Origin of the sequence: Stutzerimonas kunmingensis, from assembly GCF_002929225.1 — a bacterium.
Taxonomy (GTDB): domain Bacteria; phylum Pseudomonadota; class Gammaproteobacteria; order Pseudomonadales; family Pseudomonadaceae; genus Stutzerimonas.
In genome coordinates this window covers 114,690-339,366 of the sequence record NZ_PISM01000014.1, presented here as the reverse complement: position 1 = coordinate 339,366, position 224,677 = coordinate 114,690, and the positions used below count along the sequence as shown (strand labels likewise).

Annotated in this window: 217 protein-coding genes, 1 tRNA gene, 1 pseudogene and 2 riboswitches (2 of these 221 only partly in view); of the genes and pseudogenes, 98 read left to right on the top strand and 121 right to left on the bottom strand. The window is 63.9% G+C overall.

Translation table 11 applies throughout. The features are described from left to right. Positions 1 to 464: the beginning of a phosphoenolpyruvate synthase gene (gene ppsA, locus CW305_RS08200; RefSeq protein ID WP_014820313.1), read on the bottom strand. The gene continues 1,906 nt to the left of window position 1, outside the view; only the first 464 of its 2,370 coding nucleotides appear in the window; the start codon lies at positions 462 to 464; its stop codon lies beyond the left edge, outside the window. 154 nt (positions 465 to 618) lie between these two features. On the opposite strand from ppsA, the gene ppsR reads away from it, so the two are divergent. Continuing rightward, positions 619 to 1,437, top strand: coding sequence for a posphoenolpyruvate synthetase regulatory kinase/phosphorylase PpsR (ppsR, locus tag CW305_RS08190; protein ID WP_014820314.1), 819 nt, complete (start codon positions 619 to 621; stop codon positions 1,435 to 1,437). A 92-nt stretch (positions 1,438 to 1,529) separates the two neighbouring features. On the opposite strand, the gene prpF is transcribed toward ppsR, so the two are convergent. From prpF to CW305_RS08165, 5 genes are all read right to left on the bottom strand, one after another. After that, positions 1,530 to 2,717: a 2-methylaconitate cis-trans isomerase PrpF gene (gene prpF, locus CW305_RS08185; RefSeq protein WP_104097610.1), complete on the bottom strand. Its 1,188-nt coding sequence runs from the start codon at positions 2,715 to 2,717 to the stop codon at positions 1,530 to 1,532. A gap of 116 nt (positions 2,718 to 2,833) precedes the next feature. Next, positions 2,834 to 5,437 carry a Fe/S-dependent 2-methylisocitrate dehydratase AcnD gene (gene acnD / locus CW305_RS08180; RefSeq protein ID WP_104097609.1) on the bottom strand — a complete coding sequence of 868 codons (2,604 nt, stop codon included), beginning with the start codon at positions 5,435 to 5,437 and terminating at the stop codon, positions 2,834 to 2,836. Between the two features lie 75 nt (positions 5,438 to 5,512). Further along, positions 5,513 to 6,640, bottom strand: a complete 1,128-nt coding sequence (gene prpC / locus CW305_RS08175; protein WP_023444338.1) for a bifunctional 2-methylcitrate synthase/citrate synthase — start codon at positions 6,638 to 6,640, stop codon at positions 5,513 to 5,515. A gap of 95 nt (positions 6,641 to 6,735) precedes the next feature. Beyond that, positions 6,736 to 7,623, bottom strand: a complete 888-nt coding sequence (prpB, locus tag CW305_RS08170; RefSeq protein ID WP_014820318.1) for a methylisocitrate lyase — start codon at positions 7,621 to 7,623, stop codon at positions 6,736 to 6,738. Next, positions 7,620 to 8,345, bottom strand: coding sequence for a GntR family transcriptional regulator (locus CW305_RS08165; protein WP_014820319.1), 726 nt, complete (start codon positions 8,343 to 8,345; stop codon positions 7,620 to 7,622). Before CW305_RS08165 ends, prpB begins: the two co-directional genes overlap by 4 nt. Positions 8,346 to 8,611: 266 nt before the next feature. On the opposite strand from CW305_RS08165, the gene rloA reads away from it, so the two are divergent. The 4 genes from rloA to pabB are packed head-to-tail and all read left to right on the top strand — an operon-like array spanning position 8,612 to position 13,073. Then, positions 8,612 to 9,148, top strand: coding sequence for a retropepsin-like aspartic peptidase RloA (gene rloA / locus CW305_RS08160; RefSeq protein ID WP_023444336.1), 537 nt, complete (start codon positions 8,612 to 8,614; stop codon positions 9,146 to 9,148). A gap of 5 nt (positions 9,149 to 9,153) precedes the next feature. Next, entirely contained in the window at positions 9,154 to 10,680 is a 1,527-nt protein-coding gene (gene rloB / locus CW305_RS08155; protein ID WP_014820321.1) for an osmotic stress tolerance membrane protein RloB, read from the top strand. Between the two features lie 3 nt (positions 10,681 to 10,683). Further along, positions 10,684 to 11,667, top strand: a complete 984-nt coding sequence (locus CW305_RS08150) for an alpha-L-glutamate ligase-like protein (protein ID WP_014820322.1) — start codon at positions 10,684 to 10,686, stop codon at positions 11,665 to 11,667. A 59-nt stretch (positions 11,668 to 11,726) separates the two neighbouring features. Continuing rightward, positions 11,727 to 13,073, top strand: a complete 1,347-nt coding sequence (gene pabB / locus CW305_RS08145) for an aminodeoxychorismate synthase component I (protein WP_104097608.1) — start codon at positions 11,727 to 11,729, stop codon at positions 13,071 to 13,073. Between the two features lie 37 nt (positions 13,074 to 13,110). On the opposite strand, the gene thrH is transcribed toward pabB, so the two are convergent. Continuing rightward, positions 13,111 to 13,728, bottom strand: a complete 618-nt coding sequence (gene thrH / locus CW305_RS08140) for a bifunctional phosphoserine phosphatase/homoserine phosphotransferase ThrH (RefSeq protein ID WP_104097607.1) — start codon at positions 13,726 to 13,728, stop codon at positions 13,111 to 13,113. A gap of 192 nt (positions 13,729 to 13,920) precedes the next feature. On the opposite strand from thrH, the gene CW305_RS08135 reads away from it, so the two are divergent. After that, positions 13,921 to 14,655: a phosphoadenylyl-sulfate reductase gene (locus CW305_RS08135; protein ID WP_104097606.1), complete on the top strand. Its 735-nt coding sequence runs from the start codon at positions 13,921 to 13,923 to the stop codon at positions 14,653 to 14,655. Between the two features lie 91 nt (positions 14,656 to 14,746). On the opposite strand, the gene cysB is transcribed toward CW305_RS08135, so the two are convergent. Together cysB and CW305_RS08125 are read right to left on the bottom strand one after the other, a co-directional pair. Further along, a complete protein-coding gene (gene cysB, locus CW305_RS08130) occupies positions 14,747 to 15,721 on the bottom strand; it encodes an HTH-type transcriptional regulator CysB (protein WP_104097605.1) in 975 nt (324 codons plus the stop codon). Positions 15,722 to 15,897: 176 nt separating this feature from the next. Continuing rightward, positions 15,898 to 16,854 carry a putative 2-dehydropantoate 2-reductase gene (locus CW305_RS08125; RefSeq protein ID WP_104097604.1) on the bottom strand — a complete coding sequence of 319 codons (957 nt, stop codon included), beginning with the start codon at positions 16,852 to 16,854 and terminating at the stop codon, positions 15,898 to 15,900. 263 nt (positions 16,855 to 17,117) lie between these two features. Between CW305_RS08125 and CW305_RS08120 the strand changes: the two genes are divergently transcribed. Continuing rightward, positions 17,118 to 18,194 carry a 3-deoxy-7-phosphoheptulonate synthase gene (locus CW305_RS08120; RefSeq protein WP_104097603.1) on the top strand — a complete coding sequence of 359 codons (1,077 nt, stop codon included), beginning with the start codon at positions 17,118 to 17,120 and terminating at the stop codon, positions 18,192 to 18,194. Between the two features lie 30 nt (positions 18,195 to 18,224). Here the strand turns inward: CW305_RS08120 and CW305_RS08115 are convergent, their stop codons facing one another. Further along, the gene (locus CW305_RS08115; protein WP_046619398.1) at positions 18,225 to 18,518 is read right to left on the bottom strand and encodes a GNAT family N-acetyltransferase; all 294 of its coding nucleotides are present in this window, start codon (positions 18,516 to 18,518) and stop codon (positions 18,225 to 18,227) included. A gap of 392 nt (positions 18,519 to 18,910) precedes the next feature. Between CW305_RS08115 and CW305_RS08110 the strand changes: the two genes are divergently transcribed. Next, entirely contained in the window at positions 18,911 to 19,165 is a 255-nt protein-coding gene (locus tag CW305_RS08110) for an Lpp/OprI family alanine-zipper lipoprotein (protein WP_003294452.1), read from the top strand. 62 nt (positions 19,166 to 19,227) lie between these two features. Here CW305_RS08110 and CW305_RS08105 read toward each other — a convergent pair whose 3' ends face one another. The 3 genes from CW305_RS08105 to CW305_RS08095 all read right to left on the bottom strand — a co-directional run bounded on the left by CW305_RS08105 (position 19,228) and on the right by CW305_RS08095 (position 21,192). Continuing rightward, positions 19,228 to 20,193: a L,D-transpeptidase family protein gene (locus CW305_RS08105; RefSeq protein ID WP_045666525.1), complete on the bottom strand. Its 966-nt coding sequence runs from the start codon at positions 20,191 to 20,193 to the stop codon at positions 19,228 to 19,230. A gap of 68 nt (positions 20,194 to 20,261) precedes the next feature. After that, positions 20,262 to 20,543: a hypothetical protein gene (locus CW305_RS08100; protein ID WP_041013972.1), complete on the bottom strand. Its 282-nt coding sequence runs from the start codon at positions 20,541 to 20,543 to the stop codon at positions 20,262 to 20,264. 43 nt (positions 20,544 to 20,586) lie between these two features. Continuing rightward, the gene (locus CW305_RS08095; protein ID WP_014820330.1) at positions 20,587 to 21,192 is read right to left on the bottom strand and encodes an arylesterase; all 606 of its coding nucleotides are present in this window, start codon (positions 21,190 to 21,192) and stop codon (positions 20,587 to 20,589) included. An 11-nt stretch (positions 21,193 to 21,203) separates the two neighbouring features. Here CW305_RS08095 and CW305_RS08090 point away from each other — a divergent pair, with 11 nt between their 5' ends. From CW305_RS08090 to CW305_RS08070, 5 genes are all read left to right on the top strand, one after another. Continuing rightward, the gene (locus tag CW305_RS08090; RefSeq protein ID WP_003300121.1) at positions 21,204 to 21,890 is read left to right on the top strand and encodes an ABC transporter ATP-binding protein; all 687 of its coding nucleotides are present in this window, start codon (positions 21,204 to 21,206) and stop codon (positions 21,888 to 21,890) included. Continuing rightward, positions 21,887 to 24,391: an ABC transporter permease gene (locus CW305_RS08085; protein WP_104097602.1), complete on the top strand. Its 2,505-nt coding sequence runs from the start codon at positions 21,887 to 21,889 to the stop codon at positions 24,389 to 24,391. Before CW305_RS08090 ends, CW305_RS08085 begins: the two co-directional genes overlap by 4 nt. A 40-nt stretch (positions 24,392 to 24,431) precedes the next feature. After that, positions 24,432 to 24,929: a transcription elongation factor GreB gene (greB, locus tag CW305_RS08080; protein WP_104097601.1), complete on the top strand. Its 498-nt coding sequence runs from the start codon at positions 24,432 to 24,434 to the stop codon at positions 24,927 to 24,929. Between the two features lie 311 nt (positions 24,930 to 25,240). Further along, positions 25,241 to 26,176, top strand: coding sequence for a triacylglycerol lipase (locus tag CW305_RS08075; protein ID WP_104097600.1), 936 nt, complete (start codon positions 25,241 to 25,243; stop codon positions 26,174 to 26,176). Between the two features lie 62 nt (positions 26,177 to 26,238). Then, positions 26,239 to 27,252, top strand: coding sequence for a lipase secretion chaperone (locus CW305_RS08070; protein ID WP_104097599.1), 1,014 nt, complete (start codon positions 26,239 to 26,241; stop codon positions 27,250 to 27,252). 6 nt (positions 27,253 to 27,258) lie between these two features. On the opposite strand, the gene CW305_RS08065 is transcribed toward CW305_RS08070, so the two are convergent. Next, positions 27,259 to 28,674 carry an MltF family protein gene (locus tag CW305_RS08065; protein WP_104097598.1) on the bottom strand — a complete coding sequence of 472 codons (1,416 nt, stop codon included), beginning with the start codon at positions 28,672 to 28,674 and terminating at the stop codon, positions 27,259 to 27,261. Between the two features lie 169 nt (positions 28,675 to 28,843). Between CW305_RS08065 and CW305_RS08060 the strand changes: the two genes are divergently transcribed. From CW305_RS08060 to atzF, 8 genes are all read left to right on the top strand, one after another. Then, positions 28,844 to 29,650, top strand: coding sequence for a TatD family hydrolase (locus CW305_RS08060; protein WP_014820336.1), 807 nt, complete (start codon positions 28,844 to 28,846; stop codon positions 29,648 to 29,650). 109 nt (positions 29,651 to 29,759) lie between these two features. After that, positions 29,760 to 31,229 carry a methyl-accepting chemotaxis protein gene (locus CW305_RS08055; RefSeq protein WP_104097597.1) on the top strand — a complete coding sequence of 490 codons (1,470 nt, stop codon included), beginning with the start codon at positions 29,760 to 29,762 and terminating at the stop codon, positions 31,227 to 31,229. Positions 31,230 to 31,432: 203 nt separating this feature from the next. Continuing rightward, positions 31,433 to 31,532, top strand: a riboswitch (guanidine-I (ykkC/yxkD leader). A 170-nt stretch (positions 31,533 to 31,702) separates the two neighbouring features. Further along, positions 31,703 to 32,518: an ABC transporter permease gene (locus CW305_RS08050; protein WP_104097596.1), complete on the top strand. Its 816-nt coding sequence runs from the start codon at positions 31,703 to 31,705 to the stop codon at positions 32,516 to 32,518. Then, positions 32,515 to 33,399, top strand: a complete 885-nt coding sequence (locus CW305_RS08045; RefSeq protein ID WP_245890975.1) for an ABC transporter ATP-binding protein — start codon at positions 32,515 to 32,517, stop codon at positions 33,397 to 33,399. Before CW305_RS08050 ends, CW305_RS08045 begins: the two co-directional genes overlap by 4 nt. Position 33,400: 1 nt before the next feature. Further along, entirely contained in the window at positions 33,401 to 34,129 is a 729-nt protein-coding gene (locus tag CW305_RS08040) for an urea amidolyase associated protein UAAP1 (protein ID WP_101275686.1), read from the top strand. Between the two features lie 13 nt (positions 34,130 to 34,142). After that, the gene (locus CW305_RS08035) at positions 34,143 to 34,778 is read left to right on the top strand and encodes an urea amidolyase associated protein UAAP2 (RefSeq protein ID WP_104097595.1); all 636 of its coding nucleotides are present in this window, start codon (positions 34,143 to 34,145) and stop codon (positions 34,776 to 34,778) included. 158 nt (positions 34,779 to 34,936) lie between these two features. Continuing rightward, positions 34,937 to 38,641, top strand: a complete 3,705-nt coding sequence (gene uca, locus CW305_RS08030) for an urea carboxylase (RefSeq protein ID WP_104097594.1) — start codon at positions 34,937 to 34,939, stop codon at positions 38,639 to 38,641. A 583-nt stretch (positions 38,642 to 39,224) separates the two neighbouring features. Further along, complete coding sequence (gene atzF, locus CW305_RS08025) at positions 39,225 to 41,027, top strand: allophanate hydrolase (protein ID WP_104097593.1); 1,803 nt, start codon at positions 39,225 to 39,227, stop codon at positions 41,025 to 41,027. A 202-nt stretch (positions 41,028 to 41,229) separates the two neighbouring features. Here atzF and CW305_RS08020 read toward each other — a convergent pair whose 3' ends face one another. Together CW305_RS08020 and CW305_RS23185 are read right to left on the bottom strand one after the other, a co-directional pair. Then, positions 41,230 to 42,507 (bottom strand): mechanosensitive ion channel family protein, encoded by a 1,278-nt coding sequence (locus CW305_RS08020; protein WP_219819258.1) that lies wholly within the window; start codon positions 42,505 to 42,507, stop codon positions 41,230 to 41,232. 115 nt (positions 42,508 to 42,622) lie between these two features. Further along, positions 42,623 to 43,009, bottom strand: a complete 387-nt coding sequence (locus CW305_RS23185; RefSeq protein WP_146067141.1) for a small membrane protein YohP — start codon at positions 43,007 to 43,009, stop codon at positions 42,623 to 42,625. A gap of 27 nt (positions 43,010 to 43,036) precedes the next feature. Then, a riboswitch (guanidine-I (ykkC/yxkD leader) is annotated at positions 43,037 to 43,139 on the top strand. Between the two features lie 49 nt (positions 43,140 to 43,188). On the opposite strand from CW305_RS23185, the gene CW305_RS08015 reads away from it, so the two are divergent. From CW305_RS08015 to CW305_RS07965, 11 genes are read left to right on the top strand one after another with little or no spacing between them, the layout of a single operon-like run. After that, positions 43,189 to 44,190, top strand: a complete 1,002-nt coding sequence (locus CW305_RS08015) for an ABC transporter substrate-binding protein (RefSeq protein ID WP_104097591.1) — start codon at positions 43,189 to 43,191, stop codon at positions 44,188 to 44,190. A gap of 44 nt (positions 44,191 to 44,234) precedes the next feature. Beyond that, positions 44,235 to 45,257, top strand: a complete 1,023-nt coding sequence (locus tag CW305_RS08010) for a fatty acid desaturase family protein (protein ID WP_104097590.1) — start codon at positions 44,235 to 44,237, stop codon at positions 45,255 to 45,257. A 1-nt stretch (position 45,258) separates the two neighbouring features. Beyond that, the gene (locus CW305_RS08005) at positions 45,259 to 46,047 is read left to right on the top strand and encodes an SDR family NAD(P)-dependent oxidoreductase (RefSeq protein WP_104097589.1); all 789 of its coding nucleotides are present in this window, start codon (positions 45,259 to 45,261) and stop codon (positions 46,045 to 46,047) included. Continuing rightward, complete coding sequence (locus CW305_RS08000; protein WP_104097588.1) at positions 46,047 to 46,802, top strand: SDR family NAD(P)-dependent oxidoreductase; 756 nt, start codon at positions 46,047 to 46,049, stop codon at positions 46,800 to 46,802. The genes CW305_RS08005 and CW305_RS08000 overlap by 1 nt, the downstream gene beginning before the upstream one ends. Continuing rightward, positions 46,799 to 47,683: a DMT family transporter gene (locus CW305_RS07995; protein ID WP_104097587.1), complete on the top strand. Its 885-nt coding sequence runs from the start codon at positions 46,799 to 46,801 to the stop codon at positions 47,681 to 47,683. Before CW305_RS08000 ends, CW305_RS07995 begins: the two co-directional genes overlap by 4 nt. After that, a complete protein-coding gene (locus CW305_RS07990; RefSeq protein WP_104097586.1) occupies positions 47,680 to 48,441 on the top strand; it encodes a creatininase in 762 nt (253 codons plus the stop codon). Before CW305_RS07995 ends, CW305_RS07990 begins: the two co-directional genes overlap by 4 nt. Continuing rightward, positions 48,438 to 49,094: a cysteine hydrolase family protein gene (locus tag CW305_RS07985; RefSeq protein ID WP_023445598.1), complete on the top strand. Its 657-nt coding sequence runs from the start codon at positions 48,438 to 48,440 to the stop codon at positions 49,092 to 49,094. Before CW305_RS07990 ends, CW305_RS07985 begins: the two co-directional genes overlap by 4 nt. Then, complete coding sequence (locus CW305_RS07980; RefSeq protein ID WP_104097585.1) at positions 49,091 to 49,873, top strand: N-acyl homoserine lactonase family protein; 783 nt, start codon at positions 49,091 to 49,093, stop codon at positions 49,871 to 49,873. Before CW305_RS07985 ends, CW305_RS07980 begins: the two co-directional genes overlap by 4 nt. Beyond that, entirely contained in the window at positions 49,870 to 50,679 is an 810-nt protein-coding gene (locus CW305_RS07975) for a hypothetical protein (RefSeq protein ID WP_104097584.1), read from the top strand. Before CW305_RS07980 ends, CW305_RS07975 begins: the two co-directional genes overlap by 4 nt. Continuing rightward, complete coding sequence (locus CW305_RS07970; RefSeq protein ID WP_101275676.1) at positions 50,676 to 51,554, top strand: ABC transporter permease; 879 nt, start codon at positions 50,676 to 50,678, stop codon at positions 51,552 to 51,554. The genes CW305_RS07975 and CW305_RS07970 overlap by 4 nt, the downstream gene beginning before the upstream one ends. A gap of 2 nt (positions 51,555 to 51,556) precedes the next feature. Further along, positions 51,557 to 52,396, top strand: a complete 840-nt coding sequence (locus CW305_RS07965) for an ABC transporter ATP-binding protein (RefSeq protein WP_181063868.1) — start codon at positions 51,557 to 51,559, stop codon at positions 52,394 to 52,396. 3 nt (positions 52,397 to 52,399) lie between these two features. Here the strand turns inward: CW305_RS07965 and CW305_RS07960 are convergent, their stop codons facing one another. Beyond that, entirely contained in the window at positions 52,400 to 53,422 is a 1,023-nt protein-coding gene (locus CW305_RS07960) for an alpha/beta fold hydrolase (protein WP_104097855.1), read from the bottom strand. A gap of 142 nt (positions 53,423 to 53,564) precedes the next feature. On the opposite strand from CW305_RS07960, the gene glnT reads away from it, so the two are divergent. The 3 genes from glnT to CW305_RS07945 all read left to right on the top strand — a co-directional run bounded on the left by glnT (position 53,565) and on the right by CW305_RS07945 (position 56,777). After that, positions 53,565 to 54,929: a type III glutamate--ammonia ligase gene (glnT, locus tag CW305_RS07955; RefSeq protein ID WP_104097854.1), complete on the top strand. Its 1,365-nt coding sequence runs from the start codon at positions 53,565 to 53,567 to the stop codon at positions 54,927 to 54,929. 22 nt (positions 54,930 to 54,951) lie between these two features. After that, positions 54,952 to 56,025 (top strand): putative urea ABC transporter substrate-binding protein, encoded by a 1,074-nt coding sequence (locus CW305_RS07950; RefSeq protein WP_104097582.1) that lies wholly within the window; start codon positions 54,952 to 54,954, stop codon positions 56,023 to 56,025. A gap of 101 nt (positions 56,026 to 56,126) precedes the next feature. Beyond that, positions 56,127 to 56,777 (top strand): TetR family transcriptional regulator, encoded by a 651-nt coding sequence (locus CW305_RS07945; protein ID WP_023445606.1) that lies wholly within the window; start codon positions 56,127 to 56,129, stop codon positions 56,775 to 56,777. On the opposite strand, the gene CW305_RS07940 is transcribed toward CW305_RS07945, so the two are convergent. The 16 genes from CW305_RS07940 to CW305_RS07870 form a co-directional block, all read right to left on the bottom strand. Beyond that, on the bottom strand, positions 56,752 to 57,024 hold the full coding sequence (locus CW305_RS07940; protein ID WP_041013998.1) for a DUF1652 domain-containing protein: 273 nt from the start codon (positions 57,022 to 57,024) through the stop codon (positions 56,752 to 56,754). The genes CW305_RS07945 and CW305_RS07940 overlap by 26 nt on opposite strands. A gap of 432 nt (positions 57,025 to 57,456) precedes the next feature. Continuing rightward, positions 57,457 to 58,626: a site-specific integrase gene (locus tag CW305_RS07935; RefSeq protein ID WP_104097581.1), complete on the bottom strand. Its 1,170-nt coding sequence runs from the start codon at positions 58,624 to 58,626 to the stop codon at positions 57,457 to 57,459. 113 nt (positions 58,627 to 58,739) lie between these two features. Beyond that, on the bottom strand, positions 58,740 to 59,132 hold the full coding sequence (locus CW305_RS07930) for a hypothetical protein (protein ID WP_104097580.1): 393 nt from the start codon (positions 59,130 to 59,132) through the stop codon (positions 58,740 to 58,742). Then, complete coding sequence (locus CW305_RS07925) at positions 59,125 to 59,361, bottom strand: hypothetical protein (RefSeq protein WP_104097579.1); 237 nt, start codon at positions 59,359 to 59,361, stop codon at positions 59,125 to 59,127. Before CW305_RS07925 ends, CW305_RS07930 begins: the two co-directional genes overlap by 8 nt. Further along, positions 59,351 to 59,986, bottom strand: coding sequence for an ASCH domain-containing protein (locus tag CW305_RS07920; protein WP_104097578.1), 636 nt, complete (start codon positions 59,984 to 59,986; stop codon positions 59,351 to 59,353). Before CW305_RS07920 ends, CW305_RS07925 begins: the two co-directional genes overlap by 11 nt. Further along, positions 59,979 to 60,275: a hypothetical protein gene (locus CW305_RS07915; protein WP_104097577.1), complete on the bottom strand. Its 297-nt coding sequence runs from the start codon at positions 60,273 to 60,275 to the stop codon at positions 59,979 to 59,981. Before CW305_RS07915 ends, CW305_RS07920 begins: the two co-directional genes overlap by 8 nt. A gap of 62 nt (positions 60,276 to 60,337) precedes the next feature. Continuing rightward, on the bottom strand, positions 60,338 to 60,481 hold the full coding sequence (locus CW305_RS23385) for a hypothetical protein (RefSeq protein WP_181063867.1): 144 nt from the start codon (positions 60,479 to 60,481) through the stop codon (positions 60,338 to 60,340). Continuing rightward, a complete protein-coding gene (locus tag CW305_RS07910) occupies positions 60,474 to 60,908 on the bottom strand; it encodes a DUF2528 family protein (protein ID WP_104097576.1) in 435 nt (144 codons plus the stop codon). Before CW305_RS07910 ends, CW305_RS23385 begins: the two co-directional genes overlap by 8 nt. After that, the gene (locus CW305_RS07905; RefSeq protein ID WP_104097575.1) at positions 60,899 to 61,255 is read right to left on the bottom strand and encodes a hypothetical protein; all 357 of its coding nucleotides are present in this window, start codon (positions 61,253 to 61,255) and stop codon (positions 60,899 to 60,901) included. The genes CW305_RS07910 and CW305_RS07905 overlap by 10 nt, the downstream gene beginning before the upstream one ends. 36 nt (positions 61,256 to 61,291) lie before the next feature. Then, positions 61,292 to 64,048: a toprim domain-containing protein gene (locus tag CW305_RS07900; RefSeq protein WP_104097574.1), complete on the bottom strand. Its 2,757-nt coding sequence runs from the start codon at positions 64,046 to 64,048 to the stop codon at positions 61,292 to 61,294. Further along, positions 64,045 to 64,281, bottom strand: coding sequence for a hypothetical protein (locus CW305_RS07895; protein ID WP_104097573.1), 237 nt, complete (start codon positions 64,279 to 64,281; stop codon positions 64,045 to 64,047). Before CW305_RS07895 ends, CW305_RS07900 begins: the two co-directional genes overlap by 4 nt. After that, positions 64,278 to 64,514, bottom strand: coding sequence for a hypothetical protein (locus tag CW305_RS07890; protein WP_104097572.1), 237 nt, complete (start codon positions 64,512 to 64,514; stop codon positions 64,278 to 64,280). Before CW305_RS07890 ends, CW305_RS07895 begins: the two co-directional genes overlap by 4 nt. A 75-nt stretch (positions 64,515 to 64,589) precedes the next feature. Beyond that, positions 64,590 to 64,961 (bottom strand): hypothetical protein, encoded by a 372-nt coding sequence (locus CW305_RS07885; protein WP_104097571.1) that lies wholly within the window; start codon positions 64,959 to 64,961, stop codon positions 64,590 to 64,592. Beyond that, on the bottom strand, positions 64,958 to 65,275 hold the full coding sequence (locus CW305_RS07880; RefSeq protein ID WP_084899194.1) for an ogr/Delta-like zinc finger family protein: 318 nt from the start codon (positions 65,273 to 65,275) through the stop codon (positions 64,958 to 64,960). Before CW305_RS07880 ends, CW305_RS07885 begins: the two co-directional genes overlap by 4 nt. A gap of 29 nt (positions 65,276 to 65,304) precedes the next feature. After that, positions 65,305 to 65,772, bottom strand: a complete 468-nt coding sequence (locus CW305_RS07875) for a YmfL family putative regulatory protein (protein WP_181063866.1) — start codon at positions 65,770 to 65,772, stop codon at positions 65,305 to 65,307. A 29-nt stretch (positions 65,773 to 65,801) separates the two neighbouring features. Beyond that, complete coding sequence (locus CW305_RS07870; RefSeq protein ID WP_104097570.1) at positions 65,802 to 66,053, bottom strand: DNA-binding protein; 252 nt, start codon at positions 66,051 to 66,053, stop codon at positions 65,802 to 65,804. On the opposite strand from CW305_RS07870, the gene CW305_RS07865 reads away from it, so the two are divergent. From CW305_RS07865 to CW305_RS23380, 5 genes are all read left to right on the top strand, one after another. Beyond that, positions 66,052 to 66,480 carry a helix-turn-helix domain-containing protein gene (locus CW305_RS07865; RefSeq protein WP_342748740.1) on the top strand — a complete coding sequence of 143 codons (429 nt, stop codon included), beginning with the start codon at positions 66,052 to 66,054 and terminating at the stop codon, positions 66,478 to 66,480. The two genes, CW305_RS07870 and CW305_RS07865, sit on opposite strands and share 2 nt — an antisense overlap. Before the next feature lie 22 nt (positions 66,481 to 66,502). Then, complete coding sequence (locus CW305_RS07860; protein ID WP_104097568.1) at positions 66,503 to 66,979, top strand: hypothetical protein; 477 nt, start codon at positions 66,503 to 66,505, stop codon at positions 66,977 to 66,979. Between the two features lie 29 nt (positions 66,980 to 67,008). Then, entirely contained in the window at positions 67,009 to 67,251 is a 243-nt protein-coding gene (locus CW305_RS07855; RefSeq protein ID WP_104097567.1) for a helix-turn-helix domain-containing protein, read from the top strand. A gap of 30 nt (positions 67,252 to 67,281) precedes the next feature. After that, entirely contained in the window at positions 67,282 to 67,605 is a 324-nt protein-coding gene (locus CW305_RS07850; RefSeq protein ID WP_104097566.1) for a DUF2511 domain-containing protein, read from the top strand. A gap of 61 nt (positions 67,606 to 67,666) precedes the next feature. Next, a complete protein-coding gene (locus tag CW305_RS23380; protein ID WP_181063865.1) occupies positions 67,667 to 67,807 on the top strand; it encodes a hypothetical protein in 141 nt (46 codons plus the stop codon). A gap of 30 nt (positions 67,808 to 67,837) precedes the next feature. On the opposite strand, the gene CW305_RS23880 is transcribed toward CW305_RS23380, so the two are convergent. The 27 genes and pseudogenes from CW305_RS23880 to CW305_RS07725 all read right to left on the bottom strand — a co-directional run bounded on the left by CW305_RS23880 (position 67,838) and on the right by CW305_RS07725 (position 86,680). After that, positions 67,838 to 67,963 (bottom strand): hypothetical protein, encoded by a 126-nt coding sequence (locus CW305_RS23880; RefSeq protein WP_281257259.1) that lies wholly within the window; start codon positions 67,961 to 67,963, stop codon positions 67,838 to 67,840. Then, on the bottom strand, positions 67,933 to 69,183 hold the full coding sequence (locus CW305_RS07845) for a phage late control D family protein (protein WP_245890987.1): 1,251 nt from the start codon (positions 69,181 to 69,183) through the stop codon (positions 67,933 to 67,935). The genes CW305_RS23880 and CW305_RS07845 overlap by 31 nt, the downstream gene beginning before the upstream one ends. Positions 69,184 to 69,212: 29 nt before the next feature. Further along, a complete protein-coding gene (locus CW305_RS07840) occupies positions 69,213 to 69,653 on the bottom strand; it encodes a phage tail protein (protein WP_104097564.1) in 441 nt (146 codons plus the stop codon). 19 nt (positions 69,654 to 69,672) lie between these two features. Continuing rightward, positions 69,673 to 72,438, bottom strand: a complete 2,766-nt coding sequence (locus CW305_RS07835; protein ID WP_219819256.1) for a phage tail tape measure protein — start codon at positions 72,436 to 72,438, stop codon at positions 69,673 to 69,675. Next, positions 72,428 to 72,550: a GpE family phage tail protein gene (locus tag CW305_RS07830; protein ID WP_155550519.1), complete on the bottom strand. Its 123-nt coding sequence runs from the start codon at positions 72,548 to 72,550 to the stop codon at positions 72,428 to 72,430. Before CW305_RS07830 ends, CW305_RS07835 begins: the two co-directional genes overlap by 11 nt. 8 nt (positions 72,551 to 72,558) lie before the next feature. After that, positions 72,559 to 72,855 (bottom strand): phage tail assembly protein, encoded by a 297-nt coding sequence (locus CW305_RS07825; protein ID WP_104097563.1) that lies wholly within the window; start codon positions 72,853 to 72,855, stop codon positions 72,559 to 72,561. 84 nt (positions 72,856 to 72,939) lie between these two features. Then, positions 72,940 to 73,455 carry a phage major tail tube protein gene (locus CW305_RS07820; RefSeq protein ID WP_104097562.1) on the bottom strand — a complete coding sequence of 172 codons (516 nt, stop codon included), beginning with the start codon at positions 73,453 to 73,455 and terminating at the stop codon, positions 72,940 to 72,942. Positions 73,456 to 73,502: 47 nt separating this feature from the next. Continuing rightward, positions 73,503 to 74,675 (bottom strand): phage tail sheath protein, encoded by a 1,173-nt coding sequence (locus tag CW305_RS07815; protein ID WP_104097561.1) that lies wholly within the window; start codon positions 74,673 to 74,675, stop codon positions 73,503 to 73,505. A gap of 154 nt (positions 74,676 to 74,829) precedes the next feature. Further along, a complete protein-coding gene (locus tag CW305_RS07810; protein ID WP_104097560.1) occupies positions 74,830 to 75,501 on the bottom strand; it encodes a hypothetical protein in 672 nt (223 codons plus the stop codon). A 13-nt stretch (positions 75,502 to 75,514) separates the two neighbouring features. After that, a complete protein-coding gene (locus CW305_RS07805; protein ID WP_104097559.1) occupies positions 75,515 to 77,680 on the bottom strand; it encodes a gp53-like domain-containing protein in 2,166 nt (721 codons plus the stop codon). Beyond that, entirely contained in the window at positions 77,680 to 78,228 is a 549-nt protein-coding gene (locus CW305_RS07800; RefSeq protein WP_104097558.1) for a phage tail protein I, read from the bottom strand. Before CW305_RS07800 ends, CW305_RS07805 begins: the two co-directional genes overlap by 1 nt. Continuing rightward, the gene (locus tag CW305_RS07795; protein WP_104097557.1) at positions 78,221 to 79,117 is read right to left on the bottom strand and encodes a baseplate assembly protein; all 897 of its coding nucleotides are present in this window, start codon (positions 79,115 to 79,117) and stop codon (positions 78,221 to 78,223) included. Before CW305_RS07795 ends, CW305_RS07800 begins: the two co-directional genes overlap by 8 nt. Next, the gene (locus CW305_RS07790) at positions 79,114 to 79,467 is read right to left on the bottom strand and encodes a GPW/gp25 family protein (RefSeq protein ID WP_104097556.1); all 354 of its coding nucleotides are present in this window, start codon (positions 79,465 to 79,467) and stop codon (positions 79,114 to 79,116) included. Before CW305_RS07790 ends, CW305_RS07795 begins: the two co-directional genes overlap by 4 nt. Continuing rightward, positions 79,464 to 79,997 carry a phage baseplate assembly protein V gene (locus tag CW305_RS07785; protein ID WP_104097555.1) on the bottom strand — a complete coding sequence of 178 codons (534 nt, stop codon included), beginning with the start codon at positions 79,995 to 79,997 and terminating at the stop codon, positions 79,464 to 79,466. Before CW305_RS07785 ends, CW305_RS07790 begins: the two co-directional genes overlap by 4 nt. Before the next feature lie 68 nt (positions 79,998 to 80,065). Beyond that, entirely contained in the window at positions 80,066 to 80,527 is a 462-nt protein-coding gene (locus CW305_RS07780) for a phage virion morphogenesis protein (RefSeq protein ID WP_104097554.1), read from the bottom strand. After that, positions 80,520 to 81,005, bottom strand: a complete 486-nt coding sequence (locus tag CW305_RS07775) for a phage tail protein (protein ID WP_104097553.1) — start codon at positions 81,003 to 81,005, stop codon at positions 80,520 to 80,522. The genes CW305_RS07780 and CW305_RS07775 overlap by 8 nt, the downstream gene beginning before the upstream one ends. After that, positions 81,002 to 81,265 carry an Rz1-like lysis system protein LysC gene (gene lysC, locus CW305_RS23570; protein WP_219819255.1) on the bottom strand — a complete coding sequence of 88 codons (264 nt, stop codon included), beginning with the start codon at positions 81,263 to 81,265 and terminating at the stop codon, positions 81,002 to 81,004. Before lysC ends, CW305_RS07775 begins: the two co-directional genes overlap by 4 nt. Continuing rightward, positions 81,189 to 81,485 (bottom strand): annotated as a pseudogene (locus CW305_RS23690) (DUF2570 domain-containing protein); the annotation flags it as partial. The pseudogene CW305_RS23690 and the gene lysC, both read right to left, overlap by 77 nt. A 62-nt stretch (positions 81,486 to 81,547) precedes the next feature. Next, on the bottom strand, positions 81,548 to 81,754 hold the full coding sequence (locus CW305_RS07765) for a hypothetical protein (RefSeq protein ID WP_104097551.1): 207 nt from the start codon (positions 81,752 to 81,754) through the stop codon (positions 81,548 to 81,550). Continuing rightward, positions 81,751 to 82,566, bottom strand: coding sequence for an N-acetylmuramidase domain-containing protein (locus tag CW305_RS07760; RefSeq protein WP_104097550.1), 816 nt, complete (start codon positions 82,564 to 82,566; stop codon positions 81,751 to 81,753). The genes CW305_RS07765 and CW305_RS07760 overlap by 4 nt, the downstream gene beginning before the upstream one ends. After that, complete coding sequence (locus tag CW305_RS07755) at positions 82,563 to 82,883, bottom strand: phage holin, lambda family (RefSeq protein ID WP_176698477.1); 321 nt, start codon at positions 82,881 to 82,883, stop codon at positions 82,563 to 82,565. Before CW305_RS07755 ends, CW305_RS07760 begins: the two co-directional genes overlap by 4 nt. Continuing rightward, complete coding sequence (locus tag CW305_RS07750) at positions 82,867 to 83,325, bottom strand: hypothetical protein (protein WP_219819254.1); 459 nt, start codon at positions 83,323 to 83,325, stop codon at positions 82,867 to 82,869. The genes CW305_RS07755 and CW305_RS07750 overlap by 17 nt, the downstream gene beginning before the upstream one ends. After that, a complete protein-coding gene (locus tag CW305_RS07745) occupies positions 83,316 to 83,525 on the bottom strand; it encodes a tail protein X (RefSeq protein WP_084899118.1) in 210 nt (69 codons plus the stop codon). The genes CW305_RS07750 and CW305_RS07745 overlap by 10 nt, the downstream gene beginning before the upstream one ends. Continuing rightward, a complete protein-coding gene (locus CW305_RS07740) occupies positions 83,525 to 83,995 on the bottom strand; it encodes a head completion/stabilization protein (protein WP_104097549.1) in 471 nt (156 codons plus the stop codon). Before CW305_RS07740 ends, CW305_RS07745 begins: the two co-directional genes overlap by 1 nt. Before the next feature lie 103 nt (positions 83,996 to 84,098). After that, entirely contained in the window at positions 84,099 to 84,803 is a 705-nt protein-coding gene (gene gpM / locus CW305_RS07735) for a phage terminase small subunit (RefSeq protein WP_104097548.1), read from the bottom strand. 2 nt (positions 84,804 to 84,805) lie between these two features. Continuing rightward, positions 84,806 to 85,816 carry a phage major capsid protein, P2 family gene (locus tag CW305_RS07730; protein ID WP_104097547.1) on the bottom strand — a complete coding sequence of 337 codons (1,011 nt, stop codon included), beginning with the start codon at positions 85,814 to 85,816 and terminating at the stop codon, positions 84,806 to 84,808. 27 nt (positions 85,817 to 85,843) lie between these two features. Continuing rightward, positions 85,844 to 86,680, bottom strand: a complete 837-nt coding sequence (locus CW305_RS07725) for a GPO family capsid scaffolding protein (RefSeq protein ID WP_104097546.1) — start codon at positions 86,678 to 86,680, stop codon at positions 85,844 to 85,846. Between the two features lie 151 nt (positions 86,681 to 86,831). Between CW305_RS07725 and CW305_RS07720 the strand changes: the two genes are divergently transcribed. Further along, positions 86,832 to 88,598 (top strand): terminase ATPase subunit family protein, encoded by a 1,767-nt coding sequence (locus tag CW305_RS07720; protein WP_104097545.1) that lies wholly within the window; start codon positions 86,832 to 86,834, stop codon positions 88,596 to 88,598. Further along, positions 88,598 to 89,596 carry a phage portal protein gene (locus tag CW305_RS07715; protein ID WP_104097544.1) on the top strand — a complete coding sequence of 333 codons (999 nt, stop codon included), beginning with the start codon at positions 88,598 to 88,600 and terminating at the stop codon, positions 89,594 to 89,596. Before CW305_RS07720 ends, CW305_RS07715 begins: the two co-directional genes overlap by 1 nt. Before the next feature lie 740 nt (positions 89,597 to 90,336). Here the strand turns inward: CW305_RS07715 and CW305_RS07710 are convergent. After that, positions 90,337 to 90,426: transfer RNA gene (locus CW305_RS07710), tRNA-Ser, on the bottom strand. 128 nt (positions 90,427 to 90,554) lie between these two features. Here CW305_RS07710 and CW305_RS07705 point away from each other — a divergent pair. The 7 genes from CW305_RS07705 to CW305_RS07675 all read left to right on the top strand — a co-directional run bounded on the left by CW305_RS07705 (position 90,555) and on the right by CW305_RS07675 (position 94,771). Continuing rightward, positions 90,555 to 91,223, top strand: a complete 669-nt coding sequence (locus CW305_RS07705) for a Bax inhibitor-1/YccA family protein (protein ID WP_015277156.1) — start codon at positions 90,555 to 90,557, stop codon at positions 91,221 to 91,223. Between the two features lie 90 nt (positions 91,224 to 91,313). After that, complete coding sequence (gene tusD, locus CW305_RS07700) at positions 91,314 to 91,706, top strand: sulfurtransferase complex subunit TusD (protein WP_104097543.1); 393 nt, start codon at positions 91,314 to 91,316, stop codon at positions 91,704 to 91,706. Continuing rightward, positions 91,706 to 92,065 (top strand): sulfurtransferase complex subunit TusC, encoded by a 360-nt coding sequence (tusC, locus tag CW305_RS07695; protein ID WP_104097542.1) that lies wholly within the window; start codon positions 91,706 to 91,708, stop codon positions 92,063 to 92,065. Before tusD ends, tusC begins: the two co-directional genes overlap by 1 nt. Then, the gene (tusB, locus tag CW305_RS07690) at positions 92,065 to 92,367 is read left to right on the top strand and encodes a sulfurtransferase complex subunit TusB (RefSeq protein WP_104097541.1); all 303 of its coding nucleotides are present in this window, start codon (positions 92,065 to 92,067) and stop codon (positions 92,365 to 92,367) included. Before tusC ends, tusB begins: the two co-directional genes overlap by 1 nt. Beyond that, entirely contained in the window at positions 92,364 to 92,699 is a 336-nt protein-coding gene (locus tag CW305_RS07685; RefSeq protein ID WP_104097540.1) for a TusE/DsrC/DsvC family sulfur relay protein, read from the top strand. Before tusB ends, CW305_RS07685 begins: the two co-directional genes overlap by 4 nt. Next, positions 92,696 to 93,679, top strand: a complete 984-nt coding sequence (locus tag CW305_RS07680) for a glycosyl transferase family protein (RefSeq protein WP_104097539.1) — start codon at positions 92,696 to 92,698, stop codon at positions 93,677 to 93,679. The genes CW305_RS07685 and CW305_RS07680 overlap by 4 nt, the downstream gene beginning before the upstream one ends. An 84-nt stretch (positions 93,680 to 93,763) precedes the next feature. Continuing rightward, entirely contained in the window at positions 93,764 to 94,771 is a 1,008-nt protein-coding gene (locus CW305_RS07675; protein WP_104097538.1) for a glutathione S-transferase family protein, read from the top strand. A 115-nt stretch (positions 94,772 to 94,886) separates the two neighbouring features. Here CW305_RS07675 and nahK read toward each other — a convergent pair whose 3' ends face one another. From nahK to CW305_RS07650, 5 genes are all read right to left on the bottom strand, one after another. Beyond that, complete coding sequence (nahK, locus tag CW305_RS07670; protein ID WP_104097537.1) at positions 94,887 to 97,526, bottom strand: hybrid sensor histidine kinase/response regulator NahK/ErcS'; 2,640 nt, start codon at positions 97,524 to 97,526, stop codon at positions 94,887 to 94,889. After that, entirely contained in the window at positions 97,456 to 98,619 is a 1,164-nt protein-coding gene (nosP, locus tag CW305_RS07665; protein ID WP_003284516.1) for a nitric oxide-sensing protein NosP, read from the bottom strand. The genes nahK and nosP overlap by 71 nt, the downstream gene beginning before the upstream one ends. 328 nt (positions 98,620 to 98,947) lie before the next feature. Next, positions 98,948 to 100,135, bottom strand: a complete 1,188-nt coding sequence (locus CW305_RS07660) for a porin (protein WP_003284517.1) — start codon at positions 100,133 to 100,135, stop codon at positions 98,948 to 98,950. A 293-nt stretch (positions 100,136 to 100,428) separates the two neighbouring features. Continuing rightward, positions 100,429 to 102,960 (bottom strand): pyrroloquinoline quinone biosynthesis protein PqqF, encoded by a 2,532-nt coding sequence (gene pqqF / locus CW305_RS07655; protein ID WP_046619440.1) that lies wholly within the window; start codon positions 102,958 to 102,960, stop codon positions 100,429 to 100,431. A gap of 38 nt (positions 102,961 to 102,998) precedes the next feature. Next, the gene (locus tag CW305_RS07650) at positions 102,999 to 103,946 is read right to left on the bottom strand and encodes a MerR family transcriptional regulator (protein ID WP_014820371.1); all 948 of its coding nucleotides are present in this window, start codon (positions 103,944 to 103,946) and stop codon (positions 102,999 to 103,001) included. 93 nt (positions 103,947 to 104,039) lie between these two features. On the opposite strand from CW305_RS07650, the gene CW305_RS07645 reads away from it, so the two are divergent. Further along, complete coding sequence (locus tag CW305_RS07645; RefSeq protein ID WP_104097536.1) at positions 104,040 to 104,486, top strand: thiol-disulfide oxidoreductase DCC family protein; 447 nt, start codon at positions 104,040 to 104,042, stop codon at positions 104,484 to 104,486. On the opposite strand, the gene CW305_RS07640 is transcribed toward CW305_RS07645, so the two are convergent. Continuing rightward, entirely contained in the window at positions 104,483 to 104,797 is a 315-nt protein-coding gene (locus CW305_RS07640) for a DUF6482 family protein (RefSeq protein ID WP_181063863.1), read from the bottom strand. The genes CW305_RS07645 and CW305_RS07640 overlap by 4 nt on opposite strands. Before the next feature lie 217 nt (positions 104,798 to 105,014). Here CW305_RS07640 and folE point away from each other — a divergent pair, with 217 nt between their 5' ends. The 7 genes from folE (at position 105,015) to CW305_RS07605 (ending at position 111,744) form a co-directional block, all read left to right on the top strand. After that, positions 105,015 to 105,572 carry a GTP cyclohydrolase I FolE gene (folE, locus tag CW305_RS07635; RefSeq protein WP_014820374.1) on the top strand — a complete coding sequence of 186 codons (558 nt, stop codon included), beginning with the start codon at positions 105,015 to 105,017 and terminating at the stop codon, positions 105,570 to 105,572. Continuing rightward, positions 105,572 to 105,943: a dihydroneopterin triphosphate 2'-epimerase gene (gene folX, locus CW305_RS07630; protein ID WP_014820375.1), complete on the top strand. Its 372-nt coding sequence runs from the start codon at positions 105,572 to 105,574 to the stop codon at positions 105,941 to 105,943. Before folE ends, folX begins: the two co-directional genes overlap by 1 nt. 10 nt (positions 105,944 to 105,953) lie before the next feature. Then, positions 105,954 to 106,472: a chalcone isomerase family protein gene (locus CW305_RS07625; protein ID WP_104097535.1), complete on the top strand. Its 519-nt coding sequence runs from the start codon at positions 105,954 to 105,956 to the stop codon at positions 106,470 to 106,472. After that, positions 106,469 to 107,707: an MFS transporter gene (locus CW305_RS07620; RefSeq protein WP_104097534.1), complete on the top strand. Its 1,239-nt coding sequence runs from the start codon at positions 106,469 to 106,471 to the stop codon at positions 107,705 to 107,707. The genes CW305_RS07625 and CW305_RS07620 overlap by 4 nt, the downstream gene beginning before the upstream one ends. Continuing rightward, positions 107,704 to 108,231: a DUF3833 domain-containing protein gene (locus CW305_RS07615; protein WP_014820378.1), complete on the top strand. Its 528-nt coding sequence runs from the start codon at positions 107,704 to 107,706 to the stop codon at positions 108,229 to 108,231. The genes CW305_RS07620 and CW305_RS07615 overlap by 4 nt, the downstream gene beginning before the upstream one ends. A gap of 236 nt (positions 108,232 to 108,467) precedes the next feature. Next, positions 108,468 to 108,908, top strand: coding sequence for a PAS sensor domain-containing protein (locus tag CW305_RS07610; protein ID WP_014820379.1), 441 nt, complete (start codon positions 108,468 to 108,470; stop codon positions 108,906 to 108,908). 178 nt (positions 108,909 to 109,086) lie between these two features. Then, entirely contained in the window at positions 109,087 to 111,744 is a 2,658-nt protein-coding gene (locus CW305_RS07605) for an EAL domain-containing protein (protein ID WP_104097533.1), read from the top strand. A gap of 40 nt (positions 111,745 to 111,784) precedes the next feature. Here the strand turns inward: CW305_RS07605 and hemH are convergent, their stop codons facing one another. Together hemH and CW305_RS07595 are read right to left on the bottom strand one after the other, a co-directional pair. Beyond that, entirely contained in the window at positions 111,785 to 112,810 is a 1,026-nt protein-coding gene (gene hemH / locus CW305_RS07600) for a ferrochelatase (RefSeq protein WP_014820381.1), read from the bottom strand. Positions 112,811 to 112,890: 80 nt separating this feature from the next. Further along, positions 112,891 to 113,793, bottom strand: coding sequence for a TIGR01777 family oxidoreductase (locus CW305_RS07595; protein WP_014820382.1), 903 nt, complete (start codon positions 113,791 to 113,793; stop codon positions 112,891 to 112,893). Positions 113,794 to 114,124: 331 nt separating this feature from the next. Here CW305_RS07595 and CW305_RS07590 point away from each other — a divergent pair, with 331 nt between their 5' ends. Genes CW305_RS07590 through CW305_RS07550 form a run of 9 tightly spaced genes read left to right on the top strand, consistent with a single transcriptional unit; the run spans position 114,125 to position 123,504 of the window. Next, positions 114,125 to 115,084: a YbgA family protein gene (locus tag CW305_RS07590; RefSeq protein ID WP_014820383.1), complete on the top strand. Its 960-nt coding sequence runs from the start codon at positions 114,125 to 114,127 to the stop codon at positions 115,082 to 115,084. A gap of 2 nt (positions 115,085 to 115,086) precedes the next feature. After that, the gene (locus CW305_RS07585) at positions 115,087 to 116,022 is read left to right on the top strand and encodes a MerR family transcriptional regulator (protein WP_014820384.1); all 936 of its coding nucleotides are present in this window, start codon (positions 115,087 to 115,089) and stop codon (positions 116,020 to 116,022) included. Continuing rightward, positions 116,019 to 117,449, top strand: coding sequence for a deoxyribodipyrimidine photo-lyase (phrB, locus tag CW305_RS07580; RefSeq protein ID WP_104097532.1), 1,431 nt, complete (start codon positions 116,019 to 116,021; stop codon positions 117,447 to 117,449). Before CW305_RS07585 ends, phrB begins: the two co-directional genes overlap by 4 nt. After that, positions 117,446 to 117,874 (top strand): nuclear transport factor 2 family protein, encoded by a 429-nt coding sequence (locus tag CW305_RS07575; protein WP_104097531.1) that lies wholly within the window; start codon positions 117,446 to 117,448, stop codon positions 117,872 to 117,874. The genes phrB and CW305_RS07575 overlap by 4 nt, the downstream gene beginning before the upstream one ends. Then, positions 117,871 to 118,638 carry an SDR family NAD(P)-dependent oxidoreductase gene (locus CW305_RS07570; RefSeq protein WP_104097530.1) on the top strand — a complete coding sequence of 256 codons (768 nt, stop codon included), beginning with the start codon at positions 117,871 to 117,873 and terminating at the stop codon, positions 118,636 to 118,638. The genes CW305_RS07575 and CW305_RS07570 overlap by 4 nt, the downstream gene beginning before the upstream one ends. A gap of 2 nt (positions 118,639 to 118,640) precedes the next feature. Further along, entirely contained in the window at positions 118,641 to 119,888 is a 1,248-nt protein-coding gene (locus CW305_RS07565; RefSeq protein WP_104097529.1) for an NAD(P)/FAD-dependent oxidoreductase, read from the top strand. An 11-nt stretch (positions 119,889 to 119,899) separates the two neighbouring features. Beyond that, positions 119,900 to 120,700, top strand: coding sequence for a DUF1365 domain-containing protein (locus tag CW305_RS07560; RefSeq protein WP_046619560.1), 801 nt, complete (start codon positions 119,900 to 119,902; stop codon positions 120,698 to 120,700). Continuing rightward, a complete protein-coding gene (locus tag CW305_RS07555) occupies positions 120,687 to 121,964 on the top strand; it encodes an SAM-dependent methyltransferase (RefSeq protein ID WP_104097528.1) in 1,278 nt (425 codons plus the stop codon). The genes CW305_RS07560 and CW305_RS07555 overlap by 14 nt, the downstream gene beginning before the upstream one ends. Positions 121,965 to 122,007: 43 nt before the next feature. Further along, a complete protein-coding gene (locus tag CW305_RS07550) occupies positions 122,008 to 123,504 on the top strand; it encodes a methyl-accepting chemotaxis protein (RefSeq protein ID WP_104097527.1) in 1,497 nt (498 codons plus the stop codon). 14 nt (positions 123,505 to 123,518) lie between these two features. Here CW305_RS07550 and CW305_RS07545 read toward each other — a convergent pair whose 3' ends face one another. Further along, positions 123,519 to 124,850: an oxygen-independent coproporphyrinogen III oxidase gene (locus tag CW305_RS07545; RefSeq protein ID WP_104097526.1), complete on the bottom strand. Its 1,332-nt coding sequence runs from the start codon at positions 124,848 to 124,850 to the stop codon at positions 123,519 to 123,521. A 261-nt stretch (positions 124,851 to 125,111) separates the two neighbouring features. Here CW305_RS07545 and CW305_RS07540 point away from each other — a divergent pair, with 261 nt between their 5' ends. From CW305_RS07540 to CW305_RS07520, 5 genes are all read left to right on the top strand, one after another. Next, complete coding sequence (locus CW305_RS07540; protein ID WP_104097525.1) at positions 125,112 to 125,870, top strand: SIR2 family NAD-dependent protein deacylase; 759 nt, start codon at positions 125,112 to 125,114, stop codon at positions 125,868 to 125,870. A 437-nt stretch (positions 125,871 to 126,307) separates the two neighbouring features. Then, positions 126,308 to 128,866, top strand: a complete 2,559-nt coding sequence (gene nirB / locus CW305_RS07535; protein ID WP_104097524.1) for a nitrite reductase large subunit NirB — start codon at positions 126,308 to 126,310, stop codon at positions 128,864 to 128,866. Then, a complete protein-coding gene (gene nirD, locus CW305_RS07530) occupies positions 128,866 to 129,249 on the top strand; it encodes a nitrite reductase small subunit NirD (RefSeq protein WP_046619465.1) in 384 nt (127 codons plus the stop codon). Before nirB ends, nirD begins: the two co-directional genes overlap by 1 nt. An 85-nt stretch (positions 129,250 to 129,334) precedes the next feature. After that, positions 129,335 to 130,147 carry a formate/nitrite transporter family protein gene (locus CW305_RS07525; protein WP_014820396.1) on the top strand — a complete coding sequence of 271 codons (813 nt, stop codon included), beginning with the start codon at positions 129,335 to 129,337 and terminating at the stop codon, positions 130,145 to 130,147. 59 nt (positions 130,148 to 130,206) lie between these two features. Then, positions 130,207 to 131,928: a bifunctional protein-serine/threonine kinase/phosphatase gene (locus CW305_RS07520; RefSeq protein ID WP_219819253.1), complete on the top strand. Its 1,722-nt coding sequence runs from the start codon at positions 130,207 to 130,209 to the stop codon at positions 131,926 to 131,928. A gap of 3 nt (positions 131,929 to 131,931) precedes the next feature. Here the strand turns inward: CW305_RS07520 and CW305_RS07515 are convergent, their stop codons facing one another. Further along, entirely contained in the window at positions 131,932 to 133,902 is a 1,971-nt protein-coding gene (locus CW305_RS07515; protein WP_104097522.1) for a DEAD/DEAH box helicase, read from the bottom strand. A gap of 208 nt (positions 133,903 to 134,110) precedes the next feature. Between CW305_RS07515 and CW305_RS07510 the strand changes: the two genes are divergently transcribed. From CW305_RS07510 to CW305_RS07500, 3 genes are all read left to right on the top strand, one after another. After that, positions 134,111 to 137,104: a PAS domain-containing protein gene (locus CW305_RS07510; RefSeq protein ID WP_104097521.1), complete on the top strand. Its 2,994-nt coding sequence runs from the start codon at positions 134,111 to 134,113 to the stop codon at positions 137,102 to 137,104. A 211-nt stretch (positions 137,105 to 137,315) separates the two neighbouring features. Next, positions 137,316 to 139,313 carry a methyl-accepting chemotaxis protein gene (locus CW305_RS07505; protein ID WP_104097520.1) on the top strand — a complete coding sequence of 666 codons (1,998 nt, stop codon included), beginning with the start codon at positions 137,316 to 137,318 and terminating at the stop codon, positions 139,311 to 139,313. Positions 139,314 to 139,533: 220 nt separating this feature from the next. Beyond that, on the top strand, positions 139,534 to 140,055 hold the full coding sequence (locus CW305_RS07500) for a phosphatidylglycerophosphatase A family protein (protein ID WP_245890974.1): 522 nt from the start codon (positions 139,534 to 139,536) through the stop codon (positions 140,053 to 140,055). A gap of 184 nt (positions 140,056 to 140,239) precedes the next feature. On the opposite strand, the gene CW305_RS07495 is transcribed toward CW305_RS07500, so the two are convergent. The 6 genes from CW305_RS07495 to CW305_RS07470 form a co-directional block, all read right to left on the bottom strand. Next, positions 140,240 to 142,201 carry a PhoX family protein gene (locus tag CW305_RS07495; RefSeq protein WP_104097519.1) on the bottom strand — a complete coding sequence of 654 codons (1,962 nt, stop codon included), beginning with the start codon at positions 142,199 to 142,201 and terminating at the stop codon, positions 140,240 to 140,242. A 28-nt stretch (positions 142,202 to 142,229) separates the two neighbouring features. Further along, a complete protein-coding gene (locus tag CW305_RS07490) occupies positions 142,230 to 143,060 on the bottom strand; it encodes an energy transducer TonB (RefSeq protein WP_104097518.1) in 831 nt (276 codons plus the stop codon). Then, positions 143,060 to 143,521 carry a protein TolR gene (tolR, locus tag CW305_RS07485; protein WP_104097517.1) on the bottom strand — a complete coding sequence of 154 codons (462 nt, stop codon included), beginning with the start codon at positions 143,519 to 143,521 and terminating at the stop codon, positions 143,060 to 143,062. The genes CW305_RS07490 and tolR overlap by 1 nt, the downstream gene beginning before the upstream one ends. Before the next feature lie 13 nt (positions 143,522 to 143,534). After that, the gene (tolQ, locus tag CW305_RS07480) at positions 143,535 to 144,248 is read right to left on the bottom strand and encodes a protein TolQ (protein WP_003300068.1); all 714 of its coding nucleotides are present in this window, start codon (positions 144,246 to 144,248) and stop codon (positions 143,535 to 143,537) included. Positions 144,249 to 144,317: 69 nt separating this feature from the next. Next, entirely contained in the window at positions 144,318 to 146,234 is a 1,917-nt protein-coding gene (locus CW305_RS07475) for a phytase (protein ID WP_104097516.1), read from the bottom strand. 75 nt (positions 146,235 to 146,309) lie between these two features. Then, positions 146,310 to 148,793, bottom strand: coding sequence for a TonB-dependent receptor (locus CW305_RS07470; protein ID WP_104097515.1), 2,484 nt, complete (start codon positions 148,791 to 148,793; stop codon positions 146,310 to 146,312). A gap of 1,014 nt (positions 148,794 to 149,807) precedes the next feature. On the opposite strand from CW305_RS07470, the gene CW305_RS07465 reads away from it, so the two are divergent. From CW305_RS07465 to CW305_RS07445, 5 genes are all read left to right on the top strand, one after another. Then, positions 149,808 to 150,722, top strand: a complete 915-nt coding sequence (locus CW305_RS07465) for a GGDEF domain-containing protein (protein WP_041014041.1) — start codon at positions 149,808 to 149,810, stop codon at positions 150,720 to 150,722. A gap of 7 nt (positions 150,723 to 150,729) precedes the next feature. Beyond that, the gene (locus tag CW305_RS07460; RefSeq protein ID WP_104097514.1) at positions 150,730 to 151,767 is read left to right on the top strand and encodes an AraC family transcriptional regulator; all 1,038 of its coding nucleotides are present in this window, start codon (positions 150,730 to 150,732) and stop codon (positions 151,765 to 151,767) included. A 45-nt stretch (positions 151,768 to 151,812) separates the two neighbouring features. Beyond that, positions 151,813 to 152,715 carry a LysR family transcriptional regulator gene (locus CW305_RS07455; RefSeq protein WP_104097513.1) on the top strand — a complete coding sequence of 301 codons (903 nt, stop codon included), beginning with the start codon at positions 151,813 to 151,815 and terminating at the stop codon, positions 152,713 to 152,715. Positions 152,716 to 152,816: 101 nt separating this feature from the next. Beyond that, the gene (gene fdhD, locus CW305_RS07450) at positions 152,817 to 153,620 is read left to right on the top strand and encodes a formate dehydrogenase accessory sulfurtransferase FdhD (RefSeq protein WP_104097512.1); all 804 of its coding nucleotides are present in this window, start codon (positions 152,817 to 152,819) and stop codon (positions 153,618 to 153,620) included. Then, a complete protein-coding gene (locus CW305_RS07445) occupies positions 153,617 to 155,965 on the top strand; it encodes an FdhF/YdeP family oxidoreductase (protein ID WP_104097511.1) in 2,349 nt (782 codons plus the stop codon). The genes fdhD and CW305_RS07445 overlap by 4 nt, the downstream gene beginning before the upstream one ends. Before the next feature lie 3 nt (positions 155,966 to 155,968). Here CW305_RS07445 and CW305_RS07440 read toward each other — a convergent pair whose 3' ends face one another. The 4 genes from CW305_RS07440 to CW305_RS07425 all read right to left on the bottom strand — a co-directional run bounded on the left by CW305_RS07440 (position 155,969) and on the right by CW305_RS07425 (position 161,670). After that, positions 155,969 to 156,358 carry a GFA family protein gene (locus CW305_RS07440; protein ID WP_104097510.1) on the bottom strand — a complete coding sequence of 130 codons (390 nt, stop codon included), beginning with the start codon at positions 156,356 to 156,358 and terminating at the stop codon, positions 155,969 to 155,971. A gap of 131 nt (positions 156,359 to 156,489) precedes the next feature. Next, positions 156,490 to 157,194: a potassium channel family protein gene (locus tag CW305_RS07435; RefSeq protein WP_044315322.1), complete on the bottom strand. Its 705-nt coding sequence runs from the start codon at positions 157,192 to 157,194 to the stop codon at positions 156,490 to 156,492. Continuing rightward, positions 157,184 to 158,512, bottom strand: a complete 1,329-nt coding sequence (locus tag CW305_RS07430; RefSeq protein WP_104097509.1) for a TrkH family potassium uptake protein — start codon at positions 158,510 to 158,512, stop codon at positions 157,184 to 157,186. The genes CW305_RS07435 and CW305_RS07430 overlap by 11 nt, the downstream gene beginning before the upstream one ends. Positions 158,513 to 158,643: 131 nt before the next feature. After that, a complete protein-coding gene (locus CW305_RS07425; protein ID WP_104097508.1) occupies positions 158,644 to 161,670 on the bottom strand; it encodes a PAS domain-containing hybrid sensor histidine kinase/response regulator in 3,027 nt (1,008 codons plus the stop codon). 330 nt (positions 161,671 to 162,000) lie between these two features. Between CW305_RS07425 and CW305_RS07420 the strand changes: the two genes are divergently transcribed. Together CW305_RS07420 and CW305_RS07415 are read left to right on the top strand one after the other, a co-directional pair. Continuing rightward, positions 162,001 to 162,774, top strand: a complete 774-nt coding sequence (locus CW305_RS07420; RefSeq protein ID WP_014820417.1) for a TerC family protein — start codon at positions 162,001 to 162,003, stop codon at positions 162,772 to 162,774. A 418-nt stretch (positions 162,775 to 163,192) separates the two neighbouring features. Continuing rightward, a complete protein-coding gene (locus CW305_RS07415; RefSeq protein WP_041014050.1) occupies positions 163,193 to 163,867 on the top strand; it encodes a TIGR04211 family SH3 domain-containing protein in 675 nt (224 codons plus the stop codon). Between the two features lie 5 nt (positions 163,868 to 163,872). Here the strand turns inward: CW305_RS07415 and CW305_RS07410 are convergent, their stop codons facing one another. The 3 genes from CW305_RS07410 to CW305_RS07400 form a co-directional block, all read right to left on the bottom strand. Next, the gene (locus tag CW305_RS07410) at positions 163,873 to 164,184 is read right to left on the bottom strand and encodes a hypothetical protein (protein ID WP_014820419.1); all 312 of its coding nucleotides are present in this window, start codon (positions 164,182 to 164,184) and stop codon (positions 163,873 to 163,875) included. Continuing rightward, positions 164,181 to 164,900, bottom strand: a complete 720-nt coding sequence (locus CW305_RS07405) for an AzlC family ABC transporter permease (protein WP_104097507.1) — start codon at positions 164,898 to 164,900, stop codon at positions 164,181 to 164,183. Before CW305_RS07405 ends, CW305_RS07410 begins: the two co-directional genes overlap by 4 nt. A 94-nt stretch (positions 164,901 to 164,994) precedes the next feature. Continuing rightward, positions 164,995 to 165,798: an AraC family transcriptional regulator gene (locus CW305_RS07400; RefSeq protein WP_102831633.1), complete on the bottom strand. Its 804-nt coding sequence runs from the start codon at positions 165,796 to 165,798 to the stop codon at positions 164,995 to 164,997. Between the two features lie 193 nt (positions 165,799 to 165,991). Here CW305_RS07400 and CW305_RS07395 point away from each other — a divergent pair, with 193 nt between their 5' ends. From CW305_RS07395 to CW305_RS07380, 4 genes are all read left to right on the top strand, one after another. Continuing rightward, positions 165,992 to 169,111, top strand: a complete 3,120-nt coding sequence (locus CW305_RS07395; RefSeq protein WP_245890973.1) for a transglycosylase domain-containing protein — start codon at positions 165,992 to 165,994, stop codon at positions 169,109 to 169,111. Positions 169,112 to 169,294: 183 nt separating this feature from the next. Continuing rightward, on the top strand, positions 169,295 to 170,479 hold the full coding sequence (locus CW305_RS07390) for an endonuclease/exonuclease/phosphatase family protein (RefSeq protein WP_245890972.1): 1,185 nt from the start codon (positions 169,295 to 169,297) through the stop codon (positions 170,477 to 170,479). Continuing rightward, positions 170,476 to 173,001, top strand: coding sequence for an alpha-glucan family phosphorylase (gene glgP, locus CW305_RS07385; RefSeq protein ID WP_104097505.1), 2,526 nt, complete (start codon positions 170,476 to 170,478; stop codon positions 172,999 to 173,001). Before CW305_RS07390 ends, glgP begins: the two co-directional genes overlap by 4 nt. A gap of 67 nt (positions 173,002 to 173,068) precedes the next feature. Beyond that, complete coding sequence (locus CW305_RS07380) at positions 173,069 to 173,422, top strand: YgaP family membrane protein (RefSeq protein WP_014820425.1); 354 nt, start codon at positions 173,069 to 173,071, stop codon at positions 173,420 to 173,422. Positions 173,423 to 173,540: 118 nt separating this feature from the next. Here the strand turns inward: CW305_RS07380 and CW305_RS07375 are convergent, their stop codons facing one another. Continuing rightward, a complete protein-coding gene (locus CW305_RS07375) occupies positions 173,541 to 174,431 on the bottom strand; it encodes a LysR family transcriptional regulator (RefSeq protein ID WP_014820426.1) in 891 nt (296 codons plus the stop codon). Between the two features lie 156 nt (positions 174,432 to 174,587). Here CW305_RS07375 and CW305_RS07370 point away from each other — a divergent pair, with 156 nt between their 5' ends. Genes CW305_RS07370 through CW305_RS07350 form a run of 5 tightly spaced genes read left to right on the top strand, consistent with a single transcriptional unit; the run spans position 174,588 to position 180,133 of the window. Next, positions 174,588 to 176,099, top strand: a complete 1,512-nt coding sequence (locus CW305_RS07370) for a CoA-acylating methylmalonate-semialdehyde dehydrogenase (protein ID WP_104097504.1) — start codon at positions 174,588 to 174,590, stop codon at positions 176,097 to 176,099. Between the two features lie 47 nt (positions 176,100 to 176,146). After that, positions 176,147 to 176,920, top strand: coding sequence for an enoyl-CoA hydratase (locus tag CW305_RS07365; RefSeq protein ID WP_014820428.1), 774 nt, complete (start codon positions 176,147 to 176,149; stop codon positions 176,918 to 176,920). A 36-nt stretch (positions 176,921 to 176,956) separates the two neighbouring features. Then, the gene (mmsB, locus tag CW305_RS07360; protein ID WP_104097503.1) at positions 176,957 to 177,847 is read left to right on the top strand and encodes a 3-hydroxyisobutyrate dehydrogenase; all 891 of its coding nucleotides are present in this window, start codon (positions 176,957 to 176,959) and stop codon (positions 177,845 to 177,847) included. 2 nt (positions 177,848 to 177,849) lie between these two features. Further along, complete coding sequence (locus CW305_RS07355; protein ID WP_104097502.1) at positions 177,850 to 178,944, top strand: enoyl-CoA hydratase/isomerase family protein; 1,095 nt, start codon at positions 177,850 to 177,852, stop codon at positions 178,942 to 178,944. A gap of 37 nt (positions 178,945 to 178,981) precedes the next feature. Continuing rightward, complete coding sequence (locus tag CW305_RS07350; RefSeq protein ID WP_104097501.1) at positions 178,982 to 180,133, top strand: acyl-CoA dehydrogenase family protein; 1,152 nt, start codon at positions 178,982 to 178,984, stop codon at positions 180,131 to 180,133. An 859-nt stretch (positions 180,134 to 180,992) separates the two neighbouring features. Here the strand turns inward: CW305_RS07350 and CW305_RS07345 are convergent. From CW305_RS07345 to CW305_RS07305, 9 genes are all read right to left on the bottom strand, one after another. Then, the gene (locus tag CW305_RS07345) at positions 180,993 to 181,259 is read right to left on the bottom strand and encodes a hypothetical protein (protein WP_014820432.1); all 267 of its coding nucleotides are present in this window, start codon (positions 181,257 to 181,259) and stop codon (positions 180,993 to 180,995) included. Positions 181,260 to 181,527: 268 nt separating this feature from the next. Continuing rightward, positions 181,528 to 182,610: a CaiB/BaiF CoA transferase family protein gene (locus CW305_RS07340; RefSeq protein ID WP_104097500.1), complete on the bottom strand. Its 1,083-nt coding sequence runs from the start codon at positions 182,608 to 182,610 to the stop codon at positions 181,528 to 181,530. 74 nt (positions 182,611 to 182,684) lie between these two features. Further along, a complete protein-coding gene (locus CW305_RS07335) occupies positions 182,685 to 184,304 on the bottom strand; it encodes a long-chain fatty acid--CoA ligase (protein ID WP_104097499.1) in 1,620 nt (539 codons plus the stop codon). 135 nt (positions 184,305 to 184,439) lie between these two features. Next, positions 184,440 to 185,579 (bottom strand): acyl-CoA dehydrogenase, encoded by a 1,140-nt coding sequence (locus CW305_RS07330; protein ID WP_104097498.1) that lies wholly within the window; start codon positions 185,577 to 185,579, stop codon positions 184,440 to 184,442. A gap of 10 nt (positions 185,580 to 185,589) precedes the next feature. Continuing rightward, complete coding sequence (locus tag CW305_RS07325; protein WP_104097497.1) at positions 185,590 to 186,774, bottom strand: acetyl-CoA C-acyltransferase; 1,185 nt, start codon at positions 186,772 to 186,774, stop codon at positions 185,590 to 185,592. Between the two features lie 11 nt (positions 186,775 to 186,785). After that, positions 186,786 to 187,553: an SDR family NAD(P)-dependent oxidoreductase gene (locus CW305_RS07320; RefSeq protein ID WP_101275623.1), complete on the bottom strand. Its 768-nt coding sequence runs from the start codon at positions 187,551 to 187,553 to the stop codon at positions 186,786 to 186,788. Between the two features lie 175 nt (positions 187,554 to 187,728). Continuing rightward, the gene (locus CW305_RS07315) at positions 187,729 to 188,796 is read right to left on the bottom strand and encodes an AraC family transcriptional regulator (protein ID WP_104097496.1); all 1,068 of its coding nucleotides are present in this window, start codon (positions 188,794 to 188,796) and stop codon (positions 187,729 to 187,731) included. A 74-nt stretch (positions 188,797 to 188,870) separates the two neighbouring features. After that, on the bottom strand, positions 188,871 to 189,308 hold the full coding sequence (locus CW305_RS07310) for a YqaA family protein (RefSeq protein WP_090519774.1): 438 nt from the start codon (positions 189,306 to 189,308) through the stop codon (positions 188,871 to 188,873). Between the two features lie 270 nt (positions 189,309 to 189,578). Then, positions 189,579 to 190,034 (bottom strand): hypothetical protein, encoded by a 456-nt coding sequence (locus tag CW305_RS07305; protein WP_104097495.1) that lies wholly within the window; start codon positions 190,032 to 190,034, stop codon positions 189,579 to 189,581. 263 nt (positions 190,035 to 190,297) lie between these two features. On the opposite strand from CW305_RS07305, the gene CW305_RS07300 reads away from it, so the two are divergent. The 4 genes from CW305_RS07300 (at position 190,298) to CW305_RS07285 (ending at position 193,603) form a co-directional block, all read left to right on the top strand. Next, positions 190,298 to 190,726 carry a glutaredoxin family protein gene (locus tag CW305_RS07300; protein WP_014820441.1) on the top strand — a complete coding sequence of 143 codons (429 nt, stop codon included), beginning with the start codon at positions 190,298 to 190,300 and terminating at the stop codon, positions 190,724 to 190,726. A 64-nt stretch (positions 190,727 to 190,790) separates the two neighbouring features. Further along, complete coding sequence (locus CW305_RS07295) at positions 190,791 to 192,377, top strand: tetrathionate reductase family octaheme c-type cytochrome (protein WP_104097494.1); 1,587 nt, start codon at positions 190,791 to 190,793, stop codon at positions 192,375 to 192,377. 1 nt (position 192,378) lies between these two features. Next, positions 192,379 to 192,975, top strand: coding sequence for a cytochrome b/b6 domain-containing protein (locus CW305_RS07290; RefSeq protein ID WP_045665764.1), 597 nt, complete (start codon positions 192,379 to 192,381; stop codon positions 192,973 to 192,975). Between the two features lie 79 nt (positions 192,976 to 193,054). Beyond that, positions 193,055 to 193,603 (top strand): rhodanese-like domain-containing protein, encoded by a 549-nt coding sequence (locus tag CW305_RS07285; RefSeq protein WP_045665765.1) that lies wholly within the window; start codon positions 193,055 to 193,057, stop codon positions 193,601 to 193,603. A gap of 63 nt (positions 193,604 to 193,666) precedes the next feature. On the opposite strand, the gene CW305_RS07280 is transcribed toward CW305_RS07285, so the two are convergent. From CW305_RS07280 to selD, 7 genes are all read right to left on the bottom strand, one after another. Continuing rightward, positions 193,667 to 194,464, bottom strand: coding sequence for an acyl-CoA thioesterase (locus CW305_RS07280; protein ID WP_104097493.1), 798 nt, complete (start codon positions 194,462 to 194,464; stop codon positions 193,667 to 193,669). 118 nt (positions 194,465 to 194,582) lie between these two features. Next, a complete protein-coding gene (locus CW305_RS07275) occupies positions 194,583 to 196,583 on the bottom strand; it encodes a transglutaminase TgpA family protein (RefSeq protein ID WP_104097492.1) in 2,001 nt (666 codons plus the stop codon). Continuing rightward, complete coding sequence (locus tag CW305_RS07270) at positions 196,580 to 197,542, bottom strand: DUF58 domain-containing protein (RefSeq protein WP_104097491.1); 963 nt, start codon at positions 197,540 to 197,542, stop codon at positions 196,580 to 196,582. The genes CW305_RS07275 and CW305_RS07270 overlap by 4 nt, the downstream gene beginning before the upstream one ends. Positions 197,543 to 197,576: 34 nt before the next feature. Further along, positions 197,577 to 198,494 carry an AAA family ATPase gene (locus CW305_RS07265; RefSeq protein WP_023447209.1) on the bottom strand — a complete coding sequence of 306 codons (918 nt, stop codon included), beginning with the start codon at positions 198,492 to 198,494 and terminating at the stop codon, positions 197,577 to 197,579. 260 nt (positions 198,495 to 198,754) lie between these two features. After that, the gene (locus tag CW305_RS07260; RefSeq protein WP_014820449.1) at positions 198,755 to 199,033 is read right to left on the bottom strand and encodes a hypothetical protein; all 279 of its coding nucleotides are present in this window, start codon (positions 199,031 to 199,033) and stop codon (positions 198,755 to 198,757) included. A gap of 29 nt (positions 199,034 to 199,062) precedes the next feature. Continuing rightward, positions 199,063 to 200,169: a tRNA 2-selenouridine(34) synthase MnmH gene (mnmH, locus tag CW305_RS07255; RefSeq protein ID WP_104097490.1), complete on the bottom strand. Its 1,107-nt coding sequence runs from the start codon at positions 200,167 to 200,169 to the stop codon at positions 199,063 to 199,065. After that, a complete protein-coding gene (selD, locus tag CW305_RS07250) occupies positions 200,169 to 201,203 on the bottom strand; it encodes a selenide, water dikinase SelD (protein WP_104097489.1) in 1,035 nt (344 codons plus the stop codon). Before selD ends, mnmH begins: the two co-directional genes overlap by 1 nt. 181 nt (positions 201,204 to 201,384) lie before the next feature. Between selD and CW305_RS07245 the strand changes: the two genes are divergently transcribed. Further along, a complete protein-coding gene (locus tag CW305_RS07245) occupies positions 201,385 to 202,374 on the top strand; it encodes a patatin-like phospholipase family protein (RefSeq protein WP_031298529.1) in 990 nt (329 codons plus the stop codon). A 15-nt stretch (positions 202,375 to 202,389) separates the two neighbouring features. On the opposite strand, the gene CW305_RS07240 is transcribed toward CW305_RS07245, so the two are convergent. The 8 genes from CW305_RS07240 to CW305_RS07205 all read right to left on the bottom strand — a co-directional run bounded on the left by CW305_RS07240 (position 202,390) and on the right by CW305_RS07205 (position 208,778). Then, entirely contained in the window at positions 202,390 to 203,484 is a 1,095-nt protein-coding gene (locus tag CW305_RS07240; RefSeq protein ID WP_014820453.1) for an AI-2E family transporter, read from the bottom strand. Positions 203,485 to 203,567: 83 nt separating this feature from the next. After that, positions 203,568 to 204,371 carry a DUF4892 domain-containing protein gene (locus tag CW305_RS07235; RefSeq protein ID WP_104097488.1) on the bottom strand — a complete coding sequence of 268 codons (804 nt, stop codon included), beginning with the start codon at positions 204,369 to 204,371 and terminating at the stop codon, positions 203,568 to 203,570. Positions 204,372 to 204,605: 234 nt separating this feature from the next. Continuing rightward, a complete protein-coding gene (locus tag CW305_RS07230) occupies positions 204,606 to 205,463 on the bottom strand; it encodes an alpha/beta hydrolase (RefSeq protein ID WP_041014080.1) in 858 nt (285 codons plus the stop codon). After that, positions 205,460 to 206,272: an alpha/beta fold hydrolase gene (locus CW305_RS07225; RefSeq protein ID WP_104097487.1), complete on the bottom strand. Its 813-nt coding sequence runs from the start codon at positions 206,270 to 206,272 to the stop codon at positions 205,460 to 205,462. The genes CW305_RS07230 and CW305_RS07225 overlap by 4 nt, the downstream gene beginning before the upstream one ends. Before the next feature lie 127 nt (positions 206,273 to 206,399). Continuing rightward, positions 206,400 to 206,843, bottom strand: a complete 444-nt coding sequence (locus CW305_RS07220; RefSeq protein WP_023447217.1) for a hotdog fold thioesterase — start codon at positions 206,841 to 206,843, stop codon at positions 206,400 to 206,402. A 79-nt stretch (positions 206,844 to 206,922) separates the two neighbouring features. Further along, positions 206,923 to 207,381 carry a phosphohistidine phosphatase SixA gene (gene sixA / locus CW305_RS07215; RefSeq protein ID WP_104097486.1) on the bottom strand — a complete coding sequence of 153 codons (459 nt, stop codon included), beginning with the start codon at positions 207,379 to 207,381 and terminating at the stop codon, positions 206,923 to 206,925. Further along, positions 207,378 to 207,734: a DUF4389 domain-containing protein gene (locus CW305_RS07210; RefSeq protein WP_023447219.1), complete on the bottom strand. Its 357-nt coding sequence runs from the start codon at positions 207,732 to 207,734 to the stop codon at positions 207,378 to 207,380. The genes sixA and CW305_RS07210 overlap by 4 nt, the downstream gene beginning before the upstream one ends. A gap of 21 nt (positions 207,735 to 207,755) precedes the next feature. Beyond that, positions 207,756 to 208,778, bottom strand: a complete 1,023-nt coding sequence (locus CW305_RS07205) for an NAD(P)H-dependent glycerol-3-phosphate dehydrogenase (protein WP_090520512.1) — start codon at positions 208,776 to 208,778, stop codon at positions 207,756 to 207,758. Between the two features lie 430 nt (positions 208,779 to 209,208). Here CW305_RS07205 and fabA point away from each other — a divergent pair, with 430 nt between their 5' ends. Both fabA and fabB read left to right on the top strand, forming a co-directional pair. Further along, complete coding sequence (fabA, locus tag CW305_RS07200; protein ID WP_003285418.1) at positions 209,209 to 209,724, top strand: 3-hydroxyacyl-[acyl-carrier-protein] dehydratase FabA; 516 nt, start codon at positions 209,209 to 209,211, stop codon at positions 209,722 to 209,724. Between the two features lie 11 nt (positions 209,725 to 209,735). Continuing rightward, positions 209,736 to 210,953, top strand: coding sequence for a beta-ketoacyl-ACP synthase I (gene fabB / locus CW305_RS07195; RefSeq protein WP_104097485.1), 1,218 nt, complete (start codon positions 209,736 to 209,738; stop codon positions 210,951 to 210,953). A gap of 63 nt (positions 210,954 to 211,016) precedes the next feature. Here the strand turns inward: fabB and sstT are convergent, their stop codons facing one another. The 4 genes from sstT to CW305_RS07175 form a co-directional block, all read right to left on the bottom strand. Then, entirely contained in the window at positions 211,017 to 212,255 is a 1,239-nt protein-coding gene (gene sstT, locus CW305_RS07190; RefSeq protein ID WP_104097484.1) for a serine/threonine transporter SstT, read from the bottom strand. A gap of 175 nt (positions 212,256 to 212,430) precedes the next feature. Beyond that, a complete protein-coding gene (locus tag CW305_RS07185) occupies positions 212,431 to 214,056 on the bottom strand; it encodes a methyl-accepting chemotaxis protein (protein ID WP_104097483.1) in 1,626 nt (541 codons plus the stop codon). Between the two features lie 163 nt (positions 214,057 to 214,219). Further along, positions 214,220 to 214,687, bottom strand: coding sequence for a DUF3859 domain-containing protein (locus CW305_RS07180; protein ID WP_104097482.1), 468 nt, complete (start codon positions 214,685 to 214,687; stop codon positions 214,220 to 214,222). Between the two features lie 66 nt (positions 214,688 to 214,753). Continuing rightward, positions 214,754 to 215,779, bottom strand: a complete 1,026-nt coding sequence (locus CW305_RS07175) for an amidohydrolase family protein (protein ID WP_104097481.1) — start codon at positions 215,777 to 215,779, stop codon at positions 214,754 to 214,756. A 230-nt stretch (positions 215,780 to 216,009) separates the two neighbouring features. Between CW305_RS07175 and CW305_RS07170 the strand changes: the two genes are divergently transcribed. Continuing rightward, complete coding sequence (locus tag CW305_RS07170) at positions 216,010 to 216,444, top strand: OsmC family protein (RefSeq protein WP_104097480.1); 435 nt, start codon at positions 216,010 to 216,012, stop codon at positions 216,442 to 216,444. 61 nt (positions 216,445 to 216,505) lie between these two features. Here the strand turns inward: CW305_RS07170 and htpG are convergent, their stop codons facing one another. The 8 genes from htpG to sucC all read right to left on the bottom strand — a co-directional run. Next, positions 216,506 to 218,410: a molecular chaperone HtpG gene (gene htpG, locus CW305_RS07165; protein WP_104097479.1), complete on the bottom strand. Its 1,905-nt coding sequence runs from the start codon at positions 218,408 to 218,410 to the stop codon at positions 216,506 to 216,508. Positions 218,411 to 218,530: 120 nt separating this feature from the next. Then, positions 218,531 to 219,772: an MFS transporter gene (locus CW305_RS07160; protein WP_104097478.1), complete on the bottom strand. Its 1,242-nt coding sequence runs from the start codon at positions 219,770 to 219,772 to the stop codon at positions 218,531 to 218,533. A gap of 65 nt (positions 219,773 to 219,837) precedes the next feature. Beyond that, on the bottom strand, positions 219,838 to 220,281 hold the full coding sequence (locus tag CW305_RS07155; RefSeq protein ID WP_014820469.1) for a PaaI family thioesterase: 444 nt from the start codon (positions 220,279 to 220,281) through the stop codon (positions 219,838 to 219,840). After that, entirely contained in the window at positions 220,278 to 220,739 is a 462-nt protein-coding gene (locus tag CW305_RS07150) for a PaaI family thioesterase (protein ID WP_104097477.1), read from the bottom strand. The genes CW305_RS07155 and CW305_RS07150 overlap by 4 nt, the downstream gene beginning before the upstream one ends. A gap of 59 nt (positions 220,740 to 220,798) precedes the next feature. Continuing rightward, the gene (locus CW305_RS07145; protein ID WP_041014093.1) at positions 220,799 to 221,524 is read right to left on the bottom strand and encodes a DUF599 domain-containing protein; all 726 of its coding nucleotides are present in this window, start codon (positions 221,522 to 221,524) and stop codon (positions 220,799 to 220,801) included. Between the two features lie 120 nt (positions 221,525 to 221,644). Continuing rightward, a complete protein-coding gene (brnQ, locus tag CW305_RS07140; RefSeq protein WP_101275605.1) occupies positions 221,645 to 222,964 on the bottom strand; it encodes a branched-chain amino acid transport system II carrier protein in 1,320 nt (439 codons plus the stop codon). A gap of 451 nt (positions 222,965 to 223,415) precedes the next feature. Beyond that, positions 223,416 to 224,300, bottom strand: a complete 885-nt coding sequence (gene sucD, locus CW305_RS07135) for a succinate--CoA ligase subunit alpha (protein ID WP_014820473.1) — start codon at positions 224,298 to 224,300, stop codon at positions 223,416 to 223,418. Then, positions 224,300 to 224,677, bottom strand: partial view of an ADP-forming succinate--CoA ligase subunit beta gene (gene sucC / locus CW305_RS07130; RefSeq protein WP_014820474.1) — the end only. It continues 789 nt past the right edge of the window; only the last 378 of its 1,167 coding nucleotides appear in the window; its start codon lies off the right edge, out of view — the gene reads right to left on this strand; its stop codon occupies positions 224,300 to 224,302. The genes sucD and sucC overlap by 1 nt, the downstream gene beginning before the upstream one ends.

Sequence of the window (224,677 nt, the reverse complement as noted above, 5' to 3'; positions counted from 1 at the left end):
GTTGCGCGGATCACGTTGTCCACGCCGCGGATGTTGAGGAAGGTTTCCTGCTGGCCCGCGAAGGAGGCGTCCGGCAGGTCTTCGGCGGTGGCCGAGGAGCGTACCGCGACCGCCATGTTGTCATTGCCGCCGGACATTTCCGCGAATGCGGTGCGGATGTCGGCATCCAGTTGAGGCGGGAATTCAGCTTCCATCACCCAGCCGCGAATCTGCGCGCCGGCTTTGGCGAGGGCATTGACGTCATCCACGTCCAGCGCATCGAGAAGCGCATGGATCTGCTCGTTGAGACCGCTGAGCTCCATGAAATCACGATAGGCCTGGGCCGTAGTGGCGAAACCGCCAGGCACCGAAACACCCGCGCCTGCGAGGTTGCTGATCATCTCGCCGAGGGAGGCGTTCTTGCCCCCTACACGCTCAACGTCATGATTGCCGAGCTTATCGAGGGAAACTACGTACTCTACCAAGGTGATCTCTCCACATTAGTGTTGGAAACTCAACCGGAGCCTGGCCGCACGACTGTGGCCCGACCCTGCAAAATAAGTAACAATGCCCGCCAACCGGGCTCGGCGAAGGGCCTACTATAGCTGGGAACCGTTCTCGACTTAAGGCCCAAGGCACATGAAACGAACTGCTTTCTTCATTTCTGACGGCACTGGCATCACCGCGGAAACCCTGGGCCAGAGTCTTCTGGCACAGTTCGAGAACATTACTTTCACGAAGCTGACCCGCCCATACATAGACACCGCCGAAAAAGCGCGGGCCATGGTACAGCAAATCAATAATGCCGCGGAAAAGGACGGTGGCCGGCCGATCATCTTCGACACCCTGGTGAACCAGGAAATCCGTGACATTCTGGCCGAATCCAATGGCTTCATGATCGACATCTTCTCTTCCTTTCTTGCGCCGTTGGAACATGAGCTGATGTCACGTTCCTCCTACTCCGTTGGTAAATCCCACTCCATCAGCCACAACGCCAATTACATGGAGCGTATCGAGGCGGTTAACTTCGCCCTCGATAACGATGACGGCGCCCGCACTCGCTACTACGACAAGGCAGACCTCATCCTCGTCGGCGTTTCCCGCTGCGGCAAAACACCGACCTGCCTGTATATGGCGATGCAGTACGGCATCCGCGCTGCCAACTACCCCTTGACCGAGGACGACATGGAGCGCCTGCAGTTGCCGAGCGCCCTCAAAGAGTACAAGGACAAACTGTTCGGCTTGACCATCGACCCGGATCGCCTGGCCGCCATTCGCCACGAACGCAAACCCAACAGTCGTTATGCCAGCTTCGCTCAGTGCGAATTCGAAGTCCGCGAGGTGGAAAGCCTGTTCCGCCGCGAGAACATCAACTACATCAACTCGACCCATTTCTCCGTCGAGGAAATCTCTGCAAAGATCCTCGTGGAGAAAGGCGTCGAGCGTCGACTCAAATAAGTGCCGCTTCGCTAGACAACAAAAAGTCCGCTTGGTGCGGACTTTTTGCGTTTTTCAGCCGGAAGAATTCGATTTCCGGCAGTTGAAGCGCATCAGAAAGTGTCACCTGGCACACGTACCCAGCCTTCCATCAGCACGCGCGCGCTGCGGCTCATGATCGCTTTGGTAACCGTCCACTGACCGTCTACCTGCTTCGCCTCGGCACCGACCCGCAGCGTGCCGGACGGATGCCCGAAGCGCACGGCCTGACGCTCGCCACCACCTGCCGCGAGATTCACCAGCGTGCCAGGCACCGCCGCCGCCGTACCGATGGCCACCGCACAGGTGCCCATCATGGCGTGGTGCAGCTTGCCCATGGACAACGCCCGCACGAGCAGATCGACCTCACCTGCATCGATGTTCTTGCCGGAAGACGCCCGATAGCTTTTCGGCTGGGAAACGAAGGCAACCTTCGGCGTGTGCTGACGGGTCAGCGCCTCCTCCGCGGTCTTGATCAAGCCCATTCGCAGAGCACCGGCCACACGAATCGACTCCAGACGAGCCAGAGCATCCGGATCGCCATTGATGTCCTCACGCAGTTCTGTGCCCTGGTAGCCGATGTCCTCGGCATTGACGAACACAGTGGGAATGCCGGCGCTGATCATGGTCGCCTTGAGCGTACCGATGCCCGGGACCTCCAGCTCATCGATCAGATTGCCGGTGGGAAACATCGAACCGCCCTCCTCGCCGTCGTCGGACGGATCGAGGAATTCCAGCACGATCTCGGCAGCCGGAAAGGTCACGCCGTCCAGCTCGAAATCGCCGGTCTCCTGCACCTGGCCGTTGGCCACCGGCACGTGGGCGATGATGGTCTTGCCGATGTTGGCCTGCCAGATCCGCACCACACAGGTGCCGTTCTGCGGAATACGCTCGGCATCCACCAGGCCGGCATGCAGCGCGAACGCGCCGGCGCCGGTTGAAAGGTTGCCGCAGTTGCCGCTCCAGTCGACGAAGGGCTTGTCGATCGACACCTGACCATAGAGATACTCGACGTCATGATCAGGTCGAGTGCTCTTGGACAGGATGACGCATTTGCTGGTGCTGGACGTGGCGCCGCCCATGCCGTCGATGTGCGCCGAATAAGGGTCGGGACTACCGATCACGCGCAAGAACAGCTTGTCGCGCGCAGGGCCCGGCATCTGGCAGCTTTCCGGCAGGTCCTGCAAGCGGAAGAACACGCCCTTGCTGGTGCCGCCACGCATGTAGGTCGCGGGAATTCTGATCTGGGTTTGATGAGCCATGAGTGAGTCCTGGCTGGAAGATGATTGGGTTGTAGGGTGGATCACGCTTGACCGATCCACCGCGCGGGCTGGTGCGGTGGATGGAAAAGCGCCATCCACCCTACGAGGATGGCCGGTCACGCCTGCCCGAGGAAGTCCTTGGCGAAACGTTGCAGCACGCCGCCGGCCTGGTAGACGCTGACTTCCGCCGCCGTATCGAGGCGGCAGGTGACCGGAACGCGGGTTTCTTCACCGCTCTTGTGATGAATGACCAGCGTCAGGTCGCAGCGCGGCGACAGCTCGCCTTCGATATCGAAGGTTTCGGTGCCATCGAGGCCAAGGGTCAGGCGCGTAGTACCCGGTTTGAACTCGACCGGCAGCACGCCCATGCCCACCAGGTTGGTACGGTGGATACGCTCGAAGCCTTCGGCGACGATCACCTCGACACCCGCCAGGCGCACGCCCTTGGCCGCCCAGTCACGCGAGCTGCCCTGGCCGTAGTCGGCACCGGCCACGATGATCAGGTTCTGCTTGCGAGTCATGTAGGTTTCGATGGCTTCCCACATGCGCATCACCTTGCCTTCCGGCTCGACGCGCGCCAGCGAACCCTTCTGCACCTTGCCGTCGACCACCGCCATCTCGTTGACCAGCTGCGGGTTGGCGAACGTCGCCCGCTGCGCGGTCAGATGGTCGCCGCGGTGGGTTGCGTAGGAATTGAAGTCCTCCTCCGGCAGCCCCATCTTCGCCAGGTATTCACCGGCCGCCGAATCCAACAGTATGGCGTTGGATGGCGACAGGTGATCGGTGGTGATGTTGTCCGGCAGGATCGCCAGCGGACGCATGCCTTTCAGTGTGCGCTCGCCAGCCAACGCGCCTTCCCAGTACGGCGGACGACGGATGTAGGTGGACATCGGACGCCAGTCGTATAGCGGGCTCTTGGCTTCCTCGATGGTGCCCAGATCGAACATCGGGATGTAGATCTGCTTGAACTGCTCGGGCTTCACCGAGGACGCGACAATGGCGTCGATCTCCTCGTCGGACGGCCAGAGGTCTTTCAGGGTGATCGGATTGCCGTTCTTGTCGGTGCCCAGCACGTCCTGCTCGATATCGAAACGCACGGTACCGGCGATGGCGTACGCGACCACCAGCGGCGGCGAGGCAAGGAAGGCCTGCTTGGCATACGGGTGGATACGGCCATCGAAGTTGCGGTTACCGGAGAGAACTGCAGTGGCGTACAGGTCGCGCTCGATGATTTCCTGCTGGATCACCGGGTCCAGCGCACCGGACATGCCGTTACAGGTGGTGCAGGCGTAGGCGACGATGCCGAAACCGAGTTTTTCCAGCTCGCTGAGCAGCCCAGCTTCTTCCAGGTACAGCTTGGCGACCTTGGAACCCGGCGCGAAGGACGTCTTCACCCAAGGCTTGCGCACCAGGCCCAACTCGTTGGCCTTTTTCGCCAGTAGGCCGGCGGCCACCACGTTGCGCGGGTTGGAGGTGTTGGTGCAGCTGGTGATAGCGGCAATGATCACCGCACCATCGGGCAGCAGACCTTCGGCCTCTTCGGCGCGCGCTGCAGCCAGCTTGTCTTCGTCGGCGATGCCACGCTCGTGCAGCGCGGAGGTCGGCAGACGCTTGTGCGGGTTGGACGGGCCCGCCATGTTGCGCACCACGCTGGACAGGTCGAATTCGAGCACGCGTTCGTATTCTGCGCCTTCCAGAGCCGTCGCCCACAGGCCCGTTTCCTTGGCGTACTGCTCGACCAGCGCGACCTGCTCCGGCTCGCGACCGGTCAGTTTGAGGTAATCGATGGTCTGCTGGTCGATGTAGAACATCGAAGCGGTGGCGCCGTATTCTGGACACATGTTGGAGATGGTCGCGCGATCGCCGATGGTCAGGCTGTCGGCGCCTTCGCCGAAGAACTCGACCCAAGCTCCGACCACACGTTCCTTGCGCAGGAACTCGGTCAGCGCCAGCACGATATCGGTGGCGGTGATGCCAGGCTGACGCTTGCCGGTCAGGCGCACACCGACGATGTCGGGCAGGCGCATCATTGAAGGCAGACCGAGCATCACGGTTTCGGCCTCCAGGCCGCCAACGCCGATGGCGATCACACCCAGCGCATCGACGTGCGGGGTGTGCGAGTCGGTACCCACGCAGGTGTCCGGAAAGGCAACGCCGCCACGGGCCTGAATCACCGGCGACATCTTCTCCAGATTGATCTGGTGCATGATGCCGTTGCCGGCCGGGATCACGTCGACGTTCTTGAACGCGGTCTTGGTCCACTCGATGAAGTGGAAGCGGTCCTCGTTGCGGCGCTCCTCGACGGCACGGTTCTTCTCGAACGCATCCGGGTCGAAGCCTGCAAATTCAACCGCCAGCGAGTGGTCGACGATCAGCTGGGTCGGCACCACCGGGTTGACCTTCGCCGGGTCGCCGCCCTGCTCCGCAATCGCATCGCGCAGGCCGGCGAGATCGACCAGCGCGGTCTGGCCAAGGATGTCATGGCAGACTACACGAGCCGGATACCACGGAAAATCGAGGTCGCGCTTGCGCTCGATGATCTGCTTCAGCGAATCGGTCAGCGCTTCGGGCTCACAGCGACGCACCAGCTGTTCGGCCAGGACGCGGGAGGTATAGGGCAGCTTGTCGTAGGCACCCGACTGAATGGCTTCGATCGCCTCACGGGTGTCGAAGTAGTCAAGCCCAGTACCTGGCAAAGGTTTGCGGTGTTCTGTATTCATGCCGGAAGAACTCAATTCAGTAATGTTCTGTGGGGCAAGGTGCCGGGAGCCCGACGACGAGCTCCCTCGCTCCGATCAACGCTGGGCGATCGGGACAACCTTGCGCTGCTCCGGACCGATGTACTCGGCGCTCGGCCGAATGATCCGGTTGTTGCTGCGTTGTTCGAACACATGGGACGCCCAGCCGGTGACGCGCGAGCAGACGAAGATCGGCGTGAACAGCTTGGTCGGGATGCCCATGAAGTGATAGGCGGACGCATGGTAGAAGTCGGCGTTCGGGAAGAGCTTCTTTTGCTCCCACATGGTTTCGTCAACGGCGACCGAGACCGGGTAGAGCACGGTGTCGCCCACTTCATCCGCGAGCTTTTCGGCCCAGACCTTGATCACCTCGTTGCGCGGGTCGGAAACGCTGTAGATCGCGTGGCCGAAGCCCATGATCTTGTCCTTGCGCTCAAGCATGCCGAGGATCGCTTCGCGGGCTTCTTCCGGACTCTTCCACTGCTCGATCATGTCCATCGCCGCTTCGTTGGCGCCGCCATGCAGCGGACCGCGCAGCGAACCGATGGCACCGGTCACGCAGGAATAGAGGTCGGAGAGCGTCGAAGCACAGACACGGGCGGTAAAGGTCGAGGCGTTGAACTCGTGCTCGGCGTAGAGGATCAGCGAGACGTTCATCACCTTGACGTGCAGGTCGCTCGGCTTCTTGTCGTGCAGCAGCGCGAGGAAATGGCCGCCCAGGGTCTCTTCATCACTGGTGCAGTTGATGCGAACACCGTCGTGGGTGAAGCGATACCAGTAGCACATGATCGCCGGGAAAGCGGCCATCAGCCGCTCGGCAACGTCGCGCTGCTGGTCGAAGCTGAGCTCCGGCTCCAGCGTGCCAAGTACGGACGAACCGGTACGCATGACATCCATCGGGTGCGCGCTCGCCGGGATGCGTTCCAGCACTTCCTTCAGTGCCTGCGGCAGGTCACGCATGGTCTTCAGGCGATTCTTGTAATCGGCCAGTTGCTGGGTGTTCGGCAGCTCACCATAGAACAGCAGGTAGGCCACTTCCTCGAAATCGCACTCGGCCGCCAGGTCGCGCACGTCGTAACCACGATAGGTCAACCCGGCACCGGTCTTGCCCACGGTACACAAGGCGGTCTGTCCGGCGATCTGTCCGCGCAGGCCCGCGCCGCTCAAAACTTTTGCTTCAGCCATTGCTATCTCCTTCTTGGATTTGTTCTGGATACTGCAAATCACGTTAAAAAATGGATCGCAAAGGCCCCATTGGCAAACCCAATGGGGCCTTCTCGTCAGCTCTTCTTCTGAGCGAACAGCGCGTCGAGGTGCTGCTCGAACGTGTGATAGTTGATGCGATCGTAGAGCTCCATGCGGGTTTGCATGGTGTCGATCACGTTCTTCTGCGTGCCGTCACGGCGCAGCGCGGTGTAGACATTTTCCGCGGCCTTGTTCATGGCACGGAACGCCGACAGCGGGTAGAGCACCAGGGAGACGTCGACGCTGGCCAGCTCTTCGGTGGTGTAAAGCGGCGTGGCACCGAACTCGGTGATGTTGGCCAGAATTGGCGCCTGCACGCGGTCGGCGAAGGTCTTGTACATCGCCAACTCGGTGATGGCCTCGGGAAAGATCATGTCGGCACCCGCTTCGATGCAGGCCGCGGCACGATCCAGCGCGGAGTTCAGACCTTCCACCGCCAGCGCATCGGTACGCGCCATGATCACGAAGCTGTCGTCGGTGCGCGCGTCCACGGCCGCCTTGATGCGGTCGACCATCTCCTGCTGCGAGACGATTTCCTTGTTTGGACGATGGCCGCAACGCTTGGCACCGACCTGGTCCTCGATGTGGATCGCCGCGGCGCCGAACTTGATCATCGACTTGACGGTACGCGCCACGTTGAACGCCGAGGAGCCGAAGCCGGTGTCGACATCCACCAGCAGCGGCAGATCGCAGACATCGGTGATGCGGCGCACGTCGGTCAGCACATCGTCGAGCCCGGTGATGCCAAGATCCGGCAGACCCAGCGAGCCGGCAGCAACGCCGCCGCCGGACAGATAGATGGCCTTGAAGCCGGCACGCTTGGCCAGCAAGGCGTGGTTGGCGTTGATCGCGCCGACGACCTGGAGCGGATGCTCGCTGGCGACGGCGTCACGGAAACGCTGACCGGCAGAAGGAAGAGTCATGCATTACCCCTTTCATGTGGTGTTTGCTCAAGAACGCCCGTGAAGTGACGTTCGACATTGCGCTTGGAAGCGGCGATATGGCGGCGCATCAGCAGCTCCGCCAGTTCGCCATCGCGTTCGGCGATGGCATCGAGAATCCGGTGGTGTTCGGCGAAGGCCTGATGCGGACGGTTCGGCGTGGTGGAGAACTGGATGCGGTACATGCGCACCAGCTGATAGAGCTCGTCGCACAGCAGCTTGGCCAGTGTGCGGTTGCCGCTGCCCTGAATGATCCGGTAATGGAAGTCGAAGTCGCCTTCCTGCTGGTAATAGCCGACACCGGCCTGAAACGCCTCATCGCGCTCGTGGGTGCTCAGTACCCGGCGCAGGTCGTCGATTTCCGCCTCAGTCATGCGTTCGGCCGCCAGGCGGCAGGCCATGCCTTCCAGGGATTCACGAATCTCGTAGAGCTCGATCAGCTCGGCATGACTGAGCGACACAACCCTCGCGCCAACATGCGGCACGCGGACCAGCAGCTTCTGCCCTTCCAGCCGGTGGATCGCCTCGCGCAAAGGCCCGCGGCTTATGCCATAGGTACGCGCCAGCTCCGGCTCGGAGATCTTGCTACCCGGGGCAATCTCGCCTTTGACGATGGCAGCCTGGATCAGACGAAACACATGCTCGGCCAGCGTGCCACTGTCGAGCTGTTGCGCGGATGGGTGAAGCTCAACGGTATCCAGCATGATTGTCGACAATTCAGGTTTCGATGCGGCGAAAGTACGCCTGCATTGCCGACCAGTCAACAGCCCGCCTACGCAGATTGTCGACACCTTTACTAAAGTCGTAAAAGCGGCAACCTGATCGAGATTAGCTTGAGCCAGGGCAGAGCGCCTTGTAGCGCCGTGAAACCAGCATGCTAGAATGCCAGCCTTTCGCGCCCCCGGCGCTTGCCCGCAATGCCTGTCGCCACTCGATCTCCAGTCATCCCTTCCTTAAGACAACAGGTTCCATGAGAGTAAAAGCCCACTTCCTGCTGTTCTGTACATTACTCCTGCCCGCGATCGGCACCGCTGCCGACAATACGATTTACGGTCTGAACGAACACGTTGGAATCCCCGACTTCAATCTGGAAGTGGACGCCAAGCTCGACACCGGCGCCCAGACCGCGTCGCTCAGTGCGCGTGACATCACCCGATTCAAGCGTGAAGGCGAGTCGTGGGTGCGCTTCTACCTTGCCGTCGACAGCGCCCACGCACACCCCATCGAGCGTCCGCTGGCACGCATCAGCAAGATCAAGCGCCGGGCTGGCGACTATGATCCGGAAGAGGAAAAAACCTACACGGCGCGCCCGGTTATCGAACTCGATCTGTGCATGGGCAAGGCCAAACGCACAATCGAAGTGAACCTCACGGACCGTACCGCTTTCCAATACCCACTTTTGATCGGTTCCGACGCGCTCACCCGCTTCGGCGCCCTGGTCGACCCAAGTCGCACCTTTATTGCCGGCAAACCCGGTTGCCTCAACGAATCTGACGCTGACGAGTAATACCCATGCGCGCTCTCACTCTGCATCTGAAAGTCCTGATCTTCATCCTCGTCGCTCTGGGAATTTCGATCACCGCCTACCAGATCTTCATACTGGGCATCCCGGTTACCGAAGACGAAACCGATGACCTGTGGAATATCGACGCCAAGGTCGAGTTCCAGGCCAGCCCACGCGAGCCGGTCAAGCTGCAGATGTACGTGCCGCCACTGAATCAGGAATTCGTCAGCCTCAACGAAAGCTTCATATCCAACAACTACGGCGTCAGCATCAACCGGGCCGACGGCAACCGCCGCGTCACCTGGTCTGCGCGCCGTGCGAGCGGAAACCAGACGCTCTATTACCGCCTCGTGCTCACCAAGCGCTACAGCGGTGAGCAGACCAAGGCCACCGGGCCGATCTTCCGCGACAGTCTTCCGGTGGAAGGCGCCGAGAAGATCGCTGCAGAAGCGCTGCTTTCTCCGATTCGTCAGCATTCCGCTGATGTGGAAACCTTCATCAGCGAAGCCATCAAGCGGGTCAACAATCCCAACGATGACAATGTCAAGCTGCTACTGGGCGGCGATGCATCCATCCCGAACAAGGCACGCGTCATCGAATTGCTGCTGTCCATCGCTCACGTGCCGATGGAGCGCGTGCATACCATTCGCCTGAACGCAGACCAGCCGCAAACCCCGGAACTCTGGCTACGCAGCTTCAACGGCGACAAGTGGCTGTTCTTCAACCCCGGCACCGGCGAGCAAGGCCTGCCGAATGACCGCTTGGTCTGGTGGACCGGTGACGAGCCGCTGATCAATCTGGAAGGCGGACGCAATCCGCAGGTGACCTTCACGCTCAACAACAGCGAAATGAACGCCATCCGCTTGGCCAAGCTGACCGACGAGAACACCGACGCCGACTTCCTCGAGTACTCGCTGTATGGCCTGCCCCTACAGACCCAGCAGACCTACCAGATCATGATCATGATCCCGATCGGCGTGCTGGTGATCCTGATCCTGCGCAACCTCGGCGGCCTGCAGACCCTCGGCACCTTCACCCCGGTACTGATTGCCCTGGCATTCCGTGAAACCCAGATCGGCTTCGGCATCATCCTGTTCACGCTGATCACGGCGCTGGGCCTGTCGCTGCGTTCGTACCTGGAACACCTGAAACTGCAGATGCTGCCGCGCCTCTCGGTGGTACTGACGTTCGTCGTGGTGCTGATCGCCGTGATCAGCCTGCTCAGTCACAAGCTCGGCCTGGAGCGCGGCCTGTCGGTCTCCCTGTTCCCGATGGTGATTCTGACCATGACCATCGAGCGCCTGTCGATCACCTGGGAAGAACGTGGCGGCGGCCATGCCTTCAAGGTGGCGGTCGGCACCCTGATCGCCGCGAGCCTGGCCTTCATGCTGATGAACATTCAGGAGCTGACCTACTTCATCTTCACCTTCCCGGCGGTGCTGCTGATCATGGTGGGCTTCATGCTGGCGATGGGTCGCTACCGCGGCTACCGCCTGACCGAGCTGTTCCGCTTCAAAGCCTTTCTGAAGGATTGAGCCATGTTCGGTCTGATCAAGACGTGGAAGGCCCTCGAGGCCAAGGGAATCATGGGCATCAACCGCCGCAACGCGGACTATGTGCTCAAGTACAACAAGCGCAACCTGTATCCGATCGTCGATGACAAGATCATCACCAAGGAGCGCGCCATCGAGGCCGGCATTCATGTGCCGGAGATGTACGGCATCATCGAAACCGAAAAGGACATCGACAAGCTCAAGGATATCGTCAAGGATCACACCGATTTCGTCGTCAAGCCGGCCCAGGGCGCCGGCGGCGACGGCATCCTGGTGATCGCCGACCGTTTCGAAGGCCGCTACAAGACCGTCTCGGGCAAGATCATGACCCATGAGGAGATCGAGCATCAGATCTCCAATATCCTCACCGGGCTGTACTCGCTGGGCGGCCATCGCGACCGCGCACTGATCGAATATCGCGTCACGCCCGACCCGATCTTCAAGAGCATCAGCTACGAAGGTGTACCGGACATTCGCATCATCGTGCTGATGGGCTACCCGGTCATGGCGATGCTGCGCCTGCCAACCCGTCAATCCGGAGGCAAGGCCAACCTGCACCAGGGCGCCATCGGGGTCGGTGTGGATCTGGCCACCGGCATCACTCTGCGCGGGACCTGGCTGAACAACAAGATCACCAAACACCCGGACACCACCAACGCGGTGGACGGCGTACAGTTGCCAAACTGGGACGGTTTCATGAAGCTCGCCGCCGGCTGTTACGAGCTCTGCGGGCTCGGATATATCGGTGTCGACATGGTGCTCGATCAGGAAAAGGGCCCGCTCATTCTCGAGCTGAACGCGCGCCCTGGCCTGAACATCCAGATCGCCAACGACTGTGGGCTGACGCACCGGGCCCATGCAGTCGAGAACCGCCTGGCGGAACTCAAGGAGAAAGGCATCCAGGAAACGCCGGAGGAACGGGTGAAGTTCTCCCAGGAGCTGTTCGGCCATGTCCCGCCCCACGCCTGAATGACGCAAGCCGGGTAGCCCGCGTATCCTCTCGGGCTGCCCCCTCATCGACTCGACCCATGCCCATCTGCACGCTGCACGCCCTGCCCTATCAGGCCGACCCCGCCTATTGGTTCGAGCGCATCCGCCATGCCCCAGGTGCGGTGCTGCTCGATTCGGGCAGGCCGAAGGCCGAGCGTGGGCGCTTCGACATTCTCAGCGCCTGGCCACTGGCTGTGCACGAGCCACGCGACGATGAATCAGGGCGTGATTACTTCCACCGTTTGCGCCAGGCGTTGCGCGGACTTGGCTCCGCCGAGCTGCCCGAGAGCTGTGAGCTGCCGTTTGCCGGAGGCCTGATCGGCCTGTTGAGCTACGACTTCGGTGCCAGCCTCGAGACCCTGCCCCAGCGCGCCCTCGACGACAACGGTCTGCCACTGGCACGTTTCGGCCTTTATGGCTGGGCGCTGATCAGCGATCACCAGAGGCGCACCAGTCAGTTGGTGTTTCACCCAGCAACGACTTCTTCCGAGCAGATGCGACTGATCACGCTGTTCGATTCAGCCACCACCGTCGAAAGCGCTCCATTCAGGCTGCATAGCCGTTTCGCCGCCGATCTTTCTGTCGACACTTACCGGAACGGCATCGGGCGCATCCAGACCTACATCCAGGCCGGGGACTGCTACCAGGTCAATTTCACCCAGCGTTTTCGTGCCGGCTGCTCGGGTGACCCATGGAGCGCCTATCGCGCGCTGCGAGAAGCTTGCCCAACGCCGTACGCCGGCTTCGTCGCACTGGAAGACGGCGCCATTGCCAGCCTCTCGCCGGAGCGCTTCCTGCGCCTGCAGCAGGGCCACGTTGAAACCCGCCCGATCAAAGGCACCCGTCCACGCGGTGCGGACGAGCACAGCGACGCCGCACAAGTGCAAGCGCTGCTCGCCAGCGACAAGGATCGTGCCGAAAACCTGATGATCGTCGACCTGCTGCGCAACGACCTCGGCCGCAGCTGCCGCATCGGCAGCGTGCGCGTTCCGCAGCTGTTCGCACTGGAAAGCTACCCCAACGTGCATCACCTGGTGAGCTGCGTGACCGGCGAACTGGCCGACGGCCACGACGCGTTCGATCTGCTGGCCGGCAGCTTTCCCGGCGGCTCGATCACCGGAGCGCCGAAGATCCGCGCCATGCAGATCATCGACGAGCTGGAGCCGACGCGCCGCTCGATCTATTGCGGGTCGTTGCTATATGTCGACGTCAGAGGGGAAATGGACAGCTCCATCGCCATTCGCACGCTGCTCATCCGGGATGGGCAAGCCAGCTGCTGGGGCGGTGGAGGCATCGTCGCCGATTCCGACTGGCAGGCGGAGTATCAGGAATCGATCGACAAGGTAAAGGTGCTGCTGGAAACCCTGGAGCAGCTGCCAGGTTGAGGCGACCGGCTAGGCCAGTCGCCCCAACGTCACGGCCTCAGAGTGCCAGCTTACGATTCGACGCCTTGAGGAACTCCTGCTTCAGCTCGTCGAAGGTATGCACCGCTGGGAATTGCGGGAATTCGGCAATCACATTATCCGGCGCATGGAACAGGATGCCGGCATGGGCTTCGCTGAGCATGGTGGTGTCGTTGTAGGAGTCGCCAGCGGCGATTACCCGGTAGTACAGACTCTTCAGCGCGATGACCGACTGACGCTTGGGATCCTTCTGGCGCAGCTGATAGTCCACCACGCGACCAGTTTCATCGGTGATCAGGCGGTGACAGAGCAACGTCGGGAAGCCCAGCTGGCGCATCAGCGGCTGCGAGAATTCGTAGAACGTGTCGGAGAGAATCACCACCTGGAAACGCTCGCGCAGCCAGTCGACGAATTCCGGCGCGCCGTCCAGTGGCTTCAGCGTCGCAATGACCTGCTGGATGTCGCCCAGCTTCAGGCCGTGCTCGTCGAGAATGCGCAGGCGCTGCTTCATCAGCACATCGTAATCGGGAATGTCCCGCGTGGTCGCCCGGAGCGATTCGATTCCGGTGGCCTCGGCAAAGGCGATCCAGATTTCCGGAACCAGCACACCTTCCAGGTCGAGACAGGCTATTTCCACGGGGCCACTCCTCAATGCAGAAAATTGAAGGCGGCACTCTAACGGCAGCTCGCCACCGAAGCAACGCAAGGCTTATACCCGAAGCAGCTGATCAGAGTACCTAAACGTTATTTAGCGGCATAAACGCCTTTTGCTACCATCCGCGGCCTCAGAGCGCCGAAGCGCCAATGCCACTTATAAGGAAGCCGCCCGATGAGCCCATCTATTGACGTCACCGCGTTGGCTGGCGCCTACGCCGACAAGTCGCCGCAAGACGTTCTTAAGCTCGCCTTCGATCTGTTCGGCGACGACCTGTGGATCTCCTTCAGCGGCGCCGAGGACGTGGTGCTGCTGGACATGGCCTGGAAGCTGAACAAGAACGTCAAGGTGTTCACCCTCGACACCGGCCGCCTGCATAGCGAAACCTATCGTTTCATCGAACAGGTCCGCGAGCACTACGGCATCGCCATCGAGATCATGACACCGGACCCCGCGCTGCTGCAGCCGCTGGTCAACGAAAAGGGCTTGTTCAGCTTCTACCGCGACGGCCACGGCGAGTGCTGCGGGATTCGCAAGATCGAGCCGCTGCGACGCAAGCTTGCCACCGTTCGCGCCTGGGCCACCGGCCAACGTCGCGACCAGAGCCCGGGCACTCGCAGCCAGGTTTCTGTACTGGAAGTGGATACCGCGTTCTCCACCCCGGACAACACCCTGTACAAGTTCAATCCGCTCGCGCAGATGACCAGCGAGGAAGTCTGGGGCTACATCCGCATGCTGGAAATCCCCTACAACAGCCTGCACGAGCGCGGCTTCATCAGCATCGGCTGCGAACCGTGCACCCGCCCGGTACTGCCGAACCAGAACGAACGCGAAGGTCGCTGGTGGTGGGAAGAAGCAACGCACAAGGAATGCGGTCTGCACGCCGGCAATCTCATCGCCAAGAACTGATTAGCGGTTACCGGCGCTCAGGCACGTTGACGATGTGCGTAGTTTTCCAAGAGCAGCAGGCTGGGCCTTCCGATCAAAGCACTTTGCCGACCTAGTAGGTCGGCAATTGCATTCCATCGAACAACTCGTCCAGCTCGGCCTTGTTACGGCACTGAATGGCCTTTTCCAGCATGCTACGGTCCAGATGCGGCGCAAACTGCTGGATGAAATCGCACATGAAGCCGCGCAGGAACGTGCCGCGCCGGAAGCCGATCTTGGTCACACTGGATTCGAACAGCTCGCTGGCATCCAGTACCACCAGGTCTGAGTCCAGCTTGGAATCCACAGCCATTCGCGCAACGATCCCCACACCCAGCCCAAGTCGCACATAGGTCTTGATCACGTCGGCATCGGCGGCGGTGAACACCACCTTTGGCGAAAGCCCACGGTGACCAAATGCTTCGTCGAGCTTGGAACGGCCTGTGAAGCCGAATACATAGGTCACGATCGGATGTTCGGCGAGCGCCTCAAGCGTGAGCTTTTCGAGCTTCGCCAAAGGATGCCCCTGAGGCACGATCACACACCGGTTCCAGCGATAGCAGGGCATCATCACCAGGTCGCCGAACAGCTCGAGACCTTCGGTGGCGATGGCGAAGTCGACGGTGCCGTCGGCAGCCATCTCGGCTATCTGCATGGGCGTCCCTTGATGCATATGCAGGGAAACGTCGGGGTATTGCTTGATGAAGCTGCTGATAACCTGAGGCAACGCGTAACGCGCCTGAGTGTGGGTAGTTGCGATACTCAGGGTTCCCTTCTTTTCGTTGGAAAACTCTTGAGCGATCTGCTTGATGCTTTCACATTTGCGCAGTATTTCGCCGGCCGTGGTGATGATGCGCTCCCCTGCAGGGGTCACACGGGTCAGGTGCTTGCCACTCCGAGCGAACACCTCGACGCCCAGCTCATCCTCTAGCAGGCGAATCTGTTTGCTGATCCCTGGCTGGGAGGTGAAAAGACTCTGGGCGGTCGCGGAAACGTTGAGGTCATGGTGCGCCACTTCCCAGATGTAACGCAGTTGTTGAAGCTTCATAGAAATCCCTCAAGGCAAAGGCACCACTGCGCCTGCCGCAACACTTATAACCTTATGAACGACGCGCCAACGGATGATAGATGTTCCGCCTGGCGTTTGCTGTGCGACCTTTGGTCTGACTCGCCGCGACTGCCGTTGAGCTTAGCAGCGCGGCGAAAACCGGGCCTGGCGTTTGCTCAGCCACCAGTGCGCTGCTCCAGAAAACGCAACAGGTGATACAACATCTCTGTTCTGGGCATCGAAACGCCAGCCTGCGCTGCGGCAGCGAGCGGTGCCGCATAGATCGCTTCAAGCTCCATCGGCCGGTTCTGAAAACGATCGTGATACATGCTGGGCAGGTAATCGGGCATACGCGCAGTGCCCATCAGCAGCTTTTCCGGAAAGTCCTCCGGCAGCGAACAGCCCAGTGCGTGCGCCGCCGTGCAGACCTCTTGCATGATCGCCTTGACCTGCGCGCGCGAGTGATCGCTACTGAGCAGTGACTCGGTGCCCGCGTCAAGCAACGCCGACAGCCCGTTGAACGGGACATTCCACACCAGCTTCATCCAGCGCGCCTGTGCCAGGCTGGGCATCGGCGACGAGTCCACGCCTGCCTGACGGAGCATCTCGACCATCGCGTTCAGCAGCGCAAGTTGAGCCTGCTCGTCGCCGCTGGCAGGTCCCGAGTGGTAACCGAGATTCACCCCGCCCAGTGCCTGATGCTCCACCACGCCGGGCGCCGAGCGATGGGCACAGATCGCACACAAGCCACCGAGCAGATGCACGGTGTCAGGGAGGAATGGCCTGATGGCATCTTCCACCCCCAAACCGTTCTGCAGCACCACGACCTTGCAATCAGGAGCGGCTAGCTGCGCGATGATCGGCGCGAGTGCTTCGTTGCTGGTGCTTTTGGCACCGACCAGCAACCAGTCGCACGCCGGCATCTTTGCCGCATCGCGGTAGACCTGCGGCCGCTCCAACTGCAGCGCTCCATGAACGGCACTGTTCACCTGTAAGCCGCGCTCGCGCACCGCGGCGTATTCGCTACGCAACAGAAAGTGCACATCGTAGCCGGCACGCGCCAGCATCAACCCGTAAAAACCGCCGATGGCACCAGTGCCGATGATGCCGATACGTGGACTCACTGCAGACATAAGCACTCCAGATCAGGGGACCGGCTGCGCTCGCCGCGCCAACCGGTAAAAGGTCGAACGATAGCAGTCCGGCACGCAACGTCCCAGCAACTAGCGTGGCAGCGTGAAGGGTACGCAAGCGGCAAGCCTCAATAGGCCATCAATCTCGTTGTCGAGTGCGGCCTTTAGCGATAAGGTTCCGTTTCCCCGCTGCGCCCTCAGGCTGTGTTCCGCCGCACCGGGATCGCTGGCGGACGGCTCCCGTGATTCCTGACGAGTAACAAATGGCTGATTTACCAATCGACGACCTTAACGTTGCCTCCAACGTGACCCTCATCACGCCAGAGCAACTGAAGCGTGAAATTCCGCTGACCGCCTCGGCACTGCAGACCGTCTCCCACGGGCGCCAGGTGGTACGCGACATTCTCGACGGCAAGGATCACCGCCTGTTCATAGTGATCGGCCCTTGCTCCATTCACGATCTGAAGGCCGCCCACGAGTACGCCGAGCGTCTCAAGGTGCTGGCAGAAAAGGTGTCCGACAGCCTCTTCCTCGTCATGCGGGTGTATTTCGAGAAGCCGCGCACCACGGTCGGCTGGAAAGGCCTGATCAACGATCCGTACATGGACGACTCGTTCAAGATCCAGGACGGCCTGCACATCGGCCGCAAGCTGCTTCTCGACCTCGCCGAGATGGGCCTGCCCACCGCGACCGAAGCGCTCGATCCGATTTCGCCGCAATACCTGCAGGACCTGATCAGCTGGTCAGCGATTGGCGCACGCACCACCGAATCCCAGACGCACCGCGAGATGGCCTCGGGCCTGTCCTCCGCTGTCGGCTTCAAGAACGGCACCGACGGCAGCCTGACCGTGGCAATCAACGCCCTGCAGTCGGTTTCCAGCCCGCACCGCTTCCTCGGCATCAACCAGTCCGGCGGCGTCTCCATCGTCACCACCAAGGGCAACAACTACGGGCATGTGGTCCTGCGCGGTGGCAACGGCAAGCCCAACTACGACTCGGTCAGCGTCGCGCTGTGCGAGCAGGATCTGAAGAAGGCGGGCATCCGCCCCAATGTGATGATCGACTGCAGCCACGCGAACTCCAACAAGGACCCTGCCCTGCAGCCGCTGGTAATGGACAACGTCTCCAATCAGATTCTGGAAGGCAACAACTCCATCGTTGGCCTGATGGTGGAAAGCCACCTTGGCTGGGGTAACCAGTCCATTCCGAAGGATCTGAGTGATCTCAAGTACGGCGTATCGATCACCGATGCCTGTATCGACTGGGAAACCACCGAGAAGGCGGTGATGAGCATGCACGACAAGCTAAAGGACGTACTGCCAAGACGGCAGCGCGACTGAAACGAAAAACGCCGGTCTCCCGGCGTTTTTTTATGGGGTCGGTTCCACCCTGCCCGAGGTCGGTCGATTGCGCTCGATGTAACGTTCGACATAGGAACACGACGGAATCACCTGGTACCCCTCGCGCTCGGCATATTCGAGCGCGTGCTGCGTCAGCACAGCAGCGATGCCTCGCCCACGCAGCGCATCCGGAACGAAGGTCCGGTACATGTCCAGCGTCTGCTTGCCCAGATCCATATAGGCCAGATAGGCACAATGACCGTCGATCACCGCCTCGAAGCGATGCCCCGCCAGGTCATGGTGAACACGCACCGTATCGCTCATTTTGACTCCTCAGCAGGATTGCCCTGTCTTCTTGTTCTCGATCACGCTGCGGTCCATGACGCAGAACTGGCAGCCGAAACATACACAGGTGTCTTTTCTACCTGTTTCGCATCCGTTCGAACAGCCTCAGCTGATCAATATTTGTGCGCGGCATTGAAGGAACTTTCGATCAAACAGAAGATCAGGCAACTATGAGTGCATGTATTCCCGGCGAACACTGGATGTTTTTTATCCAACTTTCGCAAAGGGGTGGTAAAGCAAAAGGCCATTTGAAAAAAAACCTGTGGCTCCGAGGCTCGCTCCGTTTACTTAAGCTAAGTTCTAGGTAGTATGTGCGCGCAAACTTTCCATAACGGAAGTTGCTTATGGATTTCCACCTTAAGGGGAACAAGATGAACAACGTTCTGAAATTCTCTGCTCTGGCTCTGGCCGCAGTTCTGGCTACCGGTTGCAGCAACAGCATGACCAAAGAAAGCGAAGCTCGCCTGACCGCGACCGAGGACGCCGCTGCCCGCGCCCAAGCTCGCGCTGACGAAGCGTACAGCAAGGCCGACGAAGCTCTGGCCGCCGCTCAGAAGGCTCAGCAGACCGCTGACGAAGCCAACGAGCGTGCTCTGCGTATGCTGGAACGCGCCAGCCGCAAGTAAGCTTGTAGAAATAAAAAAAGCCGACCTTTGAGGTCGGCTTTTTTATGCACTTAGATCAGCAGTCAAAACAACTGTTCTTCCTGAGCAGCCACTTCCGTCCGTTGCTCGGCAATCTGGATCGGCAGGCCGTCCTCGCCAGCGATGATTTCGCGGACCATTTCCCAGTCTAGATGCAGCTTGCCCGCGGCATCGTCGCGCTTGAGTAGCGTATTGATCACGACCGCATGCTTATCCATCAAGGTGAGCGTTTGCTGATCACCCTCTTCCAGCGGCGCATGGGCTTCGAGATACACCTTGCCCTCACTCACGCCGAATTTGTATGGCTCGTCGACGATGCGTACCGGGGTACCCACCTTCACCATCTTCGCCAGCTCCAGCACATTATGGTTGAGCATGCGGAAGCAGCCATGACTGACGCGCATACCGATCCCGAACTTCTTGTTCGAGCCATGGATAAGGTAGCCGGGCAGCGAAAGCGTCATCTTGAACGGCCCCAGCGGGTTATCCGGTCCGGGTGGAACGACTGTCGGTAACGGGTCGCCATCTGCAGCGTGCTCGTCACGGATGGATTGCGGTGGGTACCAGGCGGGGTTGCTGGTCATTGCCGAAATCCGCGTATTACCAACCGGCGAGCCCCAACCCTCGCGACCGATTCCGAGGGGGAAGGTGTGCACAACGTTCTGGCCTTCCGGGTAGTAATAAAGGCGGTACTCGGCAATGTTGATCACCACGCCTTCACGCGGACCCGGCGGCAGAATGAAACGGGTCGGCAGGATGATGTCCGTGCCCTCGCCTGGCAACCAGGGATCGACACCCGGATTGGCCGCCACCAGCTCCAGATAGCCAAGGTCATGGGTTTCACCAATGGCGGCGAAGGTGTCTTCGTACTTGGCCTTGATGACCTGAATCTGACCGACTATGTCGTCGCCTTCCGGCGGCAGCGGCAGCTCAAGCGCCGCGCTGGAGCCTGCTGAAAGCAAAGCAGCGAGTGACAAACAGGAGGCGACTGCAAACGCGCGCGAGAGCATTCAGAAAATCCTTGAGAACTTGGATGATGGAAATGGTGCGATTGTACGTGAACCGGGCGAAACGTGAGCTACCAGGCAGCGGTGGCGGACGGAAGGCCCTTGCGCCGCGCCTCAAGCAACTGCCTGCAGTTCGGACACAGCTGTCGGTCCTTTAGCGTGGCGCGCTCGAGCTCCCTCCAGCGAGGCTGCGCAGGCAGCAGACCGCCACACAGGGTACGGTCCGCATTGCCGCTCAGCTCAAGCTGGCGCAACGCCAGGTGCAGTCGATTCTCGCGGCAGGCGAACATGTCGTACTGTTCGTCCGGCACGATGATCCGATAAGCGTAAAGGGTCCTGGCTGAGCGCGACATCTGAGGCTCCAATCGAGGGCGCGACAGTAGCTGCGCGCACGCCTCAAAGCAAGGGCTCGAGCACCGGCCAGACGGTATCCAGCAGCTGGGTCTGGGCCTCTGCGGTGGGGTGAATGCCATCGGCTTGCATCATCCCCGCGACGCCACCAACCCCCTCCAGCAGAAACGGCACATAAGCCACCGGTTTCTCCGCTGCCAGCGAGTCGAAAGCGTCAGCGAACGCGCGGGTGTAACGCTGCCCGAGATTGGGCGGCATGCGCATTCCAAGCAACAGGACCTCTGCACCCGCCTCGCGGCTGCGATCGATCATCTCGGCAAGATTCTGTTTCAATTGCGCTGGCGACTGCCCACGCAGACCGTCGTTGCCTCCCAGCTCGAGAATCACCACCTCGGGAGCATACTCCTCGAGCAACGGACCAAGCCGCGCGAGCCCGCCAGACGTGGTGTCGCCACTGATCGAAGCGTTCACCACGCGCCACGAATCATCCGCCCCGACCAGGCGTTCCTGCAGCAGATGCACCCACCCCTGGCTGGTTTCCAGCCCGAAAGCCGCGCTGATACTATCGCCGACCACCAGTACGGTTCCGGCCAGGGCTCCCTGAGTCCAGCACAGCAGCGCCAGAGCCCCGCATTTCAGCCACTTTCGCATCGGATCCCCTCATGAGCGGCAACATTCTCGACGCCCGGAACCTTAACAAAGTGGTACCCAGCGCGGAAGGCGAGCTGAGCATCCTGGCCGACCTCTCGCTGCAGCTGGCCAAGGGCGACAGCCTCGCCATCGTCGGCACCTCCGGCTCGGGAAAGTCGACCCTGCTCGGTCTGCTCGCCGGGCTTGATCTGCCGAGCTCCGGGGAAGTGCACCTGGCGGGCCACGCGCTGGCCGCGCTCGATGAGGATCAGCGCGCTCGCGTACGCGCCGAACACGTCGGCTTTGTCTTCCAGTCGTTCCAGTTGCTGGACAGCCTGAACGCGCTGGAGAACGTCATGCTGCCCCTTGAGCTGGATGGCCGTCGCGATGCCCGCGAGCGCGCCACCGAACTGCTTGGCCGCGTCGGCCTCGGCGAGCGCCTGCACCACTATCCGCGTCAGCTTTCGGGTGGCGAGCAACAGCGGGTTGCGCTGGCCCGTGCCTTCGCCGCCGAGCCCGACGTACTGTTTGCCGATGAGCCCACCGGCAACCTCGACACGCATACCGGCGCGCACATCACCGAGCTGCTTTTCGAACTCAATCGCGAGCGTGGCACCACGCTTGTGCTGGTGACCCATGACGAGCGCCTGGCCAAGCGTTGCCATCGCATGATTCGCCTCGAGGGCGGTCGGCAGATTGCTGCCGAGGCGGCTGAATGATGCGCATGCCCAAGGCCCGCCTGTTCGCCCTGGCCTACCGGCAGTTATTGCGTGACGCTCGCGCCGGTGAGTTGCGCGTGCTGTTCTTCGCGCTGGTCATCGCCGTGGCCGCCAGCACCGCGATCGGTTATTTCGGCGCACGCCTGAACGGCGCCATGCTGCTACGCGCCAGCGAATTCCTCGGTGCTGACCTGGTGTTGAGCGGCAGCGCGCCGGCAGCGCCAGCGCAGATCGAAGCGGGCACGGCGCAAGGCCTCGCGCATGCCCAGGTCGTCGAGTTCTCCAGCGTCATCGCGACCGATGAGGATCTGCAGCTTGCCAGCGTCAAGGCCGCCAGCAACGGTTATCCGTTGCGGGGCACCCTGCGCAGCGCTGCGCAGCCCTATGAAACCGAGCAGCCCGGCGGCGCTCCTGCCCCCGGCGAAGCCTGGGCCGAGGCGCGGCTGTTTGCAGCACTTGATCTGGAGATAGGCGACAGCATCGAGGTCGGCAACAAGCCGCTGCGCCTAACCCGCGTGCTGACCTACGAGCCGGACCGGGTTGGCGATTTCTACAGCCTGACGCCTCGGGTGCTGATGCACATGGAGGACCTGGCCGCGACCGGTGTCGTGCAACCCGGCAGCCGCGTCCGTTATCGCGAGCTGTGGCGAGGTGAAAGCGCGGCATTGGCGGCCTATCAGCAGTCACTGCAAAGCGATCTGCAGGCGCACCAACGCATCGAAACGGCCAACGACAGCAATCGCCAGATCGGCGGTGCCCTTAGTCGCGCCGAACGCTATCTGAACCTGGCCAGCCTTGCCGCCATCCTGCTGGCCGGGGTGGCGGTCGCGCTCTCCGCCGCCCGCTTCGCTGCGCGCCGCTTCGATGCCAGTGCACTGTTGCGCTGCCTGGGCCTGTCGCGTCACGACGCCCTGCTGCTCTACGCCCTGCAACTGGGCATGCTCGGCCTGCTGGCGAGCATCGCCGGTGCGCTGCTCGGCTGGGCCGCGCAGCACGGACTGTTCTTTTTGCTGCGCGATCTGCTCGCCCAAGAAATACCACCTGGCGGCATCTGGCCGGCCGCGGCAGGCATCGCAACCGGGCTGGTGGCCCTGGCAGGCTTTGCCCTACCGCCGCTGGCGGGGCTGGGGCGCGTGCCTCCGCTGCGCGTGCTGCGCCGCGACATGCTGCCGGTACCACCTAGTGCGTGGCTGGTCTATGGGACCGCGATTTTCGCCCTCGGGCTGATCATGTGGCGGCTGAGCCTGGATCTGAAGATCACGCTGGCACTGCTCGGCGGCGGCCTGCTCGCTACGCTGCTGCTTGGCGGTCTGCTTCTTATGGGGCTCAAGGCCATGCGCCGCCTGCTTGCCGGTGCGTCGCTGAGCTGGCGCCTGGGCCTCGGCCAGTTGCTGCGCCATCCACTGGCTGCCGCCGGACAGGCCCTTGCCTTCGGCCTGATCCTGCTGGCCATGGCGCTTATCGCGCTGCTGCGAGGTGAGCTGCTCGATACCTGGCAGGACCAGCTGCCGGACAACGCACCGAATCATTTCGTGCTCAATGTACTGCCAGCGGAAAAGGATGCCTTTGCCGAGCGCATCGCGGCCATCTCGGACCATACCGCGCCACTGTATCCGGTCGTGCCAGGACGCCTGATCGCGATCAACGGCGAGCCGGTGCGCCAGCTGGTCAGCAAGGAATCCCAGGGTGAGCGCGCGATCCGCCGCGACCTGAGCCTGACCTGGGCCGCCGAACTACCGAAGGACAATCACATCGTCGCGGGCAACTGGTGGGGCGATCAGGGCGCCGCGGACATTCCCGGGGTATCCGTCGAGGCGGAACTTGCGCAAAGCCTGCAATTGAAGGTCGGTGATCGACTGTCCTTCACCATCGGCGGGCTGACCCGCGAGGCCAGCGTCACCAGCCTGCGCGAGGTCAACTGGGACAGCTTCCAGCCCAACTTCTACATGATCTTCGAACCGGACACTCTCCAGGGCATGCCGGCCACCTACATGACCAGCTTCCACCTGCCACCTGGCAAGGAACGCGAACTGGTGGAGCTGGCCCGCGCGTTTCCTTCGGTCACCCTGCTGCAGGTCGAGGCGCTGCTGGCTCAATTGCGCAGCATCCTTGCGCAGGTATCACTGGCGGTGGAATACGTACTGCTGTTCGTCCTGGCCGCCGGACTGGCGGTTCTGTTCGCCGGGCTGCAAGCGACGCTGGACGAGCGCATTCGTCAGGGCGCGTTGCTCAGGGCGCTCGGTGCAGAGCGAGGCTTGCTGCTTCGTGCGCGCCGAGCCGAGTTCGGCCTGTTGGGCGCCGCCAGCGGTCTGCTCGCCGCACTCGGCTGCGAGCTGGTCAGCGCTCTGCTCTATCACTACGCATTCGATCTGCGCTGGCAGCCGCACCCATGGCTGCTGGTACTGCCGTTGATAGGTGCTTTGCTGGTCGGTGGCGCCGGTCTGATCGGTACTCGACGCGCGCTGAATGCGAGCCCGCTGACCGTACTGCGCGAGAGTTGAAGCGCTACAATCGGCGACTTTTCAGCGAGGACGCAAATCCATGAGTCGCTATCGCCCACCGCGCCCGGCCGGCACGCCCCTGATCACCCCAGAAGGCGAAGCTCGGCTGCGTGCCGAGCTGCACGAACTCTGGCACGTCAAGCGTCCGCAGGTGACTCAATCGGTGAGCGAGGCGGCGGCACAAGGTGATCGTTCGGAGAACGCGGAATACACCTACGGCAAGAAAATGCTGCGAGAGATCGACAGCCGCGTGCGGTTTCTGACCAAGCGTCTGGAAAAGCTCAAGGTCGTAGGCGACCGGCCCAGCGACCCGAACAAGGTGTATTTCGGCGCCTGGGTGACCCTGGAGGACGAGGATGGTGAGGAAGCGCGCTACCGAATCGTCGGTCCTGACGAACTGGACCTGCGCCAGGGCCTGATCAGCATCGATTCGCCCCTGGCGCGGGCGCTGGTGGGCAAAGGTCTGGATGCCGAAGTCCAGGTGCAAACCCCGACCGGGATGAAGCTCTGGTACGTGGTCGCTGTCGAGTATCAGTGACCGGCAGGTCAATATCGGACGAACCGGTCATCATCTTCGGCGATTGTGCTGACATCTAAAAGCGATTGGCGGCTAAAAAGCAAAATCATCACTTTCTTACCCAGGTGCCGTTTCGCTCGGTAACAATGACCGCACGCCGCACAGATATCACAGCAATATCACCTCCCGTCGTAATTGCCCGACTAGAGCGGACGCGCTCCCGCTCGGTGCTTATGGCACGAATGCTGCGCTCTTCAGCACGCAGTACGCGCCATGCGCGGTGAACGGCAATGGACTGCCCACAGCCCGATTCACATTCGAAGAGTGCGTCCATGAACAAGAACAAAACCTTGCTCGCTCTCTGTCTCGGTAGCGCCATGGCGCTTGCCGGTCAGGCTCATGCTGCTACTGGCAGCGGCTACACCGCTACGAAGTACCCGATCGTGCTCGCCCACGGCATGCTCGGCTTCGACAGTCTGCTGGGCATAGATTACTGGTACGGCATCCCCAGCGCGCTGCGCCGCGACGGTGCGCAGGTCTACGTCACCGAAGTCAGTCAGCTCAATACGTCCGAATTGCGCGGTGAGGAGCTGCTTGCGCAGGTGGAGGAAATCGTCGCCATCAGCGGCAAGCCAAAGGTCAACCTGGTTGGCCACAGCCACGGCGGCCCGACCGTGCGCTATGTAGCCGGTGTCCGGCCGGACCTGATCGCCTCGGTAACCAGCGTGGGCGCACCTCACAAGGGTTCGGACGTCGCCGATCTGATCCGCAAGATCCCCGAGGGCTCCTCTGGTGAGGCGATCATCGCCGGACTGGTGAACGCCATGGGCAGCTTCATCAATTTCGCTTCCGGCAGCTCAAGCACGGCCCCGCAGGACTCTCTCGGCTCGCTGGAGTCGCTCAACAGCGAAGGCGCCGCCCGCTTCAACGCCAAATTCCCGCAAGGCATTCCCACCACCGCTTGCGGCGAGGGCGCCTACAAGGTCAATGGCGTGCGCTACTACTCCTGGAGCGGCACCAGCCCGCTGACCAACCCACTGGATATCAGCGACGCCATGATGGGTGCCGGAGCCCTGGCATTCAGCGGGCCCAACGATGGACTGGTCGGGCGCTGCAGCTCGCACCTGGGCATGGTGATCCGCGATAACTACCGGATGAACCACCTGGACGAGGTCAATCAGTTCATGGGGCTGACCAGCCTGTTCGAGACCGATCCGGTCAGTGTCTATCGCCAACACGCGAACCGCCTGAAGAGCGCGGGCCTTTGACGCGCGACTCTTCGTGAACCAGGCTGGGATCGTCGATCCCGGCCGCTATCACCGAGCACCCCATGAGCAAATACATAATTCTTCTGGTGCTGGCCGTGGCGCTAAGCCTGACCATCATGCAGAGCCGATCGACACCAGGCCCGGCTGCAGTGGCCGAATTGCCATCGGCCACCTCACCCGCCACGGCTGCCCCAACACCACCCCGGCAGCCGCTGAAAACCCAACCGGCACCGCAAGGCACGCCGCAGTTGCCGACATCGTTCAAGGGCACCCAGGTCGATGGCCAGTTCCGTCTGGATGAAGCCGGCAACCTGCTAATCGGCGCCGAACTTCGGCATCTGTTCGATTACTTTCTCGCCGCAGCCGGAGAGGAGCCGTTGAAGAACAGTATCGAACGCTTGCGCCGATACATCGTCGCCCAGCTGCCAGAGCCGGCCCAGAGCCAAGCATCAGCAGTGCTCACGCAATATCTCAACTACAAGCGCCAACTGCTTGATCTGGAAGCGACTTATTCGCGAACCACGGACATTTCAGCGCTACGCCAGCGCTTGAGTGCCGTGCAGGAGTTGCGCGCACGCGTGCTGGAGCCGGCTGTTCACCAGGCGTTCTTCGCCCTGGACGAGGCCTATGATCGCTTCAGCCTGGAGCGCCTGGCCATTCAAGCCGATTCAGCACTGGACAGCGAAGCCAAAGGCCAAGCCATCGACCAGCTGCGCGCCGGATTGCCCGGCGACCTGCGAGAGTTGCTCGTGCCGCAGCTGCAAAGCGAACTGCGAGAGCAGACTGTCGCCTTGCAGGCTCAGGGCGCCGATGCGCAGCAGATCCGCCAGCTGCGCCAGCAGTTGGTGGGCAGCAAGGCTGCCGCCCGACTCGAAGCGCTGGATCGACAGCGCGCGCAGTGGCAGCAACGGGTCGCAGTCTATCGACAGGAACGTCAGCGTATCGAAGCCACTCGCGGCCTGGACGATGTCGAGCGTCGCAGCGCTATCGAGCGGCTGGAGGCCGAGCAGTTTGACGAGGGCGAACGCCTGCGGCTTGTCGCTGCCTTTCAGCAGCAGGAAGTGGCTGAGCGCTGAGAGCGGTCAGTTGGCCGCGGTCTTGCGGTCGGCCTCGAGCAGATAGCGCTCGCGCTGGTAGGCCAGGTAGTACTTGTTGACGCTGTTGACGTATGCCACTACGCCCATGCCAACAGTTTCCATGGCGATACGCTCGACCTGGAAGAACCACTGATCCGGGTTCAGACCGCGCCTACGGGCTTCGGCGCGCATGCTCTGCACCCGCTGCGGGCCGAGGTTGTAGGCGGCGAGAATGAACGCCATGCGCTCACGCTCGTTCAGTCGCGGGCTGGCGAAAAAGTTACGACGGATGTTCGCCAGATACTTCGCACTGGCCTGCACGTTGTTGTCCAACTGGTGGATGTTGCTGACACCCATCGCACGAGCCGTGGCCGGCGTCACCTGCATCAACCCAGTGGCACCGCCGGCGCCCCGCGCCGCAGGGTTCAGGGTGGACTCCTTGAACGCCAGGGCGGCGAGGTTCAGCCAGTCCAGCTCGATCTGTTCGGCATAGCGCTGCAGGGTCGGACGAACCTTTTCCAGACGCTGGCGGCCCACTCGGTCGAGCGGGTACTGGACCTTGTACAGACGCCGGTAGACGCGCTCGAAGGCGGCATCCTGGTTGTCTGGCAGGTCGAAATCCTTGAGAAAGCGATCAGCACTGGCGCGCAACATGCTGGCGTCGTTCCGCACGAACCAGTGCATGCTGGCCTTGTCGCCAAGGCTCAGGTGCTGCGCGATGCGCAGTTTCGGCATGACCTTGGCCCAGCGCTCGGCGATGGTCTGCTCGACCACGGTCGCCGGATAGACGCCGGCCTGCACCATCTCCAGCACATCCTCGACGGCCAACGTGGGGTCGACCCACTCGGCAACGATCGGCGCCAGCTTGCGCTCCATCAGTTGCTTGTTCAGCCGCGCCAGCGCCGGCCCTGCGGCGCTGCCAGGTGGCAACGCAAGGCTGCGCCCGGATAGCTGGTCCAGACGCTGATAGCGTGGACCGCCCTGGCAGCTGACCAGCACCAATGACACGTCGCTGACTACCGGCCGGCTGCGGCTGATGCCTTTCATGCCCGCCAGCGGCAGTAATTCGCCGGGCGCTACCAGATCCCCCTCGCCGCGCTGCAGCGCGCCAAGCAACTGATCCTTGGCTTTGGGAATGATCTTCAGGGTAATCGGCCGCGCGGATGCAGCATTGCGATTCAGGTACTGCTCGAAGGCCCGCAGCCGCGCGTACTCGACGCCAATCGCTTCGCCTTTCACCTCTCCGGAGCTGTTCCGGCTCTGATTGACCAGCACGCGCAGTACGCCACTACGGCGAATTTCGGCGAGATCACGTACCTTGTCGTTCGCTTGCCACGCCTCGGGGCCCGCCACGCGCGCAGTCGCCATCGTTGGCATCAGGGCCAGCAGCAGGCAGAACATGAGTGGCAGCAATCGTGGCATCGGGATGCACCGGTCTGAAGACGCAGAGAACGCTGGTGCGGTGCTCCCTGCCCGCAAAAGGTGGCAAAGGTTCTCACAGGTTGGCTTATTCCGCCAGTTTTTCCTCCAAACTGGTTTAGCTATAACTCCTATATTATTGATTTAGTTAGTTTTTAATCTCGAGGCATCCATGCAGCTTATCGACATCGGCGTCAATCTGAGCCACCCGACATTCGCCTCCAGCGCATCTGCGGTCGTCGAGCGCGCCAGAGCGGCCGGCGTCGTGCAGATGGTACTTACCGGCACCAGCCTCGAAGAAAGCGAAGCTGCTCTCAAGCTCTGCCGCCAACTGGACGAGTCCCGCCTGCACCTGTTCAGTACCGCGGGTGTGCATCCGCATGATGCGAGCCACTGGACGACTGACAGCGCCAGCCAGTTGCGCGGCCTTCTCGCCGAGCCCGAAGTGCGCGCAGTCGGCGAATGCGGCCTGGACTTCAATCGCGATTTTTCACCGCGACCGCTACAGGAGCGCGCGCTGGAGGAACAGTTGCAACTCGCCGTCGAACTGCAGTTGCCGGTCTTTCTGCACGAACGCGACGCCAGCGACCGGTTGCTAGCGATCCTGCGACCGTTTCGGGACCACCTCCCTGCGGCGGTGGTGCACTGTTTCACCGGTGAAAAACAGGCGCTGTACGGCTATCTCGACCTGGACCTGCATGTCGGCATCACCGGCTGGATATGCGACGAACGCCGCGGTACCCATCTGCATCCCCTGGTGAAGGACATCCCTACAGGTCGTCTGATGCTCGAGAGCGACGCGCCGTATCTGCTGCCACGCACCCTGCGACCGAAGCCTAAGAGCGGCCAGAACGAACCGGCCTACCTTACGGAAGTACTGCGCGAAGTCGCGCTCCATCGCGGCGAGAGCGAAGCGTCGCTGGCGGCGCACACCACGCGCTGCGCGCGCGCGTTCTTCGGCCTGCCGGACCTCGACTGAGTCACAGAAATTTCTCAAGCTCTGCCTTAGGCGGCCGTTAAATGTTCAGCCGCAGTGCAAGCAAGCGTTCCGCTACGCGCGCGCAACCTCCTATAGAAGAAGAGCAGTCATGGCCGTTTGGATTCGCGATCTGTCGCTCAAGTACAAGTTCTGGGCACTGAACATGGTGACCTTCGTCATCGCGTTGCTGCTGGTGCTTTACGCCGTACAACTGGAGCAAAGCGCCCGTAGCGCCGACGCCGTCGCTGCAGCGCAGGCGCGTGCGTCACTGCTGGCGAGTTGGCCGGCCGATGCTGCGCTGCCGCAGGGTGCGGACCTGATCGCGTTCCAGGCAGATCAGCGCGCCGCGGTCGAGGGTCAGGCTATCGCCGAAAGCGGCTGGACCACCCTCACCCACGACCGACTGCTCTCCAGCAATCCCGTGGTCGGCGCCCACCTGATCTCCGCGACGAATGGTCAGAAGCTGGCGGTACTGGCCCGCGCGCCCAGCGCTGTTCAGGTACTGAGCCAGCACTTTTTCAGCTACGCCGTGGCGGTCGCGGTGCTGATGCTCGGCCTGCTCGGCGCTTCGCAACTGCTCATCCGCTTTCTGCTCAGCCACCTCAACACGCTCAAGGACGTCATGCTGCACGTGGAGCGCAGTGGCGACCTGCAGGCACGGGTTCCGCTGGACAGCCGTGACGAAGTCGGCCAGATGGCCAGCGCATTCAACGCCATGCAGGGCGGCTATCAACGCGTGGTCAGCACCGTCGCCCAGGCTGCCGCGCGTCTCGACGAGGGCGCCAGCCGGCTCGCCACGAGCATGAACGACGTGCACAAGGGCATGCGCGGTCAGCAGGGCGAAACCGACCAGGCAGCCACGGCCATCAACGAAATGAGCGCCACGGTGCACCAGATCGCCGAGCATGCACGCGAAACTCGCGATCAATCACAGAACGCCGACCGCCTTGCGGGCGATGGCCACCGGGTCGTCGGCCGTGTGGAGAAGTCCATCTCCAGCCTATCCCAGGGCGTGCAGCAGACCGGCGAGATGATCGAGCAGCTCGCCGCGGACAGCCAGAAGATCAACGGCGTGGTCAACGTGATCCACAGCATCGCCGAACAGACCAACCTGCTAGCGCTCAACGCGGCCATCGAAGCAGCCCGGGCCGGTGAACAGGGCCGCGGATTCGCCGTGGTTGCCGATGAGGTTCGCAACCTGGCCAAGCGTGTGCAAAGTTCCACCGATGAGATCACCCAGATGATCTCCGGCCTGCAGTCGATGACCCGCGACGCCGTGGAGTTCATGCAGGAAAGCTCACTCAAGGCCGACGACTGCGTGCGTGAAGCCCATGACGCAGCGCAGGCGCTGGAGGCCATCGCCGATGCGGTCGCGCAGATGCGTGAAAGCAACACGCAGATCGCCGTGGCGGCCGAACAGCAAAGCCAGGTAGCCGAGGAGCTCAATCGCTCGGTCACCGGCATCCGCGACGTCACGGAACGCACCGTGGAGCAGACCGTAAGCTCGGCCAGCACCAGTGCCGAGCTGGCCGCGCTGTCCACCGATCTGAGCCGTGCCATCGGCCAGCTCAAGCTCTAGCTTCCTGCCAATGCGGCGTTGCGCTCGTGCAACGCCCTCCGCGCTCGAAAAGCATGCACTGCCTCGAGCGCAGCCCCAAAACAGGGCATCCCCCTATTGCCACCCTTCCCCACGACGCCTGCAGCGCGCGTTTTTTGTGCATTGGCATCGCTCTTGCTTTGTATCCTTTGCGAAGAAAGCTGCTGCACCTGCGAAGACAATTTGAAATAGCTGACTAGGGTTCCGACTCGTTGACGCGAGTGGCTGGTCCGAGAGTTGGCGACCTCCAGCGAGGTTACACGGCGGGATAAAAGCCCGGGAGACAGCGTGATTGCACGCAGCTCCTGCGCTATTCCCAACACTGGAGGGTTTGCCATGTGCCCGCTCGAAACGGCTTTGCCGTTCTCCGCTCTGCCTTGTGCCAGGGCCTCTGCCGCACCCGAACTTCACAGTATTCCACCTGTTGCCGCGGCCGTTGCACGGGGCATCTGCCTATGCGTCTGATCAACCGCACTCCCGGACGTAGCGGCTGGTTGGCACTGGCAATTCTGCCCTTCGCCCTGCTGCTGGCGCTGTACCTGACCAACTCGGCCCAGCGCCTGGAACTGAACCCCAACGACAAGTTGCTGCCCAGCTTCGGCCAGATGAGCGCAGCCGTCGAACGCCTCGCTTTCACCCCCGACAAACGCTCTGGCGACTATCTGTTCTGGCAGGACACCGCCTCCAGCCTCAAGCGCCTCGGCACCGGTCTTGCCATCGCGGCAGTGGCCGGCCTGTGCCTGGGTATCGTTGCCGGCACCCTGCCGCTGTTCAGCGCGCCGCTCTCGCCGTTGCTCACGGTGCTGTCGATGGTGCCACCGCTGGCGATCCTGCCGATCCTGTTCATCGTCTTCGGCCTGGGTGAACTGTCCAAGGTGATGCTGATCGTCATCGGTATCACGCCGATCCTGGCTCGTGACCTTGAACACCGAGCACGAGAAATCCCCCGCGAGCTGCTGATCAAGGCGCAAACCTTGGGCGCCAACACCTGGACCCTGATCCTGCGCCTGGTCCTGCCGCAGCTGATGCCGCGCCTGCTGATCAGCCTGCGCCTGGTGCTCGGTTCGGCCTGGCTGTTCCTCATCGCCGCCGAGGCCATCGCCTCCACCGATGGCCTGGGCTACCGCATCTTTCTCGTGCGTCGCTACATGGCGATGGACGTGATCCTGCCCTATGTCGCCTGGATCACTCTGCTGGCCTGGGCCATGGACTACCTGCTGCGGCGCCTGACCCAGCTGCTGTTCCCCTGGTATGAAGGAGCCAAGGCATGAGCGAGAACAACGCCAAGGCACCCGTTGCCGCACAGTCGAGCCAATGCACAAAGCAACCAGGGCCTCGCGCGGGCGGCGACCCCAGCTCCTTCATTCAGGTGAAGAACGTCTGGCAGCAGTACGGCGATCAGATCGTGCTGGAGCGCCTGAACCTGAACATTGCCGAAGGCGAATTCTGCACCCTGGTCGGCGCCTCTGGCTGCGGCAAGTCGACCTTCCTGCGCCTGCTGCTCGGCCAGGAAACGCCCAGCCGCGGCGAGATCCTGCTCGACGGGCGGCCGCTGGCCAACGAGCCGGATGCCAGCCGCGGCGTGGTCTTTCAGCGCTATTCGGTATTCCCGCACCTGTCGGTGCAGGACAACGTCGCCCTCGGCCTGGAACTGCCGCGCGCCCCGCTGCTCGGCCGTCTGCTCGGTCGCCACAAACGCGATGCCCGCGAGCAGGCCGCGCAGATGCTGCACAAGGTTGGCCTCGGCCATGCGCTGGACAAGTACCCGGCGCAGCTCTCCGGCGGCATGCAACAGCGGCTGGCCATCGCCCAGGCGCTGATCATGAAGCCCCGGGTGCTGTTGCTGGACGAACCCTTCGGCGCGCTCGACCCCGGTATCCGCAAGGACATGCATGCGCTGCTGCTGGAGCTGTGGCGGGAGACCCGACTGACGGTGTTCATGGTCACCCATGACCTGTCGGAAGGCTTCACCCTCGGCAGCCGCATCCTGGTCTTCGACAAGCCGCGCATCGACCCCCACGCCCCGGGCGCCTATGGCGCACGAGTGACCTACGACATTCCCTTGCACGAGGGCCGCCACGCGCCCGGCGCGGCCGCTGGCCTGCCGGCCACCCTCAGCGAGAAATTCCGAACTGCCTACCAAGGAGCCTGACATGAGCGCTTCACTCGCGATCCGCCCCACGCTGTACGAGGAAACCGTTCCCGGCGGCGGCCACACCTCCTTCGTCCTCAAGCGTGGCCAGCTGCTGCGCCTGACCGATCTGGAAGGCGGCGCCAACGTCAGCTTGATGCTGCTCAACGCCCAGGAGAAGAGCGAGCGGCTGAACCTGCCCGACACCCTCAAGTGCCAGCACACCGCCAAGCTCACCGCCGGTCATTGCCTCTACTCGGACATGGGCCGCGTACTCGCAGCCATCACCGCCGACACCTGCGGCTGGCACGACAGCTTTGGCGGCGTGCTGAACGCCGATGAAGTCGCCGAGAAATACGGCCAGGGCCGGTATCAGGAACTGCGCAACGGCTTCTTCCGCAACGGCACCGACAACCTGCTGGTGGAGATGGGCAAGTGGAACCTCAACCTGCAGGACCTGCTCATGGTGCTCAATCTGTTCAGCCGGGTGGACGTCACCGCCGACGGCACCTTTGCCTTCCACAGCGGCAATTCCAAAGCGGGCGACTACATCGAGTTGTACGCGCCAATGGACACCCTGGTGATCCTCACCGCCTTGCAGCATCCGCTGGACCCCAATCCGCTGTACGCACCCAAACCGGTGCAGCTGAGCTGGCACAAGGTCCAGAGCGATGGCATCAGCGTGCTCTGCCGCACTTCGCGTCCGGAGAACGGCCGCGGCTTCCACAACACCGAAAGACTCTACATCTGAGGAGGTTGCCGACATGACCATCGTAGAAAGCAGCCTGCACCCCGAAACCGCCAGCTTCCGCCACCTGATCCCGGCCGGCGAGCCGTACCTGTTCGAAGTGAAGGCCGGACAGACCCTGCGCTTGCTGGATGTCGACGGCAATCAAGCCATCGACACGTTGTTCTTCAGCGCGAAGAACCCGCGCGAACGCTTCGACCCGCAGCGCACCCTGCGCCGGCAGAACAAGGTCTATCTCAGCGCCGGCACGGTGTTGTATTCCAACCTCGGCAACCCCTTGCTGACCATCGTCGCCGACACCTGCGGTCGCCACGACACCCTCGGCGGCGCCTGCGCCCAGGAGAGCAACGTGGTGCGCTACGCCCTGGACAAGCGCTACATGCACAGCTGTCGCGACAATTTTCTGCGCGCCAGCCTGCACGACGGCCGTCTGGAGAAGCGCGACATCGGCGCCAACATCAACTTTTTCATGAACGTGCCGGTGACGCCCGAGGGCGGCCTGACCTTCGAGGACGGCCTTTCCGCACCGGGCAAGTACGTGGAGCTCAAGGCCGAGCAGGACGTGATCGTGCTGATCTCCAACTGCCCGCAACTGAACAACCCCTGCAACGGCTGGAACCCGACGCCCGCCGAGGTGCTGGTGTGGAACTGATGCCGCTGTTGCGTCGCTACCTGCTGCCGCTGCTGCAGGCACGCGCCGGGCAAAGGCCCGAGCTGCCGACAGCGAAGCAACCCTCCCCAACCACGGACGGCCGTGGCGCAGATGAATAAAGGCGGGACGGCCCGCCAGCCCTTCGAGGCTTACTGAACATGTTCGACAAACTTCTGATCGCCAACCGCGGCGCCATTGCCTGCCGCATCCTGCGTACGCTGCGCGCCCTGGATGTGAAAGGCGTGGCCGTCTACTCCGAGGCCGACGCCGCCAGCCTGCATATCCAGCAAGCCGACGAGGCCCACAGTCTGGGCGAAGGCCCGGCAGCGCAGACCTATCTGGTGGTGGAGAAGATTCTCCGCATCGCCCGGGAAACCGGCGCGAAAGCGATTCACCCCGGCTACGGATTTCTTTCGGAGAACGCAGCCTTTGCCGACGCCTGCGAGGCGGCCGGGATCGCCTTCGTCGGCCCGACGCCGGAACAGCTGCGGGTGTTTGGCCTGAAGCACACCGCCCGCGCCTTGGCCAAGCGGCAGGGCGTGCCGATGCTGGAAGGCACCGAGCTGCTCGACAGCCTCGCCGATGCCCTCGGCGCAGCCGAGCAGGTCGGCTACCCGGTGATGCTGAAAAGCACCGCCGGCGGTGGCGGTATCGGCATGCGTGTGTGCCGCTCGGCCGAGGAGCTGAGCGAAGCGTTCGAAGCGGTCAAGCGCCTTGGGCAGAACAACTTCAGCGACTCGGGCGTGTTCATCGAGAAATACATCGAGCGTGCCCGCCACCTGGAAGTGCAGGTGTTCGGTGACGGCGCCGGCGAAGTCATCGCTCTCGGCGTGCGCGACTGCTCGGTGCAGCGACGCAACCAGAAGGTGCTGGAGGAAACCCCGGCGCCAAACCTGCCGACCGGCATGGCTGAGGCGCTGTGCGAGGCGGCGATCAGGCTGGCAAAAGCGGTGAACTATCGCAGCGCCGGCACCGTGGAGTTCGTCTACGACGCCGAGGCCGAGCAGTTCTATTTTCTCGAAGTAAACACCCGCCTGCAGGTCGAGCACGGCGTCACCGAGCAGGTCTGGGGCGTCGATCTGGTGCGCTGGATGATTGAGCTGGCCGCTGGCGATCTGCCGCCGCTGGCGGAGCTGGCCAAGACGCTGAAGCCCAGCGGACATTCGATCCAGGCGCGCGTCTATGCCGAAGACCCGGGCCGGGATTTCCAGCCGAGTCCCGGCTTGCTCACCGCCGCGAGCTTCCCGGAAGCCGACGGCAAGGCCCTGCGCGTTGACACCTGGGTCGAGGCTGGCTGCGAGATCCCGCCATATTTCGACCCGATGATCGCCAAGGTCATCATCTGGGCGCCGAGCCGCGAAGAGGCCCGCGTCGCGCTGGACGCTGCTCTGGGCGACACCCTGCTCTACGGCGTGGAAACCAACCGCGATTACCTGCGCCAAATCCTTGCCTTTACCCCTTTCGCCAGCGGCAACCCCTGGACCCGCTGCCTGGAGGGTCTCAGCTACAAGGCCGATACCTTCGAGGTTATTAGCGCCGGCACCCAGACCACCGTGCAGGACTTCCCCGGCCGCCTCGGCTACTGGGCGGTAGGCGTGCCGCCGTCCGGCCCGATGGACAGCCGCGCCCTGCGTCTGGGCAATGCCCTGCTCGGCAACGCCGAAGACGCCGCCGGGCTGGAAATCACCATGAGCGGGCCGATCCTGCGCTTCAACACCGACGCGGTGGTGGCGGTGACCGGCGCGGAAATACCGTTGAAGCTGGATGACGTGCCGCAGCCGATGAGCACTGCGCTGTTCATCCCGGCCGGCAGCACCCTGACGATCGGCACCATTGCCGGCGCCGGTGCGCGGTCGTATCTGTGCGTGCGCGGCGGTCTGCAGGTGCCGGAGTATCTGGGCAGCAAGAGCACCTTTACCCTCGGCCAGTTCGGCGGCCACGGCGGCCGCGCCCTGCGTGCCGGCGACGTGCTGCATCTGGCACCGCTGACCGACTCGTCTGCCGGCGCCACACTGCCCGCCGAGCTGCGCAGCGCCCTGTCGGCGGTGCGCGAAATTCGCGTGATCTACGGCCCCCACGGTGCGCCGGAATACTTAACCGAAGGCTATATCGAGCGCTTCTTCGCCACCGACTGGGAAGTGCACTTCAACTCCAGCCGCACCGGCGTGCGCCTGATCGGGCCCAAGCCCGAATGGGTGCGCGAGAGCGGCGGCGAAGCCGGTTTGCATCCATCCAATATCCACGACAACCCCTACGCCATCGGCGCGGTGGACTTCACCGGCGACATGCCGGTGATCCTCGGCCCCGACGGCCCGAGCCTGGGGGGGTTTGTCTGTCCGGTGACCATTATCGAAGCCGACCTGTGGCAGCTCGGGCAGCTTAAGGCAGGGGATAAAGTGCGCTTTGTCCCGGTGGATATCGCCACAGCGCGGGAGCTGGCAAGAGCCCGGCGCGAAGAGTGCGTGCTTGTCTCCCCTCTCCCTCCGGGAGAGGGGCCGGGGCGGTCCGCAATCGGGGTGAGGGCTGTTTCAACCGACAGCAAAAGCGCCTCACCCCAGCCCTCTCCCGGAGGGAAAGGGGGCATTTACGCGCAGTCTGCGGAATATGCGCTCACCTCCCCCATCGTCCTCGACCTCGGCCAGGACGACAGCCGTCTGGTCGCCCGACTCTCCGGCGACACCCATCTGCTGCTGGAGATCGGCGCACCGGAACTGGACCTGGTGCTGCGCTTCCGCGGCCATGCGCTGATGCAGGCGCTGGAAGCCAAGGGACTCGACGGCGTCATCGACCTCACACCCGGCATCCGTTCGCTGCAGGTCCACTACCAGCCGGAAACCCTGCCGCTGGCCGTGCTGCTGGAGACCGTCGCCGGGCTGTGGGACGCAGTGTGCGCCGCGCAGGATCTCAAAGTCCCCTCGCGCATCGTTCACCTGCCGCTGTCCTGGGACGACCCGGCTTGCCAGCTGGCGATCGAGAAGTACATGACCACAGTGCGCAAGGATGCGCCCTGGTGCCCGAGCAACCTGGAATTCATCCGCCGCATCAACGACCTGCCGAACCTCGACGAGGTGTACCGCACGGTGTTCGAGGCCAGCTATCTGGTGATGGGCCTGGGCGACGTCTACCTCGGCGCGCCGGTGGCCACCCCGCTGGACCCGCGCCACCGGCTGGTCACCACCAAGTACAACCCGGCGCGCACCTGGACCGCCGAGAACTCGGTGGGCATTGGCGGCGCCTACATGTGCGTCTACGGCATGGAAGGCCCGGGCGGTTACCAGTTCGTCGGTCGCACTCTGCAGATGTGGAACCGCTACCGCGCGCTCGAGGCGTTCGGCGGCCAGCCCTGGCTGCTGCGTTTTTTCGACCAGATCCGTTTCTACCCGGTCAGCGCCGAGGAGCTGCTGAAGATTCGCCGCGATTTTCCGCTGGGCCGCTACCCGCTGAAGATCGAGGAGACCGAGCTGTGCCTCTCCGACTACCAGGATTTCTTGGTCAAGGAAGCCGAAGGCATCGAGGCCTTCCGCAGCCAGCAGCGCACGGCCTTCGACGCCGAGCGCCAGCGCTGGATCGAATCGGGGCTGGCGCATTTCGAGAGCGAGGAAGTAGCGGCCGATCTCGGTGAAGACACCCCACTTGGCGCCGGTGAGCACGGCATCGAAAGCCATATCGCCGGCAATCTCTGGCAGGTGTCGGTGGCCGAGGGCGCGCGCGTGGCTGCCGGCGACGTGCTGGTGATCCTTGAGAGCATGAAGATGGAAATTCCGCTCATCGCTCCGGTCGCCGGGGTGGTGAAGGACATCCGTGTGCAACCCGGCTCTCCGGTGCGCGCCGGCCAACGGGTGGTGGTGATCGAGGAGGTTTGAGAGCTGTGGTCTTTGCCGACCATTTCCCCCTCACCCTAGCCCTCTCCCTCAGGGAGAGGGGACCGGTTCGGCGCGGGCTCGCAGGTCTGGACATCGACGCAGCTCGCGCATTGCCATGAGCCGCGTAACGAACTCTCAGCGCCTGCGATACGAAAGCAACGCCGGACCAAAAGACCATCAGCAACACCGAATCAACCCCCTCGCCCGTTGGGAAGAGGACTGGGGTGAGGGGAAAGAGGCCCAACCAAGTTCCTCCGCCACGACATACCAAAGGCTCCGCACTGACAGCACTAAAGCAACGCCAGACACAAAGACCGCCAGCAACACCGGATCAACCCCCTCGCCCCTGGGGGAGAGGACTGGGGTGAGGGGAAAGAGGCCCAACCAAGTTCCTCCGCCACGACGTACCAAAGGCTCCGGACTAACAGCACTAAAGCAACGCCGGACCACCAGACCGCCAGCAACACCGGATTAACCCCCTCGCCCCTTTGGGGAGAGGGCTGGGGTGAGGGGAAAAGGCCGCCAGCCTGACCTGAATCCCGACCGCCCGAACAGACCAGGCCCGCCACAGAGGAAGCCCACCATGACGACCCATTTCGATCTTCGCCTCGACACGCTGCGCAATGCCTATGAAGCCGGCACCACGACCCCGCGCCAGCTGATCCTCAAACTACGCGCCAAGGCCGCTGAACTGAACGGCGAGTTCAACGCGTTTATCCACCTGCTGAACGCCGAAAAACTCGAGCCCTACCTGGCCGCACTGGAGAGCAAGACGCCCGCCGAGCTACCGCTCTACGGCATCCCGTTCGCGATCAAGGACAATATCGATCTGGCCGGCATTCCCACCACCGCCGCCTGCCCGGCCTTTGCCTATACACCGGAAACCAACGCCACCATCGTCGAGCAGCTGATCGCCCTCGGTGCCGTGCCGCTGGGTAAGACCAACCTCGACCAATTCGCCACCGGCCTCAACGGCACCCGCTCGCCCTATGGCAAGTGCCGCAACAGCGTGCGCCCCGACTACCCCTCCGGTGGCTCCAGCGCCGGCTCATCCCTGGCCGTGGCGCTGGGCCTGTGCACCTTTGCCCTGGGCACCGACACCGCAGGCTCCGGCCGCGTGCCGGCGGCGCTGAACAATCTGGTAGGCCTCAAGGCCAGCAAAGGGCTGATCTCCACCGCTGGCGTCGTGCCCGCCTGTCGCACGCTGGACTGCGTGACCTTCTTCACTGCCAGCGCCACCGAAGCCAGTCAGCTGCTCGCGTTGACCGCCAGGCTCGATCCGCGTGACGAATACAGCCGCGCCAACCCGCTGTGGAACGACGGCTCGGCCTTCGGCCAGGTGAAGTCCTTTCGCTTCGGCGTACCGAAGCAGCTCGAGTTCCTCGGCTGCCCGGAAAGTCCGGCGCTGTTCGCCGCCACCATTGAGCAGCTAAAAGCCATCGGTGGCGAGCCAGTGGAAGTGGACTTTTCGCCCTTTCTCGAAGCCGCGCGCCTGCTCTACGAAGGCCCCTGGGTCGCCGAACGCTATAGCGTGGCCGGCGCGCTGATCGAGCAGCAACCCGACGCCGTCCTGCCGGTGATAAAGGCGGTACTGGAAAAGGCACCGGGCACCACCGCCGTGCAGCTGTTCGAAGCGCAATACCGCCTGCAGCAGCTGAAGGCCATTTGCGACCGGATCATGACCGAGGTCGATTGCGTGCTGACGCCCGCGTACCCGCGCCCGGTGACGCTCGCCGAGCTTCACGCCGAACCGGTCAAGCGCAACTCGGACCTGGGCTACTACACCAACTTCATGAACATGCTGGATTACGCCGCCGTGGCTGTACCTGCCGGCGTTATGGAGAACGAGCTGCCCTGGGGCGTGACGCTGTTTGGCCGTGTGTTCACCGACCAGTACCTGCTGAGCCTGGCCGATGCACTGCAACGCCGGACCGGCCTGGCCCTGGTGGGCAGCAATGCGATCACAACACCTGCCCCGCAGAATCCGGCGCGCAACGACCGGACGAGAGTGGTGGTCTGCGGCGCGCACCTCGATGGCCTGCCGCTGAACTGGCAACTTCGCCAGCGCGGCGGTCGGCTGCTGGAGGTAACCACCAGCAGCGCGGCGTACAAGCTCTACGCCCTGGCCGGCGGCCCGCTGTTACGCCCGGGGATGGTGCGCGTCGCCGAGGGTGGAGCGGCCATCGCCGTGGAAGTCTGGGAAATCCCCAGCAGCGAGCTGGGCTCGTTCCTCACCGGCATCCCAGCGCCGCTGGGCCTGGGCAAAGTGGAGCTAGAAGACGGGCGCTGGGAAACCGGGTTTATCTGCGATGCTTACGGCCTTGACGGCGCCGAGGACATCACCCACTTCGGCGGCTGGAAGGCTTGGCTTGCGCAGCGGGGTTGAGATAGCGAAGCCACTTATCTGGCTGTAAGCGGTAAGGAGCGAAACACAGCCAGTGAGAAATGAATGCGCGGGACTGACCAACAACTATGCATCTGGTACATCCCGCGCAGCGCTCGATAGCGATACAGCGCCTTAACGGCAGCTCCTATAACGCCGGTCAGATAGCCATCTCGGGCCAGGGTGCGCGCATCCAGTCCTCGCGCTAGTCTTCGTCGCTGCTGCGGCGCCTCGGCAAAGCCTCGTCCAGCGCTGACCCTCCCTCTCGCAACACGACTTGATGAACCCCCGGACCAGGCAGCGCGACCCCCGAAGCGCGCAACGCCTCAATCAGGTTTGCCCGCACACGCGAGGCGGTAAGCATGAAGTCCGACCGGCGCGAGTCGCACCAGAATTGCACCTGAAAGGCGAGCTCGCTCTGGCCCATCTCGCGTATCGCCACTGTGGGTGGTGGCTCGGCGATGACTCCTTCAGCACCCCGGGCTGCCTCCTTGAGCACGCCCATTACCTGTGGCAGATCGACTTCGTAGCCGAGGTAGCAGATCACCTGACCACGGCGCACCGGCGCAGCGGTGTTGTTGGTGACCCGCGAGGTAAAGGTTTCCGCATTCGGCACCAGGACCCGGCGTCCGTCGTAGGTGCGGATCTGCGTGGCACGCAGTTCGATGCGCTCCACGCTGCCCTCGGTTTCGCCGATGACGATCTGATCGCCGAGTTTGAACGGCCGCAGCGTGAGGATCAGCAGGCCGCTGACGAAGTTGGAGAGAATGTCCTTCAGCGCAAAACCGAGGGCCAGACTGGTCAGGCCGAGGCCAGTCGCCAACGTGCTGGGTTCCAGTCCGAAAGCGGTGGCCGCGACGATCAGGCCCAGCAGCCAGACGGTGTAGTAGCTGACCTGCTTGATCAGGTTCTCGACCGTACGATCGCGCACCAACCGCTCGGAAATGATCCGCGTCAGCCCCCGCACGCCGGCCGCCAGGGCCCAGAACACGCCGATCACCAGAAGCGCCGCCAGTGCCCGCGGCACGATGCTGATGGCCGCTTCCAGCAACCGGGCGAAGGCGGTATCGACGCTCGCGCGTACGTCGGTCACGAAGCGCGCTCGCTCCGACGTCCGCCGTGTGCTGGCCTGCGCCAGCGCAGTTTCGAGAACCGACGCCCACTCGCGCGCCTGCGCCTCGAGCGCCCGGCCGTTTGCTTGGGCATCCTCCTCCGTGACCTGCATCAGGATGCGCCCAGCCATGGTGATCTGGCGCGCCTCGGCGTTTTCCCCGCCCGGCGCGATGCGCGCCCTGCTGATGCCCTGCGGGGTTTCCAACACCGTCAGCAATTGCCGCTCTATCTGCCGAGCCCGCAGGCGCGCCTCCAGCTCCTCGGTTCCGCCAAGACGAAACAGTGCGCGGCCGTCGAGCCGCACCGTCGCCAAGCCATCATCCACCTGCGCCATTGCCGGCAATGGCAAGGACAGCACGAGCAGCGCCATTAGCAGGGCCAGCGGCAAACGCATCAGTCGAGTCATGGGAAGAGATGTTGCGAGAAGAGCGCAGCCCTGTGCCGACCGATGTGCAATCTGCGACCCAGGGTGCGTCCGCGGTTTATCAGAAGACCAGTGCGAACAGGCCGATCACGACGATCAGGCCGATCAGAAAGATGATGCCAATGGTGCTACCTAGAAACTTCAGCATGTGATGGCTCCCGTTATTCGTGAGTTCATAGGTTCCGACTGGCAGGCACATCCATCGTTCAAGGTTTTCGCCGACCAGACATCTCGCGACTGTATCCCGATCGTCATTAAGACGCGCCGCAGCACCATTCGGGAGCGCCCTTTCAGAAATTGACCTGCATCCGAGCATGCCGCCGCTCGACGAAAAGCCTCGTGCCGCACCGCACGCGCCGTACCACGCGGGCTTGCCGAGCTTGCACGGCAACTGGCACGCAATCTGCTCTATCCCAAGTGAACGGGATGAGTCGCCACCGGCACTCATGACGCTTGGCACAAACACAGGAGCAGCTTCAAGGAGAACTAGGGTTCCGGCTCACAGGGAGTGGGCGCTGGTCCGAGAGTTCTCCGGTCCCAGGGACGGGACTACACGGAGGGATAAAAGCCCGGGAGACGCGATGTCATCCCGTGCCTTGTCATTCCAATGTGTAGGGAAATCACGCCATGTCCACACTGCGCTCGCTGAACAAGACCCTCCTCGCCGCCGGCCTGGCCGTCGCGACATTGTTTTCACCGCTGGCCAGCCAGGCCGCCGAGAAACTGAAGATCGGCACCGTGGTCTGGGCCGGCTACGGCCCCTTCTACGTCGCCGACAAGAAAGACCTGTTCAAGCCCCACGGTCTGGATGTAGACCTGCAGTTCTTCAACGACCCGGCGCTGATCCCCACCGCCATGCTCAGCCGCGCACTGGACGGCGGCATGCTCACCTACGACCAGGTGGTGGCCTCGGTCGCCAAGGGCTTGAAGCACCGGGTGGTCATGCCCATCGACTTCTCCAACGGCGGTGACGCCATCGTCGCCGACGCCTCGATCCAGACCGTTGCCGACTTCAAGGGCAAGAAGGTCGGCTTCAACCCGCTCTCACCATCGGACTTTCTGCTGGCCTATGCGCTGCAGCAGAACGGCATGAGCGACAAGGACATCAACGCCGTCAACATGACCCCGGAAGGCATTCCCGGCGCCATGGCCTCGGGCAACCTGCCGATTGGTGTGACCTATGAGCCCAATGTCTCGCAGATCCTTTCCATGGGCGGTGGCGACAAGTTCAAGGTGGTCTACTCGTCCAAGGACGCGCCAGGGCTGATCACCGACGTGCTGGTCTTCGATGAGGCGGTTATCGCCAAGAAGCCCGCTGCCATCAAGGCGGTGATCCAAGGCTATCTGGACGGCCTGGCCTACATGCAGGCGCACCCCGAGGAGTCGGCTGAGATCATCGGCGAGGTGCTCGGCGTCAGCGCCGAAGAAGCCGTGGAGCAGATGGCGGGCGCCTACAACATCCCGCTCGCAGAGATGGGCAAGAGCTTCACCCCAGGTGACGACACCCATTCCTTCCATGGCAGCGGCGCGATCATCGCCAAGCTGCTCAAGGACAACGGGCAGATCCCTGCCATTCCGGATTTCAGCAAGACCTACGACGCCCAGTTTACCGAAGCGCTCGCCCAGTAAGCCGACGCCGGGCGGGCCGTAGCCCGCCTGTGCTGGAGAACACCATGACTGCCAAACCTCTGTACCGCTACGCCGATGGCCGCGTCCCAAATACCTTGGCGATCCTCTATACCGTACTCGCCTACGGCGGCGGCCTGGCCCTGCTGTTCGCCGGCAGTGGCTGGCTGAACGCGCTGGGCACGTTGCTGCTGGCCCACGGCATGATCATCGCGGCCTACCTGATCCACGAATTCGCCCACGGCGCCATTTTCAGCGTGCCCAAGCACAACGAATGGGCCGGCAACGTCTGCAGCTGGCTGTGCGGCAGCTGCTACGCCGAGTTCCAGGACCTGCGCAAGAAGCACATGCGCCACCACGTCGACCGCGCCGACGTGATCACCTTCGACAGCAAGGCCTTTCTCAAGGCGCGCCCCTTGTGGTTCCAGAAGCTGGTACTGGCGCTGGAATGGGCCTATGTGCCGGCGGTGGAACTGATCATGCACTTCTACGTGATCGCCCTGCCCTTCATCACCGACAACGACAAGCACCGCGCCCGCCGTGGCAAGGTCGCTGCTGTGCTGGCCGTTCGCACACTGCTCTTCGCCGGGCTCGCGGTGCTGTCGCTGAAGGCCGTGCTGCTCTACGCCTTGGCCTGGATGATCATGCTCAGCGTGCTGCGTTTCGCCGATGCCTATCAGCACACCTACGAGGCCTTCGCCGTGCTGGAAGATGGCGGCAAGCTGCCGGAGAACAAGCGCCGCGACCGCAGCTACGAGCAGCAGAACACCTACAGCAACGTGGTATCGGAACGCTGGCCGGCGCTGAACCTGCTGCTGCTCAACTTTTCCTTCCACAACGCCCACCACGAGAAGCCGGTGGCGCCCTGGTATCGACTGCCCAAGCTGCACGCCGAGCTGTACGGCAGCACCTACAACCAGGTCATCCCGATGCGCAAGCTGCTCGGCAGCTTCCACCGCTATCGCGTGCGTCGCGTGCTGGACGATGACTACGGTGTGGTCAGCGAGGGGCCGCACAAGGCCGACAATTTCTACGGCGCCGTGGGCGTCTCCTTCCTGACGGCGGTGTGACATGCACAAGGCACTGGATTACCGCGGCCGCTGCGTGGTCATCACCGGCGCCGCCGGGGGCATCGGCCGTGGCCTGGCGCAGAGTTTCGCCGCCGCCGGCGCCACCCTCGAACTACTCGACCGTGACGCCGACGCCCTCGCCCGGCTTGCCGACGAACTCGCTGGCGACACGCCGTTGCATTGCACCGCGCTGGACCTCGGTGATCACCAGGCAGTGCAGCACTACGCCGATGACCTCGCCTGTCGCGGCCTGAACGCCGATGTGCTGATCAACAACGCCGGCGTCGAATACGCCACGCCGCTGGATGAGTGCAGCTTCGACGCCGATCAGCGCTGGTCGGCCCAGCTGGAGAACAACGTCGGCTCCATGCAGCGCCTGACCCGTGCGTTGCTGCCACGCCTGCGCGCTGGCGCCAGCGTGATCAACCAGGCCTCAATCTGGGGCCTGAAAGGCGTGCCGGGCTTTTCCGCCTATGTCGCCAGCAAGCACGCGGTGGTCGGCCTGACCCGCTCGCTGGCCTGGGAACTCGGGCCGCGGCGCATCCGGGTGAACGCGGTATGCCCCGGCTGGATCGGCACCGATGCGGCCATGCGCTCGCTGCAGGTGATGGCGGACGCCAACGGCCGTAGCGACAGCGCTGAGCTGGCGGCGATCCTCGCCAACCAGGCCATCCCTGAGCTGCTGACACCGGCCGATCTGGGTGGCACTTTCCTGTTTCTCGGCTCACCGCTGGCCGCCGCCCTGACCGGCCAGGCGCTGTCGGTCAGCCACGGCGAGGTGATGCACTGATGGTTGCCATCTTTACTGGCCGGACCGCCCTGGTCACCGGCGCAGCGACCGGCATCGGCCGCGCCACCGCGCTTGCGCTCGCAGCCGAGGGCGCGCGGGTCTGGATCAACCATCGCGACCAGCATGATCTGGCGAACCAATTGGTCGAGCAGATCATCGCCAACGGCGGCGACGCCTCGGCCATCGAGGCGGATGTCAGCGATCCGGTTGCGGTGGCGGCGATGTTCGAGGCCATCGAGGCGCACGGACCGCTGGATCTGCTGGTCAACAACGCCGGGGTGATCCTGGAAAAGCCCTTTCTCGAGACCAGCGAAGCAGACTGGGCCATGGTGCTGGGCGTCGACCTCGCCGGCGTCTATCGCTGCTGCCGTCATGCACTGGCGCGGATGCAGCCGCGGCGCAGCGGCGCCATCGTCAATGTCGCCTCGGACCTCGGCTTTCTCGGCCGCGAGCAGTACACCGCCTACTGCACGGCCAAGGCCGGGGTGATCGGCCTGACCCGCTCGTTGGCGCGCGAATTCGCCGCCGATGGCATTCGCGTCAATGGCGTCGCGCCCGGCCCCATCGCCACGGCGATGGTCAGCCCGGAGCACATGAGCGATGAGTGGATGACCAAGGAGCTGGCGATCCCCATGGCTCGCCTGGGTACGCCGGAGGAAGTCGCGGCGGCCATCGTCTTCCTGCTTTCGCCGCAGGCGAGCTATTTCACCGGACAGCTGCTCGGGCCCAACGGCGGCTCCTGGATGGGCGCATGAACAGCCTGATGCCACAGGGCATGCTGATCGGCGGCGCCATCATGTGGGGGCTGGGCTGGCTGCCGCTGCAGTTCTTCGCGGCCCGCGGCCTGGCCGGCATGCCGCTGGTGCTGCTGACCTATTCGCTACTCAGCCTGCTGGCGCTGCCAGTGCTCTGGCAGCAGCGCCGCCAGTGGGCGAGCCAGTATCGCCAGGTGCTCACCATGGGCCTGTGCGGTGGCTGGGCCACCGCGGCACTGGTCACCGCCCTGGCCGACGGAAACGTGGTGCGGGTGATGCTGCTGTTCTATCTGGCGCCGGTGTGGGCGATGGTCGGCGGCTGGCTGCTGCTCGGCGAACGCCTCAGCGGCACGCGGCTGTTCGCCCTCGGACTGGCGATGCTCGGCATCGGCCTGACCCTCGGCATCACCGGCGAAGCCCTGGATGCGCCGGGCGCGAATGACTGGCTGGCGCTCTCCGCCGGCCTCGCCTTCAGCCTCAACAACCTGGCCACCCGCGCTGCCAACCAGGTGCCGCTGGCGAGCAAGGCGCTGGTCAGCTTCATCGGCAGCGCGCTGCTCGGTGGGCTGTTCTGCCTGCTGCTGCGCCAGCCACTTCCGCCCTTGGATCTGACCCTGACCTGGCAGATCAGCCTGCTCGCCCTCGGCTGGCTGGTCAGCATGGCCGCCGTGCAGTACGGCCTCACTCATCTTGAGGCCGGCCGCGCCGCGGTGCTGGTGGTGTTCGAGCTGATCGCCGCGGTGCTGTCGTCCGCCTGGTTCGGCAACCACGCCATCGGCCCGAACGAATGGCTCGGCGCCGCCCTGATCACCACCGCTGCGCTGATCGCCGGCTGGCCGGAACGTCCCCTTCCCATTGCGACAAGGAGCAGCTGCGCATGAGCGTGCACATGGATCAACTGAGCTGGGTCGAGTACGAACGCCGCATCGGCGAAGGCGCCGCGGTCTTTTTGCCCTGCGGCGCCACCGAGCAGCATGGCCCGCACCTGCCGCTGGGCACCGACGCGCTGCTGGCCAGCGCAATCAGCGCCGAAGTGGCAGCGCGGGTTGGCGGGTTGGTCGCACCGGCACTCTCCTACGGCTACAAGTCGCAACCGAAATGCGGCGGCGGCCAGCACTTCTGCGGCACCACCAGCCTGGATGGCGCGACCTTGAGCGCGCTGGTGCGCGACGCCGTACGGGAGTTCCAACGCCACGGCGTGCGCCGCCTGGTGCTGGTGCTCGGCCATTACGAGAACCAGTGGTTCGTCGCCGAAGGCATCCAGCTGGCGCTGCGCGACCTCGGACCGGACGCCGGCCTGGAGGTGATGCGACTGGAACACTGGGACTTCTGCCGCGCGCAGACCCTGACCGATGTCTTCCCCGATGGATTCCCCGGCTTCGCTCTGGAGCATGCTGCGGTGATCGAGACCTCGCTGATGCTGCACTTCCATCCGCAACTGGTGGCGCTGGAGAAGATTCCGGACGACGCCCCGGCGGACTTCCCGCCCTACGACATGTATCCCACCCGCATCGAGTGGGTGCCTCCTTCCGGCGTGCTGTCCTCGGCCAAAGGCTCCAGCGCGGCGAAAGGCCAGCGGCTGGCCGAAGACATCGTCGACGGCATCGCCGCTGCGGTGTGCAAGGAGTTTGCCCTGTGACCCTGGCGACGAACCTGAACCCCGGGCGCACGGCGCTACTGGTGATCGACATGCAGCGTGATTTCTGCGCCCTGGGTGGCTACGCCGACCAGGCCGGCATGGACGTCAGCCGCCTGCGTGCACCGATCCCGGCGATCCAGGCGCTGCTGGATCGCGCTCGCGGGCTGGGCATGCTGGTCGTGCACACCCGTGAAGGTCATCGTCCGGATCTTTCCGATCTGCCCGACCCCAAACGCCGCCGTGCCGAAGCGACTGGCGCCCCCATCGGCAGTGCTGGCCCCCTCGGCCGCCTGCTGGTGCGCGGCGAATTCGGCCACGACCTGATCGACGAACTGCAGCCGCGCGCTGGCGAGCCGGTGATCGACAAACCCGGCTACAGCGCTTTCGCCCATACCGATCTCGAACTGATCCTGCGCCGCCGCGGCATCGAGCGGCTGATCCTGACCGGCGTGACTACCGAGGTCTGCGTGTCTTCGACGCTGCGCCAGGCCATCGACCTTGGCTTCGACTGCCTGACCGTCAGCGATGCCTGCGCCTCGTCCGACCCGCAACTGCATGCGGCTGCGCTGGCGATGATCGAGGTCGAAGGTGGGCTGTTCGGCAGCGTGACCGACAGCGCCAGCCTGCTCCGGCGTCTGGAGCGTGCCGCATGACCGATGTGCTGAAGCTCTGGCCACTGCTGACCGCCACGCATCGCTATGACAAGTCGATTTCCACCCGCAATCGCGGCCAGGGCACGCTGATCGACGCGCCGATCCTCGCCTTCCTAATCGAAACCCGACAGGGACGAGTGTTGTTCGACGTCGGCTGCGACTACGCCAAGCTCAGCGATCCGCAGCTGCGTGCGCGCTGGTTCGATCCGGTGGAGTTTCCCATGGGGCCGCCCGAGATGACCGAGGAGCAGCGTCTGCCCGCCCATCTGGACCGACACGGGCTGTCCCCCGCCGATATTGATCTCGTGTTCCTCAGTCATCTGCATTTCGATCACGCCGGTGGCCTGTGCGAACTGTGCGGCTGCGATGTGCATGTGCATGAAGCGGAACTCGCCGCCGCCCGCGCCCAGGCGGACAATGCCTACTTCGCCGATGACTTTGCCGGCGAACATCGTTGGATGCTGCAGCGCGACGAATACGAGCTGCTGCCCGGACTGCGCGCAATCAATACCCCCGGGCACACGGCCGGCCACATGTCGCTGCTTATCGAACTGCCGCACGGCAAGCCGGTGATTCTCGCCGGGGACGCTGCGGACCTGAGCGAGAACCTGGTCGACGAAGTCGCGCCCGGCCTCTGCTGGCAGGACCGCGAAGACCTGGCGCTGGGCAGCATCCGCAAGCTCAAGGCCACCGCTGCCGAAACCGACGCCGCTATCTGGCCGAATCACGACATGGCCTTCTGGCGCACCCTCAAAAGCTTTCCGGAGTACCACGCATGAAGAGCGTTCCCGATGCCTATCTCGGCGTGTGGCGCCGGCGCCTGCTGACCACCACCGCCGGCTTGCGTGACGAAACCAGCGAGGTGTACTGGCTGCAAACCGCCAGCCTGCACGCCGACCTGCGCCTGCCGCGGCCGCAAGCGCTGCCGCCAGCCGCCTCGCTGGAAACCTGCAGCCATGCCCAGCAGCTGGCCCTGAGCGAGCAGGCTGGCTTCGCCGGCGTCACCGAGGTCAACGGCGATATCTGCCAGTGGCATCGGCTGATCGACTTCCAGCCGCCGGGCGGACCTGCGGATATCGGCCTGATGCACTTCGAGACCCCGGAGCGGCTGCTGGAGGACGGGCTCGACGGCAGCTACCACGAAATCTGGCAGCGCCTGCCGGAGTCGCAGGGGCGCAGCTGGGGCATCTGGCTGCGCGCGGCGGAGCAGCCAGCCCGGCAGGCCTGTCTGCTGGTAGCGGGCGACTACTTCCTGTTCGCTGCCGAGCGGCCGATTCTGCTGCCGGCCAGCACAGGATATCTGCGTGACCAACTGGCCGCCGTCAGCCCCGCGCTGCGGCCACAGTTGCTGGCCTGCGAGCTGTCCTTCGGCCGCCACCGCAACGGCGCAACACCCTGGCAGATCACCCACTCGACGCTGCCCGGCCGCGTCGGCGACGCCCTACTGTCGAGCTACTGGAACTTCGCCGACCCCACCAGCCTGCCGACTGCTGACCTCGCCGCGCTTGGTCGTTATCCGGCGGCCGGTGGCTGGCAACGCGTTGAACTCGATGTGCCCACCATTTCACAGGAGGTTCCCGCATGACAGCGCAGATCAGCATCCCCTCCGCTGCCACCGCCGCGCAGCCGCGACACACGGCAACACCGGCCGCACCGGCCGAACAGGTGGTGCGCAAGAGCAGTTTCTGGCGCATTCGCGGCGAGATATCCCGGCGCAGCGCCTGGCTACTGACCGGCGCCGGGCTGAGCCTGCCCTTCGTCATCTGGTGGCTGTGGACGGCGCTCGGCCTCGCCGACCCGATGTTCATGCCCAGCCCCGGCGCGGTGCTCGAACGCATCGGCCGCTGGGGGACAAGCGAAGGGCTGCTGGGGGACATCGGCATCAGCGTCTGGCGGGTCATGGCGGGCTTCGGTGCCTCGGCACTGATTGCGCTGCCGCTGGGGCTGTACATCGGCACCTATCGGCCGGTGCAGGCCTTTCTCGAACCGCTCACCGACTTCATCCGCTATATGCCGGCGGTAGCCTTCATTCCGCTGGTGATGCTCTGGGTCGGTATTGATGAGGGCTCCAAGGTACTGATCATCTTCATCGGCACCTTCTTCCAGATGGTGCTGATGGTCGCCGAAGACGTGCGCCGCGTGCCCATGGCGCAGATCGAGGCGGCGCAGACCATGGGCGCCAACCGCGGCGAGATCGTCAAGTTGGTGATCCTGCCGTCGGCCAAACCGGCGCTGCTCGACACCCTGCGCATCACCTGCGGCTGGGCCTGGACCTACCTGGTAGTAGCCGAACTGGTTGCGGCCAACTCCGGCCTCGGCTACGCCATCCTCAAGGCGCAGCGCTACATGCACACCGACAAGATCTTCGCCGGCATCCTGCTGATCGGTCTGATCGGCCTGCTCACCGACCAGGCCTTCCGCTGGTTGCACCGCCGCGCCTTTCCCTGGATGAGGAAATGACCATGTCCGATGCCAAGATTCATGTCCGTCAGGTCGGCAAGACCTTCGTCAGCGAGCAGCGCGAGGTGCAGGCGCTGCAGTCGATCGACCTGGATATCCAGCCCAACGAGTTCGTCACCTTCGTCGGGGCCTCGGGCTGCGGTAAGTCCACCCTGCTGCGCATCATCGCCGGGCTGGAAACGCTGAGTTGTGGCGAGATCCTGCTCGACGGCAAGCCTATCGACGGCCCTGGCGTCGACCGCGCCATGGTCTTCCAGCACTACAGCCTCTATCCCTGGCTGACGGTGATGCAGAACATCAAGTTCTGCCGCCAGCTCAAGGTGATCGGCGACACCGTGCGCCACGACGGTGACGTGGAGTCGGCCGCAGGCCGCGCCGACGCCCTGCTCAACCTGATGGGCCTGACGCGCTTCGCCGATGCCTATCCCAGCCAGCTCTCCGGCGGGATGCAGCAGCGCGTCGCCATTGCCCGCGCCTTGATGCCCAAGCCCGCGACGCTGCTGATGGACGAGCCGTTCGGTGCGCTGGATGCGCAGACGCGAGAGGTCATGCACGACCTCATCCGCCATGTGCACAGGCTGGAAAAGAGCACCATCCTGTTCGTCACCCACGATGTCGAGGAAGCCATCTATCTGGGCAGCCGCATCGTGCTGATGGCGCCGAGGCCCGGGCGCATCGACTCCATCTACGAGGTGCCGCTGCCGGCCCAGCGCCATCAGGACATGAAGCTCGCGCCCGAATTCACCGAGCTCAAGCGCGAAATCCTCGCCCGCATCCGCGAGACGTCCGGCATGCAGACCGACCTCGAGCAACTGGCCAAACTCAGCGCCGTGGCCGGCTAAAGGCTAGCGGCCGAGCAACTCGGCCATTGCCGCAAACACCTGCTGCATGGCCGGCGCGCTGCGGCCCGGCCCACCGGCGCAATGGCCCCAGTCCGATTCGAGCACCCGCAGCTCAGCACCTGGGATCAGCGTGGCCTCGTGGCGGGCATCCTCGACGGTGAAATACAGGTCTGTACTGCCGGGCATGAGGATGGTCCGTGCGCGGATGCACCCCAGCGCTTCGGCCAGCGAGCCACCGCCGAAACTGCGGACCGGGTCAGCCGATTGCCAGGTGTTCAGCACGCAGAGCAGGTCATTGGCGTCCTGCTCCAGATGGTCCCGCTCCCAGTAGTCGAGCAGCGCCTCCAGGCTCTCGAAGCCCAGCTCGCGCCACAGCTCGTGACGATAGAACGCCTGGGAATAGGCCCAGCCGGCATAGACACGGCCAAACGCCCGCAGACCGCGTTCCGGCGGCGTGGCGTAGCGACCGCCCTGCCAGGCGGCGTCGGCGCAGAGCGCCGCCTTCACCCCTTCGAGAAACACCCGGTTGTGCGGCCAGCAGCGCGCCGTGCAGCAGAACGGCAGGATGGCGCACACTCGCTCGGGGTAGGCCATTGCCCAGAACAGCGTCTGCATGCCGCCCATGGACCAGCCAGTCACCAGGGCGAGCTGCCAGTCGTCACCGAACAGCCGGTCGAGCAACGCCTTCTGTGCGTGCACATTGTCCAGCAGGCTCACCTGCGGAAAGTCCGCACCCTCCTGTCCCGGCGCCGCATTGCTCGGCGAAGTCGACCAGCCGGCGCCGAACAGGTTGATCAGCACCACGCAGTAATCGCCGCCTGCCAGTGGCCCCTCCGCACCAAGCAGGGGCAGGCTGCCCCAATGTGTGCCGCCGTAGTAGCTGGGAATCAGCACCAGGTTGTCTCGCGCCCGGTTCGGCGTGCCTATTACCTGATAGCAAATGCGTGCATTGCGCAATCGCTCGCCGCTTTCCAGGCTTATTTCGCCCAGCGCGAAAAATTTCTTTTCCCTTTTTATTTCAAGCATCTGCATGACTCCCACATCGGCGAAACGGGCAAGCATTGGCACCAGACGTAGCCCGTTTCTATACACGCTGGCATGTATATTGGATGAAGGAATCGTGCCAGCGGCCCCGGCCGCCATTCATGACTCCAAGGAGCGCAAGCAGATGACCAGCTTCCCACTCTCCTCCGTCGAGGAGCTGAAACAGCGGCTGCAGGACAAGGGCGTGAAGTACGCCATGGCCAGCTACGTCGACATGCACGGCGTGATCAAAGGCAAGTTCGTTCCGCTCGACCATCTGGGGCAGATGCTTCGCGGTTCCGAGCTGTACACCGGCGCAGCGCTGGACGGCGTGCCGCAGCAGATCAGCGATAACGAAGTGGCGGCGATGCCCGATCCGGCCAGCGCCACCCAGTGCAGCTGGAACCGCAGCCTGGCCTGGTTCGCCAGCGACCTCTATCTGGACGGCAAGCCTTTCGACGCCTGCTCCCGCGGCATTCTCAAGCGCCAGACCGACGCTGCGGCCGAGATGGGCTACAGCTTCAATCTGGGCATCGAGACCGAGTTCTTCCTCTACAAGGACACCCCGGACGGCGGCTTTGCCCCGCTCAGCGATCGTGATACCGCGGCCAAGCCCTGCTACGACCCGCGCCTGTTGATGGACAACCTGCCGATGATCGATGAGCTGGTGGAAGCCATGAACGAGATGGGCTGGGGCGTCTACTCGTTCGACCATGAAGACGCCAACGGCCAGTTCGAAACCGACTTCAAGTACGCCGACGCGTTGACCATGGCCGACCGCTTCGTGTTCTTCCGCATGATGGCCAACGAGATCGCCCGCAAGCATGGCGCCTTCGCCACCTTCATGCCCAAGCCCTCGGCGCAGCGCACCGGTAGCGGCGCGCACTACAACATGTCACTGGCGGACTTGGCGTCTGGCAAAAACCTCTTCGAGGTGGACGGTGAGGACCCGCACGGCTGCGGTGTCACCCCGCTCGCCTACCACTTCATCGCTGGCGTACTGAAACACGCCAAGGCCATTTGCGCGGTGATCGCGCCCACCGTGAACAGCTACAAGCGGCTGATTCGCAAGGGCGCGATGTCCGGCTCGACCTGGGCGCCGGTGTTCGTCTGCTACGGCAACAACAACCGCACCAACATGCTGCGCATTCCGTCCCAGGGCGCGCGGGTCGAATGCCGCGCCGCGGATATCGGCTGCAACCCCTATCTCGGCGCCGCGATGATCCTCGCCGCCGGCCTGGAAGGCATCCGCGACAAGCTCGAACCGGGCCAGCCGCACCGCGAAAACATGTACGACTACAGCGAAAAGGATGTCGCGGACATGGGCATCGAAACCCTGCCGCGCACGCTGTCCGAAGCCATCGATGCGTTCGAGGCCGATCCGCTGTCGCGCCAGGTGTTCGGCGATGCGATGTATGAAGCCTTCGTCGAGTACAAGCGCGACGAATGGAATGCCTACCACACCCATGTTTCCGACTGGGAAATCCAGCGCTACCTGAAATTCTTCTGACTCGATGAAAAGGAGATTCACCATGCAAGCCAATACGTTCAAGCGGGCACTCTGTGCCGGCGCCGTGATCTTTGCAGCCCTTTCGCCTTTTGCCGCGCAGGCCGAGGAAAAGAAAAGCTTCGATATTGCCTGGACCATCTATGCCGGCTGGATGCCATGGAAGTATGCGGATGAGTCGGGAATCATGAAGAAGTGGGCCGACAAGTACGGGATCGAAGTGAACATCACCCAGGTCAACGACTACGTCGAGTCGATCAACCAGTACAGCGCCGGCCAGTTCGACGGGGTGGTCGCCACCAGCATGGATGCGCTGTCGATTCCGGCAGCCGGCGGCATCGATACCACGGCACTGATCGTCGGTGACTATTCCAACGGCAACGACGGGATGGTGATGAAGGACAGCGCCGACCTGAAGAGCCTCAAGGATCAGCAGATCCATCTGGTCGAGCTGTCGGTTTCGCATTACCTGCTGGCCCAGGCGCTCGATAGCGTCGGCATGAGCGAGCGCGACGTACAGGTGGTCAACACCTCGGACGCCGATCTGGTCGCCGCATTCAGTACGGACGAGGTGCGCAATGTCGTGACATGGAACCCTCTGCTCGACGAAGTTGCCGCCACGCCCGGTGTGCACCGCACCTTCGACTCCAGCCAGATCCCCGGCCACATCAAGGACCTGACCATCGTCAACAGCGAAACCCTGGTCGACAACCCGGACTTCGGCAAAGCCGTGGTTGGCGCCTGGTATGAGGTGATGGCGATCCTGGAAAGCGACACCGACGAAGGCGCCAAGGCGCGTGCCTCGCTGGGCCAGGCCTCCGGAACCGATCAGGCCGGGTACGAAAGCCAGCTCAAAGGCATGAAGATGTTCTGGAAGCCTGCCGACTCGCTCGCGTTCATCAACAGCGACGAGGCATATCAGGCCATGGACAGCGTGCGCAGGTTCTCCTTCGACCACGGTCTGCTGGGCGACGGTGCGGACTCGGTAGACTTTATCGGCATTGCCATGCCTGGCGGCAAGTTGATGGGCTCGGATGCCAATGTCAAACTGCGCTTCGATACCACCTACATGCAAATGGCCGCGGACGGAAAACTCTGAGTCTTCAGCGTGACGGGCGCCAAGCGCCCGTATCATCAGCCACGGCGCGCTGTCGCACAGTGGGTTCTGGCTGATCCACCGCGCATCATTTGAGGCCCCACATGCGCCGGACCAAAGAAGACGCCGAACAGACCCGTCTGAAGATCATTGCCGCGGCGCTGGAATTGTTCAGCCGCAACGGTTACTCGAACACCACGCTGGCGATGATCGCCGACAGCGCCGGCTTCAGCCGCGGCCCGATCTACTGGCATTTCAAAAGCAAGGACGAGCTGTACGAAGCGGTCCTGGCCTACTCCCAGGCACCGCTGGAGCAGCTCATCGCCCGCAGCCGAAAGCTGGCCGACGAGCCGCTTGTCGCGCTCGAGCACTTCATCGACGACTGGTTTCGGCTGTTGCTGGAGGACCGCTGGTATCGCCAGTCTTTCGAAATCCTGCTGAACAAGACCGAACTCACGGCACAGATGGCCAGCACATTGAAGCGTGAACGCAAGCTGACCCGCGACATGGTCCAGCTGCTGGAGGCGCTCGTCGAGCGAAGTCAGCAGACGCCTGGCACCGGCAACTGCCAATCCCCACGATCGCTGGCGCTGCTGCTCTATTCAAGCCTGATGGGCATCACCCACACCTGGTTGCTGTCACCCAAGCTGTTTTCGCTCAGGGAGCAGACACCCTTCATGGCGAGCAATCTGTTGGCGCTGGTGACGTCGCACGCTCCATCCTCAGTGACTAGCCAAGCAAGCGAGGGCGCTTGAGCTTGCTCAGCAGCGCCGGCCTCAGCGCGGCGGCGTCCAGATCGATGGTATTGATCAGCCCGGTGATCTCGGCGCGGGAAAGCGATAGCCGGCACGGCAAACCGGTAAGCAAAAGCGACTCGCCTGCCGCTTCATCGACTAGCAGCACGCGGATGGTCGAGGGCGAATCCATCCGCGCGCTGAACAGCAGCGGTTCGAAATATTGTTGAACCAGGGCAAATGCCTCCGGTTGCCTGAATCGCTTCATGATGACAACTCCATTTGTCAGGCGGCGGATTCTAGCAGTGGCTTTCGCATCGCTCTGGCTGGCAAGTGCCAACTGCAGCACAACGTGCGTCGACACTGTTTGAGCAAAACTTGCCCTACCGGATGTTGCAGGAAGTCGCGCGGGCAGCCTACGCAATGAACTGCAGCCTGACATTCGCCGATCCTGGCAACATCCGCGCTCGTTTTCCGTACCGCAGAAACGCTGAAGGCCCCGTAATCGGGGCCTTCAGGATTGCAGATGGCGGAAGCGCAGAGATTCGAAATCATCGCACGGCCGCATTGGGACGTTGATTTCTAAGGAATTTTTCTCGGGCAGCTGGCCAATGGGACCATTTTGGGACCATCCGTGGTCCCGGGGCATACGAAAAAGCCCCGGAAATCGGGGCTTTGGGCTGTTTGGGAGCGGGACCGGCTACAGCTTCAGCTGTCGCTCGATGAGGCTGGTCATGTCCGCCGCGTCGTTGCTGATCCACTTGCCGTAGTGCTTGTGGATCATTGAGGTGGACGTATGGCCCATATGCTCGGCAATCCAATCAAGCGGCACCACACCGCTGGTGAGCATCTGGCTGGCGAAGGTGTGCCGGCAGTTGTTCGGCCCGCGATGGCGAACGCCCGCTGCCTTGAGGTGGCCGTTCCACCACCCGTTGCGCATGTTGTCCGAGGTTGAGTACGCCTGATTGGTGTGCGAGTTATGGAACACGAACCGCAGGTACTGCTTGCGCACCGTCCGGTTATCCCGATCGGTCGTCTCAACCTCGACCTTTGGCAGCTTCTCCGTGCGCTCGGCCTGCTCGCGTAGCGCTTCCAGGGCAGGCTTCAGCAGCTTGACCTTGCGAGTCGAACGGCGCGTCTTCGTTACCTTGTAGGCGCTGCGCACTCTCGCCCGGCGGAAGGTCACTTCGCCCTTCGCCAGGTCGACGTCCTCCCACGCTAATGCGATCGCCTCGCTGACACGCGGTCCTGTCCAGATCATGAACTTGATCAGAGCCAGCTCCTGCTCGCGGCCAGGTGATGGGGTGCCCAGGATCGCATCGATCTCCTTGCGCTCGAACGGGTCCGGGTCTTCATCGTCCGGCAGCCGGATCACGATGCCCTCCGTTGGGTCGAACGCCACGGCATTGGTGGTCCGGTAGAGCTGGTAGATCTGCCGCACGATCGCCACGATTTCGCGCACCGTCTTGTTGTGCAGCTTGGGCATCAGCCCTTTCTGCACCCACCGCTGCATCTCCACAAAACTGATGTCCTCTGCCTGGCGCTCGCCCCACTGTCTCCTGATATGGCAGTTGATCTTGCTCTCGTGCCCATCCATCGAGGACTTGGCCAGCTCGTTGCGCTTGATATCCAGCCAGAGGTCGATCCAATGACCAAACGTGCCCTCCTTCACCCGCGCCGAGTCGGGGAAATAGCGCGCGTAGCTGAATGTCCCGGCCTGAATTTCGTGCTTGATGATCGCCACCAGCCGCGCCGCCTTTTCCAGGTTGCCCGGTGTCGGCGGGCCAGGAAACGGCTCCTTACAGCGCTTGCCCTGCCACCGAAAGTCCACGCGCACGGAGTTCCCGCGCACCTCAACTCCATCTGCCATATGCGTCCCCACGCGAAACCCAGCGGGCACGGTACCGGTGACGCACCCGCAGCAATAGAAAAAGGCCCGTTGCCGGGCCTCGAATTGGTTGGTGTGATTTCTAGGTCAGCTGGTCACCCGGACTGGCTATCGTCCATGCGGTACTGCCAGTGGTATCCACCATCGCCGTGGCTGACGTGCTCAACCTGGATGCCGTGCTGCTCGCCCTGCCACTTGGCCAGCGAGGCGTGCATCCAGCGGCCGAGGACGTGCTTCCAGTCAGCCGGTAGCAGAGCCTTCACCTCGGCGTCAGTTATCACCGACGCATGCGCGCGTTTGATCGTCAGGGCGATGACCTCGACGAACTGCGCGGACTGCGCCAGCGCAGAGCGCGCACTGTCCTCACCGCTCAACCCGGGATATGGCCAGCGATGGGCGACGAGCGCAGGCGCCGGCGGGAAGCAAGCAACCGAAGCCACGTTCGCGGGCGAGAAAAGATCGCACTGCGCACTGGTGTGGTCAGCCATGGGCCACCTCCTTGCCCTTTGGCGTTTCCGGATGCACGAACAGCTCCACCCCACTGCGCAGCAGGTCGCGCTGGGTCTCGCGGAGCTTGGTTGGATCGAGGCCCAGCTTGCGGGCCAAGGCTTCGGCGGCCCAGCGGGCGCCCATGGTGTTGCTGGCGGTACGTTTATCGCCGCGCACGGTGGCCACGTAGGTGCCGGTGGTGAAGCGGGTGCGGATTTCAGTTGGCATGCTGCACCTCCACCCGCTTGAACTCGACCACCCAAACCCAGGGGTTGGCGTGCCAGCTCTCATGACCGTTGATGGAGACCCACAACGCTGAGAACAGCTCATACGGCGAGTAGTCATTGCCATCAGGGTCGATGTCCCTTTCACAACTAAGCACCCCCTCGGCCTTGGCCTGCGCCTCGGTGATGGCCTGCAATCGCTCGACGCGCACGTCAGTGATTTCAAGCAGGATGCGCGAAGCCCAACGGGGCATGTGGATTGATGGTCGCCCTTTGCCTCTAGCGATCATCGCGCACCCAGTCGAGCGCATAGCATCGTCTGCAAGGTAAGAAATCGGCTCGCCCTGGCTCAGCTCGCTGGGAGAAACCGAATCGACCTGCCTATCGGCGGCCCACGCTTCACGCACCCAAAGCCGATCACCGGGTTTGCCGTACGGGCACGACTTCCACCAGGTAGTACCGAAGCGCGTGCTATTAAGCTCCACCATCGCTTCGGTCGCTGAGAAGTCGCTGGGGAAGATGGTCTCGGGCTGGCTGGATTTGATTACAGCCCGCCGCATTACGGTCTTGGAACCATCCAGGATGGCGCGCACCATCGCGCCATTGAACAAAATCGGACGCTCACGCATGGCTAGCCTCCTCTGCGAACAGCACTTCCCATGGCGAACTGACCTGGTTCAATTTCTTCTTGCCGGCGTTGCGCTTGATCATGCTCGGCGTTTCCGCGTAGCAGGCCTTGCACATGGTTCCGAGGCCGTCCGGGCGGGAGGCCTGGCGGAAGAAAAACTCGGTATCGGCGGGCCAGAACTCGCCGCATTTGCGGCATAGCTTCTCGGGCACCCCGGTGATGGCCACAGGTTGATAGTTGGCGGCTGGGTTATGCTGTGCCCCGCCTCCCTGGGTGTGATGTGCTTGCATGGTGCTTCTCCTTGGGTTGGTCAGGCCCTGGTGAGTTGCCGCTCACCGGGGCCTTCTTGTTTTCAGCGTGCGATCAGCAGGAACAGGTCCGGCAGGTGGTTGGCCGCGGCCAGCAGGCCGGCCAGACCGGTACCGATCCAGCCTGTCATGGCCAGTCGGGCGCGCAGGCTGAGGCTCGGTTCGTCATCGTCGTAGTGGTTAGCCATGAACCAGCTCCTTCAGCTCCACTTCGTCGAACCCTGGTACCTCTACGTCGGCTGCAACGCAGCGGATTCCGCACCATCCGAACGGGCTTTCGGGTACCGATCCGCCCCATCCCTCCAGGTCATGTAGATCTTTGGTCCAGTAAGGGCCGGGGTTGTCGCCGAATATCGGGCCCTTGGTTTTCTCACTGAAATCAGCACCGCCTTCGCTCAGCATCACCCGGATAAGCGTTGAGCCAGCGAGGCGGATAACGGCCAATACTGCGTCTCCGGACTCCTCGTTGAGCCGGCTCCGATGATCGGACCAGAAGTTGTTGATCTCCGCGGCGCGCTCGGGGGTCAGGACGCTGTGGTCAACTTCTAGGGTGACGCTGTAGTCCTTCCAGGACTCCTCGACGGTATATCGCTTGATGTGCGGTATCACTTGCATGGTGCTTCTCCTCGGGACTCGCCAGCCTTGCTGGCCAGCGTGTACAACGTGTGGCTCGAGGCGGCGTCCGGTAAGCGTTCGGCGCTCGCTACACCTTCCTCGTCAAACTTGATGAGCAGCCCGCCTTCACGGAACGCGTCTGGCAGTTTTTCCCCCATCTTTTCAGCCGCATCGGATGCCTGAAGCCAGACAGGCCCGAGCGCTCGCAGCTTGTCAGTGAACGCCTGCTTTGCTTTCGCCAGGTCGCGTTCCGCCTCGAGAACTGAGTCGTTGGCGTAATCAAGGAAGAAAAGCGCCTCCTTGAGTGCTGAAAACGGCTTGGGCTCGGTGGTTTTTTCGTTTTGCATGGTGCTTCTCCTTGGGTTGGGGTGTTGCTCGACCGATCAGGCGTTGCCGCGCCCGGTCGGGTCGGGGTTCTGGAAAATCCAGCACTTCACCGTGGTGCCGCGCTGGCTGCATTGGTTGCGGCGGTTGAAGGCCGCGCGCACGGCGCTGTCCACGCCCTTGTTGTGCATGAGGTATTTGCGAGAGCGGCTGTTGGGTAGCAGGGTGCGCAGCGTGCCGATGTCGGCGATCTTCTGTTTGTGGTCGGCGGCGCGCTCGCAGAACTCGTTGAGGTTCACGGCGATCACGTCCGGCTTCTTCGAGTGGTCCACCACCGGGTCCTCGCTCAGGCCCTGCAGGTAGTCGAAGGCCTCCCAGAACTCGGCCACCTCGGCCGGGTCGGCGTTGACGGCGGTCTGGCGTGCCAGCGCCATGGCCACCAGCTCGCGCTGCGCGCCGGCGTGCTGCCGATCGGTGAGCGGGATGATCAGCCGCAGGCAGTCGACCAGCGCGAGCAGCTGCGCGTGGTTCTTGATGATTCGCTCGATGCGGATCTCTTTCAGCTCGCGCAGGGCCTGTTCGTGCACCTTCACCTGGGCGCGGAAGGTCTCCAGCACCTTGCCCTCGGCACGGGCGGCCATCAGCAGGAAGTGGCTGACGTCCATCGCGCTCAGATGGTTGAGGTTGTCCGCCGCGGCGCGGCTGGCGGCGGTGACCTCGGGGCGCACGAAGTGCAGTTTGACGATACGGGTGAGGATCGCCTCGCTCGCCATCACAGTGGCGTTCTGGCTGATCACGATGGTGCCGCGGAACGGTGGCTCGTAGGTTTCGTTGCCGGCCGTTTTCACGCCGGTCACCCCCAGGGTGCCGCCGTTGAATAGCGGTTTCAGCTCGTCCCAGTCGTAGGCCTTGGCGGCGCCGCGGTCGTTGTCGCTGCGGTCTGCCTCGAGCAGAACCAGCGGCATGCCGGATACCTGCCCCATCCACCGGCGCAGGCCCGCCTTGGACATTTTCGAAGGGTCCTTACCCTCTTCGTCCGGGCGGCCGAACAGCTTCCAGAGGAACATCAGCAGCGTCGACTTGCCGGCGCCCGCCTCGCCCGTCACTTCCAGGAAGGGAAAGCTCTGGTACTCGTCGCGGATCTGCTCGGCGAACAACGAGCCGAACCAGAACGCCAGCGCGACGATGCCCTGCGTGCCGAAACAGGTCCACAGCCAGTCGAGCCACTCGGCGCGGTAGCCCTCGTCGGTACGGGCAATTTCCAGGCGGATCGACTTCTGCAGGGTCTTCAAGCGCAGCTGCTTGAACTCGAAATAGTCCTCCTTGTTGGCCTGCTCGAGCACGCCACCGCGCACGGCCAGGTCGCCGAACACGTAGCAGCTGTGTTCCTTGCTGTAGCCGATGTAGTCGATGGTCTTGACGGTTTTCAGGCCGTATAGCTGGTCGCGCATGATGCGGTCCAGCTGCGCGCCGGTACCGGTGAACACCGCGCCGGCAGCCATGCCGAGCAGGCGCTTCTTGAACTCGCTGGCCGCTGCCACCTGGCCGCCGGTGAAGGTGTTGCGCACCGTCGGCTCGTCGTGCGGGAAGTCCACGCGGAAGTAGTACCAGGACTCGTCCGTCACCTCGTTGCGCTGGAAATACAGCGCCTGCGGGTAGCAGTTGGCGATCTCCACCACCGCGCCGCACTGTCGCAGGGCCTTGTCGCGGCGCTGGCGGTCGTTCAGCAGCTGGTCTTCCTGGCGCTCGGATTCCTCCAGGTGCTGCATGGCCTTGTTGAACTTCTCCAGGTCCATCTTGAACCAGTAGAGGCGGTTCTCGAACGCGAAGTGGAATTCGTGGCGCTCGCGCCATTCGTACATCAGCGCGCCCTTCTCCGCCGCGCTTTCGGCCAGCAGCAGGCTGCCGTGGTAGCGCGCCTCGCGCAGGTCGCGCTCGACCTGCTCCTCGCGCTTGTCGTCGCCCTCGATAAAGGCCCAACGCTGGTGCAGGTCGTTCCAGTCCACCTTGCGGTCGCGCTGCGGGATCTGCGCGGCCTCGCAGGTAAAGCCCAGCTCGCGGGCCATCTTCGCCCAGCGGCGGGTGTAGCGATGGGCGCCCGGCTCGTTGTCCAGCGCACAGACCAGGCGCGGCAGCTTGCGGCCGGCCTCGGCACGGGCCTTGACCAGCGCCTTGAGCGATTCGGCTGGGAAGGCGTTGCTGCTCATGGCTGACACGGCGTCGAGTTCGTGGTGCAGCAGCGCGATGGCGTCGAAGATGCCCTCGACGATCCACAGCTCATCGACCTCGAGCAGGTCCACGGTCGGCGGGCACCACCAGTAGCCTTTCATGCTCTGGCCGGGGGCGAAGCGTGCCTTCTGCTTGCCGAAGCGGTGCGGGCGGTCGATCAGCCGCTCCCAGTAGCCGCCTTTCTCCAAGGTGAAGCGCACCGTGGCGCTGCCCTGGGCGAGTTCGCGGTTCCAGTAGTTCTCCTGGCTGTACCAGCCGCGGATCATGCCCAGGTCAAAGCCACGGGCGAACTGCAGGTAGGCATCGGCGCTGGCGGCCGGCGCCTGCTCGGTGCTCGGTGCGCGCTTGCTCCAGTCGTCGAACAGGTCGTCGAACAGCTCTTTCACGTGCCACTGCTCGCCACACTTGCTCTCGCGGCCGCATTTGATGAACCAGGGCTGGTCGTAGCGGGAATAGAGCTCCTTCTTGCCGCAGCTCGGGCAGGTGCCACCGCGCATGTAGTCGGTACCGGCGCGGCGCTTGAGGCCGAAGTCGCCCTCGAAACGGCGTAGCACCTCTTCGCGGATGTGGCGGTCCATGTCTTTCATTGGGCCGCCCCCCAGACGAATTCCTGCATCTCTTCCCGTAGCGCCTTGTGCTCTTCGCAGGTGATCACGTCGGTCTCCAGCAGAGCGCTGAGATAGCCGCCCAAGCGGCAGATCATGCGAAATTTCTCGTCGTAGTCGCGTGCCTCGACCAGCTCAGCCAGCTGCTGCTTAAACATGTAACGCGCCGGGTCGGCCGCAAGCGCCTCGCAGGCTGGCATCGGATGAGTGCTCATGCCTTAGCTCCTTGGCGGGCCTTCACCAGCTCGCGCATGGTGCGGTTGAGGCCAGCGATGTGCGGGTGGTCGCGGAGGATCTTCGGGCCTCGCAGCCCCTGCGGGGTGTAGCGATAGCGATCGTCGTACCAGCAGGCAGCCATCAGCTGCTCGTACTGGCTGGTCAGCCAGCGCAGGTAGGCATCGGCCTGGGCGGGCTTCAGCTGGATATGGATGGAAACGTCTGTACTCATGGGGCCACCGTTCGGGCGCAACTTTCCCCTACCCGCGCAAAGGCGGGCATGGGCTTGGGTCAATTCAGGGGGTGATCAGTGAGTGGCTGCTGCAGCCAGCGGCGCCGCGGGCGGCTGCAAGCGTGCCGGCAGGTGGCGCAGGGGGATTAATACCGCTTCGCCCGAAAAAAAACTTCGCAGGGCCACGCGGGTGGCATCGTCAGTGCCATAGCTGATGCCGATCGCCGTGCGCTTGCGGCACTCAAGCTCGCTCATCGCCAGATGCACCAAGCGATCCGCCATGAACGTCGGTACGTCCAGCCCGTTGACCAGGTAGCTGACGGCACGCGCGAACAGGTGGCCATCGTCAGTCAGGTGCTCGCCCTGGTGGCGCTGCAGAAAGGTCAGCGCGGCGCGCTGCATGCTCGCCCGGTATTCCTGGGCGTCGTTGATGGTTGAGACGTTCATGCGGTTGCTACCTCCGGTTCCATTTGGTCGAGCATGTCGAGCTGGTCGGTCTTCTCGCGGCTGTCGCGCAGTGCCTGCATGCGGCGCACTGATGGCGCCACCGGCAGTACCACGCGTGGTGCATCCAGCCCGGACGGGCTGAGCGCGTAGTCCCATGTCAGCGACCCGGTGTAGGTCGCACCGCAGGCCATGTTCATGCACTGCGCGTACATCGTCTTGAACGTCGGCGTTTGCGCCTCGCTGTTGCGGATGCGCATGCGCTGGCCACAGGCCGGGCATAGGCATTTGTATCCGCCGTTATTCGCTACGCTCACGGGTTCCCCTCCCCAATACCCTGCCGTGCTTACGGCTGCTTGCTGTGCAGCACGATGACTGCGTTTATTTCCTCATGACGGGCAGCCATGTGGCGGTGGTGCGCGGCGAGGATGACCTTTCGCTCGTCCTCGTCGATGTAGCCGTTTTCCAGTGCCTCGCAGAGGATCTGGTCCACCGCCCCGCGCAGCACGGCGGTGCGCATCGAGCGTTCGTAGAGCGCCAGGTTGTCCAGGTCGCCCGGGTTGGCATCCGGTACGAACACGCCGCCGTACATTGCAGCGACATAATCTGGAAAGTGGCTGGTGCCCGCCTGCTGCTCTAGCAGGTGAATCTGCTCGTCCGAGAGCGGCCGGCTACCGGCGTTCTCGTAGAGGTGGTTGTCGAACTTCTTGATGTCCAGGCCCAGGCGCGCCGCGGCGCAATCACGGCCGCCTGGGTAGGCGCAAACCACGGCACTCATCATCTGGCGGCGGGTTTCTAGGATCGGGCGCTTCATGTTCTGGTTTCTCGCTGGGCCAGGTGCCATTACTGTGAAATCACAGTGCCGATATCGCTGGCGCGGCGCCCGTACTGCTCGGGCACATCCGCCACGCCTTCCTTGATGCCCAGCAGCACGGCGGCGCGATGCGACTCGCCGCGGGTGCCCTTCTTCGCGCCGGAAAGCACCTGGTAGCAGGTGAACGGATCAAGGCTGTGCTCGCGGGCAAATTCCTGGACGGTCTTGCCCTGCTTGGCGAGCCATTCCTTCGCTTGTTTGGGGGTGCGTGTGGCTGGCATGATTCAAAACCATTCAAATCTGTTCAATGTGGCGACAGATTATTCAACGAGCGTTGAACTGTCAACACACAAAGGGGTCGTTTTGTTGAATATCGGCGAAAGGCTGAAGGAAGAGCGTGCGCGCCTGGGCCTGAACCAAGGTGAATTCGCGGCGCTCGCGAAGGTGTCGAAGACCACCCAGTTCAACTATGAGAAGGGCGAGCGAAGCCCGGATGCTGCTTATCTCGCCACCGTGGCAGCCGCTGGCGTTGACGTGCTGTACATCCTCACTGGCCAGCGCTCCGCACCCAACGAAACGGCCCTCACAACCGAAGAATCCGCAGTTTTAAACGACTACCGATCGATGCCCGGAAGCGACCGCGCCGCAGTGAGGCGCATGACCTCAGCGCTGGCAGAATCGGCTGGGCGGTATCAAACCGAGAAATAAGCAGCACACATAAGGAGCTGGCATGGAAGCTTTCGTAGGTTTGGCGTTGGTCGCCATTGGTGTGGCCATATTCGTGGCTCTGGTTCGGCGCACCAATCGCAAGGGCGCCGCCCTGATGGCTCAGTCGAAGCCGTGGGAGGCTCACAAGCCGCAGCCGCTCAGCAGTGCTCAACGCAAGCGCCTCGAACTTGGCTCTGCTTCTCCATCCCCTTCAGATCAACCAGTCCGCCGCGCCCCTGATCACACCGCTGCACCAAGCCGCGCCATGCGTACCGGCTGGCGCCTGGGCGAAGTTGCTTTCACCTACGAAGACTCAGTGGGTGATGTCACCTATCGCACGGTCACTGTTCACTCAGTGACGGCCACCTATCTCAAGGGGGAATGCCACGACCGCCAAGCGGAGCGAACATTCAAGATCGAACGCATCATCGGCGACGTGGTGGATCTCGACACTGGCGAAATCCTGCGACCTCGAAGCCTTGCGCGGCACTTCGCCTGAGCTGACCTCTACCTGTAAGGAGCTGCCGCATGACCCCAGCCGAAGCCACCGTCGAAGATCTGCCAGCCGCCTTCGGCGCCCGCCTGGCCGAAGAGCGCAAGCGCCTGTGTCTGGAACTGCACGAACTCGCCCACCTCGCCGGCATCACCGACTACATGCAGAAGCGGTTCGAAAACGGCACCTCCACCATCCCCATCGACTACCTGCAGGCGCTGGCGGCCCGCACCGATGCGGATGTGCTCTACATCATAACCGGCACCCGTAGCCGCTGAGTCCAGACACATAAGACAAGGAGCGTCACCATGCGCAACCTCCTACTCGGCCTGCTGCTGGCCGCCCCGCTCGCCCTCGCTGCACCGCCCAAGCTGATCAGCGCCGAAGAATTCGGGGCCGCCTGGCCATTCGTACCGGAAGAAATGCACCTGCAGTGCCTACCTGGTAATGCCGTGGTCGTGACTGACCCCGAGACGGGGCGCATGTATGGATTGAACGGCCCGGCCAATGCGAAGGCGCGGCAGCTTGGGCTGGATCCGTTGGATGGCGCGTGGGCTGAAAACAAAACCATTCCAGGACTAAAGCAGAGCGTCGGGCCAGTGATCGAGGCCGGGCTGAAGCTCTGCCGCTGAGGCGCTTGGGTTCTCCGCAATCGAGGGTACGGTCATTTTTCGTATCCACAGGAGTGACCCAATGAGCAGTAACGCCAACCTACCCATCGCCCCGATCACCGCCCAAGAACGCGAGGTGCTGCGCCTGTTTCGGCAGCTGTCACCGCAGGACCAGCAGCACCTGCTGCGCCTGCTGGATGCGTTGGCGAGTACGCCCGGTTGACCCTGAGCCCGGCCAGTGCCGGGCTTCTCGTTACATGCACATCGGCGCCTCGCCCTGCTCCGCCCATTGCTCATCGATCAGCTCCCAGGCCGAGCGCACGGGCTCAGCCGGCGGCTCGGGCTCGGTCAGGCGCTGGCTTGTTGTATCCGTTTCCATTCCCGCTCCACGGCGCGCACGGCGCTCGATTTCTCGGCATACAGATGGACCAGGCGCTTGGGGCTGGCCTGGTCGCCTTCGGTGAGTTTCTTCTGCTCGCCGGTTTTCTCGTCGCGGTACCAGGCGAGCACGCCGGTGTAGTTGCCGGCCTCGGCCAGGTCGGCGATGTCGTCGGCGTCCGGCAGCTTGGATTCCAGCTCCAGGGCGGTGGTGTAGCTGTCCGGCGTGAATGAGTGCCGCACGTTGGCGCCGAGCCAGACCACGGCGTCGATGTCGGCCTTCACGCCGATCAGGCTGTAGGTGAGTTCAGGGATAAGGTCCGGCCGGCCCTTTGCCAGGGTGTAGCTGAGCGTGGCGGTGCCGCGCTGCAGACGGGACCACTCAGCGCGGGCGGCGCGCAGGGCGGCCTGCTGGTCGGTGTAGGTGTGGCGCAGGTCCTTGAGGTTGTCGCCGCCGCCGGCGATCGCCTCCTTCTTCTCGGCGCTGTTCAGCTCGTAGTAGTAGGCGCGCACGCCGCTGTAACTGTCGCGGTCTGCCTGCAGGTAGCGGTGGCCGTCGCCATCGGCGCGGGTGAGCGTGATGTGCGGCAGTGCGGCGCCGCTGGCGGTGGTGCTCTTGCCGGCCGGCATGAACAGCAGGCGCCCGGCCTTGATGCTGGCAATGGCGTCGAACTGCTGGCCGAGGCGGCTGAGCAGGTTGGCGTCCGACTCGTTGGCCTGGTCGACCTGGGCGAGCTGGATGACCGACAGCGCCGCGCTGATCACCGGGCTGAGCCCGTAGGCACCCGCCACGGTCTGGACGATGGCGCCCAAGGTCTGCCCGCTCCAGCTGCGTTCCTTCTTGGCCTTGAGCCCCTCGCGCAGGTCCGCGCTGCGGGCGCGGATGTTGAGCACGTCCGGCGCGCCACTGTGTTCGACCTCGTCCACGGTGTAGCTGCCCTTGTCCACCAGGCCGGTGTCGTGCCAGCCGAGCCAGAGGCGCACCACGGCGCCGCGTGGCGGGATGGCCAGCAGGCCGTCGTGGTCGCTGAGGCTGATGCTGAGCTGGTCTGCCTCCATGCCGCGGTTGTCGGTGAGTTCGATGCTGATGAGGCGCTGCTCGATGGCGCTGGTGATGTCCTGGCCGTTGACTACCACCCGGCAGATCGGCTGCGGGTAGGCGGTGGCGTCGCGGTACTGGTCCGCTGCCTGCTGGGCGTAACCCTTGGCCTGGTCGAGCAGGCCCTTGCCCTGGGTGAGCAGTTCCTCGATCACAGCAGCCTCCGCAGGAGGTTGCCGCCGGCGGCGATGGCGCTGCCGAGCAGATCCACCCGGCCATCGTCGATGCGTTTGAGCGAAAGGGTGAACTCGATGCGCCGCGCCTGGCCGTCGCGGAAGAACAGCGTGCGCGTCTCGCTCAGGCTCTCGATGATCCAGGTGCCGTAGATCTTCCCGGTGCCCTCCACCAGCGGCCACGCCTTGCCGGTGTCAGCCATGGTGCGCAGGGCGTCCAGGCTGAGCTGGGTGCCGGCCAGCGCGGGCAGCAGTACGCCCGGCAGTGTGATGCTGTCATCACCGCGCCCCAGGTACTGGCGCGCAGGGTTGGTGCCGATGCGGTTGGTGGAGCCGTGGCGCCATTCGGTCTGGCGCTGGAATTCCTGGTAGGCCAGGGTCTCCAGCGAAAAGACGAACATGCCGAGGGCCATCATCATGGTCCATTACTCCTGGTAATCAGTCCTGGTCGAATAGGGATGAGCGGGCACGGGCGCCGCGTTCGCGCTCGCGCTTGTCCAGCTCGGCGGCGACGGCACGGGCGATGGCGTTGGCGTCCTGCCCGGGGGCCGCGTGGATGTGCACGGTGATCGGCGCTGGCGCGCTCTGGGCAGCAGATGGCGAAGCAGTCCGCGCGGCCAGCGGCGGGCGCGTATCGAACGTGACGGGCTCTGCTGCTGCCGGCATGGCAGTGGCCGCGGCGCTTAGGCCGATAGCGCCCGCAGCTACAGCTCCGATGCGTTTGGTCGCGTTAACCAGATTCGCCATTGTGCGTTCAGCGTCGCCGCCCGGCCTGGGCCGTGACAATGGGCCGGAAATCGCTGTGCGTGGTTGCGAGAGGGACACTTCGTTATCGCCACGCTTTGAATCGGCAGCACGCAGCGTCGCCGCCAATTCAACACTGCCGAGTTCTTTCATTCGGTCAGTTGTGCTGCCCAGCTGCGACAGCGGGCCACGTTCCCCCGCCTGCAGGCCCTGCTCGAGGCCCGCCATGGTGAAGCCGCCCAGCTCGGCGAATACGCGCGACGGTGAGTGAATGCCGAGCTTTTCCTTGAACCAGCCGATGCTGCTGTCCGCCGCGCCGACCACGGCGCCCTTGACCGCGCCGGCCGCGTTCTTGATGCCGTTGGCCAGCCCCTGCATGAGCATGCCGCCGAAGTCGGTGAACTTGGCGGGCAGATCCACACCCAGATAGCCGAGCACACCGGCGAACGCGCGGTAGAACAGGCCCAGCGGGCTGAAATTGACGATGGTGGCGGCGATGCCACCCAGCCCCCCGGAAAAGCCCGCTTTGATCTCCTCCCACAGTCCGAGGAAGTACGGCCCAACCTTGTCCCAGTTGCGGTAGATCAGGTACGCGCCGCCGGCGATGGCGGTGATCGCCAGGCCGATGGGGTTCATCGCTAATGCACGGCCGATGAACAGGATGCCCTTGCCCACCAGCGGCAGCGCCGTTTTGCCCAGGTTGAACAGCGTGCCGGCCAGCCCGGCGCCCTTGATGCCGAACAGCATCATGCCGTAGCGCAGCATGGCGAACGGGCCGAGGATACTGGCGATCGCCAACGTCAGCCCGCCCATGCCAGCCATGAGGATCCCGACGCCGGCGGCGGTCTTGACGATGTTGGCGGCCAGTTTGGGGTTCTCGGCGATCCAGCCCTTCACACCACCGATGATGCCGGTGAGCGTTTGGGTGATCTCGCGCATGGGGCCGTTCTGCTGCTCCTGGAGCTGGATGCCGAGATCTTCCCAGGCGCTGCCCATGGCCGAGAGATCGCCGCGCAGGTTGTCGGCCATGGTCTTGGCCGTGGCGCTGGCTTCGCCCTCGGTGGCCTTGAGGGTGCTGACGAACTCCTGCAGCGCGCCGCTGCCGGCCTGCTTGACCAGCACCTGCAGGCCTGCGACCGCTTCTTCGCCGGCGATGCCCTTGAGCAGGCCGGCACGGTCGGCGTCGCCCATGTTCTTGGTTTTCTCGTAGATCTCCTGCAGTACGGTGGGTACGTCGCGCAGGTTGCCCTGGGCATCCTTGGCGCTGATGCCGAGCTTGTCCAGGGCGTCAGCGGCTGCTTTAGGCGGGGCGCTCAGGCGGTTGAGGATGGCCCGCAGCGCGGTACCGCCCATGCTGCCCTGAATGCCGGCGTCACCCAGCTTGCCGGCCATGGCGGCAACGGTCTCAAGATCCTGCCCCACGGATGCGGCGACGGGCGCGGCGTACTTCATCGTCTCGCCGAGCATCTGCAGGTTGACGTTGGAACGGGTGAAGGTGCCTACCAGCACGTCACCCAGGCGCCCGGTTTCGCTCGCCTGCAGGTTGAAGCCGGTGAGGATGTTGGAGGCGATGTCTGCCGTTTCAGCCAGGCCACTGTCGCCGGCCTTGGCGAGATCGAGCATGCCGGGCATCGCCGCCTGGATGGATTCGGCCTTGAAGCCGGCCATAGCCAGAAAGCCCTGGGCATCGGCCGCCTGACCCGCGGTGAACTGGGTACTGGCACCAAGCTGGCGGGCCTGCTCGCGCAGCGCTGCCATATCTTCGGATGCGGCATCCAGGCGGGTCAGCGACTGCACCTTGCTCATGGCCGCGTCGAACTCCAGCCCCGGCGCCATGACCTTCGCACCGGCATAGAGGATGCCGCTGCCGGTGGCCAGCCCACCCGCCCCCGTCGCGGCCATGCTGCCGGCCAGCTGCTGGGTGCGGTCGTAGTCGGCCTTGGCCTGGCCGAGGCGCTTCTGCTGGGTGGTGAGCTGCTTGAGGCGCTGCTCCTGCTGGCCGAGCGTCTGGTTGGTGCGCTCGACACGCTGGCGCAACTCGCGCTCATGGTCGGAGAGGTTGCGGGTGCTGATGCCCGCCTCGCCCAGCTTGCCGCGCAGGCCCTGCAGCTCGCGCTGCTGTTCGTTGTGCTTCTGCTTGAGGGCATGGCCCTGGCGGACCGCGCTCTGGAATTCACGCGTCAGCGCCTTGGTCGGCGTTTCGGCGGCAGCCATTTCGCGGGACAGCGCCTTGACGCGCTCGCGGTTGGCCTGCATGGCGCTGCCGGTCTGGTCAGCAGCGCCCTTGAGGTTACGGAATGAACTGACGTCCTTCTGCAGGGCCTGCAGGCCCTTGAGTTCGCCGCGGGTGTCCTTGAGAGCGCGGCCTAGGCCAACCGCACCCCCGGCGATGTTGCGGAAGGTACGCGACGCGTTGTCCAGCGCCTGGAGGTTGACCTTGAGGTTCAGATCACGCGCCATGCGTGCGCTCCCATCGTTCGATGGCGCGCTCGCGCCAGTCCATCAGTTCATGCAGCGGCATGGCGTTCATCTGCTCTGGTCCCCAGTGGAACACCAGGGCGATGTCCGCCATCACATCGTCTACGCGGCGGGGGATTCCGCCGTGCTGCCCGTCTTCTGCAAAAAACCGGCGATGGCATCCGCGCAGCCCAGCAGATCGGCCACGTCCAGGGCTGCAACTTCCTGCTCGGTGAGGGTCGGCTGGCTGATGCGCGGCACCAGGCGGATGGTGGCGTTGACGTCGCCGTTGATCAGGTCCGCCAGCTTGAGGCCGCGCAGCTCGCCAGCAGCGGGCTTGCGCAGGGTGATCTCGGTGATGCTGGTCTCGCCGCGCTTGATGGCCTGCTCGAGGACGATGGGCTCGCTGGTCTTGCTCATGGGGTTGCTCCTTGGGGTTAGGGTTGCCGCAGCGCTTGGCGGCTGCGGCGGGTTGCGAAACGGTGGGCGCTGGCCGTGCATGGCTTACAGGCCGATGGCCTTGCGGTGCTCGGCGAGGCGGTCGTCGCCGTCGACGTTGAAGACGAAGTTGAGCAGGTCGATCTCGATGATCACCTCGCCGTCAACGCTGAGCTTGTAGTAGGTGCAGGTGGTGGTGATGGAGTGCTCGGTGTCTTCACCGGACTCGGCGTCGCCGAAGTCGATCTCCTCGTGCCGGCCGCGAGCGACCACCTCGACGGCGGAGACCTCGCCGGTGTCGTCACGCTGCACGGAACCGGCCCAGCGCAGCATCACGCCGTCCGCTTTCACAGCGCCGAACTGGCGCAGCACGGTCAGGTCCCAGCCGCCGAGGGTCCATTCGATCTGGATGCCGTCGTCGCCGTGGCCGAGGTCGACTTTCACCGTGCCGTCCATGCCGGCGCCGCGGAAGCTTTCCAGCTTGCGGGTGAGGGTTGGCAGCGTGACGGACTTGCACTGCCCAACGTAGCTGTTGCCATCGTTGAACAGGTTCATGTGTTTCAGCTTTTTGGGCAGGGCCATGGCTGGGCTCTCCTACGGCGCGGCCGGGGCCGCGCGGGTCAATGGGGTCAGGCGGTGATGCCGGCGGCGAAGTCGACCAGGTAGCGATCGGTGATGCGCTGACGCAGCAGCAGGTTTTCCAGCGGCGGGACGGGGGTGTAGTCGTAGTCCAGGAACAGCTTGCCGGCCTTGAGGGTGTCTTTGTCGTTGGCGGCTTCATCGAACCAGCATTCGCCGCCGATCAGGTAGCCGCCACGGATCAGCTCGCGGAACTTGGCGTTGATGCCCTCGACGATGTCGCGCACCAGGCTGGCGTGCATGGGCTTGTCCACGGCCCAGAAGTGCCCCTCGGCCATGGTGTCTGCCAGCACCTGGGCAGTGCGAGTGTAGTTCTCGAAGGCGAACAGCGGGTCAGCCGAACAGGTGCGGCTGCCCCAGAAGCGGAAGCCGTCACGGCGGATCAGCGTGGTGACCTCGTCGGCGTTGAGCAGGCCGGCGTCGGTGGCGGGGTTCTGCAGGTCGAAGTAGATGTCCTTGGACAGGCCCGACACGCCGTTGACCGGCACGTTCGACAGGGTCTTATGCCAGCCGACCTGCTCGTCCAGCTTGGCGCGCAGGCCCAGGGCGCGGGCGATGGCGCTGGCCGGTGCGTTGGCGTTCGCCACGGTGTCCCAGGAGACGAAGTCCGGCCAGATGAGCATCAGCTCACGTGCACCGAAGCCTGCGCGGTAGGCGATGGCATCGCTGACGGTCTCGCAGCCGTATGCGCTGGCATAGGCGAAGCCGCGCAGCTTCTCGGCGATCGCTACCAGCTCGGTGGTGACCGGCAGCGAATCGAGCCCAGGCACGCCGAGGATGCGCGGCTTGACGCCGAGCTGGGCCTCAGCAGCCAGCAGCGCCTTCATGCCCAGGTATTCGCCGGTTGGGCTTACGCCGCCGATGATGTTGCTGGTGGTCGCGGCCTCGTCGGCACCCTCTTCCACCCGTACCACGACGGTGACGGGCGACGCCTGGTCGGCGATGGCGTCCAGGCTGCGCGCCAGGGTACCCAGTTCGCCGGCGGATCCGGACGCGGTGAGCACGTCAGTGAGCAGTACCGGCTTGTTGAGGGGGAACTTGACCGCATCGGCATCGGACGCGGTGCAGACCATGCCCACCACGGCGGTGGAAACGGTGCGAATGGGGCGCGTGCCCTCGTTGATTTCGAGGACGCGGACGCCGTGATGGTAATCGGTGGCCATGGGGTTGAGGCTCCTGGGCGAGTGCCGGATCAGTGAGCCTTGAGGGTGACGCGCGCGCGCAAGGGGCGCACGCGGCGGGCTGTGTAGCGGTTGCTGCTACAGCGCGGAAACGAAAAACCCCGCCGAAGCGGGGCTTATCAACCAACGGGATCGCTCAGACCTGGGCGTTACCCACGCCGGCCACTGCTGCCTGGATGGCGGCGATGGTTTCGGCGGCAAGGTCCTGAGCCTGTTGCGTGTCGCCCGCTTCCATTGCCTGGCGGACGAGCTCTTTGGCCTGCAGGCGGGTTTCGCGGATCTGGTACAGCGCCTCGGTGTAGGCAGCGGCCTCGGCGAGGATGCTGTCTGCTGCCTGTTGCGCGGTACGGCCGTTGATCGCCCAGGCGGCTACGGTGCGTGGGACGTTGTCGGCTGGGTAGCCGGCGGCTTTAAACTGGGCCGCTTCGGCAGCGGCTCGTTCGTACTCCACAGCCCGAAGCGGGTCAGCGGCGACCGCATAACGCGCCGAGTCAGCTTGTCCATCAATCTTTGCCAGTAGCTCATTAAGTGAGGGAAGAAGAGGACCGCTGAGCACTGGCAGCCCATTCGCGTCCGCGACGATGCGTCTCCCCTCGGCTTGTCCTGCAAGCAGCGAAGCATGAAGGTCGTCCGAGATTGCAACCGCACCCTCTGGAATAAGACATTCAGGGTTTTTAACCCAAACCAATGGCCGATCCGCCTCACTTTGCGCATCGCCAGGCTGCCAGTTCGCATCTGGAATGGTTATGCGTTTGGGCCCATGGATCGAATCGGTGAAGAAACTACAGGTGTCTTTGTCGAAATACATGGTGGTCCTCACGTTAGTAACCGACTGCGCGCCAGCGAAGCGTTGCCGCGCTCTGCGTGCCGTTAGACAGCGTCGCGCCGTACCGAGTGGGATTGATCAATGCCGCACCCGCATCCTGTCCTGGATTGAAAACGCTGCCCAACGTAGCCAGACCTTGCAAGAAGGCATTTGGAAAGGTCACGGGGAACGTAATCGCTAATGTTCCGTCAGCCGGTACGACGGCTTCACCCCACTGCTCGATGAGCCCGGTATCGCCGTCGCGGTGCCAGCCATTTACAGCAAGAAGTGCGGTGTTAGCTGGTCGCGCACCCAAGTCACACCGCACCCACGGGGTCCAGACACCTTGATAATGGCTGCGCGCCCACACCTGTGTTGTGGGCTGGTTGTATGACACAGCGATTTGGCCCCGGTTGCTGCCACTGCTAATTCCGGCGTAATAGGTCGTAGTGATATGCCAATACCATCCACCGGCAGGAGTGTTCGCATGGTCCGTCACAATCACCGGGTCGCTGGCCTGATTGGGGTCCTGGGTCACGGCCCCTTGGCTAGCTCCGCGAACTGCACTATCGAGATATGCGGCGCGCACTGTGCCGGCGTTGATGTTCGATCCGTTATTGGCTCCGAGCGTAGCGCGAGCAGTGACCGCATCAGGGTCATCAAGCAATTGTTGAACAAAAGTCGACACGTTGCCGGAATGAAAGTACTCAACCCAAGCTGTCCATGATGCAGCACCTAACTGCGTCCGTTGGTAGATACGGACCGGGTTCGCAAAAAGGCAAAAGGTCTGCGTTGCATATGCGCTTGCGACGAACCGTTGATGCAGCAGAAAACCGTTGGACGCTGTAGGTGCGTTCAAAGGTGAGTTGCAGTAATAGAAGCCCGTAGGACGGTCCTCATTTAGATCTGGACTATCTAAGTTAAGGATGGCGCCGCCTAACCCAAACGCGCCTACAGACATAACCGCACCAACAGTTGAGTCCGCTGCATCCTCCTGTTTGGTGAGGTTGCGGGATGTCCAGATGCGATTCCACGCACCCCAACCGAACCCACTGGGATACGCTCCCCTTATCCATGCATCGCCCGTCTGGTGGCTAATCGCAACCTGCGCGACGGTATCGTCCGCATTGATGACCAAGATCGGGGAATAGGCGAAGTCAGCAGGGCCGTTTGTCGGCATGTTTACGCGATAGAACCCGCTCTCGATCACCGTATTCAGGTCAACGTTGCCCAGCGATTTGCTCTGTCCGAAGCCGAACATTCCCATGGCCGCTCGAACGAACGCCGTGGTCGCAATGCCGGCGCCGTTATCGGAAGCCGCTCTGGTAGGCGCGGTCGGGTTGCCGGTCAATGCTGCACTATCTATCGGCGCCGCGCCGAGGGTCGCAAGGGCAGCCGCAGCGTTCGGGTCATCGAGCAGCGTGCGCGCGAATGCCGATAGATCAGTGGTTCCGAAGGTGTCGATCCCCGTGGCATAGATCAGCTTGTTCGCTGCCGTGACCAGGGCAGCAAGCGCTGTAAGCGTTGGGTCAAGGGGCTGCTTTTTATCTTGGAGCTCCTTGCCTTGGGCTGCAGTTAGCGCCTGCGAGGTACTGCTACTGGCCAGCGTGTTGTTGAGCTGCACCAATCCCGCACGGCTGGTGGTGCCGGTCAGGCTCTTAAGCCCGGCGGGCGTGACGGCGCGGGCGCCATCCAAGCCCGTCTGGGTCTCTTCTGGGGTCGCCAGCTCCACCACGCCCTGGGTGGTGGTCGTCGCGGGAGGGTTGATGAAGCTGATATCGCCGAATGTGATGCTGGTGGCGTCCAGGCTCTCCAGGATGATATCGGTGGCCAGCAGCAAGGTGCTGGGCCCTGCTTTCTGAATAATCCAACCCGAGGCCGCCGGCTGTGAATAGACGGCAATGAGCGTGCCCTTGTCGCTGAACAGGCCGAACTCGCCAACGTTGTAGGCATCCGAGCTTTCGTCCAGCGCCATGACGTGGATGGTATCGGCGGCCACCGCCTGCCCCGCGACCGACCCTACTCGCTTGACCTGCGTCTGCAGCGCGGTGTGTGTTTTCAGCGGCGAGTACTGGCCCGTACCGAAGCCGATTTCGGTGATGGTGACAGGGCCGGTACCGGTGTTCTGGGCGTTGATGATCTCGGCGCGGCCGGCATCGGTGATGGTGATAGGTAGTGCCATTACGGGGCCTCAGTGCATTGCAGGCGACGGTAGATGACTGGCCGAGCGGCGCCCTGCAGGCCGAGGCCTCCAGTGGCTGCCAGGCCGAGCGTGAGCGTGAAATGCGAGCGCACCGGCTTGGTGCGCTCGATCTCCTTGATGATGTCCTGCTGGTAGGCGGCGGTATTGGGGACGCTAGCGCCAAGCGTGAGCACGACCTCAAAGGTGTGCGGAGCGCCCATTGGCTCGGTCTGCCACCACTCGCGCAGGGCCAAGGAACTGCCGAAGCTGCGCACAACATCCCGCACGCTCTTGGCGGTGCCCTTGCGGCGCTGGATGTCCACTGCGGCACGAATCCGCTCGCGCTTGACTGCCTCCGGCCAGTAGGGCTGCCAGCTGTCGAGCGAGAGCGTCCAGGCGAGCCACGGCAACAGGCGCGCCGGGCAGGTCTCGGGGTTCCAGAGCTCGCGCAGCGGCACCGCCATGGTGCCGAGACGCAGCGTGGCCTGCTCCAGCTTTCGCTCAAGCGGTGATGCGTTAGGCGGCAGTAGGCTCGGCTGGTCACTCATCGAGGCCACCATCTGTGAGGGTGATGGCGGTGCAGTAGGAGGCGGACTGGCGGTTGACCACTAGGTTGGCTGCCGGACTTGCCAGATCCACGCGCTGCACACCCGGTTGGTGAAGCGCGGCATAAATGCCGGAAAGCGTGACATCCAACCCGAGACGATGCTGGCCGTTGGTGTAGGCCGCCAGCGCCGCGCGGGCGTTCGCCATGATCACCTCACGGTCCGGGCCGGCGTAGAAGTACAGGGTCGCGGTGACCTGGTACTGGGCGATGGCGGCGGCCTGTACCTGGACGTAGTCCGTGAGCGGCCGTACGCTTTCGTCGCTCAGCTTGGTCAGCACGGTAGAAAGCAGCGCTGCGTCCGGCACTCCGGTACCGGAACGCGAAAGCACCGTAATCAGGACCTGCCCAGGCGATGGGCTGGTGGCACTGGCATCGAGTACCTGCCCGTCCGCACTGAGGGCTTGGAAAATGTATGCGCCTTCGGGGCCTGCAGTCGACAACCCTTCAAGCGAGAGCTGGATGCGGTAGCGGAAGTCGCTGTCGCTTTCGTATACGGCTGCAATCGGCGGAACCGCAGTTGGTACAGCGGGGCTGATGAGCAAACGCTCGACGCCGAACAGGGAGCCGAGGTTGTCCAGGTCGGCGCCGGTGGAATACGGCAGCATGACGGCCCGGGCGGCATCGTTAATACGGGCGCGCAGCTGCAGCTCGCGGTAGGCGCAAACCTCCAGCACCTTCATGAACGGTTCCGACTCGACCTGGGCATCCAGCTCGGGCGCGCGTTCGAGCAGATCGGCCAGCATGGCGGCGAGGATCTGCTCGAAGTCGAGCGGCTCGATCACATCCGGCGGGGCCACCTGGGCGAGGTTGATGGCGGTGAACTGGCTCATGTGATGGCTCCGAGACGCAGGGGAATGCGCAGGCTGAGCGGCTCGTTGACGTCGGCGCGGCTGCCCTCGATGTCGAGCACGACCTGCCCGGGCTGCTCGCCCAGGAACAACTGCACCCGGCTCAGACGGATGCGCGGCTCCCAGCGCAGCAGCGCCATGGCTGTGGCGGCGTAGGCCTGCAGGCGGGTGGCGTCGTTGGTGGGCCAGTCGATCAGGTCAGGCAGCTGGCTGCCGTATTCGCGGCGCATGACCCGCGAGCCGATGGGCGTGGTGAGGATGTCGGCGATCGACTGGGCAAGGTGGGCGTTGCCATCGATGGCACGACCGGTCGCAGCAGACATGCCGATCATTTCGGCACCGCCGTGGTACCGGAGCCGGTTTGCACGCCGCCATGCTTGTGGGTCACCAGGCTGATGCCGGATGCGACCACGTCTGCGCTGACAGTCACGGTGCCGGTGATATCCACGTCGCCGATGATGGCCACGCCAGCCGGCGCGGTGATCCGCGCCTTGCCACCATCAGGCAGCGTGGCGGTGAGCGTGTGTGTGGCGTGGTCGTAATCGATCACAGCCCCGTCAGGGTATTTCCGGCGGCGCACGTTGGCGCTGTTCGCCGGGGCCGGACGTTGCTGTGAGTAGAGGCCGACCAGGGCGATGCCCTGGGCCGGTTCGCCGCTGGGGCTAAAGAGAATGCATTGCTCGCCGACCGTGGGCGGGTCCCAGTCGCTGCTGTCACCCGCGCGCAGGGCGAGCCACGGCAGGTTCGGCACGCTGAGCCCTCCGGTGCTGACGGTGCAGCGCGCAGCCTGATGGTCCACCGCGGCGATGGTGCCGAGGCGGATCAGGTTTTCGAGGCGGCGCAGGAGGTCGGTGATATTCATGGCCCCATGCTGGCGTTCGCGCGCGCGGGGTGCATTGGCCGGGCCGTGTAGCGGCGGGCGTTACAGGGTTAGCGCACCAAGTGCTCGAGCAGGCGGTCGCGGATCAGCTCGACATCCGCGTCGGTAAAGCCGAGCAGCTCCCGCTTGGCGTACTGGATATCCGCCGCGTTGCGGGCGGGCTTGTCGCGCAATCCGTACTGGTGGATGCGCGCCAGGCGCGAGACACGACCGGCGAAGCCGATGGCGATGGTGCTGGCGTCGCTCTGCAGGCGCAGGTAGCGGGCGGTGCGCAGCTTGCTGAACATCTGCCGCTTGCGCTTGATGCGCCCGGCCTTGGCGCGTAGCTCCTGCCGGGGTTTGCGCGGGGCAAACGGTGTGCCGTCGGCGTTGCGCTGGGCAGCGATGCGCTGCTGCTGGCTGCGGCGCAGGTCGCGGGCGATGGCGCCGGTGACCTTGCGCCGCTCGGCCGGCTGCAGCTGGGCGAGCAGCGCGCCGGCCCAGTCCTCGAGGGCGCGCAGGTCGTCAGCCATTGCCGCCCCAATCCGCGAGCAGCTCGCCGTCCGGCGTTTCGACGCGCATCGCCGGCACCAGGAATAGTTCGTCATCGACCACCGGCTCGGCCGGGTGGCTGACCTGCAGGGTGCCATCGGCCTGGCGCTTGACGATCACGCGCTCGGTGAGTGGCAGGGTGATGGAGAGGTCGACCTTGCTGTTGTCGAGGATGTCGGCCTCGAACTTGATGGCGTCCCTGCCCCGCTCCTGGTTCTCCATCAGCTCGCGCTGATTGACCAGCACCCAGGCGAACAGCGGGACGGCGACAGCATCCGGGTGGCCGGCGAAGTCGGTCAGGATCAGGTTGAGCGTGTAGCTGTATTCAAACGACAGGCCGGGCGCGGCGGTGCTGCGCAGGCTGCCGTTGTCGATGAACACCAGCAGGCGGTCGGGGTTGCGCTTGAGCTCGGGGATGGCGGCCAGCAGGTGGGCGCGCAGGGATTCGGGCTTGTTCATGGCTGGGTGCTGCGCGCGTTGTGGTCCACCACCAGGTCGACCTTGGCGGCGCATTCGCCCCAGGCGGCCATCAGGTAGTCGCTGTCGTCGCTGAGTTCGCCGTTACTGGCCGGCGCTGCCGGATCCAGCGTGCAGCGCGTCACGACCGGACAACCACTGACGGTAACCTGCGGCTCCGGTAATGGCGGGACGTTGGTGCAGGCGGCGAGCAGCAACAGGCAGAGGCTGAGCAGCCCAAGTCGCATGGGTTGGGTCTTCACGGCGGCGTTCCTTCTTCTTGAGCTGATCGGTGGCGTGGGCCTCGCGTAGGTCGCTGAGCGTTTGCTGCAGGGCGATCTGGTCGAGGCGCTGCGCTGCCACTTCGCCGGTGAGGCGGGTGATGGTGGCGGCTTGGTTGGCGTTGCGCTGCTGGGCGGTTTGCAGGCGCTCGCTTGCTAGATCGGCCTGCGCCTGCGCGGTGTCGATGCGCTGTTGCTGCATCCAGATCAGCAGGCAGAGCGCGCCGACTAGCGCGAGGCCGTAGAGCAGCTGGCGGGCGTTGGTCATTTTCGGTACCAGCCGGCGGCGTTCATGGCAGCTTCGTCCAGCTGCTCCAGGTCGCCACGAATCAAAATCGCTTTGATGTCCGGAACGGCTGCTCTCACGGCATCTACCAATGCTTTGGCATCCTCGTCCGAGGTGTTTTGCGGCACTACGAACACATCGCCATCCCGCGGGCTCAGCTTGCGTACTTGGTCTTTTGTGATCATGCGGCTTGCTCCTGCTCGCCGGCGAACTGGGCGAAGGCCCGGGCGAGCTTCACGTCGTAGAGGTTGCGGGTGTAGTTCGGGCCGTTGTAGCGGCGGGCGAACTCGGCCCACTTCTTACCCTTGAGTGCCTTGTGCAGCGCGGGGTCTGTTTCGATGAACGACACGAAGGCGTCGAGCTGGGCGGCCTCGCTCAAGGCCATGGTGTCCGCGAAGTGCTGGGCATCCAGGTAGCCGAGGCGCTGCCAGTGGTAGCCCATGATCTGGAACAGGCCCCAGCTGGCGGACTCCAGCGCGGCAGCCGCGTGGATCTGCTGTGCCTGGGCGAGGCGCTGATGCTCGGCGGTACCGCCGATGTAGCCGCCGGACTTGCGGTTGACCAGGGCGGGATGCTTGGCGGCCAGTGCGTCCGCCTGTGCGGCGCTGACGCCATGGGCCTGCAGCCGCTCGAACATCACGTGCCGCTCGAACAGGATCACCGGGCGGCCGTTGCTGGCGAAGCCCTCGCCGCGGCTTTCCACCTGGTTGACGGCCATGACGCTGGCCAGCGGTACGCCGAGGCGGTCGGCGGCCTGCTGGAGGTCCTGCCGTTTGAGGTAGCGGGAGGTGTCGTAGCCGTGGATTGCCGCCAGCGTCTTCGGCCCCGCGACGCCATCGTCCACCAGGCCGACCTTGCGCTGGTAGGCGGCCACGGCGCGCTCGGTCTGCTCGCCGAAGTCGCCGTCGACCGCGACAGCGAAGCCGGCCAGCGTGAGTGAGGCCTGCAGGTTGCGCACGGCGAGGCCGCGCGAGCCGATGATCAGGAGTTCGCTCATACGCTTTCCACCTTACGCTCGAACAGGCGCTTGGCTCCGGCGCGAACGCCCTCTGCGCCGATCAGGCCGATGATGCCGCCAAAGAACGGGGCGTATTCCTGCGGAATGCCAAACAGCGCCAGACCATTGCTGGCAGCCAGGGTGATCAAGCCGCAGACGACTGACTCGATGGCGATGCGGCGCAGCGATCCGCCGCCAAGCATCAGCCGCGAGCCGGCGATGGCAGCGGACAGGCCTGCCGCATACAGGATCGGGTAATTCTCCTGGAGCCATGTGGCGAGCCAGGCCATTTCGGGACGGTCATGCATTCGCTTCATTCCACTGTCCGCTGGGCGTGAGGGTGTTGATGTGCTGGACCACTTCGCCCAGCTGGGCCGGGCTGTAGCGTTGCGGCATGGGGAAGCCGAGCGCGGCGGCGCAGAACTCGCTGCAGAACCAGCGGCGGCGGCTGTGCAGGCCGACCGGCAGCAGCTGGCTGCCGAACAGGCCGAAGAAGTCGTAGCCCTGACCGGCGTTGGCGCGGAACACACGGGCGATCTGGCGATAGTCCGCCCAGGGCAGCGGGATGAGGTCCCAGTGTTCGAGGTTCAGCTCGATGTGCTTGGCACGCACGCCGCCGTCCATGGCCGAGGCGGACAGCCAGCGGCCATCGGCCATAACCAGTTCGCAATGGCTGTACTTGGAGCGCGTCCAGAGACGGATCAGGCGGTTGAACAGCGTGCCGTGGCCCTTGTAGAGGGCGAGGTAGATCAGTCCCATAGGTTCACCATTTGGCGTTGTTCGGCGCGCACGGCCTGTTCCGGCAGCTGGACCAGCGTGCCGTGTGGGATGACCGGGCCGAGGTCGGCCAGGCCGGGGTTCGCATCGAGGACCTGCTCGACTACGCCAGCGGTGCGCCCATAGTGCCGCCAGCAGATGGCGTCTACGGTGTCGCCCTGCTGGGCGCGCAGGCTGGCCATCAGATGAGTTCCACGGTGGTGTGGGCGATGCCGAGGATGTTGCGGATGGCCCAGCGAGCATCGCGGCGGTATTCGTCGGCGGTCGGGGTCAGCGCTTCGGCGCGCTCGGCACCGTCGCCGGTGGCGCTGTAGTCGCGCATGCGCTCGGCCAGCTCGGCGCCGACGCTGCAAGCGATGGCACGGCGGTAGAGGTGCACGAGGTAGCTCTCGCCCTGGAGCTGCGAGGCGGGTACCGCGGCCAGGTTGGCGTGGCCTTCTTCCTGGCGGGCTTGGCGGTAGAGGATCAGCTCGCGGTTGACTTCGATCAGGGCGTTGACAGCGGCGACCTCAAGGCGCGCATCGGTCACGCTTCCGTCCAGACGCAAGGCGGCGCGCAGCTTCGCGCCGTCCAGGTCGGGGAACCAGCCGTCGTTGATGATGGGGAACGGGTCGGCGGTTGCGGTGGCGTTAGTGGCGATGAAGGCGCTCATGGTCGCGGCTCGAATAGATCGGCGGTGGTCGGGGCTTCACAGCTGGGCCAAGGAGAAACCTGCTGATCGACCCCGAGCCGCCGGGGTGGGTGGGGACGCTCGGTTAGCTGCCGGTGGCAGCGTGTTTCTTGAGGAGGCGCTCGACGCGGTCCAGATCCTTCTTGCCGCCGCTGGAGCTGTGCAGCTCGATGGCGCGGGCCAGGTGTGTGCGGGCCTCGGCCAGCTGGGCCGCCTGTTCGACGGTCAGCGCCTCGTCCGGCACCTTGGCCAATACGCGGCCCATCGCCAGATGCAGCTTGGCGCGGGCTTCGTCGGGCATGTCCTGGTCGCGGGTGAGCTGCTCGGTCTGCTCGAGCACACCGATGTCGAACTCTCCGCCGGCCTTGATGGCCTTGAGTGCGGCGATAGCGATCTCTTCGGCGAACAGGCAACCAGTGGTCCGCGCAAAGCGATCCGGCATGGTCATGTTGTGCTCGAGCACGTAGCGGCCTATGGCGAGGGCGCCGAGGTAGTCCCCGGCGTCCAGGCGCCAGACCATCAGCGTGGTGAGCACTTCGTCCTGGGCACCGCGCCCGGCGGCCAACACGCCGTCCACGTAGGGGACGTAGGCCGGCAGCAGCTGTGCCTTGAGCGCGACCTTGCCCTCGGTGGACTGGATCTGGCTCAGGCGCAGGCGGTCCTGGTGCAGCTGGGCGAGTTGCAGTTCGTAGGTGGTGGCGCCGGCCATGGTTTGCGCCGGCGTGGTGGCGGCCGCCTCCAGGGCGGCACGCTTACGCAGCTGGTTGATCTGGGCTGGGCTCAGGCTCATGGTCAGACGGCCTCGATGTTCTCGACCAGGGCCACCAGGCCGAAGTCCTCGATGACGTAGGCGTCATTGCTCGACTGGTAGTCGGCGATGCGGTCGTATTCGGGCTCGTCCTTCACGTGGCGGCGGCGCGCGCCCTCCTGGAAGTAGATCGACAGGTTGCTGAGGGTGGTGACCAGCACGGTGCCGGCCGGAAAGAACGGCGCGTCGACGATCGGCAGGCCGCCCAGGCGGGCCTTGGTGACGATCTCGTCGGAGGCGTTCTCCTCCTGGTTGGATGCGGCGCCCTTCTCGACCGCGGCGAGCAGCTTGTTGTGCAGCAGGTCGCGGGAAACCATGACGACCAGGTCCGGGCGGGACAGGTGCCAGGGCTCGAGCATCTGCACCGCATCGAACACGACACCGTGCAGGGTCTTGTAGTCGCCGGTGGCGCCCACGGTGACCTTGCCGGAGGCAGCAACCACTTCGTCCAGGACGCGGTCCGGGGCGCCGGCGCGGATCTTCTGCAGCCAGCCGATGTTGACGTCCTGCAGCAGCGGGTTGGCTCCGATGTCGGTAGCCGCGGCGGCGGAGGTGCCGTTGAAACCGATCATGATGCGGTCCAGCGCCTGGCGTTGGGCGATGGCGGCGGTGAGGCGCGGCTGGAAGTCGGGGAACTTGGCCCAGGCATCGATCAGCGCATAGGGGAAGGCGCTGTCGAAATTGGTCTGCTTGCAGCTGTAGGCATCCTTGGCCAGGGCACTGCGGTCGGCCGGGTTGCGGCGGTTGCCGGCGCTGGTGTTGGTACGGCTGGCGATCGGACCGTTGACGCCCAGCAGGATGGCCTCACCCTCCTGCTCGCTGACGCCGATGATGTTGATCCGGCCGAGGAAGTCGCTCGACTCCTGGATGGCCGTTTCCAGGCTCTGCTGCACCGAGGGCAGCACGTTGAACTTGACGATGGCCGAGGTGATGCCGTTGAGCTTGGCGACCTGGTCGAGGTAGCCGTTGAACTTGAGGCGGGTTTCGTTGCGCATGGGTGTGCTCCAGTGGGCGGGTCGGGGTCAGAACGTGGCCAGCTGTTGGCCGTTGCCGCCCGCTACCGGCGGACGCTGATGTTGGTTGTGGTCATGGGTGTTGCCGAGGCTCTTGAGCAGGTCGGCGAACTGGGTGGCGAGCTGGTCGTGGGCGGTTTGCAGCTCGGCGCGGGCCTTGGACTCGGCGGCAAACGCCTTGCCCTGCTCGGCGACGTGGTCGGCGATGGCCTCGACGGACTGCCCCAGCTCGGCGAACAGGGCCGAGTCCTTGCCTTCCTTCTCCTTGAACTTGCCGAGGGCGGCGGCTACGCGGGCGAACAGGCCGGTGGTTTTGTCGTCCGGCTGGTCGGTGACTTCCTCGAACTCGATGGAGGCCTCGCTGGCGGCGGTGAACAGGTTGTCAGCGTGCTGCTTGCGGGTGGCCAGGGTGCCGTGCTGGGCGCTGAACTGCAGGGCCTCGGTACCGAGGCTGGCCGGGCTGTCGGTGATGGCGAGGCCGATCAGGTAGGCCTTGCCGGTGTCGGCGAATTTCGGCTGGACCTCGACGGAGGTGTGCAGCTTCTGGCCGGCCTGGTTGAGCTTGAGCAGCGCATCGTTCGGCTCGATCTGGACGAACAGGGCGAGCTTCTTCTCGCCGTTGATGTCGACCTCTTCGGCCTTGGCAGCCAGCACCGAACCATAGGCGCCGAAATCGCCGCCCGGCCACGGCCACTTGATGTGTTCGCAGTTGATGCGGGCGGTGTACGTGTCGGTGCTGTACTGGGCCGCCATGTCCTCAATCCAGCTGCGTTCGATATTGCGGCCGTCAGTGGTGGCGCCTTCGACGGCGACGCGGAACCAGCGGGATTTGAATTTGCGCTTCATCGGTGTGAGTCCTCAGTGCAGGCGGGTGGCCGGGCAGTTGAGGGCATGGTCGGCAGCCCGCGCGGCGCGGGCAATTCGCGCGCCCTGTACTGGCTGGACGTACAGGGCGCCGGAGTAACGACTCGCGCGCGCGAACGGCAGCATCGGCGCCATGAATGCACCGACCGTTGAAATTCCCGTCCAGGATCCACGCCGCACCGCTCGCCATCTGTACTGGATGGGCTGGCGGGTGACGGATATCGCCGACTTCCTGGAAGAGAAGGAAAAAACCGTCCACTCCTGGAAAACACGGGACGAGTGGGACCGGGCTGACAATGTCGAGCGGATCGGTGGCGCGCTGGAGGCTCGGCTCGTGCAGCTGATCCTCAAGGACGGCAAGACCGGCGGCGACTTCAAGGAGATCGACCTGCTGCACCGCCAGCTGGAGCGGCAGGCGCGAATCCAGCGCTTCCAGGCCGGCGGCACCCAGGCGGAGCTGAACCCGAACCTTGAGGCGCGCAACGCCGGGCCGAAGAAGCCGCCCAAGCGCAACGAGTTCGATGAGGGCGAGATCGAGCTGCTGGAGGAGGCCTTCCGCGACAGTTGCTTCGAGTACCAGCTGGACTGGTACCGGGCGATCAACATGCGCACGCGGATGATCCTGAAGTCACGCCAGATCGGCGCGACGTTCTACTTCGCCCGCGAGGCGCTGATCGACGCGCTGCTGACGGGGCGCAATCAGATTTTCCTTTCGGCGAGCAAGGCGCAGGCGCACCAGTTCAAGAACTACATGCAGGCGTTCGTCCAGGAGGCGCTGGGCCGGCAGCTGACGGGCGACCCGATCGTGCTGGCCAACGGCGCCGAGCTTCACTTCCTCGGCACGAACTACCGCACCGCCCAGGGGCGGTCGGGCAATTTCTACTTCGACGAATTCTTCTGGGTGCATGGCTTCGACGAGCTGAACAAGGTGGCGTCGGGCATGGCGCTGCACAAGAAGTGGCGTAAGACGTACTTCTCGACGCCGTCGAGCATGGGGCACCCGGCGTACAAGTGGTGGACAGGCGAGCGGCTGAACAAGGGCAAGCCGGCGGCGCAGCACGTCAAGATCGACCTACGCCACGATACGCTGGCCCCGGGCAAGCTGTGCCGGGAGGACAAGATCTGGCGGCAGATCGTGACCATCCTCGATGCCGAGCGCCGCGGCTGCGATCTGTTCGACCTGGAGGAGCTGCGCTTCGAGTACAACGCCGAGCAGTTCGCCAACCTGCTGATGTGCGAGTTCGTCGACGACGGGGCGAGCATCTTCCCGCTGACGATGCTGCAGCCCTGCATGGTGGACAGCTGGGTGGAGTGGGGCGAGGACTACAAGCCGTTCGCGGCGCGCCCGCTGGGCGACCGTCCGGTCTGGATCGGCTACGACCCGGCCGAGACCGGCGACAGTGCGGGCATGGTGGTGGTCGCCCCGCCAGCGGTGCCGGGCGGCAAGTTCCGCATCCTGGAGCGCCACCAGTTCCGCGGAATGGACTTCGCCGCCCAGGCCGAGGCGATCCGCCAGGCCTGCAACCGCTACTGGGTGACCTATATCGGCGTGGACGTGACCGGGCTTGGCTCGGGCGTGGCGCAGCTGGTCCGCCAGTTCTTCCCCAACGTGACCACTTTCAGCTACTCGCCGGAGGTGAAAACGCGCCTGGTGCTCAAGGCCTATGACGTGATCCGCAACGGCCGGCTGGAGTTCGATGCCGGCTGGACGGACGTGGCCAGCTCGCTGATGGCGATTCGCAAGACGATCACGGCCTCGGGCCGCCAGATGACCTACACCGCCGGGCGCAACGACGAGACCGGCCACGCCGACCTCGCGTGGGCGCTGTTCCACGCCCTGCACAACGAACCGCTCGAGGGGCAGACCTCGGCGAACACTGGATTCATGGAGATCTGCTGATGAGCGAACTGACCACCGCCCCCGCCGCTGGCGTGGAGGCCTTCACCTTCGGCGATCCGCTGCCGGTGCTCGATGGGCGCGAGCTGCTCGACTACCTCGAGTGCTGGCTCAACGGGCGCTGGTACGAGCCGCCGCTGTCGCTGGATGGGTTGGCGAAGTCGACCCGGGCGAGCGTGTTCCTGCAGAGCGGGCTCAACTTCAAGCGCAACATGCTCGAGCGCACCTTCATCCCGCATCGCCTGCTGAGCCGGCAGGCGTTCGGCCAGTTCGCCCTGGACTGGCTCTGGTGCGGTAATGCGTACCTCGAACGGCGGCGCAACCGGCTCGGCCAGCCGCTGACGCTGCAGCCGACGCTGGCCAAGTACATGCGCCGCGGCGCTGATCTGGAAACCTACTTTCAGGTGCGCGGGTGGAAAGACGAACACGAGTTCGAGCGCGGCAGCATTTGCCACCTGCGAGAGGCGGATATCAACCAGGAGGTGTACGGGCTGCCGGAGTGGCTGTCGGCGCTGCAGAGCGCGCTGCTGAACGAGTCGGCCACGCTGTTCCGGCGGAAGTACTACCAGAACGGGTCGCATGCCGGGTTTATCATGTACATGACCGATGCGAGCCAGAACGAGGCGGACGTCGACGCACTGCGCCAGGCGCTGAAGTCGGCCAAGGGGCCGGGCAACTTCCGCAACCTGTTCGTCTACGCGCCGAACGGCAAGAAGGACGGGCTGCAGCTGATACCGGTCAGCGAGGTGGCGGCGAAGGATGAGTTCGGGTCGATCAAGAACATCAGCCGCGACGATCTGCTCGCCGCGCTGCGAATCCCGCCTCAGCTGATGGGCATCGTACCGACCAACGCCGGCGGGTTCGGCTCACTGCGCGAGGCGGCGGAGGTGTGGGCCGTCAACGAGCTGGAGCCGATCCAGGCGCGACTGGCCCAGGTGAACGAGTGGCTGGGGGATGAGGTGATTCGGTTCAAGCCGTTTGAGTTGCCGGCGAAGAACTGATCGCCGCCCCGCGCCACCAGAAGCCGCCCTCGAGGCGGCTTTTTTGTGCCTGCCGATCGGCGCCCAGCAGGATGCCGCCCCATCAGCACCCGGCGCGCGCCGTCATCCCCCCACCACGCCTGCGGGCTAAACCTATGGCATTTTCCGCACCCCTGCTGGATGGCCGAGAGCGGCCCAGGCTGCGCGCTGGAGAGGCGTTTTCAGCGCCGGGCAACCCTGCGAATCCCTGCACAGATGGCCTCTTTCTTGACCGTCTACGGAGCTACCAGAGCCAACCGATTTCAGAGGCGAATTCGAAAATGGGTAATTTTGGTCAGGACCTTCAGGAATATGGCTGAAGGCCCCGTATTTGCTGGGCTCGACCGCTTACCTCTGGAGGTAATTTCTGGTAATGGAAAAGGTAATTTTTCTGTAAGTGCTTGATTTCAAAGGGCTGGCGCTTTTTGGATCATGACCATCAGATTAGGTAAGTTGATTACCTATGAATTACCAAAAAATTACCTTTAAGAATCAATCCTAACCCACTGACAGAAAAGGACTTTCAGGGTGCCGCATAAGAAAATTACCAAAATTACCCGTTTTCGATGGGTCAAGATAAAACGCGGCGACGTGCGTAGGGGGGCGGCTCGCCGTGCCGCGCGCATTTAAGTGATGGGACCAAACTGGGACCATTTCCCCTCAGTTTTCCGGACCCCAGAAACGCTGAAGGCCCCGGAATACGGGGCCTTCAGGTTTTCAGATGGCGGAAGCGCAGAGATTCGAACTCTGGGAAGGGTCTCCCCTTCGGCGGTTTTCAAGACCGCTGCCTTCAACCACTCGGCCACACTTCCGGATAAAGCGGGCGCAATAGTACCGGATAGAAATACACTGTCAAACACTGATGCTAGGCATCCAACTTGCCTCTGTTATGATCCGGGACAAATCGTCTCAGGCTTGAATTCATCCAAGGAGTGTCGCCATGCACGAACACGAATACGCGCTTAGCCACACGCAGGTCGAACAGCGTGAGGTCAGCAAGGTCCTGCGCAACACCTACGGGCTACTGGCCATGACGCTCGCGTTCAGCGGCCTGGTTGCCTATATGGCCATGCAGGCCAACGCGGCCTACCCGAACATCTTCGTGGTGCTGATCGGCTTCTATGGCCTGTTCTTCCTCACCGCCAAGCTGCGCAACTCGGCATGGGGCCTGGTTTCCACCTTCGCTCTGACCGGCTTCATGGGCTACACGCTCGGCCCGATCCTCAACATGTATCTGGGTCTGGCCAATGGCGGTGAGCTGATCAGCTCGGCGTTGTCGATGACCGCTCTGGTGTTCTTCGGACTGTCGGCCTACGTGCTGATTACCCGCAAGGACATGAGCTTCCTCAGTGGCTTCATCACCGCGGGCTTCTTCGTGTTGATCGGCGCCATGCTGGCGGGCTTCTTCTTCCAGATCACCGGGCTGCAACTGGCGATCAGCGCAGGTTTCGTGCTGTTCTCCTCGGCCTGCATCCTGTTCCAGACCAGCGCCATCATCCACGGCGGCGAGCGTAACTACATCATGGCCACCATCGGCCTGTTCGTTTCGCTGTACAACCTGTTCATCAGCCTGCTGCAGCTGCTGGGCATCTTCGGTGGCGACGACTGATCCGGCATCGCCTTGAACGAGCCCGCTTCGGCGGGCTTTTTCATGCCCGCAGCTGGCGTATCATGTCCGCTGTTCTGCCATGGTGCTCCGATGAAATTCGTAATCGCCCTGTTCGCCCCGCCCCATTCACCCGCGGCACGCCGCGCGCTGCGCTTCGCCGAAGCCACCCTCGCCGGCGGGCATGAAATCGTCCGGCTGTTTTTCTATCAGGATGGCGTGCACAGCGCTTCGGCGAACGTCGTGGCGGCACAGGACGAACTGGACGTGGCGGCTGAATGGAGCCGTTTCGTCAGCGCCAACCAGCTGGACGGCGTGGTCTGCATCGCCGCCGGCCTGCGTCGCGGCGTACTAAATGCCGGCGAAGCGCAGCGCTACCAGCGTCCGGCGGCGAACCTTGCCGCTGGCTGGGAACTGTCGGGGCTGGGCCAGTTGCATGAAGCCGCGCAGCAGGCCGATCGACTCGTCTGCTTCGGAGGTCATTGATGGCGCGTTCCATGCTTATCATCAGCCGTCAGGCGCCCTGGGCCGGTCCCTCTGCGCGTGAGGCACTGGATATCGTTTTGGCCGGTGGCGCTTTCGAGCTGCCGCTAGGGCTGCTGTTTCTCGATGATGGCGTGTTTCAGCTCGCCGCCTCGCAGCAAGCTGCATCGCTCGAGCAGAAAGACCTGACGGCGAATCTGCAGGCGCTGCCACTGTTCGGTATCGACGCGCTGTTCGCCGCACGCCGCAGCCTGGCCGAGCGCAACCTGGACGAATCCTCTCTGGCGCTGCCCGTCGAGGTACTCGACGACGCTGGCCTGAGTGCCCTGATCAACCGCTACGACCATGTGATCACGATCTGATGGCGACTCTGCATGTGCTTTCCCATTCGCCCTTCAGCGACGGCCGCTTCAGCAGCTGTCTGCCGCTGCTAGGTGACACCGACGTCCTGCTGCTGACTGGCGACGCAACCTACGCCCTGACGGCCGGGACCAAGCCCGCCACCGCGCTGGAGCAGCTGTCGGAGCAGGTCGCCGTGTTCGCTCTGGAAGAAGACGTGCAGGCCCGTGCGCTCGGTGCCCTGCCCTCTCGTGTGCTGTTGCTGGACTATCCCGGCTTCGTCGAACTGACTTGCCGTTACGAACGGATCAACAGCTGGCTATGAGCAGCCTGATCGTGGATGGACGCGAGATCGCGCTGGACAAGGACGGCTTTCTGGTCGATCTGAGCGACTGGAGCGAAGCCGTGGCCGAGGCCCTGGCGCGCCGCGAAGAGCTGGAGCTGGTAGACGAACATCGGGAGGTGCTTCGGCTGCTGCGTGAGTTCTACGCCGAATTCCAGCTGTCGCCGGCCACGCGCCCGCTGATCAAGTACACCGCACTCAAGCTGGGACCTGAAAAGGGCAACAGCATGCACCTCAACCGCCTGTTCAAGGGCACCCCCGCCAGACTGGCCGCCAAGCTGGCCGGGCTGCCAAAACCGAGCAACTGCCTATGAGCCTCGAAACGCCTGCAGAACATCCTTTCGCCGCCTTCGTGCGCATCCTTGGCAAAGGCAAGCGTGGCGCCCGCGACCTGACACGCGAAGAAGCCCGCGAAGCCATGGGCATGCTGCTCGACGGCAAGGTGGAGGACGCTCAGCTGGGCGCCTTCCTCATGTTGCTGCGGCACAAGGAAGAAAGCCCCGATGAGCTGGCGGGCTTTACCCAGGCCGTGCGTGAGCGCGTGCAGGCACCGACTATCCCGGTCGATATCGACTGGCCGACCTATGCCGGCAAGAAGCGCCACCTGCCCTGGTATCTGCTGGCAGCCAAGTGCCTGGCAGCCAATGGCATACGCACCCTCATGCACGGTGGCGGTGCCCATACTGCTGGGCGCATCTATAGCGAACAGCAGCTTGAGCTGCTGGGCGTTCGTCGATGCGAGAACTGGCAACAGGTCAGCGTGGCACTGGACCAGAGCAATCTCGCGTTCATCCCGCTGGGAGCCTGGATGCCGGTGCTGCAGCGCATGATCGACATGCGCAACCTGCTCGGCCTGCGCTCGCCAATCCACTCGCTGGCGCGCCTGCTCAACCCGCTGGGCGCACGCTGCGGCCTGCAGAGCATCTTCCACCCCGGCTATCAGGATGCCCATCGCCAGGCCAGCACCCTGCTCGGCGACCACGCCATCGTCATCAAGGGCGAAGGCGGCGAGATCGAGATGAACCCGGACAACATCTCCCATCTCTACGGCACCACTGGCGGCACGCCGTGGGACGAAGAATGGCCGGCACTGTCCAAGCGGCGCCACGTGAAGCCCGCAGAGCTCGACCCGCAGCATCTGCTTGCCGTCTGGGCTGGCGAGCAGGAAGACGCCTACGGTGAACTCGCTGTGATCGCCACCATGGCTCTTGCCCTGCGAGGCCTTGGCGCGACGCGGGAGGCAGCTTTCGAGCAAGCGCAAAGCTACTGGCGCGCCCGCCATTCATCGATTTAAGCGATAGGATTAACCCGCCATTCGGTCACATCGATCGAACGATGCTTCCTAGACTGGCCTCCTATGCCGTAACAGGAGGGCACCATGGGATTACTGATCGATGGCCAGTGGCACGACCGCTGGTACGCAAGCCGCGATGGCAAATTCGAACGCGAACAGGCCAAGCGCCGGCACTGGGTCACGCCCGACGGCGCGCCCGGGCCTGACGGCCAGGGTGGCTTCCAGGCTGAGGCCGGTCGCTATCATCTCTATGTTTCGCTTGCCTGCCCGTGGGCGCATCGCACGCTGATCTACCGCAAGCTCAAGGGGCTCGAGCCGTTGATCGACGTGTCCGTGGTCAGCTGGCTGATGGCCGAGCACGGCTGGCCCTTCGACAAGTCCACCGGCTCCAGCGGCGATGCGCTGGACGAATTCGACTACCTGCATCAGCGCTACACCCGTGAGGATCCGAAGTACTCGGGCCGGGTCACCGTTCCCGTTCTTTGGGATCGCGAGCGCCAGTGCATCGTCAACAACGAGTCTGCCGATATCATCCGCATCTTCAACAGCGCTTTCGACGAGCTGACCGGCTCTACGCTGGATTTCTACCCGGAGGCGCTGCATGGCGAAATCGATGCGCTAAACGCGCGGATCTATCCGGCGATCAACAACGGGGTCTATCGAGCAGGTTTCGCCACGACCCAGGAGGCCTACGAAGAAGCCTTCGACGAGTTGTTCCGTGAGCTCGACTGGCTGGAGCGACGCCTGGGCAAGCAGCGTTACCTGACAGGGGAGTACCTGACAGAGGCCGACTGGCGCCTATTCACCACAGCCATTCGCTTCGACGCGGTTTACCACGGCCACTTCAAGTGCAACCTGCGCCGCATCGAGGACTATCCGAACCTGTCGAACTGGCTACGCGAGCTCTACCAGTGGCCGGGAATAGCCGAAACGGTGGATTTCACACACATCAAGAATCACTACTACGCCAGCCATCGACAGATCAACGGAAATGGCATCGTGCCGAAAGGTCCGCTTCTTGGACTGGATCGACCACATGATCGCGAGCGCCTGCGAGGCAACGGCATCTGGGTGAGATCGGAGCACAGCTAGCCTGAAACCCATACCATCGCCCAGATGTCGTGCTTCTACAAAACTCCAGGTCCTGTGGGAAGCGCGCCCGCGGCGATGCGGTCACATCCGGCGGCTGCCGGGGCCAGCGGATCAGTCATCCAGCTGTACCATGCTCGAGCATATGGCACATGGCAGTCTTCAGCTTCATCGGCCGCACCGGCTTGTGCATCAGCATATGGCCCAGCTCGCGGACCTGCTGCTTGAGTTCGTTGCTGTAGTTGGCGGTGATCATCAGCGCCGGTAGCGGGCTGGCGCGGCGCGCATTGACGGTAGCGACGACATCGATGCCGGTGTGGCCATTGTCCAGGTGGTAGTCGGCAATCATCAGGTCGGCCTCGGCATGGAAGTTGTCCACCTGCCGCGCCAGGTCCTCCTCGGACAGCGCCGTGATCACCTTGCAGCCCCAGCCTTCCAGCAGCGTGCGCATGCCCGCACAGATCGCCGTGTCGTTATCCAGCACCCAGACCCGGGCGCCCTGCAGCCGCTGTAGCACCAGCTCCGTGGTGCTCGGCTCAGGCCGCGCCTTGGGTGCGCGCTTGGCCAATGGTACGTCGATGGCGAAACACGAGCCGCGTCCCGGGTGCGAACTGACCCGGATACGATGGCCCAGCATGCGCGCGATCTTCTCGACGATGGCCAGGCCAAGGCCGAGACCACGATCCTGGTTGGGACGCACGCCCTCCCCGCGTTTGAATTCCTGGAATATTTCCTCGAGCTTGTCCGAGGCGATGCCGACGCCGGTGTCCCACACCTCGATGGACAGGCTCTGCCGATGGCGGCGACAGCCCAGCAGCACGCGCCCCTGCGGCGTATAGCGGATGGCGTTGGTCAGCAGATTGCGCAGGATGCGCGCCAGCAGCTGGATATCACTGCGCACCAGCGCCGAGCAAGGAATGAAGTCCAGCTGCAGCTGCTCGGCCCCGGCGATCTGGCGAAACTCCATGGCGAGGTTTTCCAGCAGCTCACTGACAGCGAACGGGGCGATATCCGGCTTGATCACACCGGCATCCAGCTTGGAAATGTCGACCAGCGTGCCGAGCAGGTTCTCCACGTCTTCCAGCGAGTTGCTGATGTTGCGGATCAGCCCGCCGTTGGGCGCCCCCGGTTGTTCCAGCAAGGCACTGGTGAACAGCCGCGCGGCGTTGAGCGGCTGCAGCAGGTCATGACTGACCGCGGCAAGGAATTTGGTCTTCGACAGATTGGCTACTTCCGCCTCTCGCTTGGCTTCACGCAGCCGCGCCTCGACATGGCTGCGCTCGTCAATCTCGCGCAGCAGCTGGTCGTTGAGGCTGGTCAGCTCGGCGGTGCGCTCACGCACCCGCTGTTCGAGATTCTGATAGGCCTGATGCAGCGCCTCGGCGGTGCGCCGGCGATCGGTGATGTCCTGAATCAGCACGAAGATGCCGGCCACTTCGCCATTGGCCTGCCGGTTCGGCACATAGGAGCGCAGCATGTAGCGCTGCTGGCCGGCATGGTTGCGCTCGGCCATCTCGAAGCTGACGCTTTCGCCCGAGAGTGCCCGGTCGATGTACGGCTCCAGCTGCCGCCAGTGCTCGCCGCTGTGGACCTCGCGCAGCGACTGGCCGAGCATGCCGTCGCTGGGCCAGCGATACCATTCCTCGTAGACCTTGTTGGTGAACTCGTAGGTGAGATCGGCCGAGACATAGGCGATCAACGCCGGCACATGGTCGGTGATCAGGCGGATCCAGCGCTCGCTCTCGCGCAGCGCCTCGGCATGGCGGTAGCGCTCGGTGATGTCGGTGAAGGTATTGACGAAGCCACCGGTTGGCAGCGCATGGGTGCGGATTTCCAGCACGCGCCCATCGAACAGCCGCTGCTCCAGTTCGCGAATCGGCCGGCCACGGGCGTCACGGCTGTTGGGCGTGAGCAGGGTCAGCTCGCTGTCGGCCATGACTTCCTCGAACGGCCGGTGCGCCTCGATCGGCGCCAAACCACAGAGTTCGAGAAAACGCCGATTCCACAGTTCCAGCGCGCCTTCGGCGCTGACCATGGCCACCCCCTGGGACAGGTTGTCCACGGCGCGCTGCAACAGCCGCGATTTCTGCGCCAGGGCCTGCTCGCGGCGCATGGTTTCGCTGACTTTCACCTCGGTGATGTCGGTGTAGAGAATCACCAGCCCGCCTTCGCGGGTCGGGCGCTCACTGACCTGCACCCAGCGCCCGTTGTTCAGGCGATACACCGTTGGCTCATCGCCCTTGCCGCGGTGTTCCTCGACGATCAGCCCGGTGCTTTCCGCCAGTCGGCGCACCTCCGCCAGCCGGGTGCCGGCGTTGATGCGCGCGCGCGTGCGTGTCCATAGCGACTTGAAACGACGGTTGAACAGGACGATGCGCTGGTCGCGGTCGAACAGCACGAAGGCGTCGGAGATGCTCTCGATGGCGTCGACCAGGTGCTGGTGCGCGGTTTCCGCGCGCAGCCGCGCATCGCTGAGCAGCTGGTTGCTGCCCTTGAGTTCGGCCATCGCCTGATTCAGGGCGTCGGTACGCTCGCGGACCTGCTCGGCCAGTTCCACCGAATGCTGAAACGCCGCATAGGAGGCATCGCGCCCCGCGCCACTGGACTCGACGCGCTCGATCAGCGCAGCGTTGATGCGCTTGAGCTTGAGGTTTTCCCGCTCGAGTTCGGCCTGACGTGCCAGCAGCTCAGCGACCTGCCCGGCCTCCCGGTCTGCCAATGGCGACACCGGTGAAGGTCTGGTTGATATGCATGCCATTGAACTGCTCTCCGTAGGTGTTGAAGCCGATCACCTGCTGGCGTCGGAGAAAAGCCGAAGTCTGTTCGCTGGTGTCGTTGCCCTCGATTTCCAGCCGGCGCAGAAAGCAGTCGCAACCAATGGTCAACAGCGGCGGCCCGAGGCGCTGTTCCAGCCGCTCGAACAGGGCTTCCAGATTCGGCATCAGCGGGCCGGGTTCCATGGCGGTGAGCACGATGCCGTTCTCCACCGCGCAATAGAAGGTCAGGCTCATGTCCTCGTTGACCTTCTGGATCGAACGCACGTAGTAGTGCTCGTTGATCCGCACCGCCAGCGGGTGGGCCGCGAACAGGCGGTGATCGAGATCGCTGACCGGCACACCGATCAGCCGTGCGTATTCCTCGGCGGCCGGCTCGGCGTTCAGTTCGTAAACCCGCCGGCTGTTGCTGTCGGCGCGGGTCACCACCAGTTTGTCTTCGAGTGGCAGGATGTGATGGGTGGTGAACACCTCGAAATCCAGCCAGGTATTGATCAGCACCACGATCGCCGCACCGCTGTAGAACCGGCCGTCGTAATAGACGTAGGTATCGCTGAGGTGATTGTCGTCGCCGGCCGAACCGCCGAAATGCGGAATGCTGCCGAACGCCGCGCTAAGCGCAGACAACACGATCTCCTCACGGCTGGACAGCCCGTCGAGCAGCGTCAGCGCAAAGCTGTGGTCCTTGATCGGTGCCAGCGAGTTGCTGCGGCAGTCGCTACCCAGGCGTTCGACCAACTGCTGTGCCTCGATCAGGCTGAAGCGATCCATCTCGTCGATCAGCTCGCAGGCGATGGAGAAGCTTCGATGGTCGAAGCCGACTGCCGTCACGCAGCTACGCCCATAGCCTTGGGAGGTGATCTCGCCCGCCGAAGTGCAACCGACCAGACGCACGCCACCGAAGTATTGGCGCAGCGCATCGCCCAGTGCCGGCAAGTCATATTCCGCTGAACAGAAGAACAGCACGAAGCCCAGATGCGGGTGCATCAGTTGGCGCGCCAGGTCCTGCGCCACCGTTTCGGGTAGCCGCGCCTCGGACATCGCCGTGCGGATCACTTCGCCTTGTTCATCGGTCACGCACGATACCCCGCACCACCTGAATCGGATGTCCCCATTCTTGGGCAGGGCATATGGGACGAAAATGCTACTTGAGTACCGGTAAAGGCCTGCCTAGGTAGCATCGCGACGAAACAACGCAGGTTGCCAACAGTTCCGCTGCCGAGAGCGGTGATGTCGAATTGAGCAGATGGCGAAAAGGCTGGCCCCTCACGGGTACCAGCCTTTCAGGTGCAGCGGTTGTCGTTGCACTCAGGGCGTGGGGACGATCAACGTACGCACCACTGCATCGCAACGGATGGCACGACCTACGGTTCGACTGCCATCCGCGCCCTTCCGTCGCTGTTGCTTAGAAGCTGAGCGCAGCACCCACTGCGAAGGTGCGGGTTTCTTCATCCAGCGCCGGGCTATCCTTGCCTTCGATCTCGAACTGGTTCAGCTCGGCAACCAGCGTCAGGTTGTCGTTGATGCTGTGAAACAGAGCGATGCCGCGGGTCTCGTAGTCAGCCGCACTGCCCAGACCGTTGCCGTCATCCTTCGTTTTGCCGTAGGACAGGGCTACGCGGTTCTTGCCGAAGCGGTAGGAACCCTGCAGCAGGTAGCCGTCGCTGTCCACCTCACGCAGCAGTGCTTCGCCGGCGTTGTTGGTGAAGAACGGGTTGATGCCCTCGGCCTGGAAGCCCGAGGCGGTCAGCGACAGGCTGCCCATTTTGGCCTGCACGCCGTAACCCAGGCCCTTGGAATCGACTTTGTCGATGCTGCTGTCGGTGTTGTCCGAGCTCTGCTGCATGCCGTTGATCCAGGTGTAGAACTGCGTGCCGCCCATCTCGAACTCGTAGGTGATCTCGGTTTCGAAACGCGGTGCTTCCTGGTACGCCTTGTCCAGAGTGGACGAGGTGTCCTCGGTGGTATCCACCGGGTCCATGATGCCTGCGGCGATGCGCAGACCATTCATCTTCGGCGAGCGATAGGTGATCTGCGAAGTCGGGAACGGGTATGGATAGCCGGTACCAATATTGCCGAAGGAGACGCCGCCGCCATCGACCAGGCCCAGGGTATCGCTGACCTGACCGTAACCGCTGAGCATTTCGTCGAGCAGGATGTTGGAGCGACCGAACAGGCCGAAATCCTTACCGAAAAGCACTTCGCCCCACTGCTCACTCGCTGCGGTCGCGTAGAACTGACGCACGTCGATGCCGGTTTCGGTGCCGTTGGTATCGCTGTCGTTGATCGTTACCCAGAAGGATGAGCGGCCACCGAGTTTGAGGTCGCCGACCTGCTTGCCGAAGTTGAAGCCGATCCAGTTGGGCAGAAAGCCCATCTTCACCCGCGACTGCTTGCGGTCGAACTGCTCACCATCCCGATCGATGTCGCTGTGGACGTAGAAGGTGTTGAAGTAACCATCTACGGCGAAGGTGGTGTCCCCTTCATCGTAAAGCATGATTTCGGCAAGTGCCGATTGGCTTACGGTCATGGCGACGGCACTGGCAAGGGCCAGTGGTAGCAGGGTTGATACGGCTTTCTTGTTCTTGTGCATGGCGCTCTCCGCGGTAATGACGACAAGCAGTCGTGACGGGAGCGATTATCGAAAGGCCATCAGGGCGCACATACGCTTCGATGGCGGCGAAAGGCTAGTACTTTCGCCGCGGGGGTCGATCTGCGCGCAAAGCATGTCATCCGCTGACGTCATAGATGTGGGCTTAGGTACTACATCCAAAGCAGCGCGCGCCTAATCCGGCGCAGACAAAAGCCCGATCCTTCTATTGCTCGTAGTGGATGCGGAACGCCCGGCAGTACAGGGCTACCGTCTGACGACGGGGGCGGGTTCGGTCAGCGCTGCTGCCAGCGCGCGTCCGGTGCGTCTGCATTGGCCACGACACACCAACCGCCGATGGCGCTGCGCAGTGCATGTAGCTGATCACGCATATCCTGAACCTGGAGGACAGCCATGGCGGCGTTCACAGCGGCGGGATGGCTGTTGTCGCCGCCAGCCAAGCGAGCTTGCCAGATGCGCTCGGCATGCCGCCGCAAGTCCGCGCTCTGTTCTGACAGCGACGCGCTGTCGAGGGACGCCGCGGTGGTCTGCGCAGCCAGGTTGCCAGCGAAGGCTTCAAGGAAGGCTTCGATATGGCCAAGAATTTCGGGGGCCGAAGCGCTGGGGGATTGCACGGCGAACACGATACCGGGCCGCTCGCCGAACTGGCGAAAGCCGCAAAACACCGCGTAGCCCAGTTGCAGCTCGCTACGCAGGCGGCGGAAGAACGCGCCCTCCATGAGCCGTGAAAGCTGTCGCCAAGCCGCCTCCGTGGCCGCCATACGATCCGGCAGAGGGCAAAACAGGACCAGCGCAGTTTCTTCACCCGGCTCGCCAAAGCGAGACCACTGGTAGCGCGGCACGCCTGCGGCCTGCTCACTGCTGATGAGGTCCGGCATGCCGGGCACAGCATCGAGAACATCCTGCAACGGTCCACTCAGATGAACTGAGAATCCAACCGCCAATGCATCCCAGTGTGACCGGAGCCAGAGCTGATCGAGTCCGGCCTGATGCAGAGGAAGGCCATCAACGGACGTCATCGGCTCCAGCAGAGCAGGAATTCGGCGTAGCAGCTGCCGTATCAGTATCTCGTCGGCACACGGGGTTTCGGCTTTGCTGAGCAGGCGCGAACCTTCATCGAACGCACTGGCTGGTGGCGCCTTCAGTACCCTGAGCAAGTCCCGAAGAATGATCGGTGCCGCCTCGGCATGGCCGACCAGGGACAGACACCAACTGCGCCCGTGGTCTTCGAAACGCACCTCGACCCCCGCCTGTGCGGCGGCATGGGTATGTGGTCGCAATGCAGCGTTCAGCACGTGCCACAGGCCGGCCGCCGGCTGCCCACTGGACAGGCGCCACCTGACATACAGTGCACCCTGCCCACTTGCACCGTCGCCGTGCTCGAGCCAACACAGCGATGGCGACAGCACCGGCGCCGTCCGCGGCTGCACTCGCTCACTCAACCAGGGATTGCGCTCGGGGAGCTGCCATTGCCACGCTCTGGGATCTGGAATCGGCAGCTGTTGTGAAGCCACCTGCAGCGCAAATCCCGCGCCTTTCGTAGCGATGCGCGCGTGACCGTCACCGTCGCTGTCATCGACGGTAAGGATGATCGGCTCACAGCCGTGCAACGCTGTGCCCAGCGTCCTGAACGCATGCTGTACATCTGTGGCGTTGGTAGACGGCGACCAGGCTCCCGGATCGATCCAATAGCGCAACAGCGCCAATGGCTCCTTGCCCAGCAGCTCGCGCTGGCGAATATGCACGTATTCGCTCCACAGCTCGGACCAGGGCGCCTGCGATGTCATGAAGTGCAGCCAGCCACGCGCTGCCGCAACGAGCTGACCGCGATCCGCCATGCCCTGCTCTGTCAGCTGAAATTCGAGTACGACCACGCCCTGCCCCGCGTGCCAGTAGGGCGTCCGCAGCCCCAGCGCATCGCACCAGTGCGCCTCGCGCATTGCCGCGAAGAAACTGCCATTGGCCTGGGAGGCCAAGCATGACCGCAGGACATCCAGCGCCACGGCGACGCCTTCGGGCAGGTCGTCCAGCGCGAATGCCATGGCCAGGCAGGGCTTTGCAGCGTCAACCTTCAGCTGCAACGTGGCGCCGTCATCAGCGCGCAACGGCGGCACCGGCCTTGCTACCAAAGGTGCAGCCGGCAGCTGGCACTCGACGCAACTCAACACCTCAATCAGTTGCTCAAGGCTGCAGGGAGCGGCAACCAGCAGCTCCATCTGCTCGGCGTGGTAGAAGCGTCTGTGATAGCCCTGCAGCGCCTGCTGGAACGCCAGCAGCTCTACCGGCAGCGTGTCGCGATTGCCCGCGTGAAAAGCAGAAAACGGATGCGGGGTGGTCAGCGCCGTACCAATAGCGGCGTCGCACAGGGTTTCCCGATCCCGCCCACGCGCCAGGAATTCGGCCTGTAACACCTCGCGCTCGCGAAGCTGCGCAGCCGGATCGAGCAGTGGCCGAGCAAGCATATCGAGCAGGCGCTTCAACGCTTCGTCAAAGGCCGCAGGCGAAACCTGAAAGAAGAAATCGGTGTGGCGCTCGCGGGTCGATGCATTCAGTAGCCCGGCACAGCCCTGCACGAACGGCATCAGACTTTGCGACGGCCCGTAGGCATGGCTGCCTAGAAACAGCAGATGCTCGAGAAAATGCGCGAGCCCCGGATATTGACTCGGCGCGTCGTGCGCACCGGCATGCACGCGCACTAGCGCTGCCGCCTGGCTGCCAGTCGGCAACTGGATAAAGCCCACCTGCAGACCATTGGAAAGCACGTGGCGCAACGGTAGCAAGGTAGAAGGAACGCTGTCTGGCGTCATGGATTACTCTCCTCTAGCCCGACAGTCACGCGCATCGCTCAAGTATCCAGCTGGCCGGCGAGAAATTGCCGCAAACGGCGCTGCATCAGCTTGCCGGAACTACCCAGGCAGGCGATCGGCGTACCCGCCAGCGCTTCACGACCCAGTTCGGCGGCCTCACCGGCCACCGCCAGCGGGCAATCGAGCCCTAGCGATAGCTTGTTGAGCTGGCGTAGTTGCGCCTCGCCGTGGGGAACGTTGGAGAACAGGACCAGGCCCTGCGGTTTCATCTTGTCGCAGACCAGCGCGAGCTCCTCCAGCGGCTGCCCGATCGGCAGCACGCTGACGGCCAGGCTGTCGCCGCTCAACATCAGCCCTGCTACCAGCAGCTCCAGTTCGCGGCACTGCCCTGGCATCGCGGCGAGCAGTACGCGCTCGCCAGCCGGCATGCGAGCCAGCTGCAACCGCTGGAGCACCCGGGCACGGAGAAAGGCATCGAGAAAGAGCCACTCGCTGGTGCCGCCGAACTCATCCTGACGCAGCAGCAGCTCCTGCCACACCGGCAACAGGACATCCTGAAACACCACAGCCAGCGGATAGGTAGAGAAGATCTGGCCGTATAGCTGCTCCAGTCGCACCTCGTCGAAACCATTCACCGCATCACGCAGTTGCCCCTGCCACTCGTTCCACTCGCTACTGGGGGTTGCGGTCGGTTCCTCTGCCTCGCGGGTCGCTGCGCTGCGCGCCAGTATGCTGCCGACCTTGCTTACCGCCACGCCACGCTCGGTCCAGGAAAGAATGCTGCGAACCGCCTCCACGTCGGCCATCGAGTACAGGCGATGGCCGCTCTCGGTCCGGGTCGGCCGGATCAGCCCGTAGCGGCGCTCCCACGCGCGCAGGGTGACCGGGTTGACCCCGGTCAGGCGGGAAACTTCACGGATAGGGAATAGATCCTGCTGCTCGAAGGCGCTCGAGGCCAGGTTCGAAGCGCCGGAAGAATCGGTCATGGGGCGGCTCGCTGGAAAAGAATGCCGAGATTGTAACCCAGCGTTTCGCAGCATACCCTCTACAAACGTTGTACAAACGCAAGGTGCGATGAAATGACGCCTGATTTGCCACTGACGCTGTATGTCGATCGAGCCTGTCCGCTGTGTGCCCGAGAAGTTCGTTGGCTGGAACGCAGCGCCGATCCGGCAAGGCTGCGGCTGGTGGATATCAGCGCTGCCAATTTCGATCCTAAAGGGCTCGACCGGGATCTGGCGCAGCTCCGACGGCGTCTGCACGCCCGCAGCGCCAGCGGTGCCTGGCTGACCGGCGTGGACGCCACCTACTGGAGCTGGCGACTGGCAGGCCACGGTCGCTGGGCCGCACCGCTCGGCTGGCGTCCATTGCGGCCGCTGCTGTTGCTCGGTTACCAGCTGTTCGCCGTGCTGCGCCCGCATCTTAACTGGCTGCCGCATCCCGACGGTGCGAGTCGTTGCACAACCGAGTGCAATGTGCCGCAAAAGCCGTCGAAGACCAGCGCTGCAAGCGACGATCGCCTTTAGTTCTCGGCAAGCAGAGGCATGCGCAGGCCAAACCCGGATTCCACAGCAGCCGGGCGGCCGATCATTTCGTCATGGCTGACCGGCTGCCGCCAGTAGACCTCACGCACACCGCACGCCCGAAGCTCCCGCTTCAAGCTGCCCTGGTCGCTCCAGACGTTGCGCTGGCCATCGGCGAACTGCCTGCGGCGACCGCTGCGCTCGACCACCCAGGCGCTGTACCCGCAGCAGCGCAGACCATGCAGTTCGACCCGCTCTACTTGGCCACGAAATAGCGCAATACGCAGCCCAAGCCTCGACACGCCCTGTTTCATACTCGGATACCTATACAGATTCAGTTAGCCGCATAGCCCCGCAATCGCCCACCTGCCTGCAAATGGCGGGCTCGGGCCAAAGAGTTCTTGTGAAGCAGAATATTCCTGTACATTTACCTGTACAAGAAGCAATATTCGTATAGCTTTATCGCATCCCTCATTGATGCAACAGCATTCCCCTCCACGCAACAGCGCCCGACGCACAAAAGGAACCGTCATGAACGATCTGCCTGGTCATTACCGCGAAATACTCTCCGGGGTGGGTGAAAACCCGGAGCGCGAAGGTCTGCGCGACACGCCGCAACGCGCGGCGAAGGCGATGCAATACCTGTGCGGCGGTTACAACCGCAGCCTGGAAGAGATCGTCAACGGCGCGCTGTTCGCCTCGGACAACGACGAGATGGTCATCGTCAAGGACATCGAGCTGTACTCCCTGTGCGAGCACCACATGCTGCCCTTCATTGGCAAGGCCCATGTGGCGTACATCCCCACCGGGCGCGTGCTGGGCTTGTCGAAGATTGCGCGAATCGTCGACATGTTCGCCCGCCGCCTGCAGATCCAGGAAAACCTGACCCGCCAGATCGCCGAAGCCATTCAGGAAGTCACCGGCGCCGCTGGTGTTGCGGTGGTCATCGAAGCCAAGCACATGTGCATGATGATGCGCGGCGTGGAAAAGCAGAACTCGGTGATGAACACCTCGGTGATGCTCGGGGCCTTCCGCAGCTCCTGCAACACACGGATGGAATTTCTACAGTTGATCGGGAGGGGCCAGTAATGCCGCGCCTGGAACCTGGCATGGCGCGCATCCGGGTGAAGGATCTGCGCCTGCGCACCTACATCGGCATCAACGAGGACGAGATCCTCAACCGCCAGGACGTGCTGATCAACCTGAGCATCCTCTACCCGGCGGTCGAGGCGGTGCGCGACAACGACATCGAGCAGGCACTCAACTACCGAACCATAACCAAGGCGATCATTCGCCATGTGGAGCTGAACCGCTTCGCCCTGCTCGAGCGCATGACCCAGGAAATCCTCGACCTGGTGATGGCACATCCCGCGGTGAGCTACGCCGAGGTGGAAGTCGACAAGCCCCACGCGCTGCGCTTTGCCGACTCGGTCTCGATCACCCTCGCTGGCAGTCGCTGAGCACGATGTCGTGAATATCCGCCGCGTTGTGCTCGCCAGCCTGCTGTCGCTGATCTCGCTGATCGCAGCGGCGAGCTGGCGCGAAGCCGTGCCACAGGCGCGCCTGATTGGCGAAGGCCAGTTGCGCTTCTTCGGCTTGCGCATCTATGACGCGCGCCTGTGGAGCGAAACCGCGCCGCTGCAAGCCCGTACGCCGTTCGCGCTGGAACTGACCTATCACCGCTCCATCAGCCGCGACGACCTGGTGCGCACCAGCCTGGAAGAGATTCAGCGACTCTCCGGCGAGCCGCTCGATGCCGAACAACTGCGCCGCTGGCGCGCAGACATGCAGCAGGCCTTCGTCGATGTCGGGGCGGGTGACCGAATCACTGGCGTCTTCTTGCCCGGGCGCGGTTGCCGCTTCTACGTGAATGATCGCCTGCAGCATGAGGTCGCCGACGCTGCGTTCGCCGACGCCTTCTTCGCCATCTGGCTCGACCCGCGCAGCCGCGACCAGAAGCTGCGGCGCAACCTGCTGGGCCAGCGATGAAAAGCCCGGCGCTGGCAGCCTATGGAATGCTCGGCCTGCCGCTGGCGATGGCGATGCTGCCGATCTACGTGCTGGTGCCGAATTTCTATGCGGCCGATCTCGGCCTCGGTCTGACGCTGACCGGCGCCGTGCTGTTCCTCGCCCGCCTGCTGGACACCGTGCAAGACCCCTGGCTTGGCCGCCTTATCGATCGCCGCTCGCCACGTGGCTGGACCATTCTGCTCGGCGGCGTGGCTGTGGTGCTTAGCCTGGCGATGGCGGCGCTGCTGATCCCACCCGGCAACTTAGGCAGTTTCGGCTTAGCCGCGTGGCTCGGCGCGTTGCTGGCGCTCACCTATACCTTGCACAGCCTGATCAACATCACCTATCTGGCCTGGGGCGCGCGCCTCTCCGACCAGCCGGATACCCGCACCCGAGTCGCCGCCTGGCGCGAAGGTGCCGGACTGTTCGGCGTGGTGCTCGCCAGCGTGCTGCCTACCGTGCTGGCGACCCGATACGGCATGGCGACGGCGCTGGCGACCTTTGCTGCGACCTTCGCCGTGCTGCTGTTAGCCGGCACGGCGACCTTGTTGTTCGGCGCCCCACGCCCCCACCGCACCGTGCGTAGCGAAACCAGCAGCTGGCGACTGCCCCTGCGCAACCCTGCGTTCCGGCGCCTGGCGGGCGTCTACTTCATCAATGCCGTGGCGGTGGCGATTCCGGCCACCCTGGCGCTGTTCTTCATCGCCGACCGCCTGCAACTGGCGCGACTGACCGGCATGTTCCTGGCGATTTACTTCATCAGCGGCGCATTGGGTCTGCCGCTCTGGACCCGTCTGGCCGATCGCATCGGCAAACGACGCAGCTGGCGGATCGGCATGCTCACCGCCTGCGCCGCCTTTATCTGGGCGGTGCTGCTGGAGCCGGGCTCGGCCTGGGCCTATGCCGGCGTCTGCATGATGTCCGGCCTTGCCCTCGGAGCCGATCTGGCCCTGCCACCAGCGCTGCTGGCCGACATCATCCCAGTCGAGGAGCGTGATTCCACTGCCGCCTACTTCGGCTTGTGGAGCTTTCTCGCCAAGCTGGCGCTCGCACTCGCCGGTCTGGCTTTGCCATTGCTGGCGTTGAGCGACTACCAACCGGGCACCGCGGCCGGCTGGAACCTTGCGCTGGTCTACGCCGGCCTGCCCTGCCTGCTGAAGCTACTGGCAGCGCGGCTACTCACTTCCCTGCCCTGCGGAGAAACGAAATCATGAAAAAGGTACTGATCCTGGCTTGCTGCCTGCTGCTGCTCAGCTGCACCGCCGTCGATGTCGAGCATTACCGAGACGAGGAGCCGCAGCTTGATCTGCGCAAGTATTTCGTCGGCACGGTGGATGCCTGGGGCATGTTCCAGAAGCGCTCCGGCGAGGTCGTCAAGCGCTTTCATGTCGAGATCGAAGGCAGCCTCGATGGCGACAAGCTGATCCTCGACGAACACTTTCGCTACAGCGACGGCACTACCCAGCAACGCGTCTGGACGCTGACCGAGGAGCGCCCGGGGCACTGGCGCGGCACGGCTGCAGACGTGGTCGGCGAGGCCGTTGGCGAAGTGGCCGGCAATGCCCTGCGCTGGCGCTACGTGCTCAGCCTGCCGGTGGATGACAAGGTTTACGACGTACACCTGGACGACTGGATGTACCTGATCGACGAGAACACCCTGGCCAACCGTTCGTTCATGAGCAAGTTTGGCGTAGAGGTGGGACAGGTCACCCTGTTCTTCCGCAAACGCAACGAATGAGCGGGTGGCCTGTGCGGTGAGTTGGTTGAGGCACGTTCGGATGACCATGGTTCCGAGATAAGGCGCTGCGACGAGTCATAGCGGGCTATGGTGAGGAGCAGCAGCGCAGTATCGGGGCCATGGGCGCCGAAATTGACCAACTGAACTTGCCAAACAGGCCACTGATGGCACTTGCAAGCACCGAGCGGACCAAGTTGTTCTAGAATGCGCGGCATGCCCTTTCAGGATGTCGTGACATGATCAATGCCAAGCTGTTGCAACTGGTTATCGAAGCCTCCAACGACGGAATCGTGGTCGCCGAACAGGAAGGCGATGACAACATCCTGATCTACGCCAACCCGGCGTTCGAGCGGCTGACCGGCTATGCGGTCGACGACATCCTCTACCGCGACTGCCGCTTCCTGCAGGGCGAGGACCGCGACCAGCCGGCCCTGCAGGCCATTCGCGAGGCGGTGAAGAACAACCAGCCGTGCCGCCAGATCATCCGCAACTACCGCAAGGACGGCACACCGTTCTGGAACGAGCTTTCCATCACGCCGGTGTTCAACGAGGCCGATCAGCTGACCTACTTCATCGGCATCCAGAAGAACGTCACCGCCGAGGTCGACGCCTTGCAACGCGTCGAAGCGCTGGAAGCCGAGATTCGCGAACTGAAGGCGAAGCTCGCGCAGAACTGAGCACGCCGCCCGGCCCGCGTCCGGCGGGCCGTTGGCTCAACGATGCGGTAGCGCTGCGCCCTCAAGCACCCCGGACAACCCTACCTAAGGGCCGTTACTCGGTAGCGGTGGATATGGGATACTGGCAAATCGCCATTTCACCATCCTGCAGTGGGCGGTTGCGCCCTAGGATTCTGTCTTGACTCTCAATGCCGTCGTACAGAACGCGGTCATGCTGCTCGCGTTGTGCTGGCTGCTGGCCTTTACCACCCGCAGCTGGAACCGGAGCGGTCAGCTCTCCGCTCAATTGCTCGCCGGACTCTGGTTCGGCAGCGCCTGCATCATCGGCATGCTGATCACCAGCGTCGGCCACACCGGGATCATCCTCGATGCACGCACCGTGGTGCTGAGCATGGCCGGGTTGTTCGGCGGGCCGCTGGTGGCCACGATCGCCGGCACCCTCGCTGGCGCCTACCGCCTCTGGCTGGGCGGGCCCGGTGTGGTACCGGGGCTGGCGAACGTGGTGTTGCCGATCGCTCTGGGGCTCGCCTACGGCTGTGCATATCGAAAGCGTCTGCTCGGCATTGGCTTCTGGCAATTGCTCGCTTTCGGTTTGCTGCTGCACCTTGCCGCACTGGCGCTGATCGCACTGATGCTACCCAGCGACCTCGGCACCGCCGCAGTACGGGAAGCTGCCTTGCCGGCGCTGTTGGCGCTGCCCATCGCCACCGCAACCCTCGGCGTCCTGCTCAAGGATCTGCTGGAGCGCAACAAGATCGAGCAGGCCCTGCGCTTCAGCGAAGCCCGGCTGCGCGCCATCACCCAAGCCATGCCCGACCTGCTCATGGTGCTCGACGAGGATGGCCGCTACCTGGAAATCCTCTGCGCCGAACGGAGCCTGCTGTATGACGATCCGAGTAAGCTGCTCGGTCGCCGTCTGCACGACGTCATGCCCGAAGAGGAAGAACGTCGCTTCCTCGACTTCATCCAGCTGACGCTGAACAGCGATGTACCGCAGCTGATCGAGTACTGCCTGCCGACACAGGGTGGCCTCAAGGTGTTCGAAGGCCGCGCGCTGCCGCTGGAGCAGCCGGAAGGACAGAAGCGTGCGGTGGTCTGGCTGAGCCGCGATATCACGGAGAGGGTGAACAGCGAACTGGAGCGCAGGATCGCCTCCATCGCCTTCGAATCGCAACAGGGCATGCTGATTACCGACGCGCAGAGCCGCATCCTGCGGGTCAACCGGGCCTTCACCCGCATCAGCGGCTACAGCGCCGCCGAGGCCATCGGTCAGACCACCGCTCTGCTCGCATCCGGCAAGCACGGCCCGGAGTTCTATCGCGCCATGTGGTCGAGCATCGAAACCACCGGCGTATGGGAAGGCGAAATCTGGAACCGGCGCAAGAGTGGCGAGATCTTTCCCGAATGGCTGACCGTCAGCGCGGTGCGCAACGCGCTCGGAGAAGTGACTCACTATGTCGCCGCCTTTACCGACATCACCGATCGCAAGGCGGCCGAAGAGCGAATTCATAATCTGGCGTTCTACGATCCGCTGACCGGTCTACCCAACCGCCGACTGCTGCTCGACCGCCTGCACCAGGCCATGGCCGCCAGCCGCCGCGGCAATCAGCTGGGCGCGCTGATGTTCATCGACCTGGACAACTTCAAGAACATCAACGACCTGCACGGGCACCAGACCGGCGACCAGGTGCTGCGCATCGCCGCCGAACGTCTGCACGCCGAGGTGCGCGCCAGCGACACGGTGGCGCGCCTGGGTGGCGACGAGTTCGTGGTGATGCTGGAGAACCTCGGCGACGATCCGCTACGCGCGGCGGGCCAGGCCGAGCACATCGGCATGAAGCTGCTGAACTCACTGGATCGGCCGTATCGCCTGGCCGATCTCGCGCTGTACAGCAGCGCCAGTATCGGCGTGGTGCTGTTCGGTGCCGAAGCCAGCAGCAGCGACGAGCTGATGAAGCGCGCCGACATGTCTATGTACGAGGCGAAGATTTCCGGCAAGAACGCCCTGCGCTTCTTCGATCCGCGCATGCAGCTGGCCGTGCAGGAACGGTTGCGTCTGGAAGAAGAGATTCGCCTGGGCTTGAAGAACGGCGAATTCATACTCAATTTCCAGCCGCAGCTGGAGCAGACCGAAGGCATCATCGGCGCCGAGGCGCTGGTGCGCTGGCAGCACCCACTGCGCGGTCTGCTCACTCCAGCGGCATTCATCGCGCAGGCCGAACACGCCGGTCTGATCCACACCCTCGATCAACAGGTGCTGGCGCAGGCCTGCGCACAACTGGCGCGCTGGGCCGAAACGCCGGAATTCGCCCACCTCAGCCTCTCGGTCAACCTCAGTGCACACCTGCTGTACCAGGACAATTTCGTCGAGGGGGTGCTCGAGCTGCTGGAAAGGAGCGGTGCCGATCCGGCCCGGCTGAAGCTGGAGCTGACCGAAACGCTGCTGCTGGACAACATGCCCGAAGCGATCGCCCGCATGACGCGGCTCAAGCAGCACGGCATCCGTTTCGCCATCGACGACTTCGGTACCGGCTATTCCTCGATGAGCTATCTCCAGCAGCTGCCGCTCGATCAGCTGAAGATCGATCAGACCTTCATTCGCCGTCTGCCGGACGACAGCAGCAGCCTGACCATCGTCCGGGCCATCTGCGCACTGGCGACCGGGCTGGGCCTGGAGGTCATCGCCGAAGGCGTCGAAAGCGAGCCACAACGGGGGATGCTGCTCGCCAATGGCTGCCATCGCTATCAGGGTTATCTGTTCGGCAGACCGCTATCGGCGGATGCCTTCGAGGAGCTGGTTCGTGCCACCGAGGCGGACGACGGCGTGACAGCCTGACGTGGGACGCATCGCCGCGCGATGCGTCCCGCGCCTGCGGTCAGAGCGCCAGAGGCGCGCGACCGCAGAGTGTCACCAGCGCCTTTACCCAATCCTCGTGGGTATTCAGACAGGGCACCAGCACCAGTTCCTCGCCACCCGCCTCGATGAACTGTTCACGACCGCGATCGCCGATCTCCTCGAGGGTTTCGATGCAGTCGGAGACGAAGGCCGGGCACATCACCAGCAGCTTCTTCACGCCCTGCTGCGCCAGCTCGTCGAGACGCGTCTCGGTGTAGGGCTCGATCCACTTGGCGCGGCCGAGGCGCGACTGGAAAGACACCGACCACTGATCGTCACGCAACCCGGCCTGCGCCGCGAAGCCGGCGGCGGTGCGCATGCACTGCGCGCGGTAGCAGCTGGCGAGTACCTCGCCCTCGGCACGCTGGCAGCAATCATCGCTCTTCAGGCAGTGCGCGCCGGTTGGATCGGTCTTGTGCAGGTGACGCTCGGGCAGCCCGTGGAAACTCAGCAGCAGATGATCGAAATCCTGTTGCAGATGCGGCCTGGCACTGGCGGCCAGCGCGTCGAGGTACTCCGGCTGGTCGTAGAACGGCTGCAGGATCGACAACTGCAGAGACAGTCCGCGTTCGCGGATGACCCGGCGCGCTTCCTGAATGACCGTCGTCGTGGTGCTGTCGGCGAACTGCGGATAAAGCGGCGCCAGGGTGACCTGGGTGATTCCCTGCCCGGCCAGACGCGTCAGCGTGGTCTCAATGGAGGGCTCGCCGTAGCGCATCGCCAGCTCCACCGGGCCCTGCGTCCAGTGCGGACGTACCGCCTCGTGCAGACGGCGGCTCAGCACCACCAGCGGCGAACCTTCCGGCCACCAGATCGAGGCGTAGGCATGCGCCGATTGCTCGGGGCGCTTGATCAAGATCAGCGAGACCAGCAGGCGCCGCAACGGCCACGGCAGATCGATCACGTACGGATCCATCAGAAACTGGTTGAGGTAGCGGCGTACATCAGCGACTTCCGTGGAGGCCGGCGAACCCAGATTGACCAACAACAACGCCTGCTCTGTCATGCAACTTTCCTGACTACTGTTTTTAAGGTTGCGCCGTACCCCAAGCGGGGGGCGCGCTATTTTCACACAGGGCGCACCCTTCAGGGGGGCGTCAATAGCTCGGCCAGGGCTGAATCCAGATCGTTGAAACGGAAGCGGAAACCTTCCGCCTCGGCCCTCTGCGGCAACGCATGTTGCCCCCCGAGCAACAGCCCGGCCAACTCGCCGAGCAGGGGCTTGAGCACCGCTGCCGGGACTGGCAATACCGTCGGGCGATGCAGGCAGCGGCCAAGGCTGCGCGTGAACTCGACGTTGCGCACCGGGGCCGGCGCACAGGCATTGTAAGGCCCGCTTGCCGCCGGCTGGCGCAGAAGAAAATCAATCAGGGCGATTTGGTCTTCGATATGAATCCACGGCATCCATTGCCGACCATCGCCGATGCGCCCGCCCAAACCAAGCCTGAATGGCGGCAGCAACCGCTGGAGAAAGCCGCCGTCACGCGCCAGCACCAGCCCGGTACGCACCAGCACCACACGCATTCCCAGCACTGTCGCCTCCATCGCGCGCTCTTCCCAGGCATTGCACAGCTGGCTGGCAAAATCGGTGGAGACCGGCTGATCGGCTTCGGTCAGGCGGTGCTCACCGCCGTCGCCGTACCAACCCACGGCGGAACCGGAGATCAGCAGCGCCGGTTTCTGCTCGCGTCGGCCCAGCCACTCGACCAGCTGTTCGGTGAGCTTGACCCGACTGTCCCATAGCAACGCCTTGCGCGACTTGGTCCATGGCCGATCGGCGATGGGGGCGCCGGCCAGATTGACCACCGCGTCCAGCGCCACGGCATCCAGCTGCTGCAAGCTGCCCACACCCTGCACCTCGGCACCACACAACGCGGCAACACGTTGCGGCGTGCGGCTCCATACCCATAGCCGATGCCCGTCCGCCAGCCAGCGCCGACACAACGCGCGCCCTATCAGCCCGGTACCGCCCGTCAACAAGATGTTCATGGTGAGCTCCTGGCGCGCAGCCATTGCGCGGGTATGACGACTTGCTTGAAAGCATACACCTATACACAGGCACATGAACCGTACAGCATTTTCACGCCACCGCTTCGGCTGAGGCATTGGCGCACATCAGGCCGGCCGAAAAACGCGGTAGATCGCTCAGCCACCAAAAACCCCTCCGTACGCAGCGGCAACTATCCAAAGCCATTCGTTGACGACATTTGTACAGGATTATGCACTTAGTTGTACATTCTGTATTGACTTGTACAACACCGCGATTATGATGACCACAAGTTGTACAGAAACCCAACTTGTACAAGACGAGGTCGCCATCATGCACACCAAGCTCCCCACGCCCAAGATTGGAATCAGCGCCTGCCTGCTTGGTAATCCGGTGCGTTTCAACGGTGGCCACAAGGAATCGCGCCTGTGCAGCGAGACCCTGGCGCAGCACTTCGAGTTCGTGCCGGTGTGCCCGGAGGTTGCCATCGGCCTTGGCACACCTCGCGAGCCGATCCGCCTGGTCGGCGACACCGACGCACCAAAGGCCGTCGGCACCGTACGTCCCGAGCTGGACGTCACCGAAGCCCTCGCCGCATACGGTCGGCAGATCGCCGGGCAGTTGCACGACATCAACGGCTACATCCTTATGCAGAAGTCGCCGTCCTGCGGCATGGAGCGGGTCAAGGTCTATGCCGCCAACGGCCATACCCAGCCCGGAGGTGGTAGCGGCGTGTTCGCCCAGGCGCTGATGCAGGCCTGTCCGGATCTGCCGGTCGAAGAGGACGGTCGACTGAACGATGCCGTGCTGCGCGAAAACTTTCTCACCCGCGTCTATGCCCATGCCGACTGGCAGCGCCTGCGCCAGGCCGGCCTCAGCCGCCGGGCCATCGTCGATTTCCACTCGCGCTACAAGTACCAGCTGATGGCGAGCAACCCGCTGCAGTACAAGGTGCTCGGCCGGCTGGTCGCGCAACTGGCGGAACACTCGCTGGAGGAGTTCGCACCGCAGTACTTCAGCCAGCTGATGCAGGCGCTGAAGAAGCCGGCCACCCGCGGTACGCACTGCAACGTGCTGCTGCATCTGAGCGGTTACCTCAAGGACGCGCTTGGCGCAGAGGACCGCCGCGAGATGCGCCACCTCATCGATCAGTATCGCGCCGGCGTCATTCCGCTGGTGGTGCCGCTGACCCTGCTCAAGCACCACTTCCGTCGGCATCCCGATCATTACGTCGCACGCCAGGCCTACATGCAGCCGCATCCCGAAACCCTCAGCCTGCGCAACGGAATCTGAACATGAATGAATCAACGGACCTGACGCAGCTGACGGCCGACGGCCTCCTGCCGATCCGCGAAGTGGCGCGCATCACCGGCGTTAACGCCGTGACCCTGCGTGCCTGGGAGCGCCGTTACGGGCTGATCGTCCCGCTGCGCACGCCCAAGGGTCATCGGCTGTACGAAGAAGCACATATCCAGCGCATCCGCGACATCCTCACCTGGCTCAATCGCGGCGTTTCGGTCAGCCAGATCAAGCCGCTGCTGGACACCACCACGCCGCCGGAGCTGCCCAGGCAGAACCAGTGGTCGGAGCTGCTCGAAGAGCTGCTGCAGGCCATCGACCGCCTCAGCGAACGACGCCTGGACGATGCCTTCAACCGGGCCATGGCGCTGTATCCGCCGCGCACGCTCTGCCAGCACCTGCTGCATCCGCTGCTCGAGGCACTCGAACAGCGCTGGCAGGGCCAGTACGGTGCAGCGGTGGAGCGGGCGCTGGTTCATTCCTGGCTGCGCAGCAAACTGGCGACGCGCATCTATTTCAACAACCGGCAGCAGGTCGGGCGTCCGCTGTTGCTCGCCAATCTGGATAACGAGTCCTTCGCGCCCGGTCTGTGGTTGACCGCCTGGCTCGTCTCCAGCACCGACTGCCCAGTTGAAGTCGTCGAGTGGCCGGTACCGCTAAACGAGCTGAACCTGGCGATGGAGCGCATCCTGCCGCGCGCCCTGTTGCTCTATGCGAGCAACAGCCTGCCGGGCAACTGCCTGCAACGCGACCTGCCGCGTCTGATCGAGCAAAGCGTCGCGCCGCTCTGTGTGGCCGGGCCGGCCGTTCATATCCATGCACCCGAGCTGCACCGACATCGCGGGCTGATGCTCGCTGAGGGTCCCCTCGGCGCCCTGCAGCAACTGCATGGCGCCGGCCTGCTGCCCGGTAGCGAAGGGAGTGCGTCATGACCCAGCTGCTCTGGCTGCGCAGCGATCTGCGCACAAGCGACAACACCGCCCTCGCAGCTGCGATGGCTTGCGGCCCTACCGTGGCGCTGTATCTGGTCACTCCGGGGCAATGGCTCGCCCACGACGATGCGCCGTGCAAAGTCAACTTCTGGCTGCGTAACCTCGCCGAGCTGTCGACGCGGCTCGGCGCGCTCAACGTTCCGCTGCTGATTCGCGAGGTCGATGATTGGCAGGCGGTACCCGACGCGCTGCTGAAGGTCTGCCGCGAACAGGGCGTGCAGCGGCTGCATTACAACGACGAGTACGGGGTAAACGAGCAGCGCCGCGATCGGGCAGTTACCACGCATCTGGAAGCGGCCGGCATCAGCGTGCGCGGCTATCTCGACCAGCTGCTGTTCACTCCGGGTAGCGTACGGACGCAGTCGGGCAGCTACTTCAAGGTGTTCAGCCAGTTCCGCAAGGCGTGCCTCGCCCACCTGAGCGTATCGCTGCCAGCCTGCGAGCCGGTGCCTGCGGCCCAGGCGCCGCTGGGTATCACCAGTGACCCGATACCCACGACGGTCACCGGCTTTCCGCGACCCACGGACTATCTGCGCGCGCTCTGGCCAGCCGGCGAAGCCTTCGCCCAACGCCGCCTGGCAGCGTTCGTCGAAGATGACCTGAACGAATACCACCAGCGCCGCGACCTGCCCGCCGAGCCCGGCACCAGCCAGCTGTCGGCCTACCTCGCCGCCGGTGTCATTTCCATCCGCCAGTGCCTGCACGCGGCGCTTGGCTACAACCAGGGCGAGCTGGACAGCGGCAGCACCGGCGTCACCACCTGGATCAACGAACTGCTCTGGCGCGAGTTCTACAAGCACATCCTGGTCGGCTATCCGCGGGTGTCCATGTACCGCGCCTTCCGCCCGGAAACCGAGGCACTGCCCTGGCGGCGCGCGCCGTACGAGCTGGAAGCATGGCAGCAGGGCCGCACTGGCTTTCCGATCATCGATGCGGCCATGCGCCAGATGCAGGAAACCGGCTGGATGCACAACCGTCTGCGCATGGTCGTCGCCATGTTCCTCAGCAAGAACCTGCTGATCGACTGGCGTGAGGGCGAGCGCTGGTTCATGCGTCACCTGATCGACGGCGACTTGGCCGCCAACAATGGCGGCTGGCAATGGAGCGCGTCCACCGGCACGGATTCGGTGCCCTACTTCCGCCTGTTCAATCCGATCAGCCAGTCGCAACGCTTCGACCCGGACGGGCAGTTCCTGCGCCGCTGGCTTCCCGAGCTGCAGCACCTGAGCAGGCGCGACGTGCATAACCCGTCGGCGCACCGCAGCCTGTTCGGCGTAACCGAGTACCCCGCCCCCATCGTCGACCTCGGCGCCAGCCGGGCGCGGGCGCTGGATGCCTTCCGCAACCTGCCGGATGCGCAAGCATGAGCGGCTTCCTGCAGTCCTTCGCCTGCGAGTTCGCCCGCCTCGACGCGAGCAATCTCGACCGCCTGCGCGACCTCTACAGCGCCGACGTGCACTTCACCGACCCGCTGCATGAGGTCTGCGGGCTCGTCGAGCTGGAGCGCTATTTCAGCGAGCTGTACGCCAACGTCGAACATCTGCACTTCGAATTCATCAGCCACGACGAGGTATGCGACGGCCAGGGCTATCTGCGCTGGATCATGAGTTACCGACATCCGCGGCTGAACGGCGGCAAGCTGATCAGCCTCGAAGGCTGCTCGCTGCTGCGCTGGAACGGCGCCGGCAAGGTCGTCCGCCACCGCGACTACTTCGATGCCGGTGCCCTGCTCTATCAGCATGTGCCCCTGCTCGGTGCGGCCATTCGCTGGCTGCAGCGGAGGCTCGCGTGAACCTCTCGCGACGTATCTGGCTGACTGGCGCCAGCAGTGGCATCGGCCTGGAGCTGGCGCGTCAGCTGCTCGCCGACGGGCACTGCCTGGCGCTGTCGGCACGCCGCGCCGAGCCGCTGCAGGCCTTTGCCCGTCGCTACCCGGGGCGTGTGCTGGTGCTGCCCGGCGATCTCACAGACAGCGAACAGGTGCGCGACATCGGCGCCGCCATCCAGACGCAATGGGGCGCGCTGGACAGCGTAATCCTCAATGCCGGCACCTGCGAATACATCGATGCCGGCCGATTCGACGCGGCGCTGCTGGAGCGCGTGATGGGCGCCAACGTGCTCGCCGTCGGCTACTGCATCGAGGCGGCACTGCCACTGCTGCGCCAAGGGGTGCGCCCGCATCTGGTCGGCGTCGGCAGCTCGGTGACCTGGCTGCCGCTGCCGCGTGCCGGGGCCTACGGCGCATCCAAGGCGGCGCTGCGCTACCTGCTCGAATCGCTGCGTCTGGATCTGGCCAACGAAGGCATCGACGTCACCCTCGTCAGCCCGGGGTTCGTCGACACACCGCTGACCCGTCGCAACAACTTTCCCATGCCAATGAGCTGGCCGGCGGACAAGGCCGCACGGCAGATCGCCCGACGGCTGGAACGCCGCCCGCTGCACATCGCGTTTCCGGCGCCGTTCATCTCTGTGCTGCGCCTGCTCTCACTGCTGCCCGCACGCCTGCAATTCGCCCTCGGCCGGCGACTGGCGCGCACGCCTCTCAAGGAAGGATAACCATGAAAATCGCCATCATCGGCAGCGGTATTGCCGGACTTACCTGTGCGCATCTGCTGTCCCGTCAGCACCAGGTCGCGGTGTTCGAATCGGCCAGCTGGATCGGCGGCCACACCCATACCGTGGACTTCCGCCTGCACGGCCGGGACTACGCGGTGGACACCGGCTTCATCGTCTTCAATGACTGGACCTACCCCAACTTCATCAAGTTGCTGGACAAAATCGGGGTGCGCTACAAGCCGACCGAAATGAGCTTTTCGGTGAGCGACCCGCGCAGCGACCTGGAATACAACGGCCACGACCTCAACACCCTGTTCGCCCAGCGCAGCAACCTACTCTCGCCGCCCTTCTGGGGCATGATCCGCGACATCCTGCGCTTCAACCGCGAAGCGCTTGACGACTACAAGCACGGTCGCCTCGGTGCCCACGTCACCCTGGGTACCTACCTCAAGCTGGGCCGCTACAGCCAGCGCTTCATCGATCACTACATCGTGCCGATGGGCGCAGCGATCTGGTCGATGTCGCTGGCCGACATGCTGGAATTCCCGGTGGAATTCTTCATCCGCTTCTTCAAGAACCACGGGCTGCTGTCGGTGAGCGATCGCCCACAGTGGTACGTCGTCGAAGGCGGCTCCAGCGCCTATGTATCGCCACTGACGCGGGGTTTCAGCCAGCACATCCGTCTCAACTGCCCGGTGTTCGAGGTGCTGCGCGATGAGCACGGCGTAACGATCCAGAGCCCGGCCGGTGCCGAGCGTTTCGACAAGGTGATCTTCGCCTGTCACAGCGACCAGGCGCTGAGCCTGCTGGCCGAACCGAGCCGGGTCGAACGAGAGATCCTCGGAGCCATCGGCTACGCCGCAAACGACGTGGTGCTGCACACCGATACGCGCCTGCTGCCCAAGCGTCGCCGCGCCTGGGCCAGCTGGAACTACCGCCTCGGTGGGCCGACCACGCAGCAGGCCGCGGTGACCTACAACATGAACATCCTGCAGGGCATCGAGTCGCCGGAAACCTTCTGCGTCAGCCTCAACCAGAGCGAAGCGATCGATCCGGACCTGATCCTCGCGCGCTTCTCCTACGCCCACCCGCAGTACAGCCTGGCCGGCATCGACGCGCAGACCCGTGCCGACGAACTCCTCGGCGCCCGGCACAGCTACTTTTGTGGTGCCTACTGGGGCAATGGCTTCCACGAGGACGGTGTGGTCAGCGCGTTGCGCGTCGCCGCCGCCTTCGGAGAGTCGCTGTGAGCAGCGCCATCGTGCACAGCGCGCTGTACAGCGGCTGGGTGCAGCATCGGCGCTTCGCGCCGCGGGCCCATGCGTTCAGCTATCGCATGGGGTTGCTGTACCTCGACCTGGCCGAACAGGACGCCGTGCTCGGGCTTTCGCCCCTGAGTGGGCGTGCCCGCTTCGCCGCATTTTCCTTCCGCGAGCGCGACTACCTGCCGGAATACACCCGCCAGGGCATCGCGCTGGCCGACGCGGTCCGCCAGCGGGTCAGCGAAGCCCTCGGGCGGCCGGTCACCGGTGCCGTGCGCCTGCTGACCCAGCCGCGCAGCTGGGGGCTGTGCTTCAACCCGGTCAGCTTCTTCTATTGCTTCGACGAACAGGAACAGCTGACCGCGGTGCTCTGCGAAGTCAGCAACACGCCCTGGCGCGAGCGTTATCACTACGTGCTGCCGGCATCCGGCAATCGCAACCTGCGCTGCACCGTGGCGAAGACCTTCCACGTCTCGCCGTTCCTGCCCGGCGAGCTGGAATACCGCATGCGCTTCAACCCGCCGGGACGACGCATCGGCGTGCACATGGAGGATTGGCAGGGCGAGCAGAAGCTGTTCGACGCCACCCTCGGTCTGCAACGCCAGGCGCTGACTTGCGGCGCGGTGCACCGCTACCTGCTCGGCTTCCCCTGGATGACCGCCAAGACCCTGCTCGCCATCTACTGGCAGGCGCTGCGCCTGCTGCTCAAGCGCACACCGATCTTCACCCATCAGCCCGCTACCAAGGCGTACGGGCTGGCCGTCCCGCAACCCACCGGAGCCCGCCATGAAGAGCCCTAGCCTGACCGTCAAAGTCCGTCCGCTGGCGGGCATGGGACTGGCCAGCAGCCTGCTGCGCCGTACCGTGCTGAATCAGCTCGAACACCTGCGCCACGGGTTGCTGAGACTGCAACACGGCGATGTCTGTCAGCAGTTCGGCGATCTGGCGAGCCCGCTCAAGGCAGAAATTCATATAACCGACAGTGCCGCCCGGGGCCTGATCGCCGCGCGCGGCTCGATCGGCGCCGGCGAAGCCTACATTCACGGCTACTGGCACAGCCCGGACCTGACCGCGGTGATCCGCCTGTTCGTCGCCAACATGGACGTGCTCGACAACATCGAGCGCGGCAGCCTGGCGCTGTTCGGCCAGCCGGTGATCAAGGCGTTGCACTGGTTCAACCGCAACACCCGCAGCGGCTCGCAGCGCAACATCGCCGCCCATTACGACCTCGGCAACGAGCTCTTCGAGCAGTTTCTCGACCCGACCATGATGTACTCGGCGGCAATGTTCACCAGCCCCGAACAGGATCTGGAACAGGCCCAGCTGCACAAGCTCGAACGCATCTGCGAAAAGCTCGACCTGCAGCCCGAGGACCATCTGCTGGAGATTGGTACCGGCTGGGGCAGCATGGCGCTCTATGCCGCCATCCACCGTGGCTGCCGGGTGACCACCACCACGCTGTCGCGCGAACAGTTCGCCTACACCCAGCGGCGCATCGAAGAACAGGGCCTGCAGGACCGCATCACCCTGCTGCTGCAGGACTATCGCGATCTCGACGGTCAGTTCGACAAGCTGGTGTCCATCGAAATGATCGAAGCGGTCGGCCACGACTTCCTGCCGACTTACTTCCGACAGTGCTCGCGGCTGCTCAAGGACGACGGGCTGATGCTGCTGCAAGCCATCACCATTCGCGACCAGCGCTACGAACAGGCGCGCCGTAGCGTCGACTTCATCCAGCGCTACATCTTCCCCGGCGGTGCCCTGCCCTCCATGCAGCGCATGCTCAATGTCGTAACCAGCGACTCGGACATGAACCTGCTGCACATGGAGGACTTCGGCGAACACTACGCGCGCACCCTGCGCCTGTGGCGCGAGAACTTCCGCCGCGCCCGCGGCGAGCTGGAGCGCCACGGTTACGACGACTATTTCTGCCGGCTCTGGGAGTTCTACCTGTGCTACTGCGAGGGCGGCTTCATCGAGCGCGCAATCGGCACCGCACAGCTGCTGCTGGCCAAACCGGGCGCTCGTCGGAAACCGCTCTACGACGGATCAAGCGCGGCATGAGGCGCCCGATAACAGGAGTGCGGACTTTCACCCGGAGTCATCCATGAACAGCGAAAGCGTCACGCTGCAAGCGCATTACCTCAAGGCCGATCGCATCATGCTGGGTGTGATCTGGTTTCTGGTCGCCTATTCATTCGGCGTGGCGGCCTTCCAGGGTACCTGGGCTCAGGCACTGGTCATCGGCGGGCTGACCGGCGTCGCGGTAACTGCGCTGTACATGCTGATCCCGGGCCAACGGCTGCTGCGCTGCACGATCGGCGCAGCCTTCATGGTGTTCGCTGCGCTACACATCAACCAGGCCCACGGCATGCTGGAGATGCACTTCGGCATCTTCGCCCTACTGGCCTTTCTGGTTTATTACCGCGACTGGCTGCCCATCGTGGTCGCCGCGGCGACCATCGCCGTGCACCACCTGGGCTTCTTCGCTCTGCAGCAGCAGGGAGCGGGCGTGTTCCTGATGCCCGACGGCAACTGGCCAACGGTGTTCCTGCACGCGTTCTACGTGGTGCTGGAAAGCGCAATCCTGGTCTATCTGGCAATCCGTGCCGCCGCCGAGGCCCGCGAAGGCGAAGCGCTGCTCGGCGCTGCCGCCGCCATCACCGCGCGTCCCGAACGCATCGATCTGAGCTTCCGCAGCCAGGTCAGCGGGCCGGTCACCCAGCGCTTCAATCAACTGCTCGACCAACTGGGCGATCTGGTCGGCGCCGTGGTACGTGACACCGCGGGGCTGGGCGGCACCGCCGCCAACCTCAGCGAGGCAACCCGCCAGCTGCGTGACGGTGCCAGCCGCCAACTGGATGAGACTGCCTACATGGTCGAAGCCATGCAGCAGATGACCGTAGCCATCGATGACGTCGCCGGCCACGCCGATCGCGCGGCGCAGGCTGCCCAGGGTGCCAGCCAGAAGGCCGGCCAGGGCCGCAGCGCGGTCAGCGGCGTGCGCAGCGAGATCGGCACCCTTGCCGAACACATCGAAGGCACCGACCGCGTGGTTCAGGACCTAGCTGCGCAATCGGAGCAGATCGACCGCGTGCTGGAGGTGATCCGTACCATCGCCGAACAGACCAACCTGCTCGCCCTCAATGCCGCCATCGAGGCCGCACGGGCCGGGGAACAGGGTCGCGGGTTCGCCGTGGTCGCCGACGAGGTGCGCAATCTGGCGCAGAAGACCGCAGCTTCCACCACCGAGATCCAGGGCATCATCAGCCGCCTGCAGCAAGGCAGTCGCAAGGCCACCGAAGCGATGCAGAACAGCCGCGACAGCGTGGCCCGTTGCGTGAGCAGCAGCCAGGACACCACCGCCCTGCTGGACGCCATCGCCAGCGAGATCGAGGGCATCAGCCAGATGAACGAAATGATTGCCGCCGCGACCCAAGAACAGACCGCGGTTTCAGCCGATATGGGGCGTCATCTGCAGAGCGTGCAGCAGGTCGCCGAACGTAACGCCGGGGACGCCAGCGAGCTGGATAACGATGGTCGTCAGCTGCACGAGCTGGCCGGTCGCCTCGGCAGCCTCAGCCGCCGGTTCACCGTGCGGTGAAGCGGCGGCGCCAGTCAGCGCCGCCGGCGCCCGGCCGAATGACCAATCGCCATTGCGTTTGGCTGTTCGAAGGCCGCACACACCGCCGGCACCAGTAGCCGAGCGTGGAGCGGGATTTCCAGCCCGCTGTCGTCCAGCACGATCACCCCGTCGGCATGCAGCTGCTGCAGCGCGGGCCAATGCCGCGCGTAGCGCTGCCGCACATCCACGCCGCAGTGCTGACTGAGCGCGTCGAAATCCAGCGCGAAGGTGCAGCGCAGGTGTTCGAGCAGCGACTGGTGCAGCGGATCGACATGGCTGGCGTGCAGACCGCAAATGCTCGGTAGCTGGTCCTGGTCAAGCGCCTGCTGATAGGCCTGCGCGGTGCTGGCGTTCTGACAATAAAGGCCATCGACCCGGCTTATCGCGCCCACCCCGAACCCCAGGTGATCGCATTCGCCGTGCAGGGTGTAGCCATGGATATCGTGGTGCAGCGCGCCGATCTCCTGAGCCATCGCCAGATCGTCGTGAGGCAGGACGAACTTGCCCAGCCCGATGTAGCGGTAGCCGGCGGCGCTGAGCTGCTCGACACCATGGTGGTACATCGCCAGCGTATCGGCCACCGAAGCCAGGCCGAGGCGCGCGGGATTGGAAGCGACCAGAGGCGCGTCGCGGTAATCGAACATCGTCACCTGATCGGGCGCCAGCTCGATGATCGACGCCAACTTGCGCGCGAAGCTGGCCGGCGTCTGCCAGGACCTGCCGTAGCCAAGATCCAGATTCACCGAGCGGTAATGCAACGCATGGGCGGCTTCGATCACCCCGCGGATGCGCGCCGAACTGCGGAAATATTCGACCGTGCTGCCGTCGTCCGCGCGCAGATCGGGCACCGCGACGCTTAGCTGGTTGAAGCCGAGCTCGTGCAGCGCGCCAATCAGCGGCCAGTCGACATGAGCCAGCTCGACTTCAGCGAGAAAGCTGCCGGCATGGGAATCGACGAAACTGAAACGGCTTCTGAGCAGCGTCATCAGTTCTCGTAACGCGGCGATGCCCAGCGTGCCGGTGCTCAGCCGCAATTGCTCGACCTGCTGCAGCGGCCCGGCATGGCAACCGAGCTGTTCGATCTCGCGGTGCAGCCGCAACTGATAGGCCGCGGCCTCGCCAGGCTGCAGCTCGACGCCACCGGGCTGGTGAATGGATATCGACAGCGGGCGGCCGGCGCGCCGCCCCTCGCGCAACGCACGCAGCAGATCCAGCGGGGCGATCCGGTCGCTGAAATCGGCCGCAGCCGGATAGGTGCAGTGCCTCTGCCCGATCTGTCCGTAGCGTTGTACCAGCGCGTCGTCCCAGGTCACTGAGCCAAGCATGAGAGCCTCCCGGCTGCGAATATCGCGTCTGTTGCTTTACGCGGCATCATCCGCGAGCCGCTGCGGGCGACGTTGACGTCCGTCAAGTAGGTGACAGATGGCCACGGCGAGCAGCCGGACGGTCAGAACTCCGACGCGAAACACGATGTGTTGCTTGAACAACAGGCCCTCGCGAACGCCGTTCGACCAGCCGACGCTTTGAAAAAGCCCGCAGCACGATGGTATTGATAGTCCGCCATCCATACACCCCGGAGCCCGAGCGTGATTCCAGCTTCCCTGATTTCCGCCCTGCGCTCGGCGCGCCATGTCGTTGTATTCACCGGCGCCGGCGTCTCCGCCGAGAGCGGCATCCCGACCTTCCGCGACGCGTTGACCGGTTTATGGGAGCGTTTCGATCCAGCCCAACTGGCCACACCAGAGGCGTTTCGTCGCGACCCGGCGCTGGTCTGGGGCTGGTATGAATGGCGGCGCATGCGGGTGCTCCAGGCCCAGCCGAACCCCGCCCATCTGGCCATTGCCGAGCTGGCGCGCCATGTACCGCAACTCACGCTGATCACGCAAAACGTTGATGACTTGCACGAGCGTGCGGGCAGCCAGAATGTCATCCACCTGCACGGCAGCCTGCACCGACCGCGCTGTTTCGCCTGCGCCCGCGAGCCTGCCGAGCCGCTGCCAGATGCCGATGAGCCCGAAGGCGGTCGTCGCCTCGAACCTCCCCGCTGCAGCCATTGCGGCGGGCGGCTGCGCCCCGGCGTGGTGTGGTTCGGTGAAAGCCTGCCGGTCGGCGCACTCAATGCCGCGTTTCAGGCGGCGGGCGAATGCGATCTGCTGCTATCCGTCGGTACCTCCGGCGTTGTCTACCCCGCCGCTGAAGTACCGCATCGGGCGCGCGACGCCGGAGCCACCGTGGCGCACATCAATCCACAAGGCGAGGCGACCGACAGCAAGCGCGAGCACCTGATCGCCCTGCCCGCCGGCGAGGCGCTACCGGAGCTCCTTCGCGAGGCGTTTGGTGCCTGATCAGGCTGCACCCTTGCAACGCCTAAGATCGCCCCAAAGCGGGGAGCGCGCCCGCACCGTCGCACTGTTCTGGTTCAAGCCTGCCTCGCTCCGGCCGCAGCGATGGACGCCGACTCGCTCAGCGTCCGAGCGACAAATATCCCGCAACACCGCGCAATCGCGCCCCTGGCAGCCGCATATTCATTCGGCTCGACAAGCTGGCATACAACCTGCAATCACCCTGACAACACCTGCCGCCTCGCGGCAGGAAGTCCCAGACGGTCAGCGGCGACCGCCAAGCCAACAGGCGCGGGACCGGGTGTAGCAGGCAACGAGGCCTGACCAACCACCTCACACATCACTAATTACCAGGCAAAGGCGCCTGGAGCTGATACCAGCTCCAGGCGCCTTTTTGCGTTTTGCCGGCCGCGTGCCGCAGCCGCTCGAGAGGAAAGGCTATGAGTTCAACCGTCACCCCGCTCAAGCACGAGACATTGGTCATCGTCGGCAACGGCATGGTCGGTCACCACTGCATCGAACAGCTGATCGAACAGGACGCCCTCGCCCGCTACGAGGTGCACGTGTACGGCGAGGAGCGCCAGCGCGCTTACGATCGCGTACACCTGTCCGAGTATTTCGGCGGCCGCGATGCCGAGTCGCTGGCCATGTGCGAGGCCGACTACTACGCCAGCCACGGCGTCCACACCCATCTGGGCGTACAGGTGCTGGGTATCGACCGCGAACGTAAGGAGGTCGTTACCAGTTCCGGTCGCCAGCCCTACGACCAACTGATTCTTGCCACCGGCTCCTACCCCTTCGTGCCACCGATCAGCGGTGCCGAAGGCAGCGCGCGACTGGTCTACCGCACCCTCGACGACCTTGATGCGATTCGTGCGGCCGCCAGCGGCGCCAAGCGCGGTGTGGTGGTTGGTGGCGGTCTGCTCGGCCTGGAAGCGGCCAACGCGCTGAAGTCGCTCGGCCTGGAAGCCCATGTCGTCGAATTCGCCCCGCGCCTGATGCCGGTGCAGCTGGACGGCGAAGGCGGTGCGGCGTTGAAGGCGCGCATCGAGGCCCTCGGCGTTGGCGTGCATCTGTCGCGCGCCACCCAGGAGATCGTCGCCGGCGAGGACTACGCCTGGCGGATAAACTTCACCGACGGCGAATTCCTCGAAACCGACCTGATCGTGTTTTCCGCCGGCATCCGCCCGCAAGACGCCCTCGGCCATGTCGCGGAGCTGGAGATCGCTCCGCGCGGCGGCATCGTGATCGACAGCGAGTGCCGCACCTCGGACCCGGCAATCTTCGCCATAGGCGAATGCGCCAGCTGGAACGGCAGCGTGTTCGGCCTGGTCGCGCCCGGCTACAGCATGGCCCGCAGCGTCGCCGCGCAGCTGGCCGAGGAACCGCACGAGCCCTTCTACGGCGCCGACATGTCGACCAAGCTCAAGCTGCTCGGCGTCGACGTCGGTTCCATCGGGGATGCCCACGGCGCCACACCCGGCTCGCGCAGTTACCGTTTCATCGACGAGGCCAGTGCCAGCTACCGTCGACTGGTGGTATCCGCCGATGGCAAGACCGTGCTCGGCGCGGTGCTGGTCGGTGACAACAGCTACTACGACACCCTGCTGCAGTACGCGCAGAACGGCATCAAGCTGCCGGCCGATCCGTCCGCGCTGATCCTGCCGCAGACCGAGGGCGCTCCGACCCTTGGTCCGGACGCCCTGCCGGCCAGCGCGACCATCTGTTCCTGCCACAACGTCAGCAAGGGCGCGGTGTGCTGCCAGGTCGAGGCCGGCGTCACCGATCTCGGCGAACTCAAGGCCGCAACCAAGGCAGCTACCGGCTGCGGCGGTTGCAACGCGCTGCTCAAGCTGGTGTTCGATTCCGAACTGGCGGCGCGCGGCGTGGCGGTGGACAAGAGCCTGTGCGAGCACTTCGCCTATACCCGCCAGGAGCTATACGGCATCGTCCGAGTCGAGGGCATCCAGAGCTTCGCCGAACTGCTGGCCAAGCATGGTCGCGGCCATGTTGGCTGCGACATCTGCAAGCCGACGGTGGGTTCGATCCTCGCCTCTTGCTGGAACCAGCCGATTACCGACCCGGCGCTGATTCCGCTGCAGGACACCAACGACACCTTCATGGCCAACATGCAGAAGAACGGCACCTATTCGGTGGTGCCGCGCATCCCGGGCGGCGAGATCACTCCCGAAGGGCTGATCGCCATCGGCCAGGTGGCGAAGAAATACGACCTCTACACCAAGATCACCGGTGGCCAGCGCATCGACCTGTTCGGCGCCCAGCTGCACGAACTGCCGGACATCTGGGGCGAGCTGATCGCCGCCGGCTTCGAGACCGGCCACGCGTACGGCAAGAGCCTGCGCACGGTGAAATCCTGCGTTGGCAGCACCTGGTGCCGCTACGGCGTGCAGGACAGCGTCGGCATGGCGCTGCGCCTGGAGGACCGCTACAAGGGCCTGCGTGCACCGCACAAGATCAAGTTCGCCGTATCCGGTTGCACCCGTGAATGCGCCGAAGCGCAAAGCAAGGACATCGGCGTGATCGCCACCGAGAAGGGCTGGAACCTCTATGTCTGCGGTAACGGCGGCATGCGCCCACGGCATGCCGAGCTGTTCGCCACCGACCTCGACGACGAAGCGCTGATCCGCACCATCGACCGCGTGCTGATGTTCTACGTGCGCACCGCCGACAAGTTGCAGCGCACTTCAGTCTGGCGCGAGAGCCTGGAAGGCGGCCTGGACTACCTGAAGGACGTCATCCTCGACGACAGCCTGGGCCTTGCCGCCGAGCTGGAAAGCCAGATGCAGCACGTGGTCGACAGCTACCAGTGCGAATGGGCCAATGCCATCAGCGACCCGGAAAAGCTCAAGCGCTTCCGCACCTTCGTCAACGACGGCCGCGGCGACCCCGACATCCACTTCGTCAAGGAGCGCGGCCAGCGTCGGCCGGTACGCGCCAGCGAACTTCACCTGATCCCACTTACCCAGGAGGTGCTCTGATGAGCCAGTCCAACGTCGTTCGTCTCGACTCCCGTTCCGCAGCCCCGGCGGCCTGGCAGGCACTGTGCAGCCGTGCCGATCTGGTCGCCAATTCTGGTGTAGTGGCCTGGCACGAAGGCGCCCAGGTGGCGCTGTTCCACCTGCCCGAAAACCCGGAAGGCGAGCAGCTGTTCGCCATCGACAATCGCGACCCCAAGTCCGGCGCCAACGTGATCGGTCGCGGCATCGTCGGCAACCTCAAGGGTGAGCTGGTGATCGCGTCGCCGCTGTACAAACAGCACTTCCGCCTCGCCGATGGCACCTGCATGGAATACCCCGAACAAAGCCTGCGCGTCTGGCCGGCACGCCTCAACGGCGATGCCGTCGAGATCGGCCTCGTCTGAGTTCCGCGCCGCCGCGCGTGCTGTCGGCGGCGCCCGGAAACACCGAATTTAAAAGCTTCTGCCAACTATTCGAGAGAAACCCGCCATGTCCTACATCATCCCCTCCGAGTTCGTCACCAAGATGGTGGACGCCGGTGAATCGAAGATCTTCATGTCCACCCGCGACACACTGATCCGCGCCTTCATGGCTGGCGCCATCCTCTCCCTCGCCGCGGTGTTCGCCGTGGCCGTGACCGTGCAGACCGGCTCGCCGCTGGTCGGCGCGATGCTGTTTCCGGTCGGTTTCATCATGCTTTACCTGATGGGCTTCGACCTGCTCACGGGGGTATTCATGCTCACTCCGCTGGCCCTGCTCGACCGCCGTCCTGGCGTGACCGTGAGCGGCATTCTGCGCAACTGGGGCTGGGTATTTCTCGGCAACTTCGCCGGTGCGCTGGTGGTTGCCTTCATGATGGCCTTCGTCTTCACCATGGGCTTTTCCACCGACCCGGGGCCGATCGGCGAGAAGATCTCGCACATTGGTGAGGCACGCACGCTGGGCTACGCCGAGTTCGGTGCAGCGGGCTGGGCGACCATCTTTCTGCGCGGCATGCTCTGCAACTGGATGGTCTCGATGGGCGTAGTCGGCGCGATGATCTCCACCTCGGTCAGCGGCAAGGTCATCGCCATGTGGATGCCGATCATGCTGTTCTTCTTCATGGGCTTCGAGCATTCGGTGGTGAACATGTTTCTGTTCCCCTCGGCGATGATCATGGGCGGCGACTTCTCGGTGATGGATTACATGCTCTGGAACGAGATCCCCACCGCGCTGGGCAACCTGGTCGGCGGCCTGGCCTTCACCGGCCTGACGCTCTACACCACCCATGTGCGCACCGCACCCAAGCGCACCGTCTACTGACCCTGGAGTGAACGAAGGCCCCGGCTCGCATGCGCGCCGGGGCTTTTGCGCAGATAAACATGCCCAGCCAACTCGCCATTTCCCTCGGCCAGCATTCGGACCGCGGACGCAAACCGGCCAACCAGGACTTTCACGGCGCCTGCGTGCCGGCTGACGCCCAGCTCGCCAGCAAGGGCATCGCCATTGCACTGGCCGATGGCATCAGCAGCAGCGAGGTCAGCCATATCGCCAGCGAAACCGCGGTGGCGAGCTTTCTTTCCGATTATTTCTGCACCTCCGACGCATGGTCGGTGAAGCAGTCGGCGCAGCGGGTACTGGTGGCGATCAATTCCTGGCTGCATGCGCAGACCCGCCACAGCCCGCACCGCTATGACCGCGACCGCGGCTATGTCTGCACCTTCAGCGCGCTGGTGCTCAAGTCCGCCAGCGCGCACCTGTTCCACGTCGGCGATGCGCGCATCTATCGACTGCGCGACGGCGGCCTCGAACAACTGACCGAAGATCACCGCGTGCGCGTGTCGGCGGATACCAGCTACCTCGGCCGCGCGCTGGGCATCGACCGGCACCTGGAGATCGACTACCGCACTCTGCCGCTGGTGGTCGGCGATCTGTTCCTGCTCGCCACCGATGGCGTCTACGAGCACATCGGCGCGCGGGAGGTGGCGCAGCTCGTTGCCGAGCATGGCGACAACCTCGACGTGGCGGCGCGACGGATCGTCGAGCAGGCGCTGGCCAACGGCAGCGACGACAACCTCACCGCACAGCTGGTGCGCATAGACAGCCTGCCGGAGCAAGCCGTCGACGATATGCAGCGACAGCTCGGCGAACTGGCGCTTCCACCACTGCTGGAGCCACGCATGCAGTTCGATGGCTATCGCATCGTCCGTGAGCTGCATGTCAGCAGCCGCAGCCATGTGCATCTGGCCGTCGACGAAGCCAGCGACGCCACCGTGGTGCTGAAGACGCCCTCGCTCGATCTGCGTGGCGACCCCGCCTACCTGGAGCGCTTCCTGCTGGAAGAATGGATCGCCCGCCGCCTCGACAATCCCCACGTGGTCAAGGCCTGCCCGCCGCCGCGGCAGCGCCGCTACCTGTACACCGTGAGCGAGTTCATCGACGGCCAGACGCTGACGCAGTGGATGCTCGACCATCCACAGCCGGACCTGGAAACCGTGCGCGGCATCGTCGAGCAGATCGCCCGCGGCCTGCGCGCCTTCCACCGCCTGGAGATGCTGCATCAGGACTTGCGCCCGCAGAACCTGATGATCGACGCCACCGGCACGCTGAAGATCATCGATTTCGGCTCGACCCGCGTCGCCGGGCTCGCCGAACGCAACGCACCGGGCACGCAGGACAACCTGCTCGGCACCGCCGCCTATACCGCGCCGGAATACTTCCTCGGCGAGGCCGGCACGCCGCGTTCGGATCAGTATTCGCTGGCGGTGATCGCCTATCAATTGCTCAGCGGTCGCTTGCCCTACGGCGCCGACGTCGCCAGGGCACGCACCACTGCAGCGCAGAAACGCCTCTGCTATCAGCCGCTGCGCCATGCGCAGCGCGATATCCCGGCATGGATCGACGAAGTGCTGGGCAAGGCGCTGCATCCCGATCCGTCCCGGCGCTATGCCGAGCTGTCGGAGTTCGTCTTCGAGCTGCGCCAGCCCAACCCGGCGTTTCTCAACCGCGCCCGCCCACCGCTGCTGGAGCGCAACCCGCTGCTGTTCTGGAAAGGCCTGTCACTGCTGCTGGCGGTGACAGTCGTCGTGTTGCTGTTGCGCTGAGCCCTAGCCACGCCGTGCCAGGCGCTCGGTGGCGCCCTGGGCCTTGCGCGTGTACCAGAACACCCGGCTGACGCCGCGGGTGATTGCCACATAGCCCAGGCGCAGGCTTTCATCGGCCATGGCCTGGTCATAGCTGTTGCGGAAGAAACCCGAGTAGGCATACAGCGCGTTACGCAGCGGGTGCGGCTGCACCGGGGCGCAGTCGTCGACGATGATCGCCACCTCGGCCTGCAACCCCTTGGCACGGTGGATGGTGTAGGCCTTGACCGGCAGTTTGCGATCCAGCTGCGCCTGAATGGTGCGCAACGGCTCGTTGCGCCGGCTGAGCAGCAGCACCGCGGTGCGTTCGCGGCTTTGCCGTTCGGCCACATGGGCGCACTGCGCGGTGATCGCCTCGATCAACTTCGGCAGGCCCTTGTTCAGCTCGAAACCGGTGATCAGCTTTACCCCGTGGTCGCCGGGCTGCGTCGGTTTGCATGGCCGGCTGGTCTTGGCCTGCTTGAACTGCACGCCGGCCAGCACCGCCTCGCCATCGCGAATCACCGGTTCGATGGAGCGGTAGTTGGTTTCCAGCAGCAGCGTCTCGCTGCCCTTGGCGCCGCGCCGCGGAAAGTACTTGTCGAAGTCCATGAACAGCTCCGGCGAGCTGCCGCGCCAGCCGTAGATCGACTGCCGGTCGTCACCGATGGCCATCAGGCTCGGGCTGCCCTTCTGTCGCGCCAGATGGCGATGCAGCGCCTGCAGCCATTGGACGATCTGCGGGGAAATATCCTGGAACTCGTCGATCAAGAGATTTTCGAACGGAGCCAGGCTGGCCTGTGGCATATCCGAGCCTGAGCCCAAACGCTCGGTAAGCTGTTGAAAGGCCTCGTTGAAGGTCATCAGACTCTGCCCACGCAGCGCCGCTCGGAAATAGCCATGGAAACTCACCAGCGCTTCGACGAAATCCCGTTCGCGCGGCGCGCACTGCAATCTGGCCGGTTGCAGCTGATCGATGCGAATACCGATGCTTTCGATAAAGCCCGCCTGGGCATAGAAGGCCTCGTACAGCGGCAGAGGCGTGAACTCACCGGCAAGGGCGAAGGTATCGCCTGGCGCTTTCGACACGGCGCGCTTGCCCTGCTCGGCTTCGGATGGCGGCGCAGGCAGGTCGAGCAGCCGATGCACCTGCTCACGGAATGTCGCCTGCTCGGCGTAACACTGCTGATAGGCCTGTTTGAGCAAACGCGTTTGCGCCGGACGCTGGCGCGAGGTGGCCAGCGGATTGTCCGGTTCGTTCGCCGCGGCGGCCTTGTCGTCCAGCTGCTCGAACCATTGCGCTGTGCCGAGCACTTCACGCGCCAGCTGCGCCATGGCCGAGTGGAAGGTGCGCACGCACTGGCGCGCCTGCTGCGCATCGAATGGCACCTGCCAGAAGCCCAGCACCCGCACCAGCTGTTCGCGCAGCTGCGTGCAGGAGGCATTGGTAAAGGAAATCACGGTCAGCCGCCCGGGTTCGACGCCCATGTGACAGAGCATGAACACCACCCGCAGCAGCAAGGTGGTGGACTTGCCGGAACCGGCACCGGCAAAGACGCGCGTCACCGGGCTGCGGCTGAGGATCATCGCCCACTGCTCCTCCGACGGCGCGCTGATGATCCCGGCAGCCACCGCCTGCTCGACGCGGTCGCGCATCGCCTGAACCTTGGCGTCATCCACCTTCAGTTGTGCCGCTGCGTAGATCCCCTGCGCTGCCGTCCTGCGCGGCTTGCCGGCAGCGCGAGCCGGCCCCTCCGACTTGCTCTTCGGCTTGGCCTTGGCTGCAGATTTGCCCTTGCGCTTGGCGGCCGCAGCCTTGTTCGTCTTGCCGGGCGCACTGCCCCAGCGACGAAACAACAGCTCGTCCTCTTCGCGCAGATGGGCCGAGGTACGTGGAAAACAGCGCTGCAGCACCCCAGCGACCAGGGCCCTGTAGCGCTTGACGGCAGAAAGCATCGGAAATCACCGTGGGCATTGCATATCGTTGATATGGTACGGGTTTTTCCCTGTACTCTGGCCGCTACAAGGACGAACAGCAGCGAATGAATGTGGCAATCGCTCGCGTCGCCGGCAAGACTTCCTGGGCTATCGGCTGTCCGAGTTGAACCAGCTCTCAAGCTGAATCACCCTGCCCTGCCTTCACACCGGACACGGATCGCTACTGATGGACCCAGCAGCCAACAACCCCTCGCCTGACGACTCGAGCCACGCATTCCTCCCCGACGGCGGAGAGCTCGGCGCGCTGATCCGCCGCTTCGACTGGTCGACAACGGCGCTGGGGCCTCTGGCTGAATGGCCCTCGAGCCTGAAGACCGTCACCGCCATGTTGCTGCTTTCGCCAACGCCCATCGTGCTGCTCTGGGGCGAGCGCGGCATCATGATCTATAACGACGCCTACTCCGGGTTCGCCGGCAGCCGGCACCCGCAATTGCTGGGCTCGGAAGTGCGCGAAGGCTGGCCGGAGGTCGCCGAGTTCAACGACAACGTGATGAAGGTCGGCTTGGCGGGCGGCACGCTTTCGTACAAGGACCAGGAGCTGGTGCTGTACCGCAACGGCCGGCCTGAACGTGCCTGGATGAATCTGGACTACTCGCCGGTGTTCGACGATCAGGCGCAGCCGGCCGGTGTCATCGCGCTGGTCGTGGAAACCACCGAACGGGTACTGGCCGAACGAGAGCTGCAGGGCCAGCAGGCGCGCCTGCAACAGATGTTCGAACAGGCACCCGGGCTGATGGCGATGTTGCGCGGCCCGGAACATGTCTTCGAGATGGCCAACCCTGCCTATCTGCGCGTGGTGGGCGAGCGCGACGTCATCGGCAAGCCGGTGCGCGAGGCGCTGCCGGAGGTCGAGCGTCAGGGCTTCATCGATATTCTCGACCGGGTCTATCGCAGCGGCATGGCCTTTGTCGGCACCGGTATTCGCGTCGGGCTGCAGCGCATCCAGGGAGAGGCCGAGGAAGAGCGCCTGCTGGATTTCGTCTTCCAGCCGGTGACCGATGCGAATGGCAATGTTGCCGGGATCTTCGTCGAAGGCTATGACGTGACCGAGCGCGCCGAGGCCGAACAGGCGCTGCGCGAGAACGAACAACGCCTGCGCTTTCTCGATGCCCTAGCCAAGGAGACCGCGCGCAGCGTCGACGCCGACGCCATTCTGAGCATCACCACGCGCATGCTCGGCGAGCATCTGGGACTGTCGAGCTGTGCCTATGCCGACATGGACCCCGACCAGGACGGCTTCACCATCCGCGGCGACTGGGCCGCGCCCGGCTGCACCAGCATCGTCGGACGCTATCGGTTGGAGGCATTCGGCAAACTGGCAGTAACCAAACTGCGTGGCGGTGAAGCCTTCATCGTCGACGATCACTGTGCGCAGCTGCCACCGGACGAGGCTGCCACCTTTCAGCAGCTCGATATTGCCGCCACCATCTGTTTGCCACTGGTCAAGGAAGGCCGGCTGACCGCCCTGATGGCCATCCATGATCGCGCGCCCCGTGCCTGGAGCGCCTACGAACTCGCCCTGCTCACTGAAGTCACCGACCGCTCTTGGGCACATATCGAGCGTGTGCGCTCCGCTGCGGCGGTCAGGCAGCGCGAGCAGTGCTTCCTGGAACAGCTCGAAGCCAAGGTCGCCGAGCGCACGGCGGCGCTGGCACGCAGCGAGGCGAACATCCGAGCGGTGCTGGAAACCTCGCACCTGTACAAGGCGATGCTCGCACCGGACGGTTCGATTCTCTACGTCAACGCCACGGCACTGGCCGACATCGAAGCACGCTTCCATCAGTTGGCGGGCACGCCGTTCTGGGACTCGCCCTGGTTCAGTGCCACCCCCGGCATGCCGGAAGCGATGAAGGCGATGACCCTGCGCGTCGCGGCCGGCGCCACCGAGCACGGCACCATGACGCTGAACATGCCGGGCGGCACGCGCACGTTCGACTTCTCCATGCGCCCGGTGCTGGGTGACGACGGTACTGTCGTCGCCCTGGTCCCCGAGGCGCTGGATATCAGCGAGCGCGTCGCCGCCGAGCAGACGCTGCAACAGCTGCACAAGATGGAAGCGCTGGGCAACCTCACCGGCGGCATGGCCCACGACTTCAACAATCTGCTCATGGCCGTGCTCGGCAGCCTGGAGCTGCTGCGTCGGAGCATGCCGGCCGATCCGGTCCTGCTGCGCCTGGTGGACAACGCCCGCGCTGGTGCCGAACGCGGCGCCTCGCTCACGGCACGCATGCTCTCGTTCGCCCGAAAGCAGGAACTGCACAAGACGCCGATCGATCTGCGCGAGTTGATCCAAGGCATGCAGGCACTTCTGCTCAGCTCGCTCGGCCCGACCATCCAGCTGGAGGTGGAGCTGCCGCAGCGACTGGCGCGGGTCAAGACCGATCCCAACCAGCTGGAAACCGCCCTGCTCAACCTCGCCGCCAACGCGCGCGACGCCATGGCTGGCGAGGGCCGCATTCTCATCGTCGCCGAACAGGTGACGCTGCCCGGCGAGCAGCACGGCCTGGCCGCCGGGCGTTACGTTCGCCTGAATGTCAGCGACAGCGGCACCGGCATGGACGAGACGACGCTCAAGCGCGCGGTCGAGCCGTTCTTCACCACCAAGGGCGTCGGCAAGGGCACCGGTCTCGGCCTGTCAATGGTGCATGGCCTGGCCGAGCAATCCGGCGGGCGGCTGGTGCTGCGCAGCAGCCCGGGCGCCGGCACCACCGCGCAAATCTGGCTGCCAGCACTGGAGGACGAGCCAGCCGCGGAACCGACTCACAACCCGTCACCGCATGATCTCCCGCGCAGGACCATGCGTCCGCTGTCCGTGCTGGCCGTGGATGATGACGAACTGGTGCTGTTCGGCACCGCCGGCATGCTCGAAGCCGCCGGCCACCACGTCTTGACGGCCCGCTCCGCTGCGCAGGCGCTGGAGCTGCTGCAGGTGGCGCAGATCGACATGCTCGTCACCGACCACGCCATGCCGCTGATGAGCGGCGCGCAACTGGCTGCCGAGGTACGGGCAAGCCGGCCGGAGCTGCCGATCCTGCTGGTGTCCGGTTATGCCGAACTGCCATCGGCCACCCCGGCGCTGCCGCTGCAGCGACTGGCCAAGCCCTTCACCCAGGACCAGCTGCTAGATGCCGTCGAGCAGCTGCGCGCCGACGTCTGCTGAGCAACATCGGCGCAGCGGGGCCCATGACCGTGTGGGGCATCACTACTGGATGCCTGATTCGATGGCCGCGCACCTGGTAATACGACGAATAACCTGCGAGCCATTCTCGAAGGACCGTTAGTCGCCGATTTCTTAACTAATCGGTCAACAAGCCGATAGCGCACCATCGCCATGCCCTCCGTTGGGCCGGCTGTCTCAAGGTTCAGGATCCATGCTCTCTTTGCGTACCATCAAAGCTCGCTACACGGCCGCTTTCATCGGCTTCGTTCTCCTGGTCATGTTGCTCACGATGCTGGGGATCAAGCGCTTCGTCACGCCACAGCTCATAGAGGCAGGCGAAACCATCGTCATGTCGCAGGTCACCGAGATTGGCGAGCACATCGCAATGGACCTGGCGCGAGTCGAAGCGCAAGCACGCAGCATCACCCAGACGGTGCCGATGCTTGACAGTGACGAGATCGACCGGGTCCTACCCGGTCTCGTCGACCAATACGGTGACGTCAAGGTCTTCGGTGGCGGCATCTGGCCGCTCCCCGGCGTCCGTACGCCAGGCCGCGCCAAGCACAGCACGTTTTATCACCGGGACGCATCCGGCAAACTGATCGTCAATACCCACTGGAATTCGGCCGAATCGCGTAACTATTTCGAGGAGCCTTGGCACCGAGGCGGCATGCAGGCACCGCGCGGCAAATGTGTGTGGGCAGCGGCCTACAAGGATGACGCCAGTGCTGAGCCGCGTACCAATTGCGCGATGACTATCTATAAGGACGGCTCTCCCTGGGGCGTGTCGACGATCGACCTGACCCTCGGTTTCTTCAACCGCCTGGTTGCCGAAAAGCAGGACGAGATCGAAGGCGAGGTCATGATCGTCGAGGCCGACGGCAAGATCCTCAGCAACCAGCCGCAACTTGGCTCGGACATGGTGCTGCGCAACGTTTCCGAAATGTCAGTACAGTCGCCCTTCATCGCGACCGTACAGAAGGCGCTCGCCAGCACGCCGCAAGCGTTGCGACGGGAGGTATTCACGAGCAAGACCGGCGAAGAGTTCAGCTTCTTCATGACGCCTGTCGAAGGTACCCCCTGGTTCCTCGCCGCCGCCCTGCCGACCGCCAAGCTTGAGGCACGAAGCGATGCGATGCTCAGGACGCTTGCATCCCTCCAGATCCCGATGGTGCTCATCCTGCTCGCGCTCATGCTTGTCGCGATCAATCAGCTGATGAAACGACTTGCCGTTCTGAAGACAAACATCGATTCCCTATCCGCAGGCGACGCAGACCTGACCAAGCGTATCGCTATCAAGGGCGAGGACGAAGTCGATCAGGTCGGACGCTCAGTCAATGGATTCATCGGCTACCTGCAGAAGATGATGATCGACGTAAGTGACGCCACGACCCAGATCCAGTCGGAGATCGCACAGCTCAAGCAGCTGTCCCGTACCACCAATGACGCGCTGGCCCGGCACGCCTCGGAAACCGACCAGGCCGTTACGGCGATCAACGAAATGAGCTCGACTGCCGAATCGGTTGCGCACAGTGCCAGCGATACGGCGACATTCACCCAAACGGCCAATCACAACGCAGTCTCCTCCAGGCTGGTGGTCGACGATGCATCGACCAGCGTGCGCTCGCTGGTCAGCGAGGTGGAAAGCGCAACGGCGAAGGTCCAGGCGATGCAGGCCGACGCCCAGCGCATCAACGATGTACTGGGCGTCATTGGTGACATCGCTGGGCAGACCAACCTGCTTGCACTCAATGCGGCGATCGAGGCAGCACGAGCCGGCGAGCAGGGCCGTGGCTTTGCAGTCGTCGCCGACGAAGTCCGCGCGCTTGCCGCACGCACTCAACAGAGCACGTCCGAAATCAATGAAACCCTGCAACGCCTGAAGGATGCCGTCGGATCTGCCGTGCAGGCCATGGAACAAACCAAGGCGAGCTGCCAGGCGACAGCCGACAAAACGGCTCAGGTCACCGTTGGACTTGATGAAATGACCAACTCGGTCGTTCACATCAATGATCTCAGCACCCAGATCGCCACCGCGGCGGAAGAACAGAGCGCCGTAGCCGAGGAGATCAACCGGAACATGGTCGCCGTGCGGCATGTGGTTGACGAGCTGGTCGAAAGCGGCGCGAGCGTCGATAGGAGTACCGAATCGCTCCTGGACACGAATGGACGCCTCACGGCCGTCGTAAGCCGATTCAAGGTCCGCTGATACAGCCTGGATGAGAGAGGCGCTTAGTGGGCCTCTTTCCGCCCATTACAACAGCGCCATCTGCGAGAGCAGTCGGCCGGCGGCTCTCGCATCGTCGCCAAGCGTGTACTCGACGATTTCCGCATCAACATCGTGCAGGGACGAAATTTGAGGGTCGCCAAAAGCGGCGTCCAGTTTGTGCGATGTTCAATGCCGAACGGTCGAATCGATTTTATGCGAGATGTTGCGAGCATTTCTGCAGTTACGCCAGGTGGTCACCGTAGAGGTTCGACAATTGATCGCAGAGCAAGTCGTTTTATTGATTGCCACTGGTTTCGGGCTGGGATCATTGCCCTGGATGCCCGGTACCTTCGGATCACTGCTGGGGATACCACTGGCGTGGTGGCTCTGGGGGCGGCCGCAGGCAAAGCAACTGCTGTTCATCTCTGCGCTGCTGGCGGTCGGCGTTCCGCTGTGTCACTGGGCCTCGCGTTGGCTTGGAGGCGGTGATGCCGCGCAGATCGTTGCCGACGAGTATCTCGCCTTTCCACTCGTATTTTTGGGGCTGGCCACAGCCCATCGATGGTGGTTACTCGGTGCCGGATTCGCACTATATAGGCTTTTCGATATCACCAAGCCGCCGCCCATAGGATTTGTCGAAACGATTGGTGGAGGCTTGGGTATCGCATTGGATGACGTGCTGGCCGCGCTGTTAGCTTGGCTCGCACTGCGTGGGGCCCGAGCGCTTTGGTTGCGCGTGTAGCGCCGGTCGATCACCACGAGGCGGCGCAGCTAAGGCCCGCCAGGCAGTACGACCTGGCAGGAGCTCGGCGCAGCAGAAACGATGATGCGCCGGAAGCGCCAACGGTAGCTACCGCCCGTTGTGCCTGCCCTGATTCAGGATGCGGGGCGCCGCCTAGCCTGGCACCTACTCGCGGGAACGATCGTCAGCTGCCGATCACGCCGCCGTCATCCTTGGTGATCAGCACGGTGGACGAGCGCGGACGTGACTGGCCGTCGCTGGCCGGGAAGCTCAACCCTGGGTGCTGCACATTGATCCACATGGCGCGGTAGTCCGGGCTCCAGGTGATACCGGTGATCTCGCAACCCCGTGGCCCGACCAGGAAACGCCGCACCTCGCGCGTTTTCGGATCGGCGCAGAGCAGCTGATTGGTGCCCATGGCCTGCATCGCCGATTCGTCATCGTCGAAATCGGTTTCGATCCACAAACGCCCGTCACGATCGAAGGCCAGCCCGTCCGGCGAGGAAAAGCAGTCGCCGTCGATCGTGCCGATCAGGTTGGAGGCAACCGACTGGCTCTGGGCATCTCGCGCACCACGGCGCTCGCCGGCGAGCAGGAAGACTTCCCACTGGAAACGCGTCGCCGCCGGGTCGCCACCCTCTTCCTGCCAGCGCAGGATCTGCCCGTGCAGGTTGTTCGGTCGCGGATTGGCCTTGTCCAGCGGCTGCTTGGTGCCGCGCCCGTCATTGTTGGTCAGGGTGACGTAGACCTCGCGGGTATCGGGATGCACCGCGACCCACTCCGGCCGGTCCATCGGCGTCGCGCCGGCGCGGTCGGCAGCGGCGCGGGCATTGAGCAGCACCTCGGCCTGGCTGGGGAAGCCGTTTTCCGCGGTCAGGCCATGCTCGCCGTGCACCAGCGCCAGCCACTGGCCACTGCCGTCGGCATCGAAACGCGCGACATACAAGGTGCCCTCATCCAGCAAGCGGCGGTTGGCGGCGTCCGCACCGGGCACGAAACGGCCGCTGGGAACGAACTTGTAGACGTACTCGCCCTTGGTGTCGTCGCCCGAGTAGAACGCCATGCGCCCGTCCTCGCCCAGCGACAGCACCGAGCACTCGCGGCAGTAACGGCCGAAGGCGGTGCGCTTGACCGGCGCGCTCTGCGGGTCGAACGGATCGACCTCCACCACCCAGCCGAACCGGTGCGGCTCGTTGACGAAGCCGCCATGGGGTTGGCCTGCCTGCGGCGTGGCATCGAAACGCGGATCGACCGTGCCCCAGCCGTAGAGCTTGCTCATGCCGCTGCCGGCGATGCCGTAGCGGTTGTGCGAGACGCGCGCGGCAAGATCGTCGGCGTCGTGGTTGACGAAGTAGTTGTGCCAGTTCTCCTCGCAGACCAGATAGGTGCCCCAGGGCGTGAAGCCGCTGGAGCAGTTGTTCAGCGTGCCGAGCACCGTGTTTCCTTCCGGGTCGTCCATGGTCTGCATCGCTGCATGGCCGGCCAGCGGCCCGGCAATGGCCATCGGCGTCATGCCGGAAATGCGGCGGTTGTAGGGTGAATCCATCACCCGCTGCCATTCACCCTGCGCATCCTTGCGCACCTCGATGACACTCAGGCCATGGGCCGCCTGCTCCTTGCGCACCTGTTCCAGCGGGCGCCGGCCATCGACCACGGCGATGCCTTCTGGATGCAGCGTCGGGTTGACGTACTCGTGGTTGATGGCCAGCAGGCCGCGGCTGTCGGGCGCGTCGGGGAACGGGAAGTAATGCATGCCGTCGTGGTTGTCGCCGGCCTGCCTGAGCTGGGCTTGCCAATCGTCGCTGGCATCCGGCTGCCACTCGGGTGCGTCGGCATGCACCGGATCGCCCCAGGAGAAGAACACCCGGGCGCTGTAGCCCGGCGCCACCTCGACACGGTCGAAATGCGGGTCGAGCTGGGTCGGGATACCTTCGAAGCCGAGCAGCGAATCGCCCCGGGTCGCGGCTCGCGCGCCGGCCATCCCGCCGCCGAGAAAGGCGATGCCGGCCAGGCCGAGCCCACCCTTGAGCAGCCCGCGCCGGCGGTGATCGATCGCCTGCTGCAGCGGCAGGTTGCCGCTCGGATTGACCGGTTGGTCGTCATGAGCGCCCACGCTCGCGTGAAAATCGGTGAAATCCTGTTTCATCGAAAACGGTTCCTGAGTCGTAACGGCATCATTCGATGCGGTAATGGAAGGTGTTCTTTACGTCGGGCACGGCAACCGCGCGGCCTTCGACGATGCGCGGCTGGTAGCGAAAGCTCTTGGCGGCGGTGAGTGATGGGCGGATGAACAGCGGATGGCAGTCGCCGACCACTTCGGGCGAGCGCACGCGCCCCTGCACATCGACCGTGTAGCTGACCGTGCAGGAACCCTGAAGCCCGGAGTCCAGCGCCCGTTGCGGGTAGACCGGCGGCTTCTTGGCAATCGGCAGGTATTGCCGGCTGGCTGCCTCGGCCGCTGCAGCCTGTCGTGCGCGCTCAGCCGCTTCCGCGCGCGCCGTTGCCTCGGCTTCGCGCGCCGCCTGCAACCATGCCTCTTCCTGAGCCATCCGTTCCCGCTCCTGTGCCTGTTCCTGGCGGCGTTGCTCGTCGCGCTGACGCTGCTGTTCGCGCTGGCGTTCCAACTGCTCGCGCTGCTGCTTCAGCTGCTCGGCCTTGCGCTCCTCTTCGGCGCGCTTGAAGGCCAGCTCGGCCTGCTCGAGTCGCTGCTGCTGGGCGTGGGTATCGACCTGTGGCTCACGCGGCGGCGGTTCGACCGCGGGCTCGACGGGCGGTTCGACCGGCACTGCGCTCTCGGTTGGCGCCGGCGGCGGCAGGCTGATCAACTGGGTCTGCATCACCTGGGTGGCGACCGGCATTTCCAGCGCTGGCGACCAGCTGCCGAGCAACAGCGCGAACAGTCCGGCGTGCATCCCGAGGGTCAGCAATGCAGCCCCGGCCGGACCGATCCACTGTCGCGGGACAACTTTGCTGCCATGCGCGGCGGGCGTGCTGAAGGTCATCATCACGGCTGCCCGACTCCGGCCGGCGCCTCGGTGATCAGCCCCAGGTTGACCACCCCGCCGCGCTGCAGCTCGGCGATACCAGCGACCACGCGACCGTAGTCCGCCGCCTCGTCGGCACGGACATAGACCTGGGTGTCGCCGCGCTCGGCGATGATCGCGCCGACCTTGGCCTGCAGCCCGGCAAGGTCGACGGCGCTGTCGGTCTGGTTGTCGATGTCCAGCTCGCTGCCCAGGTTCCAGTAGAAGCCGCCATCGGCCTTTACCGAGAGCGTGAGGATCTGCCGCTCGTTCTCCACCGGCAGCGCTTCGGCCGCGACCTTGGGCAGCTCGATCTTGACGCCCTGCACCAGCATCGGCGCGGTGACCATGAAGATCACCAGCAGCACCAGCATCACGTCGATGTAGGGCACCACGTTCATTTCCGCCTTGGGCCCGTGTTTGTGCTGTGGTTTGACCAGCATGAAGGCGTCCTCCTCAGGCGGCTGCGGCGACGTTGGGTGAAGCGGCGTGCAGGCGCCGATGCAGGCGCGCCTGTAGCTCGTTGCCGAAGGCGTAGTAACGACCGACCAGCGTCTGCCCACGGGCAGCGAAGCGGTTGTAGGCCATCACCGCGGGAATCGCCGCGAACAGGCCGATGGCCGTTGCGATCAACGCTTCGGCGATGCCCGGCGCGACGGTCGAGAGCGTCGCCTGCTGCACCTGCGACAGGCCGAGGAAGGAGTTCATGATTCCCCACACGGTACCGAACAGGCCGATATAGGGGCTCACCGAACCCACGGTTGCGAGAAACTGCAGGCCCTTTTCCAGACGCTCCTCCTGCTCGGCGACGGCCACGTAGAGGCTGCGCTCGACACCCTGCGCCACCACATCCGGCGCGATCCCCGGCTGGCGTTGCAGCTGGGCGAACTCGCCGTAACCGGCGAGGAAGATGCGCTGCAGCGCGGCCTCGTCCGGCAACGGCTGCGCCTGGCCTTCGCGATAGAGCTGGGCAAGATCGCCGCCCTGCCGGAAGCGCTGCAGGAAGCCGCGCTGCAGGCGTTCGGCGCTGCGCAACGCCACACTGCGACGGATGATCAGGTACCAGCTCGAAACCGAGGCCAGGACCAGAATCATCATCACCGCCTGGACCACCAGGCTGGCTTCGCTGATCAGTCCCCAGATGGACATGTGCTCGAGAGTCGTTTGCATGAATCGTTTCCTCCTGCCCCGACTGGTGCAGCTGCTATTGGATGGCGGGTCGGTTAGCGGGCGATGACGTCAATCCAGCCCCAGCGCATCGGCGATCGCCGACCAGGGCAGGTACTTGTAGTTCTGCGTCCCCTCGGGCATGCGCTTGCGGCCGTCCTGCACCACCAGCATTCCGCGGTTCCAGATGCCGCCGAGGTTGGCCGAGGTGACTTCCAGCCCATCGGTCTCGGACGCTCCGTCGATGCCGCGCTTGGCGTTCAGGCCAATGCGGAAGGTGCCGCGCATGCCATAGGGCGCCTGGGCATCGAGCACCACGTAGCTGTCGTTGCCCTGACTGGAAATCACCAGGTAGTCGCCGCGCTCGCCGTGGTAGATCGCCAGACCTTCGATGTCGTCGTAGACCGGCCCGCCGACACCGATGACCTGCTCCGGCACCGCTGGCACATCGGCGCGGGCATCGACCACCCACACCGCGACGTCTTCCTCGCCGACGAACAGCCGCTCGCTGCGGTCGTCGGCCACGCAGCCCTCGGGCTGACTGTCCAGCTTGAAGCGCCGCACCAGCTCGCCACGCGGCTGGCCGGAGCTGCCATCGAGGCGGTACTGCAGGAAGGTGCCGTCCTTGTCGTTGGCGATGGCGTAGGTAGTGCCCTGGCGATCCTGGAACATGCACAGGCCATAGATTTCGCTCAGCGGCGTGGCGACCTCGCCGACATCGCGGAGCACCCCGCTCGCCCGGTCGATGGCGAACAGGTGCAGGCTGTTGTGATCGCGATTGCTGGCCACGGCCAGGTCCACGCGCTTGCTGCCAAGGCGGAAGCCGCTGCGCACATCGACGTTGTTCAGCCGGCCGGCGCGCAGGTCCTGCACCTGACGGCCGTCCAGGTCGTACACCACCAGGCCGCCCTTCTTGTCGGTGCCGAGCACACGACTCTGCGCCGGATCGCGCGGATGGACCCAGATCGCCGGATCATCGGCGGCATCACCCAGGCTCGGCACCGGGCCGGTCTCCACCGCGGCCGGCAGGCTGACGATCGGCTCGGCTTGCGACAGCGCGGTCGGTTGCCAGTCCAGACGGGCCGACTGCAGGCCGCGTTCGTCCGCCAGCAGCAGCTCGACGCCCTCGGCACCGCGGCGCGCGCTGATGCGTTCCGGTTCGTCGAAACCGTCCAGTGCGATGACCTCATCGGCTTGCCAGCCGGCTTCGTTCTGCCGGTACAGATGCAGCACCGAGGCTTCGGGATCGAGCGCCAGCAGTCCGCCCGGCACCAGGGTCATGCCCGCTGCGGCATGGGCCAGGCTGCCGAACGGCTGGCGCAGATCGACCGGCTCACGCTGCAACGGCGCCTCGGCGTCGGCCGGGTAACGCCAGAAGCCGACGGACTCCTCGTTGACATAGAGCTGCCCACTGGCATCGTCCGTCTGGCAGAAGGCGCTCTGCGGCGGCAGGCTGAGCCCGCGCACCCGCCGCGCCTCATCGAGCAGGCGGCCCTGACTGCCGACCAGCCATTGCTCGCCGACGCCCTCCTCACCGAGCAGAAAGACGAAGTCGTTGCTCGCGCTGTCGCGGTACAGGCACAGCCCCTCGATGGCGAATGCGGTGCGCGGCAGGTACAGCGGTTGGCTCCAGGCACGCGCCGCATTCAGGCCGATCAGCATCGCCTGCTGACGTTTGCGCTCGACGGTGGCCAGCAGCAAACCCTGGCGGTCGACGCGATGGTCCAGTCCTTCGAAGCGCCCGGCGTGGCGCGCCAGGCTGTTACCGGCGGCGTCCAGCAGCTGCAGGCCCTGGTCATCGACCTGCACACGGTCGGCACCGGTCCAGGGGGTGTAGCCGTTTAGCAGCTGGGCGTACTCGAGGCCGGCCAGCAGCGGTTCGCTGATGTTCAGCTGGGCCGACTTCGCCGGTGTATCTGGCTGTGTGGACTGGCAGGCCGCCAATGCGATGCACAGGCCGAGCAGCATGGTTTTGGGCAATGCGTTCATGGTGTATCCATTCAGGCTGCCGCCTGCCGGCGCCCGACCGTAAAGGGGAACGGCGGGCACCGGAGCGGCATGGGGTCAGAAGTGGGTGAGGGTCAGGCCGAGCTTGTAGGTCGGGCCGTACTCTTCGTACTGGGCGTTGTAGGCACGGCGGCCGCTGTAGACGTAGTAGGACTCGTCTGTCAGGTTCAGCGCCTCGAAGGTCAGCTGCAGGCTCGGCGTGATGAAGTAGCCCGCCTTGAAATCGACGAACAGCTGATCGTCGACGTACAGGTCGTGCGCCTCGTCGTCGATGCCGGCCACCTCGTAGAGGTAGTCCGACTTGTAATTGGCAGCCAGGCGCAGGTTAAGCCGGTCGTTTTCCCAGCCGAGCATCAGGTTGCCGACCGTGTCGGAGTGGTTTGGCAGGTCGATGCTGCGCTGCATTCCCTGCCCTTCGATGTCCGCGTCGGACTGGCTGAAGGTGGCGTTGGCGCCCAGCAACAGACCGTTCCACGGCGCCGGCAGCCAGTCGAGCTTCTGCGAGTAGGCCAGCTCCAGGCCGTAGAGCTTCGCGCTGCTGCCATTCTGATAGCTGAGCGCTTCGTCGAACGCGGCCCACTGACCGGTGCCGGCCAGATCGGTGTTGTAGATGAAGTTATCGATGTCCTTGTAGAACAGGTACGCCGACACCACGCCGGCGCGGCCCATGTAGTGCTCGATGCCGAGGTCGTAGTTGATCGATTCCAGCGGCTTGAGATCGGGATTGCCGAACTCGGCGTCGTTGCCGTCGATGACGAAACCGGGCGCCAGCTGGCCGAAGGTCGGGCGCACCACGCTGTTGGTCCAGGCGGCACGGATCATGGTGTCGTCGGTCAGTTGGTAGCGCAGGTGCAGCCCCGGCAACCAGTGGTCATAACGACTGCTGCTGGAGATCGACTCGAACTGACCGTCGCGCAGGCCGGTGCCCTTGGCGCGAAAGCGCGTGCCCTCGTAGCGCAGGCCGGCGATGACGCGCCAGCGGTCGATATCCACGGTGTTCATCAGGTAGGCGGCGTTGATGTCCTCGTGCATGTCGAAGTCATTGATGCGCGACTCCTCCTCGTCGTAGAACTCGCTGGCATCCAGACCGCCAATCGCGCCCTCGATGGCCGAGGCGCTGATGCCTGGGCCGAAGCGGCCGAGCGCGTAGTCGACGTTGCCGCCCTGGAAATCGGCCAGGGTCAGGTCGTCGAAATCGTCGTACTTCCAGACTTCGTTGTCGTTGTCCTTGTGCCGGCGGCTGAGCTTGCCGCCGAACTTGGCCTGCGCGGCATAACCCTGGATGTCGTACTCGCGCGCCAGGTCCAGGCGGATATTCTTCTCGCGGTCGCGGGTGTCGCTTTTCTCCCACTCCACTTCATCCAGCTCGAAGGACGCTGGGTTGTAGAAGGACGAATCGATCATCAGGCGCGGCTTGCGGCTGCTGGAGAAACCGGCATCGGCGAAATCGCCCTCGAAGGTCGCGCTGGCGATACCGCCCGGATTGCGCTCGCGCGACTGGCTGTAACCGGCCTGCCCGCTCAGGGTCCACAGGCCCATCATGCGTTCACCACCGAACACGTAGGACTGCACGGTCTGGGTGTCCTCGCGGGACTTCAGCTCGCGCCAGCCCTCGGCGTCACCGGTCTCGCCCGGCAGCTGCGAATCCTCGAAGGCGACACCGGCGGCGTTACGCGTTTCGGTGTCCTTGAAGCGGCTGTATAGCGTGCGCAGGTAGTAGCTGCTGACGTCGTCCGGCTTGTAGTCGAAATTCAACCCGAAGCCAGTGCGCTCGCGGGTGATCTCGTAGTCGCGCTGCTCGAGTTCCTCCAGCCGCGCGCCGTCGTCGGCAAAGTCCCACTTGCCGCCGGTCTCGACGTTGTCCGAGCCGAAATCGCGCTCCTGCCAGCTGACGGCCGCGGCGACGCCGAAGTTGTCGACGCCATCGCCGAGGCTGAAACGGTCGCTGATGGCGCCGGAGAATTTCGGGCTGGTCTTGTCGACGTTGTCGTCATAGCTGCCCTCGCCGCTGAGGCTGTAGAACAGCCCGTCATGGTCGAAGGCCGACAGGCTCTGTACCTCGATGGTGCCGCCCAGGGAGTTGGCATCCATGTCCGGCGTCAGCGTCTTGACCACCGACAGCGACTGCACCAGCTCCGATGGCAGTACGTCGAGCGCCACGGCACGGCGATCGCTCTCCGGCGATGGGACCAGGGTGCCGTTGATGGTGACGCTGTTCAGATCCGGCGCGATGCCGCGCACGCTGACGAAACGCCCTTCGCCCTGGTCGCGCTCGACCGAGATGCCCGGAATGCGCTGCAGCGCCTCGGCGGCGTTGTCGTCCGGCAGCTGGCCGATGCCATCGGCGTGAACCACGCTTTCGACACTGTCGGAATTGCGCTGGTCCTTCAGTGCCTCGTCGATGCTGACCGCCTGGCCGATGACTTCGACGTGCTCCATGACAAGCGGCTCCTCGGCCCAGGCCGAACCGGCGCTGACGGCCAGGGCCAGCAGGCTAATGCGGAATCCTGCATGGCGGATGCCGCTGCGGTATGTGCTCATGAACAATCCCCCGAACGGTGTTTACCGGGTCCATCCCGGAACTGCAGCGGACGGTAGGTGGGGGATATGGCGGTTCTGTGACAGGAGGTTCGGGGAGGGCTTGGAACAGGGGGTTTTCGGGGATTTTGCGAGCGGGATTGAGCTGATATGACCTGTTTTTGAGCGCGACCATAGCTTTGTGGTGCGGTGGATAAGCACCGCGCCAAGTCCGATTTTTCGTGTATCCGGTAGCTCTGTTTCGCCCTGCTGGGCGACCTACTTTTTCCAGTCGCGGAAAAAGTAGGCAAAAACGCTTGCCCCTGCATCCGGCCCTTCGCTTCGCTCCGGGTTCGTTCACTACGCCGCCGTTCCGAGGGTCGCCGTACAAGGGCCATCCATGGCCCTTTACGGGGGGACGCCTAGTTCTCTCGCGGCATCCATGCCGCTCGCCCCTCTACGCGACGACTCCGTTCACCCTCCTGAAGGGGCGATTGGAGTCGCCTGATAGTTTTCAATCGATCAAAAACTACAAACCAAGCCTCTCAATCTGTCAGGCATCTCGGACTAACTCCCCCGTCAGGAGGCCGAACGTAGGCGTTGCGCAGGGGGACGCGAGGCAGGACGCCGAGCGAGGAGTGAAGGGACAGGGACGTCCCTTCGTGAGGGGGCGCCGAGCCCGGCCCCCGGAGCAGCGCCGGAGGGAGGGGAGTTTTGTGAAGCAAAACCCGGATGTCGGGGTGGCCTTCTCTTTGGTTACTTTCTCTTGGCCAGGCAAGAGAAAGTGACTCGCCCAGCAGGGCGAAACCTAAATCGCCAGGCAACTCGGCAATCGGCATAGACTCGATGCAGCAAGCACCTCGTCCAGAACTGATCCGATCCATCAGGACAAACCACATTCCCGAGCCCCCCACCAAACTGTCCAATCAACCAAAAAACCCCTGAGCCAATTCAACCCCCACCCCATTCATCCAACCGTCACATCCATCTGTTTCCGTGCCCTCACGCATTGGCGCGATCCCTCGCCACGGAGACCCGATGAAATCCCTCCTCAAACTCCACACCCTCACCCTCCTCGGTCTCGCTCTGGCCGCCAACGTCGGCCTGCAGCTGCTCCTCGCCGTCGGCCAGCTCAAATCCTGGGGCGAGATCGACTGGATGGACGTGGTCGGCGAAGGCGGTTGCGCCGCCCTCGCCCTCGCCTGGCTGATCATGCTGCTGCACAGCCGCCCGGCCGGCCGGGTGACGCGGTTGCTGGCGCTGGGGCTGGCCTGTATCTGTTTTTCCTGGTGGATGGACCTGCTCGACGAATTCATCCAGATCCCCGCCAACATCGCCTGGGACAACTGGCTGGAAACCGCGCCCATGCCGGTCGGCCTGATCCTGCTGACGTTCGGCATCTACCACCTGAACCAGGAACAGCGCGCCATCAACGCGCAGATGCACAAGCGCGAGCGACTGTTTCGCGAGCATCGCCTGTTCGACAACCTGACCCCGCTCGGCACGGCCGAGTACCTGCGTCGGCAACTGGACTCGGCCCTGCGCCAGGCCGCCGACGAGCAAAGGCCGCTGTCGCTGCTGGCGGTGGACCTCGACGAGTTCAGCCGGGTCAACCAGCGCTACGGTCAGGAAGAAGGCGACCTCGTGTTGCAGGCCGTGGCGCAGTTGCTGGTGCTCAACCTGCGCCATCAGGACCTGCTCTGCCGCCTCGCCGGGGATCGCTTCGTCGTGCTGCTGCCCGATACCGCCGAACAACAGGCGCGGCAGCTCGCCGAGGAGTTGCAGACCGCCGTCGCCAGCCTCGCGCACAAGACCCGCCAGCACGGCGAGCGCCTGCATCTGCGCGCCAGCACCGCGGTGGTGATGGCCTTCGACGACGATGCCGAGCAATTACTGAAACGCCTCAACCTCGGCTTGGCCAAGGCCAAGCAATCCCTGCCCCGCTGCGCCTGAGGCGATCATGGAAAGCTCGCTACGCTGGTACGAATGGGACACCCGCTTCATCGCCGCGCACCACCAGCCGGCGGTGTTGCTCGACCTGGCGCTGTCGCGCGGTATCGACAGCCATGCGCTGCTGCGCGGCAGTGGGCTGTTCTACGAGGACGTCGCCAGCGGCCGCGCCCGCGTCAGCCCGGAGCAGCTGCTAACGCTCATCGGCAATACCGAGCGCTTGTTGGGTGCTGCGGACAGCAGCTTTCTGTTCGGCCAGCGCTTGCTGCCCGGGCACTACGGCGATGTCAGCCTTGCCTTGGCCAACGCCGGCAACCTCGAACAGGCGCTGGAGCGGCTTAGCCAGTTCCGCGCCCTGCTCTGCCCGCTGCTGGCGCCAAGGCTGCTGCTGGACGAGCAGCAGCTGCACATCTACTGGCTGGACAACGGCAGCGCCGGCCGCCACCAACGGTTTCTCATCGAAGCGCACCTGACCGCCATCGTCGCGCTGTGCAAGCGCGGCAGCGGTCTGCGCCTGCCGTGGCGCTTCCAGTTCGGCTACCCGCAGCCGCGCCATGTCGAGCAGTACTGGGTGCACCTGGGTGACGCGCTGCAGTTCGACCGCCACCTGACCCTGCTCAGCCTGCCTCGCGAGTACCTGCATCAGCCCTGGCCGGATGCTTCGGCCACGGTAGGTCAGGTCGCGCAGCAGGCCAGCCAGCAGCAGATCAATGCGCTGGAAGGCCCCTGTGCGTTTCTCGATGCGTTCTACCAATACCTGCATGACAACATCCGCGAGCCGCTGAACCTGGAGCGCGTCGCGCTGGCGTTCGCCATGAGCCCGGCGACGCTCAAGCGCAAGCTGGCCAAGCACGGCACGCACTTCCAGGAACAGCTCGATCTGGTGCGCACGCACGTTGCGCTCTACCTCTATCAGGCCCGCGGCCTCGGCAATGAGGCCGTGGCGCGGCACCTCGGCTTCAACGACACCACCAACTTCCGCCGCGCCTTCAAACGCTGGACCGGCGTGGTGCCCAGCGGGCTGCAGCCGCTGTTCGACGCCCCCTGACGGCGTGCTAAGGTGCCGTCCGCATTACCTTCGAGGCGAGCGGGCATGGATATCAAGCAGCTGAAGTTTCTCGTGGCGCTGGATGAAACACGTCATTTTGGTCAGGCGGCGGCGCGCTGCCATGTCACCCAGCCGACGCTGTCGATGCGCCTGCGCGGCCTCGAAGACGAACTCGGCCTGCAACTGGTAATCCGCAGCCAGCGCTTCGAAGGCTTCACCCCCGAAGGCGAACGCATCCTGGCCTGGGCGCGCAGCCTGCTCGCCGCACAGGACGGCCTGCTGGCCGAAGCCGCCTCCTGCCGTGGCCAGCTGGTCGGCACCTTGCGCCTGGGCCTGGTGCCGCTGGCCGGTTTCGACCCGATGCAATTGGTGCAGGCCTTCGGCGAGCGCCACCCGAATCTGCGCTTCGAGTTGTTCGCACTCAGCAGCGATCAGATTCTCGAACGGCTCAATCGCAATCTGCTGGACCTCGGCCTGTCCTACCTGGAGCGGCTGGATGACACGCACTTCACCAGCCTGCCGCTCGGCGGAACCCGCATGGGGCTGTTGCATGACGAGCGCCATTTTCGCTTCGACGCGCCATCGCTGCGCTGGGAAGCCCTCGCCGATCTTCCGCTAGGTCTTTTGACCGGAGGCATGCACTTTCGCCAGTCCATCGACCACGCACTGCGTAGCCGTGGCCTGAGCCTGGCACCGCGACTGCAGACCGATGCCGTGCATCATCTGCTGCAGGCCGTAGGCGCCGGACTGTGTTGCGCAATCATGCCGCTGGATAGCGGCCTCGAAGCACTGGACAGCCGACTGACCCTGACGCCCATCGACAACGCCAGTACCCTCGCGCCGCTGGGGCTGATCCTGCGTCGCGGCTCACCGCGATCCGCGCTGGGCGAAGCCTGTTTCAACGAAGCGCGCGAGCTGTTGCAGCGGCAAAGACCTGCCATCCCCTGACGGGCGATCGATACGCTCGATCACCCTATCGAACATAGCGATTGGACGATCACTTCCTGCGCTCCTAGGCTCCCTGCGTCGACCTGTCGCAGGCCATCGCCATGCAATACGCCACCCTCAACGCCCCAAGCGCCAATGCTCCGGATCTCGGCGCGGCCCCATTGGCTGACGAATGCGCCTTGGCCATCAGCTACAACGGCCTCAATCAGGCCGTGATGATGGTGACGCCGCTGGACCTGGAAGACTTCGTTATCGGCTTCAGCCTGAGCGCCGGCTTGATCGAGCGCATCGATGATCTACGCGATCTGCGCTTGCGGGGCGATGGCAGCGCGCAGCATGCCGAAGTTCAGGTGAGCCCGCGGGCGTTCTGGCACATCAAGCAGCAACGGCGGCAATTGACCGGCCACAGCGGTTGTGGCCTGTGCGGTGTGCAGGCGCTGGAGCAGGCATTACCGCAGCTCGTACCACTTTCGCCAATCGATCTGCCGCCCGAAGGGCATTTCCACGATCTGCGCCAGCGCATCGCCAACGCCCAGCTGCTGGCCCGCGACAGCGGCGCACTGCACGCAGCGCTGTATGTCGACGGCAACGGAGAGATCGCCCTGTGCCGCGAGGACATCGGCCGGCACAACGCCCTGGACAAGCTGATCGGTGCGCTGACGCTGCAGCGCCGTACGCCGAGCGAAGGCTTCGTCGTGGTCACCAGCCGCTGCAGCCTGGAGCTGATCCACAAGGCCGTGCGCGCCGGCATCGGCACGCTGGTCAGCCTGTCCGCGCCGACCCACCTGACCGTCGAGTGGGCGCGTCGGCATCACCTCAACCTCATTCACCTGCCCCACCACAGCGCGCCACGGGTCTACAGCCCGGCACCTGCGCTGCCCGAACAGAACGGATGCCAACCATGAGCCGCACGTCCCGCTTCCATCCCGCCACCCGTTTCCAGCCCTACGCCGGCCCGGCAGGCGGCTGGGGCGCGCTGCGCAGCGTGGCCAGCGCCTGGCTCGGCAGTGGCAACGCGCTGAAGAACATCCGCGCCATGCTGCGCACCAACCAGAACGGCGGCTTCGACTGCCCCGGCTGCGCCTGGGGTGATTCGCCGGAGGCCGGTGCGGTGAAGTTCTGCGAAAACGGCGCCAAGGCAGTGAACTGGGAAGCCACGCGCCGCCGCGTGGATGCCGCCTTCTTCGCCCGCCACAGCGTCAGCCAGTTACGCCAGCAGAGCGATTACTGGCTCGAATACCAAGGTCGCCTGAGTGAACCGGTCCGTTACGACGCCGCCAGCGACCGCTACCTGCCGATCAGCTGGGACGATGCCTTTGCGCTGATCGCCCATCACCTGAACGGCCTGGACAGCCCGCACCAGGCAGCCTTCTACACGTCCGGCCGGGCCAGCAACGAAGCGGCTTATCTCTACCAGCTGTTCGGTCGCAGCTTCGGCACCAACAATTTTCCCGACTGCTCGAACATGTGCCACGAGGCCAGCGGCGTCGCCCTGACCGAATCCATCGGCGTCGGCAAGGGCACGGTGACGCTGGAGGATTTCGATCACGCCGATGCGATCTTCGTCCTCGGCCAGAACCCCGGCACCAACCATCCGCGCATGCTCGAACCATTGCGTCAGGCTGTGGAGCGCGGCGCTCAGGTGGTCTGCTTCAATCCATTGCGCGAGCGCGGGCTGGAACGCTTCCAGCACCCGCAGAAGCCCATCGAGATGCTCGCCAACCAGGACGCGCCGACTCACAGCGCCTACTTGCGGCCCAATCTCGGTGGCGATCTCGCGGTGCTGCGCGGCATCGCCAAGTACCTGCTGCAATGGGAGCAGGAAGCCCAGGGCAGCGGCGCGCCGGCGGTGTTCGATCACGCGTTTCTGGCTGAGCACAGCCACGGACTGGACGCCTATCTGGCCGAGGTCGAAGCCACGCCCTGGGCGCTGATCGAGCAGCAGTCGGGGCTCGGCCGCGAAACCATTCGCCACGCGGCCGCGATCTACCGCAACGCCGAAAAGGCCATCGTCTGCTGGGCGATGGGCATCACCCAGCACCGTCACTCGGTGGCGACCATCCAGGAAATCGCCAACCTGCTGCTGTTGCGCGGCAACCTCGGCAAGCCCGGCGCCGGCGCCTGCCCGGTGCGCGGCCACAGCAACGTACAGGGCGACCGCACCATGGGCATCAACGAACGGCCACCGGCCGCGCTACTGGATGCGCTGGAGCATCATTTCGACCTGCCGATGCCGTGCCAGCCCGGCTACAACACCGTGGAATGCATCCAGGCCATGCTCGCCGGGCAGGTCAAGGTGTTCATCGGTCTGGGCGGTAACTTCGCCCAGGCCACGCCGGACACCCCGCGCACCCAGCAGGCGTTGCGCAACTGCGCGCTGACCGTGCAGATCAGCACCAAGCTCAACCGCAGCCACCTGACCATGGGCCGCGACGCGCTGATCCTGCCGTGTCTCGGTCGCACCGATATCGACCGCCAGGCCTGCGGCCCGCAAGCAGTCACCGTGGAAGACTCGTTCAGCATGATCCACGCCTCCCGCGGCCAGCTCGAGCCCGCGTCCGCCGAGATGCGCTCGGAGCCGGCCATCCTCGCGGGCATCGCCGCCGCCACGCTGGGCAAGCGCCCGGTGGACTGGCTCTGGCTGGTGGAGGACTACGCCCGTATCCGCGAGCTGATCGCGGCGACCATTCCCGGTTTCACCGGCTTCGACCACCGCTTGCACCGTCCTGGTGGCTTCTACCTGGGCAATGCCGCTGCCCGGCGCGAATGGAACACAGCCAGCGGTCGCGCCGAATTCAAGGCGCACCCGCTGCCGGCCGATCTGCTACCCGAGCAGGCCCGCCACGGCGGCGTGGAGGCCGACCTGATCCTGCAGACGTTGCGCTCCCACGATCAGTACAACACCACGCTCTATGGTCTGGATGATCGCTATCGTGGGGTAAAAGGCATGCGCGATGTGGTGTTCGTCAATCCCGCCGACATCCAGCGACTGGGTCTGGAAGCCGGCCAGCAGGTCGATCTGCTATCGCTGTGGGACGACGGCATCGAGCGCCGCGTGCGCGGTTTCACCCTGCTCGCCTACGACACCCCGCCCGGCCAGGCCGCCGCCTACTACCCGGAAACCAACCCGCTGGTGCCGCTGGAGAGCTTTGGCGAGCGCAGCCACACGCCGACTTCGAAATTCATCGCGATTCGCGTGCTGCCGAACACGCAAAAGACCGAGCAGCCGCTGATCGCCAGCGGGCAATGACGCTCATTCGAAGCGGCTGGAGTCGTCGCGATCGTGCTGGTAGCGCCGGTTGAGCGGAAACGCTGGCAACCAGCCTTCGCGGCGCACGGTCCAGCATTCGTAGGTCGGCCTCAGTTGGTCGGGTGCATCCAGGGCGCCGAGATGCACCTCGATTTCATCGGCGAGGCGGGAAAAAGCCGACGAGCCACAGCGCGGGCAGAAATGCCGTCCGGCATATTCGGCCGTATCGCCCTCGACGGTTACCGCATCCTGCGGGAACACCGCAGCTGCGTAGAACAAAGCACCATGATGCTTGCGGCAGTCCAGGCAGTGGCAGATCCCGACGCGATAAGGCTGCCCCACCGTCATGATCCGCACGTTGCCGCACAGGCAGCCACCGGTTAATGAGTTCACGTTCGGCGTCCTCTAATTCAACGAAGGAAGCAGCGAGCCCAGGCTATCGATCACTGAATCGCAGGCTCGACCGCCCGAGAAGCGTAGTCGCCTCTCGGCTGCCGCACTAAAGGAGCGCGTAGCCCCAGGCCTCAGCTTCGCTTGCGCCCCTGGCCGGCGAAACGCTGGATGTCATGGGTCGGGCCCGAAACGATCAGCAGATCACCCGGCAGCACCTGGGTGCTGGGCGTCGCATGCTGAAAATCCTCATTGGCGCGCTTGAGGCCCACGACGGTCACGCCGAACTTCTCGCGCACCCCGGCGGCGGCGAGCGTCGCGTTATGAACGCGTTCCGGCGCATGGATCTTGGCGATGGCGAAACCGTCGTCGAACTCGATGAAATCCACCATCCGCCCGGAGATCAGATGGGCGACCCGCTCGCCCATGTCCGCCTCGGGATAGACCACATGGTGCGCGCCGATCCGCGTCGCGATCTGCCCGTGCTCGGCCGTCAGCGCCTTGACCCAGATGTCTTTGATGCCCAGCTCGGTCAGCGCCATGATGGTCATCAGGCTTGCCGCCATGTCGGAGCCGATGCCGACGATCGCGTGGGGAAAATCGGCGACGCCGAGCTGCCGCAGCGCCATGACATTGGTGGAATCGGCCTGCACCGCATGGGTCAGCAGGTCGGCCCAGGCATGCACGGGCTCCGCCGCCTGATCGATACCCATCACATCATGGCCCAGACGCGTCAATGAGCGCGCCACCGAACTGCCGAACCGCCCCAGCCCGATGACCACCACGCTGTCGCCTTTAGAGAACGAAAACTGCTCTGAAAACAACAATTTAGCCAACAATTGGGTGTTCCTCCGGATAGCGGTATGGCATGCGGTGCTCGCCCAGTGCGAGGGAAGCGGCCAGCGTGATGGTGCCGACCCGACCGACATACATCAGTAGGGTCAGCATGAGCTGACTGGTTTCCGGCAGGTCCGCGGTAATGCCGGTGGACAGGCCGACCGTGCCGAATGCCGAAATGACTTCGAAGATGACCTGATCGGTCGGGATATCGGTGTCGCGCAGGATGACCAGCGTACCCAGCACCACCAGCGCGCTGCCCAGCACGAGCACGGTAATGGCCTGGCGCTGCACGGAACTGCCGACCCGACGGCCGAACACCTCGACATCGGGCCGGCCGCGAATCTCGGCGATCACCATCAGCGCCAGGATGGCCACTGTTCCGACCTTGACCCCGCCCGCGGTACCGGCACTGCCACCGCCAATGAACATCAGAAAATAGTGCAGCGCCCAGCTCTCGTGGGTCAGCGCGCCGATGTCGATGGCATTGAAGCCGGCTGTACGCGCCGAGACGGAAACGAAGGCCGCCGAGAGCATCTTGTCCGCCCAGGCCATCGGGCCGAGCGTGCCCGGGTTGGACCACTCGAACAGCAACACGGCCAGGAAGCCGCCTGCCAGCAATACCCCAGTCCCGGACAGCGTCAGCTTGGTGTGCAGCGACCAATGCCGCGGATCGGTCCACTTGCTGCGCAGATCGTAGAGCACCGGAAAGCCTATCCCGCCGATCACGATGGCGCTCATCACCGGTGTCAGGACCAGCGCATCGGTGGCATAGCGGACCAGGCCGTCGCCGTGAATCGAGAACCCGGCGTTGTTGAACGCCGACACCGCGTGGAACAGCCCGCTCCAGGCTGCATCGCCCCAGGCGAGGTCGTATGTCAGGTGCAAGCGCAGGGTGAGCAGCAGCATCACCGCCAGCTCCATCACCAGCGTCACCACCAGAACGAGCTTCGCCACGCTGGTGATGTCACCCAGCCCCAGCACGTGGGATTCGGCCTGGGCGATCAGCTTGGTTCGCAGGTGAAACGAGCGGTTGACCAGCAACCCGAGCAGTGTGGCCAGGGTCATCATGCCGAAACCGCCGAGCTGGAACAGCAGCATGATTACCACCTGGCCGAAGGTCGACCAATAGGTGCCGGTGTCGACCACCACCAGCCCGGTGACGCTGACCGCTGACACGGCGGTAAAGAAGGCAGTGATCCACGGCGCCGACTCACCCTGGGCTTGGGCAGCGGGCAATGACAGCAACGCTGTACCGCAGAGAATGGCGAAGAGAAAAACGAGCGAGACAACCCTGCCTGGGTGCAGCAGTGATTTCATTCGACCCACACTGACGGATCCGAAGAGTGAGAACCGCCGGAATCGGCGGTCCTGAAAGCAGGGCGAGAGGCTAGGCGCATTGCCCGGATACTTCAACTAGCGAGGTGAAAAAGAGAACGCGATTCAAGCGCCTAGTCTTTCATCATCTCGAGCACCCGGGTAGCGAGCACATCTATCGAGAATGGCTTGGTCAGCACCTGCATACCGGCACCGAGTGAGCTGTTACCCAACGCGGCGCTCTCGGCATAACCAGTGATGAACAGCATCTTCAGACCGGGGCGCACCTGGCGACCGGCATCGGCCATCTGCCGGCCGTTCATCCCACCGGGCAAGCCGACATCGGTGATCAGCAGGTCGATGCTCACATCCGACTGCAGCAGCTTCAGCCCGGCCACGCTGTCCGATGCTTCGATCAGCGTGTAGCCGAGATCGCCCAGCACATCCATCAGCAGCAGGCGCACGGTCGGCTCGTCGTCGACGATCAGAATCGTGCCGCAGGCGCCCGCAAGCGCTGTCGCGGGGTTGCTTTGCGCCAAGGTGCCGGTCCCGGCATTGCCGTGATAACGCGGCAGGTAGATGCACATCGAGGTTCCGCGACCGACATCGGAATCGATACGCACCTGCCCGCCGGACTGTTTGGCGAATCCGTAGATCATCGAAAGCCCCAACCCGGTGCCTTCGCCAATCGGTTTGGTGGTGAAGAACGGGTCGAACGCTTTTGCAATCACGCTGGGCGTCATGCCGGTCCCTGTGTCGGTGACGGACAGCGACAGATAGTCGCCGGCGGGCAGGTCATAGGCCTGCGCCATCTCCGGGTCGAGCACGCGGTTGGCGGTCTCGATGGTGATTCGCCCGCCATCCGGCATCGCGTCGCGCGAGTTGATGCAGAGATTGAGGATCGCGTTCTCCAGCTGACTGGCATCGACCGACGCCGGCCAGAGGTCAGGCGCGCTTATGGTTTCGAGGAGGATGCTCGGCCCAACCGTGCGCTGGATCAGCTCGATCATGCCGTCCATCAGCATGTTGACGTCCACCGGCCGCGGGTCGAGGGTCTGACGGCGGGAGAAGGCGAGCAGCCGATGAGTCAGCGCCGCGGCACGCCTGGCGGCGCCCTGCGCGGCCGACATGTACTTATCGATGTCGTCCAGCCGCCCCTGGGAAATCCGCACGTTCATCAGTTCCAGCGCGCCGCTGATACCGGCCAGCAGGTTGTTGAAGTCATGGGCAAGACCGCCAGTCAGCTGGCCGACCGCTTCCATCTTCTGCGACTGACGCAGCTTCTCCTCGGCCTGGATCAGCTCTGCCGTCCGCTCGGCCACGCGCTGCTCCAGCGTGTCGTTGAGTGCGCGCAGCGCAGCGGTGGCGCGATCCCGCTCCGCCTCCATGGAGCGCCGGTCCTCGACGTCGATCAAGACGCCGGGAAAGCTCAACGGCGTTCCGTCCTCGGCATGATCGACGCGCCCGTTGGCCTCAAGCCAGTAGAACCTTCCATCAGCGCGGCGCACACGGTACTGGTGCGCATAGGCACCACCGCGGGCGATGACTTCTTCGATCGCTGCAATCAGTCCGTCCCGGTCCTCAGGGTGCACCGTTGCGATGATCTGCTCGAGGCTAAGCCCGTCACGAGCAAGGGTGGGATCGAGGCCGAAGGCGCTCGCAAACCCCTCATCCACGGTAAAGCGGTCGGTTGGCAGATGCCAGTTCCAGGTACCGATGATCGCGCCCGCCTCGAGCGCCAGCTGGACGCGCTGAACATTCTCCCGCGCAAGAGCTTCGCTGATGCGCAGGCGTTCTTCGGCGTTTCTTCGTTCGGTTACGTCGTTGAAGAGGATGGCGATTCGCCGCTCGGCGGGATCGCCGACGCGGACGGCGCGAACGTCGAACCAGCGTTCGAACGCCTCGGCATAATTCTCGAAGTTGGTAGGCTCACCGGTCTTGGCGACGTGGCCGTAAATTTCGAACCAGAATTGCTCGAGATCCGGCGCGAACTCGGTGACCCATTTGCCGCGCAGGTCTACGCCGGCCTGGCGCTCGAACGCAGGATTGGCCTCGAGGAAGCAGTAATCCACGGGATTGTCGTCGGCGTCGAACTTGACCTGAACGATGGCGAATGCCGCCTCGATGGTCTCCAGAATGGTGCTGAAGCGTTCCTCACTCTGGCGCAAGGCCGCCTCGGCAGCGCGCATGCGCGTCAGGTCGAGCATCGCGCCAATCATCCGCACGGCCTGGCCGTGAACGTCACGAATCACATGACCGCGGTCTAGGATATCCGCGTAGGAGCCATCCAGACGGCGAAAGCGGTACTCGTCGGTCCAGGTCACCTCGCTGCCATCGATGACCGCATGAATAGACCGATGAATACGTGCACGGTCATCCGGATGGATATGCGCCAGCCACCAATCACCGGAGCTGTCGACGTTTGCCAGCGGATGGCCGTACGCCTGCTCCAGCGCGTCATTCCACAACACGTGATTGTTGAGCAGATCCCAATCCCAGACCGCATCGTTGGTCGCCTTCGCGGCCAGCCGATAGCGCACCTGGGTATCTTCCATGGCGAGGCCCGCAAGATGCTCGCTGGTGCGGTCACGCAGGATTTTCATGAAGCCGAGGTGTGCACCGTTTTCGTCATGGATCGGCGAGAGTTCGCCCGCAGCCCAGAACTGCTGACCGTCCTTGCGCAGGTGCCAGCGCTCGTCCAGAGCGCGGCCCTCGCGTAGCGCGCTCTGCATCTCTTCGCCGAGCCAGTCGCAGGCCCGATCGGCTGGCGTGAAGAACCGCTCGGCGCTTTTCCCGCGCATCTCCTCTGCGGTCCAGCCCATTACCTGCTCGGCGCCGGCGTTCCAGTCGGTGATGATGCCAGCGGTGTCGGTCAGGATGATGGCGAAGTCGATCGCGCTCTCGAATATCGCGCGCTGTCGTGCCTCGCTGCCAGCCAGTGCCAGAAGGCCGGCATGCAGCGTTTCGGGGAGATGTTTGGAGGCACCCAACTGTGCGGGTGTCGGGCGCTGACGATGCTGCTCGCGGGCGGGCTGACTATCACGGTGAACTTGAGATAGGGCCGGATCCGGATCGATTCCAGCCCGGTCCAGAACCGTGCGCAGGCGCGCCACCTCAGCCACCAGCTCCTCTCGGGTCAGATTTTCCAGAGCTATTTCCACTATGCATCGTGATGAATGGGCGGGCGGTAATCCCGCAGCGTGCTGCAGGTCATAAAAGCAGAAACCGCCAGGCTTTGCACTTGCAGCTGCCCAGGCGGTTGCACGAAATCAAGCGGCCTGGCTCGCCGAACTGTGGCGCCCCAGGTGCATCATTTCCGCCAGGACCCTGCTCTGCCCAGATGGGCACCGCACGCGCGGCGGTCGCCGTCGAGCACTGAATCGATTTGATACAAAGCGGTCCAAAATGCGGGCTCTATTACGGATTGCCTTGCAGCTATGCTCGCGCACCCGCCAGACGCGGGATCGTCGTCACTCACGCTAGAGATCCATATGGAATCGCTTATCCAGCTCTTCTCCGAACCCACCACCTGGGTTGCCCTGGCAACCTTGATCGCCATGGAGGTGGTTCTCGGCATCGACAACCTGATCTTCATTTCGATTCTGACGAACAAGCTTCCGGAACATCAGCGTGAGCGCGCGAGGCGCATCGGCATCAGCCTGGCGCTGGTCCTGAGACTAGGCCTGCTCGGCACGGTGGCCTGGATCGTTCAGCTCACCGAGCCGGTCATCGAACTGTTCGGCAATGCGTTTTCCTGGAAGGACATGATTCTGATCGCCGGCGGCCTGTTCCTGCTCTGGAAGGCCACCAAGGAGATTCACCACAGTGTCGACCCGACACCCGGCGGCGACATGTTCGAAGGCAAGCAGCTCGACAATGCCGTCACGATGGGCTTCAGCGCCGCGATTGCGCAGATATTGCTGCTCGACCTGGTGTTCTCGGTGGACAGCATCATCACTGCGGTGGGTATGACCGATCATGTCGCGATCATGGTCATTGCCGTGGTCGTCGCGGTAACCGTGATGCTCCTGGCGGCGAACCCCCTGGCCAAATTCATCAACGAGAACCCGACCGTCGTGATGCTCGCGCTCGGCTTCCTGCTGATGATCGGCATGACCCTCATCGCCGAGGGCTTCGGTGCCCACGTACCAAAGGGCTACGTGTATGCCGCCATGGCGTTCTCCGCCGGAGTCGAGATGCTGAACATGATGGCCCGGCGCGCACGGCAGAAGCAGCTCGGTCTCGCTCAACAGCAATCGAAATAAACTGACGGTGGGCCTGCATCAGCGAACAGGAGTCACGCTGGAGCAGGCCCGCCGCGCCGAAGCTCTCATAGCCATGCCGGCATAGAGACCGGCCCGGTATCACACTCTCTGTTTCGAACCACCTGCGGCATGCAACGACTACGGTCACAGAGTATGCCGCCCTTCATCACGCAGTCATCAATCCGACAAAAAGTGCCTGAACTTTTGCCAGGAGGGACTGTCAGTCAGCTGATGCACCCTACGGAGCGCCTGCGTTTTCGTGCCGTTTGCACGTCGGCCTCCGGCCCGTGGCTGCCACCGACTCCGGCCACGTTCAGCGTGCTTCTCGCTGCCTCCGAGCCTGCGTCTCGCGCGCCAGACAAGCCGACCTCACTACCCTCACGCTTGGGTCCTATTCTTCCAATAACGCGAATTTTTCATGTCCATATCTCTTCATCTTTTTGCCTTGCTCTCCCGGTTCAGCTTTTCCCAGCCGCGCCAAGTCATCGGCGCCAGTCTGTTCGGCGCCCTGCTCATTGCAGGGCCTGTGGATGCCCAGGAATCGTCCGATAACGCGCGCTGGGTCAGCGACAGCCTGAACACCTACGTGCGCAGCGGCCCCACCGACGGCTATCGCATCGTCGGCACGCTGACCTCAGGGCAGAAGGTCGAGCTGATCAGCACCCAGGGCGATTACAGCCAGGTACGCTCGGAGTCCGGCAGCAACGTCTGGATTCCCAGCAAGGAACTGCAGGACGTTCCCGGCCAGGCCGAGCGCCTGCCGCAGCTCGAACAGCAAGTCGCAGAACTGAGCGAGGAACTCAAGACCATCGACGAAAGCTGGCAGGTGCGTGTGCAAGGCATGCAGGAAACCCTGGACTCGCGCAAAGCCCTGATCGACGAACTCGACGCCCGCCGCATCGCCCTCGAGGCGGAGCTGACCGAAGCACAGTCCGAACTGCGTACGACCCAGGCGCGGCTCGGCGACGAAAACAAGCAGGTGCTCATGCAGTACATGGTCTATGGCGGCAGCATCGCCGGTGCTGGGCTGCTGGTGGGCCTGATCCTGCCAATGCTCACCCGCGGCCGTAAGCGTAACGATCGTTGGTTCTGACTCGATCAGCCGATGAGGGCTCCCGCTGTGTAGTAGAGCGCTGCACCGACCAGCATGCTGCCAACCAGACCGACTCGGCCGCTGATGGCGAGCAGAGCGACACCCAATAGTGACGTCGCAGCAGCAGCCGGTGCAGCGCTGATTTCGCTGTATGCGACGTAGACTGCGAGATTGATGAACACCGCGGTCGGCAGGATCTGCCCGACGATGCGTAGACCGCCCGCGCCGAGCGGCATGCTGACGAATACTGGCACGACTCTGACCAACAAGCTGGTGATCAGCAGCGCGGCGGTGGCAATCAGGACCGCCCCGTTCATGCTCTGACTCCGTTCAATAGCAAGGCTACGAGTAATACGCCGGGGATCCAGAAGTACACAGGACCAAGCGTCAGGATCAGTCCGAGGGAAGCTGCGGCACAAAGAAAGATCAAAGCTGCCCCGGCGACCTGATGGCGCCGAATGTGCGCTCGCCGTGCCTTCAGCTGCGACAAGGCGAGGTAAAACAACACAGCGCTCGCCGGAAATCCGAGGTTGAAATCGTTGCTGAGCCAATCTTCAGGCAGAACCCCACCGATCACAGCGCCAAAGGCTCCTGCCAGTACCCAGGTTAGAAATATCGCGCTGCGTATCTGCAGCATCCGGTTGATCGGCTCGTCGTCCCGTTCACAGGCATAGGCTTCGTCGCCTAGCATGTGCGCACTGCAGGCGCGCGCGAATGCAGATCGAGGCATCCGTCCTATAGTCGAGATCGCCATCGGCAGGTAACGACAATTGATCGATGCAGTTACAAGCAGCAGCGTAAAGAACCCCGTGCCACTTTCGGACAGCGGCAATGCTGCAAACTGCCCGCTGCCAGTGAAACCTAGCAAGCCGAGCAGCAAAACATCCAGTACCGACCAGCCGGACCGTGCGGCAAGCACGCCGAACAGCATGGCAACCGGCATGACCGACAATGCCGCCGGAAGGGCCTGTTTCAAAGCGCTGCCGGTTACGAGCGGCGCCGCCGGGTCCGCGTTCTCTACTATTTCTGACAATTACTCCACTCCGAGCTGCGCGATGACATGCCCTGCGAAGTGTGAGTAGTGCCGCCGAAGGATTCTTGTACGATCGTGCAACCGCGCGCTGACTTCAGCTCAGCCGCATCAGCCGTGCCCAGTGTGCAGGGGTAAGTCCATAGGCTTGTTTGAAGTGGCGACTCATGTGGCTCTGGTCGTTAAACCCCGAAACGAGTGCCGCGTCGGCCACTGATATCCCGTTCGAAAGCAACCGCCGAACATGATCTAGGCGACGTAACGTCAGGTAGCGGTATGGGCTGGTGCCATACAGGGCGCGAAAATCGCGCGACAGGTTCCAGCGATCCCGGCCGGAAACCCGCTCGAGTTCGTCAAGGCTGAGAGCTCCATCCAGATGATGGTGCATGTACTCCCGAGCCAGTTCGGCGGCGCGGAAGTCGGCTCGTCGTCGATTGACTCTTTTCCCGGCTACGACGGACATGACCTGGGCCAGGTCAAACAGCGCATCCTGCTGCTCCAACTCTTCTATCGGGTTGTCCAGGCAAGACAGCAGCGCCCAGACGACACGCCGCAAGCGTGGATCACGGGATATCCCGTCATTGATGAAAGGCAATGGCTGCCCACCGAGCGGCCCCTGCAGCATCGCAGGCTGGATATAGATTATCCGGTACCGAAAACCCGCCTCGCTCCCCGCCTCGCCGTCGTGCAACTCGTCGGGATACACCACGAAGGTATTTCCAGGGAGACTGTAGCGGGCGCTCTTGCGGTAGTTGAAACGGTGCACGCCGGCGAGCGTACAGCCGATCGCATAAGTGTCATGCCTGTGGGGAGCGTAACCGTAGCCACTGAAGTAGGCCTCAAGCCGCTCAAGGGGGCCAGGCTCGTCAGGGCGCCGTATCCAATCGTTATTGCCCTTCATTACTACTCCCAAGCCCCGAACGATGCACGTCTCACAGTAGCGGTCCACAGCTACGACGAGCAACTCACCAAGCGCCCCACCGCCTCCGCTTCAAGGCTCGTGCTTGAGCCGCTCCGTTCGTCAAACCGCCATCGCTTAAGCCGTGCGGGCGAACTATGCTTGCCGTAGAGCACTGCTAGGAAGCCAGGCACACATGGGCGCAGTATGGCGGTCCGACAATACATCCCAGGATGGGCGTAACAAGCGCGCCCCTTCCCCCAAATCATCCCGCACATTAGCTAAAGGCCGTCGCAAGACAGCACGCCGATTGGCGCTGCTCGTCGGCATTTCGCTGCTGGCAGGCGGTGGCTATCTCGGTTGGCAGGAGCTGGACAGCGCCCGGTGGCAATCGCACTGGTTAAGCCGCTATGCGGCCGATCTGGATTACGCGGTCAAACCCGGGCCGAGCCCACGCATTCAGTTCCCCGAGGACGGTCCGTTCGACCGCCGCCTGGGCTACGTCGATCTGCCGCGCTTCATTCAACAGCTGTCACAGCGCAACTTCAGAATCGAGGAGCAGGCACGCTTCTCGCGGGCACTGCTGGATTACACCCACCGCGGATTCTTTCCGCCCTACCCCGAGGATTCCCAGGCCGGGTTGACCATCAACGACTGCCGCGGCGTGCCGATCTACACCAACAGCTATCCACGTCAGTATTACGAGCGCTTCGAGGATATCCCACCGCTGGTGGTGATGAGCCTGTTGTTCATCGAGGACCGTGGCCTGCTGGACGCCAGCCGCCCCCACGCCAACCCGGCGGTGGACTGGCCGCGCTTCACCAAGGCGGCGATCAGCCAGCTGGAGAAGCGCCTTGGCCTCAGCGGCCAGGCCGCCGGCGGCAGCACCCTGGCCACCCAGGTCGAGAAGTATCGGCATTCGCCCGAAGGCCGCACCGGCGATCCGCAGGAAAAGATCCGGCAGATGATCTCCGCCAGCGTGCGTACCTATCGCGAGGGCCCGCAAACCCTGGCCACCCGCCAGCGCATCGTGCGCGACTACCTCAACAGCGTGCCGCTCTCGGCGGCGCCCGGACACGGTGAAGTGCATGGCATCGCCGATGGCTTGCGACTGTGGTTCGGCGCCGACTTCCGTGAAGTCAATCGCCTGCTCGACCCACGCAGCGCCGACGAAGTCGATGCGCAGGCGCGCGGTCTGGCGCTGCGTCAGGTGCTGTCGCTGCTGATCGCACAGCGGCGTCCGTCGTACTACCTGGGTGCCGGTCGCGAGGAAATGGCAACGCTGACCGACAGTCACATCCGCCTGCTGGCCAACGGCGGCATCATCGATGCCGGCCTGCGCGACGCAGCGCTGGGCCAGCGCATCCTCGGACAAAGCCCGAGTCGCGACTCGGCGATCCGTCAGGTGGAAGCCACCAAGGGCATCACCGTCGCGCGCATGCGTCTGGCCGGGCTGCTCGGCTTGCCGCTGTACGACCTGGATCGCCTGGACCTCACCGCCAGCACGCCGCTGCAGGGTGATCTGCAGGCACAGATCAGCGAGTACCTGGTGCGCCTGGCCGATCCCGCTTTCGCCGAATCGGTCGGGCTGTTCGGCGATCGCATGCTGTCCCCGGAGAAAACCGCCGCCGTGCGTTACAGCTTCACGCTGTTCGAGCGCGGCGAGGAAGGCTTCCAGGTGCGGGTGCAAACCGACAACACCAACCAGCCGTTCGACATCAATGAGGGCAGCAAGCTGGAGCTGGGTTCAACCGCCAAGCTGCGCATGCTGACCACCTATCTTGAGGTTATCGCCGAGCTGCACCAGCGCTACTCGGATCTCACCCCAAGCGAGCTACGCAAGATCGACACCAAGGCCAATCTAAGCCGCTGGGCCATCGATTACCTGGCCACGCACAGCGACCGCAGCCTGGCGCGCATGCTCGACGCCGCGCTGGATCGGCGCTACTCGGCCAGCCCCGCCGAACGCTTCTTCACCGGCGCCGGCATGCACCGCTTCGGCAACTTCCGCCGTGAAGACGACGGGCGCATCCCCACCGTACGCGAGTCGCTGCGCGAATCGATCAATCTGCCCTTCGTACGGCTGATGCGTGATCTGGTGAGCTACAGCACCTACGAAACCATCAACAGTGCCGAACTGCTGGGGGACGACAAGGACCCGCGCCGCCAGGAATACCTGACCCGCTTCGCCGATCGCGAGGGCTCGGTGTTCCTGCAACGTTTCTGGAAGAAGTACCGTAACAAGAGCGCCGAGCAGCGCATCGAGACCTTCCTGCAGGGCATGCGGCCGACACCCGTGCGCCTGGCGGCCGTGCATCGCTACCTGATGCCGGATGCCGAGCGGCCGGTCTTCGACAGTTTTCTCAAGCAGCATCTGCCGGACTCCGATCTCAACGACAAGAAGCTGGATGCGCTCTACACCCGCTATGGCCCGGGCGCCTATAGCCTGCCCGATCAGGCCTACATCGCCCGCACGCACCCGCTGGACCTCTGGCTGCTGGGCTACCTGATCGCCCACCCGCAGGCGACGCTCTCCGAAGTGGTCGCCGACAGCCGCGCGCAGCGCCAGGAAGTCTACGGCTGGCTGTTCCGCAGCCGGCACAAGAGCGCGCGCGACAGCCGGATTCGCATCATGCTGGAGGTCGAAGCCTTCACCGACATTCATCGCCGCTGGCAGCGGCTGGGCTATCCGTTCGACAACCTTGTGCCGTCACTGGCGACCGCGCTGGGCAGCTCGGGTGATCGGCCGGCTGCGCTGGCCGATCTGATGGGCATCATCCTCAACGATGGTGTCCGCCTGCCCAGCGTGCGCATCGACAACCTGCACTTCGCCCAGGGCACGCCCTATGAAACCCGCATGGACCTGGTCGCCGGGACCGGCAAGCGGGTGATGCCGGTCGAGGTCTCCAGGGCGCTGCAGGATGCGCTAGCCAATGTGGTCGAAGGCGGTACTGCGCGGCGTTTGCAAGGCAGTTTCGTGCAGCAGGACGGCAGCGCTTTGCGAATGGGCGGCAAGACCGGCACCGGTGACAACCGCATCCAGAGCGTCGGCGCTGGCGGCCGGCTGATCAGCTCGCTGGCGCTGAACCGCACAGCCACCTTCGTCTTCTATCTCGGGCCCAACCACTTCGGCACGCTGACAGCCTATGTGCCTGGGCGCGCCGCCGACAGCTTCCGTTTTACCTCGGCGCTGCCCGTGCAGACACTCAAGGGCATGGCGCCCCTCCTGCAACCCTACCTGCAAGGCCAGAACACGCTGTGCCGACCGGAAAACCTGCCGGCGCTGACCAGCGGCATGCTTTCGGCCGAAAAGTGATCCCCAACGCCCGCATCGGCGCCCTTCCCGGCGCCGATTTCGGCGCACGCACCGGCAAAAACTGGACGTAATCCGAATTCGTTTGCGACGCTTCGCCTGATTGCCTGTCGAATACCCCGGTCCTGGAACCAATCTGGAGTGCACACCTGATTGCCGAACTGATCGGCCATAACGGGAAACGTCATGATCGAAGGGATACTGCTGCTCACCACGGGACTCTTTGTGCTCGTCACACTCCTGCCGCTGTGGCGGCATCGCGCCTGGTGGGTGCGCGTATGGGAGTTTCCACGCCTGCAGCTCGGCGCGCTGCTGGTCGCCCTGCTCGTCGCTCAAGGCATGCTGCTCGACTACAGCCAGCCCTGGCATTATCTGATCTCTGCCCTGGCCGGCGCCTGTCTGGTCTACCAGCTCGCATGGGTCGTGCCCTACACACGCCCCTGGCGCAACGAGGTGCGCAGGGCGGAGACAGATGCTGCAGGGCCGCGCATCCGGGTGATGTCATCCAATGTGCTGGGGCCGAATCGGCAGTCCGATCGGCTGCTGGCGCTGGTTCGCGAGTACCGCCCCGACGTGCTGGTGACCCTCGAATCGGACCAATGGTGGGAAACGCAGCTCGAGCAACTCGCCGAGCAATACCCGCACAGCATCCGCTGCCCACTGGACAACCTCTACGGCATGCATGTGTTTTCACGTCTGCCGCTGGAAGAGCCGGAGCTGTGCTTTCTGGTGGAGGACGACGTGCCCTCCATGCATGCCCGGGTGCGTGTCAGCGACGAGCTCGCGGTGCGCATGCACTTTCTGCATCCGGCACCGCCCAGCCCGACCGAGAACGAGGAATCCACCGAGCGCGACGCGGAGGTGCTGGTGGTCGCCAGGAGCATCCAGGACAGCGATGACCCGATCATCGTCAGCGGCGACCTCAACGATGTCGCCTGGTCGCCCACCACGCGCCTGTTCCGCAAGATCAGCGGACTGCTCGATCCGCGTGTGGGCCGCGGCATGTACAACACCTTCCATGCCCATCACTGGTTTCTGCGCTGGCCGCTTGATCACTTCTTCCACAGCGCGCATTTCCGCTTCATCCGCCTGCTGCGGCTGCCTGATATCGGCTCCGACCATTTTCCGGTGTTCATCGAGTTGCAGTACGACCCCAAGCACACTGAAGAACAACATGGCCTCGAAGCCGATCGCGACGACGAGCAGCAGGTCGAGGAAACCATCGACAAGGAGCCCGTCACCCCGGGCGAGGTACCGCAACCTGCGGCCGGCCGGCCGGCCCGCGACGCTGAGCCGCTGGCCATCAGCCGCGGCGATAGGCCTATGCTGGAAAATACCGCGCGCCCAGTTCAGACGAGAGAGCCTGCATGACGCCTGCATCCGAACGCCCCGCCATCACCCCGGAAACCCTGCGCCAGCTCGCCTTTGACCAGTCCATCCGCTGGACCAGCCAGAACGATGACCTGTGGCAGCTGATCGATAACGATCTGTGGCAGCTCACGCGCAATCCCAGCCTTGTGCTCAGCACGGTACCGCTGCAGAAGCTGGAAGCACTGCTGCAGCGCGCTGAATGCCATCGTCTGGTGGAGGGCATCGTCGAAGCTCAGCAGGCACGCCTGGAGCGGACGACCTGGTTCGCCAGTCAAAGTCACGGTGACCAGAGTTACAGCGAACAACTCGCGCGAGTCGCCTATTTCTCCATGGAGTACATGCTCAGCGAGGCGCTGCCGATCTACTCCGGCGGGCTCGGCAATGTCGCCGGCGACCAGCTCAAGGCCGCCAACGACCTCGGCGTGCCGATAACCGCAGTAGGCATGCTCTGGCAGCACGGCTATTTTCGCCAGAGCATCGGCCCGGATGGTCGCCAGCAGGCGCTCTACCCGGTCAATGACACCCGGCAGATGCCCATCGAGCCGCTGCTCGACGCCAGCGGAACAACATTGCGTTTCGCGATCCAGCTGCCCGGCGTGCAGATCTGGCTGCGCGGCTGGCAGGCCAGGGTCGGCCGCCACCGCCTGCTACTGCTGGACACCAACGACCCTGCCAACCCGCCCATCGCGCGACTGATCACCAGCGAACTCTACGGCGGAGACAACGAAATGCGTCTGCGCCAAGAGCTCGTGCTGGGCATCGGCGGCTGGCGGCTGCTCGAAGCCGCCGGGCTGCAGGCCGATGTGCTTCACCTGAACGACGGCCACGCCGCCTTCGCCGTCCTGGAACGCGCCCGCAGTTACATGGCCAGGGAGCGCGTGTCCTTCGAAGTGGCGCTCCACGCAACCCGCGCGGGCAATCTGTTCACGACCCATACGCCCGTCGAAGCCGGCTTCGACCGCTTTCCGCCGGAGCTGCTGAGCAAATACCTGGAGCGCTATGCCGAGTACGAACTGGGCATCCCGCTGCAGGCGCTGCTGGCCATGGGACGCAAGCATGTGCACGACCCACACGAGCCATTCAACATGGCCTACCTGGCAACGCGCGGGGCCGGGGCGGTCAACGCCGTCAGCCAGCTGCATGGCCGCACCAGCCGCTACATCTTCCGCGAGCTTTATCCGCGATGGCCGCTCGAGTCGGTGCCGGTCGGTCATGTCACCAATGGCATCCACCAGCCGACCTGGGTATCGCCGGACGCCGAAGCGCACTGGTATGAGCTGCATGGCGATGAGATCCCCTGGCGCGGCACCGACCAGGCTTCCGTGGACGACCTGCTGGCCCAGGTCGATGACCGCTGGCTGTGGCAGATCCGCCAGCATGCCCGTGGCGAACTGCTCAGCTTTGTACGCAGCCACCTGGCCCGCAGCCTCGCGGTGCACGGCGCCTCGCCTGCGGAGATCGAGTTCGCCGGCTCGCGCCTGCATCCGCAACGGCTGACGCTCGGCTTTGCCCGGCGCTTCGCCGCCTACAAGCGTCCCAACCTGCTGCTGCAGGACCCGGAGCGGCTGGCGCGCCTCCTCACCCATCGCGATTACCCGGTGCAGCTGCTGGTTGCCGGCAAGGCGCACCCCGCCGATCGCGCCGGCCAGGCGCTGCTCAGCGAATGGCAGCAGTTCGCCGCGCGCCCCGATATTGCCGGCCACGTGGTTTTTCTCGAGGACTACGACATGCGTATTGCCCGGCACATGGTGCAGGGCGTGGATGTCTGGCTGAATACTCCCCGCCGCCCGTGGGAAGCCAGTGGCACCAGCGGCATGAAGGTCCTGGCGAACGGCGGGCTGAATCTTTCACAGCTCGACGGCTGGTGGGCCGAAGCCTATGCCGCCGACCTCGGCTGGGCGGTCGGCGACGGCCTGGAGCACGAACCCGAACACGATGCCGCGGACGCCGAACAGCTGTATCGGCTACTCGAAGAGCAAGTCGTGCCCTGCTTCTACCAGCGCGACCAGCAGGACATCCCCACCGCCTGGGTGAAACGCATGCGCCGCAGCATGAGTGCTCTGGTGGAACGCTTTTCCGCCGACCGGACGGTGCGTGAATACACCGAGCGCTATTACCTGCCGCTGTCCGGCCGCTACCGGCAGCGCTGTGCGGATGGTTCTGCGCTGGCCAGCGAGATGTTGCGCCGAATCACCAGCCTGCGCAGTTACTGGCACGAACTGGCCTTCGAACAGTTTGAGTGGCGGCGCGAGGGCGATGCCCAGCACATTGAGGCTCGCCTGCACCTCGGCCGAATCGAACCGGAGCAGATAGCCGTGCAGCTGTTCGCCGAATCGCAGGGAGCGGAGCCGGCCAATGTCCACACGTTGCAACTCCTGCACCACGAAGGCTCATACGCCACCTACCGGACCGAGCTGAGCACCCAGCGCCCTGAGGCCGACTACACGGCACGGGTCGTCCCCAGCCCCGCGCTGGGCCTGGCGGTGCCGTTGGAGCTGCCGCTCATTCTCTGGGAGCGATGAACAACCGGAACGCTACCCGCACGCCGCAGTCATCTATAAACCACTCGCTCATAGAGGATGCCGCGTCATGATCAAGCAAATGTTCGACAAAACCGCCCCACAGAACGTCCACGGCTGGGAGCGCGCCGCGTCGCTGGCGGGCGGCCTGGTGATGATGGGCAAGGGGCTACGCCGTGGCGGATTGATCGGGATCGCCGAGCTGGCCATGGGCGGTATGGCGCTGGCTCGTGGTATCAGCGGTCGTTGCGAGGCCAAGCGCATGCTCGCGGAGATGGAAAGCAAGCCGGCGCTGCCGAGCCAGCGCTATAGCCATATGCCGATGGATTCCGAAGTGCACAGTTCGGACTTCACCGACGACAGCGTACAAATGCCGGACTCCACCCCCATGGGTAACGAAAGCCGCACCACGCCGCGCGTCTGATAGAGCGGGCGGCGCCTCGATGATGCGCTGCTCGCTAACAGCCTCTACTAGCGGCAAAAGCGCAGACTTCACGGCGCTCTAGCGGCGCCGTGGCTGCAATGCGGTCAATCATCGATAACTACTGGCCCAACAATCGGCCCTGGCTCTGCTGCGCCATTTCCTTCAGGTAATCCCAAGTCGTGCGCATGCGCGCCAGGTCCTTGAACTCGATCGGCATCAGCATCCAGAAGGTGCGGGTAAAGCTGACCTCCTCCGGCAGCAGCAGTCGCAGCCGTGGATCGGCGTCGGCGGAAAACGCCGGCAGGATCGCAATCCCCGCCCCCATCGCCACCGCTTCCTGCTGCGCCAGCAGGCTGGTGCTGCGCAAACCGATGGAGCGAGCGTCGGCGATGCCATCGAGAAACAGCAACTCTTTGGTGAAGAGCAGATCATCCACGTAACTGACGAAGCGGTGCTCAACCAAATCCTCGCGACTGCGAATCGGCGGGTGTTCCTCCAGATACGCCGGAGAAGCGTACAACCGCAGCGCATAGTCGGTGAGCCGGGTAATGATGAAAGGCCCACGCTCGGGGCGTTCAAGGGTAATGACGATATCCGCCTCGTGGCGCGACAGGCGCACCGCCCGCGGCAGCGCCAGCAGGTCGATGTTCAGGTGCGGATAGCGCCGACTGAGCCCGGTGAGCTGGCCGGCGAGCATCACCGTGCCGTAACCCTCCGTCGCGCCGATACGTACCTGCCCGGAAAGGCCATCACCCATGCTCGGCAACGAATGCTCGATGGCCACGCTGGCGCTTTCCATCGCTTCCACTCGCGGCAGCAGATTGCGCCCGGCTTCGGTGAGCTTGTAGCCACCCGGCTCGCGCAGGAAGAGCTGCAGGCCCATGCTTTTTTCCAGCGCCTGCAAACGACGGGACACGGTGGTGTGGTCGACAGCGAGCCGACGCGCCGCAGTCGTCAGCCGCCCCGCTCGGGCGACCTCAAGGAAATAGCGCAGATTGTCCCAGTCCATGGTTGAAGCCTCCATTAGCCTCTGTGCATTTATGCAGAGCAATTCTGCATTTGACTCCATTGTAATGTGGTTTTTTGCATTGCTACATTCAGTGCAACTGATCGCAGCCGTCCGCGAGCCATGACAACAACAGTGCCTTTTCAGGCGGAGAGCCTTATGACAACGTCCAGCTCCATTCCTACCGTCAAATTGCTGATCGACGGTGAATTTATCGAATCGACCACCCAGGACTGGCGCGATGTCGTCAACCCGGCGACCCAGGAAGTCCTGGCGCGCGTGCCTTTTGCGACTGCCGAGGAAATCGACCGTGCCGTCGCCAGCGGCCAGAAAGCCTTCAAGACCTGGCGCAAGACACCGATCGGCGCGCGGGCGCGCATCTTCCTCAAGTACCAGCAGCTGATCCGCGAAAACATGAAAGAGCTGGCGGCGATCCTCACCGCCGAACAGGGCAAGACCCTGGCCGATGCCGAGGGCGACGTGTTCCGCGGCCTGGAAGTGGTCGAGCACGCCGCTGGCATCGGCAACCTGCAGCTCGGCGAGCTGGCCAACAACGTCACCGCTGGCGTCGATACCTATACCCTGCTGCAGCCGCTGGGCGTCTGCGCCGGCATCACGCCGTTCAACTTCCCGGCGATGATTCCGCTGTGGATGTTCCCGATGGCCATCGCCACCGGTAACACCTTCGTCCTCAAGCCGTCCGAGCAGGACCCGATGGTCACCATGCGCCTGTGCGAACTGGCGCTGGAAGCCGGCGTGCCACCGGGCGTGCTCAACGTGGTGCACGGCGGGCCGGACGCGGTGAACGCGATCTGCGACCACCCGGATATCAAGGCGGTGTCCTTCGTTGGCTCGACCAGGGTCGGCACCCATGTCTACAACCGCGCCAGCCAGGCCGGCAAGCGCGTGCAGTGCATGATGGGCGCGAAGAACCACGCCATCGTGCTGCCCGATGCGCACAAGGAACAGACCCTCAACAACCTCGCCGGTGCCGCGTTCGGTGCGGCCGGCCAGCGCTGCATGGCGCTGTCGGTGGTGGTGCTGGTGGGCGAAGCGCAGGCCTGGATTCCCGATCTGGTGGCCAAGGCGCAGACCCTCAAGGTCAACGCCGGTGTCGAGGCCGGCACCGATGTCGGTCCGCTGGTTTCCTGCGCGGCGCTGGATCGCGTCAGCGGGCTGATCGAACGCGGCGTGCGCGAAGGCGCCAAGCTGGAGCTGGACGGCCGCAACCCGAGCGTCAGCGGCTACGAAAAGGGCAACTTCGTCGGCCCGACGATCTTCTCCGGCGTTACCCGCGAGATGAGCATCTATCAGGAAGAAATTTTCGGCCCGGTCCTCTGCGTCATGGCGGCAGCGACCATGGACGAAGCCATCGAACTGATCAACGCCAACCCGAACGGCAACGGCACCGCCATCTTCACCCGTTCAGGTGCCGCGGCGCGGCACTTCCAGGAAGAGATCGACGTGGGTCAGGTCGGCATCAACGTACCGATCCCGGTGCCGGTGCCGATGTTCTCCTTCACCGGCTCACGCGCTTCCAAGCTCGGCGACCTCGGCCCCTATGGCAAGCAGGTGGTGCAGTTCTACACCCAGACCAAGACCATCACCGAGCGCTGGTTCGACGAAAACGAGGTCGGCGGCCCGGTCAACACCACCATCAATCTTAAGTGAAATCACTCACCTAGCCGGCGCGCGCGCCGGCCCTAAAGGATGCTGAAATGACATTCGAAACCCTGCTCGTAGAAATCAAAGAACGCGTTGCTCTGATCACCCTTAACCGGCCGCAGGCGCTCAACGCGCTCAACGCCCAACTGATCAGCGAACTGAACCAGGCCCTGGGCCAGCTCGAGGCCGATCCGCAGGTCGGCTGCGTCGTGCTCACTGGCTCGGCCAAGGCCTTCGCCGCCGGCGCCGACATCAAGGAAATGGCCGAGCTGTCCTACCCGCAGATCTATCTTGATGATTTCTTCGCCGAAGCCGACCGCATTGCCACGCGCCGCAAGCCGCTGATTGCCGCCGTCGCCGGTTACGCCCTGGGCGGCGGCTGCGAGCTGGCATTGCTCTGCGACATGATCTTCGCCGCAGACAACGCGCGTTTTGGCCAGCCGGAAGTCAACCTAGGCGTGCTGCCCGGCATTGGCGGCACTCAACGCCTCACCCGCGCAGTGGGCAAGGCCAAGGCGATGGACATGTGCCTGACCGGTCGCCAGATGGACGCCGCCGAAGCCGAGCGCGCCGGTCTCGTCGCCCGTGTGTTCCCGGCTGAAAGCCTGCTGGAGGAAACCCTCAAGGCCGCCCGGGTGATCGCTGAGAAATCCCTGCCGGCCACCATGATGATTAAGGAAAGCGTCAACCGCGCCTTCGAGACCACGCTGGCCGAAGGCATTCGCTTCGAGCGTCGTGTGTTCCATGCGGTGTTCGCCACTGCCGACCAGAAGGAAGGCATGGCCGCGTTCAGCGAGAAGCGCAAGCCTGAGTTCACCAATCGCTGAGCCGCATCTGGCCATAACAACAAGAGGAAGCACGCCATGCATATCGGATTTATCGGCCTGGGCAACATGGGCGCACCCATGGCCCACAACCTGCTCAAGGCAGGCCACCAACTCAGCGTCTTCGACCTCAACGCCGCGGCCGTCGAAAACCTGGTCGGCGCCGGCGCGCTTCCGGTCGACTCCCCGACCGCCATTGCACAGGGCAACGCCGAGCTGATCATCACCATGCTGCCGGCCGCCGCCCATGTGAAGAGCGTGTACCTGGGCGAGAACGGCCTGATCGCCAGCAGCCGTGCCGGTTTGATGCTGATCGACTGTTCGACCATCGATCCCCACAGCGCCCGCGAAGTGGCCAAGGCCGCCGCCGAGCATGGCAACCCGATGCTCGATGCACCGGTATCTGGCGGCACCGGCGGTGCAGCAGCCGGCACCCTGACCTTCATGGTCGGTGGCAGCGATGCGGACTTCGATCGTGCGCAGCCGATCCTCGCGGCAATGGGCAAAAACATCGTGCACTGCGGTGCGGCCGGTAACGGCCAGGTGGCCAAGGTCGCCAACAACATGCTGCTGGGCATTTCCATGATCGGCGTCGCCGAGGCCATGGCGCTGGGCGTCGCGCTGGGCATGGATGCCAAGACCCTGGCCGGCGTGATCAACACCTCCAGCGGCCGCTGCTGGAGCTCGGATACCTACAACCCCTTCCCCGGCGTGCTGGAAAACGCTCCGGCGTCGCGTGGCTACAGCGGCGGCTTCGGCAGCGACCTGATGCTCAAGGACCTGGGCCTGGCCACCGAGGCCGCCAAGCAGGTGCGCCAGCCGGTGATCCTCGGCGCCCTCGCCCAGCAGCTCTACCAGAGCTTCAGCGCCCAGGGCCATGGCGGCCTGGACTTCTCGGCGATCATCAATCAGTACCGCAAGGACACCTGAACATGCCTCCAATCGAACGCCCCGTGCTGGCCGCCGTACGCAACCACGTCGGTCACCTCACCCTCAATCGCCCGGCCGGGCTGAATGCCGTGACCCTGGAAATGGTCCGCCTGCTGCAGCAGCAGCTCAGCGTCTGGGCGGCCGATCCGACGATTCATGCCGTGGCGCTGCGCGCCAATGGCGAGAAGGCGTTCTGTGCCGGCGGCGACATCCGCTCGCTGTACGACAGTTTCCAGCGCGGCGATACCGAGCATGAAACCTTCTTCGAGGAGGAATACGCCCTCGACCAGTGCATTCACGCCTACCCGAAGCCGCTGCTGGCGCTGATGGATGGCTTCGTCCTCGGCGGCGGCATGGGCCTGGTCCAGGGTGCGTCGCTACGCGTGGTCACCGAGCGCGTGCGCATGGGCATGCCGGAAGTCGGCATCGGCTATTTCCCGGATGTCGGCGGCAGCTATTTCCTCTCGCGCCTGCCGGGTGAACTCGGCACCTACATGGGCGTCACCGGCCTGCAGATCCGCGCCGCCGATGCGCTACACGTCGGTTTGGCCGACTGGTGCGTCAGCCACGACCAGATCGCCGAACTGGATCGTTGCCTCGACCGCATGAGCTGGTCGGTCCATCCGCAGGAAGCGCTGCGCACGCTGGTTGCGACCCTGGGCAGCAACAAGCTCCCTGGCTCTGAGCTGAAGGCACTGCATCAGGCCATCGACGAGCATTTCGGCAAAAGCGATGTGGCGTCGATTCGCGCATCGCTGGCCGCCGAGGCGCGCCCGGAGTTTGCCGACTGGGCCGAGGAAACGCTCAAGGTACTCGACAGCCGCTCGCCTCTGGCGATGTGCGTGACCCTGGAGATGCTGCGTCGTGGCCGCGAGCTGCCGATTGGCGACTGTTTCGCCCTGGAGCTGCACCTGGATCGTCAATGGTTCGCCAAGGGCGACATCATGGAAGGCGTGCGAGCGCTGATCATCGACAAGGACAAGTCGCCGCGCTGGAATCCACCGACGCTGGCAGGGGTCACGCCGGAGCGCGTGCAGGCGTTCTTCGACGGCTTCAAGGCGGCCACCGGCAAGACCCGCCGCAGCGCCACGGCCTGAACCTCTTTGCAGCACAACAACAAGAAGAGACCGCGCAATGCATGACCTCGAACTCAGCGAAGACCAACGCATGATCCGCGACATGGCGCGCGACTTCGCCCGCCGCGAGATCGCCCCCCATGCACAGGTCTGGGAAAAGGCCGGCTGGATCGACGACGCCCTGGTCGCCCAGATGGGTGAGCTTGGCCTGCTCGGCATGGTCGTCCCGGAAGAATGGGGCGGCAGCTACATCGACTACGTCGCCTACGCCCTGGCCGTGGAGGAAATCTCCGCCGGCGACGGCGCCACCGGCGCGCTGATGAGCATCCACAACTCGGTCGGTTGCGGCCCGGTGCTGAACTACGGCTCGCAGGCGCAGAAGGACGAATGGCTGGCCGAACTGGCCAGCGGTCGCGCCATCGGCTGCTTCGCCCTCACCGAACCGCAGGCCGGCTCCGAGGCGCACAACCTGCGCACCCGCGCGGAGCTGGTGGACGGTCAGTGGGTACTCAACGGAAGCAAGCAGTTTTGCAGCAATGCCAAGCGGGCGAAGTTGGCCATTGTTTTCGCGGTGACTGATCCGGACCTAGGCAAGAAGGGACTTTCCGCCTTTCTGGTGCCCACCGACACGCCCGGCTTCGCGGTGGAGCGCAGCGAACACAAGATGGGTATCCGCGCCTCGGACACCTGCGCGGTCTCGCTCAGCGACTGCCGAATCCCGCAGGCGAACCTGCTTGGCGAGCGTGGCAAGGGCCTGGCGATTGCGCTGTCGAACCTCGAAGGCGGCCGTATCGGCATCGGCGCGCAAGCCCTGGGTATCGCCCGTGCGGCCTTCGAAGCCGCCCTGCTCTATGCCCGCGAGCGCGTGCAGTTCGGCAAGCCGATCGCCGAGCACCAGAGCATCGCCAACATGCTCGCCGACATGCAGACCCAGCTGAATGCGGCACGTCTGCTGATTCTGCATGCCGCGCGGCTGAAGAGCGCCGGCCTGCCATGCCTGTCCGAAGCCTCGCAGGCCAAGCTGTTTGCCTCGGAAATGGCGGAGAAGGTCTGTTCGCAGGCGGTGCAGATCCACGGTGGCTACGGCTATCTCGAGGATTATCCGGTCGAGCGCTATTACCGCGATGCCCGTATCACGCAGATTTACGAGGGTTCGAGCGAGATCCAGCGCCTGCTGATCGCGCGGGAGCTGGCGAACTACGCGCTGTAAACGCCACTGCGTGCTGGACGAATGCCGTGCTGCAATGTGACAGCTCGGCATTCGTCACAAGGGCGCCGTCACTCGCATGGCAAAGCCAGCCTGGCTGTATCGAAGCCCACTCAATTACACAATCAATGCCCACAACGCCTGACAGCGTGGCCGCTGTCTTGCGGCCCAAATAAAAAGGGGAGCCGCTAGGCTCCCCTTCAGGTCATGTTGCTTTGTTCTTCTTCTGCTGACGGGCTTGTTGTTTTTGTTGGCAGCCCGGTCGGACATCGTCCGAGTAGCAGTCCCATAAGGGACATAAAGAACAAACGGATTATTTTGGTCGCTGATGTTGCCACTACCCTCGCGGGCTCAACCGGTTCTGGAGCTGCCTCAAGGCAGTTTTATTGTTCTCGGTCCGGTCGACAGGAAACCTGTCGGGCAATTCCTCTCCAAAAGAATCAGTTTGCTACGTCTCCCACCTGCTTGTTTTTATTGTGTCGGAGTCGCTACGTGTTGTTTTTGTTATTGGATGTGCTTTCTTGTTCTTGTTATGCCAATAACAAAGCATTCGTCGTGCCAGTTTCGATAACTCCATATTTTTCAATAGGTTACGATTTACGCATGCACAGAGAGCACAGAATTCGCGCCTGATTCGTTACCGCCCACCTCAGTGACCGTTACGCTGTACGAAAGGAGTAACACCTTTGGGTAACCGCCTCTGTGCGCGGCGACGTGCAAGGGCGCGATAGTGATATGAAAGGGTCTGCCAGCCGATTCGCGGCTGCATAACGCAGGACACCCCGGCAGTGGTTCACTGTCAGGGTGTCTATCGCTCGATGGGCATAAAAAGGTTCTTCGGCTGGTTAGCGCCTGTGTCGTATCAGGCGTCTGCTGTCTGCACAGCAGTTTCCTTGCGTCTCGCTAGGTAATCGCAGGCCATGATGGCGAGCAAAGGGACGACACCTACACTGAGGGCAGCGTGCCAGGATCCGACGAGGGCCACAAACAGCATCCCCACGACAACGATCGCAGCGACGCAGTGGGCCAGGAAACGGCACAGTTCAAGTGCAACTACTTGTTGTTCGGCATCATTAATCATGACGTTGTACTCCCCGTTTTTGTTGTAATAAGCAGCCTCCGTTTTCATAGTAGTCAGCTGGTGCCAACTCGCAAACCAAAACCGACGTGCGGCACGTCTAGGCCGCGCTTTACGGGCGCTGCACACTACTTTGGTCGACCCCGAATGATTACTTTGAACAGTGTTGCGATATAAGCGTTATATATTCAGGAATCATTTTCCTGACTGCTTGCCCAATAATGGACGCGCTTTTTTTCGCAGCATGAAAATCGTCGACTTCGATACTCGCGCGCAAGCCTGCGTGCGTCGTAACAGTGCTTACCGTCAGCTGCGCAGCTCAGTCCCACCCCTCCTCCGCACCGCAACGTAACGTCCGCCTCGCCTTGCCTGGCGTGCGGGAAAAACGCGGAGCCGGTGCTGCCTGCAACACGCCCTCAACTTCCTGGTAAACGCCACGCTGGCGCAGATGCGGGTGCTGCGCCGCTTCTTCCAGTTCAAGCACCGGCGCGAAGCAGGCGTCGCTGCCCTCGAGCAAGGCGCACCACTCGGCTCGCGTGCGGGTCGCGAACAGCCGCTCCAGCAGCTCGCTCTGCACAGGCCATTCGCCTGGATCGGCACAGCCCGCCCAGAGCGCTTTCGGTGCGTCTATTCGCTCCAGCAGCTCGTGCCAGAACTGCGACTCCAGCGGCCCGATTGCAATCTCGCGACCATCGGCGCAGCGATAGCAACGGTAGTTCGGCGCAGCGCCTGCCAGCGGATTGCGTTCGCGTTGCATGTCGATCCGCCCGCTCGGCAGCAGGCCGGCGAAGAAGGTCATCAACGACGACACGCCATCGACGATCGCCGCATCGATCACCTGCCCCTGCCCCGAACGTTCGCGCTCCCACAGCGCGGCGAGGATGCCGACGGCGAGATAGAGCGAGCCGCCGCCGAAATCGCCGACCAGATTCAACGGCGGAATCGCCGTCCCACTCTCGCCGCGGATTGCCGCCAGCGCGCCGGTCAAGGCGATGTAGTTGATGTCGTGCCCGGCAGCCCTGGCCAACGGCCCGGTCTGGCCCCAACCGGTCATGCGTCCGTAGACCAGTTTCGGATTGCGCTGCAGCAGTTCCTCCGGCCCGAGTCCGAGCCTTTCCATCACGCCGGGCCGATAGCCCTCGATCAGCACATCGGCGGTCTGCGCCAGCTCAAGGCAGCGCGCACGCCCTGCTTCGCTGCGGATATCCAGCGTCAGCGTCTTGCGCCCACGGTCGACCACAGGGTTCGGCCAGCCGTTACCACCCTCGCGTTCGATGCGCAGCACTTCGGCGCCCATATCTGCCAACAGCATCGCGCAGTGCGGCCCTGGGCCTATCCCGGCAAACTCCAGCACGCGCAGGCCGCACAGCGGTCCGCTACGGGCATCGTCGTGTTCGTTCATGGCAAATCTCCTAGATTCCCACGCACGCAGACGCGCCCCGCACCGAAGCACGGAGCGCGTATGGGTAACAGGCGTTACTGGTTCACGGCGCTGGGCTGGTTCTCGACCAGATGGTTACGATAGCGCTCGCGCAGCACCTTCTTGTCGATCTTGCCGGTAGCGGTCAGCGGCACCGCGTCGAAGATCACCGCATCCGGCATCCACCACTTGACGATGTTCGGCTCCAGATGGGCGAGGATCGTCTCGACCGTAACCTCAGCGTCGGCGTGCGGCTCGATCACCAGTACCGGACGCTCCTCCCATTTGGGGTGGAACACGCCGACCACCGCCGCCACCTTCACCCCGGGACAGGCCGCCGCGACGTTCTCGATATCGATGGAACTGACCCATTCGCCGCCGGACTTGATCACGTCCTTGCTGCGGTCGGTAATACGCATGAAGCCATCGGCATCCAGCGTGGCGATGTCACCGGTGTCGAACCAGCCATCCTCATCCAGCGCGCTTTTTTCGCTGCGGTAGTAGCGCTCGACCGTCCAGGGGCCGCGCACCTTGAGGCTGCCAGAACTGACGCCATCGCACGGCAGCTCACGCCCCTCCTCGTCGACGATCTTGAGCTCGATGCCGAATTGCAGGCGGCCCTGACGGGTCCAGATGGTGTCGTTGGTCGCCTGCTGACCACGCTCGGCCAGCTTGGGCGTCGGCGTTGCCACCACGCCCAGCGGGCTGGTCTCGGTCATCCCCCAGAGCTGGCAGACCGCGACGCCGTACTTGGTCTGGAAGGTTTCGGCCATCGCCCGCGGCACGGCGGAACCGCCGATCACCAGCCGCGCCAGACTGCCGGAATCCTCACCGCTACGTTCCAGATGGGCGAGGTACATGGTCCAGATGGTCGGCACGCCGCCGGACAGGGTCACGCCCTCGGTCTTGATCAGTTCCTGCAGGCTCGCGCCGTCCATCTTGTCGCATGGCAGCACGAACTTGCAGCCATTGATCGCCGCGGCGAACGGAATGCCCCAGGCGGTGCCGTGATAGAGCGACGAGCACGGCATGATGCAATCGAAGGCGGACAGGCCGAACGCACCGGACAGCCCGGCGGCCATGGCGTGCAGCACCACCGAGCGGTGGCTGTAGAGCACGCCCTTGGGGTCGCCGGTGGTGCCGGAGGTGTAACAGAGCACCGCGCCGGCGTTCTCGTCGAACTGCGGCCAGTCCAGCGGCTGCTCATCGGCGATCAGCTGCTCGTAGCCCAGGGCATCCTCTAGGCCAGAACTCGGTTGCGCAGCCAGTTCAATGAAATGGCGGATATTACCCAGACGTGGCCGCAGCCGGGCGACGCACTCGGCAAAGCTGCTGTCGAACAGCAGCACCTGACTGCCGGCGTGGTTGATGGTGTAGACGATCTGTTCGTCCGACAGCCGCGGGTTGGCCGTGTGCAGCACAGCGCCGATGCCGGGCACGGCGAAGAACAGCTCGTAGTGACGGTGAGTATTCCAGGCCAGCGACGACACGCAATCTCCGGGGCCGATGCCGAGTTTGGCCAGCATGCTGGCGGCCTGCGCCGAACGGGCGGCGAGCCCGGCATAGTCATAACGCCAGAGGGGCTCGTCGACCAGCCGCGAGACGATTTCGCGATCACCGTGAGCACGGGCGGCGTGGGTGACGATGCTGCTGATCAACAGGGGGGCGTTCTGCATCAATCCTGGTTGCATGTTTCCTACCTCTATCTTGTTTTTATTGTGCAAGTGCCGGTCGAGGAAACGGCGTTCTACCGGCACCACTGAAATCACGTATCGATGCGCCGCAGGGCACGCAGGCGCACCTGGTTTCGGTCAGGCCGGCCCTCCGAGGTTGCGCGCGATGACCAGGCGCTGAATATCGCTGGTGCCTTCGTAGATTTGGCAGACCCGTACGTCGCGGTAGATGCGCTCCACCGGGAAGTCGGACAGGTAGCCGTAGCCACCCAGGGTCTGTATCGCGGCGGAACAGACCTTTTCCGCCATCTCCGAGGCGAACAGCTTGGCCATCGAAGCCTCCACCAGTGCTGGCCGGCCGACCTCGCGCAACGCGGCGGCGTGATGCACCATCTGCCGCGCCACGGCGATCTGGGTGGCCATGTCGGCCAGGCGGAAGGCCACGGCCTGATGCTCGATGATCGGCTTGCCGAAGGCCTCGCGATCGCGAGCGTAGTCGCGCGCCGCTTCGAACGCCGCGCGCGCCATGCCCACCGCCTGCGCGGCGATGCCGATGCGTCCGCCTTCGAGATTGGCCAGGGCAATGCGGTAGCCCTCGCCTTCCTCGCCCAACCGGTTGGCCACCGGCACGCGCAGGTCCTCGAATGCGATCTGGCAGGTATCCGACGCGTGCTGACCGAGCTTGTCCTCGACCCGTACCACCTGATAGCCCGGGCTGTCGGTCGGCACGATAAAGGCACTGATACCGCGCTTGCCGGCGTCCGGGTCGGTCACCGCAAAGACGATCACCGTGGCGGCATGCTTGCCCGACGTGATGAACTGCTTGGCACCATTGAGCACGTAATGATCGCCGTCACGCCGGGCACGAGTACGCAGGCTGCTGGCGTCGGAGCCGGCCTGCGGTTCGGTGAGGGCGAAGGCGCCGATCTGCTCGCCGCGCGCCAGCGGACCGAGGAAGTCGCGCTTTTGCTGGTCGTTGCCGAAACGCAGGATCGGCACGCAGCCTACCGAGTTGTGCACGCTCATGATGGTCGAGCAGGCGCCGTCACCGGCGGCGATCTCTTCCAATGCCATGGCATAGGCCAGGTAGCCGGTGTCGCTGCCACCCCACTGCTCTGGCACCAGCATGCCGAAGAAGCCGAGCGCGGCCATCTCGGCAATCGCCTCGGCGGGATAGCGATGCTCGCGACTCCACTGTTCGGCGAACGGTTTCAGCCGTTCCTGAGCGAACTGGCGAGCCATCTCGGCGATCGCGTTTTGATCTTCATTGGGCAGCATGGATGCCTCCTCAGATCAGTTCGACGGCCATGGCCGTGGCTTCGCCGCCGCCAATGCAGATCGCCGCTACGCCACGGCGCAGACCACGTGCGCGAAGGGCCGAAAGCAGCGTCACCAGGATCCGCGCGCCCGAGGCACCGATGGGATGGCCGAGCGCGCAGGCACCGCCGTTGACGTTGACCTTGGCGTGGTCCAAGCCCAACTCGCGCATGCTGGCCATGGCGACGACGGCAAAGGCTTCGTTGATCTCGAACAGATCCACGTCTTCGGTGGACCAGCCGGTGCGCTCCATCAGCTTGCGGATCGCGCCGATCGGCGCTGTGGTGAACAGCTTCGGTGCATCAGCGTAGGCCGCGTGGCCATGGATCACCGCCTGTGGCTGCAGGCCCCAGCGCTCGGCTTCGGAACGGCGCATCAGCAGCAGCGCGGCGGCACCATCGGAAATCGAGCTGGAGTTGGCCGCGGTCACCGTGCCGCCCTCGCGGAACGCCGGCTTCAGACTGGGAATCTTTTCCGGCATCGCCTTGGGTGGCTGCTCGTCGTCGCGGATTTGCCGCTGCTGTTTGCCCTGAGTGACGTCCAGCGCGACGATCTCATCGGCAAAGTGCCCCTCGCTGATTGCCACCTGAGCGCGGCGCAGGGACTCGAGCGCGTAAGCGTCCTGGGCTTCACGGCTGAAGCCGAACGCGTCGGCGCATTCTTCGGCAAAGGTGCCCATCAGCCGGCCTTTGTCGAACGAGTCTTCCAGACCGTCGAGAAACATATGGTCGAGCACCCGCCCATGCCCCATGCGATAGCCGCCACGGGCGCGGTCGAGCAGGTAAGGCGCGTTGGACATGCTTTCCATCCCGCCGGCGACGACGATATCGGCACTCGCGGCGAGCAGCTGGTCGTGGGCCATGATCACCGTCTGCATGCCCGAGCCGCACATCTTGTTGACCGTGGTGCAGGTGGTGGCGCGGGTCAGCCCGGCGCTCAACGCCGCCTGACGTGCCGGTGCCTGGCCCTGGCCGGCAGGCAGCACGCAGCCCATCAGCACATCCTGCACGTTCTCGGCCGGCAGGCCGCTGCGTTCCACCGCCGCGCGGATGGCGGCAGCACCGAGCTGCCAGGCGGTCATCCCCTGCAGGTCGCCCTGAAAACCGCCCATGGGCGTGCGCGCACTGCTGACGATTACGATCGGATCATCTTTCATCTCTGCTTCCTTCACTTGGCGGCCATGCGCAAGGCGCCGTCGAGACGGATCACCTCGCCATTGAGCATGCTGTTCTCGAAGATGTGCCGCACCAGCGCGGCGTATTCGGCCGGGTGGCCCAGGCGTGGCGGAAACGGCACGCCGGCGGCCAGCGAGTCGCGGATTTCCTGGGTCATCCCGGCCATCATCGGCGTCTCGAACACGCCGGGGGCGATGGTCATCACGCGGATGCCGAAGCGCGCCAATTCGCGGGCGGCAGGCAGGGTCATGCTGACCACCCCGCCCTTGGACGCGGCATAGGCCGCCTGGCCGATCTGGCCGTCGAAGGCAGCGATCGAGGCGGTATTGATGATCACGCCGCGCTCGCCACCTTCGTCAGGTGCGTTCTCGGCCATCGCCTCGGCGGCCAGCCGCAGCATGTTGAAGCTACCGATCAGGTTGATGCCGACGATGCGGCTGAAGCCGTCCAGACTGTGCGGGCCGTTGCGGCCGAGGACTTTTTCGCCGCCGGCGACGCCGGCGCAGTTGACCAGCCCGTGCAACGCGCCGAAATGTTCGCGGGCGGTGGCGACGGCATGGCGCGCGGCCTGCTCATCACGAATATCGGCAGCGACACCCAAGGCGTTCGGCCCCAGCGCCTGTGCCGTTGCGTTGGCCGCGGCTTCATCCAGATCGACGAGTACGACCTTGCCGCCCGCCTCCACCAGCGCCTGCGCCGCCGCGGCGCCGAGGCCGGAAGCACCGCCAGTAATGAGGAATACCTTGTCGCGAATCTGCATGGCGCTCTCCCGTGCTTGTTGTTATTCGGTGCGAAGCCGGGAGTTATCTTTGGACAGCCACACGGGTGCGGCAATGGTCGATGTTCTCAACCTGCCTGACCGTTTTGGCCAATGGCAAAACGCGATCACGCTGCGCCACAACGCACGCCTGTGGACTGAAGGCTGGGCGGGGTAATCAGCGCCGCGCCGGCGCCAGAATCAGATTGCGGTAGTGCCCGGGATTGATGCCCGTCCACTTGCGGAATGCCTTGTAGAACGAGCTGACATCGGCAAACCCAAGCCGCTCGGCGATTTCGCCGTAGCTGATGGCAGCATCGGCGAGCCACTCGGTGGCCATCTCCTGACGCAAGCCGTCCTTGATCGCCTGGTACGGCTGCCCCGCTTCCGCCAGGCGTCGGCGAAGGGTTGACGCCGAGATGCACAAGGTCTGCGCCAGCGTCTCGCTGTCCGGCCAGCGTTCGGCGGGCAGGCTGCGCAGGTGCTGTTTGATGCGGCTGGCCAGGCTGGAGTGGTCGCGATAACGCACCAGGATGTTGGCTGGCGCTTCGGCGAGAAAGGCCTGCAATTCTGCTTCGCTACGACGGATCGGCAGATCGAGCACTTCGGCAGCGAAAATGATCCGCGTCGACGGCCGGCCGAAACGCAGGTTGTCGGAAAACATCACGCGGTAATCATCCGTGTAGTCCGGTTCGGCACAACGCAACTCGACCGCCAGCAGCGGGATACGCCGCCCCACCAGCCAGCAGGCCAGGCCGTGCAGGAGCATCCAGAAGGTGAAGTAGCAAAAGGCTCGCGCCGGCTCGGGGTTGCGTTCGCGCAGCACCACTTCAGCCAGGCTCTGGCTGCGGATCAGCTTGCCACGCAGGTTCTCCAGGCCCAGCCCGAGAAAGCTCAGTGCGTGAACCAGCGCCTTCTCCAGTGTCGGCTGCTGGATGCAGCTGCGGCTGAGAAAGACGAAGCTGCCCCAGCGCAGCCGGCGCGGGTCCATGCCGAAGAATTCGTCATCGAAGCGCCGCGCCAGGCGCAGCCAGAGTTGCGAGTAGTCGCGCACGTCCATGCGGCCGTCGGGATCTTGCAGGCAGGCGGGGTCGAGGCCGATCTCATCCAGCAGCTGCCCGGTGGATAGCCCGGGCTGCACAAAACCCAGCAGCGCCTCGGCTACCAGGCGGACGCTGATGCTGTCCCGGCGGGCTATCGCCGAGACGGCTGCCTCGTCTGCTGTCGTTTGCGCCTCGCTGGTCATGCGGCTCGGTTTCCTGCCCTGTAGTCGTTGGCCGCCATGATCGGCCAGGCACGGTCGCGCTGTCAGCCCTTGCGTCACATCCAGCCCAGGGTCAACCCCATCACCATGAGGTAGCGCGCGGTCTTCGCCAACGTGACGATCAGCAGAAAGCTCCATAGCGGCTCACGCATCACGCCGGCGACCAGGGTCAGCGGATCACCAATGATCGGCACCCAGCTGAGCAGCAAGGTCCAGCGACCGTAGCGATGGTAGCTGTGCTGCGCCTTCGTCAGTTGCCGCTCGTTGACCGGAAACCAGCGCTTGTGGCGAAAATGCTCGACGTAACGCCCGAGCAGCCAGTTCACAACCGAGCCCAGCACATTGCCGAGGCTGGCCACGGCGACCAGGGCCCAGACCGTGTAGCGTTCGGAAAGAAGGAGGCCGGCGAGCACCGCCTCGGACTGCATCGGTAGCAGCGTGGCGGCACCGAACGCCGCGAGAAAAAGGCCGAGATAGCCGGAGAGCGACACCATCGATATGCAACCGTAACCATGCTGACTGACGGCGCGCAGTATGCGGGAAAGCGCATCGCTTGGGCGGTGACTGCGGCTGGGATGATGCTTGAGTAAGAACCTCCAAGCCCGCGGCGATTCACTCGCGACAGACTAGCCGGCGTCACTGTGTCACCTTGCAACAGGGCAACAGGGCAACAGGGCAACAGGGCAACAGGGCAAATTTACATGCGGCACCGGTGTTGCCGAGATCGGACATTGCCATGGACGGCAGGACGGGCCGCACTGACATCACATCTCGTGAATACGGCTCACCTGACGAGCAAGACGCATGGTCTCGTGCTCTTCCATGCGTAGAAGGTCCTCGGCGAGATTGCGTGCACCATCAATTTCGGCGCGACGCGCCAAGGAACGGTAGAGATCGATCACCTGGTTATGAATGGTGAAGATATCCAGGGAAATCTCCTCCACCGTCATGGTGTCGTAAGCCTTACAGGCCTGATTGCGCAACACCGGATTGCGTGCCAGATAGTCGTAGATCCAGGTATGCAATGCCTTCGGGTCGGCATGCTTCTCGATCTTGTCGACCGTTTCCGCCAGTGCTCTCTCGTGGTCGGCAATGTAGACAAGCAGCCATTTGGCTCGGGTCTCTTCGTGCTTGTCGGAACAGCGAGCCATGCAACGAGCCAGCATGGCATGGGTGTCGCGTGTCCAGTCGATCAGGTCTTCGAATCGCTCGATCTTCATCGCCAAAATCTCCGCTGGTAGGACGGCAAACAGCACGGCACAGGCCTGTCTCACCGGTGCCTGATTCTGTCCGCTTGCCAGGTCCGGTTACATGACGCTGATTAAGAGATTAGTCCACCCTGCTGTGCCAAGGCCGCTCACACCGCGCAACCTTGCTACAGATCATTGCCGGCCGGAAAAGGACGGTCGAGGATGGGCGTGGATTCGCAAACCATGTGCCATCGCCCCGCCGGCGGCTAGGCCAGCATCTGGGAAGCACGCTCATGTACCACGTCGTGTTGCGCGGGGCTCTGTTGATGCTTCTGGGGATACTGGCCAGCGCTCATGCGTTCGCTAACGCAACGGTGCTTGAGGTATTCGTGCGTGACGGCTGCCCGCACTGCAGCGCAGCCAAGGCCCATCTCGCGAAGCTCTCCACGCAGCATCCGGAGCTGGAGATTCGCCTGCGGGAAGTCAATCGCGATCCTGCCACTCGCGCCGATCTGCTGCGCCTGTCCCGTGACGCCGGCGTCTGGCCGCCGGCAGTGCCGACATTCGTCATCGCTGATCAGATGTACTACCTGTTTCGCCGTGCTCGCGCTGAGCAGCCACAAGCTCACAAAACGACCTGGCGGCGCGCTGAAGCTCATCAGCGTGCGGCGATGCTCCCGCGGGGCGTCGTCATGCTGCTACAGCCGCAATCGCTGCAGTAGCAGATTGCCAGGGGTGACCTATGCTGGACCCTAGCGCCGCTGCCATGCAGCAAGGGAGAGGCAAATGAGAGCATTCCGCCAGCGCACCATCGCCCTGCTACTAGCGCCGCTCCTGCTTGCTGGCGGCCTGGCGCAAGCATCCACCGCCAATCACGCCCGTTTCGATGCCCTGCTGGGTCCTTTCGCCAGTGGCGAAGAAGTAACGCGGGCCTGTCTGAGCTGCCACGGCAAGGCAGCCAAGCAGATCATGGCCACGCGGCACTGGACTTGGGACTACATAAACCCGGATACCGGTCAGCGTCTGGGCAAGAAGACCATGCTCAACGGCTTCTGCATCGGCGACCGTTCCAACGAGGCGTTCTGCCAGTCTTGCCACATCGGCTATGGTTGGAAGGATGCCAGCTTCGACTTTACCGACGAAACCAAGGTCGACTGCCTTTCCTGCCATAACACCGGCAACTACCTCAAGCTTGCGGGCCTCGCTGGGCATCCGCCGCTGGTGCGCAGCGAAACCGCAACCGGCTCAGGCAAATTCATCGAACCGGTCGACCTGGCCGCCGTGGCACGCCATGTTGGCGCAACCACGCGCCGGACCTGCGGGACCTGCCATTACTACGGCGGCGGTGGCGACGGCGTGAAGCACGGCGATCTCGATTCGTCGCTCAATGCGCCGTCGCGTGAGCTGGACGTACACATGGCCGCCGAGGGTCTCGATTTCACCTGTTCGACGTGCCACGTTGCCGAGGAGCACCGGATCGCCGGCAGTCGCATCAACGTTACTGCCAGCGACCCGCACGGCGCAGTCACTCGAGGTGAACGCAGCGAGCGCAACCGTTCGACCTGTCAGTCCTGCCATGGTGACAAGCCGCACCAGCGAAACCTGCTGCACGCGGGGCGCCTTAATGACCACACCAACGTGCTTGCCTGCCAGAGCTGTCATATCCCGGCCTTCGCCCGCGGCGGCGTGCCTACCAAAATGGCCTGGGACTGGTCCAGCGCCGGAAGAATGGACGCCAACGGCAAGCCATTCCAGACGCGCAACGAGCGCGGTCAGGTTCTTTACGACAGCAGAAAGGGCAGTTTCGTACTCGGAGAGGATGTAGTGCCCGACTATGTCTGGTTCGACGGTCGGGTTAGCTATGTGCAACCCGATACTGTAATAGACCCAAGCACCCGGGTACCGATCAATAGCTTTCACGGCACACCGGGGGCCGCTGATGCACGCATCTGGCCGGTCAAAACCTTTCACGGGCGCCAGCCTTTCGATACCGAACACCTGACGTTGCTGGTGCCGCATACCGCGATCCCGAACGATACGGCGTTCTGGTACAACTTCGACTGGGCCAATGCCCTGCAGGCTGGAGCCGACGCTTCTGGCGCGCCCTATAGTGGCAAGTTCGGCTTCGTCGACACGTCGATGCTGTGGCCGATTACCCATATGGTCGCACCGAAGGAACAGGCGCTCGATTGCGCGCAGTGCCATACCAGGCAAAGCCGGCTCGGCGCTGTTCCCGGCATCTGGCTGACTGGCGAACACCACAGCCCCCTGCTCGACCGGATCGGCTTTGGGCTGGCTGGCCTCACTCTGCTGGGCGTCCTCATCCATGGCGCCTTGCGCGTACTCTCGCGCCGCCGCAGAAGGAGTCACTGACATGGGCGAGCGTCTCTACCTGTTTACCCGTTTCGAGCGCTTCTGGCACTGGTCGCAAGCCACACTGATCATCACGTTGTTGTTCAGCGGCTTCGCGGTTCATGGCAGCCACGCCTTACTGGAGTTTCGCACTGCGGTTGGAATCCATGAGGTATCAGCCTGGCTGCTGATGCTGTTGTGGGTATTCGGCATCTTCTGGCATTTCACCACCGGCCAGTGGCGCCAGTACATTCCCACGCTGAACAACATCGATCGGATGCTGCGCTACTACGTTCACGGCATCTTCATCGGCGCTCCTCATCCGTACAAGATCACGGTGGAGCGCAAGCACAACCCGTTGCAGCGCCTGTCGTACCTGTTCGTCAAGGTGATGATCGGCCCGTTGCTATGGCTGACCGGGCTGCTCTATCTCTTCTGGGAGCAGATGCAGGAGCAGCTCTCGCCCTGGCTCGGCTTGCAACAGGTCGCACTGCTGCACACGGCGGGCGCGTTCATGATGCTGATCTTCCTGATAGCGCATGTGTACCTGGCCACAACCGGGCGGACGCCCCTGGAACACATCAGAGCCATGGTTAGCGGTTGGGAAGAGAAGCACTGAGTGGATCAATGAGTGGATAAATACCCCCACCGGTATAAGATGACCCGAACATCTACGTCCTTTCATGTCGGAGCTTCAGATGAAATCCTCATTGATCGCCCTTTCCCTCAGCATGCTGGCTTTCGCGGCCCAGGCAGTAGAACTCGAAGTCACCCCGCAAGACGCCTACGCCCGCGCCCAACAGGAGGATGCAAAGGTCCTCTTCATCGACGTCCGCGACCCGGTGGAAATCATGTTCGTCGGCTTCACCGATGCCGTGGACACCAACATTCCGTATCTGCTCGTCAATCGGGACTCCTGGAATGACGAGCGCGGTGCGTTCCAGACCAACCGTAATCCGAAGTTCCTCGAGCAGATCCAGGCCGAACTGGACAAGCGTGGGCTGGGCGCCGACACCGAAATCATCACCATGTGCCGCTCGGGCAGCGAGCGTGGCAAACCCAGTGCGGATTTCCTGCGTGAGAACGGTTTTCCCAATGCGCGGTATGTCGTCGATGGATTTCAGGGCGCGGCGATAAAGGAAGGACCGCAGGCAGGTTTTCGCCTACAGAACGGCTGGCAGAACGCCGGCCTGCCGTGGAGCCCGAAGATGAATCCGGAAAAGATCTATCGCACCGATCGCAAGTAAAACCCTCGCGTAGCGCGGCACCTCGGCGATGAACATCGGTAACGCACACCGCCGGATCGGCCATCAGCCAAAAACGGTCACCGTTTGCCGGCTCAGCGCGACCAATTCTCCGGTTGGCGTCCACAACGCCGCGGCGCAGTGGCCGTAGCCGTCACGGGCATGCTCGATAACTGCGCGGTACATGCACCAGTCGTGGCTGTCGAGTCCAGGCAACGGCTGGATGAATTCGATGGTCCAGGTCAGTGAACTGCCGGGCGCGAAGCTCTTCAGATGCGGCAACACGGCAGGCGGCCAGGCATCGACCAGCGCCAGCAGGTGCGCTTCGGTCATCGGCTCGCGGGGTACATCACCACGCTGGCGCACCCAGCCGCCCATTTCGCGGGACGCGTTGCCGGAAAATGGCAGCCCGCCGATGCCCCAGCGCATGGCCAGGTAGCGGGTAAATTCCGGCGTTACGCCTGCTACGTAAGGCAGTTCCTGGCAGGCTTCGACCGGTGGCATGGCTGGCGCCGGCTCGGCCGCGACATCCACGACGGAACTGCGCGCTGCGCCGAAGCTGCCCTGGACTATGGTGACCACCTGCCCGTCCTGCATCACCCGGCCGAGCATCTGGCTCACGGCCTTGCCTTCTCGCAGTACCTCGGCCTCGAAGCTCGCCGGCGTGTCCAGCGCCAGCGGCCCGACGAAGGTGATCGCCAGCGAACGTAGCGGTCTGCCGTCGGGCACCTTGGCGCGCATGCTTTCGAAGACCAGCGCGGCGACCAGACCGCCGAAACCGGCACGCCCCTGTCCCCAGCTGGCCGGTACCACCACACTGCCGGGGTTGTTACGCGCCGCCTGCAACAGCTCGCAAAGCTCCATATCCACCTCGTTATCGTTCGTTATGCGAGCGATGTTAAAGGGGCGCCGGTGAGGGTGCGAGCCTGCCTGGCAGAAGCGGCCGCATGAAATGCCGAATCATCCATGCCGGCAATGGACGTCAGCCACGTTGCGCCGGCGCAGCGGGACGCCAGGGCAGCGCCCGGCGCAGCTGGCTCAAGGCGCGTGACAGGTCGTCAGTCGCATCAGTTTGCTGGGCGTAGCGCTGCGCCTCGTAGAGGCTGACGAACGCAAGAATGGCCGGCGCCTGTTCGGGTAGCATCGCTGCGGCGCGCTGGGCGAAACTACGGGCGCCCTCGCCTTTGTGGCGGCGCGCGCCATGACGTGCCAGAAGTCGTTCGAAGCGCCGGAACAGGCGCTGCTGAGCGTCCGTTTCGCGCCGCCAGGGCTTGAACAGCAGCAGCGCGAGCACGCCGGTCAGCACACCCAGCAGCGCCACCAGGCCAAGACCGAGCGTCTGCCCGTCCAGCTTGCCGAACCAGCGCTGCAGCATCTGCGACTGCTGCTCGTCCTGATAGTTGAGTACCCAGCGCTGCCAACCGTAATTGAGGCTGTCCCAGCGCAGGCGCAGCGCGTTCATCCAGCCGATGTCACGGTAGCGCAGCAGTGACATCGGTTCGTCGGCGAGAAAGCTCTGCTCGCGGGCCAGCGCCTGCTCCAGGCCCTGCTCCACCCGCTCGGGCGCGACCTGGAAGGTCGGGTCGACACTGACCCAACCGCGCTCAGCGACCCAGTATTCGACCCAGGCGTGGGCGTCGAACTGATGAACGGAGAGATAATTGCCCGCCGGGTTGACCTCACCGCCCTGATAGCCCGCCACCACCCGGGCCGGAATGCCCGCTGCGCGCAGCACGAAAGTCATGGCGCCGGCGTAGTGTGCGCAGAAACCGCTGCGCGTCTCGAACAGGAAGTCATCGACGATATCGCTCCCCACCGGCGGCGGCTCCAGGGTGTAGTGATAGGGCTGGCTGTTGAAGTGCTTCAACAGCGCATCCACCATCGCCTGCGGCTCCTGCGCAGAGCGCCGTAGCTCGGTCGCCCAGGCGCGAGCGCGTGGATTGCCCTGCTCCGGCAGCTGCAATGCACGGCCGAGGCTCGCCGGTGCGCTGGTCGCTTCGCGACGCGCGTCCAGCCATGAGGTCGCCTGATACATCAGCGGCTTGTTCACCGGCTGGCGGCGCTGGAGATGAAAATCTGCCATCAGCTGCGCCTCGGCGGACGCAACCTGCGGCACATCCAGCGCGAACAGCCAGGGCTGGCCGCTGGGCTGCATGACGATGCTGTAGCTGAGCGGCTCACCAGCCGCCTGCCACTCCGGCGCCTGGGGAAGCTGCGAAGCGTAGGACTGCGACCAGCGACGACCGTCGAAGCGTTCGAAGGTCACCGCGCGCCAGTAGAGCTGGTCGCGGGGCGGAATGTCGCCGTCGAAGGTGACGCGAAAGGCCAGCTCCGCCGAACGGCCAAGACGGGCGATATCGCCGGGTGCCATGTGATCGGCCAGGCCGGTTGTGCCGCGGTCGCCGGCCTGCGGCAACGACCACAGTGGCGGCAGGCGGGGGAAGAACAGAAACAGCACCAGCATCAGCGGAATCGCCTGCAACAGCAGCGAACCGGCCAGGCGTACCGTCGGCCATGGTCGGGTGACCAGGCTACTCTGCTGCAGCCCGATCATCGCGGCCAGCAATGCGGTGACGGGCAGCAGGCTATACAGTCCGGCGACCAGGCTGTCCTCGAACAGGTAGCTGGTCACCACCGCGAAGAAGCCGAGGAAGATCAGCACCAGCGCATCGCGACGGGTGCTCATCTCCACGAGTTTGAGAATGAACGCAGCGATCAGCAGCACCACGCCGGCTTCCAGGCCGACCAGGCTACCGCGCGAGAAATACACGCCGAAGCCGGCGCCAATCATCAGCAGCGCCTTGAGCCAGCTGCGCGGATAACGCGCACGCATGCGAAATATCTGGATCCGCCAGCTGGCGCAGCCCAACCACAGGCCGATGATCCATAGCGGCAGATGAGTGAGGTGAGGCAGGATCACCAGCACCTGCGCCACCAGCAGCCAGATCAGGCTGTTGCGCGGAATTCCCGGCTTCGCGCTCACTTCGCGCCCTCCTCGCTCAAGCCATGCAGCGCCAGTGCACGCAGGCAGGCATCCCGATGAGCCTGCCCGCCATCGGGGCCGACCAGCTCACCCGGAAGGCGCAGCGCAAACGGTTGCTGCTTGTCGCTGAGGTCGACGACCCAGTGGCAGAGTTTCGACAGACGCTGCTCGGTGTCACCGTCGAGGGCATCGAAGTCCAGCAGCGGATCGTTGCCGAGCAGGCTGGCGAAATCCTTCACCAGCAGGCCCTGGCCACGGGAATAGGCCTTCCAGTGCAGGCGTCGGCGCGGATCGCCCGGCTGCCAGGCCCGTAGCCCCTGATAGTCGTCGACACCGGCGCCGCGCGTCAGTGTGCCCTCATCCTCGGTTTCCGGCGCCTTGCCGCCGGGCGGGCGCTCGGCAATCGATGGCTGCGGGTAGACCAGCGCCGCCAGCTCCAGATCGATCCAGCTCCAGGCCACCAGCAGGCCCAGCGGAAAACGGCTCTCGACCCGCACACGCCCCGGTCGCAGCCAGCCGCGGCGTTGCGTCGGCAAGTTCAATTCGACTTCGACGGCGCCGCCCGCCGGCACATCGACCAGGCGCAAGCCGCTGGCCGGCCAGCCGAGCGCCACCGCCTGATAGGCGCGACCGGGACTTTCCAGACGCACCCGCAGCAGCGCCTGCTCACCGACGAATGCAGCAGTGGTTCCGCCCGCCTGCAGGACCAGACCGGCAAGATTGCGCCAGGTATGCAGGATGGTGACGAGATACAACGACCCGAGCAAAAAGGTCAGGCCATAGGCCAGGCTGTTCTGGTAGTTGATCGCGGTCAGCAGCATCAGCAGCAGCGCCACCAGGAACGCCAGCCCGACCGCGGTGGGCATGATGAAGATGCGCCGCTGATTCAGGCGCACGCTGGAAGCGGGCGGGATGCGCCGTAGCAGCCAGCGGTCACGAAAGCGCGGCAACAGCCTCACGATGGTTGCCCGCCATCATGCGCGGATGTCGCTGTCACAGCGCAGGCACTTCGCGCAGCAACCACTGCACCAGCGCGCCGCCGCCGTGACCGGTGGCATCCGCGCGCTCGCGCAGGCGATGACCGACCACGGTTGGCAACACCGCCTGCACGTCTTCCGGGATCACGTAGTCGCGACCGTCGAGAAACGCCCAGGCACGTGCAGCCGCAAGCAGGGCCAGGCTGCCACGCGGCGACAGTCCCCAGGCGAATTGCGGCTGCGTGCGGGTGGCCTCCACCAGTCGCAGCACGTAATCGACCAGCGCATCGCTGACCCGCACGTTGCCCACTGCGTCCTGAATGGCACGTAGTTCGTCGTGTTCCAGCAGCGGTTCGAGGCGGGTCAGCAGATCGCGTCGCGACTCGCCCAACAGCAGCGCCTTTTCCGCTGCCTTGGCCGGATAGCCCAGGGAAACGCGCATGAGAAAGCGGTCCAGCTGCGATTCCGGCAACGCAAAGGTGCCGCCTGAACTGACCGGGTTCTGTGTGGCGATGACGAAGAATGGGTCAGGTAACGGGCGCGTCGCCCCCTCGATGGTGACCTGCCCCTCCTCCATGGCTTCAAGCAGCGCGCTCTGGCTCTTCGGCGTGGCGCGGTTGATCTCGTCGGCCAGCACCAGCTCGGCGAAGATCGGACCCGGGTGGAAGACGAATTGCCCGCTGTCCTTGTCGAACACCGAGGTGCCGAGAATGTCACCGGGCAGCAGATCGGAGGTGAACTGGATGCGCTGGAACTCCAGTCCTAGCACCTTGGCCAGGGTATGGCTCAGGGTGGTCTTGCCCATGCCCGGCATGTCTTCGACCAGCAGATGACCTCGGGCCAAGAGACAGGCAAGGGCCAGTCGAACCTGGGCTTCCTTGCCGAGCAATACTTCGTTGACTGCTCGCAGGCAGCCGTCCAATCGGGTGCGCATAGACTCTCCTTCGTTCGTCGCCCTGATGCTACTGGTCAGCTGCGGCCAGGCAAAGCGAAGGAAATGCCCGGTGACGAGTTTGTGATCCTGGCATCGTTGCAGCGCTCACGCCGCTGCGCCTGTTTCCAGACGACGGAGAACAGCTGCAGACATTGCTTGTGGGACGACGGGCCGCGGGAAAGCGACAAGCGAGCCGGAAGGCTCGAAGGCAATCGCCGGCCCGTGCGCTAGCGAACGGACCGGCAACTGAAGGCGCCGGCTCAGCGACCGGCGCGGGATTCGCGAAGGTAGAAGCGCGCCTTCTGCGCCTTCTGCGTGCAGCCGCGGAAGGCTTCGAACTGCTGCTGCGTCTTGGCGCCGGTCAGCAAGGCCATGGCCTTGGAGTAGCTGACCGTGCCGGCGAAGCCTTCGGCTTCTGCCAGGCTCTGCTCCTTCCACGCCGCATTCAGCTCCGCGGCGCAGCTGTCACGATATGCCGTCTTGCCAGCACAACCGGCCAGCAACAGAACCAGCAAAGGCAAAGATAGCCAGGTTTTCATCGCATGATCCCTCGTATGCCATTCAGGAATTAAGGCGCCGCTCGCGCCTGACGGTGCCGCAGATACTCGACCACGGACGGCTGGTCGCCAGCGAACTCGATACGCTCGGCCTTGCTCTCGCGCTGATAGGCGTACATGGGGTCGTAATACTCACCCAGCAGCGCCTCAATCCAGGCGCGATGCAGGTCGACAGAGCCGCTACGCGCCTGCTCCGCCAGCGCTTGATCCATCAGCAATGCCAGGCGCTGGTAACGCTCGCCGCCGAGTCGCTTGCTGATATTGACCAGACTTTGCTGCAGACGCTCGGCGAATGCAGCGAAACCGTTCTCGCCCTGCTCGGCGATGAATTCAGCGCACAGGTCGATCACGTAGTCCTTGAGAATCCGCTCGACGCGCCCTTCCAGGCTGTCCTCCAGCCAGACCAGCGGAAATTCCTGCATGCCGTTGAACAGCGGCAATGGAATCGAGCAACGCCCGACCAGACGCGCCTCATCCTCGACAACGAACGTCTCGATGCCCGCTGCACGCATCTTCAGCAGCCGGATCGCCAGGGCGTTCTCGAAATCGATCTGCGCCGGTTGTGGTGTCGCGCGCTTGCCGAAGCTGGAGCCCCGGTGATTGGCCAGGCCTTCCAGGTCCAGGCTGTTATCCAGCTGCGCCAGCACTTCGGTCTTGCCGGTACCGGTCATCCCGCCCACCAGCACGAAACCGCACTGCTCGACAGCCTGATCAATGGTATCCAGCAAGAAATGGCGCATCGCCTTGTAGCCGCCGACGACCCGCGGGTACTCGATACCCATCTCGTCCTTCAGCCATTGCTGGACGATCTTCGAACGCAAACCACCACGGAAGCAGTACAGGTAGCCGTTCGGATGAGCCCGGGCGAAATCGGCCCAGGCCTGAAGCCGCTCCGCCTTGGTCTTGCCGGACACCAGCTGATGGCCGAGCTCGATGGCGGCTTTCTGACCGTGCTGCTTGTAGCAGGTGCCGACCTTCTGCCGCTCGATGTCGCTCATCAGCGGCAGGTTGACCACGCCGGGAAAAGCGCCCTTGTCGAATTCCACCGGCGCACGGGCATCCATCATCGGGGTGTCGTTGAGGAACAACGCGCGAAAATCTTCGGTATCGCTGCGCATCAACGCACCTCTACCGCATGGCTGCGCGCGCCCACCAGCTGGCCGATCGGCTCCAGGGCGAGGCCGAGCTCGGCGCAAACGGCGAGGAATTCAGCTTCGCCTTCCGGCGCCACGGCGACCAGCAAGCCACCACTGGTTTGCGGGTCACAGAGCAGCTGCTTGTAGCGTTCGTCGAGCGTGGCGATGCGTTCACCGTAGCTGTCGAAATTGCGCTGGGTCCCGCCGGGCACGCACCCTTGCTCCAGGTAGTACTCGATGCCCGGTAGCCGCGGTACGCGGTCGTAGTCGATCTCGGCAGTCAGGCCGCTGCCGTCGGCCATTTCCACCAGATGGCCGAGCAGGCCGAAGCCGGTGACGTCGGTCATGGCACGAACCCCCTCGAGCTTGCCGAAACGGCTACCGGCAGTGTTCAGCGTGCACATCCAGTCGCGGGCCAGCCCGACATCTTCAGGGCGCAGCTTGGCCTTTTTTTCGGCGGTGGTGAGAATGCCGATACCCAGCGGCTTGGTTAGGTACAGCGTGCAACCGGCGGTGGCGGTGTCGTTGCGTTTCATCTGGCGCTTGTTCACCAGCCCGGTGACGGCCAGGCCGAAGATCGGCTCGGGCGCATCGATCGAATGGCCGCCTGCCAAGGGAATGCCTGCGGCATCGCAGACGGCGCGGCCACCGGCGATCACGTCGCGGGCGACTTCCGGCGGCAGCACGTTGACCGGCCAGCCGAGGATGGCGATGGCCATCAGCGGATCGCCACCCATGGCGTAGATGTCGCTGATGGCATTGGTCGCAGCAATGCGACCGAAATCGAACGGATCGTCGACGATGGGCATGAAGAAGTCTGTGGTCGACACCACGCCGCGCTCTTCATCGATGCCGTACACCGCGGCATCATCACGCGAGGCATTACCGACCCACAGACGCGGGTCGAGGTTCTGCGCTCCGCTGCCGGCAAGAATCACGTCCAGCACCTTGGGCGATATCTTGCAGCCGCAGCCGGCGCCATGACTGTACTGGGTGAGGCGGATCGGTTCGCTCATCGGACTCTCTCGTGACACATGCACAAACGGGCGGCGATTGTAGCAAAGGCCGCTGTAAGTTCGCCGGTAGCCGCCGGATTCGGGCCTGCAACGACAGGCTCGAGCGTGGCGAGGTCCGATCAGCCCTTGCAGGCTTGCCGGCCAGGCACGAAGCTATCGCGAGTGCCACAGGGAGAACCGCATGAGTAAGAGAGTTGCACTGGTATTGGGATCAGGTGGCGCACGGGGCTATGCGCATATCGGCGTGATCGAGGAACTGGAGGCACGTGGCTACGAGATCGCCTGCATCGCCGGCTGCTCCATGGGCGCGGTCGTGGGGGGCATCTATGCAGCCGGCAAGCTCGACGAGTATCGCAGCTGGATCGAAAGCCTCGATTATCTAGATCTGCTGCGCCTGGTCGACCCGAGCTTCAGTCTCGGCGCGATCCGCGGCGAAAAGGTGTTCGGCCGCATCCGCGACATGGTCGGCAAGACCCGCATCGAGGATCTGCCGATTCCGTTCACCGCGGTCGCCACCGACCTGACCAATCAGCAAGAAATCTGGTTTCAGGAAGGCAGCCTGGAACTGGCGATGCGCGCCTCCGCGGCCATCCCGAGCCTGTTCACGCCGGTCATGCAGGGCAATCGCATGCTGGTCGACGGCGGCCTGCTCAATCCCCTACCGATCGTCCCGGTGGTGTCGGCGCATTGCGACATGATCATCGCGGTCAACCTCAACGCCAACAATCACAAGCAATATCCGCTGCCGGAGATCGAGCGCCCCGGCCGCTTCGACTCGCTCATGACCTCGATCAGCTCGCACATCCCGTTCTGGCGCAAGGACGAAGCCGAGCTGACCGAACAGATCGAGGATATCCGCGCAGGCGAATTGACTCGCGGTGATCAGCCACCGGCCGCACCGACCAGCCGCAGCGCGCCTCGATCGGCGGAAGGCTCGACGGTAATCGATGTGACTGGCCCGGCGTCGCTGCTGGAGCTGATCAACCAGAGCTTCGATGTCATGCAGTCGTCGCTGGCGCAGTACAAGATCGCCGGCTATCCGCCGAATGTACTGGTCAATATTCCGAAGCGGGCCTGCCGCTTCTACGAGTTCTACAAGGCGCCGGAGCTCATAGCGCTGGGCCGCATCGTCGCCCACGACGCCCTCGTGCGCTATGAAGAGGAGCAGTGATCGGCAGACGCCACCTCACCGCCCGGCAGGTTCCCGCCGCTCGTTCGCGAGCGGCGTCGATTCGTGCGGTGGCATCTGCGGCACCTCCTTGATCAGCCAGTCACCCAGCAAGCTATAGGCTACCGCGAGCAGGGTCGGGCCGAGGAACAGCCCCATGAAACCGAACGCGAGAATGCCGCCGAACACACCGAGCAGCACCACCACCAGCGGCAGATTGCCTCCTCGGCTGATCAGATAGGGTTTGAGCACGTTGTCCACGCCGCTGATGATGAACATCCCCCAGATGCCGAGGAAGATCGCCATACCGTAATCGCCCTGCCAGGCCAGCCAGGCAACGGCTGGGCCCCAGATCAGCGGCGGCACCATGATGAAGCTACAGGCGAAGGTCAGCAGCCCGAGCACCAGCGCTCCCGGCACCCCGGCGATGAGAAAACCGATGTAGGCCAGAATCGCCTGAGCCGCGGCAGTGCCGATCACCCCGTTGACCACTCGCTGCACCGTCCCCGCAACGAGTTCCAGATAATGATCCGCTCGGTCACCGATCAGCCTGTGCAACAGGCTATGGACGAATGCCGACAAGCGTGGCCCATCGCGATAGAAGAAGAACACCAGCACCAGGCTCAGCGCCAGTTCGAGCATCCCGCCGCCGATGCGCGCGCTGCGCACCAGCAGCCAGTTAGCGACCTGGCCGATGTAGGGCCGAATGCTGGCGATCAGCGCCGTGCCCTGCTCGTCCACGGTGCTCCAGAAATTCAGCAGTGCATCGCCTATCAGCGGCACCTCACCCAGCCAGGCCGGCGCCGGCGGTAGTCCCTCGACCTGCAGATCGTGCAGCAGTGCATTGGCATCGCGTATCTGGTCGGCGATGTTGAAGCCCAACCAAACCAGCGGCACCGCCACCAGAACCATCCAGCTGAACGTGAGCAGACCGGCGGCGAGCGTGGCATTGCCATTCAGCCAACGGGTCAGCACGCGCATGACCGGCCAGCTGGCGAATGCCAGAACGGCAGCCCAGAACAACGCGGAAGCAAAGGGCGCCAGTACCCAGAGACAGGCGGCCAGCAGCCCGAGGAGCAGAATCTGCACCAGCAGGCGATCATTGTTGAGCATGCGAAGTTACTCTACTGAAAAGAGCCGGCGCGTTCTGTCAGCAACGCGCCAGCGAAGACGGCTATTGCAGCCGTTACGCAGGATCAGCGCAATAGTCTGATGAGCAAACCGGGTTGCTCCGACTCATCCACTTCCAGGCGGCCGCCGCGAATTCGTTCGGCGACCAGCGCCTCACGCCAGGCCGCTGCGCTGCGCCCGGCCAGGCTCACCCGCGTTGTGCTGTCCAGACGCATGACATTGGCCAGCAGCACGCCCCACTCGGCAGGCGGCTCATCGGCCAGATCGGGCAAACGCAGCTCCCCGGTGCTGCGCAGCTGTCGCTGCAATGTCGCCGCAGTCGGCAGCACACCAGCCAGAGGCCGGTCGGAGTGGAGTTGCTCGATGTGCAGATAAGGCCTGCCGTTGCCACGGGTAATCCCGTACAGCGCGATCAGCTCGCCTTCACCGCCTGGCATGCGTGCCAGCAGATAGGCCTGCCGCGCTTCAGGACCGTAGAGCATGGACTTGTTGAAGATAGCGTTGGCCCAGAGGCTGCTGGAACCGCACTCGCGCCCTTCGCACCAGAAAAGCAATTCGGCGCCCTGTTGCAAAAGCGTGCCGCGAGCCTCGGAAAAGGCTTCAATACCCGTGTGCGTGGCTGGCAATTGATAGGTGATCGCGGTCAGCTCGCCAGAGACGACCACCTGGGAGGCCATCCGCAGGTTGCCACTGATGCGACGTATCGAGTCCTGCGGATACACCCGCTCCTGAACCTGGGTTTGCCGGTAATCGACGATCTGCGCCTGGGCAAAACGAGGCAGGCGCTCCAGATCGGCGCTCCCGGTAACGTCAGCCGCCAGCACAGCGGCGGAGAAAAACGCCGCCGCTGCTATCCATGCACTTCGCATAACTCTCCTCAACGGGACACCTTCGACTGCTTGCCGAAGCTCAACCGGCGTATCGCGTCGCATGGACCCGATAGGCTCAGAACGTCAGCAGGCCGGTGCTCGCAGGGAAACGTGGCACTGTAACGATCAATCATTGCGCTGGCTCTGCTGGAACATTGCTTCCCAGCCTCGCCAGTTGGCAAAAGCAAGTCAAGCAAGGGTTTGCGAGAGAGTATTGCGAGCCCGCCGGATACGTCAGTCGTGCAAGAAGCTGTTGAATACCCTGGCGACCGCCTCAGCGCCGATGTCATCGTCCAGATGCAAATGATGCCCACCCGCCAGGCGGCGGATATCGAACGGGAAGCTTTCGACAAGCTCAAGCAGCTCAGGCTGCATCATCAACCCTTGCTCGGCCAGCACCAGGCTGGTCGGGCAAGCGACCCGACTGACGAAGGCCAACGCATGGGCGCGGGTCAGCCGCATTGCCGAGGGAAGCATCAGGCGTGGATCGGTGCGCCAGGTGTAGCCGCCGGGCACAGGCATCAACCCGCGCTGTGCGAGCATCTCGGCCGCCTCGCGACTGACCGCGCCGACGCCTTTCATCCGCGCTTCCACAGCCTGGTCGAAACTCGCGTAGACCGGCTTGCGCTTGTCGTTCACCGCGAGCAGCGCCTCGAGGGCGGAACCAAGCTTCTGCGGCGCGCTGTCCGCCTCGCCAGTGTAGGGAATCACGCCGTCGATCAATGCGAGCCGCTCGACGCGCTCGGGTAGCGCACCGGCGAGCAGCACGGAAACGATCGCGCCCATGGAGTGCCCGAGCAATGAAAAGCGCTGCCAGCCAAACTGCTCGGCGACCTGCAGCACGTCATGGGCATAGTCCCAGATGTTGTATCCCGCCCCGATCGGACGATGATCGGAATGGCCGTGACCAGGAAGGTCCAGCGCCACGATGCGCAGCCCTTGCAGCCCGGGCGCCAGCCGGCTGAAGGTCGCCGCGTTATCCAGCCAGCCATGCAACGCAATCACCGGCTTGCCATCGTCGGGCCCGTAAAGATGCGCCGCCACCTCGAGATGCGGCAGGCTCAGCCGGACTTCTTCGAACAGCACGCTCATGCAGCCCCCTTGGAAAGCTCGGTATAGCTGCCCCAGCGGCCAAGCAGTTCACGCAGCTTTTCCGCAGTCTGCTGCGGCTGTTCGAACGGAAACATGTGGCCTCCTGGCAAGGTATGCGCTTCGCCACGCGACATCAGCCGCAGCAGATAACCATGATGCGGCAGCACGACACGACTATCGCGCCCGCGAATCATCGCCAGCGGAATCTTCAAGGCCGGCGGCCAACCGGGAGTGAGATGCGGCACGCTGCGATAGATGCTGATTTCGGTCTGCGGATCGAAACGCAGGCGCACCCCCTGCCCCACAGGCTCCAGACCATGCTCGATATAGGCTTCGAGGCATTCCGGATCAAAGCTGCTGAACAGGGCTTTGCCGGCGAAATAGGCGCGTGCCTCTTCGACACTGGCGAACTGTTCGCGCCGTCCCAGCGTACGACCAGCCGGCGTCAGCCGGTCGATGAAACCGAGGCGCTTGGCCGCCCAGATCAGCGTCTGGTCGAACCAGGTCGGTATCGGCGAATCCAGCATGACGACCCCGTGGTACAGGTCCGGGCGCAGCAGCGCGGCGCGGTAATGCAGCATGCCACCGAACGAATGCCCTACCCCCCACACCGGCTCGTGCAATCGATCGAGCTGCTCGAACAACTCGTCGAGCAGGTTGTTCCAGTTATCGTCGACCGGAAAGCGCGGGTCGTGCCCATGGCGGTCCATGTGCGTGACCCGGTATTCCGGCGCCAGGGCGTCGAACAGCTTGCGATAAGTGGCCGAGGGAAAGCCATTGGCGTGGGCGAAGAAGATGCGTTGCGACATGGAAGGCATTGCCGGACAGACTGAAGCCTCATTGTCTGGCAGGTCTCGGCAGGCGGCAATCGCCATAGCCCTGCCGAATGGAGGGCATTCAGGCCAATCAGCAGGCCGCAATGCTCCAGGTTTGTTGTCAGCCCGCCGGAGCGCCTTTTTCCAGCGGCACGATCGCGACGGTCAAACGTGAAATGCAGCTTGGCTTGCCGTCCTCGCCGCTGAGACGGATATCCCAGACATGGGTCGAGCGTCCCAGGTGCACCGGCCGGCATACGCCTGTCACGCGCCCGCTGCGCAAACCGCGCAGATGGTTGGCGTTCACTTCGAGGCCAACGCAATAGAACTTGCTGCTGTCGATGCAGTGATAGCTGGCCATCGAACCGAGGGTTTCAGCCAGCACTACAGAGGCACCGCCATGAAGCAGGCCGTAAGGCTGATGGGTGCGTGCATCGACCGGCATGCTGGCGGTGATGGACGAGTCATCGAAGGTCTCGAAGCGGATGTCCAGCAATTCGGTGATGGTGTTCTTGCGGGTGCTGTGAAGCTCTTCCAGGTTGGGCTGACGGTGCCAGATACTCAAGGCGCATACTCCTGACGTCTATTGTTGTTCTTGATTGATGTGCCGCCGTGAGCAAAACAGCCTGGCGGACCGGTCAACCCTAACCAACGTGACGCAAGGACACCAGCCGCATCAGCCCTCCGGCAATTGCCTCACCCTCCAGCTCCGCCAGGGACGCTGTCGCCATCGGCACAGGCTCCGCATAGTTGCCGTTCACCAGCCAGCCGGCAAGATTGCCGACGAAGGGCTGGTGGGTAACCAGTAGCAGATCGCTTTCGCCGCGCAGATCGAGCTGCCGCAATGCCTCGGCAAGATCGGATTCCGGTGTCGCCCAGTCAACCGTCTCACACTGGCCGACGAAGCCGAGAGCCTTGCGCACCTCATCCGCAGTCTGCTGCGCGCGCTGGAACGGACTGACCAGAATCGTTTGCAGCGGCTTGCCGCGAAGAAAAGTGGCGCTGCGCCGCACGTCGCGGCGCCCTCCCTCGGTCAGGTTGCGCTCCGCATCGGTGCGCGCACGGGGTTCGGCTTCGCCGTGTCGTAGCAGCCACAGCTTCATGCCGTCGGACCCTGCTGGGAGTCCTTCGGCTCGTGCGGCGCAACGGGCGGAGCCGGGGTGGTCAGCTCGACATCCGCCGGACGCGGGGTCGGCCAGTCCGAAAGCGGCCAGGGCTTGCGTTCGGTATTGAAGGTGGCGAAACGGCCAATCTGCGCGATGTACTGGCTGAGGCTGTCGCCAAAGCCCTGCAGGCTGGAGTCCGGGTACCCCTTGACTAGGCGCATTACCAGCTGCAACACCACGACGACTAGCAGGGCCAGTTCGGCCAATTGCCAGACGAAGAAGAAGATCAGCATCCAGACGGCTCGCAGGATCAGCGATTCCCGATCCGTTGCCTGGTTCGATTGACTCATGGAATGTCCCCTACGCTCGGCTCAGAAACCGTCGGTTGAAATGAAGTCCACATCGGTCTTTGGCTCGCCACGCATCAGCACACCGATGATCTGATCGAGCGTACGCCCCTCGAACAGGATGGCATGTAGACCCGCGACCAGCGGCATGTACACCTGCAGCTCCTCGGCCTTGCACTTGAGCACCTTGATAGTGTTGACGCCTTCCGCGACCTCGCCCAGCCGGGAAACCGCCTCATCAAGGCTGAGCCCTTCACCGAGCGCAAAGCCCACTTGGAAATTGCGGCTTTTCTGCGATGTGCAGGTGACGATCAGGTCGCCGACTCCGGCCAGGCCGAGAAAGGTCATGGGATTGGCGCCCAGCTTCACGGCGAAACGAGTCATTTCCGCAAGAGCGCGGGTGATAAGCATGCTACGGGTGTTCTCACCCATGCCCAGAGCTGCGGCCATACCCGCCATGATCGCGTAAACATTCTTCAGCGCCCCACCCAACTCGACGCCGAAGCGATCCGAGCTTGCGTAGACGCGGAAGGTGCGGCCGTGCAGCACCTGCTGGACGCTGCGGCAGAGCGCCTCGTCCTGACTTGCCACGACCGTTGCGGTCAGCGCGTGCTCGGCCACCTCACGCGCCAGGTTCGGTCCGGACAACACGCCGATGCGCGCCTGCGGCGCGATCTGCTCGAGAATCTGGCTCATCAGCATGAAGCCGTCAGCCTCGATGCCCTTGGTGGTACTGACCAGCATCTTGCCGCCGAGCTGCGCCGCGAACGGCTGCAGTGCCTGGCGCAGCGCGCTGGACGGCAGCGCAACGAAGATCAGCTCGCAGGCATCGAGGGTCGACGAGAGATTGGTGGTCGGCTCGACCTGCGCAAGGATCTCGACGCCTTTCAGATAGCGCGGGTTCTGTCGCAGCGTCCGGATACTTTCGGCCTGCTCCGCATCGCGCATCCAGAGCAGGACGTGGTGACCATTCTCGGCCAGCAGATTGGCAATCGCGGTACCGAAACTGCCGCCGCCGAGTACCGCGATGGGTTGCTGTCGTGTCATGTGGAATCCGTTGTTGGCCATCCGAAATGGCAGTGCCGGGCATTATACGTTTCATCTTCACAGCGGCCAGCGCAACTACGGGGCCCAGTGAAATCATTTGGTTACAGTCGTCACGAAGGCTAGTCCAGAGCCTCCCGGGGGCCTTTGGATCGGTATTCGTTCACGCCATGCAACCGTCACTGCAACGATTGTCTATAGAGGACACGCTGTCGCAAGGTCCTCGTTCGCCGTTAAGGAGTGTTAAAGTAGCCGCCCAATTCTGTCTTTGCGCGTTCAGCCGCAGGTACGGGTTGAATGGCGTCGCTGTTGGCGGGCTGTGACTTTAGCCACAACGCGGCAGTCTATGACTAGTCTTGATGATCAGGCCTCGAATTCTGGCCCGGTATGTAAGCAGCAAAGCCCTTCGCAAGGGGCCCATTGAGGAATACGCATGACCAAACAACACGCCTTTACTCGGGAAGACCTGCTTCGTTGCAGCCGCGGCGAACTCTTCGGTCCCGGTAATGCGCAACTGCCCGCGCCGAACATGCTGATGGTCGATCGTATCGTTCACATCAGTGAAGTGGGCGGCAAGTATGGCAAGGGCGAACTGGTCGCCGAACTGGACATCAACCCTGATCTCTGGTTTTTCGCTTGCCATTTCGAAGGCGATCCGGTCATGCCCGGCTGCCTGGGCCTGGATGCTATGTGGCAACTGGTCGGCTTCTACCTCGGCTGGCAGGGCAACCCCGGCCGTGGCCGTGCCCTCGGCTCCGGCGAAGTGAAGTTCTTCGGTCAGGTTCTGCCGACCGCCAAGAAAGTCACCTACAACATTCACATCAAGCGCACCATCAACCGCTCGCTGATTCTCGGCATTGCCGATGGCACCGTCAGCGTTGATGGCCGCGAGATCTATAGTGCCGAAGGCTTGCGCGTCGGCCTGTTCACCTCTACCGACAGCTTTTGAAGGACATCCGCATGCGTCGCGTCGTGATCACTGGCCTGGGTATCGTTTCTTGCCTGGGTAATGACAAAGAGACCGTCTCCGGCAACCTGCGCGCCGGCCGCCCCGGCATTCGCTTCAACCAGTCCTACGCGGACATGGGGTTGCGCAGCCAGGTTTCCGGTTCCGTCAACCTGAACCTCGAAGAACTGATCGACCGCAAGGTCCTGCGCTTCATGGGTGACGCTGCCGCCTACGCCTATCTGGCAATGGAGCAGGCCGTGAAAGACGCCGGCTTCACCCTCGATGACATCTCCAACCCGCGCATCGGCCTGGTGGCCGGCTCTGGTGGTGCTTCGACCATCAACCAGATGGAAGCCATCGACATCCTGCGTGACAAGGGCGTCAAGCGCATTGGCCCATATCGCGTGCCGCGCACCATGAGCAGCACGGTATCCGCCTGCCTGGCCACGCCGTTCCGCATCAAGGGCATCAACTACTCCATCGCTTCGGCCTGCGCCACCAGCGCGCATTGCATCGGCCATGCCATGGAACAGATCCAGATGGGCAAGCAGGATGTGGTCTTCGCCGGTGGCGGCGAGGAAGAGCATTACAGCCAGAGCTGCCTGTTCGACGCCATGGGTGCGCTGTCCAGCCAGTACAACGATACGCCGGAGAAAGCCTCCCGCGCCTACGATGCCAAGCGTGACGGTTTCGTAATTGCAGGCGGCGGCGGCATGGTGGTGGTCGAAGAGCTGGAGCACGCCCTCAAGCGCGGCGCCAAGATCTACGCGGAAATCGTCGGCTACGGCGCCACTTCCGACGGCTACGACATGGTCGCCCCGAGTGGCGAAGGCGCCCTGCGCTGCATGCAGCAGGCGATGTCCACCGTCGATACCACCATCGACTACCTCAACACCCACGGCACCTCCACGCCGGTAGGCGACGTGGCCGAGATCAAGGCCGTGCGAAACATGTTCGGCGACAAGATCCCGACCATCAGCTCGACCAAGAGCCTGTCCGGTCACTCTCTGGGCGCCGCTGGCGTTCACGAAGCGATCTACTCGATGTTGATGATGGAAGGCAGCTTCATTGCCGGCTCGGCCAACATCGACGAGCTGGATCCGGAAGTTGCCGACATGCCGATTCTTCGCGAAACCCGCGAGAACGTGCAGCTCGACACCGTGATGAGCAACAGCTTCGGCTTCGGTGGCACCAACGCTACGCTGGTGCTGCGCCGCTACAAAGGCTGAATCTGACTAGCGACAAACAAGAACGGCGCCCTAGGCGCCGTTTTTTGTTTCCACCTAACGCCGTCACACCCGGCGCTCGGCGCCCCCATCGATATCGCCATGGGCGATACATGAAGCGGCGGTGAACAGCACATCGGTAGAGGAGTTGAGCGCGGTTTCCGCCGAGTCCTGGACGACCCCGATGATGAAGCCGACGGCCACCACCTGCATCGCCAGGTCATTGGAGATGCCAAACAGGCTGCACGCCAGCGGAATGAGCAGCAGCGAACCACCGGCGACACCCGACGCACCGCAGGCACATACCGCAGCCAGAAGGCTGAGCAGCACCGCCGTGGCGATATCCACCTCGATACCCAGAGTGTTGACCGCCGCCAGGGTGAGCACCGTGATGGTGATCGCCGCGCCGCCCATGTTGATCGTCGCCCCGAGCGGAATGGATACCGAATAGGTGTCCTTGTGCAGCCCGAGCCGCTGGCAGAGCTGCATGTTCACCGGAATGTTCGCGGCGGAACTGCGCGTGAAGAACGCCGTGATACCGCTTTCTCGCAGGCAGGCGAATACCAGCGGATACGGGTTGCGACGGATCTGCCAGAACACGATCAGCGGATTCATCACCAACGCCATGAACAGCATCGCGCCGACCAGCACCAGCAACAACCGCATGTAGCCCAGCAGCACGTCGAAGCCCGATTCGGCCAACGTGCCGGCTACCAGCCCGAATACCCCCAGCGGGGCGAAGCGGATGACCACCTTGACGATCAAGGTGACGCCATCGGAAAGGTCACTGATCAGATGCCGGGTGCTTTCTTGTGCATGACGGAAGGCGAAGCCAAGTCCGATGGCCCAGGCCAGGATGCCGATGAAGTTGCCGTCGAGCAGCGCCTGCACCGGGTTAGCCGTGATATTGAACAGCAGCGTCTGCAATACGGCCCCAACGCCCGACGGCGGCGTTACATCCGCAGCACCGCTGACCAGCGTGAGCGTGGTTGGAAATATGAAGCTCGCCAGCACGGCAACGGCCGCCGCACTCAGCGTGCCGAGCGCGTACAACAAGATGATGGGGCGGATATGGGTAGGCTGGCCGCGCTTGTGGTTGGCCAGTGAAGAGGTCACCAACACGAACACCAGAATCGGTGCTACCGCTTTGAGCGCCTGCACGAACAGATCACCGAGAAGAGCTACGGATTTTGCTGCGCCAGGCAGCAGTAGCGCAAGCAAGGCGCCAGCCACCAGGCCCGCGACGATCTGGGCAACGAGGCTGGTACGACTGATGAAGCGAATGAATCGAGGCATATCGGACATGGGCGCATCTCGCAGCTCGGCAGGTACGGCCCGAAACAGCCCGTGCCTGCCATGGAAAAACGCCGGATGGTACGCCGCTCTCCCGCCCATGCCCAGCGTTGTGCTGTCACGGGGGCACAGGAGGCTGCTGAAGCGCCTACAGACGGCGGGAAGGCGCCATTGCGGCTAGCGCATGTCACACCTGAAAGCGCGCCACCAGACCGTTCAGGTCGATGGCCAAGCGCGCCAGTTCCTGACTGGCCGCGCTCGTCTGATTGGCACCTGCCGAGGACTGCAGCGACAAGTCACGGATATTAACCAGATTCCGATCCACTTCCCGCGCGACCTGAGCCTGTTCTTCTGAGGCGCTGGCAATCACCAGGTTGCGCTCGCTGATCTGGCTGATCGCCGAGGTGATGCCATCAAGAGCTTCGCCGGCCGCCCGAGCCATTTCCAACGTGGTACGGGCACGCTCGTTGCTCGATTGCATCGCGTGCACGGCCTTGTCCGTGCCCTGATGCACGCTGCCAATCATCTGCTCGATCTCACCGGTGGACTGCTGAGTACGATGCGCCAAGGCACGTACCTCGTCGGCCACCACCGCAAAGCCGCGGCCGGCGTCGCCAGCCCGAGCCGCCTCGATCGCGGCGTTCAGCGCGAGCAGATTGGTCTGTTCGGCAATCGAGCGGATCACTTCCAGCACCTTGCTGATGTCCCGCACCTGACCAGCCAGATGCTCCACTTCTCCGGCGGTGTTGGTCACGTCGCTCGCCAGCAGATTGATCGACTCGACTGTCTGCAGCACCTGCTTGCGCCCGCGCTGTGCGGTGTCGTTGGAGTCCTGGGAGGCCTCGGAGGTAGCCACCGCGTTGCGCGCCACTTCGTCTACGGCTGCGGTCATCTCATTCACGGCGGCAGCCGCTTGTTCGATCTCGTGGTTCTGCTGGTGCAGGCCGCGGGTGGAGTCTTCGGTGACCGCGTTGAGCTCCTCGGCTGCCGAGGCAAGCTGATTGGACGAGTCGGCGATGCCCTGAATGGTCGAGCGCAGATTGGCCTGCATGGCTTTCAGTGATGTCAGCAGGCGGGCCGGCTCGTCCTTGCCCTCGACCACAAAATCGCCGGTCAGATCACCACCAGCGATACGCTCGGCTACCGAAACAGCAGTTCCCAGCGGGCCCACGACGCTGCGGGTGAACACCCAGGCCAGCGTAACGGTGATAGCGGCAGCGAACACCAGCGTCGCTACCACCCAGCTGAACGCCGTGTCGTATTGTGCGGACGCGCGATCCGCCGCCCCGCCGGCTTCCTCGCTGTTGATGGTCAGGAGCTGGTTCAGTGACGCAGTCACGTTATCCGCGTGCCCGTTGATTTCGCCGTTGATTATCGTCACGGCCTGGGCGCGCTCACCGCGGACCACATGCTCGACGACACGTTGCTGAAGCAGCAAGTACTGTTCGAAGCTCTGCTTGAAGCGTTCATACGCAGCACGTTCTTCGGCCGTAGTTACTCGCTTGGCGTAATCGGCATCACGTTGAGCCACTTCGCTGCGCATCTGAGTCAAGCGCTGGGCGGTGTCCTGCACCATCTGTGCCTCATCAGCCAGAGCCAGGCGCAGGGTATTGGCTCGAATGCGCATTACTGTGACGTTGAGTTCACTAAGCGCCATGATGCTGGGTAGCCAGTTCTCATCGACCTCCTTGCTCTCGTTGCGCATGTTGGCCATCTGGTTCAGTGCGAACAGGCCGAGGAAGAGGACGAGCAGGCCAATCAGGCCGAAGCCCAGTATTGAGCGTTTACCAATAGTGAGCGAGCGAATCGACATGGGACTACCTTCTCCATGAAAAACGGAACAGCCACAAACCGTGACCTGCTCCGTTATCGGAAGGCCTGGCCCCTCACTTGAACTTTGACGCCAATTTTTTGCGCCGCTCGACCCTCTCCCGACTAACGGTTCGAATGGCCATCTCGACCTAACAAGATGGCCATCACCGGACGTCGAACATCTGCTCGGCCAACTTGCGGTCCCCCTGGAACACCATCAGATGCCATCGACCGACCACAATCTCATGGGGCTCGGTGAATTCGAATGCCATCACGTCCGTTTCAGCGCCCGACACCAGCGCTTGCACGACCTCGAACTTGTCATGCCGCTTGCCATCGGGTGTCACCACACCTGGCGTCAGGTATAGCAAAGTCAGCGGCGTATCGGCTTCGCGCTTACCAGCGAGGCGATAGCGCAGGCCGAACTTGCTTCCGAGCCGCGCCGGCACCTCAGTCGTCTGGCGAATGGGCTGGTCACGACGAGTCAGCACGCGCTCGCCTGGCTCGAAATCCTCTTTGACGGTTTCGAACACGCCATACTCCACGGCACCCACGACCTCGACCTGAGCCAGCGCTGCGGGCGAACTCACACCCAGTACCATGGCGACGAGCGCCCAACGAGTGAACGACATGGAACCTGCTCCTTCCTGTTTGCGAAGCAGGCAGGTTATGACGCCCCGATTACATTCTCATGACGCTCAACGTAGCTCAGCCTGACGCTTGCGGGGGAGCAGCGCGAGAAAGTTATCTTGCGCCACGCCTTGCGCTACGGAGGCTGGAAGTGCATCGAGGAAGGGAGCGAAGGCGTGCATGCCGGTCGCCAGGTTATCGAAATGGCCGACCACGTCCGAGCCGATCACGAAGCGCTTGGGATGCCGCTTCACCAGCGCGACCCACTTCGGGTCGGGACGCTTATCTTCGTCCAGCAGATAAGGTTGCAACATGGTCCAGGAAAGGTCGATGTACAGATTCGGATAGTCATCGAGCAGGCGGCTGACCGTATCGTGCAGGAATTCAAGCTTCTCCTGGTGTCGGTGCAGCTCCATGCTGGTTCCGGCATGAGCCCAGATAAAGCGCGTATGCGGATGATTGCGCAGCGGCTCCTCCAGCTCGACCAGGTAGAGCGGATTGCGCTCTCGCTTGGAGGTGATGTTGGAATGCAGCATCACCGGCAGATCGAACTCCGCCGCCAGGTGATAGACCCTGGCCAGCGCCTCGTTGTTGGCCCGCGGGGTGTCGCCCTCGGTCAACGCGGTCACGTCATCGTGTCGGGTGAATACCTCCCCCAGACCCTGCCAGAGGCCCGGGTTCAGCTCCAGCATGCGGCGGATATGCGCGTCGGCGTTCTTGTCGTTAGGGTTGAAGCCGGAAAGAAACGGATGGAAGCGCTTGCGCTGCTCCTCATCCAGATCTTCCAGCGCTGCGGCGACCAACACGTCGGTCGCGCTGTACCAGTACACCGGCGCATCGTCACCTGCGTAGTAGCGAGGCCGCTTGGGCTCGTTCTCGTGCCATTTCTTCGCCACCGGAATGCCGCTGATCATCACGTGATCGATGCTGCCCGCGTCCATCGCTGCCAGAAGCTTTTGCATGCCATCGGTTTCCTGGAAAAAATCCACATAGTGCAGATGCGCATCGCTGTAACGATAGTCACGCCCTTCCCCTACCGCGACGGACGACAACGTAACGAGGGCTACAACGGAAAATATTCTGAAAATGTACAAAGCTCGGTCCTCCTGACAGCCAGCGAGTAGACCGTAAGAAGGGCTTCCCGTTCAGCGTTGCCATGCTGCGGGGCACGACCAGAGACTCAGCCGAGGCATACCCCCCACGGTATTTGACTGAAATCAACGACCATCCATCGCCATCACACTAGTCTCATGACCACCACAACCGCGCAGCCGCTACCTCACTGCGCGCTGCTTTTCTTCCACTTCACAAAAGGACCCATCGCATGGCAATGAAAACCATCAGCGCGCACGGAACATTGAATGCCGGAATGGCAATCGAGGTGCAATGCGGCAACCACCGCCTGATCATGGACCAGCCAAAGAGCGCGGCGGGCCGAGACCTCGGCCCGACGCCGCTGGAAGCCATTCTGGCGGCAGTGGCCGGATGTTTCGGCACCATCGGCCGCTTCATCGCTCACCAGCAGAAGATCGAACTGCGCGGCATGCGCTTCGAGATTGAAGCCGATTACGATCCCGCCGGACTGCTCGGACGCGATCCTTCTGTACGGCCGGGCTTTCAGGAGTTGCGCATCAAGGTGGACATCGACGCGGATCTGGATCGGGACGGCAAGCAGGCATTGCTGGAGCAGATCGAGCAGCGTTGCCCGGTAGCCGACAATCTCACCCACGGCACTCGTCTGGTCAGCGTCCTGCTCTGAAGCAACCCGAAACGAAAACGGCCCGTCACTTGACGGGCCGTTCGTACATCGCTGCCAGGGATCAGGCCGATAGTTCGACCAGCAGTTTGTTCAGACGCTGCACGTAAGCAGCGGGATCCTTCAGGCTATCCCCCGCCGCCAGCGCAGCCTGGTCGAACAGGATGTGCGACAGATCCGCGAAGCGATCCTCGTCCGGCTCGGCATCGAGCTTTTCGATCAGCGGATGCTGCGGGTTGATCTCGAAGATCGGCTTGGACTCTGGCACCTTCTGCCCGCTTGCCTCGAGAATCTGCCGCATCTGCAGGCCCAGATCCTGCTCGCCAATGGCGAGGATCGCCGGCGAGTCGGTCAGACGATGGGAGACGCGCACCTCGGCGACTTCATCACCCAGCGCGCCCTTCAGGCGCTCGATCAGCCCTTCCTTGGTCTTGGCGATTTCTTCCTGAGCCTTCTTGTCCTCTTCGGAATCCAGCTTGCCCAGATCCAGGTCGCCGCGCACAACATCGGCGAACTGCTTGCCATCGAACTCGGTCAGGTAGCTCATTAGCCATTCGTCGATACGATCAGTGAGCAGCAGTACCTCGACGCCTTTCTTGCGGAAGACTTCCAGGTGCGGGCTGTTCTTGACCTGCGCGTAGCTTTCGCCAGTCAGGTAGTAAACCTTGTCCTGACCTTCCTTCATGCGCGACAGGTAATCGGTCAGCGAAACCGACTGCTCGCCCGATGCGTCGCTGGTGGAGGCAAATCGCAGCAGGCTGGCAATCTTCTCCTTGTTGGCAAAATCTTCCGCCGGGCCTTCCTTGAGTACCTGACCGAACTGCGACCAGAACTTCTTGTAGTCCTCGGGCTTGTCTTTGGCCAGCTTCTCCAACATGTCCAGCACGCGCTTGGTCAGCGCCGACTTCATCGAATCGATGACCGGATCCTTCTGCAGGATTTCGCGGGAAACGTTGAGCGACAGGTCGTTGGAATCGACCACGCCCTTGATGAAGCGCAGGTACAGCGGCAGGAACTCGTCGGCCTGATCCATGATGAACACGCGCTGCACATAGAGCTTCAGGCCTTTCGGCGCTTCGCGGTGATACAGATCGAATGGCGCACGGCCGGGCACATAGAGCAGCGAGGTGTACTCGAGCTTGCCCTCGACCTTGTTATGGCTCCAGGACAGTGGATTGTCGAAGTCGTGAGCGACGTGCTTGTAGAACTCCTGATACTCCTCGTCCTTCACCTCGGTGCGCGGACGAGTCCAGAGTGCACTGGCGCGGTTGACCGTCTCCCATTCCTGCTCGGCCGGCTTGTCCTGCTCCTCGCCATGGAACTCCTTCGGCAACTCGATCGGCAGCGCAATATGGTCGGAGTATTTCTTGACGATGTTGCGCAGGCGCCAGCCGTCGGCGAATTCCTCCTCTCCCTTCTTCAGGTGCAGGACGATGCGGGTGCCGCGTTCGGCCTTGTCGATGGTGGCGACTTCGAATTCGCCCTCGCCCTGCGACGACCAATGCACCCCTTCGCTGGACGGGGTACCGGCGCGGCGGCTGTAGACATCGACCTTGTCGGCGACGATGAAGGCGGAATAGAAGCCCACACCGAACTGACCGATCAGGTGCGAATCCTTCTTCTGGTCGCCAGAGAGATTTTTCAGGAAGTCGGCAGTACCGGACTTGGCGATGGTACCCAGATGCGCGATCACGTCATCGCGGTTCATGCCGATGCCGTTGTCTTCCAGGGTGACGGTATTGGCATCCTTGTCAAAGCTGAGGCGAATCTTCAGATCAGCGCCACCCTCAAGCAGCTCCGGCTTGGCCAGCGCTTCGAAGCGCAGCTTGTCGGCGGCATCGGAGGCGTTGGAAATCAGCTCGCGAAGGAAGATTTCCTTGTTGGAATACAGCGAATGGATCATCAGATGAAGCAGCTGCTTCACTTCGGTCTGGAAGCCCAGGGTTTCTTTTTGAGTCTCCACACTCATCGTCTACAAACTCCACATCAGCGTAATGGCACGGACCGCGGTTGCGGCGATGTCTGGCAGATGGGGGCGTGGCGATGATTTTCAAGGGCAGCCGACGCGTCGCAACGCCGGCCAGTCCAGTCAAGGGTCAACGAGCTCGAGCAGCACGATCTCCCCGGGAGCCAGGTTATAGGTCGCCTCGCCTGGGCCGCTGATGACCCGCCTGATGATCAGATTGCCCTCGCTATCCAGACCAGCGAAGCGCCCTTCTGCAACACCGCCGCGCTCGGTGTGCGCACGCATCAACAGGTGCTGATAGCGGTCAGGCGTGCGCAGGACCTGCTCCATCGAGAAGCGCAGTCGCCGATCCAGACTGCTTTGCGGCACCGTCGCAGCAACGGGCTCGGCCGCCTTGGTCGTCGTTACAGGTGTCTCCACCACAGGTTCGGTCAGGGGCGGATAGTCATCGCCCCTGACGTGCCAGCCCTGCTCGTTCTTTGCCAGGGGCAGCGTGAACGCCTGTATCTCGCCCTTCACCTGAGCCTGGACCTCAACATCCAACTCTTCGGCCGGCAACGTGACGACGGGCGTCGATTGCAAAGCGACGTCCCGGCTCGCGTGACGACGCTGCAGGTAATCCTCGATCACGAAGGCAAGGGTGTCCCGCGAATCATGGCGGCGGTCGACCTGACCATCCAGGTAGCGCAGGCGATCGGTGTACAGCTCGATGACGCCAGTGATGCTGGTGTCGAACTGTGGCGGCAGCACGAGATGGAAATCGCCACGCAGCTTGTTCGGCGCCACCGGCTGCAGATCAAGATGCAACGTGTAACCGCGATCGAGGCGTCGCGTCTCCGGCAGCTCCTGATCGGGGTTCAGCCAGGCGATTTCGACCTCAGGCAATGCGCCGATGTCGTCGGGCAGAACGTCGATGCGCAACGCGCCCTCGATCGGTTCGCGCAAGCGAATCGTCACCTCCTGGCGAGCGAAGAAGCCCTTCCCCTCACGCAGATTCAGTACGCCATTTATGAGCTCACCCTGTTGCGGCGCGAATCGACGTCCGTTCAATTCCCCGCGCACCCCCATGGCAAGATCCGGCTCGACCTGGGTTGGCAGCCAACGCAGACTGAAAATCGCCTCCAGCCGCTCGGCATCGCGACTGGCCAGCAGCGACAGCCCCACGATCAGCGGAATGAAACCCAGGCAGGACAGGATCAGTGCCTTGCGCGCAACGCGCCAGTGACTGAATACGAACGCCAACGTCAATGGAGGCAGCAGGCTACCCAGGCCCCAGAGCAAGCTCGTCGAGAATGCCAGGCTGATGAGCCAGACGGCGCCAGCAAGAATCAGCAGCAAGCCGCCGAGTATCAGAAGTGCTTCCATTCGAGTTCCTTCACGCAATCGCACAAGGTGACGCCGCACACCGCAACGCCACCCTGACGAATGCGTCAGGGCTCGTCGATCTTGAAATGGCAGCGGGCGGTGGCGATGGGCTCGGCCTGATGGGTCTGCCAGGCGGTGATCGCGACATTGGCGACCCTGCGACCCTGGCGCCAGACCTGGCAGGCGGCAAAGGTGTCACGATAGTGACCGGCGCGTAGATAATCTATCGAGAAGTCGATGATTTTGGGCAAATGTGGCGCGCCCATGAACATCAGCAGATGCAGCATCGCCGCGTGCTCCATGAAGCCTGCGATGACCCCGCCGTGAATGGCCGGCAGCGGATTGCCGATGTTGTCCTCGTTCTGCGGCAGACGAAAAACCATTTCGTCACCGAGCCGCAGGCACTCGATGCCGATCAGCTTGGCGTACGGCACCAGTTTGATCAGCGAGTCGTAATCGTTGTTGGCGTGTGCATGCTGGACCAGCTCGTTGAGGTTGAGATCGCTCATGCGCCGCCCTCCTTGCCCATGGCTGCGGGTGCAGCCTTGCCCATGCGCATGAAGGTGCCTACCACATGAGCGATCGGTTCGTTGATATCGCGCTGATAGGCGACGCCACGAGTAAAGATGACCGTTGGCGTGACGCGGTAGCACTCGGCGAAGCCGAAGATATCGTGTCCGGCCTCGGCGGGATGCATGTAGTCGATTCGCAGATCGAGCGTCGGGCAAACTTTCAGCTCCGGCAGGGCGCAGGCCGTGGAAATGCCGCAGGTGGTGTCCATCAGCGTGGTGATCGCGCCGCCATGGACTCCGCCGGTTTCCGGGTTCCCAATGATCTTCTCGCTGTATGGAAGGCGCAGGGTAAGGCCGCGGCTGTCGGCATGCTCGACTGTAAGCCCCAGCACCTGACAGTGTCGCAGAAAGGACAAGAAGCGCTGGGTGCGCTCGAGTATCTGGCTATCGCTCATTCGAATTCTCGGGGGATTTGCTCAAGGCGCGCATGATACCGCCTTGTCGTGTACGCGCCCTATTCCTTGGGCATTTCGGCCGGGGAAGTTGGCGTGAATACCATCACCCCGAGCACGTCCGAGTGGAATTCGCGGCGGTAGAGGATCAGGACCACGCCTGTGGTGACCAACATGAAGAACCAGGGGTGAACGAACCAGGCCAAGGTGGCCATGCCGAAGTAATAGGCGCGCAAGCCGAAGTTGAACTGGTTGGCAGCCATGGAAAGGACCCGCGCCGCACGCTCGGCAAAGGCCTTGCGCTCCTGATCACTGACGTTGCGCTCGCCCACCATCGGCGCCGAAGCAACCAGTACCGCGGCGAAGTTGTACTGGCGCATGCACCAGCTGAAGGTGAAGAACGCATAGACAAAGACGACCGCCAGACACAGCAGCTTGACTTCCGAAAGACCGCGGCTGACCGGTTGCGCAAATGGCAGGTCGGCCAATAGCGAAACCGCTCGATCGGATGCACCCAACGCGGTCAGGATGCCTGCAAGGATGATCAGCGTGCTGGATGCAAAGAACGATGCGTTGCGCTCCAGATTGCCGATCACGTTGGCATCGGCGATACGGTTGTCACGCAACAGCAGGCGCTGCATCCAGTCCTGCCGATAGAGGTGCAACACACTCGCCAGACAAGCCGTATCCCGGCCGCGCCAGCTCGCGTAGCGGGTGTATCCAGCCCAACATACGATGAACCAGAGCACGGCGATCAGATGCGGCAGGGTTGAATCGGATAACGTCATGGCGCGCCCTCGGAGACATCACGCGATTATAGCCAGCACCGCGTCGCCGAAGCTTGCGCCTAATGTCAGCGCTACCCCGCGACCGATCTATCGTCAGCCGCGGCGCAGCGCGAGAACAAGTCAGGCGTGATGCTGCGCCTGATCGGCGCGACTGAGCAGGCGATCAGTGACGACTGCAAACACCAGCATCACCAGAACCGGAACCAGCCAGCCCATGCTCTGATCGGCCAATGGCAACTGCGTGAACAGCACCGGAACCCAATCGGTGAAGCCCGCGGCGGCAAGTCCATCGACAATGCCGAAGATCAGCGTCACCGCCATGACCGGCACGAACACCCGCGAGGGCGAAACCCAGAAGCGATCCAGCAAGCTCAGAGCAACCAGGACGATGGCCAGCGGGTAAAGGCCCACCAAGACCGGCACCGACACACTGATCAACTGCGTCAGACCCTGGTTGGCCACCAGCAGGCTGAACAGAGCGAAAACGACCACCACTGTGCGATAGGAAACCGGCAGCAATGCGCTGAAGAACTCGCCACAGGCCGTGGTCAGGCCGACCGCCGTGGTCAGGCAGGCCAGCGTGATGACTACTGCGAGCAGCAGGCTGCCCGGTGTGCCGAACGTGTGTTGCACGTAGGTCGTCAGAATCTGCACGCCGTTCTCCGCACCGGCGGCGATGCCCTGGCTGGTAGCACCGAGATAGAACAGAGCGAGATAGACCAGCGACAGCCCGACCGCAGCAATCACGCCGGCAATCATCGAGTAACGGGTAACCAGCGCGGGCTCGGTGACACCGCGGTCGCGAATGGCGGTGGCGATCACGATGCCGAAAACCAAAGCGCCGAGGGTATCCATGGTCAGATAGCCTTCGAGAAAACCCTTGATCAGCGGCGACGCACGATAACTCTCACTCGCAGCACCGACCTCTCCCGCCGGGGCGAAAATCGCCGCGCCACCGAGTACCAACAGCGCCGCCAGCAGCACCGGAGTAATGAACTTGCCGATACGGTTGACCAGCTGACCGGGGTTCAGCACCAGGAACAGCATGGCCGCGAAGAACACCAGCGTGTAGATGAACAGCGGCATGCCGGCGTTACCGCTGAATGGCGCAATGCCCATCTCGAACGAAACGACGGCGGTGCGCGGAGTCGCGAACAGCGGACCGATCGCCAGGTAGACGGCCACCGCCAGCACCGTACCAGCGACCTTGCCGAGCGGTGCGGTCAAACGGTCCATGCCCCCACCCACTCGCGCCAGCGCGACGACGGTCAGCAGCGGCAACCCGACACCTGTCAGCAAGAAGCCCAGCGCCGCCTGCCAGATAAACTCGCCCGACGCCATGCCGGCGCTGGGCGGGAAGATGATGTTGCCGGCGCCAAGGAACAACGCAAATGTCATGAAGCCAAGAGCCAGCAGGTCAAAACCTTTCAAACGATTCATGCGGAAAAAACTACCAAATGGATGACGGCATAAATGAACGCGACGCACATGCCACGAGCGCGACGGGTCAGCGGTTCATATTGGCCTGAATGATGGGATTACGGGTTTCCTTCAGGGATAAGGGGAAACGTCATTCAGCCGGTTGGGCCGAATCCTTCGTTGCACGCTGTCGCTCTTGTGGACCGAACAAGCGTATGAATGAGCGGCAATGATGCCACGATGCGGCGATGGATGCTGACCGGAGCGTCAGCATTGGCCGCGAAAAAACGTCGCGCCGCAGGGTTGAAGCGCTCAACGCGTGATAGATGAAGCGCGGGACCAAGCAGCGATTGAAGCTGCAACGTTACCAAACCCAAAGCTGAAAGCCCCGAGGCAGAACCGTCAGGTCTGCCTCGGGGCATGCGAAGACTGAGCAGCTCGAACGCCCGGCTGCAGCCGGGCGGGCGTTACATCAGGCCTTCATTTCCCAGCCAGTCACTTCCGCCAGCGCCTTGCCGATATCGGCAAGCGAGCGAACGGTCTTCACACCGGCGTCCTGCAGGGCTGCGAATTTCTCTTCCGCCGTTCCCTTGCCGCCAGAAATGATCGCGCCGGCGTGCCCCATCCGCTTGCCAGCCGGAGCCGTGACACCCGCGATGTAGGAAACGACTGGCTTGGTCACGTTGGCCTTGATGAAGGCCGCCGCTTCTTCCTCGGCCGAACCGCCGATCTCGCCGATCATGACGATGGCCTCGGTCTGCGGATCATCCTGGAACAGCTTGAGGATATCGATGAAGGTCGAGCCCGGAATAGGGTCACCACCGATGCCAACACAGGTCGACTGGCCGAAACCGGCGTCGGTGGTCTGCTTCACGGCTTCGTAGGTCAGCGTGCCGGAGCGCGAGACGATGCCGACCTTGCCGGGCATATGGATGTGCCCAGGCTGAATGCCGATCTTGCACTCACCCGGCGTGATCACACCCGGGCAGTTCGGCCCGATCAGGCGCACACCCAGTTCGTCGCACTTGATCTTAACCTCGAGCATATCCAGTGTCGGAATGCCTTCGGTGATGCAAACGATGAGCTTGATCCCACCGAAAGCCGCTTCGAGGATCGAGTCCTTGCAGAACGGCGCCGGCACGTAGATCACCGAGGCGTCAGCACCGGTGGTCTCGACGGCCTCCCGAACGGTGTTGAATACCGGCAGACCGAGGTGCATGGTGCCGCCCTTGCCCGGCGTGACGCCGCCGACCATCTTCGTGCCGTAGGCAATGGCCTGCTCGGAGTGGAAGGTACCTTGCGAGCCGGTGAAGCCCTGGCAAATGACCTTGGTGTCCTTGTTGATCAATACGCTCATTACTTGCCCTCCGCGGCTTTGACAACCTGAATGGCCGCATCGGTCAGGCTGCTCGCACCGATGATGTTCAGACCGCTTTCACTCAGCATCTTGGCCCCCAAGTCGGCGTTATTGCCTTCCAGGCGAACCACCACGGGCACCTTGACGCCCACTTCGCGAACGGCACCGATGATGCCTTCGGCGATCATGTCGCATCGCACGATGCCGCCGAAGATGTTCACCAGAACGGCCGCGACATTGCTGTCGGAGAGAATGATCTTGAACGCTTCGGTCACGCGTTCTTCGGTGGCTCCACCGCCCACGTCGAGGAAGTTCGCCGGCGCGCCGCCATGCAGGTTGACGATATCCATGGTGCCCATCGCCAGGCCCGCACCATT

Excerpts from the sequence above, each read along its gene's own strand:
- ppsR (WP_014820314.1), top strand. The coding sequence starts at position 619 with ATGAAACGAACTGCTTTCTTCATTTCTGACGGCACTGGCATCACCGCG.
- prpF (WP_104097610.1), bottom strand. The coding sequence starts at position 2,717 with ATGGCTCATCAAACCCAGATCAGAATTCCCGCGACCTACATGCGTGGC.
- acnD (WP_104097609.1), bottom strand. The coding sequence starts at position 5,437 with ATGAATACAGAACACCGCAAACCTTTGCCAGGTACTGGGCTTGACTAC.
- prpC (WP_023444338.1), bottom strand. The coding sequence starts at position 6,640 with ATGGCTGAAGCAAAAGTTTTGAGCGGCGCGGGCCTGCGCGGACAGATC.
- prpB (WP_014820318.1), bottom strand. The coding sequence starts at position 7,623 with ATGACTCTTCCTTCTGCCGGTCAGCGTTTCCGTGACGCCGTCGCCAGC.
- CW305_RS08165 (WP_014820319.1), bottom strand. The coding sequence starts at position 8,345 with ATGCTGGATACCGTTGAGCTTCACCCATCCGCGCAACAGCTCGACAGT.
- rloA (WP_023444336.1), top strand. The coding sequence starts at position 8,612 with ATGAGAGTAAAAGCCCACTTCCTGCTGTTCTGTACATTACTCCTGCCC.
- rloB (WP_014820321.1), top strand. The coding sequence starts at position 9,154 with ATGCGCGCTCTCACTCTGCATCTGAAAGTCCTGATCTTCATCCTCGTC.
- CW305_RS08150 (WP_014820322.1), top strand. The coding sequence starts at position 10,684 with ATGTTCGGTCTGATCAAGACGTGGAAGGCCCTCGAGGCCAAGGGAATC.
- pabB (WP_104097608.1), top strand. The coding sequence starts at position 11,727 with ATGCCCATCTGCACGCTGCACGCCCTGCCCTATCAGGCCGACCCCGCC.
- CW305_RS08135 (WP_104097606.1), top strand. The coding sequence starts at position 13,921 with ATGAGCCCATCTATTGACGTCACCGCGTTGGCTGGCGCCTACGCCGAC.
- cysB (WP_104097605.1), bottom strand. The coding sequence starts at position 15,721 with ATGAAGCTTCAACAACTGCGTTACATCTGGGAAGTGGCGCACCATGAC.
- CW305_RS08125 (WP_104097604.1), bottom strand. The coding sequence starts at position 16,854 with ATGTCTGCAGTGAGTCCACGTATCGGCATCATCGGCACTGGTGCCATC.
- CW305_RS08120 (WP_104097603.1), top strand. The coding sequence starts at position 17,118 with ATGGCTGATTTACCAATCGACGACCTTAACGTTGCCTCCAACGTGACC.
- CW305_RS08115 (WP_046619398.1), bottom strand. The coding sequence starts at position 18,518 with ATGAGCGATACGGTGCGTGTTCACCATGACCTGGCGGGGCATCGCTTC.
- CW305_RS08110 (WP_003294452.1), top strand. The coding sequence starts at position 18,911 with ATGAACAACGTTCTGAAATTCTCTGCTCTGGCTCTGGCCGCAGTTCTG.
- CW305_RS08105 (WP_045666525.1), bottom strand. The coding sequence starts at position 20,193 with ATGCTCTCGCGCGCGTTTGCAGTCGCCTCCTGTTTGTCACTCGCTGCT.
- CW305_RS08100 (WP_041013972.1), bottom strand. The coding sequence starts at position 20,543 with ATGTCGCGCTCAGCCAGGACCCTTTACGCTTATCGGATCATCGTGCCG.
- CW305_RS08095 (WP_014820330.1), bottom strand. The coding sequence starts at position 21,192 with ATGCGAAAGTGGCTGAAATGCGGGGCTCTGGCGCTGCTGTGCTGGACT.
- CW305_RS08090 (WP_003300121.1), top strand. The coding sequence starts at position 21,204 with ATGAGCGGCAACATTCTCGACGCCCGGAACCTTAACAAAGTGGTACCC.
- CW305_RS08085 (WP_104097602.1), top strand. The coding sequence starts at position 21,887 with ATGATGCGCATGCCCAAGGCCCGCCTGTTCGCCCTGGCCTACCGGCAG.
- greB (WP_104097601.1), top strand. The coding sequence starts at position 24,432 with ATGAGTCGCTATCGCCCACCGCGCCCGGCCGGCACGCCCCTGATCACC.
- CW305_RS08075 (WP_104097600.1), top strand. The coding sequence starts at position 25,241 with ATGAACAAGAACAAAACCTTGCTCGCTCTCTGTCTCGGTAGCGCCATG.
- CW305_RS08070 (WP_104097599.1), top strand. The coding sequence starts at position 26,239 with ATGAGCAAATACATAATTCTTCTGGTGCTGGCCGTGGCGCTAAGCCTG.
- CW305_RS08065 (WP_104097598.1), bottom strand. The coding sequence starts at position 28,674 with ATGCCACGATTGCTGCCACTCATGTTCTGCCTGCTGCTGGCCCTGATG.
- CW305_RS08060 (WP_014820336.1), top strand. The coding sequence starts at position 28,844 with ATGCAGCTTATCGACATCGGCGTCAATCTGAGCCACCCGACATTCGCC.
- CW305_RS08055 (WP_104097597.1), top strand. The coding sequence starts at position 29,760 with ATGGCCGTTTGGATTCGCGATCTGTCGCTCAAGTACAAGTTCTGGGCA.
- CW305_RS08050 (WP_104097596.1), top strand. The coding sequence starts at position 31,703 with ATGCGTCTGATCAACCGCACTCCCGGACGTAGCGGCTGGTTGGCACTG.
- CW305_RS08045 (WP_245890975.1), top strand. The coding sequence starts at position 32,515 with ATGAGCGAGAACAACGCCAAGGCACCCGTTGCCGCACAGTCGAGCCAA.
- CW305_RS08040 (WP_101275686.1), top strand. The coding sequence starts at position 33,401 with ATGAGCGCTTCACTCGCGATCCGCCCCACGCTGTACGAGGAAACCGTT.
- CW305_RS08035 (WP_104097595.1), top strand. The coding sequence starts at position 34,143 with ATGACCATCGTAGAAAGCAGCCTGCACCCCGAAACCGCCAGCTTCCGC.
- uca (WP_104097594.1), top strand. The coding sequence starts at position 34,937 with ATGTTCGACAAACTTCTGATCGCCAACCGCGGCGCCATTGCCTGCCGC.
- atzF (WP_104097593.1), top strand. The coding sequence starts at position 39,225 with ATGACGACCCATTTCGATCTTCGCCTCGACACGCTGCGCAATGCCTAT.
- CW305_RS08020 (WP_219819258.1), bottom strand. The coding sequence starts at position 42,507 with ATGGCGCTGCTCGTGCTGTCCTTGCCATTGCCGGCAATGGCGCAGGTG.
- CW305_RS23185 (WP_146067141.1), bottom strand. The coding sequence starts at position 43,009 with ATGAGTGCCGGTGGCGACTCATCCCGTTCACTTGGGATAGAGCAGATT.
- CW305_RS08015 (WP_104097591.1), top strand. The coding sequence starts at position 43,189 with ATGTCCACACTGCGCTCGCTGAACAAGACCCTCCTCGCCGCCGGCCTG.
- CW305_RS08010 (WP_104097590.1), top strand. The coding sequence starts at position 44,235 with ATGACTGCCAAACCTCTGTACCGCTACGCCGATGGCCGCGTCCCAAAT.
- CW305_RS08005 (WP_104097589.1), top strand. The coding sequence starts at position 45,259 with ATGCACAAGGCACTGGATTACCGCGGCCGCTGCGTGGTCATCACCGGC.
- CW305_RS08000 (WP_104097588.1), top strand. The coding sequence starts at position 46,047 with ATGGTTGCCATCTTTACTGGCCGGACCGCCCTGGTCACCGGCGCAGCG.
- CW305_RS07995 (WP_104097587.1), top strand. The coding sequence starts at position 46,799 with ATGAACAGCCTGATGCCACAGGGCATGCTGATCGGCGGCGCCATCATG.
- CW305_RS07990 (WP_104097586.1), top strand. The coding sequence starts at position 47,680 with ATGAGCGTGCACATGGATCAACTGAGCTGGGTCGAGTACGAACGCCGC.
- CW305_RS07980 (WP_104097585.1), top strand. The coding sequence starts at position 49,091 with ATGACCGATGTGCTGAAGCTCTGGCCACTGCTGACCGCCACGCATCGC.
- CW305_RS07975 (WP_104097584.1), top strand. The coding sequence starts at position 49,870 with ATGAAGAGCGTTCCCGATGCCTATCTCGGCGTGTGGCGCCGGCGCCTG.
- CW305_RS07970 (WP_101275676.1), top strand. The coding sequence starts at position 50,676 with ATGACAGCGCAGATCAGCATCCCCTCCGCTGCCACCGCCGCGCAGCCG.
- CW305_RS07965 (WP_181063868.1), top strand. The coding sequence starts at position 51,557 with ATGTCCGATGCCAAGATTCATGTCCGTCAGGTCGGCAAGACCTTCGTC.
- CW305_RS07960 (WP_104097855.1), bottom strand. The coding sequence starts at position 53,422 with ATGCTTGAAATAAAAAGGGAAAAGAAATTTTTCGCGCTGGGCGAAATA.
- glnT (WP_104097854.1), top strand. The coding sequence starts at position 53,565 with ATGACCAGCTTCCCACTCTCCTCCGTCGAGGAGCTGAAACAGCGGCTG.
- CW305_RS07950 (WP_104097582.1), top strand. The coding sequence starts at position 54,952 with ATGCAAGCCAATACGTTCAAGCGGGCACTCTGTGCCGGCGCCGTGATC.
- CW305_RS07945 (WP_023445606.1), top strand. The coding sequence starts at position 56,127 with ATGCGCCGGACCAAAGAAGACGCCGAACAGACCCGTCTGAAGATCATT.
- CW305_RS07940 (WP_041013998.1), bottom strand. The coding sequence starts at position 57,024 with ATGAAGCGATTCAGGCAACCGGAGGCATTTGCCCTGGTTCAACAATAT.
- CW305_RS07935 (WP_104097581.1), bottom strand. The coding sequence starts at position 58,626 with ATGGCAGATGGAGTTGAGGTGCGCGGGAACTCCGTGCGCGTGGACTTT.
- CW305_RS07930 (WP_104097580.1), bottom strand. The coding sequence starts at position 59,132 with ATGGCTGACCACACCAGTGCGCAGTGCGATCTTTTCTCGCCCGCGAAC.
- CW305_RS07925 (WP_104097579.1), bottom strand. The coding sequence starts at position 59,361 with ATGCCAACTGAAATCCGCACCCGCTTCACCACCGGCACCTACGTGGCC.
- CW305_RS07920 (WP_104097578.1), bottom strand. The coding sequence starts at position 59,986 with ATGCGTGAGCGTCCGATTTTGTTCAATGGCGCGATGGTGCGCGCCATC.
- CW305_RS07915 (WP_104097577.1), bottom strand. The coding sequence starts at position 60,275 with ATGCAAGCACATCACACCCAGGGAGGCGGGGCACAGCATAACCCAGCC.
- CW305_RS23385 (WP_181063867.1), bottom strand. The coding sequence starts at position 60,481 with ATGGCTAACCACTACGACGATGACGAACCGAGCCTCAGCCTGCGCGCC.
- CW305_RS07910 (WP_104097576.1), bottom strand. The coding sequence starts at position 60,908 with ATGCAAGTGATACCGCACATCAAGCGATATACCGTCGAGGAGTCCTGG.
- CW305_RS07905 (WP_104097575.1), bottom strand. The coding sequence starts at position 61,255 with ATGCAAAACGAAAAAACCACCGAGCCCAAGCCGTTTTCAGCACTCAAG.
- CW305_RS07900 (WP_104097574.1), bottom strand. The coding sequence starts at position 64,048 with ATGAAAGACATGGACCGCCACATCCGCGAAGAGGTGCTACGCCGTTTC.
- CW305_RS07895 (WP_104097573.1), bottom strand. The coding sequence starts at position 64,281 with ATGAGCACTCATCCGATGCCAGCCTGCGAGGCGCTTGCGGCCGACCCG.
- CW305_RS07890 (WP_104097572.1), bottom strand. The coding sequence starts at position 64,514 with ATGAGTACAGACGTTTCCATCCATATCCAGCTGAAGCCCGCCCAGGCC.
- CW305_RS07885 (WP_104097571.1), bottom strand. The coding sequence starts at position 64,961 with ATGAACGTCTCAACCATCAACGACGCCCAGGAATACCGGGCGAGCATG.
- CW305_RS07875 (WP_181063866.1), bottom strand. The coding sequence starts at position 65,772 with ATGAAGCGCCCGATCCTAGAAACCCGCCGCCAGATGATGAGTGCCGTG.
- CW305_RS07865 (WP_342748740.1), top strand. The coding sequence starts at position 66,052 with ATGATTCAAAACCATTCAAATCTGTTCAATGTGGCGACAGATTATTCA.
- CW305_RS07870 (WP_104097570.1), bottom strand. The coding sequence starts at position 66,053 with ATGCCAGCCACACGCACCCCCAAACAAGCGAAGGAATGGCTCGCCAAG.
- CW305_RS07860 (WP_104097568.1), top strand. The coding sequence starts at position 66,503 with ATGGAAGCTTTCGTAGGTTTGGCGTTGGTCGCCATTGGTGTGGCCATA.
- CW305_RS07855 (WP_104097567.1), top strand. The coding sequence starts at position 67,009 with ATGACCCCAGCCGAAGCCACCGTCGAAGATCTGCCAGCCGCCTTCGGC.
- CW305_RS07850 (WP_104097566.1), top strand. The coding sequence starts at position 67,282 with ATGCGCAACCTCCTACTCGGCCTGCTGCTGGCCGCCCCGCTCGCCCTC.
- CW305_RS23380 (WP_181063865.1), top strand. The coding sequence starts at position 67,667 with ATGAGCAGTAACGCCAACCTACCCATCGCCCCGATCACCGCCCAAGAA.
- CW305_RS23880 (WP_281257259.1), bottom strand. The coding sequence starts at position 67,963 with ATGGAAACGGATACAACAAGCCAGCGCCTGACCGAGCCCGAGCCGCCG.
- CW305_RS07840 (WP_104097564.1), bottom strand. The coding sequence starts at position 69,653 with ATGATGATGGCCCTCGGCATGTTCGTCTTTTCGCTGGAGACCCTGGCC.
- CW305_RS07835 (WP_219819256.1), bottom strand. The coding sequence starts at position 72,438 with ATGGCGCGTGATCTGAACCTCAAGGTCAACCTCCAGGCGCTGGACAAC.
- CW305_RS07830 (WP_155550519.1), bottom strand. The coding sequence starts at position 72,550 with ATGGCGGACATCGCCCTGGTGTTCCACTGGGGACCAGAGCAGATGAAC.
- CW305_RS07825 (WP_104097563.1), bottom strand. The coding sequence starts at position 72,855 with ATGAGCAAGACCAGCGAGCCCATCGTCCTCGAGCAGGCCATCAAGCGC.
- CW305_RS07820 (WP_104097562.1), bottom strand. The coding sequence starts at position 73,455 with ATGGCCCTGCCCAAAAAGCTGAAACACATGAACCTGTTCAACGATGGC.
- CW305_RS07815 (WP_104097561.1), bottom strand. The coding sequence starts at position 74,675 with ATGGCCACCGATTACCATCACGGCGTCCGCGTCCTCGAAATCAACGAG.
- CW305_RS07810 (WP_104097560.1), bottom strand. The coding sequence starts at position 75,501 with ATGTATTTCGACAAAGACACCTGTAGTTTCTTCACCGATTCGATCCAT.
- CW305_RS07805 (WP_104097559.1), bottom strand. The coding sequence starts at position 77,680 with ATGGCACTACCTATCACCATCACCGATGCCGGCCGCGCCGAGATCATC.
- CW305_RS07800 (WP_104097558.1), bottom strand. The coding sequence starts at position 78,228 with ATGAGTGACCAGCCGAGCCTACTGCCGCCTAACGCATCACCGCTTGAG.
- CW305_RS07795 (WP_104097557.1), bottom strand. The coding sequence starts at position 79,117 with ATGAGCCAGTTCACCGCCATCAACCTCGCCCAGGTGGCCCCGCCGGAT.
- CW305_RS07790 (WP_104097556.1), bottom strand. The coding sequence starts at position 79,467 with ATGATCGGCATGTCTGCTGCGACCGGTCGTGCCATCGATGGCAACGCC.
- CW305_RS07785 (WP_104097555.1), bottom strand. The coding sequence starts at position 79,997 with ATGAATATCACCGACCTCCTGCGCCGCCTCGAAAACCTGATCCGCCTC.
- CW305_RS07780 (WP_104097554.1), bottom strand. The coding sequence starts at position 80,527 with ATGGCTGACGACCTGCGCGCCCTCGAGGACTGGGCCGGCGCGCTGCTC.
- CW305_RS07775 (WP_104097553.1), bottom strand. The coding sequence starts at position 81,005 with ATGAACAAGCCCGAATCCCTGCGCGCCCACCTGCTGGCCGCCATCCCC.
- CW305_RS07765 (WP_104097551.1), bottom strand. The coding sequence starts at position 81,754 with ATGATCACAAAAGACCAAGTACGCAAGCTGAGCCCGCGGGATGGCGAT.
- CW305_RS07760 (WP_104097550.1), bottom strand. The coding sequence starts at position 82,566 with ATGAGCGAACTCCTGATCATCGGCTCGCGCGGCCTCGCCGTGCGCAAC.
- CW305_RS07755 (WP_176698477.1), bottom strand. The coding sequence starts at position 82,883 with ATGAAGCGAATGCATGACCGTCCCGAAATGGCCTGGCTCGCCACATGG.
- CW305_RS07750 (WP_219819254.1), bottom strand. The coding sequence starts at position 83,325 with ATGGGACTGATCTACCTCGCCCTCTACAAGGGCCACGGCACGCTGTTC.
- CW305_RS07745 (WP_084899118.1), bottom strand. The coding sequence starts at position 83,525 with ATGGCCAGCCTGCGCGCCCAGCAGGGCGACACCGTAGACGCCATCTGC.
- CW305_RS07740 (WP_104097549.1), bottom strand. The coding sequence starts at position 83,995 with ATGAGCGCCTTCATCGCCACTAACGCCACCGCAACCGCCGACCCGTTC.
- gpM (WP_104097548.1), bottom strand. The coding sequence starts at position 84,803 with ATGAGCCTGAGCCCAGCCCAGATCAACCAGCTGCGTAAGCGTGCCGCC.
- CW305_RS07730 (WP_104097547.1), bottom strand. The coding sequence starts at position 85,816 with ATGCGCAACGAAACCCGCCTCAAGTTCAACGGCTACCTCGACCAGGTC.
- CW305_RS07725 (WP_104097546.1), bottom strand. The coding sequence starts at position 86,680 with ATGAAGCGCAAATTCAAATCCCGCTGGTTCCGCGTCGCCGTCGAAGGC.
- CW305_RS07720 (WP_104097545.1), top strand. The coding sequence starts at position 86,832 with ATGAATGCACCGACCGTTGAAATTCCCGTCCAGGATCCACGCCGCACC.
- CW305_RS07715 (WP_104097544.1), top strand. The coding sequence starts at position 88,598 with ATGAGCGAACTGACCACCGCCCCCGCCGCTGGCGTGGAGGCCTTCACC.
- CW305_RS07705 (WP_015277156.1), top strand. The coding sequence starts at position 90,555 with ATGCACGAACACGAATACGCGCTTAGCCACACGCAGGTCGAACAGCGT.
- tusD (WP_104097543.1), top strand. The coding sequence starts at position 91,314 with ATGAAATTCGTAATCGCCCTGTTCGCCCCGCCCCATTCACCCGCGGCA.
- tusC (WP_104097542.1), top strand. The coding sequence starts at position 91,706 with ATGGCGCGTTCCATGCTTATCATCAGCCGTCAGGCGCCCTGGGCCGGT.
- tusB (WP_104097541.1), top strand. The coding sequence starts at position 92,065 with ATGGCGACTCTGCATGTGCTTTCCCATTCGCCCTTCAGCGACGGCCGC.
- CW305_RS07685 (WP_104097540.1), top strand. The coding sequence starts at position 92,364 with ATGAGCAGCCTGATCGTGGATGGACGCGAGATCGCGCTGGACAAGGAC.
- CW305_RS07680 (WP_104097539.1), top strand. The coding sequence starts at position 92,696 with ATGAGCCTCGAAACGCCTGCAGAACATCCTTTCGCCGCCTTCGTGCGC.
- CW305_RS07675 (WP_104097538.1), top strand. The coding sequence starts at position 93,764 with ATGGGATTACTGATCGATGGCCAGTGGCACGACCGCTGGTACGCAAGC.
- nahK (WP_104097537.1), bottom strand. The coding sequence starts at position 97,526 with ATGGCATGCATATCAACCAGACCTTCACCGGTGTCGCCATTGGCAGAC.
- CW305_RS07660 (WP_003284517.1), bottom strand. The coding sequence starts at position 100,135 with ATGCACAAGAACAAGAAAGCCGTATCAACCCTGCTACCACTGGCCCTT.
- pqqF (WP_046619440.1), bottom strand. The coding sequence starts at position 102,960 with ATGACGCCAGACAGCGTTCCTTCTACCTTGCTACCGTTGCGCCACGTG.
- CW305_RS07650 (WP_014820371.1), bottom strand. The coding sequence starts at position 103,946 with ATGACCGATTCTTCCGGCGCTTCGAACCTGGCCTCGAGCGCCTTCGAG.
- CW305_RS07645 (WP_104097536.1), top strand. The coding sequence starts at position 104,040 with ATGACGCCTGATTTGCCACTGACGCTGTATGTCGATCGAGCCTGTCCG.
- CW305_RS07640 (WP_181063863.1), bottom strand. The coding sequence starts at position 104,797 with ATGAAACAGGGCGTGTCGAGGCTTGGGCTGCGTATTGCGCTATTTCGT.
- folE (WP_014820374.1), top strand. The coding sequence starts at position 105,015 with ATGAACGATCTGCCTGGTCATTACCGCGAAATACTCTCCGGGGTGGGT.
- folX (WP_014820375.1), top strand. The coding sequence starts at position 105,572 with ATGCCGCGCCTGGAACCTGGCATGGCGCGCATCCGGGTGAAGGATCTG.
- CW305_RS07620 (WP_104097534.1), top strand. The coding sequence starts at position 106,469 with ATGAAAAGCCCGGCGCTGGCAGCCTATGGAATGCTCGGCCTGCCGCTG.
- CW305_RS07615 (WP_014820378.1), top strand. The coding sequence starts at position 107,704 with ATGAAAAAGGTACTGATCCTGGCTTGCTGCCTGCTGCTGCTCAGCTGC.
- CW305_RS07610 (WP_014820379.1), top strand. The coding sequence starts at position 108,468 with ATGATCAATGCCAAGCTGTTGCAACTGGTTATCGAAGCCTCCAACGAC.
- hemH (WP_014820381.1), bottom strand. The coding sequence starts at position 112,810 with ATGACAGAGCAGGCGTTGTTGTTGGTCAATCTGGGTTCGCCGGCCTCC.
- CW305_RS07595 (WP_014820382.1), bottom strand. The coding sequence starts at position 113,793 with ATGAACATCTTGTTGACGGGCGGTACCGGGCTGATAGGGCGCGCGTTG.
- CW305_RS07590 (WP_014820383.1), top strand. The coding sequence starts at position 114,125 with ATGCACACCAAGCTCCCCACGCCCAAGATTGGAATCAGCGCCTGCCTG.
- CW305_RS07585 (WP_014820384.1), top strand. The coding sequence starts at position 115,087 with ATGAATGAATCAACGGACCTGACGCAGCTGACGGCCGACGGCCTCCTG.
- phrB (WP_104097532.1), top strand. The coding sequence starts at position 116,019 with ATGACCCAGCTGCTCTGGCTGCGCAGCGATCTGCGCACAAGCGACAAC.
- CW305_RS07575 (WP_104097531.1), top strand. The coding sequence starts at position 117,446 with ATGAGCGGCTTCCTGCAGTCCTTCGCCTGCGAGTTCGCCCGCCTCGAC.
- CW305_RS07565 (WP_104097529.1), top strand. The coding sequence starts at position 118,641 with ATGAAAATCGCCATCATCGGCAGCGGTATTGCCGGACTTACCTGTGCG.
- CW305_RS07555 (WP_104097528.1), top strand. The coding sequence starts at position 120,687 with ATGAAGAGCCCTAGCCTGACCGTCAAAGTCCGTCCGCTGGCGGGCATG.
- CW305_RS07550 (WP_104097527.1), top strand. The coding sequence starts at position 122,008 with ATGAACAGCGAAAGCGTCACGCTGCAAGCGCATTACCTCAAGGCCGAT.
- CW305_RS07545 (WP_104097526.1), bottom strand. The coding sequence starts at position 124,850 with ATGCTTGGCTCAGTGACCTGGGACGACGCGCTGGTACAACGCTACGGA.
- nirB (WP_104097524.1), top strand. The coding sequence starts at position 126,308 with ATGAGTTCAACCGTCACCCCGCTCAAGCACGAGACATTGGTCATCGTC.
- nirD (WP_046619465.1), top strand. The coding sequence starts at position 128,866 with ATGAGCCAGTCCAACGTCGTTCGTCTCGACTCCCGTTCCGCAGCCCCG.
- CW305_RS07525 (WP_014820396.1), top strand. The coding sequence starts at position 129,335 with ATGTCCTACATCATCCCCTCCGAGTTCGTCACCAAGATGGTGGACGCC.
- CW305_RS07520 (WP_219819253.1), top strand. The coding sequence starts at position 130,207 with ATGCCCAGCCAACTCGCCATTTCCCTCGGCCAGCATTCGGACCGCGGA.
- CW305_RS07515 (WP_104097522.1), bottom strand. The coding sequence starts at position 133,902 with ATGCTTTCTGCCGTCAAGCGCTACAGGGCCCTGGTCGCTGGGGTGCTG.
- CW305_RS07510 (WP_104097521.1), top strand. The coding sequence starts at position 134,111 with ATGGACCCAGCAGCCAACAACCCCTCGCCTGACGACTCGAGCCACGCA.
- CW305_RS07505 (WP_104097520.1), top strand. The coding sequence starts at position 137,316 with ATGCTCTCTTTGCGTACCATCAAAGCTCGCTACACGGCCGCTTTCATC.
- CW305_RS07500 (WP_245890974.1), top strand. The coding sequence starts at position 139,534 with ATGTTGCGAGCATTTCTGCAGTTACGCCAGGTGGTCACCGTAGAGGTT.
- CW305_RS07495 (WP_104097519.1), bottom strand. The coding sequence starts at position 142,201 with ATGAAACAGGATTTCACCGATTTTCACGCGAGCGTGGGCGCTCATGAC.
- CW305_RS07490 (WP_104097518.1), bottom strand. The coding sequence starts at position 143,060 with ATGATGACCTTCAGCACGCCCGCCGCGCATGGCAGCAAAGTTGTCCCG.
- tolR (WP_104097517.1), bottom strand. The coding sequence starts at position 143,521 with ATGCTGGTCAAACCACAGCACAAACACGGGCCCAAGGCGGAAATGAAC.
- tolQ (WP_003300068.1), bottom strand. The coding sequence starts at position 144,248 with ATGCAAACGACTCTCGAGCACATGTCCATCTGGGGACTGATCAGCGAA.
- CW305_RS07475 (WP_104097516.1), bottom strand. The coding sequence starts at position 146,234 with ATGAACGCATTGCCCAAAACCATGCTGCTCGGCCTGTGCATCGCATTG.
- CW305_RS07470 (WP_104097515.1), bottom strand. The coding sequence starts at position 148,793 with ATGAGCACATACCGCAGCGGCATCCGCCATGCAGGATTCCGCATTAGC.
- CW305_RS07465 (WP_041014041.1), top strand. The coding sequence starts at position 149,808 with ATGAAATCCCTCCTCAAACTCCACACCCTCACCCTCCTCGGTCTCGCT.
- CW305_RS07460 (WP_104097514.1), top strand. The coding sequence starts at position 150,730 with ATGGAAAGCTCGCTACGCTGGTACGAATGGGACACCCGCTTCATCGCC.
- CW305_RS07455 (WP_104097513.1), top strand. The coding sequence starts at position 151,813 with ATGGATATCAAGCAGCTGAAGTTTCTCGTGGCGCTGGATGAAACACGT.
- fdhD (WP_104097512.1), top strand. The coding sequence starts at position 152,817 with ATGCAATACGCCACCCTCAACGCCCCAAGCGCCAATGCTCCGGATCTC.
- CW305_RS07445 (WP_104097511.1), top strand. The coding sequence starts at position 153,617 with ATGAGCCGCACGTCCCGCTTCCATCCCGCCACCCGTTTCCAGCCCTAC.
- CW305_RS07430 (WP_104097509.1), bottom strand. The coding sequence starts at position 158,512 with ATGAAATCACTGCTGCACCCAGGCAGGGTTGTCTCGCTCGTTTTTCTC.
- CW305_RS07420 (WP_014820417.1), top strand. The coding sequence starts at position 162,001 with ATGGAATCGCTTATCCAGCTCTTCTCCGAACCCACCACCTGGGTTGCC.
- CW305_RS07415 (WP_041014050.1), top strand. The coding sequence starts at position 163,193 with ATGTCCATATCTCTTCATCTTTTTGCCTTGCTCTCCCGGTTCAGCTTT.
- CW305_RS07410 (WP_014820419.1), bottom strand. The coding sequence starts at position 164,184 with ATGAACGGGGCGGTCCTGATTGCCACCGCCGCGCTGCTGATCACCAGC.
- CW305_RS07400 (WP_102831633.1), bottom strand. The coding sequence starts at position 165,798 with ATGAAGGGCAATAACGATTGGATACGGCGCCCTGACGAGCCTGGCCCC.
- CW305_RS07395 (WP_245890973.1), top strand. The coding sequence starts at position 165,992 with ATGGGCGCAGTATGGCGGTCCGACAATACATCCCAGGATGGGCGTAAC.
- CW305_RS07390 (WP_245890972.1), top strand. The coding sequence starts at position 169,295 with ATGATCGAAGGGATACTGCTGCTCACCACGGGACTCTTTGTGCTCGTC.
- glgP (WP_104097505.1), top strand. The coding sequence starts at position 170,476 with ATGACGCCTGCATCCGAACGCCCCGCCATCACCCCGGAAACCCTGCGC.
- CW305_RS07380 (WP_014820425.1), top strand. The coding sequence starts at position 173,069 with ATGATCAAGCAAATGTTCGACAAAACCGCCCCACAGAACGTCCACGGC.
- CW305_RS07375 (WP_014820426.1), bottom strand. The coding sequence starts at position 174,431 with ATGGACTGGGACAATCTGCGCTATTTCCTTGAGGTCGCCCGAGCGGGG.
- CW305_RS07370 (WP_104097504.1), top strand. The coding sequence starts at position 174,588 with ATGACAACGTCCAGCTCCATTCCTACCGTCAAATTGCTGATCGACGGT.
- CW305_RS07365 (WP_014820428.1), top strand. The coding sequence starts at position 176,147 with ATGACATTCGAAACCCTGCTCGTAGAAATCAAAGAACGCGTTGCTCTG.
- mmsB (WP_104097503.1), top strand. The coding sequence starts at position 176,957 with ATGCATATCGGATTTATCGGCCTGGGCAACATGGGCGCACCCATGGCC.
- CW305_RS07355 (WP_104097502.1), top strand. The coding sequence starts at position 177,850 with ATGCCTCCAATCGAACGCCCCGTGCTGGCCGCCGTACGCAACCACGTC.
- CW305_RS07350 (WP_104097501.1), top strand. The coding sequence starts at position 178,982 with ATGCATGACCTCGAACTCAGCGAAGACCAACGCATGATCCGCGACATG.
- CW305_RS07345 (WP_014820432.1), bottom strand. The coding sequence starts at position 181,259 with ATGAAAACGGAGGCTGCTTATTACAACAAAAACGGGGAGTACAACGTC.
- CW305_RS07340 (WP_104097500.1), bottom strand. The coding sequence starts at position 182,610 with ATGAACGAACACGACGATGCCCGTAGCGGACCGCTGTGCGGCCTGCGC.
- CW305_RS07335 (WP_104097499.1), bottom strand. The coding sequence starts at position 184,304 with ATGCAGAACGCCCCCCTGTTGATCAGCAGCATCGTCACCCACGCCGCC.
- CW305_RS07330 (WP_104097498.1), bottom strand. The coding sequence starts at position 185,579 with ATGCTGCCCAATGAAGATCAAAACGCGATCGCCGAGATGGCTCGCCAG.
- CW305_RS07325 (WP_104097497.1), bottom strand. The coding sequence starts at position 186,774 with ATGAAAGATGATCCGATCGTAATCGTCAGCAGTGCGCGCACGCCCATG.
- CW305_RS07320 (WP_101275623.1), bottom strand. The coding sequence starts at position 187,553 with ATGCAGATTCGCGACAAGGTATTCCTCATTACTGGCGGTGCTTCCGGC.
- CW305_RS07315 (WP_104097496.1), bottom strand. The coding sequence starts at position 188,796 with ATGACCAGCGAGGCGCAAACGACAGCAGACGAGGCAGCCGTCTCGGCG.
- CW305_RS07310 (WP_090519774.1), bottom strand. The coding sequence starts at position 189,308 with ATGGTGTCGCTCTCCGGCTATCTCGGCCTTTTTCTCGCGGCGTTCGGT.
- CW305_RS07305 (WP_104097495.1), bottom strand. The coding sequence starts at position 190,034 with ATGAAGATCGAGCGATTCGAAGACCTGATCGACTGGACACGCGACACC.
- CW305_RS07300 (WP_014820441.1), top strand. The coding sequence starts at position 190,298 with ATGTACCACGTCGTGTTGCGCGGGGCTCTGTTGATGCTTCTGGGGATA.
- CW305_RS07295 (WP_104097494.1), top strand. The coding sequence starts at position 190,791 with ATGAGAGCATTCCGCCAGCGCACCATCGCCCTGCTACTAGCGCCGCTC.
- CW305_RS07290 (WP_045665764.1), top strand. The coding sequence starts at position 192,379 with ATGGGCGAGCGTCTCTACCTGTTTACCCGTTTCGAGCGCTTCTGGCAC.
- CW305_RS07285 (WP_045665765.1), top strand. The coding sequence starts at position 193,055 with ATGAAATCCTCATTGATCGCCCTTTCCCTCAGCATGCTGGCTTTCGCG.
- CW305_RS07280 (WP_104097493.1), bottom strand. The coding sequence starts at position 194,464 with ATGGAGCTTTGCGAGCTGTTGCAGGCGGCGCGTAACAACCCCGGCAGT.
- CW305_RS07265 (WP_023447209.1), bottom strand. The coding sequence starts at position 198,494 with ATGCGCACCCGATTGGACGGCTGCCTGCGAGCAGTCAACGAAGTATTG.
- CW305_RS07260 (WP_014820449.1), bottom strand. The coding sequence starts at position 199,033 with ATGAAAACCTGGCTATCTTTGCCTTTGCTGGTTCTGTTGCTGGCCGGT.
- mnmH (WP_104097490.1), bottom strand. The coding sequence starts at position 200,169 with ATGCGCAGCGATACCGAAGATTTTCGCGCGTTGTTCCTCAACGACACC.
- selD (WP_104097489.1), bottom strand. The coding sequence starts at position 201,203 with ATGAGCGAACCGATCCGCCTCACCCAGTACAGTCATGGCGCCGGCTGC.
- CW305_RS07245 (WP_031298529.1), top strand. The coding sequence starts at position 201,385 with ATGAGTAAGAGAGTTGCACTGGTATTGGGATCAGGTGGCGCACGGGGC.
- CW305_RS07240 (WP_014820453.1), bottom strand. The coding sequence starts at position 203,484 with ATGCTCAACAATGATCGCCTGCTGGTGCAGATTCTGCTCCTCGGGCTG.
- CW305_RS07235 (WP_104097488.1), bottom strand. The coding sequence starts at position 204,371 with ATGCGAAGTGCATGGATAGCAGCGGCGGCGTTTTTCTCCGCCGCTGTG.
- CW305_RS07230 (WP_041014080.1), bottom strand. The coding sequence starts at position 205,463 with ATGAGCGTGCTGTTCGAAGAAGTCCGGCTGAGCCTGCCGCATCTCGAG.
- CW305_RS07225 (WP_104097487.1), bottom strand. The coding sequence starts at position 206,272 with ATGTCGCAACGCATCTTCTTCGCCCACGCCAATGGCTTTCCCTCGGCC.
- sixA (WP_104097486.1), bottom strand. The coding sequence starts at position 207,381 with ATGAAGCTGTGGCTGCTACGACACGGCGAAGCCGAACCCCGTGCGCGC.
- CW305_RS07210 (WP_023447219.1), bottom strand. The coding sequence starts at position 207,734 with ATGAGTCAATCGAACCAGGCAACGGATCGGGAATCGCTGATCCTGCGA.
- CW305_RS07205 (WP_090520512.1), bottom strand. The coding sequence starts at position 208,778 with ATGACACGACAGCAACCCATCGCGGTACTCGGCGGCGGCAGTTTCGGT.
- fabA (WP_003285418.1), top strand. The coding sequence starts at position 209,209 with ATGACCAAACAACACGCCTTTACTCGGGAAGACCTGCTTCGTTGCAGC.
- fabB (WP_104097485.1), top strand. The coding sequence starts at position 209,736 with ATGCGTCGCGTCGTGATCACTGGCCTGGGTATCGTTTCTTGCCTGGGT.
- sstT (WP_104097484.1), bottom strand. The coding sequence starts at position 212,255 with ATGTCCGATATGCCTCGATTCATTCGCTTCATCAGTCGTACCAGCCTC.
- CW305_RS07185 (WP_104097483.1), bottom strand. The coding sequence starts at position 214,056 with ATGTCGATTCGCTCGCTCACTATTGGTAAACGCTCAATACTGGGCTTC.
- CW305_RS07180 (WP_104097482.1), bottom strand. The coding sequence starts at position 214,687 with ATGTCGTTCACTCGTTGGGCGCTCGTCGCCATGGTACTGGGTGTGAGT.
- CW305_RS07170 (WP_104097480.1), top strand. The coding sequence starts at position 216,010 with ATGGCAATGAAAACCATCAGCGCGCACGGAACATTGAATGCCGGAATG.
- htpG (WP_104097479.1), bottom strand. The coding sequence starts at position 218,410 with ATGAGTGTGGAGACTCAAAAAGAAACCCTGGGCTTCCAGACCGAAGTG.
- CW305_RS07160 (WP_104097478.1), bottom strand. The coding sequence starts at position 219,772 with ATGGAAGCACTTCTGATACTCGGCGGCTTGCTGCTGATTCTTGCTGGC.
- CW305_RS07155 (WP_014820469.1), bottom strand. The coding sequence starts at position 220,281 with ATGAGCGATCTCAACCTCAACGAGCTGGTCCAGCATGCACACGCCAAC.
- CW305_RS07150 (WP_104097477.1), bottom strand. The coding sequence starts at position 220,739 with ATGAGCGATAGCCAGATACTCGAGCGCACCCAGCGCTTCTTGTCCTTT.
- CW305_RS07145 (WP_041014093.1), bottom strand. The coding sequence starts at position 221,524 with ATGACGTTATCCGATTCAACCCTGCCGCATCTGATCGCCGTGCTCTGG.
- brnQ (WP_101275605.1), bottom strand. The coding sequence starts at position 222,964 with ATGAATCGTTTGAAAGGTTTTGACCTGCTGGCTCTTGGCTTCATGACA.
- sucD (WP_014820473.1), bottom strand. The coding sequence starts at position 224,300 with ATGAGCGTATTGATCAACAAGGACACCAAGGTCATTTGCCAGGGCTTC.